Genomic DNA, 230,686 nt, shown 5'->3' on the forward strand with positions numbered 1-230,686 from the left:
GTTGCCTCGGTGATGCTGCTCGCGGGCTTCGACGTGGTGCGCGGCACGCTCACCGTCGGCGATCTGGTGCTGATCAATGCCTACGTGATCCAGGTCTGCCTGCCGCTCAATACGCTGGGCTTCGTCTACCGCGAATCGAAGGATGCGCAGACCAATGCCGAGCAGTTGCTGAAACTGCTGGCCGAGGCGCCGGAGATCACCGATGCGCCGGATGCATTGGCGCTGCAGATCCGCGAGCCCAGCGTGGAATTCCGCAACGTGTCGTTCCGCTACGAGCCGGATCGGCCCATCCTGCACGACGTGAGCTTCCGCATCCCGGCCGGGCACACCGTGGCGGTGGTCGGCGGCAGCGGCTCGGGCAAGTCTACGCTGGCGCGGCTGCTGCTGCGCTTTTACGACGTGGAAAGCGGCAGCATCCTGGTCGATGGCCAGGATATCCGGGCGATCACGCAGGAGAGCCTGCGCAGCGCCATTGGCGTGGTGCCGCAGGATACGGTGCTGTTCAACGACGACATCGCCTACAACATCGGCTACGGCCGGCGCGGTGCCAGTGGCACCCAGATCGTCGCCGCCGCCAACGCCGCCCACATCCACCGTTTCATCCAGGCGCTGCCGTCCGGTTACCACACCGAGGTGGGTGAGCGCGGCGTAAAGCTATCGGGGGGCGAGCGCCAACGCATGGCGATTGCCCGCGCCATCCTGAAGAACCCGCCGATCCTGATCTTCGACGAGGCGACCAGCGCGCTCGATTCGCAGTCGGAGGCGGCGATCGAGGCCGAGCTCGAGCGCATCTCGCGCGATCGCACCGCGCTCGTCATCGCGCACCGCTTGTCCACCATCGCCCATGCGGACGAGATCCTGGTGATGGAGCACGGCCATATCGTCGAGCGCGGCAACCATGCCGAGCTGCTGGCGCGCCACGGCATCTACGCGCAGATGTGGCTGCTGCAGCAGCGCGAGAAGAAGCTCGAAACGGCGGAGGCGCGGCTGGGCGACGCGCTCGCCGGCCAGGCCGACGCGGACTGATGGTCACCAACGCTTTCGAAAAGCGTACACACCGTTGCAATAGTTGCGCGGCAATGCACGCGAGCCCTGTCGGTGGCGAACCGACACCAGCTCGCGGAATGGCATGAAGAAAATCCCTTGTTTATCAGTGGCTTGTTGAACTGCTCTGCGACTGAAGCGGGGCACGGAACAGCGATTGCTCAGACAAGGAAACGTGGGTGCGGCCATGCCCCGGCACCCCGCCTTCAACGCACTAGAGAGAGCCATCATGACGCAACGCATCGCATTGATCAGTGATCACGCCTCACCGCTGGCGGTATTGGGCGGGGTCGACAGCGGCGGCCAGAATGTCTACGTCGCCCATGTCGCCCGCCAGCTCGCCCAGCTGGGGCACCAGGTCGACGTGTTCACCCGTCGCGACCAGGAGACGCTGCCCACCATCGTCGAGTGGTGCTCCGGCGTGCGCGTGATCCATGTGCCGGCCGGGCCGGCCGAGTTCGTGCGCAAGGAAGAGCTGTTGCCGCATATGGCGGACTTCGCGCGCTGGATGATCGGCTTTTGCCGCGAGCACGGTCAGTACGACCTGATCCATGCCAATTTCTTCATGTCGGGCATGGTGGCGATGGGTGTCAAGCAGGCATTGGGTACGCCCTTCGTCATCACCTTCCATGCGCTGGGCCAGGTGAGGCGCCAGCACCAGCAGGAGGCCGACCAGTTCCCGCCCGAGCGGCTCGACATCGAGGAGACGCTGGTGGCCGAGGCCGACGCCATCATCGCCGAATGCCCGCAGGACAAGCTCGACCTGGAAACGCTGTACGGCGCCGATCCGGCCAAGCTCTACATCGTGCCCTGCGGTTTCGACAAGGACGAGTTCTGGCCGGTGTCGCAGAAGTTCGCTCGCCAGACCCTGGGATTTGCCCAGGACGAGCGCATCCTGGTGAACATCGGCCGCCTGGTGCCACGCAAGGGCATCGACAATGCGATCCGTGGCGTAGGGCATCTGAAGCGCGACCATGGCATCGACGCCACGCTGCTGATCGTCGGCGGCAATTCGGATATCCCCGATCCGCAGCTCACGCCGGAGATCGAGCGGTTGACGCGCATCGCCGAGGAGGAGGGGGCCGGGCAGCGTGTGATCTTCACCGGCCGGCGCTCGCGTGAGCTGCTGAAGCTCTACTACGCGGCGGCCGACGCACTGATCACCACGCCGTGGTACGAGCCCTTCGGCATCACGCCGCTCGAAGCCATGGCCTGCGGCACGCCGGTGATCGGCGCCGATGTCGGCGGGCTCAAGCACAGCATCGTCGACGGCAAGACCGGCTTTCTGGTACCGCCCCACAAGCCGCAGGTGCTGGGCCGGCGGCTGGCGCAGTTCTACGCGCATCCCGAGCAGATCCGCCGCATGGGCCGCAGTGCGCTGCGCCGCGTGAACAGCGAGTTCACCTGGGAGAAAGTGGCGCGCGATATCGCCGCCGTCTACTACGTGGTGGCCGACCGCGAAGTGGAGCTGCTGCAAACCGGGCCGTGGTGGGAAGTGGAAGGCACGGCGTTGCAGGACGGCGAGGTCCGCGCCAAGTGGCTGGGGGCGTTGCAGTCATGAGCGTACCCGCCGTGTTCGTCGACAAGGACGGCACGCTGATCGAGGACGTGCCCTACAACGTCGATCCCGAACTGATCTCGTTGACCGACAACGCCGGTCCGGGCCTCGCGCTGCTGCTTGAATGCGGCTATCGGTTGTTCGTGGTGTCGAACCAGGCCGGCGTCGGCCTGGGGTATTTCTCAGCGGCCGCACTGGGGCAGGTGTCGCAGCGCATCCTGCAGCTGGTGACCTGTGAGGGGGCTGGTCTGCACGGCTTCTATTACTGCCCGCACGCACCGGCCGAGGCAGGCTCGCCGGGCTGCAACTGCCGCAAGCCGGCGCCGGGGCTGGTGCTGCAGGCGGCCGAGCAGCACGATATCGATCTCGCCCGTTCCTGGTTCATCGGCGACATCCTCGATGATGTGGAGGCAGGTCATCGCGCCGGCTGTCGCAGCATCCTGCTCGACAACGGCAACGAGACGGAATGGGTGATGTCGCCGCTGCGCAAGCCCGATTTCCTGGCGCGCGATCTGCTCGATGCAGCCAGCCATATCGCGATGCTGCAACTGCTGTCGCATACGCCGCTGGAGCGTGCGCGATGAGCGCCGCCTGGCAGGCCGCACGGCGCGTGCTGTGCGTGCGGCTCGACAACATGGGTGACGTGCTGATGACCACGCCGGCAATCCGCGCGCTGAAGGCGGCGTTGCCAGGCCGGCACATCACGCTGCTGGCTTCGCCCTCGGGCGCGGCGCTGGCGCGGCTGGTGCCGGAGATCGACGATGTGATCGAGTTCGAGGCGCCGTGGATGAAGGGTGGCACTGTCTCGCCAGCCCAGGATGAGCGCGTGCGTGCCGCGATTGCGGCGCGCGGGTTCGACGCGGTGGTGATCTTCACCGTCTACAGCCAGAACCCGCTGCCGGCCGCGTATTTCTGCTACCAGGCCGGTATTCCGCTGCGGCTGGCGCATTGCCGCGAGAATCCCTACCACCTGCTCAGCGACTGGGTGAAGGAAATCGAGCCGGAGGGCGGCACCCGGCACGAGGTACAGCGCCAGCTCGATCTCGTCGACACCGTCGGCTGCCGGCCGGTGGCACGGCGGATGTCGCTGGAAGTACCGGTGGAGGCCGAACGCCGCGTCGAGCGCCTGCTGCTGGCGCAGGGCTACGACGCCGAGCGTTCCTGCGTGGTGGTGCATACCGGCGCCACTGCGCCGTCGCGCCGCTATCCGGGCGATCGTTTCGCTGCGGCGATCGCGCTGCTGGTTGAAGCCGGTTGCCAGGTGGTGCTGACCGGTTCGGCCGGCGAAGTGGCCGAGGTGGAGCAGATCCGGCAACGGGCCGGCGTGCCGACGCTGTCGCTGGCGGGCCAGGTCGATCTGGCGGAGCTCGCGGCGGCGATCAAGCGGGCGGACGTGGTGCTTAGCAACAACAGCGGCCCCGCGCACATGGCGGCGGCGCTCGATACCCCGCTGGTCGATCTTTACGCGCTGACCAATCCGCAGCACACGCCGTGGCTGGTGCGGCATGTGCTGCTCTACCACGATGTGCCGTGCAAGTACTGCTACAACAGCGTGTGCCCGCAGGGCCACCACGACTGCCTGCGTCGGGTGACGCCGCAACAGGTGGCCGACGCCGTGCTGTCGCTGCTGCCGCAGCCTGGCGAGGCGCAGCTCCATCCTGTTGTCTGGTCCCGGCCCGCGGTGCGGGTGGCGGGCGGGGCATCGGTCATCACCATGAGGAGGGCGCCATGCGTCGATTGAAGATCCTGACCTGGCATGTGCATGGCAGCTACCTGTACTACCTGACGCAGGTGCCACACGATTTCTACGTGCTGTCCAAGCCCGAGCGGCCGGCCGGCTATGTCGGCCGCCATGGCCACTTCGCCTGGGGCGACAACGTGCACGACATGCCGGTGGCGGCGCTGGCCGATGCTGAATTCGACTGCGTGCTGTTCCAGCACCATGCGCATTACCTGGAAGACCAGCATCAGTGGCTGACGCCGGCGCAGCGTGCGCTGCCACGCATCTACCTGGAACACGATCCACCGCGCGAATCCCCCACCGACACCCGGCATCCGGTGGATGATCCGGACATGCTGCTGGTCCATGTCACGCCGTTCAACCGGCTGATGTGGGACAACAACCGCACGCCCACCCGGGTGATCGAACACGGTGTGTTGCCACCCGCCAGTGCGCGCTACAGCGGCAAGCTGGATCGCGGGTTGGTCGTGGTCAACAACATGGCCACCCGGGGCCGCCGGCTTGGCGCCGATCTCTACACGGCGCTGCGCGAGCGGGTGCCGCTCGATCTTGTCGGTATGGGCGCGGCGGAGGCGGGCGGACTGGGCGAGGTGCGGCACGACCGGCTGCCGGCCTTTGCCGCGCAGTACCGCTTCTTCTTCAATCCGATTCGCTACACCAGCCTGGGGCTGGCGGTGATCGAGGCGATGATGCTGGGGATGCCCATTGTTGGCCTCGCCACCACCGAGATGGTCACCACCATCGAGAACGGCGTATCCGGTTACCTCGATACCGAGCCCGAGCGGCTTGCAGGCCGCATGCAGGCCTTGCTGGCCGAACCGAAGCTGGCACGGGCGCTGGGCGAAGGGGCTCAGCGCCATGCGCTGGCGCGCTTTGGCATCGATCGGTTCGTGGCCGACTGGTGTGATGCGCTTGGCACCGTTACCGGCACCTCGCGCGTGGTGCCGCAGATGCTGCAGCCCCGCCAGGCCGCCTGAGGAGATTGCGATGGATACCCTGATTCCCGTGGTGTTGTGCGGCGGCAGTGGCACGCGGATGTGGCCGCTGTCGCGCGCCGGCCATCCCAAGCAACTGCTCGCGCTGTCCGGCGAGCGCACGCTGCTGCAGCAGACGGTGGGCCGGCTCGCCGGGCTCGATGTGGCGGCACCCATCGTGGTGACCAATGAGGCGCAGCGCTTCATGGTGTACGAGCAGCTTGCCGCCATCGGCTGCGAGCCGGCGCACATCATTGCGGAGCCTGCCGGGCGCAATACTGCGCCGGCCGCGGCCGCGGCCGCACTGCTGGCGCTGCGTGACCAAGCGGATGCACTGCTGCTGCTGCTGCCGTCCGATCACCTGATCCGCCAGCATGCGCATTTCCAGGCGCTGGTCGAAACCGCGTTGCCGGCTGCGCGCGATGGCCTGCTTGTCACCTTCGGCATCCGGCCCGATTGCGCGCACACCGGCTACGGCTACATCCGTCAGGGCGAGGCGCTGGCCGGCGGCGCGCTGCATCGTGTGGCCGAATTCGTCGAGAAGCCCGACACCGCGCGTGCCGAGGCCTTTGTCGCCGGCGGCCAGCACTACTGGAACAGCGGCATGTTCCTGTTCCGCGCCGATGCCTATCTTGCCGAGCTGCAGCGGCTGCAACCCGACATGCTGGCGGCGGTGACGGCGGCCGTCGAGGCCGGCCACGGCGATCCGCCGTATTTCCTGCTCGGCGCCGAGCGCTTTGCCGAGGCGGCCAATGCATCGATCGACTACGCGGTGATGGAGCACACCGATCGCGCGGCGATGATCGCGGCCGAGGACCTGGGCTGGAGCGACATCGGCAGCTGGTCCGCGCTGGCCGAAGTGTGCGAGCAGGACGAGGCGGGCAACAACCTGGTCGGCGACGTGATCGCCGAGGCAGCGAGCGACTGCTACATCCGGGCCGAGAGCAGCGTGGTGGCGGCCATCGGCGTCGATCACCTGGTGATCGTGCAGACTGCCGATGCAGTGCTGGTGACCACCAAGGACAAGGCGCAGGACGTGAAAAAGGTGGTCGAGCGGCTGAATGCCGACGGCCGGGCCGAATCGCTGTGGCATCGCCGGGTGCATCGGCCCTGGGGCAGCTACGAGGGCATCGATACTGGCGAGCGCTTCCAGGTGAAGCACATCGTGGTGAAGCCCGGTGCCGCGCTGTCGCTGCAGATGCATTTCCACCGTGCCGAGCACTGGATCGTGGTGCGCGGCACGGCGCGCGTGGTGTGCGGTGACGAAGTGCGGCTGCTGACCGAGAACCAGTCCACCTATATCCCGCTCGGCACGGTGCACCGGCTGGAGAACCCTGGCAAGGTGCCGCTGGAGCTGATCGAGGTGCAGTCGGGTGCTTACCTCGGCGAGGACGACATCGTGCGGCTCGACGACCAATATGGCCGCGACCTGCGGGCAGCCGGCTGATGGCGACTACGCTCGATTGCTTCACCGCCTACGACGTGCGCGGCCGGGTGGGCGAATCGCTGACGCCCAAGGTGGCATACCGCATCGGCCGTGCCTGCTGCGAGGTGCTGTCGGCGAGCACCATGGTGGTCGGCGGCGATGCCCGGCTGTCGACGCCGGAGCTCAAGCGCGCGCTGATGCGCGGCCTCAGTGAAGGCGGCTGCGATGTGATCGACCTCGGCCTCACCGGCACCGAGGAAATCTACTTCGCCACTGCCCACCTGGGTGTCGATGGGGGCATCGAGGTCACCGCCAGCCACAACCCCGCCGAATACAACGGCATGAAGATCGTGCGCGAAGGCGCACGGCCGGTGAGCTGCGACAACGGCCTGCTCGATATCGCCCGGCGGGCCGAGCAGGACGAGTTTGTCGAGCCGGTGAAGCGCGGCACGGTGCGCGCGGGCTCGGTGCTCAACGCCTATGTGAACAAGCTGATCGATTTCGTTGATCTGGGCGCGATGCGCTCGCTCAAGCTGGTGGTCAACGCCGGCAATGGCGCTGCCGGCCATGTGATCGACGCGCTGGCGATGCGGCTCGATGGCGTGGGCGTGCCGCTGGAGTTCGTGCGGCTGCAGCACGAGCCGGACGGCCGCTTTCCGCATGGCGTGCCCAATCCCATGCTGCCCGAGCAGCGCGAACGCACCGCGCTCGCCGTACGCCAGCTCGGTGCCGACCTCGGCGTGGCCTGGGATGGCGATTTCGATCGCTGCTTCCTGTTCGACGAGCACGGCACCTTCGTCGAGGGCTATTACCTGGTCGGCCTGCTGGCCGAGACGCTGCTGCGCCGGCAGCCAGGCGGGCGCATCGTGCACGATCCACGGCTGATCTGGAACACGCGCGAGCTGGTCACCCGCGCCGGTGGCATCCCCGTGCAGTGCAAGACCGGCCACGCCTTCATCAAGGCGCGGATGCGCGAGGAAGAAGCGCTGTATGGCGGCGAGATGAGCGGCCATCACTACTTCCGCGATTTCGCCTTTTGCGACAGCGGCATGATTCCCTGGCTGTTGATCGCCGAGCTCATCAGCGTTACCGGCCAGCCACTGTCGCAACTGCTGGCCGAGCGCATCGCCGCCTACCCGGTTTCGGGCGAGATCAACCTGAAGACCGATGCCGGCGCCGCACTGGCGGCGTTGGACGCCGTGGCCGCGCCCTTGGCGCGTGAGATCGATCATACCGACGGCATCAGCCTCGATTTTGGCGACTGGCGCTGCAATGTGCGGCGTTCCAACACCGAGCCGCTGTTGAGACTCAACGTGGAAACGCGTGGCGACCCGGCGCTGCTGCAGCGTGCCACGCGCCAGCTGGTCACGTTGCTGACCGAGCCGGAGACCGCGCGGCGCTTCGACCCGCTGCAGCCGCAAGGAGTGTCCTCATGAAGCTGTCGACGCTATCGCTCTGTGGCACGCTCACGCTGCTGCTGGGTTGTTCGGAGCAGGCCAGCCTGACTGTCGACGAAGGGACCGGCCCGCAGCCGGCACTGCCCGAGCCCGAGCAAGGCCTGTGGCCAACGGTGAAGGTGGCGCCGGCCAAGGGCTGGGCACAGGGCGAGGCACCGATCGCTGCCGAGGGCCTGCATGTGCAGCGCTTTGCTGCCGGGCTCGATCATCCGCGCTGGCTGTATGTGCTGCCCAACGGTGACGTGCTGGTGGCCGAGACCAATGCGCCGGCCCGCCCGCAGGAGGGCAAGGGCATCAAGGGCTGGGTGATGAAGCTGACGATGAAGCGCGCCGGCGCTGCCACGCCCAGCGCCAATCGCATCACGCTGCTGCGCGATACCGATGGCGACGGCGTGGCCGACCTGCGCAGCGCCTTCGTCACCGGTCTCAATTCACCGTTCGGCATGGCGCTGGTCGGCGATACCTTCTACGTGGCGAACACCGATGCCATCGTGCATATGCCGTATGAAACCGGGCAGACCCAGATCGTGTACCGGCCGGTGCCGTTGACCGAGCTGCCGGCCGGGCCACGCAACCACCACTGGACCAAGAACCTGATCGCCTCGCGTGACGGCACGCGGCTGTATGTATCCATCGGTTCCAACAGCAATGCCGCCGAGAACGGCATGGCCGAGGAAACGGGGCGCGCGGCAATCTGGGAGGTGGAGCGCGCCAGCGGTCGCAAGCGCATGTTCGCCAGCGGCCTGCGCAACCCCGTCGGCATGGCCTGGGCGCCGGGCCGCGACGTGCTGTGGACCGTGGTGAACGAGCGCGACGAGCTCGGCAGCGATCTGGTGCCAGACTACCTGACCGCCGTGCGCGCCGGTGATTTCTATGGCTGGCCCTACAGCTACTACGGCCAGCATGTGGACAAGCGTGTCGAACCACCGCGCCCCGACCTGGTTGCCCGTGCCCGCGTGCCGGATTACGCGCTGGGGCCGCATACCGCCTCGCTGGGCCTGGTGGCGGGCGACGGCAACCAGCTGCCCGCCGAATACCGCGAGGGCATGTTCGTCGGCCAGCACGGTTCGTGGAACCGCAAGCCGCTCAGTGGCTACCGGGTGATCTTCGTGCCGTTCCGCGATGGCCGCCCCGCCGGCCAGCCACGCGATGTGCTGACCGGCTTCGTGGCCGCCGACGGCGGGGCTCATGGCCGTCCGGTGGGGGTGGCCATCGATGGCCGGGGCGCCTTGCTGGTTGCCGACGATGTCGGCAACGCGATCTGGCGGGTCAGCGCCGCGCAATGAGCACTGCGGCCGGCTGGCCGCAGCGACAGCTCAGTGGTCCTTGGCGTGCTTGCCCTGCAGCAGCGCCTCGATGTGCTTCAAGTGGCCTTCGATGGTGGGCAGCGTAGCGGCGGCATACCTGCGCAGATCCTCGTCGCCCCCCGATTTGGCTTGCTTGCGATAGAGCGCGATCGATTTCTGATGGCCTTCCTTTTGCTGCTTCAGATAGGCCTCGTCGAATGCCTTGCCGGATTTGCCCTGCAATTCCGCGATCTTCTTGCGGCTTTGCGCGGTCGGCTCGCTTGGCAGGCTCAGGTTCTTCAGCGCGGCCACCGTATTGAGGCGCTCGTTGGCCTTGGTGTGATCGTCGATCAGCATGTTGGCCAGCTGCTTCACGCCGTCGGCTTCGGCCTGCTTCAACGCAAGCCGTGCCGCCTCGATCTCGGCGAGGCCGGAAGCACCGGCCTGGTCGATGAAGTCCTTGTCGGCGCTGCGCACGCCGGAAGGATCGACCCGCGCCGCGGGCGTGGACGTGATCGCGGTGGCCGGCGCGGCGTGCGTCGGCAGCTGCAAGGCTGCTGCCAAAACCAGGAATCGCATTACGGGATGGCTCATGAACGTGCTCCCAGGGCGGAAGGCGAAAAAAGTGGGCCGTCGGGCCGGCCCACTCGTGATTGGCTCAAGGCCGATCAGCAGACCTTAGGAATTACGGTCCTGCTTCTGCTGGCTGGTGCCTTGCCGGCTGCTTTGGCTGCTGCTGCCGGTATTGGCATTGCGCTTGGAGCTGTCTTGCTGCTGGTTGCCTGCATTGCGGCTTTGCTGTTTGTCCTGCTGCTGATTGCCTTGACGTTGGTTAGCCATGATGGGCTCCTGTTCAGGTAGGAAAAGACAACTGGTTGCCCAGCCGTACCCATCATTGGGCAAGTACCGTGCCGGCTTCCGCGACGTCGAGGAAATGCAGCAGTCGCACCTCGTCGGCGCTCAGCCGGCGCCGCGCGCGCTGGCGCGATGCAGGATCGAGTGCGCCGTCGAGAAAGGCCGTCTCGATGGCGGGATGGATGTAACTCTTGCGGCACACCGCAGCGGTATTGCCCAGTTGCGCCGCCACGGCGCGCACGATCTCGGCAAAGGCGCGCTTGCGCGCCGTGGCGCTTTCCACCGTATGCATGCGTTGCCGACACAGCGCCAGTGCCATCACGCTGGCGGCCCAGGTGCGGCAATCCTTGGCGGTGAATTCGCCAGCGTGACGATGCAGGTAGTCGTTCACATCCTGCGAGGTGACGGCATGGCGCACGCCGTCTTCGTCCAGGTACTGGAACAGCGTCTGCCCCGGCAGGGCCTGGCAGCGGCGCACGATGCGCGCCAGTTGCGGGTGCCTCAGCCGCACCCGGCGGCGCACGCCGCTCTTGCCGTTGAAATCGAAGTACAGCTCACCGCCGCTGATGTCGACATGCCGGTTGCGCAGCGTGGTGAGGCCATAACTGCGGTTGTCGCGGGTGTAGCGGGTGTTGCCGACGCGGATCAGCGTTGCATCCAGCAGCGCCACCACGGTGGCGAGCACCTTGTCGGCACCCAGGCCCGGACGGGCGAGATCAGCTTCCAGCTGGCGCCGTAGCGCGGACAGCGCGTGGCCGAATTCGGCGAGCCGGCCGTACTTGTGCTGGCTGCGTGCCGCAATCCAGTCCGGGTGGTAGCGATACTGCTTGCGCCCGCGCGCGTCGCGTCCGGTGGCCTGCAGGTGGCCGCAGGGATCGGCACAGATCCACACATCCTGGTAGGCCGGCGGGATGGCCAGGCTGGCGATGCGGGCGAGCGTGGTGGCGTCGCGCACCCGCGTGCCGGTGTCGTCCGCATAGACGAAGCCCTTGCCCTGGCGCCGGCGGTACAGGCCGGGGGCATCGTCGCGTACATAGTGCAGCGCCGGCGCGCCGTGCTCAGCCTTGTGGCTGGGCGTCGAGCGCGGCTTCAAAGCCTTCAGCGCAGCGATCGCAACAGAACAGGCCGAAGCGCGTGCTCACGCCATGGCCGAGGATACGGCTGCCGCAATGCCCGCACGGCCGCGCCACGGTGAAGATGGCGCGTTCGAAGCTGTCGAACACATGGGTCTTGCCGCCGATGGTCAGCGTGAACGTCCACTCGCTCTCGCTGCCGCAATGCTCGCACTTTTCCATGCTGTGTCCTTTTCGGCCTGGCCCTAACGGGCGATGGACGACATTGCGCAAGTGCCATGCCAGCCGCGCACGGCGCACGACCGCTCGCTTGTCTGGGTGGGTAAGCGTGTAGTTTTTTCAACGCGGGGCACATCTTGCAGGGCCGTGCGCTGTGCCGCAGCCGGGCATGCCGCTTGCAAGCGGATGGCGTCGGCCGCTCGTGGCGGCCCAGATCGGAGTAAGACCATGTACACCCCAAGCAACCTCGGCGTCCTGGTGGCTCAGCGCCAGCTCGACGAAGGCTGGCAGATGCAGGATGGCGCCCCGTTGCAGCCCGAAGCGATCCCCACCGAAGTCCACCCCATGGGTGGTGAACCCATACCCACCCAGCCGGGCCAGTCCGGTCCGCCCATCGAAGAGCCGAGCCAGACGCCGCCGCACCAGCCCGACATGCCGCCGACCAGCCCGTCCCCCGTGCCCCAGCGTGATCCGGGCCCGGACGTGCGGCCCACGCCGCAAGACCCGAACAACAAGCCCGAGCCCAAGCATGATCCACCGATCCCGGCCGAGCCGCCGGAACCGGAAGAACCGCACGATCCGCAGCCGCTCGATCCGCCGAAGGACGTGCCTTACTTCTGACCGGACTGATCCGCCGGCGCCGGCTGGCCTGCCGCCTCGCTGGACGGCTGCAGGCCGGGCGTATCCGCGCGGTGCTGGCGGCGCGCCTTGGTGAGCCACTGGCGATAGCGATCCAGCCCGAAGAAATGACGCACGTAATCCTGATTGTCCTGCCGTAGCGAGGCCGAGAGCGGCACATTGTTGTCCGCCTGGCCCGCTGCCGGTTCGGTGCCGTCCTCGCCGGCCTCTGCAATGGCCTCGCGCGGCGGTGCCGGGCCGTATTCATCCTTGTGGCTCTGCTGGTGTTTCATGGCGTTCTCCTCGCTAGACGATGATGTCGTTCAGCTGGCACTGGGCGCCAGCGCGGCCTCGATGCCCGGCCGCAGCCGCTGCAGCAGCGCCGCCCGTACCTCCGGGTAGTGGGCGGTGCTGGTCCAGGCGGTGACGGCGAGCTTGGCGCCGCCGTCGGTGTAGTCGGAAATGCTGACCTGCGGCGCGGGCTCGGACAGCACCTGCGGCTGCGCGGTGACGATGTCACGTGCCAGTGCCAGGCCGCGTTCGATCTGCGCCGTGGTGATGTTGAAGCTGATCTCGATGCGCCGGCTGGCATTGCTGCTGTAGTTGGTGACCGCGTTGGACCAGAGCTGGCTGTTGGGTACGAACAGCGCACTGCCGTCCTGTTTGACAAGACGGGTGGTGAACAGCCCCACTTCCGAGATGGTGCCGGCCACCACGCCGGTGCCCTCGATGTAGTCGCCGACGCGGAACGGGCGCAACAGCAGCAGCATCAAGCCGGCCGCGATGTTCTGCAGCGTGCCCTGCAGGGCAAGGCCGATGGCAAGGCCGGCGGCACCGAGCGCGGCCACGATGCTGGTGGTCTGCACCCCCAACTTGCCGAGCACCATCACCGCGGTGAGGATGCGCACCGCCCACATCAGCGCGGCGCCGATCAGCGGTGCCGCAGTGGCCTCGCCGCCGGCGCGCACGATCAACTGCTCGACCCAGCGGGCCAGCCGACCGGCCAGCCACCAGCCGACCATGAAGATCAGCAGGGCGGTGGCGACATCGACGCCGTAGTTGGCGATACGTTGAAACAGCGTGTCGAAGAAACGTTCAGCGCGGTCGAACTGGACCATCGGGACTCCTATGGATGGAAAGGTAGGGAAGGAAAATCAGAGGCCACGCTCTTCGTCGTGGCGATCGGGGGCGGTGGCGGGATCGACGCCGTGTGGGATGTAGCCCTTGTCACCGGGCAACGGCACGCCTTCGTTCTCCAGCTGCCGTGCCCGATCCGGTGTTGCCAGTGGTGCATCACGCAGCTGCGCTTCGTTGTGGGTATCGCGCCGCTCGATGTGTTCTATCTGTTGATCGAGTGGTGCATTCGGTTCCCGCAGCGCGGGATCGAAATCCGGATCATTGGCATCGACTACGCGTTCCTCATCCTTTGGCCTGGCCATCGCTGTGCTCCTGCAGGCCGGCGGGCTGCCGGCGACACCGTTCGCTGAGCACATAGCGTGCCGGCTGGCAGGTGGGCGAATGCCGACAGCCGAAACCGCGCCCAGCCGACAGCGGCTGCGGTTGGCGGCAGGCTACGCTGGCTTCGTCATCGACGAGAGGAGGGCTGCACATGGGCAAGTACCTGATCGCCTGGCTGCTGGGCGTACCGGCTTCGATACTGCTGCTGGTCTGGCTGTTCTTCTGAAGGAGGCTGCGGGGAGGGCGATGTCCGGTTCGCGCCGTATGCGCCTTTGCCTGCAGCGTTTCCATGGCTTCAACCGTAACGGGTGACCTGCATTGGTCGCCCGTTTGGCTTTGCCGGGAAATGCGGTTTCCGTCTTCGGCCAACTTGGTAATCCGCACACTCGCCGCCGCGCCTGGCGGCTTTAGATTGTGCATGCGGCGCAGCGCCGCAAACCGCCTGTCTCTTCTCGCCCGGCTCTGACCGGGCTTTTTTTTGCCGTGCCTGTTGATGCGGTAGTTTTCACACTCATGATGTACCGCGACGGGCCTAGAGTGAGTTCCGTGGCACCCCCCTGCCACGTTTGTGATGTCTCCAGCCCTCGTCCCTGCGGTCGAGGGCTTCTTTTTTTTTCCAGATTCAGGCAGGCGCGTGCAGCGCCGTCGCGTGATGGGCCAGGTGCTCGCCGATCAAGCTCGCGATGAAGTAGTAACTGTGGTCGTATCCCGCGTGGCGGCGCAGTTGCAGCGGGTGACCGGCCTTTTCGCAGGCGGATTGCAGCCGTTGCGGTTGCAATTGCGTGTCGAGGAATTCATCTGCCTCGCCTTGATCGATGAGCAGCGGCAGGCGCTCGGCGGCCGCTGGGATAAGGGCAACGGTGTCGTAGGCGTGCCAGCTCGCGGTGTCGTCGCCCAGGTAGGCCGCAAATGCCTTCTGGCCCCAAGACACCTGGCTGGGGGAGACGATGGGCGAGAACGCCGAGACGCTGCGATAGCGCCCCGGATTGCGCAGCGCAATCACCAGCGCGCCATGCCCGCCCATCGAGTGCCCGCTGATGCCGCGTGCGGCGCTGACCGGGAAATGTGCTTCGATCAGCGCCGGCAGCTCATGCACCACGTAGTCGTACATCCGGTAGTGCGTGGCCCATGGCGCTTGCGTGGCGTTGATGTAGAAACCCGCCCCCTGGCCCAGATCGTAGCCTGGGTCGTTGGGCACGTTGTCGCCGCGCGGGCTGGTATCCGGCGCGACGATGGCGATGCCGTGTTCGGCGGCATAACGCTGCGCACCGGCCTTGGTGATGAAGTTCTGCTCGGTGCAAGTGAGGCCGGACAGCCAATACAGCACCGGCACTGGGCCGCTCTCGGACTGCGGCGGCAGGTAGATGGCAAAGCGGGCAGGGCCGCCCAGCACGTTCGATTCGTGCTGCCAGACTTGCTGGCTGCCGCCAAAACACTGGTGCTGTTCCAGTTGTTGCATGCGGTTTCCCCGGTCGAAATCAGAAGTGGATCACGGTGCGGATGGATTTGCCTTCGTGCATCAGGTCGAAGGCGTCATTGATCGCGTCCAGGCCCATGGTGTGGGTGACGAAGGGGGCCAGCTGGATATCGCCCTTCATGGCGTCCTCCACCATGCCTGGCAATTGCGAGCGGCCCTTTACCCCGCCGAAGGCGGTACCCAGCCAGCGGCGTCCGGTGACCAGCTGAAACGGCCGGGTGCTGATTTCCTGGCCGGCACCCGCCACGCCGATGATCACGCTCTGACCCCAGCCGCGGTGCGCGCATTCCAGTGCTGCACGCATCACATTGACGTTGCCGATGCATTCGAACGAGTGATCGACCCCCCAGCCGGTCATTTCCACGATCACTTGCTGGATCGGCTTGTCGTGGTCCTGCGGGTTGACGCAGTCGGTGGCGCCGAACTGCCTGGCCAGTTCGAACTTCGCGGGGTTGGTATCGATGGCGATGATGCGCCCGGCTTGGGCTTGCTTGGCGCCCTGGACCACGGCCAAACCGATCCCGCCCAGGCCGAACACTGCAACGCTGTCGCCCGCCTGTACCTTGGCCGTGTTGTGCACGGCACCAATGCCGGTGGTGACGCCGCAGCCGAGCAGGCAGACGTGCTCCGGGTTGGCATCCGGATTGATCTTGGCGAGGGATACCTCGGCCACGACCGTGTATTCGCTGAACGTCGAGCAACCCATGTAGTGGTAGACCGGCTGGCCGTTGTAGCTGAAGCGCGTGGTGCCGTCCGGCATCAGGCCCTTGCCCTGGGTGGCGCGCACGGCCACGCACAGGTTGGTCTTGCCGGATGTGCAGAACTCGCATTCGCGGCATTCTGCCGTGTAGAGCGGAATCACATGGTCGCCCGGTGCCACGCTGGTAACGCCTTCGCCGACCTCGATCACGATGCCGGCGCCCTCATGGCCCAGCACTGCCGGGAAGATGCCTTCGGGGTCATCGCCGGACAGCGTGAACGCGTCGGTGTGGCAGACGCCGGTATGGGTGATCTTCAGCAGCACTTCGCCCTTCTGCGGGGGCGCGACGTCGATCTCGACGATTTCCAGCGGCTTGCCCGGACCGAAGGCGACGGCTGCGCGTGATTTCATGGTGATGTGCTCCTGTCTGCGAAGGATGTGTTGGTGTGGGGGAATCTTAAACGGATCGCGAGCGCGCTGCGCGCAGTCCGGCCGGGGTTGCTACTACGATTGTGTTCGCGCGCTGCATGATCCGGACATGGTGGGCGGAGCGTATTGCAGGGGCATGGCTCAGCCTTTCAGCCCCAGCCGTCGTGCCAGTTTGTGCAGGTTGCTGGCGTCCAGTTCCAGCGTGCGCGCCGCCGCAGCCCAGTTGCCCTGCGCCTGGTCCAGCGTCGCCTGCAGCAGGCTGCGCTCGAAATCCTCCACTGCCGCTCGCCAGCTGCGCCCAGCGACAACGGGGGCCGGCGTGGCCGCGGCATCCGGCGTGGTCGAGGGCAGGGGAGCCAGATCCAGCGTGCTTGCATCGAGCGCTGCCAGCTCGTGCCGGCTGGCGCCGCGCCCCAACAGGCGGATCGCGGCGCGGCTGATCACGTGTTCCAGCTCGCGCACATTGCCGGGCCAGGCATAGCCCAGCAGCGCCAGCTCGGCATCCGGGCTCAGCCGCAGGCTGCGCAGGCCCAACCGCGCACGGTTGATCTCGAGAAAGCGCCCGGCCAGCAGCAGCACGTCGTTGCCGCGCTCGCGCAGCGGCGGCACCGGCACCGGGTAGACCGAGAGCCGGTGATAGAGGTCGGCGCGAAAGCGGCCCTCCCGCACCGCTTGCTGCAGGTTGCGGTTGGTCGCGGACACGATGCGTACATCCACCCGGCGCGGTCTATCCTCGCCCAGACGCTGGATCTCGCCGTTCTGCAGCGTGCGCAGCAGCTTGGCCTGCAGCGTCAGCGGCAGCTCGCCCACCTCGTCGAGGAACAGCGTGCCGCCGTGCGCCGCTTCGATGCGGCCGGCACGCTCGGCGTGGGCGCCGGAGAAAGCCCCCTTGGCGTGGCCGAATAGCTCGTCCTCGGCCAGGGCCTCGGGCAGCGCGGCGCAGTTGACGTGCACCAGCGGCTTGCCATGCCGTGGCGAGGCCTGATGTACACGGTGCGCCAGCAGTTCCTTGCCCGAGCCGGTTTCGCCCAGCAGCAGCACCGGCAGATCGGAGACGGCGGCAATGTCGAGCTCGTGCAGCATGGCCAGCCACTGCGGATGGCGGCCGACCAGCTCGTGCTGGCCGCCGAGCCGCTCGCCAGCCGGGGTGCCGGCGCTCTGGCGCAGCGCCCGCACCGACTGCTCCAGCTGGCCGGTGCGCGCCGCCGCCGCCGCCAGCAGTGCGTAATGCGGCAGCGTGACGATGTCCGAGGCGGCGAAGCTGCAGCCGTCGAAGGCATCCAGTGTCAGTGCGCCCCACACCGCACCTTCCACATCGATGCGCACGCCCATGCAGTCGTGCACCGGCAGCGCCACGCCGGGCAGGTGGGCCAGAAGCCCGTCGTAGGGATCGGGCAGGGGGCTACCCGGCTCGAAGCGGATCGGCTCGCGCTGGGCAAGGATGGCGGCGAGGCGCGGGTGCTGCGACACGACGAAGCGACGCCCCAGCACTTCCTCACCGAGGCCTTCCACTGCCAGCGGGTAGAGCGCGTCGCCATCCAGCCGCAGCAGGCCGATCGCCTGGCAGCCGAACTGTGCGCGGATACCGGCGAGCAGCCGTTGCAGCCGCACTGGCTGCGGCAGGTCGACACCCAAGTCGGCAAGCAGTCCGATTTCGATCATGGTGTTTTATACCCTTTTTGGGTTGTATTTACCCTGATTGGATTGGGTTATTTTAACCATGTCCAAGCTACAGGGCGCAATTTTATTGGGATTTAGCAGTGGCATGGCTGTTGCATTGAATGACGCATCATTCAAGGAGACCAGCATGAACCTGCTCGAACGCCCCATAGGCCAGATCGCGTGTGACATTCCCGGCGCCACGGCGCTGTTCCATCGCAACAAGCTTGATTTCTGCTGCGGCGGCGGCAAATCGCTGCGCGAGGCTGCCGAGCGCCGCCGGCTCGATCCGGAGGCATTGGCCGACGCGCTGCAGCAGCTTGCCGACAGCAATCAGGGTGGCACTGATTGGCGCGAGGTGTCGCGTGAGCGGCTGATTGACCACATCCTGCAGCGCTTTCACGAGCGCCATCGCGAGCAGCTGCCCGAGCTAATCCGGCTGGCGCGGCGCGTGGAGCAGGTGCACGGCGATCGCGCCGACTGCCCGCTGGGCTTGGCGGACTTCTTCACCAGCATGCTGCAGGAGCTGGAAAGCCACATGCAAAAGGAGGAACAGATCCTGTTCCCCATGCTGCGCCAGGTCGGGCCGGGGCAGGTACCGGGGCCGATCTCGATGATGCGCTTCGAGCATGACCAGCACGGCGAGGCCTTGCAGGAGCTGGAGCGGCTGACCCACGACTTCACGCCCCCTGCCGATGGCTGCAACACCTGGCGCGCGCTCTACGCCGGCGCTGCGCAGCTCAAGCAGGATCTGATGCAGCACATCCACCTGGAAAACAACGTGCTGTTCGTTGCCAACGCGCAGGCCTGACCGCCACCCCACCGACGAGGCCATACCATGGGTCCCTACCGCAAACACTGGTTCATCCTGATCGCCGTCGTGGCCGTGATGTTCGGCCTGCTTGGTTACTTCGGTCGCGAGGTATACCGCCACGCACCACCCATCCCGCAACAGGTGCAGACTGCCGCTGGTGCCGTGCTGTTCACCGCCGACGATATCCTCGACGGCCAGACCGCCTGGCAATCGGTCGGTGGCATGCAGTTGGGCTCGATCTGGGGGCACGGCGCCTATCAGGCACCGGACTGGACTGCCGACTGGCTGCACCGCGAGCTCGTCGCCTGGCTGGAACTGGCGGCGCAGCAGGAATACCGCCAGCCGTACGCCGCGCTCAATGTGTCGCAGCAGGCCGGGCTGCGCGCCGCGTTGCAGCAGGAGTATCGCGGCAACCGTACCGATGCCGCCGGCAAACTCGTGGTGTCGCCAAGGCGCGCGGCGGCGATGCAGCAGACTGCCGCCTACTACGATCAACTGTTCTCGGATGCCCCGGCATTGCAGCGTAGCCGCCAAAGCTTCGCGATGAAGGAGAACACGCTGCCAAGCGCGGAGCGCCGCGTGGCGTTGAGCCGCTTCTTCTTCTGGACTGCCTGGGCGGCCGCCACCGAGCGGCCGGGCCGTGAGGTGACCTACACCAACAACTGGCCGCACGAGCCCCTGATCGGCAACCAGCCCAGCGCCGAGAACGTGGTGTGGTCCATCGTCAGCGTGGTGGTGCTGCTCGCCGGTATCGGCTTCCTGGTGTGGGGCTGGGCCTTCCTGCGCCGGCACGATGAAGCGGAGGAAGCTGCGCCGCGTACCGATCCGCTCGCCGCCGTGCCGCTCACGCCGTCGCAACGCGCGCTCGGCAAATACCTGTTGCTGGTGGTGGCGCTGTTCGTGTTCCAGGTGTTGCTCGGCGGCTTCACCGCGCACTACACGGTGGAAGGCCAGCAGTTCTACGGGATCGACGTGTCGCAGTGGTTCCCGTACTCGCTCACCCGCACTTGGCATATCCAGAGCGCGCTGTTCTGGATCGCCACCGGTTTTCTCGCCGCCGGCCTGTTCCTGGTGCCGCTGATCAACGGCGGGCGCGATCCCAAATACCAGAAGCTGGGCGTCGATGTGCTGTTCTGGGCGCTGGTGCTGGTGGTGGTCGGTTCGTTCATCGGCAATTACCTCGCCATCCGCCAGGTGATGCCGGCCAACCTCAACTTCTGGCTGGGCCACCAGGGCTACGAATACGTCGACCTGGGCCGGCTGTGGCAGATCGCCAAGTTCATCGGCCTGTTGCTGTGGCTGGGCCTGATGCTGCGCGGTATCGTGCCGGCCCTGCGCCAACCGGGCGGCGACAAGAACCTGCTGGCGCTGTTGACCGCGTCGGTGGTGGCGATCGGCCTGTTCTACGGCGCCGGTTTCTTCTACGGCGAACGCACCAGCCTGTCGATCATGGAGTACTGGCGCTGGTGGATCGTCCACCTGTGGGTGGAAGGCTTCTTCGAGGTGTTCGCCACCACGGCGCTGGCTTTCATCTTCGCCACCATGGGCCTGGTGTCGCGGCCGATGGCCACGGCGGCTAGCCTGGCGTCGGCGTCGCTGTTTATGCTGGGCGGCATTCCCGGCACCTTCCACCACCTGTATTTCGCCGGCACCACCACGCCGGTGATGGCGGTGGGCGCCAGCTTTAGCGCGCTGGAAGTGGTGCCGCTGATCGTGCTCGGCCACGAGGCCTGGGAGAACTGGCGCCTCAAGCACCGCGCGCCGTGGATGGCGCAACTGCGCTGGCCGCTGATGTGCTTCGTCGCGGTGGCGTTCTGGAACATGCTGGGCGCCGGCGTATTCGGCTTCATGATCAACCCGCCGATCTCGCTCTACTACGTGCAGGGGCTGAACACCACGCCGGTGCACGCCCACGCCGCGCTGTTCGGGGTATATGGCTTCCTGGCGCTGGGCTTCACCCTGCTGGTGCTGCGCTACGTGCGCCCCGGCTTCGCGCTCGACAACCGCTGGATGGCGACGGCGTTCTGGTCGCTCAACGCCGGCCTGGTGCTGATGATCGCGACCAGCCTGTTGCCGATCGGCATCATCCAGTTCATCGCCAGCGTGCGCGAAGGGCTGTGGTATGCCCGCAGCGAAGCGTTTCTGCAGCAGCCGCTGTTGCAGACGCTGCGTTGGCTGCGCACCGGTGGCGACATCGTGTTCATCGGTGGCGCGGTGCTGTTCGCGGCTCAGGTGGTCCGTGCACTGTGGAGCTCGCCCGCGCCGACGGCGCTGGAGGGCGCGTTGCAGCCGGTGGCATCGCAGACCGTTTGATTGACGGCGAATCGAGGGGCATGTCTCCCCGCCGGCCAAGGCCGACACTCCAATCCGGGGTGTCGGCCTTTTTAATGTTCCGCAACGGGATGAGCGCGCTTGGCTGGCGGCGGCCGCAGGGCCCTGCATCGGCGAATCGCTGTTGAGTTCTGGTTGGGCACAGCATATAGTTAGCCATATGGATAACTATTGTGCTCCGGTCAGCGTGGTGTTCCACGCGCTGGCCGATCCGACCCGTTGCGCGATCATTGCTGCGCTGGGGGCCGGTGCGCAGACCGTTTCACGCCTGGCCGAACCGTTTGGCATGGCCCTGCCTTCCTTCATGAAGCATCTCACGGTGCTGGAGCGCAGCGGCCTGATCCGGACGCACAAGCTGGGACGCACCCGCACCTGCGAGCTGGTGCCGGAAAGGTTGTCGCAGGCCGAGCAATGGATTGCCGAGCAGCGCGCCATGTGGGAAGCCCGATCGGACCGCATGGTCGAATTCGTCGAACGCCTCCATCAACAGGAGTAGACCCATGTCACAACACACCTCATCCCGCGATCTGGTCATTTCCCGACTGCTGCGTGCACCGCGTGCCACCTTGTGGCGGGCATGGACCGAGCCCGAACTGCTCAAGCAGTGGTGGTGCCCCAAGCCCTGGACCACCGAGGTGCGTGCGTTCGACCTGCGCCCCGGCGGCGCCTTTCATACCTTCATGCAGGGGCCGGATGGCGGCACCAGCGACAACCCCGGCAGTTTCCTCGAGGTGGTGCCGCAGCAGCGGCTGGTGTTTACCTCGATGCTGACCGCGGACTGGCGCCCGAACACGCCGTGGCTGGGTTTTACCGCCATCATCACCATGGCCGACGAAGGCGATGGTTGCCGCTACACGGCCACGGTGATGCATCCGGACGAGGCGACCTGCCAGCGCCACGAGGAGCTCGGTTTCTTCGATGGCTGGAACACGGCGATCACCCAGCTCGACGAATTTGCGGTGGTGTTGCGCTGAGGAGAGCGCCTGGCACGGGCCATGTCACGCCATGGATGGGAAGGCGAGCGCCGCAGCGCGCGGCCTTTGCGCCAACGATGCCAATTCGGCGCTAGAAGCGCTTGCGCGCCGTCAGTGTGCCCCGGCCGCTTTGCTCGTCGCCGGCGATGTAGTCGTAGCGCAGGCCGAACGCCATGTCGGCGGGGAGCGCCCAGTCGAAGCCCAGGCCGTACGAGGTCTGCGTGCCGCGATTGGGGTCGTAGGCGATGCGGTAGGTGGGGCTGTTGGCAAGGTCGGCATAGCGCAGCAGCGCGTCATCCCGCTGTTGGCGCCAGTACTGGTATTCCATGGTGAAGAACGGCGTGAGCGTACCCATCCCCCAAGACAGCGGGCCATCGATGTAAACGCCCATGCTGCCACTGCGCTTGTCGAGGTCCTGTTCCGCGATATCGAGCGCACCGATGGCTTCGGCCCCCTCGCTGTAGCGATCAAGCTGGGTGCGTACCAGCTCCAGCCGGCCATAGGGGCTGATGCGCAGCCCATCCAGGTGGTAGTCGTAGCCGATGGCCAGCGAACCGAAAGCCTGCCCGCCCTGGCGCTGCGATTGCGCCAGCTCGCCATCCTCGTCGCGCAGCCGGCGCGGATCGAAGCGCATGTCGCCATAGCCCAGTATCGCATCGAGGTAGAGCGATTGCCACGGCCGCAGGCTGCCGTAAAGCGTGGCCGAGGCGTATTGCGCCCGCTCGGTACTACCGAACCCGACCTCGTTGCTGCCGTAGCCATAGCCCAGGCCGATGCCGGCGGTGAGGAAGCGGTTGATCAGGTAGTCACTGCCCACGGTGAGCCCGCCGGTGCTGACGTCGACGCGGTTGTCCTGGGTATCGACGTACAGCGTGCCGGTGCTCCACAGGGTGGCGCCTGGCAACTGGTCCGCCAAGCCTTCCAGCGCGCGCTGCTCGCGTAGCGGCACCGTACTGCCGTTGACGCGCAGCTTGAGCTGCCCGGTGTTGCGCGTGGTTTCCGGGCGATGCAGCCGTGGCAGGCGCGGGCCGACATTGCCGAGCTGGGTGCTGGCAAAGCGCTGTGCCAGCCGGCTTTGCGCGGAGATCAGCGCGGGCGCGTCGGAGTCCAGCGCCGGATCGCGTCGCGTATCGACGTCGATCTCCAGTTCCACCATCGACACCGCCCCGGCTGCATCACGCATTGCACAGGTCACCACGGCGACACCGGCGAAGCCACGGGTGGCGGCAAAAGCGAGCGCAAAGTGACGAGGTTGCGGAGCCGCGTTGACGGCCTGGTCCGGCTGGCGCGCGCTGAGCGTGGCCATGCCGGCTTCGGCCGGCTGCACATCGACAATGGTGGCATCGACGAAGGGCGCCTCGGCGCTGCCCCGAGGCAGCAGCACGGAGGTCGTGCTGTCGGCCGACAGCGACAAGGCCTTGATATAGCGGGGTTGGGCGCTGTCCGCACCGTGTGCCGGCAGCAGCGGGATGGCCAGCAGCAGCGGCAGCACGCATTGCTGCAGCACATTGCCCTGGCGGGTGAACAGGGTGCGCCAGATACGCAACTGGCCTGGGCGCACGCGGGAAACCAGCTTGGGTGGCACGGCGGCTCCTCGCGGCCCGGTTCCCTGGGGAACGGCAACCCGATCGGCGACGCTGCCGCCAACTCGATCGGGCTGCGGCGCTTGCCTAGGCAGGGATCCAAGGCCGCAGAAAACAAAACGCAGAGGAAGACCTCCAGCCTAGCGACTCATTCCTGGCAACAGTTACATGGACAGCGCGCAATCGATGAACGGCTGTGACGGCAGGGCAGCCCACGCCGCCTATTGCCGGAGTTCCCGGCGGTGTAGTGCGCTCGGTTCAGCCACGTATCTTGCCGATGGATGACGCTACGGCATTGCGCGCCCGCGACGAAAAACACCCCTGCCTGGGCAGGGGTGTCGAAGGAGCCCGAGCTGGCCTCGGGCGGTGCTGCATGCCGACGGGGCCGATCACTGCGCGCTGACGGTAATGCTCCCGGCCAGTGGCGAGGCGGTGACGCGATAGGTGTTGCCACCGCGCGGCACGGCCACCAGTAACTGGCCAGCCTGCTTGAACAGCACCGGTGAGGTGCTGTCGACCGTGAGTTCCAGCGTCAGCGGCGTCGCGTACTTCTGGCATCCGGCATCCGCAGCCGGGAAGGCCAGGCCCAGGCGATCCGACTGCAGTGCGGGCACGCATGCATCCCGGGCCATACGGTACTTCACCACATCCGAAGCGGTGGCCACCCACAGCTGGTTGGCGTCGACCTTGGCCTTGACGTAGTCGAGGTGCGCCAGATAGCGCGTCAGCGGCACCGGCTCCCAGCCGCCACTGCCGACGCCGTGCATGGTGCGGGTCGACCAGCCGCTCTGCTGAATTGCGGCATCCACGTGCTGGTTCAGGATCTCGCCGCCACCGGGGTAGATCGAGAATTCGCCGGCATTGGTGAACACATCCCACAGCACATGGAAGGTGGGGCCGAACCATGATGGGTTCACGCCGGCCGCCTTGCCATACTCGATGGTGCCGTTGCCAAGGTCCCGGTTGGCCGCCCGCGCGCCCAGGTAACCGGGCGTGCTGCTGAGCAGCGCCAGTGCGGTCTGCGTCGCCGTATCCTGCGGCCAGACGAAGTAGCTCGCCTGGTAACCATCGAGATGGTCGGCGATATCCTGGCGCGACTGGACGAGCTCTGCCCGCATGTCCCAGGCCGGATCGCTGCTGACGATATGGTTGCGGCCATGGCTGGCGATCTCGTGGCCATGGCCGATCAGCGTCTTGGCTGCCGTCCACTGCTCCGGCGAGCACCAGCCGGTGATGGCGGCAAAGGTCGCCACCAATCCACGCTCGATCAGTGCCGGATCGACCACCTGGTTGAAGCCCGTGGTGATGTCCCCCGCGCAGTAATCGTCGTGCACCATGGTGTAGGCAGCGGTGGCGCCATTCTTCCACGTGGTGATCGTGGCCGCGGTGATGTGCGGTGGAGTCGGTGTCACCGGTATCGGGGTGGGCGGGCCTTTGAGCTGCCAGATGAAGCTTACCGTGGCGCTCTGGGTCTGCGCGCCGCGATCATCGGTTGCCACCGCGTAGGCCTGGCCGCTCCTGTATGCGTCGGCCTGCACCGAGAACGGTGGATCGGTATCGACACCCACCGACCTGCCGTCGATGAAGAACTCCACCTTGACCACCCGGCCATCCAGATCGCTGGCATCGGCAGACAAGGTGGTTGGCCAGTACACATCGCCGCCAGGGCTGAGGTCGTCGCCGTTCGCGGCGGGCCGCGTCAATGCCACCCTGGGGAACTGGTTTATCGGGATCGGCGTGACGCCGCACGGCCCGAGCGGCTTCCATACGCCCCATTCGCCGGACTGGCCCGGGTTGTCGCCCTGCGTCCACCATTTGGCTTCGTAATTGGTGCCATTGAAGGTCACTTTCTGCCCAGCGGTATACACGGTGCTGCTCGACCAGATGGCATTGCATATGGGCGCCGGGGTGATCGGTTGCTTGGTCGGCGTGACGGTCGGCGTCGGGGTGTTGGTGGGGGGGGGCGGGTAGAACGGCACCATCACGCACAGATCGAGGCCGGCAGACCGCCACACGCTGCTGCCACCGGTGCTGCGAGGCGCGTTGCTGCTGGTGGATAGGTGCGCCGAGATGGCCGTGTGGATGGTGGTGCAGGTTTCGTAGTCGCTGCCGTAGCGGGTGGTGACGCACTGATTCGACACATAGTTCTTGCCGGCCTGCCAGGCAGGAGCGCTATGGGTGCACGGCTCCGGCGTGGGGGTGGGGGGCATGGTCGGCGTTGCAGTGGGTGTCTGCGTGGGCCGTGGGGTCGGGCTCGGCTGTGGGTCGTTCATCAATGCCCAGAGCGTCGGCGTCGAGGCCGGGTTCCAGTTCGCGCCGAAGTAGGCGGTATGGGCCACGGTGGCCTGATAGGTGAGCCCATTGTAGGTCACCATCGTGCCGACCGGATAGGTATTGCCCTCGCTCCAGGCGGGAAAGGCGGCTAGTACGACAGGCGCCCAGATCGCGGCAGCAACGCCGAGTACTGCAACAAGGCGGCGATGTTTCGCCGCGCCATGGTTTGAAGATTTCATTGGTCTCCTCCTGGGCTATTGGAATGACAGCAGGCGCTGCGTGCATGGAGGCATGCAGGCTCACGCCCAAAGGAGCCCGCCCCCGAGCGTGGGTTATTTATCAATCGCTTGGGCGGGGGATTGCAAATTCATAGCGCAATGATTTCACCAAATGAAGGTGCCTGCATTGAAAATTGAATTTATTCAATGGCTTGGCGTGTCACGCAATGGTGAGTGTGTTCACGAATGACATGACTGGATTCAATAATTCAGAAAATAACCTTATTCTGAATAATTGTTGCGGGATAGCTTGCGATGGAATTGGGACCGTTGAATCGCGACCAGCGGTTCAATGGACTGAATGGGCCATGAGCGCGGCAATGGGATGGCTCAAAGTGGATGAAGCCGCCGGCGCATTGGTCCCGGCTTTGCTCCCCAGTTCATTTGCTAAGCGCATTACGCCGGCTGTCGGCGGCACGGATTCCTGTTTTGTCCTCGGCGCTCCGCACCAGTGGTGTCGGTGTATTGCCTACTTGGCTGTGGGATCGTGCTACGGCGTTGCTGGGCCATTCAAAACATTCAGCCAACGGCATGCCGTTGCCGACTCTGCCTTGCCACTTTCCACGCGGCTTTGCCGTGCCACGAATCGCCATGCCGTAGGTTTTGTCCTGCACCGCAATGGCGATACGCCTACTCGATGTTTTGCACTGGCGATGCCGGACTGTCGCATCAGACGGCGCGCGCCAAAAACCGTGGTATTTCGCACATTCGGCCAGGCTGCGCCCGCCTTATAGTCAGGACGTGTTCAAAGCATGTTCGCGGTGCCAGAGCGGCGCAGCGAGATGGACGGAGGTTCATCATGAGATGTGAGAACTCGGAGCTCGATATCTTCGCACTTGAAACCGAGCGAGTGCTGGAGCTGCTGGCGGATGGCCAGCCCTATGCCGATGCCGGCAGGAAAGAAGGTGTGCTCAAAGCCACCGTCGCCCGATTGCAGGCGCAGTACTACCGCGCGGCAACCGCCTTGAACCAGGCGCATGGCAAGGTGGTGGAAGCGCATGCCAAGCTGGCTTGGGCGCGATGCCTCGGTGACCGGATCATGATTGCCAAGGCAACGGCCTTGCTGGCGCTGGCCGATGCGCATGAGCATCTTTCGGCGCTGAAGACCTCCAGGCTCGCCGATTCCGTGGCCCAGGCCCAGGCAGCAATGAAAGCGGCGCATTAGCGCGATTGGATCGTATCGTTATCGTGAGGAAAACTGTGATGAACACCGACAATTCAACGTTCGCGTCGTACAAAAATTGCGATATAGAGGTGAGGCTCAGCAGCCCCGAGCCGGGGCGTTGGGCGCCCGTGGTTTTCGTGAGCAAGGAAAGCGCAGGGCTTGCGCTGCCACCCATCACCAAGGTGGGTCATTGTTTCGAATCGGGCGAGGAGGCCAAGAGCATCGGCTTCAAGATGGCGCATGCTGTCATCGATCAGGGGCATTGCTTTGGTTAGCCCTGCCATTGTGCGTATCAATCAAATGTAAAACCCCGCTTCGGCGGGGTTTTACATTTGGGCAGCGCCCAGGCGGTGAGCCCGTGCCCAGCCATCAGAAATCGGCGCTGGTCAGGAGGATCGGCTCCGGGTAGCCCTGCAGGATCTTGCTTTCCGCTGCAGTGACGATCTCTTCGTGATGGATCTCGAACGCATGCTCATGGTCATCCGCGCCGCCCATGGCATCGAAGTGATTCTGCAGTGCCTCTTCCGACACCAGGCACTGTATCGGTTGACCGTCGACCAGCGCCACGAACATCACGCCATTGCGGTCGAAATCGAACCGGCCTCCCGCCGAGAAATAGATATTCATCGTGCCATCCTGTAACGGGGAGCCTTGACCTTAGCGGCTGTCCGGCCCGCTTGCCAGCCGGATCGGTCAATTTGCCGTCGCGCGGGTGCCTTGATGCTGGATGCGTGGCGCCTCAAGCGAAATGCATCTTGATGGCGTGCATAGTGCTTCGATACCACTGCCGGTGCCTGACGGATGTTTAGTCGCTGTACCGCTCGCGAAGAGGACAGCAGCGCGCAGTTATCTTTGCGACGTAGCAAAACAAAAAAGCCCTGAAGAATCAGGGCTTTTTCGATGCATTCTTGGCGGAGAGACGGGGATTCGAACCCCGGATAGGCTATTAACCTATACACGCTTTCCAGGCGTGCGACTTAAACCACTCATCCATCTCTCCGGGAAGAGGCGGAACTATACGTGAGCCCGCCCGGCTTGCCAAGCGCTGCGCGCTGTTGACGGGCACGCTAGCGGCACCGGGTTTTCGCGGTGCGCAATGCACCGGAATGGCAAGGCGCATTGCCGGTGCGACAAACGGCAGATCATGTTTCACCGCTCGTCGAAATCCACACCCAGTCAGCTTCAACAATCTGATTCCATTGATTTTTAACCAAGCGCCACGTATGCCGTAGGAATGCATTGAGCCTGCCTGAGCACGGGCAGGGTGCTAAGGCATAACCTGTAGTGGTCTTCCCAATTACTACATCGCTCTGCTATAAAGCGTTCAACAAGTTGCTGATTACGATTTAGCTTAATCTTAATCAGCGGGTTTGAACCAGGTTGGTGCATGCGTCAACCGGTGAGACAGGAGAGCCCCGATGTCCAGGGTCTTGGTGGTGGGCAGCATCAATATGGATCTGGTGGTGGAAACAGGCACGTTTCCGCGGCTGGGGGAAACCTTGTTCGGGCAGGGCTTTGCCACGCATGCCGGCGGCAAGGGCGCGAACCAGGCGGTGGCGGCGGCACGGTTGGGGGCGGAAGTCACCATGCTAGGACGGGTGGGCGACGATGCGTTCGGCCGCGAGCTCAAGGCAGGGTTGGCTGCCGAAGGCATTGCCACCCGCTGGGTGACGGAAACACCGGGCGTGGCCACCGGCGTGGCGGCGATCACCGTGTGCAACGCCGACAATGCCATCATCGTGGTGCCGGGCGCCAACGCGGCGTTGTCGCCCAGCGATCTAAATGCGGTCGAGGCCGCGTTCGCCGAAGCCGACGTGGTGCTGGCGCAGCTGGAAGTGCCGCTGGCCACCGTGGAGCACGCCGCCATGCTGGCTGCTCGCCATGGCAAGCCGTTCGTGCTGAATCCCGCGCCGGCCACGCAGTTGCCGCCCGCGTTGCTGGCGCAATGCACGCTGATCACCCCGAATGAATACGAACTGGCCGCTGCGCTGGGTGAACCGGCCGCGCGTTGGCAAGACCTGCTGGCCCGCCTGCCGGGCCGGGTGGCGATGACCAAGGGCAGCGAGGGCGCCTATTTCAGCGATGCCGGCGGCGTGCTGCGCCACCAGCTGGGTTTCCCAGTCAAGCCGGTGGATACCACCGGCGCCGGCGATACCTTCAACGGCGCGCTGGTCGCGTTCTGGCCGCTGGGCCTTGCCGAGGCGGTGCGCCGCGGTTGCGCGGCTGGTGCGCTGTCCGTCACGCGATCCGGGGCGCAGGGCGGCATGCCGACGCTGGCCGAACTCAATGCCTTCCTCGGGAGCCAGTCATGAAAAAGCTGGGCATCCTGAACCGCGACATCGCCCGCGTGCTGGCCGGCATGGGTCATACCGATTGCGTGGTGATCGCCGATTGCGGCCTGCCGATCCCGCAAGGCGTGGAGTGCATCGATCTCTCGCTCGCCGTCGGCGATCCGGCGTTCCTGCATGTGCTGGATGCGGTGCTGGCGGATCTGCAGGTGGAGCGCGCGGTGTTCGCCAGCGAGGCGCTGACGCAGAACAGCGCCGTCGCGGCCCGGGCTTCCACGCTGAGCCGCGATGGCGTGCAGGTCGATTATGTGGCCCACGAGAAGTTCAAGGAGCTGAGCCGCTGTGCCCGCGCGGTGATCCGCACCGGCGAGGCCACGCCCTACGCCAACGTGATCCTGCATTCCGGCGTGATTTTCTGAGGAGCCGACCATGCAAGTGACCATGGCAGGCATCAGCAAGGCATTTGGCCCGGTGCGGGTGCTCGAAGGCGTCGATTTCGCGGTGGAGGGGGGTGAAATCCATGCGTTGATGGGCGAGAACGGCGCTGGCAAGTCCACGCTGATGAAGATCCTCTGCGGTGTATATAGCGCGGATGCCGGCAACATCAGCGTCGATAGCCTGCCGGTGACGATCCGTTCGACGCGCGATGCGGAGGAACTCGGCATCGCCATCATCCACCAGGAACTCAACCTGATCCCGCAATTGTCGGTGATGGAGAACCTGTTCCTCGGTCGTGAGCCGCGCCGCCTGGGTGTGATCGACGGCGCGCGGATGCGCCGCGAGGCCGGCGTGTGGCTGGAGAAGGTCGGCGCCGGGCATATCGATCCCACTCGCGAGGCCGGCACGCTGTCGATCGGTCAGCAGCAGCTGGTGGAAATCGCCAAGGCACTGTCGCTGAACGCGCAGGTGCTGATCATGGACGAGCCGACCGCCGCGTTGACCGAGCGCGAGATCGAGACACTGTTCCAGATCATGGCGGACCTGAAGGCGCGCGGCGTGGCCATCGTCTACGTATCGCACCGGATGGAGGAGATCTTCAAGGTCTGCGACAAGATATCGGTGCTGCGCGACGGTACTTTTGTTGGCGAGCGTGTGATCGCGGAAACCGGCTTTGACGAGATCGTGAAATTGATGGTCGGCCGCGAGCTGGGCGAGCGTTTCCCGGCGCGGGATGTGGCGCTGGGCGAGGTGCGGCTCAAGGTGGCCGATCTGTCGGACGAGGGCAATATCAGCCACATCGGCTTCGAGGTGCGTGCGGGCGAAGTGCTGGGCGTGGCCGGATTGATGGGGGCAGGGCGCAGCGAAATCCTCAAGACGCTGTTCGGCGTGAACCGCAGTACCGGCGGGCGGGTCGAGCTCGATGGCAAGCCGGTGGCGCCACGCGATCCGGGGGAGGCCATTGCCGCTGGCATCGGCTTCGTCACCGAGGATAGAAAAAGCCAGGGCTTGGTGCTCGGCTTGTCGGTACGCGAGAACGCCACGCTGGTCCACCTTGGCGAATACGCCCGCGGTGGCGTGGTGAACGGCCGCGCCGAGAGCGAGGCGGTGCAGCAACTGATCCAAGAGCTGCGCATCCGCACCCGCGATGCCGAGCTCGACGTGAAATCGCTCTCCGGCGGCAACCAGCAGAAGGTGGTGTTCGCCAAGTGGCTGGCCAAGCCACCGCGCGTACTGCTGCTCGACGAGCCTACCCGCGGTGTCGATGTCGGCGGCAAGGCCGAGATCTACCACATCATCAACCGCCTGGCCGCGGCCGGTACCGCCATCGTGATGGTGTCGTCCGAATTGCCCGAGGTGCTAGCGATGAGCGACCGCATCCTGGTGATGCACCAGGGCCGCCAGGCGGCCATCTTCGACGCCAAGACCACCAACCAGGAAGAAATCATGACCGCCGCCACTGGCGGCCTCTGATTCGGGAAAACGATCATGACCCCACAACAAAAAGCCACGTTGCAAAAACTTGGGCCTTTCATTGCCCTGCTGGTCGTCTGTGTCGGCCTCGCCTTCATGAGCCCGGATTTCCTCACCGTCGGCAACCTGATGAATGTGATGCGCCAGGTATCGATCAATGCGCTGATCGCCTTCGGCATGACGCTGGTAATCCTCTTGGGCGGTATCGATCTCTCGGTGGGCTCCATCCTGGCGGTCTCCTCGGTGCTGACCGCAATGCTAATGAAGGCGGGCTACGACCCGATGCTGGCAACCATGGCCGGCATCCTCGCTGGTGCATTGATGGGTTCGGTGAATGGTCTGGTCGTCGCCAAGGGCAAGGTGGCGCCCTTTATCGCCACGCTGGGCATGATGACGGTGCTGCGCGGTGTTTCGCTGGTGCTGTCCAATGGCAGCCCCATCACCGGCTTCTCCAGCGATTTCTTCTCGATGCTGGGCGGCGGCTACCTCGCCGGCCTCGTGCCCATCCCGGTGGTGTGGACATTGGTGATGTTCGCGCTGTTCTGGTTTGTGCTGAAGAAAACGGTGTTCGGCCGCCACGTATACGCCACTGGCGGCAATCCGGAAGCCGCGCGCCTCTCCGGCGTGAAGACCGATCGGGTGCAGATCTGGGTGTACACCGCCTCCGGCGCGATGGCCGCGATGGCCGGCGTGATCCTCACCTCGCGGCTTAACTCGGCGCAGCCCACTGCCGGCGTGGGCTACGAGCTCGACGCCATCGCCGCGGTGGTGCTCGGTGGCACCAGCCTCGCCGGTGGCCGCGGCTGGATCTTCGGCACCCTGGTCGGCGCCTTGCTGATCGGCGTGCTCAACAACGGCCTCAACCTGATGGGGGTTTCGTCCTTCTACCAACAGGTGATCAAGGGTGCCGTCATCCTGCTCGCGGTGCTGCTCGATCGCGCCGGCAAGAAATAAACAGAATCGCGCGGGCCGGCTGATCGCGGGCTCGCCAACCACTCGATCCGCAAGGGTCAGACAAAACGGGCCGTGAGCCTGCTTCAAAACGCGACTGAGGAGTCGACCATGAAACGCACCATCTCCACCCTGTTCGCCTGCCTGCTGGCCGTCGGCCTGCTCGCCTGCTCCAAGCAGGGACCCGATACCGCTGCTGCGCCGGAAGCCTCGGCCGCGCCGGCTGCTGTGGCTGAAGCCACCGTCGGCCTGTCGATCTCGACACTGAACAACCCGTTCTTCGTGGCACTGCGCGATGGTGCCCAGGCCGAGGCCACCGCGCAGGGCGTGAAGCTGATCGCCGTCGATGCGCAGGACGATCCGGCCAAGCAGATCGCCAGCGTCGAGGATCTGATCCAGAAGAAGGTGCAGGTCATCCTGATCAACCCGACCGATTCGGATGCCGTGGCCAATGTGGTGAAGCAGGCCACTGCCGCCGGCATCAAGGTGATCTCGCTCGATCGCAGCGTGAACGGTGCCGAGGTCAGTGCGCACATCGCCTCCGACAACGTGGCTGGCGGCAAGATGGCAGCCGAGTTCCTGCTGGAGAAGATCGGTGGCAAGGGCAACGTCGTTGAACTCGAAGGCATTGCCGGCTCCAGCGCGGCGCGCGAGCGTGGCCAGGGTTTTCATTCGGTGGTAGACGGCAAGGCGGACGTGAAGCTGGTGGCCAAGCAGCCGGCCGATTTCGATCGCGCCAAGGGCCTGTCGGTGATGGAGAACATCCTGCAGGGCAACAAGAACGTGCAAGGCGTGTTTGCACACAACGACGAAATGGCGCTGGGCGCACAAAAGGCAATCGAGGCGGCGGGCCTCAAGAACGTGGTCATCGTCGGCTTCGATGCCACGCCGGATGCCGTGGCGGCGGTGAAGGCCGGCACGCTGGCTGCGACCGTGCAGCAAAAGCCCGAGCTGATCGGCAAGATGGGGGTCGAGGCCGCCAAGAAGCTGATCGACGGTGCGCCGGTCGACAAGAGCATCCCGGTGCCACTCGATCTGGTGAAGCAATAAGCGCTTGAGACAGGGCCGGCTTGCCGGCCCTGTGCATTTGGGCTGGCGAAGTACCAGGACAGCGGGATAGGTGTTTGCCCTGATTGCGCCTTCCTTGGTTTACACTTCGCACCTTGCTTGCCACGACCGGATGCCATGAGCCAGTTCGAACGCCTGACCATCGATGACATTGCCCGCCTTGCCGGCGTTTCGCGCACCACGGCCAGCATGGTGCTCAATGGCCATGCCGAGCGCTACCGCATCGCCAAGGGCACCATCGAGCGCGTGCAGGCTGTGGCGGCAGAGCACCATTTCCAGCCCTCGCAATCGGCGCGGGCGCTGCGCAGCAAGAAAAGCGGCACGCTGGGCCTCGTGGTGCCCGAGCTCGTCAACTACGCCCACGCCAGCCTCGCGCAGGCGTTGGAAACGCAGAGCCGCGCCGCCGGCTACCAGCTGCTGATCGTCACCAGCGATGATGATCCCGAGCAGGAGACCGACGGCATCGCCCAACTGGTTGCGCGCCAGGTCGAGGGCCTGATCGTGGTACCGGCAAGCAACGAGGCCGAGCGCTACCTGCGCTGGAAGCCGCGTCTGCCCGTCGTGTTCGCCGACCGCCGCGTCGACGATTGCGACATCCCCTTCGTGGTCACCGATGCCGCCGGCTCGGTGACGACCCTGGTCGGCGAGGCGCTGGCTGCGGGCAGTCGCGAGGTGGTGTATTTCGGTGGTCAATCCGAGCTGTCGCCCAGCCGTGATCGCCTGGCTGGCTACCGTGCTGCACTGGCAGCCGCGCAGGTGGCGGAGCCCGACGACTTCGTGCGCCAGCGCGATTACCGCCGCAGTTCCGGCCAGGCGCTGATCGCGCAGTGGCAGGCCGAACATGGCCGCTATCCGCAGGCGCTGTTCACCGGCGCCATCACGCTGCTCGAGGGTGTGTTGGCCGAGCTGATCGCCCAAGGGGCGCTCGGCCATGCGCCACGGCTGATGACCTTCGATGATCATCCTTTGCTCGATTGCCTGCCGCTGAAGATCGCCTCGGTGGCGCAGGATGCCGAGGGCCTGGCCCGCGAGAGCCTGGCGCGCGTGATCGCGCAGATCGAAGGCAAACCGGTCGATTCCGCCTGGGTGGCGGCGCAAATCAAGCGCCGCGGCTAGTGTCGAACTAGAGCTCGAGTGCCAGTGGTCCGGCGGGCATGGCGCAACAGATCAGCGCCTGCCCTGGCGTGATGGCATGTGCTGGCGTCTGCGGATAGCAGACCGAACCTTCCCATATAGTGGTGCTGCAGCTGCCGCACAGGCCGCCACGGCAGCTGTAGGGCGGGTTCAGGCCGTGCTGTTCCACCAGTTCCAGCAGCGTGCCGCCCGGTTGCCATGCGATGGTCCTGCCGCTTTTCACCAGCGTTACCGGTTGGGGTGTGGTCGGAGCCAATGCGGCGATTGGCCCATCCGGATCGGCTTCCAGTGGCTCACCCTGGGCAAAGCGCTCGTAATGGATGCGCTGGCGCTGGATGCCGAGCCCGCGCAGTACCCAATACACCTGGCGCATGAAGGCGTCTGGCCCGCATAGATAGACATCGTAATCGTCGAGCGGCAGCAGGCTGCGCAGCAGGTCGGCATCGATCCGGCCGACGCTGTCGTGGCTGGCACCCAGCGTGTCACCCTGTGCTGGCTGCGAGTAGCGTACATGCAGCCTCAGCTGCGGCTGCAGGGCGGTGCGCTGGCGTAGCGCTGCGCCGAATGCATGTTCCGCACCGTTGCGTGCTGCATGGATGAACCACACCGGGCGTGGCCGGTGGCGCGGGCCGGCGGGGGGCGCCAGTGCGTCGAGTAGGGCCAGCATGGGTGTGATGCCCACGCCACCGCTGAGCAGCAACACCGGCCGGCTGCTGGCGGCGTCGAGCACGAAGTCGCCGCGGGGCGCCTGTGCGTCGATCAGCGTGCCGGGCTGCAAGGTATCGTGCAGGTATTGCGATACCCGGCCGTCGCGCTTCACCGAGATCCGGTAGTGGCGGCCATCGGGCGCCTGCGACAGCGTGTAGGTGCGATGCAGCCGCCCCAGCTCCGGGTGATCGATACGGATCGGCAGGAATTGGCCGGCGCGATAGCCAGCCAGTGGTTTGTCATCGGCCGGCTGCAGATAGAAGGAAGTGATCGTGGCGCTTTCCGCCTCGCGCCTGATGAGTTGCAATGGCCGGTAGGCGTTCGCTTCTACGGCCAGCGCGACGGCGCCCGCCACCGCCTGCCAGTCGCCGGTGTGATCGAGCACCGGTGAATACGCCTGCAAGACCCAGCGCAGTGGCATGCGCTCGCGCAGCCGGATCACCCGCTCGACATGCAGTCGCACCAGTCGCTCTGCGCCGGTAAAGGCGGCGAGCTCCGCGCCATCCCAGATCACCTCGGCACGGCCGGCGATATACAGCAGGTCGCCGCGCGCGAAATCGGGAAACAGCAACCCGGCACGCGGATTGATCTCGAGATTGCCCAGCGTATTGAAATGGAAATTGCCGAGGAAATCCGGCCAGGTCAGCGTCTGCGCGTCGTCGATGCGCACAAAGCCAGGCTTGCCACCGCGGTGTGATACGTCTGAGCCATGCTGGCCCAGCGTATCGTCGTCTGCCGGCTGGCCGCTGGTGGCGATGAAAAAGGTATCTGCTCCGCTGATCTGCACGATGGCGGCCGTATCGAGCGTGGTGGCGTGTTCCGCAGCCGGCAGGGTCGCCGGCAAGCCAACGTGCTCGATATTGCGCTGCTGGATGTATTGCGGGCAGTTGCCAAAGCTGTGCTGCACGGCGATCGACAGGCCGGATTCATCGTGCGCGACAATGCGGCCGTTCATGCGGTTGCGGCGGCGGGTCTGCAGCTCGATGCCGAGCAGCCCGACCGCCGCGCCCGCACCCAGGCAGCCGTGCAGTGGATCGCCGCTGACCGTTTCTGCTGCGATGCGCAGCGTGCGTGGATCGGGGGAGTGGGTAAATCCCGGTTCGCCCATCAGCAGCGTCGCCCATGGCTGGCCGTCTGCGTCGAGCGCGCCGAGCAGCAGCATCGGCAGTTGCGCAAAGAAGCTGCGGTGCTGCTCGGGCATGTAGTCCCGCACCACCTGCCGGCCGATGGCCTCGACCTTGTCGCGCACGCCGACCCGGCGCTGCACCGTCTGTTCTCCGGGGTGGAACGGGGACGCCTGGTGGGACCAGCCGGGCAGGGCCATGGTGATCTGCTCTAAGCGGCAAGGCCGACGGGCGTCGCAGCCATCGGAACAAAGCCCGGCAACGATTCGACGCGTGAGAGCCAACCGCGCAGCCGCGGGTAGTCCGCCAGCGCAATGCCGCCTTCCGGCGCATGTGCGAGATAGCTGTAGCAGGCGATGTCGGCCAGCGTGGCGCTCGGGCCGGCGAGGAAGTCGTGCTGTGCGAGCTCGCTCTCGATCACCGCCAGCAGTGCATGGCTGCGGGCGATGAGCTCGGCAAGGTCGAGCTTGGCACCGAACACGTTGACGCGGCGTGCGGCGGCAGGGCCGGTGGCGATCTGGCCTGCCGCTACAGAGAGCCAGCGCTGCACTTGCGCTGCACCAACGGCATCGTACGGCAGCCAGCGACCGTCATCGTAGCGATGCGCGAGGTAGACCAGGATGGCGTTGGAATCGGCGAGCACGGTGCCGTTGTCGTCGATCACCGGCACCTGGCCGAAGCGATTGAGCGCAAGGAAGGCCGGTTGCTTGTGCTCGCCACCGGCGAGGTCGATGTCGATCGTTTCATAGGGCAGTTGCAGCAGCGACAACATCAGCTCGATGCGATGGCTGTGCCCTGAGAGGCGATAGCGGTACAGGCGGATGGGGTGTTGCGGCTGCGAGACGGGCATGGTGTTCTCCAGGAGGCAATGTGTTTGATGCATTCTGGATAGATTCTATTGCGGAATAAATATGCGATTTTCGATTTGACTGATCCATTATGTGGATCAATCATGGTGGCCACCCAAGGCTAACCAGCGAGGCGCTGCCATGGACAAGCTGCGCGCGATGCAGACCTTCGTTGCCATCATCGAGCACGGCAGCCTGACTGCTGCGGCGCGGGCGCTTGCTTCGTCGCTGCCGGTGATGGTGCGCACGCTGGCGCAGTTGGAGGACCACCTCGGTGTGCGGCTGCTCAATCGCACCACCCGCCGGCTGGCGCTGACCGAGGAGGGGCAGGCTTACCTGGAAAGCTGCCGCGACATCCTGGCCGCAGTCGACGGCGCCGAGCATCGCCTGCAGGACCGGCGCGCACAGGCGAGTGGTCTGATCACGGTGACGGCATCGGTGCTGTTCGGCCAGATGCATGTGGCACCGGCCATTCAGCGCTTTCTGGTCGCGCACCCGGCCATGCAATGCCGCTTGTTGTTGCTCGATCGGGTGGCGAATTTGCTGGAGGAGGGGATCGACGTCGGCATCCGTATCGGCCCGCTCGATGATTCGACCCTGGTGGCACGCCCCATCGGCATGGTGCAGCGGCTGGTCGTTGCCAGCCCGGATTTTGTCGCGCGCCATGGCGCGCCCGAATCGCCGGACGCGCTGGCGCGCTACAACTGCATCCGCTTCACCGGCAATGGCCGGATGACCTGGTCCTTGCTGGTGCGCGGCAAGCCTTGCGCGGTACCGGTCAGTGGCAATTTCGAATGCAACCAGGGTATGCCGGCGCTGGAGGCCTGTCTTGCCGGCCTGGGGCTGGGCCAGTTTCTCAGTTACCAAGTCGTGGAGCACATCCGGGCCGGCCGCTTGGTGCCGCTGCTGACGGACTGTCTGGCACCGGCGCAGCCGATCAATGTGGTCTATCCGCACGCAGGCCTGCTGCCAGCGCGCATCCGCGTGTTCGTCGACTGGATACGGCAATCCGTTGGTGAAACGGCCTTCAGTTTGGATTGAGCGGCCATGAAAAAGCCCCGCATGACTGCGGGGCTCTGTGGCACGGCCGGGCGATCATTCCATCCGGTAGTTCGGCGCTTCCTTGGTGATCTGCACGTCGTGCACATGCGATTCGCGGATGCCGGCCGAGGTGATCTCCACGAACTCCGCCTTGGCGTGCATGTCGGCGATGCTGGCGCAGCCGAGGTAGCCCATGCACGAGCGGATGCCGCCAACCAGCTGGTGCACAATGGCCGTCATCGGGCCCTTGTAGGGCACGCGGCCTTCGATGCCTTCCGGCACTAGCTTCTCGACGTTGGCGGTGTTCTCTTCCTGGAAGTAGCGATCTGACGAGCCTTGCTGCATCGCGCCGAGCGAACCCATGCCGCGGTAGCTCTTGTACGAGCGGCCCTGGTACAGCTCGACTTCACCCGGGGCTTCCTCAGTGCCGGCGAACAGGCCACCCAGCATCACGCAGTGGGCGCCGGCAGCCAGCGCCTTGGCAATGTCGCCCGAGAAGCGGATGCCACCGTCGGCAATCAGCGGCACGCCGGTGCCGGCAAGCGCCTCGGCGACATTGGCGACCGCGGAGATCTGCGGCACACCAACGCCAGCAACGATACGGGTGGTGCAGATCGAACCGGGGCCGATGCCGACCTTGACGCCATCAGCGCCGGCTTCGACCAGCGCCAGTGCGGCGGCGGCGGTGGCGATGTTGCCGCCAATCACCTGTACCTGCGGGAAGGTACGCTTGACCCAGCGTACACGGTCGATGACGCCCTGGCTGTGGCCGTGCGCGGTATCAACGACGATGACGTCGACGCCGGCTTCGACCAGCAGTGCCGCGCGCTCCTCGGTGTCGCCACCGGTACCGACCGCAGCACCGACCAGCAGGCGGCCATGGCTATCCTTGGCGGCGTTCGGATGCTCGGTCTTCTTGACGATGTCCTTGACGGTGATCAGGCCCTTGAGGCGGAAGCCGTCGTCGACGACCAGCACGCGCTCCAGGCGGTGCGTGTGCATCAGCTCGCGCGCTTCGTCGATGCTGGCACCTTCCTTCACGGTGACCAGGCGATCCTTGGGCGTCATGATCGACGCCACCGGGGCATCGAGCCGCGATTCGAAGCGGATGTCGCGGTTGGTGACGATGCCGACCACTTGGCCGCTGGCGTCGAGCACCGGCAGGCCGGAAATCTTGTGCTGGCGGGTGATGGCGAGCACGTCGCGCACCGACATTTCGGGGCGGACGGTGATCGGATCCTTGACGATGCCCGATTCGTGACGCTTGACCTTGGCTACTTCCTGCGCCTGGTTCTTGGCCGGCATGTTCTTGTGCATGATGCCGATGCCGCCTTCCTGCGCGATGGCGATAGCCAACCGGGCCTCGGTCACGGTATCCATGGCGGCAGAGATCAGGGGCAGGTTGAGCTGGAGGTCGCGGGTCAGGCGGGTGGAGAGGCTAACGTCGCGGGGCAGGACGCTGGAATGGGCGGGAACGAGCAGGACGTCGTCGAAGGTCAGAGCTTTCTGAACAATACGCATGGGGCGCAATCCTCGGGGCGCAAAAATCGATTATACCGGTCTGTTGCTTTCAAGGCTACGGTTGGCTCCGCAGGACATACGGCGATTGCATGCCAGCGTGCTGCCCGCTAGCGTGTAAGGAAGGATAGTCAGCAAACGGGGGGATCATGGGCATGCGACAGCCGCCGTGCGCGGGGCGTACGGCACTTATCCTTTCTGGCGGTGGCGCTCGCGCGGCCTACCAGGTGGGTGTGCTGCTCGCCATTGCCCGGCTGAGCCCGCGCCACAGCGGCAATCCCTTTCCCATCCTGTGCGGCACTTCGGCCGGCGGCATCAATGCCGCGGCACTGGCTGCGGGCGCCGATGATTTCCATCACGCGGTGCGTGAACTGGCACGCGCCTGGTTACAGCTCACGCCGGAGCAGGTCTATCGGGCTAGCATGCCGGCGTTGTTCGGGCGCGCCGCGCACTGGGTGGTGTCGTTGCTGGTCGGTGGCCTGGGCCGGTACAACCCGCGCTCCTTCCTCGACAACCGGCCACTGGGGCAGTTGCTCGGCCGCATGATCGATTTCGCCGGGATCGACCGTAGCATCCAGCTTGGGTATCTGCGGGCGCTGGCAATCACGGCATCGGGCTATACCTCCGGTCAGTCGGTCAGCTTCTTTCAGGGCTGCGATGCGCTGGAGGGCTGGCAGCGCGCCCAGCGCATCGGCACCCGCACACAGATTGGTGCCGAGCACCTGCTGGCGTCCAGCGCGATTCCCTTCGTCTTTCCCGCTGCCCATCTCAACCGTGAATACTTCGGCGACGGCTCGGTACGACAGGTGGCGCCAATCAGCCCGGCCATCCACCTGGGAGCGGAACGGGTGCTGGTGATCGGTGTAGCGCCGCAGCGCGAGGAGCCGCCGCCGCGCGAACGCGTGGTGGCTTATCCGCCGATTGCCCAGGTGGCGGGGCACCTGCTCGACAGCATTTTCATTGATGGGCTGGAGGCTGATCTGGAACGGGTGCGCCGCATCAACCGTACCGTCGGCCTGTTGCCGGAGTCCGAACGGGTGCGGTTGGGGTTGCGGCCGATCGAGGTGTTCAGCATCACGCCGAGCCGGCCGCTGGAACGGTTGGCCATGCCGCACCGCTCCACCTTTCCGCCCGGATTGCGCTTCATGTTGAGCGGGCTTGGCGCGTTCCGCCGCCAGGGCACGGTGGTGGCGAGCTACGTGTTGTTTCACCACGAATACACGCGGCAGCTGATCCGCTTGGGTTATCGCGATGCGATGGTCCAGCGTACGGCCCTGACCGAGTTCCTGTCCGCTGGCCAGCGCGTTACAATCGCCGATTGAAAAAAACAATCGGGAGTGCCAATGCGCTGGCGTGTGCCCTTTCTGCTGTTGTTCCTGGCGTGCGTCGGCATGATCGCCTTCGCGCTGTATCACCAGTATGTGAACTGGGTGATGCCGTGCCTGATGTGCGTCTACCAGCGGCTAGCGGTGATCGCGTTCGGACTGGTGTCGCTGCTGGCCACGATCTGGTTGCCGCGCAGCCGGGCAGGCGTGGCGGTGGTCGGCGCGCTGCTGAGCACCGCGGCGCTGTTTGGCGCGGGTTCCGCGGCCTGGAACATCCGACTGCAATATGGCCCGCGTGATCCCAGCCTCGCCTGCGGTTCCAGCCTGCCGTTCCCCATCGATCTGAATGCCCCCGGGTGGCCGGAGTGGTTCGTGGCGCTGATCCGTCCGGTGGGCGATTGCAGCCAGGTGGATTTCACGCTGTTTGGCGTATCGGTGCCGATCTGGACACTGCTCACTTGCATCACGCTCTTGGCGATCACTTTCGTGCTGTGCCGCTTGCGTTGGCGCGAGCTGGGAGCGCGCGCATGACGCTGACGGAACTGCGCTATATCGTTGCCGTGGCGCGTGAGCGCCACTTCGGCCGTGCCGCGGCGAGTTGCTTTGTTTCGCAGCCGACGCTGTCGGTGGCGGTGAAAAAGCTGGAGGACGAACTCGGCGTGACGCTGTTCGAACGCTCGGCCGGCGATGTGACGCTGACGCCGATCGGCGAGCGCATCGTCGAGCAATCGCAGGCGGTGCTCGAGGAAGTGCAGGTGATCAAGCAGCTGGCCGAGCAGGGCAAGGACCCGCTGGCCGGGCCGTTGCGCCTTGGCATGATCTACACCATCAGCCCCTATTTGCTGCCGCACCTGATCCCGGCGCTACGCGAACGCGCGCCGCAGATGCAGATCCTGCTGGAAGAGAACTACACCTCGCGGCTGGCGGAGATGCTGAAGCAGGGCGAGATCGACGTGGCCATCGTCGCCGAGCCGTTTCACGAGAGCGGCATCGTCACCCAGGCGGTGTACGACGAACCCTTCGTTGTCGCTACGCCGAAGGGCCACGCTTGGGAGCGTCAGGACGTGGTCGATTCGGAGCAGCTCTCCGAGGAGAACGTGCTGCTGCTGTCGCCGGGCAACTGCTTTCGCGACCATGTGCTGCAGACCTGCCCGGATCTCAACCGCGAATCGGTGTCGGCCGGCAGCAGCCTGCAGCGTACCTTGCAGGGTTCTTCGCTGACCACCATCCGCCATATGGTGGCTGGTGGTATCGGCGTGACGGTACTGCCGATCACCTCGGTGACCACGGCTGACGACGCGCTGCTCACCATACGCCCGTTCGCCGAGCCGGTGCCGACCCGTCGCGTGGTGCTGGCGTGGCGCAAGAACTTCCCGCGCGCCGCAGCCGTGGGCGCAGTGCGTCAGGCCGTGCTGGCGGCTCCATTGCCTGGTGTCGAATACCTGCCCGAAGCAACGGCCAGCGCCTGATCTTTTCCTACTGAATCCGGAGTACCCATGTCCGACCCCGTTGTCATCGTCGGCGCTGGCCTTGCCGCCTACAACTGCGCGCGCGAGTTCCGCAAGCTCGATTCCTCGACCCCGCTGACCATCGTCACTCGCGACGGTGGCGGTTTCTATTCCAAGCCCATGCTGTCGAATGCACTGGCTGGCAACAAGACGCCGCAGTCGCTGGTGATGAAACCGGTAGAAAAGATGGCTGAGGAGCTGAATGCCACCATCCTGGTCCGTCGCGAGGTCGTCTCGGTCGATGCAGCAGCACGCTCGCTGCAGCTCGATGACGGCACCACGCTGGCTTGGCGCGATCTGGTGTTGGCGCTTGGCGCCGATCCGATTCGGCTGTCGCTGGCTGGCAGTGCTGCAGGCGATGTGTTGTCGGTGAACGATCTGGACGACTACGCCCGATTTGCCGAGCGGCTGGATGGTGTGCGGCGAGTGGTGATCCTCGGCGCCGGCCTGATCGGTTGCGAGTTCGCCAATGATCTACTGGCGCGCGGTATCGAGCCGGTCGTCATCGACCCGGCTGGCTGGCCGCTGTCGCGGCTGGTGCCGCAGCAGGCAGGGCAGTGGCTGCAGGAGCGGCTGGCTGCCGCTGGCGTTGCATTCCGGCTCGGTCGCTCCGCCATGGCAGTCCTGGCGGGCGATGATGGCTACACCGTCGAGCTCGATGATGGAGAAGTGCTGCAGGCTGGGTTGGTGCTGTCTGCGGTGGGTTTGTGCCCACGTGTGGCCTTGGCTGAGGCAGCCGGGCTGGCGGTTGCACATGGCATCGTGGTCGATCGCGGCCTGCAGGCCAGCGCGCCACACGTCTACGCGCTCGGTGATTGTGCCGAGGTGGCCGGGCTCAGCCTGCCTTTCGTCATGCCCATCATGCAGCAGGCCCGTACTTTGGCTGCGGGGCTGGCCGGCAATGCGACGACGCTTGGCTACCCGGCCATGCCAGTGGTGGTGAAGACCCCCGCTTGCCCAACCGTGGTGTCGCCCGCCCTGGGTGTGGCGGAGGCAATCTGGCAGGTGGAGGCGGACGAGGCAGCGCTGCTGGCTCGTCATGTCGATGCAGAAGGCAGGCTGGTCGGGCTGGTGCTGATGGGCGAGGCCACCAAGCAGCGCCAGCAGTACGCGCCGCAGCTGGTGCCGTGGCTGGCCTGAGGCCGTTCTGCTTGCAAAAAAGGCGCCTTGCGGCGCCTTTTTCATGCGTAATCACCTCTACTGGGCGGGCTGGATCACCGGCTGGATGCCGAGCGTACGCAACTTGCGTGCTGCGGCATCGGCTTCGGCCTGGGTCTTGAACGGCCCGAGCTGTACGCGTGTTTCCAGATAGGCCGGTAGTCCGGCGGATTGCAGCTGGCGCAGCAGCTTTTCCGCGTTGTCGGCATGCAGGAATACCCCGGCCTGTACCGTCACCTCGCGCGGCGTGGGTACAACCAGCGGTTTGACGGTGGGTGCCGTATGCACGGTGGGAGAGATGGTCGGCGCTGGTCGTAATGGCGGCACATTCGCGATCGGACGGGGCGTGGCTGCAGGCGGCGCTGCGGCCGTCACAGCAGGGAGGCGGCTCGGTTGTGGCGTGGGGGCAGTGGCTGGGCTTGGGGCCGGTGTGGGCGTGCCGGTCGGCTCGGCAGCCGGAGCGGACGCCGGCCGAGGGGCGCTGGCAACGCTGCTGGCGGCTTCAGGGGCGGACGCCGGCGCGGAGGCGATGGCCTGCGGCGCTGATGCGATGTGCGGAGTGACGGCGCGCTGCGGTGGTGGAGTTGGCGCCTGCGGGCGGTCCAGCAGATAAATGCCGGACAGGATGATGACGATCAGACCGGCGGCGATGCCGAGCCGCCAGAACACCTGCTCCTTGAGCCGATTCTGCTCTGCGTCGCGCAATACGGGGTCTTGTCCTTCGCTCATCTGCCGCGGTAAGTGCAAGTTTGTTATAATACTCGGCTAACTTGGCTCGGCGCTGGTCCGGGCTGTCGGCATCCCCAGCGAGGCTAACGTAGTTTCGCGGCGAGCCGCAACGATTTCCCGCTTTACCCAACTGAACCGTCACACACTACTGGAGTCAACATGGCTATTGAACGCACGCTGTCGATCGTGAAACCCGATGCAGTTGCCAAGAACGTGATCGGCAAGATCTACGATCGCTTCGAATCGGCCGGCCTCAAGGTGGTCGCAGCCAAGATGAAGCAACTGTCGCGCGCCGAAGCCGAAGGCTTCTACGCCGTGCACAAGGAGCGCCCGTTCTTCAATGATCTGGTCAGCTTCATGGTGTCCGGCCCGGTGGTGATCCAGGTGCTGGAAGGCGAGAACGCCGTGCTGAAGAACCGCGAACTGATGGGCGCGACCGATCCGAAGAAGGCCGACAAGGGCACCATCCGTGCCGATTTCGCCGATTCGATCGATGCCAATGCCGTGCACGGTTCGGATAGTGCCGAGAATGCCGCGATAGAAGTGGCCTACTTCTTCGCCGCTTCCGAGATCTGCGGTCGCTAAGCACAGGCCCTTCGGGGCTTGTCATGGAGTAAAGAAATGTCCGTCAACCTGCTCGATTACGATGCTGATGCTCTTGCGGCGCTGATGGTGGAGTATGGCGAGAAGCCATTTCGCGCCAAGCAGCTGCTGAAGTGGATCCACCAGCGCGGCGTGGCTGATTTCGAGCAGATGACGGATATTGCCAAGACCTTCCGCGGCAAGCTCGCCGCGGGGGCGTTGGTCAAATCGCCCGATCTGCTGGCCGAGCACGTGGCAAGCGATGGCACGGTGAAATGGCTGCTCGATGTCGGTGTGGGTAATGGCATCGAGACCGTGTTCATCCCCGAGGATGACCGCGGCACATTGTGCATTTCCAGCCAGGTCGGTTGCGCGCTTGATTGCTCGTTCTGTTCGACCGCCAAGCAGGGCTTCAACCGCAATCTGTCGGTGGGCGAGATCATCGGCCAGCTGTGGTGGGCGGAAAACCGCCTTACCGCCGAGCAGGCTCGGATCGGCGCGCCGGCGCAGGAAGACGGTCGTATCGTCTCCAACGTGGTGATGATGGGCATGGGCGAGCCACTCGCCAATTTCGACAACGTGGTCGCCGCCTTGCGGCTGATGCTGGACGACAACGCTTACGGCCTGTCGCGCCGACGCGTCACGCTGTCAACGTCGGGGCTGGTGCCGGCGATGGACAGGTTGCGCGATGCCTGTCCGGTGGCCCTGGCGGTAAGCCTGCATGCACCCAACGATGCGCTGCGCGACGAGATTGTTCCGATCAATAAAAAGTATCCGCTTGCCGAGCTGATGGCGGCCTGTAATCGCTATCTGGACAAAGCGCCCCGCGATTTCATCACCTTCGAGTATGTGATGCTCGAAGGTGTCAACGATCAGCCCGAGCATGCCCGCCAGTTGGTGGCGCTGGTGCGCGACGTGCCGTGCAAGATCAACCTGATCCCGTTCAACCCCTTTCCGAACTCGGGCTACAACCGTTCGTCGCGCGATGCTATCCTCGCCTTTCGCGACATCGTGGCCGAGGCTGGCTACATCGTTACCGTGCGCAAGACGCGCGGCGACGATATCGATGCCGCCTGCGGCCAGTTGGCCGGCCAGGTCAAGGACCGCACCAAGAGAACGCAGCGTGCCCAGGGCGCGCAGACGATCACGTTCCGTAGCTGAAGGGAGAAGGGTATGCAGCAAGGGTGGATGGCATGGGGCCGTTGGGCCATGGGCTTGCTGCTGTGCTGTGTGGCGATCCTGCCTGTGGCGGCCAATCCCAACAATGATCTTGCCTCGATCCGTACCCAGCTTGCGGTGGGCTATTTCCAGCGTGGCCAGTACGCGGTAGCCATCGACGAGGCCAACAAGGCGCTCGCGGCCAACCCCCGCTTCGCCGCCGCCAACAACATCCTCGGGTTGATCTACGCCGAGCTGAAGGAGCCGCAGAAGGCGAGGGAGCAGTTCCAGCGCGCCTTGTCGCTGTCGCCGGACGATCCGGACATCAACCATAACTATGGCTGGTTCCTGTGCGAGCAGGGGCAGACGCAGGAAGGCATCGCCTTCTACATGAACGCGTTGAAGAACCCGCTTTACGCCACGCCTGACAAGACCCTGGTCAACGCTGGCCAATGCGCGTTGAAGGCGGGCGAAGTCCAGGCCGCGCGCGATTATTTCGAGCGGGCGATCAAGCAGCGCCCGGACAATATCCTGGCCCGTGTACAGCTGGCCGAACTGAGTCTCAAGCTGGGCGACCCGGTCGCCGCCAAGCGCCATTTCATCGACCTGCAAAAACGCCTGCCCGAAAGTGCCGAGCTGCTGTGGCTGGGCGTGCGCATCGAACATCTCGTCGGTAACCGCGAGGCCGAGGCCAAGTTGGCTGCCCAACTGAAGAACCGTTTTCCCGATTCGCTGGAAACCACCAAGCTGCTGACCGGCAAGTACGACTGAGCCGGTGGCGGGTGCTAGAGAACCATTGATGAGCGAGCATTACGAATCGACGCCGGCTCCGGCGCCCGTTCCGCCGCAAGGGGTCGGCCGTCGGCTGCGTGCGCGGCGCGAGGAGCTGGGTCTGACCGTGGAGCAGGTCGGCGCCCAGCTCAAGCTGGGTAAAAAGCAGATCGATGCGATCGAGATCGACCATTTCGAAAGCCTGCCAGGCAATACCTTTGCCCGTGGCTTCGTGCGTAACTACGCCAAGTTACTAGGCCTGGATGCTGGCCCGCTGCTGACCGATCTGGAACAACTGCTGCCCAAGGAGCGGCCGCAGTCGGCGCTGCCCGCGGTCAAGGAAGAGGTCGGTTTCAACGTCGGCGGTGGTATCTCGTCGGCGTCTTCCGGCGGTTTCGCTGGTGCACTGGTCGGTCTTGCCACCTTCGCTGCGGTTGTGGGCGGCGTCTGGTGGTATCTGCAGCAGCCAGTCAGCCCGCAGCTGGACGTCGTGCCCAACCAAGTGGCGGTGATGCCGGAGCTGACGGTGGCGAGCGCCGCATCGTCGGTGGTCGCCAGTGCCCCAGCGGTCGTCGCCAGTGCGCCGATTGTGGCAGCAGCGAGCCCGGCGGCGGCGGTGACGCCGACATTGACGCCGGCCAGTGCCGGTGGTGATGAGCTGCGCTTTGTCGCCCAGGGCGAAACCTGGGTGCAGGTCCGTGACGCGACCGGTCAGCGAGTGTTGTCCGAAGTGATCCCGGCTGGCAGCGAGCGTACGGTGACTGGCAAGCGCCCATTCAGCATCAAGGTTGGCAACGCGCCGCAAACCCGGCTGTTCCTCAAGGGCCAGCCCGTTGATCTGGTGCAGTACACCAACGTCAACGTTGCCACATTCGAATTGAAGTAGAGCACCCATGAGCCAAGCAAACGCGCGTCGCGCGACCCGTCAGGTCCAGATCGGGCATGTCTGGGTCGGCAGCGACCATCCCGTCGTCGTGCAATCGATGACCAATACCGACACCGCCGACGCCGAAGGCACGGCACGCCAAGTGTTCGAGCTGTGGCGGGCGGGCTCGGAGATGGTGCGCATCACCGTCAACAGTGCCGAGGCTGCCGCTCAGGTCGCTACCATCAAGGCCAAGCTGGAGAACTGGGGTTGCAAGGTGCCACTGGTGGGCGACTTCCACTTCAATGGCGATCGTCTGTTGCGTGATTACCCGGATTGCGCCGAGGCGCTGGCCAAGTACCGGATCAATCCGGGCAATGTGGGCAAAGGCAGCAAGCGCGACGAGAAGTTCGCCTTCATGATCGAAACGGCGATCAAATACGACAAGCCGGTGCGAATCGGCGTGAACTGGGGCTCGCTCGATCAGGCGATGGCCACCAAGCTGATGGACGAGAATGCGCAGCTGGCACAGCCACTGCCGGTCGAGGCCGTGATGCGCGAAGCGCTGATCCGCTCGGCGCTCGATTCGGCACAACAGGCCATCGGCTGGGGTATGAGCCCGGACAAGATCATCCTGTCGTGCAAGGTCTCGCTGGTACAGGACTTGATCGCCGTCTACCGCGATCTGGGCGGTCGCTGCGATTTTCCGCTGCATCTGGGCCTAACCGAGGCCGGCATGGGTTCCAAGGGCATCGTCGCCTCCAGCGCAGCGCTCGGCGTGCTGCTGCAGGAAGGTCTGGGCGACACCATTCGCATTTCGCTGACCCCTGAGCCAGGCGGCGATCGCTGCAAGGAAGTGGTGGTGGCGCAGGAACTGTTGCAGACCATGGGGCTGCGCAGCTTCACGCCTATGGTGGTGGCCTGCCCCGGCTGCGGCCGTACTACCTCGACCGTGTTCCAGGAGCTGGCGCGCGATATCCAGGATTTCCTGCGGCACAAGATGCCGGTATGGCGTGAGCAGTACCCGGGCGTGGAGGAAATGAAGGTGGCGGTGATGGGCTGTGTGGTGAACGGCCCAGGCGAATCCAAGCTGGCCGACATCGGCATCTCGCTGCCAGGCACCGGCGAAGTGCCGGTCTGTCCGGTATACGTCGATGGCCAGAAGGACGTGACGCTCAAGGGAGAGCGAGTAGCCGAGGAGTTCCAGGCCATCGTCGAGCACTATGTACAGACACGCTACGGCGAAGGCGGCAGCAAGCGCCGCGAGGGCGTCGCCGCCAAGACCATCCCGTTGCAACCGGTGTGATCCGCGCAGGAGCGGTGCACCGCTCCGCGCCTCATCTTTCCCTTTTCCGAACCGATTCCATGAGCAAAACCATACAAGGCATCCGCGGCATGAACGACGCGCTGCCGATCGCGACCAAGGATGCGCCGCTGCCGACCACCGCGTGGCTGTATTTCGACGGCGTGGTCCGCGACTGGCTCGCCGCCTACGGCTACAACCAGATCCGCACGCCCATCGTCGAATCGACCGCGCTGTTCGTGCGTGGCGTCGGCGAGCATACCGACATCGTCGAGAAGGAAATGTACGCGTTTGAGGATGGCCTCAATGGCGAGCAGCTGGTGCTGCGCCCCGAAGGCACCGCCGGATGCGTGCGTGCCTGCATCGAGCATGGCCTCTTGTATAACCAGACACAGCGGCTGTGGTACACCGGACCAATGTTCCGCCACGAGCGTCCACAGAAGGGCCGTTACCGCCAGTTCCACCAAGTCGGCGTCGAAGCCTTCGGTTTCGAGACGCCCGATGTCGATGCCGAGATGATCGTGATGCTGGCCGATCTGTGGCAGCGCCTCGGCCTGACGGACCTGACGCTGGAGCTCAACACGCTGGGCGACGCTGCCGAGCGCGCCGCACATCGCGAAGCGCTGATTGCCTACTTGGAGCAGTATGCCGACGTCCTCGACGAGGACGGCAAGCGCCGGCTCTATACCAACCCGCTGCGTGTGCTCGACACCAAGAACCCGGCGCTGCAGGCGATGGCCGAAGGCGCGCCCAAGCTGGCTGACTTCCTCGGCGAGGCATCACGTGCGCATTTCGATGGCGTGAAGGCTTATCTGGATAGCGTCGGCATCGCCTACAGCATCAACCATCGGCTGGTGCGTGGTCTCGACTACTACAACCGCACGGTGTTCGAGTGGACGACCGGCAAGCTTGGTGCGCAGGCAACGGTCGCCGCGGGCGGTCGTTACGATGGTCTCGTCGAGCAGCTGGGTGGCAAGCCGTGCCCCGGTGTCGGCTTTGCCATCGGCATCGAGCGCTTGATCCTGCTGCTGGAGGCCGAAGGCGTCGCGATGCCGGCTCAGATACCCGATGTCTATCTGGTCCATCAGGGCGAGGCCGCTGATCGCGTAGCCTTCGCGCTGGCGCGCCAGTTGCGCGTGGCCGGGCTCAAGGTGGTGCTGCATGCGGGCGGTGGCAGCTTCAAGTCCCAGTTCAAGAAGGCCGATGCCAGCGGCGCCCGCTTTGCCGTGGTGATCGGCGATGCCGAGGCCGAAGCCGGCAACGCCAACCTCAAGCAGCTATCGGGTGAGGGCGCTGGTGAACAAGTCACCGTGCCGCTGGCTGAGCTTGCCGCACGAATTCGGGCATAATCGCTACTTTCTATCCCTTGACTGTTAGATAACGGACAACAAGATGGCATTCGACCTTCAGGAACAGGAACAGATCGCCGAGTTCAAGGCTTGGTGGCACAGCTGGGGCAAGTATCTGGCGCTGGCCGTGGTGGCCGGTCTCGTCGGCCTCGCCGGCTGGCAGGGCTGGAAGCATTACCAGCAGGGTCAGGCCGCTGCCGCTGCCGAGATCTACGGCCGGCTCGAAGTCCTGCAGGGCGATGCCGCCAAGGTGCGTGCCGAAGCCGACGCGTTGAAGCGTGACTACGCTGGCACCGCCTATGCGCCACGCGCCGCACTGTTCGCCGCCAAGGCGAGTTTCGACGCAGGCGACCTGAAGAATGCCGAATCGCAATTGACCTGGGCGATCGCCAATGCCAAGGAAGCCGAGCTGCGTGATGCAGCCCGCCTGCGCTTGGCCGCGGTGCAGCTCGACCAGAAACAGGCCGACGCCGCGCTGAAGACGCTGACCGCCGCCGAGACCGAAGGCTTTGCCGGACTGGTGCAGGAGCTGCGTGGTGATGTGCTGGTGGAGAAGGGCGACGCCAAAGGTGCCGTCGAAGCCTACAAGTCCGCGCTTGCCAAGCTGCCGAAGGACGCCCCCAATGTGCAGTTCGTGCAAGTGAAACTCGATGCACTCGGAAAGGTTTGATATGTCCGTGAAGTCCGTACGCTGGACCCTGCGCACTGCGGCATTGGCCGCACCGGTGTGGCTGGCCGCCTGCGGCGCGACCAGCAATTTGCCGGAACCGTCGCCGTTGCCTGCGGTGGCTGATCAGGTTGGCGCCCGGGTGGCATGGCGTGCCGATGCCGGCAGCAAGACCGATTTCCGCTTCCTGCCGGCTCAGGCCGGCGACCGGCTGGTTGTGGCCGGTGCGCCGGACCAGTTGTCGGCTGTTGACCTCGCGACCGGCTCGCGCCGCTGGCAGGTGGAGCTCGATGGCGAAGTGGCCGGTGGCGTCGGTGCCGGCGACGGCACCATTGCTGTGGGCACGATCAAGGGCAAGGTGTTTGCCTACGACTATGATGGCAAGTTGCTGTGGCAGACCCAGGCCTCGACCGAAGTGATCGCTCCACCGCTGGTGTCGGGCAGCATCGTCGCGGTGCGAACCGCTGACGGTCGCATCACCGGCTATTCCGCCGCGGATGGCGCCCGTAAGTGGCAGTTCCAGCGGCAGATGCCGGCGCTGATCCTGCGCAATTTCGCCCCCATGGTCGCCGAGCGCGGCGTGCTGTTCGCAGGCTTAGCTGGTGGTCGTCTGGTCGCCCTGCGCTTGTCTGATGGTACGGCGCTGTGGGATGCGCCAGTGGCGCAACCGCGTGGCGCAACCGAGCTCGAACGCGTGGCTGACATCGTGTCGCCGCCGGTGGTCAGTGGCAATCTGGTCTGCGCAGTGGCCTATCAAGGTCGCGTGGCCTGCCTCAACGCCGGCAATGGCGCACCGGCCTGGTCGCGCGAGGCATCGAGCGCATCGGGTATCGCCGTCGACGACAAACAGGTCTACCTCGTCGATGACCTGGGCAACGTCAGCGCGCTGGATCGCAGCAGTGGCCGCAGCATGTGGCGTCAGGACAAGTTGGCCGCCCGTCGCGTCAGTGCACCGATTCGCATCGGCAATGCCGTCGCCGTGGGCGACTACGAAGGCTATGTTCATTTTCTGTCCGTCGATGATGGCAGTTTCGTTGGCCAGCTCGCCACCGACGGCAACCGCATCGCCGCGCTGCCGCAGCGCTTCGGCGAGCACGTCATTGTTCAAACCCAGTCCGGCGGCGTGTTTGCGCTCGGACTCAAGCAGTAAGAAGTTCGCATGAAACCGACCATCGCACTCGTCGGCCGACCCAATGTCGGCAAATCGACGCTGTTCAACCGGCTGACCAAGACCCGTGACGCCCTCGTTGCGGACCAGCCGGGGCTGACGCGTGACCGTCACTACGGCCACGGCAAGGTCGGGGAGAAGCCTTACTTTGTCGTTGATACCGGTGGTTTTGAGCCGGTGGTGGACGAAGGCATCATGTTCGAGATGGCGCGCCAGACGCTGCAGGCGGTGGACGAGGCCGATGCCATCGTCTTCATCGTCGACGGTCGCGTCGGCATCACGCCGCAGGACAAGATCATCGCCCAGCGTCTGCGCCAGACCGATCGCCCGGTATGGGTGGCGGTCAACAAGGTCGAGGGCATGAACCGCGGCGTGGTCACGGCCGATTTCTTCGAGCTGGGCCTCGGCGATCCGGTGGCGATTTCCGGTAGCCATGGCGAAGGTGTACGCGACCTGATCAACGAGGTGCTCGAGCGCTTCGAAGTCCCGGTCGAGGACGAGGAAGCCGATCACCCCAAGTTTGCCATTGTCGGCCGGCCCAACGTCGGCAAGAGCACGTTGGTAAATGCGGTGCTGGGCGAGGAGCGCGTGATCGCGTTCGACCAGCCGGGTACCACCCGCGACTCGGTCTACATCGATTTCGAGCGTGGCGGCCAGCAGTACACTATCATCGATACCGCCGGCGTGCGTCGGCGTGGCAAGGTCACCGAGATAATCGAGAAGTTCTCGGTGATCAAGACCATGCAGGCAATCGAGGATGCCAATGTGGCGGTGCTGGTGCTCGATGCGACGCAGGAGGTGTCGGATCAGGATGCCAAGGTAGCGAGCTTCGTGCTGGAAACGGGCCGCGCGTTGGTGGTGGCAGTGAACAAGTGGGAAGCGGCGGATACCGAGCAACGCGATCGGATCAAGCGTGAAATTTCACGCAAGCTCGGCTTCCTTGAATTTGCGCGATTCCACTATATCTCTGCTTTGGCAGGACAAGGCGTGGCTGATCTGTTCAAGTCCATCGACGCGGCGTACGAGGCGGCGATGATCAAGATCCCGACGCCGAAGCTGACACGTGCATTGCAGATTGCGATCGAGCGTCAGCAACCGCCGATCTCCGGCAAGGTCCGCCCCAAGATGCGCTATGCGCACCAGGGGGGCAGCAACCCGCCAGTGATCGTGATCCACGGTAACGCGCTTGACGAGGTGCCGGCTTCTTACTGGCGCTACCTTGAGCACTGTTTCATGAAGACGTTCAAGCTGCAGGGCACGCCGCTGCAGGTGCAGTTCAAGCGTGGTGAAAATCCTTTCGATACGCAGGACAAACCCCGCGCAAAGCCCAATCCGCGCAGCAAAATGCGTGGACGTTGAATGATGATCGGTGTCTGGCGGCTTTTATACTAACAGCGTAAGATGCCGTTTAAAGCTCGATAAGATTGGGTTTCAAACATAACAAACGCATCGGAGAACAAGACAATGAGCGCCAAGGGGCAAATGCTGCAAGACCCGTTCCTCAACATCCTGCGCAAAGAGCACGTTCCGGTCTATATCTACCTCGTCAACGGCATCAAGCTGCAAGGCCAGATCGAGTCGTTCGACCAATACGTGGTGCTGCTGCGCAACAATGTGACGCAGATGGTTTACAAGCACGCGATCTCCACCGTCGTGCCGTCGCGTCCGGTTTCGATCCCGCACGAAGCACCGCCGGCCACCGCGCCTGCTGCCGAAGCCTGATCGGCCTGTGATTTCCAGGGCCCCGGAAGGCATTCCGGGGCCTTGTTCATTTTGGAGTTCTGCCTGACTCATGTTTGAACGTCATCAGGGCGGCGACAGCGCCGTGCTGGTCTGCCTCGATTTTGGCGAGCCGGACTACCGCGATGGAGTCGAGGAGTTCGTGCAACTGGTCGAATCGGCCGGCGTCAAGGCGCTGGTCGTAATCGAAGGCAAGCGCGGGCGGCCCGATCCTGCTTATTTCGCAGGGAGTGGCAAGGCCGAGGAGATCGCCGAGACAGTGCGGGCCAACCAGGCCGAGCTGGTGATCTTCAACCACCAGCTGTCGCCGGCGCAGGAACGCAATCTGGAGCGATTGGTGCAGTGCCGGGTGATCGACCGCACCACCTTGATCCTTGATATCTTCGCCCAGCGCGCCCGCACTGCCGAAGGCAAGCTGCAGGTGGAGCTGGCGCAGCTTGCCCATATCCAGACCCGGCTGATCCGAGGCTGGACCCACTTGGAGCGGCAAAAGGGCGGTATCGGTCTACGGGGCCCGGGTGAAACGCAGCTGGAAACCGACCGCCGCCTGATCGGCGAGCGAGTGAAGCGGCTCAAAGGGCAGCTTGCCACCGTGCAGAAGCAGCGCGCTACGCAGCGCCGCGCCCGCGAGCGCAGTCATCAGTTCACCGTATCGATCGTCGGCTATACCAACGCTGGCAAGTCGACGCTGTTCAACGCGCTGACCAAGGCACGCGCCTATGCGGCGGACCAGCTGTTCGCCACGCTTGATACCACCAGCCGCAAGCTGTTCCTTGATCCGGAGCACTCGGTGGTCATCTCCGATACCGTCGGGTTCATCCGGGCGTTGCCGCATACGCTGGTTGCTGCATTCCGCGCCACGCTGGAGGAAACCATTCACGCCGACCTGCTGCTGCATGTAGTCGACGTGAACCATCCGCTGCGCGATATGCAGGTCGATGCGGTGAACAAGGTACTACTTGAGATCGGCGCGGAACGGATTCCGCAGCTGATGGTCTGGAACAAGATCGACCTCAAGGACCTTACACCCGATGTGGAGCGTGACGAATATGGTAAGATTCGCGCCGTTCGCGTCAGTGCCATCAACGGGACAGGACTGGATCTGCTGCGCAGCGCAGTGGTCGAGGCAATGAGCCTACCCATCGAGGAACACACCAGTACATGAGCCAGAACGACCCGCAATGGGGTGGTCGCCGCAATAACGACGGCCCGCCCGATCTCGACGAAATCTTCCGCAAGTTCTCCCAGAAAATCGGTGGCCTGTTCGGCGGCCGGCCGGGCCCGCGTGGCAATGGCGGCGCAGGCGGTTCCACCGGAGTGGTCGCCATCCTTGGCGTGCTGCTGGTGCTGTGGGGTGCGACCGGCTTCTACGTGGTCGACGAGCGTGAGAACGCCGTCATCCTGCGTTTCGGCAAGCTGGTGAGCACGATCGAGAATCCCGGTCTGCACTGGCACCTGCCGTGGCCGATCGAACGCCGCGAGATCGTCAACATGACCGAAATCCAGAGCCTGGAAGTCGGCACCACGGCGACCGCAGGCTCCAGCGATGAAGCAATGATGCTGACCGGCGACCAGAACCTGATCGAGGTACAGCTCGAAGTGCAGTACACGCTCAACTCGGCCAAGGATTTCGCGTTCAACAACGTGAACGTCGGCCAGGAAGGGCGCGACCTCGTGGTCAAGCCAGCCGCAGAGACTGCGATTCGCGAAGTGGTCGGCAAGAGCAACGTCGATTACGTGCTGAACGAGGGCCGTGGTCAGATCGCCGAGGAAACCAAGAAGCTGATGCAAGAGCTGCTGGACCGCTACGGTACCGGCGTGCAGATCGCCCGGGTGAACATCTCCGACGTGCAGCCGCCGCAGCAGGTACAGACCGCATTTGCCGACGCCGTGAAGGCCCGGCAGGATCGGCAGCGCCTGATCAACGAAGGCACCGGCTACGCCAACGATGTGATTCCGAAGGCCGAGGGCGCTGCCGCGCGCCTGATGGAAGAAGCCAAGGGCTACAAGCAGAAGGTGGTGGCGCAGGCCGAGGGTGATGCCGCGCGCTTCAAGTCCGTCGCCGCCGAATACGCCAAGGCCCCGCAGGTCACGCGTGACCGCATGTATCTCGACACCATGCAGCAGATATTCCAGAACACCACCAAGATCCTGGTCGACCAGAAGGGTAGCGGCAACCTGTTGTACCTGCCGCTCGACAAGCTGATGCAGCAGACCGCGACCGATGCGCCGCCAGCTGCCGCGCCCACCCCGGTGCCGGCACCGGCACCTGCCGCAGCGGTCCAGCCGGATCGTGGCGAACGGTTTGGTCGATAAGGAGGCGCCGACATGAATCGCATATTGCCGACGCTCGCCGTCATTCTGGTGGGCCTGTTCATTCTGAGTCTGGCCTGCTTCACCGTCGACCAGCGCAAGTTTGCCGTCGTGTTCCAGTTCTCGGAAGCACGCCGCGTGATCGATCAACCTGGCCTCAACTTCAAGATCCCGCTGCTGCAGGAAGTGCGCTACTTCGACAAGCGTATCCAGACCATCGATGGTGATGCGCCGGCGCGTATCCAGACCATCGAAAAGATGAACGTGCGGGCTGACAGCTACATCAAGTGGCAGATCGCCGATGTCGAGCGCTTCTACAAGGCGGTCGGTACCGACCAGCGCAAGGCGCAGGATCGTCTGCGCAACACCGTGAACAACATGCTGCGCGACGAGTTCGGCAAGCGCACGGTGCAGGACGTGATCTCCGGCAAGCGCGAGGAAGTCATGGCCAAGGTGCGCCAAGTGGCCGCGTCCGATGCCGAGCGCATCGGCGTGAAGGTGATCGACGTGCGCATCAAGCGGGTCGAGCTCGAGGACAGCACGCTCAATTCGGTGTACGAGCGCATGGAATCGGAGCGCAAGGCCGTTGCCAACCAGCTGCGCGCCGAAGGCAGCGCCGAGGCCGAGAAGATCAAGGCCGATGCCGACCGCAAGCGCGAGGTGACGCTGGCCGATGCCTACAACAAGGCACAGCAGCTGATGGGTGAGGGCGATGCCCAGGCCGCCGCCATCTACGGCGCCGCCTATGGCCAGAATCCCGAGTTCTACGCCTTCTACAAGAGCCTGGACGCCTACAAGGCTTCCTTCCGCAAGAAGAGCGACGTGTTGGTCGTCGACCCGAGCGCCGAATTCTTCAAATACATGAAGAATCCGCGGGCGGCTGGCCGGTGAGCAACACGATGTTGCTGGCGTTTGCCCTCGTGCTGGTGTTCGAGGGCATCCTGCCGTTTGCTGCGCCTGCCTTGTGGAAGCGCGCGATGAGCCAGGTCACCCGCCTGTCCGACCGGCAAGTCAGAATTTTTGGCTTTGCCGCGCTGATGACTGGCCTCGCGCTCGCGCTCGCCGTACACTAACCGTTTGTTGAAATCCGCTGCGCCCGATGGTGCCCCGCACCTTCGGGCCTTTGTTTGAAAAGTACCCCATGCGTAACTGGATCCTGCCGGAAAACATCTCCGACGTACTGCCGCGCGAAGCGCGCCAGATCGAAACCATGCGCCGCAGCATGCTCGACCTGTTCGGCCGCTATGGCTATGAACTGGTAATGCCGCCGCTGGTGGAATACGTGGAATCGCTGTTCCTGCACGACGATCCTGCCCTTGATCTGAAGACTTTCAAGCTGGTCGACGAACTGACTGGCCGCCAGATGGGCCTGCGTGCCGACATCACGCCGCAGGTGGCGCGCATCGATGCACACATCCTCAATCGTCAGGGCGTCACCCGACTGTGCTATGCCGGCTCGGTAGTCAATACCCGTCCGGATGGCATCCTGTCGACGCGCGAGCCGCGCCAGATCGGCGCCGAGCTTTACGGCTGCGCCGATGTCGCGGCCGATGTCGAGGTGATCGAGCTGATGTTCGAAAGCCTGGCGCTGGCTGGGCTGACTGACGTGCACCTGGATATCGGCCACATCGGCCTGTTCCACACGCTCGCCGATGCTGCCGGGCTTGCTGGCGAGCGACGCGATGCGGTGTTCGCCGCGCTGCAGCAGAAGGACGTGCCCACGCTCAAGGCGGTGTGCGTCGGTCTGCCGGCCGAGATCGCCGCCGGGCTCACTGCGCTGCCAACGCTGTATGGCCGCGGCGAAGTGCTGGCACGTGCCCGCGCCAGCCTGCCGGCATTGGCAGAGGTGGCAGCTGCGCTCGATACATTGGCGCAGCTGGAAGCGGCGCTGGCGGTGCGCGGCATCAAGGTGCGCTTTGACCTCGCTGAAGTGAAGAGCAGCGATTATCACACCGGCCTCGTGTTTGCCGCCTATGCCGATGGCTTTGCCAACGCCGTGGCACGCGGCGGCCGCTATGACCGCGTCGGCGAGAAGTTCGGCCGCTCGCGCCCGGCCACTGGCTTCAGCCTCGACCTGCGCGAGATGAGCCGTCTGCCGTTCCCCGACCATGCTCCCGCCATTCTGGCGCCGCGCGGTGATGATCCGGCGCTGATCGCCGCGATCCGCGCGCTGCGTACGGCCGGGGAAACGGTGGTGGTCGATCTAGGTGTGGCGGCAGCTGAAGCCGGTTGTGATCGCAGGCTGGAAGCGGGCGAGGGCGGCTGGCAAGTGGTGGCTGCAAGCGCGGTTTGACGGATACGGGCGTGGGTGCCATGCTGCGCCCGCGTCATTGATTTTGAATGGCTTTATCAGGTTTGAATCGAGGATTTCCATGAGCAGAAACGTCGTCGTGATCGGGACCCAGTGGGGTGACGAAGGTAAGGGCAAGATCGTGGATTGGCTGACCGATCACGCCCAGGGCGTGGTGCGCTTCCAGGGCGGTCACAACGCGGGTCACACGCTGGTGGTCGGCGGCAAGAAGACGGTACTGCGCCTGATCCCGTCCGGCATCCTGCACCCGGGCAAGGCCTGTTTCATTGGCAACGGCGTGGTGATCTCGCCCGAAGCGCTGCTCAAGGAAATTGATGAACTCGATGCTGCTGGCATCGATGTGTTCAGCCGGCTGAAGGTCTCCGAGGCTTGCCCGTTGATCCTGCCGTACCACGTTGCCATCGACCAGGCACGCGAAGCTGCCAAGGGCGACAAGAAGATCGGCACTACCGGTCGCGGTATCGGCCCGGCTTACGAAGACAAGATCGCGCGTCGCTCGATCCGCCTGCAGGATGTCTACCACCCCGAGCGTTTCGCCGCCAAGCTGCTGGAAAACCTCGACTGGTACAACTTCGCGCTCAAGCACTACTTCAAGGCCGAAACGGTCGATTTCCAGAAGGTGCACGACGAGACGCTGGCCTACGCCGAGCGCATCAAGCCGATGGTGGCCGACGTGTCGCGCACGCTGTATGACCTCAACAAGGCTGGCGCACCGCTGTTGTTCGAAGGTGCGCAGGGCACGCTGCTTGATATCGACCACGGCACCTATCCGTTCGTGACCTCGTCCAACTGCGTGGCGGGTGCCGCCGCGCCGGGTGCCGGCGTGGCGCCGCAGATGTTGCAATACGTGCTGGGCATCGTAAAGGCCTACACCACCCGTGTCGGTTCCGGCCCGTTCCCGACCGAACTGTTCGATGAAGTTGGCGCTGGCCTGGCCAAGCGCGGCAACGAGTTCGGCTCGGTCACCGGCCGCCCGCGTCGCTGCGGCTGGTTCGATGCTGCTGCGCTGAAGCGGTCGATCCAGATCAACGGTGTATCGGGCCTGTGCGTGACCAAGCTCGACGTGATGGACGGCATCGAGACGATCAACCTGTGCACCGGCTACATGCTGGATGGTCATAAGATCGATATCCTGCCGGTCGGCGCCGAGGAAATCGCCCGTTGCGAGCCGGTATACGAGCAGATGCCTGGCTGGACAGAATCGACTTTCGGCGTGAAACGCTGGGAAGATCTGCCGGCCAATGCCCGTGCCTATATGGAACGCATTGCCGAAGTGTGCGAGGCACCGGTCGACATCATCTCGACTGGCCCGGACCGCGAGGAAACCATCGTGCTGCGCCATCCTTACCTGGGCTGAGCGTACGCAAAACAAAAAACCCCGGCTGAGGCCGGGGTTTTTTGTTGACATTCAATCGCTAAAAAATTTCCTTTGTTTGATAGTTTTTAAAAATCAAATCAGTCAGAACAATCAATTTCCTCACATTGATGAGAATGATTATTATCAACTCAAACAAGGAGCGCATCATGACCAAGACCATCACTTTCGCTGTCACCCATTTCAGTGTCGCCTTCACCGTGGCCTATTTGCTGACTGGCAGCATCGGTGTTTCCAGCATGCTGGCGCTGGTCGAGCCCATGGTGAACACGGTCGCATACTTCTTCCATGAAAAGATCTGGGATCGCATCCGCGCGGGCAAGGCCCAGCAGATGGCCTACGCCGGGCACGAGGTGCTGTTCCATCGCCATTGAGCAGAACGGGGCGGGCGCTCGCCTCGACATTGTGCTGGCTCGAACATGATCACGATAAACGTATAGACGTTCATAGCACCGTAACACTCGCTCCCTAGAATCCGACTCGCTCGATGACGAGCCCAACGAGAGAGAAGGATTTCCCATGAAGACCCTGACCCGTATCGCTGCCGGCCTCGTCGCCGTTTTCGCCGCGCAAGCCTGGGCCGATACCACGCTCACCGTCTACACCGCGCTGGAAGCGGACCAACTCAAGGCTTACCAGGAAAAATTCGAACAGGACGTGCCCGGCGTCAAGATCAAGTGGGTACGTGATTCCACCGGCATCATCACCGCGAAGCTGCTGGCCGAGAAGGCCGCACCGCAGGCGGACGTGGTGATGGGTGTTGCCGCTTCCTCGCTCCTGGTGCTGGAGAAGGAGGGCATGCTGCAGGCCTACGCGCCTAAGGGCGTGGAAAAGCTGAACAAGGCCTATGTCGATGATTCCAACCCACCGACCTGGGTGGGCATGGACGTGTGGGGTGCCACTGTCTGCTTCAATACCGTCGAAGCCGCCAAGCTGGGCCTCAAGAAGCCGGAAAGCTGGAAGGATCTGACCCGCCCCGAGTACAAGGGCAAGATCGTGATGCCGAACCCGGCCTCCAGCGGTACCGGTTACTTCGATGTGACCGCCTGGCTCAAGCTCTTCGGCGAGCAGGGCGGCTGGACCTACATGGACGGCCTGCACCAGAACATCGCCCAGTACACGCATTCGGGCTCCAAGCCGTGCAAACAGGCGGCGACCGGTGAATTCCCCATCGGCATCTCGTTCGAGTACCGCGCCGCCAAGAGCAAGGTTGATGGAGCGCCGATCGATCTGGTGTTCCCCAAGGAAGGCCTGGGCTGGGACGTGGAAGCCACGGCCATCATGAAGGGCACCAAGAACCTCGATGCCGCCAAGAAGCTGGCCGACTGGGCTGCGTCCAAGGGCGCGAACGAGCTCTACGAGAAGAACTTCGCCGTAGTCGCCTATCCGGGTGTGGCCAAGCCCAATGTCCATATCCCTGCCAATTACGAATCGCTGTTGATCAAGCAGGACCTGCGCTGGTCGGCGCAGAACCGCGATCGCATCCTGGCCGAATGGACCAAGCGTTACGACAGCAAGTCCGAACCGAAGAAGTAAGCCCGCCAGGGCGGTGATCCCGCCCTGCGCAGCCCGGCCGCTACCGCTGTACGGCCGGGCATTGCCCGTGTATCGAATCAATCTGAGGAGGCCCTGCCGGCGAATGGCGGGGTGGCCTGATGCTGAACTGGAACGACCTGGAACACTGTCTCGCCAGCGCGGATGCACTGTATGGCGGCGAGGCGATCACTCAACTGCAGCACGCGCTGCAGAGCGCGCAATGCGCTGAGCGCGATGGGGCGGATGCCGCCTTGATCACCGCAGCGCTGCTGCACGACGTCGGTCATCTGCTTGCAAAGCAGGGCGACGACGATGTTGGGCATGGCATCGACGATCGGCACGAAGCCATCGCCGTGACGGCGCTGAAGCCGTGGTTTGCGGAGGACGTGCTGGCACCGATTGCGCTGCATGTGGCTGCCAAGCGTTACCTGTGCGCGGTGGAGCCCGGTTACCACGATGCGTTGTCTCCCGCTTCGCAGGCCAGCCTGCGGCTGCAGGGCGGTGTGATGGCGTCAGCGGAGGCGGAACGTTTTGCCGCCGGCCGCCATGCCGAGGCTGCCGTGCGGCTGCGGCGTTGGGACGACGAAGCCAAGGTGGTGGACAAGACCACACCGCCGTTGTCGCACTACCTGGCCGTCGCCCGCAGCGTGGCCCTGACGACAGGCAGCAAGGAAGCAGCATGAACCGTGATTTTGCAGTGGACGTTGCCACGATGGACGACGCGCTGGCCGTAGCCGGCATCCAGAAACGTTTCGGCGATTTCGTCGCCCTGTCCAACGTGGACCTGGCGGTGAGAAAGGGTGAATTCCTCTGCTTGCTCGGGCCTTCGGGCTGCGGCAAGACCACGTTGCTGCGCATCATCGCCGGGCTGGAAGGCGCCAGCGCCGGACGCATCACCATGCTGGGACGTGACGTGACGCGGCTGCCGGCGGCACAGCGCGACTACGGCATCGTGTTCCAGAGCTATGCGCTGTTTCCGAATTTGAATGTGGCCGACAACATCGCCTACGGCCTGAAAGGGCGGCGCGAGGACAAGGCACGGCGCGTACGCGAGCTGCTGGACCTGATCGGCCTCGCCGGCATCGAGCGCAAGTATCCGGCCCAGCTCTCCGGCGGCCAGCAGCAGCGCGTGGCGCTGGCGCGGGCGCTGGCCACCAGCCCCAGCCTGCTGCTGCTCGACGAACCGCTATCCGCGCTCGATGCCCGCGTGCGCGAGCATCTGCGTCGCGAGATCAAGGCACTGCAGGCGCAACTGGGCGTGACCACCATCATGGTGACGCACGACCAGGAGGAAGCGCTGACCATGGCCGATCGCGTCGTGGTGATGAACCACGGCCACATCGAGCAGGTCGGCACGCCGGAGGAGATCTACGGCAAACCGCAGACCGCCTTCGTTGCCGATTTCGTCGGCCGTGCCAACTGGTTCGATGCCACGGTGCGCGGCGCAGGCGAGATCGCGCTGGGCGAGGCGACGCTGGCGATGTCGCATGCGCTGCCCGTGCCGGGCCGGTCGGTGCGCGTGTTCCTGCGCCCCGAGGATGTGCGCTTGCACGCCACCTGGCGCGGCGGCGCCAATACCGCGCTGGCGCGGCTGGAGAAAATCGAATTCCTCGGCGGCTTCTGCCGTGTGAGCCTGATCGTGCCGCTGTGGGGCCATCTGCTGCTGCTGGCTGATGTGTCGCGCGATGAACTGGCGCAGCTGCGCCTGTCGCCCGAGCAACTGGTGCCGGTGACGCTGCCGGCGGACAAGCTACGCATGTTCGCAACGGAGGCCACATGATTGCGCTCGCCGCCCGCCTGCAGGCGCCACCGCAGGATGGCTCGCAAAAGCTGGCAGGTGGCCTTGCCTGGCTGGTGGTTGCTGTATTGCTGGTGTTCTTGGCGCTGCCGCTCGTGGCCATCCTCGGCAAGGCTGTGGCGGGCAGCGATGGCGGCTTCGTCGGGCTGGTGCACTTTGCCGAGATCACCGCAGCGCCGGGCTTCTGGCAGGCGGTGGGCAACAGCATCACCGTGGCGCTGCTGACGACTGCCATCGTCATCCCGCTCGCGTTCGGCTTTGCCAGCGCGCTGACCCGTACCCGGATGTGGGGCAAGCCGCTGTTCCGCTACCTTGCGTTGATCCCCTTGCTGGCGCCCTCGCTGCTGCCGGCGATCTCGCTGGTCTATCTGTTCGGCAACCAGGGCCTGCTCAAGGGCTGGTTTCCGGAGGGCAGCATCTATGGCCTGCCCGGCATCGTGATCGGCGAGGTGTTTTACACCTTTCCGCATGCGCTGATGATCCTGATCACCGCCCTGGCGATTGCCGACGCCCGGCTCTACGAGGCAGCGGGTGCGCTGGGTGCCGGCCGCGTGCGGCAATGGTTCACGGTGACGCTGCCGGCGGTGCGCTACGGGCTGATCTCGGCGGCGCTCGTGGTGTTCACGCTGGTGGTCACCGATTTTGGCGTGCCCAAGGTGATTGGCGGGCAATATCCGGTGTTGGCCGTCGAGGCCTACAAGCAGGTGATCGGCCAGCAGAACTTTCCCAAGGGCGCAGTGATCGGCCTGCTGCTGTTGCTGCCGGCGGTACTGAGCTTTGCCATCGACCATTTGCTGCAGCGCAAGCAGAAGTCGCTGCTTACGGCGCGCGCGCAGCCGCTGCAACCTAGGGCATCGTTGCTCGCGAGTGGCGCAGGGCTACTGTTCTGCAGCGTGGTGTGCCTGTGGCTGCTCGCCATGCTCGGCATGGCGGTGGCGGCGGCCTTCATCAAGCTGTGGCCGTACAACCTCAGCCCGACGCTGGCGCATTTCGATTTCGACAATATGGATGGTGGTGGCTGGCTGGCCTACTGGAACAGCCTGGAGCTGGCCACGCTCACCATGCTGGTCGGCACCGTGGTGGTGTTCGCCGGGGCCTGGTTGCAGGAAAAGCTCACCGGCGCAGCATTCGCCCGCACGCTGATCCGCCTGTTTGCCATGTTGCCGATGGCCGTGCCTGGGCTGGTGCTGGGTCTCGGCTACATATTCTTTTTCAATGGCAATGGCTGGCTGCCGCTCTACGGCACGATGGCGCTGCTGGTGCTGTGCACCGTGATGCACTTCTATACCACGGCCCACCTGACCGCGGTCACGGCGCTCAAGCAGATGGACAACGAGTTCGAGGCCGTCGCCGCCTCGCTCAAGGTGCCGTTCTGGAGCACCTTCTGGCGGGTGACGGTACCGGTGTGCCTGCCGGCCCTCGTCGATATCGCCCGCTTCCTGTTCGTGTCGACCATGACCACCGTGTCGGCGGTGATCTTCCTCTATACGCCGGACACCGTGCTCGCCTCGGTGGCCGTGCTCAATATGGACGACGCTGGGGATACCGCCGCGGCGGCGGCGATGGCAACGCTGATCGTGGCCACCTCGGCTCTGGTCTGCCTGGTGTTTGCCGGATTGTCGTGGTGGCTGGCGCAACGCACGCAGCGTTGGCGCCAGCGCTGAGTGGCGAGCAGACAGAACCGAAATGGCGACCCCGTGCGACGAGCACGGGGTGTGGCAAAGCCGGACCGCGCGTCCGGATTTTTTGAAGCTTTTTAATCATCTATATGATTGGATCTATCCCATGCGTGAACCGATATTGCTGACTCCGGGCCCCCTGACGACCAGCCTTGCGACCAAGACCGCGATGCTGAGCGACTGGGGATCGTGGGACGGTGCCTTCAATGCGCTGACCGCCGACGTGTGCCGCCAACTGGTGGAGATTGCCGGTGCCAGCGACACGCATGTGTGCGTGCCGCTGCAGGGCTCGGGCACCTTCGCAGTCGAGGCCGCCATCGGCAACCTGGTGCCACGCGATGGCAAGCTGCTGGTGCTGGTGAACGGCGCCTACGGCAAGCGCATGGCCCGGCTCACCGAGGTGATCGGCCGCCAGGTATCGGTCTATGAAACGCGGGACGACACGCCGCCCAGCCCGGTCGAAGTCGCCGCGCGGCTGGCTGCCGATCCGGGTATCACCCATGTCGGTGTGATCCAGTGCGAGACCAGCACCGGCATCCTCAACCCGGTGGCCGAGATCGCCGACGTCGTCGCAACAGCCGGCCGCCGCCTGATCATCGACGCGATGAGTGCCTTCGGCGCCTTGCCGCTCGATGCGCGCGAAGTGCAGTACGACGCGCTGATCGCCTCCAGCAACAAATGCCTGGAAGGGGTGCCCGGCATGGGCTTTGTCATCGTCCGGCACGATGCGCTGCAGGCGGCCGAGGGCAACAGCCATTCGCTGGCGCTCGATCTGGTCGATCAATACCGCTACATGCAAAAGAGCGGCCAATGGCGCTTCACTCCGCCCACCCATGTGGTGGCCGCTTTCGCCGCAGCGCTTGACCAATACCAGGCCGAGGGCGGCCAGCCGGCACGGTTGGCGCGCTACCTCGCCAACTACGCCACGCTGTGCGAGGGCCTGGAGCAACTGGGCCTGCGCCGCTTCCTGCCCGCCGAACTGCAGGCACCCATCATCGTGACCTGGCATGCGCCAGCCCATTCGGGCTACGACTTCAAGCGCTTCTACGAGGCGGTGCGCGCACGCGGCTTCGTGCTCTACCCGGGCAAGCTGACCGAGGTCGAGACCTTTCGCGTTGGCTGCATCGGCGCGATCGATCATGCCGAGATCCGGCAGGCGGTGGCGGCGGTGGGGGAGGTGTTGGCGGAGTTCGGGTGGGATGTTTAGCGCCTGCGGCGTGGGGTTTGACACGCTGGTTCCGCCGGGCGGAACCGACATCAAACACCGCGCCGAAGGCGCAAAACAACAGATTTCAACTCAATACGCTGCGATACAGCAGCGGCCGATACAAGGATACATCCCATGATCTACAACTACGCCCGCCGCTACACCGGCCCCATCGATACCGTCGTGTTCGACTGGGCCGGCACCATCGTTGATTTCGGCTCCTTTGCACCCACGCAGGTACTGGTCGATGCCTTCGCCGGTTTTGGCATCGGCATCACGCTTGCCGAGGCCCGTGGGCCGATGGGCTTGGCGAAGTGGGATCACATCCACGCACTGGGCCAGGTACCGGCCATTGCCGCGCGCTGGCGTGCCAAGTACGGCCGTGACATGGGCCGTGGCGATGTCGATGCGGTCTACGAGGCCTTCATGCCGCTGCAGGTGGCCAAGGTCGGCCAGTATTCGGCGCCGATCCCCGGTGCGCTGGAGGCAGTGGCGGCGCTGCGCGTGCGCGGCATCCGCATCGGCTCGTGCTCGGGGTATCCGCGCGTGGTGATGAACGAGCTGATCAAGATCGCGGCAGAATCGGGTTATACGCCGGATTGCGTGATCGCCACCGACGACCTCAAGCCCGGCGGTCGGCCGGGTCCGTGGATGGCGCTGGCCTGCATGATCGAGACCGGCAGCCGGGATGTGGCGGCCTGCGTGAAGGTCGACGATACCGTGCCCGGTATCGAAGAGGGCTTGGCGGCCGGGATGTGGACGGTGGGCTTGTCGGCATCGGGCAACGAAGCGGGGCTGAGCTGGGATGAGTGGACTGCGCTGTCGCCAGAGGCTCAGGCCGCGCGCTGCCGCCCGGCCGAGGACAAACTGCGCCGCGCCGGCAGCCATTACGTGATCCGCACAGTGGCCGAGCTGCCGGCGGTAATCGCCGAGATCGAGGCGCGGCTGGCTCGCGGCGAGCGGCCCTGATGTCGGCGCGCTTTGCCCCGCCGCGCAGCGAGCCGGTGCGGCCGTTCTGGCTGGCACAGGCACTGACCCTGGAAGCGCGGCCCGAGCCGGCGCCGCTGACGCACGATCGCGATGTCGATGTCTGCATCGTCGGCGGTGGCTATACGGGGCTGTGGACGGCGATCCAGCTCAAGCTGACGCAGCCGGAACTGACCGTGGCGCTGATCGAGCGCGACGTGTGCGGCGCCGGCGCGTCCGGCCGCAATGGCGGTTGCCTGCTCACGCTATCGACCAAGTATCTGTCGATGCGCCGGCTGTTCGGCGAGGCAGAAGCGTTGCAGCTGGTCCGCGAATCAGAGCATGCGGTCGAAGCGATCGCGGCGTTCTGCCGTGCCCACCAGATCGATGCCGACATCCGGCTCGATGGCGCCCTGTACACGGCAACCAGCACCGCGCAGCTCGACGCCATGGTGCCGGTGCTGGCTGCGCTCGATGCTGCGGAGGCGAACAGCTGGCTGCACTGGCCGGCACCCGATGTGCGAAAACGCGCGGCATCGCATGCGCACCTCGAGGGGCATTACTCGGCGTTGGCCGGCAGCGTGCACCCTGGCAAGTTGGTACGTGGCCTCGCGCGCGTGGCACGGCAGCTGGGCGTGCAGTTGTTCGAAAACACTGCGATGGAAAATCTGGTACACGGCGAGCGGCTGGAGGTGGTCACACCATGCGCTACCGTGCGTGCGGGGCGGGTGGTGCTGGCGCTCAACGCCTGGATGGCGACTGCGCTTCCGCACTTCGAGCGCAGCATTGCGCTGGTGTCGTCGGACATGGTCATCACTGCGCCGGTGCCGGACCTGCTGGCCGCCATCGGGCTCAACCACGGCACCGCCGTGCTCGATAGCCGCACCTTCGTCCACTACTACCGCAGTACCTGCGACGGCCGGGTGATGCTGGGGAAGGGCGGCAATACCTTCGCCTATGGCAACCGCATGCTGCCGGCGTTCGATGCGCCCAGCGACTACGAGGCCGAGCTTACCCGCGCGTTGCGCCGCTTCATCCCGCAACTGGCCGAGGTGCCGATCGCTGCTTCGTGGACCGGCGCGTCCGATCGTTCGGTGACCGGGCTGCCGTTCTTCGGCCGCCTGCAGGCTGATTCGCGCGTGGTCTATGGCTTCGGCTATTCCGGCAACGGCGTAGGCCCGAGCTACCTTGGCGGGCTGATCCTCAAATCGCTGGTGCTGGATGAGGACAACGCCTGGACCCGCTCCGGGCTTGCCACCGGCCCACGTGGCCAGTTTCCACCCGAGCCCATCCGCTATGTCGGCGCGCTGACGGTGCGTGACGCCATCCGTCGTAAAGAGGCCCGTGAGGATGCCGGCCTGCCGCCCCGCTGGTGGGATGCGCAAATGGCCAAGCTGGCAGCGGCGGCGGGCAAGGCGGACAAGGGTTGATACCTGGCCAGGCGGGCAGCGGTCGAAAATCGTAGTGCTTTGCGCTTGGTCACGGGATGGCGATGAATGGCGCTGTAACGTCGTTCGCAAAACTACTGATTCTGCTTCGCGCAGGCGAATGTTTTTACAATCTTTCTTGTAAAGTAAAATTTATTGCCGGCAAACGTACGTTGCTTTTGATTTGTGTGCCAAATTTATCGCGCGCGCACATGCCTGCATTGATGGCTGATTTTGTAAGTATCTATTTGGGCATCGAGAGAATTAAGCGTAGAACGTTGATCTGCTTACATGCAGAAGCACGGTAAAATGTGTTAAAAATGCCGACTTTTTTGTGTGACCTGCATGTACCGCTTTTCTGTTTCGACTTGGGCCGCGTGGGCGCCTGGGCTGGAGTCCCAATCTGATTGGGCACGCTGGCTGCAGTCGCCGTGGGCCTTGCCTGAAGAGGCAAGCCCAGCGTTGCGTGAAATGCCGGCGTTGATGCGCCGTCGTGCCGAGTTGCTGGGCAGGATTGCACTGCAAGTGGCGTATTGGTGCCAGTCGCAAGCCAGGGTAGATGCCGTGATCTGGGCCTCCCGATATGGGGAGATCGATCGATCGCTGGCGCTGCTAGACAACGTCGCGTGCAACGAACCGATGTCACCGACCGCATTCAGCATGTCGGTACATAACGCGGTGGGCGCGTTGTATTCGATTGCCCAGGGAAATGTCGGCAATTACTTGGCGGTGGCCGCCGGCGACGACACCATCCCCGCGGCATTCTGCGAGGCCGCAGGCCTGTTGGCCGATGGTGCGCAGCAAGTGTTGCTGATCGCCTACGATGCACCGTTGCCCGAGCGTTACGCCCATTTCGATACGAAAGTCGGCTTTCCTCGCGCCTGGGCCTGTTGCCTGGCCCAGGCTCCCGCCGGTGGCTTCTCGCTGGCGCGCGATGAAACGGCCGCCAGCGTCGGCGGTTTGCCGGATGATCTGGCTGCCCTGCGCTTTCTCACCACCGATGATGCGATGCTGGTGCAAAACGGCTGGCGGTGGCAACGCCATGCTTGAGCATCTCAATCGTGGCTGGCGCGTGATCGCGACGGCCATCGCATTTTCGGTGTTTGGCCTGGGCGGATTGTTGCTGCGCCTGGTTGCCGTGCCATTGCTCGGCGGCTGTCGCTGGTGGTCGCGCGAGCAGCGGGCCCGTATCGCCCGTCGCGGCGTGCACCTGAGCTTCCGTGCCTTCATTGAGCTGATGCGCGTGCTGGGCATCCTGACCTACGAGGTACATGGTCGGCAACGGCTGGATCGGCAAGGCCTGCTGATCCTGGCGAACCATCCCACGCTGCTCGACGTGGTGTTCCTGATTTCGCTGGTGCCCAATGCCGATTGCGTGGTGAAGGGCAGCCTTGCGCGCAATCCCTTCACCCGTGGGGCATTGCGCCTGACCGATTACATCTGCAACGACAGTGGCGCGGGCCTGGTCGAGGATTGCATCGCCTCATTGCAGCGCGGGAACAATCTGATCATCTTTCCCGAAGGCACCCGCACGCCTGTGGATGGGCCGATGAAACTGCAACGCGGTGCGGCCAACATCGCGGTGCGCGGGCCGAATGACATCACGCCGGTCCAGATCCGCTGCGAACCGCGCAGCCTGACCAAGGGGCTGCCGTGGTGGCGCGTGCCACCGCGGCCTATGCATTTCACCGTGGCGGTCCAGCCGGATCTCGCGGTGCGCGCCTTCCTGGAGGCCGCGGGTGGCGAAGCCATTGCCGCGCGCGAGCTCACCACCTATCTGCACGACTATTTTTCCAAGGACGTTTCCATCCATGCTCGCGCTTGAACAAGAAATCAAGGCACTCGTGATCGAGTCGCTGAACCTCGAGGACATCGGTCCGGACGATATCGATACGGACGCGCCGTTGTTCGTCGAAGGACTGGGGCTCGATTCCATCGATGCGCTGGAGCTGGGCCTCGCCTTGCAGAAGCGCTACGGTGTCACCCTCTCCGCCGATTCGGCGGAAACGCGAGCCCACTTCGCCAGCGTGAAGGCGCTGGCCACCTTCGTTGCCGTGGCCCGCAAGCAGTAACCGTTGTCCCGTTTTGCGATGGCCCTCACCATCACCCGATTTGGCAGGAATACGCATGACCAAGCAAGAAATCTTCGACCGTCTCAGCAGCATCCTTCAGCAGACATTCGACATCGACCCGGCGCGCATCGTGCCGGAGGCGCGTCTTTATGAAGACCTGGACATCGACAGCATCGATGCGGTCGACATGATCGTTCAACTGCGTTCGCTCAGCAGCAAGCGGCTGCAGCCGGATTCGTTCAAGTCGGTGCGCACGCTACAGGACGTGGTCGATGCCTTGCATGGCCTGATCGAAGAACCCGTGGCCTGAACGCGGTGCGTTGGTTGTTGCCGGGCCTGCTGACGCTGGCCTATCCCGCGCTGGTCTACCTGAGCCTGGGGTATCTGGAGCCGCGCTGGCTCGCATTGTTGCTGGTTGCCCTCGCGCTGCTGCGAGCCGCGGCGACGCGCGATCGCATGTGGCTGCTGGCCGCCGCCGGTGGCCTGCTGCTCGCCGGGGCGGGCATGATCAGCAACGCGCTCATGCCGCTGCAGTTGTATCCGGTGCTGGTGAATGCCGTGCTGCTGGTGATATTCGGCAGCAGCCTGGTCTTTCCGCCCACCGTGATCGAGCGCCTGGCGAGATTGCGGGAGCCGGACCTTCCAGAAGCAGGCGTGCGATACACCCGCAAGGTGACCTGGCTCTGGTGCGGCTTCTTTGCATGCAACGGTGGCATCGCGTTGGGGACTGCGCTGTGGGCCAGCCCGGCAGTCTGGGCGCTATATAACGGCGTGATCGCCTATTTGCTGATGGGCCTGCTGTTCGCCGGCGAATGGCTGGTCCGCCAGCGGGTGAGGGCGGGGTATCGCCATGGCTGAGTTCCTGTCACTGGCCGATGTACTTGCCTATCGCGACCCGCAGACGCGTATCGCCGTGCGCGCCGGGCAGCTTTGCGATGCCGCTGCGTTCCGCCTGCGCATTGCCGCATGGCGGGCCGCGTTTACAGCGCAAGAAGGTCGTCGGTGGGCACTGTTCTTCGATGACGCATACGAGTTCGCTGCGGCCCTGTTCGGGGCCTGGCATGCTGGCGTAGAGCCTTATCTGCCGGCCGACGCACAGGCGGCGACCGTGGCGCGGCTGCGGCGCGAAGTCGATGGTCTTGCCGGTGATTGGCCCGCGCCCTTGCTCACATTGCAGGCTGAGCAGCCTGCCGCAGACGCGGACACCGATTTTCCTGCGCTCGGCACTTCCTGCCGCTTGGTGGTATACACCTCCGGCTCCAGTGGCGAGCCCACTGCCATTGCCAAGCGACTTGACCAGCTCGATAGTGAGGTGGCTGCGCTCGCGCGATGCTGGCCGCAACTGCCCGAGGATTGCCTGGTCCATGGAACAGTGTCGCACCAGCATATCTACGGCCTGCTGTTCCGCGTGCTTTGGCCGCTGGCAGCTGGGCGCCCGTTTGCGGCTGCGCAATTGCGTCTGCCCGAACAGATGGCTGCCGAGCTGGCCCGGCAGCCATCACTGCTGGTGACGAGTCCTGCTCATCTGAAGCGCCTGCCGGCTGCGGTCGATTGGTCTGGCGCGAAAGCCAGGCTGGCGGGCGTGTTCTCGTCGGGCGGCCCACTACCTGAATCCGCGATACCGCTTTGTGCACAACTGCTGGGCCAGTCGCCGGTGGAAATCTATGGCAGCTCCGAAACGGGGGGCGTGGCATGGCGGCAACGGGGCGGGGTGGAGGCCGTGGATTGCTGGCAGCCGTTGCCCGGCGTCAAGCTGCGTGCGACGTTGGCGCATCTGGAAGTCCGGTCCGCCCACCTGCCGGACAACGGCTGGCACGCCATGCCGGATCGCGTACGTTTTCATGACGAGGGATTCGAGTTGCTGGGACGGGCCGATCGCATCGTCAAGATCGAGGAAAAGCGCGTATCGCTGGATGCACTGGAGGCGGCGCTGCTGCAAAGCGGATTGCTGCAAGACGCGCGTGCGCTGACTCTGCAAGGTGAGCGTTCCATACTCGCCGTCGTTGCTGTGCCCAACGATGCAGGCTGGGCATTGCACGACAATGGTGGAAAACGGGCGTTGAACGACGCGTTGCGCGATGGCCTGCGGGGCGTGGTGGAGCCGGTGGCGCTGCCGCGGCGCTGGCGCTACCCCTGGGCGCTGCCGGTGAACAGCCAGGGGAAGACCACTGCTGCGGCGCTTGTCGATTGCTTCGATCTGCGCGAGCCGGAGGCGCGCCTGCTGCATGCCGATGCCAACGAAGCCCAGCTGCGCTTGGCGATCAATGCCAAGCTGCCGTATTTCGACGGCCACTTTGCCCTGGCTCCGGTACTGCCCGGCGTGGCGCAACTGGAATGGGTGGTCGGGCTGGGGCGTCGGCTGTTCCCGCTGCCGAGCCGCTTCCTGCGGCTGGAGACCGCCAAGTTCCAGCACGTGATTGCACCTGGCGCCATGCTCGATCTGGAACTGAAGTTCAACCCGGAGCGCGGCAGTCTGGCTTATCTGCTCTCTTCGTCTGCTGGCGTGCATGCCAGTGGCAGGGTTGTGTTCGGGGATGCGGCATGAAGTGCTGTGCCGTGATTCCGGTCTACAACCATGGCGACGCGGTCGGCGCCGTGATCGCCGCGCTGCGCGGCCATGCGCTGCCGGTGATCCTGGTCGACGACGGCAGCGAGTCATCTTGCGCTGCCGTGCTGGATGGCTGGGCGGCGGGCGATCCTGAACACATCGCCGTAGTGCGTCTCAATGAAAACCAGGGCAAGGGCGGTGCCATGATGGCGGGCCTCTCCGAAGCGCATCGACGTGGCTACAGCCACGCGCTGCAGATCGATGCCGACGGCCAGCACGATGCGGGCGACATCGCTGCTTTCATTGCGGCGAGCCAGGCGCAACCGACCGCGCTGATCTGCGGCTGCCCGGTATACGACGAGAGCGTGCCGAAGGCACGACGCTATTGCCGTTATCTCACGCATGTTTGGGTGTGGATCAATACGCTGTCGTTCGCCATCCGCGATTCCATGTGCGGTTTCCGCATCTATCCGCTGGCGCCGACGGTGGCGCTGATCGATGCCAGACAGATCGGCAAGCGCATGGATTTCGACATTGAAATTCTGGTACGGCTGTTCTGGCGCGACATGCAGATCGTCAACATGCCAACCCGCGTGCATTACCCTACCGATGGCATTTCGCATTTCCGTGCCTGGCGCGACAACGTGTTGATCTCGCGCATGCACGCGCGGCTGTTTTTCGGCATGTTGCTGCGCTCGCCGCTCCTGCTGGCACGCAAGCTCGCGCGGAGTGTGGCATGAGCAGGCAAAGCAGTTCGCGCCATTGGGCGCAGATGGGCGAAAACACCTTCGTCTTCGGCACGTTGTTGCTGTTCTGGATCTACCGGATACTGGGTCGCTGGCCATTCCGTTTCTGCCTGCTGCCGGTAGTGTTCGTGCAGTGGCTGTGTCAGCCGGTGCTACGTGCATCATCGCTGCAGTACCTATCCCGCTTGCAGCAGGCAACCGGCGCGCTCGGGCGCGATCCCGACTGGCGCGACAGCCTGCGCCACGCCTGGCTGTTCGCCGAAACCATGCTCGACAAGCTGCTGGCGGTATCCGGGCGTTATCGCGAGGCCGATGTGCGTATCGTCGGCGGCGAGGTGGTCTACCAGGCGGCATTGGCCGGGCAGGGCGCGGTCATCGTCACCGCTCACCTCGGTTGCCTGGAGCTGTGCCGCGTGCTCGGCGAGCGTCGTCCCGGCTTCAAGCTCAATGTACTGGTGCACACCCGGCACGCGGTGCGCTTCAACCAGCTGCTCAAGCGCCTGAATCCGAATAACGAGCTGACCCTGCTGCAGGTGACGGAGATCGGGCCAGCCACGGCGCTGCTGCTGGCCGAGAAGCTCGCCGCCGGTGAATGCATAGCCATCGCGGGAGACCGGATTCCGGTGGCTGGCGGCCGTACCGTCACCGTCGATTTCCTCGGCCATCCCGCACCGTTCCCGATCGGGCCGTACGTACTCGCCAGCTTGCTCAAGTGCCCCTTGTACCTGCTTGGCTGTATCCACGAGGGGCGGGGCTACGCCGCCCATTTCGAGTGCCTTGCCGAGCGGATCGTGCTGCCTCGCCAGGATCGCGAATCTGCCCTGCAACGCTATGCCGCCGGCTATGCGGCAGCCGTGACTGCGCTGCTGCAACGCTCACCATATGACTGGTTCAATTTCTTTGCTTTCTGGGATCAAGCCCATGATGTCCGTTCCAACTGATCCCATCCGTTTCGACGGCACACGCTTGGCGATCGAGGATGTGGTGGCCTTGTCGGCCCGTAGCTGCGTCGCCGAATTGTCCATGGATGCGGCATTCCGGGCGCGCATTACCCGCGGCGCCGATTTCCTCGATCGCTTGCTTGCCGAGGATGGCGTGATCTACGGCGTGACCACCGGCTACGGTGATTCGTGCACGGTGACGATCCCGCCCGAGCTGGTGCCGCAGTTGCCGTACCACCTTTACACCTATCACGGCTGTGGCGCCGGCCGTTTCCTCGATGCCGAGGAAACCCGCGCGGTACTGGCCGCTCGCCTGGCTTCGCTGGCGCAGGGTGTTTCCGGCGTGAGCGTGGCTTTGCTCGAACAACTGGCAACCCTGCTGAGAGAGGACATCCTGCCGCGCATTCCCGCCGAGGGCTCGGTTGGTGCGAGCGGCGATTTGACGCCGCTGTCCTATGTTGCGGCGGTCTTGTGCGGCGAGCGCGAGGTGCTGTATCGCGGCGCGGTCCGCTCGACGGCCGACGTGTTTGCCGAGCTCGGGATCACCCCGCTCAGGCTGCGACCCAAGGAAGGGCTCGCCATCATGAATGGCACGGCAGTGATGACGGCGCTGGCCTGCCTTGCCTGGCAGCGTGCGTCCTACCTGTGTGATCTGGCCACCCGGCTGACGGCGATCAACGTGATCGCGAGTGCCGGCAATGCGCATCACTTCGACGAGGCATTGTTCGCGGTGAAGCCGCATGCGGGCCAGCAAGGCGTAGCCGCGCGCATCCGCGCCGATCTGGCCAGCGATACGCCGCCGCGCAACGAGGCACGCTTGCAGGATCGCTATTCGTTGCGCTGTGCGCCGCACGTGATCGGCGTGCTGGCTGATGCCTTGCCCTTTCTGCGGGGCATGATCGAGAACGAGCTCAACAGCGCCAACGACAATCCCATCATCGATGGCGAGCACGAGCGTGTGCTCCATGGCGGCCACTTCTATGGCGGCCATATCGCCTTTGCGATGGACAGCCTGAAGAACGCGGTGGCCAACGTGGCCGACCTGCTCGACCGCCAGTTGGCGTTGCTGGTCGATACCCGTTTCAATCATGGCCTGCCGAGCAACCTGTCCGGTGCGACCGGGCCGCGTGCCGCGATCAACCACGGCCTCAAGGCGTTGCAGATCAGCGTGTCGGCGTGGACTGCCGAGGCGCTGAAGCAGACCATGCCGGCCTCGGTGTTCAGCCGCTCGACCGAATGTCACAACCAGGACAAGGTGAGCATGGGCACCATCGCCGCCCGCGATTGCCTGCGCGTGCTGGAGCTGACCGAGCAAGTGGCTGCGGCCATGCTGATTGCTGCACGCCAAGGCTTGGCGCTGCGCGAGCGCATCGATGGCGACCTGCAGCTCACCCCCGCGCTCGTCGCCATGCAAGCTGCGCTGGCCGACCGCATTGCACTGGTCGAGGAGGACAGGGCGCTTGATCGCGAGCTGATCGATCTGTTGACCGCCATCCGTGCCCGGCACTGGAGCCTGTATGCCGATTGAACTGAGCCATGAGATCACGCTGACGCCCGCGTTCCACGATCTCGATCCGATGAACTGCGTGTGGCACGGCAACTACGTGAAATACCTGGAGTTGGCGCGCAGCGCACTCCTGGGCAAGCTGGACTATGACTACCCGCAGATGCGCGATTCCGGTTATGCCTGGCCCATCGTCGACATGCGGCTCAAATACGTGGGCATGGTGCAATTCGGTCAGCAGATCACCGTTCGGGCCGAGATCACCGAGTGGGAGAACCGGCTGCGCATCGATTACCTGATCAGCGATAGTGCCACCGGCCGCCGACTGAACCAGGCGCACACCATCCAGGTCGCGGTAGCGGTCGAGGGGTGGGAGATGCAGTACGTCTGCCCACCCATCTTGTGGGAGAAGCTGGGGGTGCAGCCATGATGGTGCGTTGGCTCACCGTGGCTGGGCTGGCGCTGGCCTGCCAGATGGCAGTTGCTGCGGATCTGGCGCAGTCGGTGAAGGCGCAACTGGCGCAACCGGCCGTGCTGCGCGGGGATTTCGTGCAGCACAGGAAAGTGGTGGGTTTCAAGAAACCGCTGGTTTCGCGCGGTGACTTCGTGGTCGCCCGCGAACGTGGCGTGCTGTGGCGGACTGTGAAGCCGTTTGCTGGCGAACTGAGGCTGACGCGTGACGAGATCGCAGCCACGCAGGATGGGCAGACCGCGTTCCGGCTGGATGCAGCGAAGGAGCCTGCCGTTCGCATGATCAACGGCCTGCTGTTTGCGCTGCTCAATGGCGATGTGACTGCGCTTGCTGGCCATTTCACGCTGGAAGGGCAGGTAGAGGCTGCACGCTGGCAATTGCAGCTGACGCCGCGTACCGCGTCGCTTGCCAAACTGATGAAGTCCATTTCGCTGCAGGGTGACGCGTTTGTCCGGCATATCGAGATCGAGGAAACCGGCGGCGATCGCACGGTGATCGATTTCACCGGGCAGCGCGCTGAACCCGCCGCCCTGAATGCCGAGGAGCGGGCGCGTTTTGACTGAAATGTCCGTCCCGTCCCGTCTTGCGCACTGGCTTGCCTGGGGGTGGCTGGCGGTTGTGCTTGTGGTCTCGGGTCACAACGCATGGTTGTGGACCGGCGGCCGCCTGCAGCTCGATACCGATCTGCTGGCCATGCTGCCGCAAAACGAACGCGAACCGCTGGTTCAGGATGCCACGCGCAAGCTCGCCGATGCCGCCACCCGGCGTATCGTGGTGCTGGTCGGCGGCGGCGACTGGGTTGCGGCGCAGCGTGCCGGCGATGCCTTTGCCGCACGGCTGCAGCAAGCCCGGTTACCGCTGGCGATCAAGTACCGGGTCGATGAGGCCGAGGCGGCAGCTTGGCTGGAGTTCTTTGCACCCTATCGCCATGGCCTGTTGACCGATGCGCAGCGGGCTGGCCTGCAGACCAAGCCGACCGAGGCGCTGGTGCAGGAGGCCATGGCCGCCTTGTACCAGCCATTGGGCATGCCACGAGTGGGGGCCTGGCAGGCCGATCCACTCAATCTGTTCGGCGGTTGGTTGGCAAGCCGGGCCAGCGATAGCAAGGTACGCGTAACGGATGGTCGGCTGTCGCTGGATGACGGTGATCGCCATTACGCGCTACTGATGCTGGAGCTGCAAGGTGCGGCATTCTCCATCACGGCGCAGCAGGCCGTGGTGCCGGAACTGGCCGAGGCGGGCGCAGCGGCGCGCGCTGTCTCCCCGCAGGTGCGGGTCCACCATGCTGGCGTGCCCTTGCATGCGGCGGCGGCGGCCGAGCAGGCCGAGCGCGAGGTTCATACCATCGGCGTGGGCTCCTTGCTTGGCATCGTGCTGTTGACCTTGCTGGTATTCAGCGCGGTGCGCCCCCGACTGCTGGTAATGCTGTCGATCGCCATCGGACTGCTGGCAGCCATCTCGGCTTGCGTCTTGATCTTCGGCCGGCTGCATCTCATCACCGTGGTGTTCGGCGCGAGCCTGGTTGGCGTGGCCGAAAACTATGGCAGCAACTACTTTTGCAACCGGCAGGGCCGGCCGGCCGCCGAGCGCTGGATGCTGCTGCGCGAGCAAGGTCCGGTGATGTGGCTGGCGATGCTGACTACCGTGATCGGCTATGCGCTGCTGGCTGTCACGCCGTTCCCGGGACTGCAGCAGATCGCGGTGTTTTCCGCAGCGGGCCTGCTGGCGGCCTTCGTCACCGTGCTCTGGTGGTTCCCCTGGCTGGATGGTGGGCGCCCTCTGGGCGAAACACGCTGGTCGCGCTGGATTGGCGGCTGGCGTGCCCGTTGGCCGACCTTTGGGCGCAATCGCCTGGCCGTGGCCGTGGTGTGCTGCACAAGCGTGCTGCTGCTTGCGGGCGTGAGCCAGCTGCACAGCAACGATGACATCCGGCAACTGCAAAGCGCCCCACCGCAGCTTGTTGCTGATCAACTGGCAGTGGGCCGCTTGCTTGATCTGCCGAGCCCCGCGCAGTTCTACCTGGTGCAAGGCAACAGCCCGGAACAGGTGCTGCAGCGCGAGGAGGCACTGAAACAGCAATTGGCGCCGCTGCTTGCACAAGGCGCGCTGCGTGGCGTGCAGGCGATCTCCGACTGGGTACCTTCGGCACGACAACAGGCCGAGGCTCGCGCTTTGCAGCAACACATGATTTTTGGCGCGAAGGGGGTACTGGCGCTCGCCGCGCGCCAGCTGGATGAATCAGTCGTGTTGCCGCATCTTGCCGCGCCGACGCTGACGGTGCAGCAATGGCTGTCCGCTCCGGTTTCGGAGCCGCTGCGTGCGCAATGGCTCGGTCGGCTTGGCGATGGGTATGCCAGCGTGGTGCTGCTACGCGGGGTGGAATCTGCCGCACGGCTGCCGGCATTGGCCGACGTCGCAAGGACAGTCGCTGGCGTGCGCTGGGTCGACAAGGTGGGTGAGGTGTCCGAGGTGATGGCACGCTATCGCCTGCTGATGGGCTGGGTGATCGTTGCGGGCTATCTGTTGGTGTTCGCCGCACTCAGCATCCGGTTTGGTCGCCAGGCTTGGCGTGCCTTGCTGCCGACTGCGGTTGCGAGCGCCATGACGGTGGCGCTGCTGGCCGTGCTCGGTCAGCCGCTGCAGTTGTTCAACGTGCTGGCGTTGCTGCTGATCCTCGGGATGGGAGTCGACTACGGCATCTTCATGCTCGAGCAGCCGGGGCGTGATCAGACCCGGCCTTTTCTCTCCATTACGTTGGCCGCCGCCTGCACGTTGCTGGCTTTCGGCCTCTTGGCGTTGTCCTCCACGCCGGCCCTGCGCGCCTTTGGCCTGACCATGCTGTTCGGCATCGCGCTGTCCTGGCTGCTGGCGCCCTTTTTCCTGCCGGCCGTGGCCGGTTGCAATGATCGATCCGACCTTGAACGAAACGAATGATGCAAGCTAAAACCTTTTCCCCCGAGCGGCAGAGTGCCTTCGCCGCGCGTTTCGAAGCGCAGAAGATCGCTTTTGCGCCGGTGGTGTTCCAGTGCGTGCGCTATGCCTGGAAGCGCGGCATGCTGCAGGCGCTGGCCGAAACCGGTGATGCCGGTTGCAGCGTGGCCGAGCTGGCTGCCACCGGGCGCTGGACCAGCTACGCACTCAAGCTGGTGCTGGAGAGCTGTCTTTCCGCTGGCGTGGTCTCGCTGCGCGATGGGCGCTACCTGCTCGACAAGACCGGCTACTGCGTGCTGAACGACGAAATCACCCGGATCAACTACGACTTCATCAACGATGTCTGCTACCTCGGCCTCGCCGACCTCGAGCGCTCGCTCGATGAGGAAACACCACTGGGGCTGAGGGTATTCGGCGAGTGGCCCACGCTGTACCAGGGGTTGGCCGAGCTGCCGGAGCCTGCAAGATCGAGCTGGTTCGCCTTCGACCATCACTATTCGGACACCTCGTTCCCGACCATCCTGCCCGACGTCTTTGCAACGGCGCCGCGGCAGGTGATGGACATCGGTGCCAATACGGGCAAGTTCAGCCGCGCGGCGCTCGAATACAACCCAGAGGCGACGCTGCACCTGGTGGACCTGCCACAGCAACTGGCAATCGCGGAGGCGACGCTGGAGGCCGCAGGTTTGCGGACGCGTGCCGAGCTGCACCCGCGCGACATGCTGCAATCCGAGGCAACCTTTCCGGCGGGCATGGACGTGATCTGGATGAGCCAGTTCCTCAGCTGCTTCAGCGAGCCGGTCATCGCCAGTATCCTGCAGCGGGCTGCTTCTGCTCTGGCGCCACAGGGGCAGGTGCTGATCCTGGACACCTTGTGGGACAGGCAGCGCTACGACATCGCTGCCTATTGCCTGATCAATACCTCGCCGTATTTCACCGCGATGGCCAGCGGCAATAGCAAGATCTACCAGTGTGACGACTATGTCCGGCTGGCCGAGGCGGCCGGCCTGAAGTTGTTGACGACGCGTGACGGCATCGGTTACTGCCATACGCTGTTGCGCTTTGCGAAGGCCTGACAATGCAGCGGATCGTCATGGTGTTGCTCTGCGTGCTGCTGATGGCCTGCACGTCGGAGCCACAGCGCCTGCACCTGCCGGCGTTGCAGCTGGCGCCGGCTGCATTCGGCGGCAATGTCAGCCTTGCCCAGCAGCTCACATTGAGCAAGGTGTCGACGGCTGAGCCGATGCCGACCCGTCGCATTGATGCCCAGCTGGAGATCGATGAGGGGCAGGTCCGGCTGGCGGGGCTTGCGCTGGGCCAGCGCGTACTGACGTTACGCTGGAACGGCGAAAAACTGGATAGCGAGCGGCATCCGCTCTTGCCCGAGGAGGTCGACGCTACGCGTGTGCTGCGTGATATCCAGCTGGTGTACTGGCCAGCCGAAGCGATCCAGGTAGCCTTGCCGCAGGGCTGGCACCTGCGGGACGAGCGACAGCAGCGGGTATTGAGTTTTGACGGCGTGGCGCAGGTGAGCATCCGATACGCCGGCGAGCCCCGCTGGATCGGGCAGGCCACGATCGATAACCGGCTGGAGCAATACCGGCTGGAGATCGATTCGGCACCGATCGAGGAATAAGCAATGCGTAAACCGGTCTATTTGAATCAGTTGGGTATCGTTTGTGCCTTGGGGGCAGGTCGGGATGAGGTCCGCCAGGCGTTGTTCGCCAAAACGCATGGCGGCGTGGCGCCGGTGGAGGAAGCCCTGCCCGGGCGCGTGCTGGACCTGGGGCGGGTCACCGTACCGTTGTCGAACGTCGAGGCCTTGCCCACGGCGTGGCGCAGCCGGAACAACGCCATGCTGCTGACGGCCTTGGCGCAGATTCGCAACGAGGTGGACTCGGCGATAGCGCGCTTTGGCGCCGAGCGCGTTGCGGTCGTGCTCGGTACCAGCACCTCCGGCATTGCGGAAGCCGAGCGGGCGATGTTCGAGCATGAACGAGTCGGTGCGCTGCCCGGCGATTTCCATCTAGGGCAGCAGGAAATGGGCTCTCCTGCGATCGCGCTGTCGTGGCTGCTGGGCGTGCGCGGTCCGGCTTATGTGATCTCGACCGCGTGTTCATCGAGTGCGAAGGCCCTGGCGAGCGCTGCCCGCCTGCTGCGGGCGGGGTTCTGCGATGTGGTGATCTGCGGTGGCGTCGATACGCTCTGCCAGTTCACTGTGGCCGGTTTCTCCGCCTTGGATTCGGTCAGCGCCGCACGTTGCAACCCGATGAGTGCCAATCGCGAGGGCATCAACATCGGCGAGGGTGCCGCGCTGTTCGTCGTCAGCCGCGAGCCGGGGCCGGTGAGACTGGAAGGCTGGGGAGAAAGCTCGGATGCCCACCATATCTCCGCGCCCGATCCGAGTGGCCGTGGCGCGCTGGCCGCGATGCGGCAGGCGCTGCAACGGGCTGGCACGATGCCGGGCGAGATCGACTACATCAACCTGCATGGCACTGCAACGCCACAGAATGATGCGATGGAGAGCGTGGCGGTCCATGCGCTGTTCGGAAGCGGCACTCCGGCAAGCTCGACCAAGCCGTTGACCGGGCATACGCTGGGTGCCGCCGGGGCGATCGAGGCGGCCATCGGCTGGCTGACACTGAACGAAAATCCGCAAGGTTACTTGCCACCGCACTGGTGGGATGGGATGGCGGATGCAGCACTCCCAGTGCTCGACCTGGTCGAGCCAGGGCGCCGGCTTGGTCGGCCGGTGCGGCGGATGCTCAGCAATTCCTTCGCCTTTGGCGGCAGTAATGCGGCGCTGGTACTGGCCGCGGCCGGAGAAAATGCATGACGGATATCGCCATCGCGGATCTGGTGCCACATGCCGGTACCATGTGCCTGCTCGATACCTTCGTCGCCGCGGAAGGTGAGTCGCTGACCGCTGAAGTCACGATCCGGGCGGATAGCCTGTTCTGTCGCAACGGCGAGGTGGGTGGCTGGGTCGGTATCGAATTCATGGCTCAGGCCGTTGCCGCCTGGGCGGGGTGGCGCGCACGGCAGCGGGGCGGCTTGCCCCAGGTGGGATTCCTGCTCGGCAGCCGCAAGTACGAATGCAGCCGCCCGGCCTTCTTTCCGGGCGAGCGCCTGCGCGTGCAGGTTACGCGCCAATTCCAGGCCGACAACGGCTTGGGACAGTTCGATTGCCGCATCGAAATTGCCGGTGACACCGTGGCAAGTGCCGCGTTGACCGTGTTCGAGCCGGACGATGCCGCAGGATTTTTGCAAGGAAAGACTCATGAATGACAAGACGGTGCTGGTCACCGGCTCCAGCCGCGGAATCGGCCGCGCCATCGCGCTGCGCCTGGCGAACGAGGGCTACGATGTGGTGCTGCATTGCCGTAGCCAGCGCGAGGAGGCGGAGGCGGTTGCCGAGCAGATCCGCAGTGCGGGCCGATCGGCACGCGTGCTGCAGTTCGATGTGGCCCAGCGCGAGCAGGCGGCCGAAGCGCTGCTCGCCGATGTCGAGGCACATGGTTGCTACTACGGCGTGGTGTGCAATGCTGGCATTGCCAGGGACAACGCGTTTCCGGCCATGCCGGGCGAGGATTGGGATGCCGTCGTCCACACCAATCTGGATGGTTTCTACAATGTGCTGCACCCGCTGACCATGCCGCTGGTGCGCCGTCGCAAGCCGGGCCGCATCGTCACGCTGGCATCGGTATCGGGCTTGATGGGCAATCGTGGCCAGGTGAACTACAGCGCTGCCAAGGCGGGCATCATCGGCGCAACCAAGGCACTGGCGGTTGAGCTGGCGAGCCGCGGCATCACCGTCAATTGCGTGGCGCCAGGCCTGATCGATACGGAGATGGTCGAGCCACACGTGCTGGAAGAGGCGCTGAAGATCATTCCGGCGCGCCGCATGGGCAAGCCGGAGGAAGTGGCGGCGGTCGTGAGTTTTCTGCTCGGCGCAGACGCCGCATACATCACGCGGCAGGTGATCTCGGTGAATGGGGGGATGATGGGATGAAGCGCGTCGTCATCACCGGCCTCGGTGCGATCAGCCCGCTGGGGCATGACTGGGAAACGGTCGAAGCTCGATTGCGCGGCGGGCGCAACGCGGTCCAGGTCATCGAGCCGTGGGCTGATTACGATGGGCTCCACACGCAGGTCGGCGCGCCGGCTGCACCGTTCACCTTGCCGGAGCACTACAACCGCAAGACATTGCGCAGCATGGGGCGGGTTGCAGTGATGGCAACGCGGGCGAGCGAGCTGGCGCTGGCGGATGCCGGCCTGCTGGGTGATCCGCTGGTCAAAAGCGGGCGCATGGGCATTGCATACGGGTCGTCTTCCGGCACGCCAGCCTCACTCGGCGACTTCGGGCGCATGGTGAACGAGAAAACCACCGAAGGCATCACTGCCACCACCTACATCAAGATGATGTCGCATACCGCTGCGGTGAACATGGGCGTGTTCTTCGGTATGACCGGGCGCATCATTCCCACCGCAAGCGCCTGTACATCCGGCAGCCAGGGAATCGGCTACGCCTACGAGGCCATCCAGAGCGGCCGCCAGGTGGCCATGCTGGCGGGAGGTGCCGAGGAGCTCGATGCCACCGAGGCGGCGGTATTCGATACCTTGTTCGCCACCAGCGTGCAATACAACGCCCGGCCCACGCTGACCCCGCGACCGTTCGATGCGAACCGTGACGGCTTGGTGCTGGGCGAAGGCGCCTGCACCATGGTGCTGGAGGAGCTAGAGCACGCCATGGCACGCGGTGCGCACATCCATGCCGAGATCGTTGGTTATGGCACCAACAGCGATGGTCAGCATGTGACCCAGCCCAAGGCCGAAACCATGGCGATCGCCATGCAGCTTGCGCTGGAGCAGGCCGGTTTGCAGCCCGCAGACATCGGCTACGTGAACGCACACGGTACCGCGACAGATCACGGCGACGTGGCCGAGGCGGCTGCAACCCATGCCGTCTTCGGGGAGCGCATGCCGATCTCCTCGCTGAAGAGCTACATGGGTCATACCCTTGGCGCTTGTGGTGCGCTTGAAGCCTGGATGACGTTGGAAATGCAGCGCGATGGCTGGTTCGCACCAACGCTGAACCTCGATACGGTCGATCCGCGCTGTGCTCCGCTCGACTATCTCACTGGCTCAGGCCGGATGCTGGATGTCGAGTTCGTGATGAGCAACAACTTTGCCTTTGGCGGCATCAACACCTCGTTGGTGTTGCGCCGCTGGGCAGCCTAAAACCCTTCGATCAGGAGTTCATGCGTCATGAAACATATCGTTTTACTGGTTGGCTTGTTGATTGCGTTGGCGCAATCCTTGGTCTTCGCAGGGGGAATGCCAGTCCCCATCGTCGATCCTTCGGTCAGCCTGCCTTCATTGACCGGAAAAACACAGACAGCGCAAGACGTGAGGGCGTACATCCTGGCGTCGGGTGCAACATTGAAGTCCGGCACAATAGCCATGCCCATGGTTGTCGACAGCGATGAGCCGGGTTTGCTCAAGCTCACCTTCAACAAGCAAAACAAGCATTTCTTCACGATCACCGTGAATTATGACGCCAGCTCGTACCAGATCAAATATGTCCAAAGCGAGAATCTCGATTACCGGGATGAGGACGGCGTGCGCAAGATCCACCGCAACTACCCGATCTGGATACAGTCATTGGTCAATGGCATTGCGGCGGCTCAATTGGCTAGTCCGTCAAATTGACTGGCAGCACGAACAGATTCCGTTGTTCTTCCCAATCTTGAAAAGGCATTTCATGAAGAAAGCAATGCTATTGCTGTCGTTGTTCGTTGCTGCGTATGCAACCCAAGCCGCCGCGCGCGACGACATCGTCAATATCTCGTTGGCTGATGTATTGGCCATGCCTGAAGCCGAAGGCAAGCTCGATGGTTCGGTGAAGTTCTTCCTGGCTGGCCAGAAAACGCCGAAAATCGTGCAAAAGCTCGATAGCGATGTGTCGAACCAGAAAACCAATGGCGTAGGTAAGAGCGATGAATTCGGCTGCAAGTGGGCCGCCTTGTCAGCATTGGTGCAATTCCAAAAATCAGCCAAGGAACGTGGTGCCAATGCCGTGGTCGATCTGGTCAGCTACTACAAGAAAAACGAAACCCGTAGCGATACGACGATCGAATGCCATGCGGGCAGCTTTGTGATCGGCGTTGCATTGAAGGGTAATTACGCCAAGATCCAATAAGACATAGGTCTTATTGATGGTGAAGAACAACGGGCGCGATGCGCCCGTTGTTCTTTAGAGCAATGGCTAGACCGCTACGGACGTGCAAAGTAGGCCTAGCGTGCCCGCCAACAGTAAAACCATGCCGACCCACCTGGGCCGATACGCCAGCCACAGCAGCTGTGCGCAGGCGCCGACGGTGAGTAGGCCTACCCACAGCACGGCGCCCTTGGGCCAGCCCAGCGCGCTGGCCGACAGCAGCAGGGTGAGGGCGAGCAGCAGCCAGCCGGTGAGGCGCAACACCTTGGCCCGCCGCGGCGACGGGGTACGGCCGAAGACGTCGCGGTGGTGACCGTCCATGGCGAGGCTCAGTGCACCGAAGGCAGCCATGCTGCAGAACAGGGCGGCGACCATCATGGCGTGTCCTCCACCAGTTGGGCGGAGGCGGCCGGCTTGCGGGCCGGGCGCGGCACCGGCAGGGCCTGGCCGGCGCGATGCACTTTCCAGGCGGCCCAGGCCAGGGCCGCGGCGGCGCCGAGCGCGGTGAGCTCGAACCCGGCGTAGGTCCAATCGCCCTGGCGTAGGCTGGCCGGCAACGATTGCGGGGTCGTGATCGCAGAAAGCAGCGGCAGCAGCGCAAAGGCCAGCGCGCCGAGACCCAGCTGTTCGCGCCAGGCTGCACGGGTCGGTCGCAACGCCGCGTGGGCCAAGGCCGTTGCCCAGACGATGAAGAAGCACAGCACTTCCTCGCTGGCGCGTTCCGGCCGGGCCAGTGGCAGCAAGCGGTTGCCCCAGAAGAAGGCGGCGACGGCGAGCGGCAGCCCGGCAACAGTGGCGATATTGAGCACCACCACGCAGCGGGTCCCGAAGCCGGCCTTGCCGGTCTTGGTGTCGCGCTGCTGGCGCTTGATGCTCCACAGTACGAGGCCGGTGGCGATCATCAGGCTGCCAACCAGGCCGGAGAGGAAATACAGCCAGCGGGTGGGGTAATCGGCAAAGCGGGCGATGTGCAGGCCGTAGATCACATCGTGGGTCAGCGTCGCCGGTCCGGGCGTCACCAGCACTTGCTGCACCTTGCCGTTGACACCATCGAATACCACGCCAGCGCCGCGCATCTGCAACTGGCCGCTGTCGGCACGGAATACGGTCACGCGCGCATTCGCATCGCCTGGCGCGGTGACCGTCACGTCACCGATCGGGCCACCTTGCCAGTGCTCGATGGCCGATCTCGCGAGCGGTGCCAGCGGTTGCAGTGGGCGGGTGATGCCGGCAGCCGTGGGCGCGGCCGGTTCCAGGCCTTGCTCGGCGTAGAACGCGGTCGCATCGCCATCGTAAAGCGCGTTGATCGCGGCCGGCATGGTCATCGACAGCAGCGTGACCAACCCGCTGTAGGTCATCACCAGATGAAACGGCAGCGCCAATACGCCCAGCGCGTTGTGGGCATCCAGCCAGGAACGTTGCGCGGCCTTCTTCGGGCGGAAGGTGAAGAAGTCCTTGAAGAAGCGGCGGTGGGTGACGATGCCGCTGACGAGCGCCACCAGCATCACCATGGCAGCGAAGCAGGCCAGCCAGCGGCCCCAGGGGTAGGGCATCTGCAGCTCGAAATGGAAGCGGTAGAAGAATTCGCCGCCCAGCGTGGCGCGCTGCTTGACCAATTGCCCGGAGCCCGGATCGAGCAGCACGTCGTGCCAACTGCCGTCCGCCGCCTCCCAGTAGAGCGGCAACGCGGTCTCGCGGGCTTCCGGCACATTGATGAACCAGCGCTTGGCCCCGTCGGCATGGCTGCGCAGATAGCGATCGGCCGCGGCGATGGCCTCGAACTGATCAACCGCCGCCGTGGGCTGGTCCGGTCGCATCCAGTGGCTGATCTCTGGACGGAACACCGCAAGGGTGCCGGTCACGAAGATGGCAAGCAGCAGCCAGCCGAGCACGAGCCCGGTCCAGGTGTGCAGCCAGGCCATTGATTGGCGCAAGCCCTGCTTCATCGCATGCCTCCCAGCCAGGCCAGTGCGGCCAGCAATGCCGTCGCCGCGGTGATGGCCAGGGCAGCGTGCCAGGCGCGACGTGGGGTGAACACCAAGAGCGCGGTGATGCCGTAGACGAGGATGGAGAGCAGCGAGGCGGTCACGGCCGCCTCACCGCGTTTCAGCGGCAACCAGACTGCGCTGCAGGCGGCGAAGGCATAGGCCAGCGCATAGCCACCGAACACAGCAACCAGCACGCGTACGGCCACGGCGCAACGATAGGACCACGCCAGCCTGGCCGGCGAAGAGGGGGAGGAAGGTAGTGCGGACATCGAAACCTGCGCGGCCCGATCGGGCCGCCTTTGGATTGTGAGAATAATTCTCAGTGTGAAGGGGGGCGCGCACGGCGGCAAGAGGGCAACCGCCGAAAGCGTTCAGCGCAGTACATCAATGCGTGGGCTTGCTCGCGGGCAGTGCCGGCAAGGCGGGCAGGCCAGCCGCGCGGACCAGGCTCAACGTGGTGCCATAGTAAGCGACACGGTAGCGCTGGCCAGCGAGCTTGCCGCCGCTGGCATCGGTGTGGCTCACGGCCAGCAGGTAGCTGCCCTGCCAGGGCAAGGCAGGCTTGATCAGTCCGGCCGCATCGGTGTGGACGATGCGCTTCCAGCCAGCCGGCATGACGATTTCCACTTCGGCACTGGCCAGCGGCTTGCCGGCGAAGCTGACCGCGAATTCGCCGTCGACGGCGGTCGGCACGATATCGAGCTTGAGCAGCGGCGCTTGCGCACCACTGTCGGCAATGTAGCGTGCAGCCGGGAACCAGGCGGCCTTGACCTTCTTGCCATCGTGCTCGCCATCGAACAGTGGGTAGGCCGTTTCCTCGAACACCACGCTTTCGCCTTGGGCGGGCACCTGCGCGATCAACAGTGCGGTGGGGCTGCGGGTCACGTCGAGCGGCTTGTGGCCGGTGCTGGATTGCAGCCGCGCGCGTGGCTTGGTCATCTTGTCCAGCATGCCCGGCGATTGCTCACGGGCGTTGTCGGCGTATTCCCCGAGGAAGACCTGCAATTGGCTTTCGGTGGGTTCGATCCAGAACTCGTGGGCGGAGGCACTGCCGGCGGCAATGGCGAGCAATAAAGTGGTCAGCAGGCGGGAGAAGGGCATGGAATGCTCCGTAACGTGGGTGATCAGAAGTGATAGGCAAGGCCGGCTTCCAGCGTGAGGCGCTTGGTGCAGGCGCCCGTGCCCGGCGGGCAACGGCGACTGCGGCAGGCCACGGGTCAGTCCTTTCGGGATGAGCGGGTTTTATCTCCATGACCCGCGAGATCCGGAAAAGGGACAGGCAACGCAAGCAAGATGAAGTCACGCAACCGACAACGCTCGCTCAACCTGGTCCGACGCTGACCCAGAAGCGGGTGTGGCTACGCACGGCGACCGGCAGCATGGCGGGCAGTGCCGCCAGCACCGCATCGGTCTGATCGAGCTGGAATACGCCGGTGATCGGCAACCCGGCGATGGCCGGATCACAACGCACCACGCCGTGGCGATAGCGTTCCAGCTCGGTGAGCAAGGTGGCCAGAGGCATGGCCTGCGCGTGCAGCACGCCATCCACCCAGCTGCCGCTACCCAAGGCCGCCTGCTGGATCTGGCTCACGCCGCCTGGGGCCAGTCGGGCCTGTTGCCCGGCCCGCAGCAAGGTCGGCCCGCTGCCACTGGCGGGGCGCAACTGCACCGCGCCAGCCAGCACCGCGATGTCGCTGCTGTCGACTGCACGTTGCCGCACGCTGAAGCGGGTGCCGATGGGGCGCACGAACCCGCCCGGCGCACTGACCAGGAACGGTCGTGCATCGGTGGCAGTGTCGACCAGGATTTCCCCGTGCAGCAGGTGCAGCTGTCGCCGCGTGGCCCCGAAGTCGATATCGACCGCGGTATCGGTATTCAAGTGCAGCCGGCTGCCGTCCGGCAACTGCAGCTGTCGCCGCTCGCCGCAGCCGGTGCGCTGGTCGGCGAGCCAGCTGCGCCATGGGCTGTACCGATAGGCGACATAGCCGCTGGCGGGCACGGTCAAGGCCAGCGTGAGCAGCCTGAGCGCGGAGCGGCGGCTGGGCTGCCGTGGCCGGTCCAGTACCGGTCGCGCCCATTGCGACGGCAGCGCGGCGAACGCGTTCAACACGTGCTGGGCGCGCTGCCAAGCCGATTCGTGGTCGGGATGGGCGGCACGCCATTCGGCGCAGGCGAGGAAATCCTGGGTGGGCGCATCGGCGCTTTGCAGCTTCACCAGCCATTCGGCAGCGGTACGCGCGATCTGGGGCGACACGGCGTCGGCGTGGCTCATCGTGACTCCAGCAGGATGCATTGGGTATACGCCTCGACCATGTAGCGCTTCACGGTCCGTTCCGATATGGCGAGCCGTACGGCGATCTCGGCGTAGCCCAGGCCGTCGAGCTGGGCCAGCAGGAAGGCGGTACGGACCTTGGCGGGCAGGGTATCGAGCAGGGCTTCGAGCGCATTCAGCGCTTCGAGCACCAACAATCGCTGCTCCGGCGACGGCGCCTGTGCCTCGGACCATTGCGCCAGTGCCGCGAAATAGGCCTGTTCCAGCGACTGGCGGCGGAAGTGGTTGAGCAGCAGGCGGCTGGCAACCGTGTTGAGGTAGGCGCGTGGTTCCCGCAGCTCGGGCGGCAGGCTGCGGCTTGCCAGCAATTTGACGAAGGTATCCTGCGCGAGATCGGCTGCCTGATGCGCGCAGCCGAGCTTCTTGCGCCGCCAGCCGGCGAGCCAGCCATGGTGGTCCTGGTACAGCGTGTGCAGCGAGGGGGTGGCGTTATGCATGGTCGATCAGCCGAGCGCGGTGTCGAGCACCATCATCACGACGAAGCCGATCATCAGTCCTGCCGTGGCATAGACCTCATGCCCCTTGCGATGCGATTCGGGAATGATCTCGTGGCTGATCACGAACAGCATGGCGCCAGCGGCAAAGCCGAGCGACCAAGGCAGCAGCGCTGCCGACAACGACACCAGCGCCGCGCCGAGCACGGCGCCGACGGGCTCGATCAGGCCGGAGGCCATGCCGATGCCGACGGATTTCAGCCGAGGGTAGCCGACGGCCAGCAAGGCCGCGGCCACCACCAGGCCCTCGGGCACATCCTGGATGGCGATGCCGATGGCCAGCGCGCTGGCATGCACGGGATCGGTGCCGGCATAGGCCACGCCGATGGCAAGGCCTTCAGGCAGGTTGTGCAGCATGATCGCGAACACGAACAGCCAGGTGCGGCGCAGTGTGCGCGCCGCCGGGCCTTCCAGGCCCTTGATGAAGTGCTCGTGCGGGACCAAGCGATCGATCAGCAGCAGCAAGGCGCCGCCGCACAGGATGCCGACCCCGACGCTGAGCGCGGCGTGCCACGGGCTGGCGCCTTGCGCTTGCGCGGCATTGATGCCCGGAATCACCAGCGAGAATGCGCAGGCGGCCAGCATCACGCCGGCACCAAAGCCGAACAGCGTGTCCTGAGTGCGGGTGGACAAGGGCTGCGACAGCAATATGGGCAGTGCGCCCAGCGCGGTTGCGGCGGCGGCAACAAGGCCACCGGTCAAGGCGCCCAAAACCGGCGTACCGCCAAAGCCGACCTCGCGCCATAGCGTGTGGCTGATCAGGATGCCGGCCGCCAGGAACAGGCCAAAGCCCAGCATCTTGCGCAGCAGATAGGTGCGGGCCGACGCAGTCATGACAGGTTCAGCGCCCCTGCGCGGCTGCATAGCGCCGGGCGACCTCGTCCCAGGCGATCACCTGATAGAAGGCGGCGATGTATTCCGGGCGGCGGTTCTGGTAGTGCAGGTAATAGGCATGCTCCCAGACATCCAGCCCCAGGATGGGCGTGTTGCCATGCATCAGCGGGCTGTCCTGGTTGGCGCTGCTTTCCACGATCAAGCGCCCTTGCGGCGTGAGTGACAGCCAGGCCCAGCCACTGCCGAAGCGGCTGACAGCCGCCTGCGTGAACGCGGCCTGGAAAGCCTCGAGGCTGCCGAGGTCGCGCTCGATCGCGGCGGCAAGCTCGCCACCAGGCAGGCCGCCACCCTGTGGCGACATCACCGTCCAGAACAGGCTGTGGTTGGCATGGCCGCCGCCGTGATTGCGCACGGCGGGCTGCATGGCCTCGGGCAGCGTGGCGATCTCGCGCAGTAGCGTATCCACCGGCATCTGTGCCCATGGCGTATCAGCCACGGCGGCGTTCAGATTGGTGATATAGGTCTGGTGATGGCGCTGGTGGTGGATCTGCATGGTCTGCGCATCGATGTGCGGCTCCAGTGCGTCGTAGGCATAGGCGAGATCGGGCAGGGTATGAGGCATGGCGTGCGCTCCGGATCAGTGCAGCCAGGCTGCGGGGAAGGGCAGGGCCAGCGTGGCCTCTACATGAGCATGGCTGCCGTGCTCGGCGAGGAAACGCAACAATTCCATCCGGGTGCGGCGCAGGTGCATCCGTGCTGCGGCCAGTAGCGCTGGCGCGCCGCCATCGGCCAGCGTCAGCAACTGCCGGTGCACGGCGCACAGATGGTCGGCAGCGAGCTCGGCGCGTCGCGAAGCCAGGTAGAGGTCGGCGAGGTTGTGGTGGGTGACGACCAATGCGGCGACGGCTTCGTCCGCATCCTCGCCATGGCTGAGCAGACCTTGGGCCAGCGACAGCGCATACAGATAGGCGCGGCGGGCGCTATCGGTGTCGCCTGCGGCATGGACCCGATTGCCGGCGACAATCGCGCGGCGCCAGTGGCCGATGTCGAGCCCGTTGCCGACCAAGGCTGCGCGCTGGTGGGGGAGGGTCTGCTTGTTCATCTGGGCGGGCCTCATGCGATTGCCGATCGTTGTGACCACTGTATTATTATTGAGAATAATTATCAATTATATTTTTACGCACAAAGACAGCGTAGGCGTCGACGGGCTGGCCTCAACAACTGCGGCATCCGCCGGTGCTATGCTGGCGGTCCATGCAAGCGAAGGAGAGGCCATGCGCTGGGACAAGATGCGGGAGAGCGGCAACGTCGAGGATAGGCGCGGGCTGGGCGGCGGCGGTGGCGGCTTCAAGCTGGGCCTGGGCGGCATTGCCGTCGTGGTGGTGGTTGGCCTGCTGATGGGCAAGAACCCGATCGAGCTGCTGTCGCTGGTGATGCAGATGCCGCAAGGCCAGAGCGTGCAGCGCTCGGCGCCGGCCGCCAGCGACAACGATCAGAACGTGCAATTCGTCTCCAAGATACTCGGCGATACCGAAGATACCTGGGGCCAACTGTTCCAGCAGGCCGGGTCGCAATACCGTCAGCCCAAGCTGGTGTTGTTCCGCGGCGGCGTTGACAGTGCCTGTGGTCATGCGAGCTCGGCGGTGGGGCCGTTTTACTGCCCGGCCGACAGCAAGGTCTATCTCGATCTCGGTTTCTTCGACGAACTCGACCAGCGCTTTGGCGCCAGCGGCGATTTCGCTGCAGCCTATGTGGTGGCGCACGAGGTCGGCCACCATGTGCAGAATCTGCTGGGCGTTTCGGACAAGGTCCATGCCCGGCGCCAGCAACTGTCGGAGGCCGAGGGCAATGCGCTGTCGGTGAAGCAGGAGCTGCAGGCCGATTGCCTGGCGGGTGTGTGGGGGCACTATGCAGCGCAACGCGGCTTGCTGGAGCAGGGCGATCTGGAGGAGGCGCTGCAGGCAGCGCATGCGATCGGCGATGATACGCTGCAGCGCAATGCCGGACGCCAGGTGATGCCTGATTCCTTCACCCACGGCACGTCGGAGCAGCGCATGCAGTGGTTCCGCCGTGGCTTCGAGGCCGGCCAGGTCAAGGCCTGCGACACTTTCGCCTGATCCATGCTCTATCTCTATACGCCGCGCCAGCGCGAGCGGTGGCTGGCGGCGCTTGCCGCCGCCTTGCCCGATCAACAGGTGATGGCCTGGCCCGAGCCGGTTGATCCGGATGCCGTGCGCTATCTCGCGGCCTGGCGCCCGCCCGAGCAGTTCTTTGCCCAGTTTCCCCGGCTCGAAGCAGTGTTTGCGCTGGGTGCCGGCGTCGATCGTTTCGTAGGCCGGCCCGATCTGCCGGCCCAGGCAGCGCTGATCCGGCTGACCGATGCCGGCATGACGGCACAGATGCAGGAATACGTGTTGTACGGTGTGTTGCGCTATCAGCGCGATTTCGATCGCTATGGCAGTCAGCAACGTGGACACCATTGGCTGCAACATCCACCGCGGCTCGCTGCCGATACCCGCATCACCGTGCTGGGGCTCGGCGAAATCGGCGGCGCGGTGGCGACACGGCTGGCCCAGCTTGGCTACACGGTGGCCGGTTGGAGCCGCAGCCCGCGCACGCTGGCGGGAGTGGCCTGCCACGCCGGCATGGCGGCGCTCGATGGATTGCTGGCGAGAACGGACATTCTCGTCAACCTGCTGCCATCCACCGCGCAGACCTGCGGCCTGCTCGATGGCATGCGGCTATCGCACCTGCCGCCCGGTGCCGCCATCATCAATGCAGGCCGGGGCGACCAACTGGACCTCGATGCGCTGACCCTGCTGCTCGACACCGATCGGCTGCGCGGTGTGTTGCTCGATGTGTTCCCCGAAGAGCCGCTGCCGCCGGACCATCCCTTGTGGCAACACCCACGGGTGACGATCACGCCGCACGTGGCGGCGACCACCTTGATCGCGCCGGCGGCGCAGCAGATTGCCGCCAAGCTGGCGGCATTCCAGCGTGGCGAGCCGGTGGCGGGCGTCGTCGAGCGGCAACGGGGCTATTGAATGGCGCGTTGGTTGGGACGCTTGGCGCGTGCGTGGTTGCTCATGCTGCTGGCCACGATAGGCGCGTTGTTGCTGTATGTCGGCATCTCGTCCGCATTGCTGCTCTGGCCACGCGCGACGACTCCCGGTTCCGAAGCCACGATCGAGATCCTGGTGCGCACCAATGGCGTGCACACCGATCTGGTACTGCCGTTGGTGGAAGGCCGTCATGACTGGCGCATGATTTTTCCACCGAAGGATGCCATTGCGCCGCCGGTGAACCCGCACTGGATCGCTGTCGGCTGGGGCGATCGTCAGTTCTACCTGAATACACCGCAATGGTCGGATCTGACTTGGCGCACCGCCTGGGGCGCGTTGAGCGGGCAGGGCAGCACTCTGCTGCACGTGGAGTTCCTTGGCGCTCGACCCGTCGGACCGTCGGTGCGACGTTGGCAGCTCACTCCGCAGCAGTACGATGAACTGGCGCAATACGTGATCGATACCGCGCGGCGCAACGCCGGCCGCGCGGTATCGATTCCCGGCCAGCACTACAACCGCTACGACGCGTTCTACGAGGCGGAAGGCCGCTATCACCTGTTTCGCACCTGCAATGGCTGGACCGGTGCCGGGCTACGCCGGGCGCAAGTGCCGGTCAGCCCGTGGACGCCGTTCGATTGGCAAGTGTTCTGGCATCTGCCTGCGGCGTAACATGCAATCGATAGGCGGTCGCATTTGCAATTGGCAGCGCAGGCTGATTTCTACATAATGAGAACGCTTATCAATGATGAGGTTCTCGATGTACGTTTGCGTGTGCAACAGCGTTTCTGATAAGGCCATCCGGCGTGCAGTGGCCAATGGCGCGCGCAATTTCATCGAACTGCAGCAAGCGACTGCAGTAGGCACCTGTTGTGGCAAATGCACCGGCTGCGCGCGCGAAGTGATGCTCGATGCGATCGAGGAAGAAGCCCGCCGTGGCTGGGAAGAGATGGACGCGCTGGCTGCGGCCTGATCGCGATACTGGATACGACAACGGGACGCTTAGGCGTCCCGTTTCTTTTGGCTAGCGCTGGAAGCTTTATTCCGGCGCCTCGACCTGCGATTGCAGATAATTCTGCAGGCCGACGGCCTGGATCAGGCCCAACTGCTGTTCCAGCCAGTGCGCGTGATCCTGCTCGGTATCGTCGAGCAGCTGCAGCAAGGTGCGGCGGGTCACGTAGTCCTGCACGCTCTCGCACAGGGTGATGGCCTGTTTCAGCGCATTGGCCACTTCGTATTCGGTATCGAGATCATGCTGCAGCATGGCCGGCACATCGGCGCCGATCCGCAGCGCGGTGCGCGCGGCCACGTTGGGGATGCCGCCGAGGAACAGGATGCGCTCGATCAGCCGCGTGGCGTGGCCGATCTCGTCACCGCGCTCATGGTCGATCCGGGCGTACAGCCGATGGTAGCCCCAGTTGCGATACATCTGGCTATGGACGAAATACTGGTCAATCGAACTGAGTTCGGCCGCGAGCAGCTGATTGAGTGCGGCGATGACCTGCGGATTGCCTTGCATGGTATATGCGCTCCTTAATCGTCGATCTGCGATTGCAGGTAATTGGCAAGGCCCAGCGCCACCAATTGCTCACGCTGTGTTTCCAGCCAGTCGACATATTCTTCTTCGTCTTCCAGCAGCGCTTCCAGAAGGTCGCGCGAAACGAAATCCTGCGCGGTTTCGCATAGCGCGATCGCGCCGCGCAGTTGCTGCAGGTGTTCGCCAACCAGCGTGAGATCGCACTCGAGCATCTCCGGCACATCCTCGCCGATCCACAGCTTGCCGAGCTGCTGCAGGTTGGGCAGGCCTTCGAGGAACAGGATGCGGTTGATCAGCTTGTCGGCGCGTTTCATCGCGTCGATCGATTCGTGATACACCCGGTCGTTCAGCCGCTGGTAGCCCCAGTTCTTGTTGATACGGGCATGCAGGAACAGCTGATTGATCGCGGTGAGCTCGTTGCCCAGCACGGCATTGAGTGCCTGCAGCACCTGTTTGTCGCCTTGCATGATGCATCTCCTGATTCTGGGTATCGAAATAGTTTATTCCCAATGCCTACCTAATTCCATTGAATTCTGATTTCCAATTTCTTATTAGTTTTAATTATGATAATTGTTATCAATTTGAGATGACGCTGGCCTGTCATCTCCTCGTCACTTGGGGGCGTTGCCGACTCGTGGTAGGCTCGCCCGCCTTAAACATCCGGATGACTGAACATGACGATCGCCCTGCCCGAACAGCTCGACCTGATCCGCCAGCTTGCCGCGGCCAGTGGCGATGTGATCCGCGGTTACTACCGCAGTGGCCTTGCCATCGACGACAAGGACGACGCCAGCCCGGTGACGCGGGCGGATCGCGAGGCGGAGCTGGCGATGCGTGCGCTGATCAATGCCCAGCGCCCACAGGACGGCATCATCGGCGAGGAGTACGGCGAGGAAAGGGCCGATGCCGATTGGGTGTGGGTGCTTGACCCGGTCGATGGCACCAAGTCGTTCACCGTGGGCCGCCCGCTGTTCGTCACGCTGATCGGTTTGCTGTATCGCGGCGTGCCGGTGCTCGGCGCCATTCACCAGCCCATCACCGGCGATTTGTGGCTGGGCGGGGAAGGGCTGCCGAGCACGCTGAATGGCGAGCGCATCACCGCCAGCGCGTCCACCGGCATCGCCCAGGCGCGGATAGGCACCACTGGCCCGGAATATCTCGATGCCGCCCGCCCGGTATTCGAACAACTGGCTGGCCAATGCCGCTATCCGATCTACGGCGGCGATGGCTTCCTCTATGCCCAGGTGGCCAGCGGTTGGCTGGAGCTGGTGATCGAAGAAGGGTTGAAGCTGCACGATTTCGCCGCGCTGGCGCCGGTGGTCAATGCGGCCGGCGGCCGCATGACCGACTGGCAGGGCGCACCGCTGACGCGGACCAGCCAGGGCCGGGTGCTGGCTGCAGCCAATGCCGAACTCCATGCCACGGTGTTGCCGCAGCTGGCCGGCCTGTAAGCGGCGCTGGTGGGGCTGGCGCGAGTCTTCTATAATCCGGGCGACTTTCAGGCAGGTGCCATCATGTTCAAGAACACCAAGTACGTATCCGATTTCACCCAGTTCATGCAGGGTTATCTCCACGAGCATCCGGACGTGGCCCGTGGCCAGGTTGAAGGCCGTGCGCTGCTGTGGGACAAGTCGCCGATCAATCTGGACGAGCGCAGCCGCAACACGCAATCGGCAGTGGCGCAGAAGCCCTATCCGTATCAGCCGGAATAAGTGGTGCTTCCCCAATAAAAAACCGGGCCTGGCCCGGTTTTTTATTGCCCGTACCGGACGCTAGTGGCGGTAACGGCTGATGGTGCGGTCGAGCTCGCCCGCCAGTGCCTTCAACCGTTGCGACAGATCACCGGCACTCGATGCCGCAGCGTGGTTCTCCTCGCTGGCCTGGGCGATGCGCTCGACATTGCGCGCGATGTCCTGGCTTGCTGAGCTCTGCTCGCGAATGGCGTATGCCATCTGCTTGATCTGATCGACGGTGCCACGTGCGCGTTGCTCGATGTCGCCAAGTGCATGGGCCACTGTCTCGGTCTGGCTGACGCCGCCTTCCATGATGCGACTGGCCTCTTCCATGCCGTTGGCCGCGCGTGCCGTATCCTGCTGCACCGCGCCGATCTTGGCGGTGATCTCGACGGTGGCCTGGGTGGTACGTTCGGCAAGCTTGCGCACTTCGTCCGCCACCACGGCGAAGCCACGGCCCTGCTCGCCCGCGCGCGCCGCTTCGATGGCGGCGTTCAGTGCCAGCAGGTTGGTCTGATCGGCGATGTCCTTGATCACCAGCGCGATGGTGCCGATCTCGTCGGAGCGGCGATTCAGATCGCTGATCACATCGGTCGAATGCTCGAGCGTACCGGCCACCCGGCGGATCAGTTCCGCCGTCTGTTGCGCGGCGCGGCTGCCGTCGCCGGCGGTGTGGGCGGTCTGCTCGGCCTCTTCGCTGACCGAGCGGGCATTGTCCGAGATCAGGTTCACGCTGACCGACAACTCCTCGACCGCAGCGGCGGTGGCGTTGGCAGCTTCGGACTGCTGGTGCGAAGCCTGGGTGACCTGGTTGGCGGATTCGGCGAGGTCGCCGGCTGCATGCAACAGTGAATCCGAGCTGCGGTTCGCCTCACCGATCACCGCATTGAGGCCGATCAGCAAGTGGTTCATGGTTTGTGAGGTCTTGCCAATTTCGTCATTGGCGTAGACCGGCAGTGCCAGATTGAGGCGACCGGTACGGGCGATCTCATCGATGGTGTGCTGCAGATCGTTCAAGGGCCGGCGAATGCCACGGATGATGATGGTGGCGAGCACGCTGCCGACGACCACTGCGAACACGATCAACAGTACGGCTGCGGTCACGACCCGGGCGCGCACGGCATTCACCGTTTCGTCGATCGCTTCCACGCGCTTCAATGCACGCTCGGACAGCGTGCCCAGTGCCTCCTGCATATTGCGGATCGGCTCCTTGGCGCTCTCGAAATGGGTGTTGATATCGGCCGGGCTGGCAAATTGCGCCGCCTCGATCGCCGCTTCGGTCTCACGGTAGCTCTTGCCGTAAGCGGCATGGCCCTGGCGCAGGCGGGCGAGTTCGGCCTTGTCGTCGTCCAGCGTCGCCAGCTTGTCGGCTGCGTCGAGCGCGCTGCCGGTGGCGTCCCAGGCCTTTTGCCACTTTTCCTTGTACTCCGTCACCTTGCCGTGATTGGCGAAGTTGAGAAAAGTGTCCTTCTCGTAGCGCCGCAGGTCCCCCACCTGATGCCGGGCTTCGACGATCTGCGTATTGAACGCGAGATCGCCGTCGAGCAGGCGATTCACCTCGCCATGCAGATAGGCCACCCCAAACAAACCAGCCAACCCGGTCAGGGCAAGCAGGACCAAGAGAATGGCAAACCCCAAGGCTATGCGTGCAGCCACGCTCATGCGCTTCAACATCGTCGTACTCCCAGCGGTGAATCCTTACAAGCTTAGCCGAGTCTGCAACACTGCGTGCTAACATCCGCATTTTCAGGCCTTTGCCCGCTGGACGGAATCATGGACGCAGTCACCGAGATCACACCCTACGACATGCTGGGGGGCGAAGCCGTGCTGCGGCAGCTGGTGGATCGGTTCTACGACATCATGGCGGCCGATCCGCGTGCCGCGGGCATCCATGCCATGCATGGTGCCGACACCACCGTGATCCGGCAGAAATTCTTCGAATTCCTGTCCGGCTGGCTGGGTGGGCCACAGCTCTTCATCGAGAAATATGGTCATCCGCGGCTGCGCGCACGGCACATGCCTTTCGCGATCGGCGAATCAGAGCGCGATCAATGGTTGCTGTGCATGTTCCAGGCGATGGCCGAGGTGCCGATGGAGGATGCGCTGCGCAGCCATCTGGAAGAGGCGTTCACCCGCACTGCGGATTTCATGCGCAACCAGTAATGGCGGCGATCAGTACGACAGCGTATTGGACAGCAGCCGCGCGGTGACGTCGACGATGGGAATCACCCGGTCGTAGGCCATGCGCGTGGGGCCGATCACGCCCAGTGTACCCATCACCTCGCCGTCAACGCGGTAGGGCGCGGTGATCACCGAGCAGTCGTCGAGCGGGGCGAGGCCCGATTCGCCGCCGATATAGATCTGGATGCCATCCGCGGCATGGCCGCTTTCCAGCAACTGCAACAGTGCGGCCTTGCGCTCGAACAGCTCGAACAGCTGACGCAGCCGGCCCATGTTGGAGGCCAGCTCGGCGCTGGCCAGCAGCTGGTGCTCGCCGGATACCAAGATGTGTTCGGTGGCGCTGGGCTGCGGGTGTTCGACCGCGGCATTCAGCAACGCGACGAGCTCACTGCGCAGCTGGTGCATCTCGCTCTCCACCACGCCGCGCAGCGAGCCGAGCGTACGGCCGCTGCAATGGGCATTGATGAAGTTGGCCGCCTCCTGCAGCTGCGCCTCGCCGTAGTCCTGCTGTGGATGCAGGATACGGTTCTGCACATCGCCATCCTGGGTGACCAGGATCAGCAGCACCCGGCGTTCGGACAACTTGAGGAACTCGACTTGGCGCAAACGCACGTCCTGTCGCTTGGGCGCGAGCACGATGCCGGCGAAGTTGGTCAACTGCGACAGCAATTGTGAGGCCGCCGCCGCAGTGCGCTGTGGGTTGTCGGCCGGCAGCCGGCCATGCTGCAGGATTTCTTCGGGATTGATCGCATCGAACGGACTGGCCGAGAGGTAGCAGTCCACGAAGAAGCGGTAACCCAGCCGCGTTGGCGCCCGGCCGGCCGACGTATGCGGGCTGGCGATGAAGCCCATCTCCTCGAGATCGGCCATCACATTGCGGATGGTCGCCGAGCTGACGTCCAGCCCCGAATAGTGCGACAACGCCTTGGAGCCGACGGGCTGTCCATCGGCGATGTAGCGTTCCACCAGGGTGCGAAGCAGGATTTGCGCGCGTTCGTTCAGCATGGCAATGGATTCTAAAGGAGTTTGGCACCCACTGTGACGAGCGGGAGGTACACCGTGTCTACATGCGGACAGCCACGCCAAAAGCAAGGGTGGGCCACGGCCTTCGCCCAAGCCGCGCGGGCTATGGTTAAATGCGCCCGTCGCCCCTGGAAACCCGACCATGCAAAGCCTGTTCAAGACCATTGCGCTGGTGTCGCGGCAGAATACGCCGACCATCGCCGAGCCGCTCAAGCGCCTGGCGCGGATGCTGGCCGAGGCAGGCTCGCGCGTGCTGGTCGATCGCGATGCGGTTGCCGAACACGGCCTGCAAGGCGTCGATGCAGTCGACCGGGCCGACATCGGCAAGGTGGCCGATCTGGTCATCGTGCTCGGCGGCGACGGCACCATGCTGGGCGTGGCACGGCTGGTGGCGCCGTATCGCACGCCGCTGATCGGCGTGAACCAGGGCCGGCTCGGCTTCATGACCGATGTGCCGCTCGGCGAGATGGAGCAGCAGATCGGCGAGATGCTCAAGGGCGCCTTTGCCCCCGAGGAGCGCATCCTGCTGGAAGCGCAGGTCGAGCGCGAAGGCAAGGTGATCGCCTCGGCGCTGGCGTTCAACGACGTGGTATTCAACCGCGGTTCCAGCGGTGCCATGATCGAGTTCGAAGTGTTCATCGACCGCCGCTTCGTCTACAGCCAGCGCTCGGATGGGCTCATCGTCAGCACGCCGACCGGCTCGACTGCCTACGCACTCGCTTCCGGTGGCCCCATCATGCACCCCAGTCTGCCAGCGATCGCGCTGGTGCCGATCTGCCCTCAGTCATTGTCCAACCGCCCCATCGTCGTCAACGACGATTGCGAAGTGGAATTCGTGCTCACCCGCAGCCAGGATGCGCGCGTCTACTTCGATGCCCAGTCCGACTGCGAGCTGGCCGAGCTCGACCGCGTGCGCATCCGCCGCTACCGCAACACGTTGCGTATCCTGCACCCGGTCGGCTACGACTATTACGACACCCTGCGCGCCAAGCTGCACTGGGGCGCACGCCTGCACTGACCATCATGCTCGTCAATCTGCAGCTCAAGAACTTCGTCATCGTCGACGAACTGAACCTCGATGTCGCCAGCGGCCTCACTGTGCTGACCGGCGAGACCGGCGCCGGCAAATCCATCGTGCTCGACGCGCTGGGATTGCTGCTGGGCGATCGGGCCGATGCCGGCATGCTGCGCCACGGCAGTGAGCGTGCCGAGCTGGCCGCCGAATTCGATCTGGCGGCCAGTGCCGCAGCGCAGGATTGGCTCACCGAGCACGAACTGGTCGGTGATGATGCCGACCACCTGTTGCTGCGCCGGACCATCGATGCGGCGGGCAAGAGCCGCGCCTTCATCAACGGTGCCCCAGCAACGCTGGCACAGCTCAAGGTGCTGGGCGAGCTGCTGGTCGATATCCATGGCCAGCACGCGCACCAGCAGTTGTTGCGCCCGGAAACGCAGCGCGCGGTGCTCGACGGCTATGCCGGCGCCACTGCCTTGGCGCGAAGCGTGGCCGAAGCGTGGCGTGATTGGCAGCAGGCCGAGGCTGAACTTGCCGACGCCGAGCGCAATGCCGCCACCTTTGCCGCCGAGTACGAGCGGTTGCAGTGGCAGGTGGAGGAGGTCGGTGCGCTGGCCTTCCATGCCGATGAATGGCCCAGCCTCTCGGCCGAACATACCCGCCTGCATCATGCGGCCAGCCTGATTGCTGGTGTCAACAGCGCCTTGGCGACGCTGGCCGACAGCGACGAGAATGTGCAGAGCTGGCTTGGTGGTATTGGGCACAGCCTGCTCGATCTGGCCGATGTCGATCCGGCGCTGGGCGAAGTCAACGAACTGTTGGCCGCGACCGAGGCGCAGCTTGCCGAAACGGTGCACGCGCTGCAGCGCTACGCCGATCGGCTGGACCTTGATCCCGAGCGCCTTGCCGAGGTCGAGGCGAGGATGGATGCGATCTGGCGCACTGCGCGCAAATTCCGCGTCGAGCCAGAGCGCCTGCCGGCGCTGCTGGCCGATTGGCAGACTCGACTGGCTGAGCTGGGCGGCGAGGGCGGTGTACAGGGGCTGCGTGTGCGCAGCGAAGCGTTGGCGCAACAGTATCGTGATCGCGCGTCCGAGCTGAGTGCACACCGCGCTGCTGCCTCCGGCGAGCTGGCCGCAGCGGTCACTCGCGAAATGCAGCCGCTGGCGCTGGCGGACAGCCGGTTCGAGATTGCACTGACGCCGGGCGCAGCTAGCGCGCATGGCCTGGAAGGTGTCGAGTTCCGGGTCGCCCATGGCGACGCCGAGGCCCGTGACATGGCGCGTATTGTGTCGGGTGGCGAACTCTCCCGCATCAGCTTGGCGCTACAGGTGATCATCAGTGCTCTCTCCGGTGTGCCGACGCTGGTGTTCGATGAGGTCGACGTCGGCATCGGCGGGCGAGTGGCAGAGATCGTTGGCCGCCTGCTGGCCGAGTTGGGGCGCGAGCGGCAGGTGCTGTGCATCACCCACCTGCCGCAGGTGGCGGCCTGCGGCCAGCATCATTTCGTTGTCAGCAAGTCGCGTGGCGACAGTGGCATCGTCAGTGCAGTCACTCCGCTTGCTGCCACCGAGCGGGTAGAGGAGATCGCCCGTATGCTCGGCGGTGTCGACATCACCGAGACCACGCGCCGCCACGCCGCCGAGCTGCTCGGCCATGCTTGATGTGGCACGGGCCTGGACGCAAGAAGAGGTTGGTTTCATGTGTGCCGCGCTGCGCCAGGCTGCCCGGGCGGCACGGCTGGGCGAAGTACCAGTCGGCGCCGTCGTGGTCTACCAGGGTGAGATCATCGGACGCGGCTGCAACGCCCCGATCGCGCGCCGCGACCCCAGCGCACACGCCGAGATGCTGGCGCTGCGCCAGGCCGCACGCAAGCTCGGCAATTATCGCCTGCCGGGCTGCGAGCTCTATGTCACGCTCGAGCCGTGCATCATGTGCGCCGGCGCCATGTTGCATGCCCGGCTTGCCCGCATCGTCTATGCCACGCCCGATCCCAAGACCGGCGCCGCCGGCAGCGTGATCGACCCTTTTGCCGACCACCGGCTCAACCATCATGCCCAGATCGTCGGTGGCCTGCTGATGGACGAGGCCGCCGCCCAGCTCAAGGCCTTCTTTGCCGAGCGGCGTGTGTTGCAAAAGGCGCAGCGCGCCAACGACTAGGCCGCAATCCCGGCATACCGGCCGGCGCACCATGTTGTTAGCATGACGGGGCAGCCCAAGGCAGGGCTGCCTAAAACACCAAGGAGGAGTTCATGCGTCTGCTGTTATCCCTATTGCTTGCTGCCTTGTTGCCGTTGGCCGTTGCTGCCGACGAGCCGGCTCCGGCCAAGCCCACGCCTGCGGCATCCAAGCCGTATCGCGTGGTGGCGTATTACATTTCGTGGGCCGCATACGCTCGCCGCTATTTCCCTTCGGATATCGACGCCCGCAAGGTCACACACATCAATTTTGCTTTCGCCGATATCAAGGATGGAGAGGTCGTGGTTGGCGACCCCGGTGTGGACACCCGTGGCCCCAACAACCTGAAGGCGTTGAGTGAGTTGAAGGCGAAGCACCCCCACCTTCGCACCATGATTTCAGTGGGTGGATGGAGTTGGTCGACCCATTTCTCCGATGCAGCACTTACCCCGGCCTCGCGCAAGAAATTTGCCGACAGCGCCGTTACCTTCATTCGCCGCTTCAACATGGATGGCGTCGATATCGACTGGGAATTCCCGGTTGAAGGTGGGCCGGATACCATGAAGCATCGGCCTGAGGATAAGCAGAACTACACGCTGCTCGCGAAGGCTTTGCGCGATGCGCTGGATGCAGCTGGCAAGGCCGATGGCAAATACTACGAGCTGTCGACGGCGGTCTGGGGCAACGACAAGTTCATCCGTAATACCGAGATGGACAAGGTAGGGAAGATCTTCGATTTCATCAACTTGATGACCTACGACTACAACGGCACCTGGAACAGTTTTTCCGGCCACCTTGCGCCGTTCAAACACGATCCTGCGTATGACAAGCCCGGTATCTCGCCGACGTTCAATGTGGTCGATACCGTCGATGCGTACCTGAAGGCGGGCGTTCCGGCAGATCGACTGGTCGTCGGCATACCGCTCTACGGCTACAGCTGGAAAGGCTGCGCACCGCAGCGCAACGGCGAATATCAGGAATGCAAGGGCAAGGGTCGTGGTTCCTGGGAGGATGGCAATCTCGACTTCACCGAGATCGAGAAGAGCCTGATCGACAAGAAGGGCTTCAAGCGCCACTGGAACGAGGTGGCCAAGGTCGCTTATCTCTACAACGAGAAGACCGGCGAATTCATCAGCTATGAAGACCCGCAAGCGCTGGCGCTCAAACTGGCGTTGATCAAGGCCAAGGGACTGGGCGGCGCCATGTACTGGGAGATCACGGCAGATCGCAAGCAGACGCTGGTCAAGCAGATATCCGATGCGCTGATTCCGGCGGCAAAGTAGCGTTTTTCCCTGCTTGCCCTGTGGCGTTGCGCCTCAGTCACGGCCGGACACGCGTTTCTGACGCGTGCCCGGCCGTCATGTTATACACCTAAGCGGAACCGGTAGCGCGCGTGTGGAAGTGCTGCCTGTCGTAACAAGATGGCCCTGAGGGCTGGCATGTCGAGGAGGAAGACCATGAAGAAGCTGTTCCTGCCGCTGATGATCGCGGCGGCCTTTGCCCACGCCGACAGTGTGGTGTTCGAGGACAATTTCGAAGGCGGTGATCTGAACGCCAAATGGGTGGGTCAGAATGGCGACGGTTCGGTGCCGATGAACGCCAGCATCGTCGAGGATCCGCTGCGCCCCGGTAACAAGGTGGTGCGTTTCGACAAGCCGGTTTTTGGCGGGGACATCTTTTCCAAGGACAAATACCCGGAAGGCAAGTACATCCTCTCGTTTGATTATCTTGGCAAATGCGGCTTCAACTGTGGTGGCGTGATCGGTATCACGCCGGAATTCCCAGGTGGTCGCGACTACTGGATTGCCGGGACGGCCCCGTCCGGTTTCCCGAATCGTCTCAAGGACACCAAACAGTGGGAGAAGTACGAGTTCGAGTTCAAGAGTCGCTTTGATTTCCATCTCGCTGTAGAGCAATGGGTACAGTCCAACGGCGAGGGTAAAGACATCTTCATGGACAATATCAAGTTGGTCCAGGTCGGTGATGGCGGAGCGAAACCCGCAGCCGCTGCAGCAGCAGCCACTGTCGCCAAAATTGGCGCTGGCGATGCGCCGGGCCCCAAGGGCATGCAGAAGGTTTATTACTTCCCATCCTGGGGTGCTGGCCGTGGCTACTGGGTGAAGAACATCGATACCAGTGGCGCAGCCAAGAAGACCACGGTGCTGCAGTATGCGTTCGGCAACGTGCTGAACAACAAGTGCACGGTGGGAATCGACAAGGAAGGCGAAGGCAGTGCTGCCCTTGACTACTGGAACCCGGTGCCGGCTGAGCACACACTCGATGGCAAGGAAGACAAAGGTGACAAGGGCCTGTTTGGCCACTGGAACCAGCTCAAGCAGCTGAAGAAGAAGTATCCGGATCTGAAGGTGGTGATCAGCCTCGGTGGCTGGACCTGGTCCAAGTACTTCTCCGATGCAGCGCTGCCGGCCAATCGCGAAGCCTTCGTGAAGTCGTGCATCGACGCCTACATCAAGGGCAACGTGCCGACCAAAGACGGCAAGCTGGTCGAAGGTCTTGCGGCTGGCGTGTTCGATGGCATCGACATCGACTGGGAATACCCGGCAAGCCAAGGTGCGCCTGGCAACGTGGTGCGCGCCGAGGACAAGCAGAACTACACCGCGATGCTGAACGAGTTCCGCAAGCAGCTCGATGCTGTGAAGCCGGGCCTGCTGCTGACCGTGGCCGTCGGAGCGCCGAGCAACATTTCTGACAACATGGAGCTCGACAAGATCCACAAGCCACTCAACTGGATCAACCTGATGACCTACGACTTCAATGGTCCGTGGTCGAACAAGACCGGTCACCTGGCGCAGTTGCATGGCACGTCGGCAGAGAACTCGGCTTCCGGTACGGTGAAGAACTATCTGGAAGGCGGTGTGCCGCCGCAGAAGCTGGTGCTGGGCGTACCGTTCTATGGCTATGGCTGGGTGGTCTCTAAGACCGACAACAATGGCATGGGCCAGCCGGTGAAGGAAAAGGCCAAGAGCCCGCTGGAGCCCGGTGTGCTGGGTTATGCCGGTATCAAGGCTATGCCAGGCAAGGTGTTCCGCGACGAGAAGACCCGTGCCGTCTGGAAGCTCAACGGCGACGAGATGTGGGTTTACGACGACGTACAGGCACTGAAGGAAAAGGCCGAGTTCGTGAAGAAGCAGAACTTGGGCGGCATCATGGCCTGGGAACTGACTGGCGATACACCGGATGGCGAACTTGTGACCACAGTGTTCGATGCGCTGAAGTAAGCGCTCGAACGTAAAAAAGCGGCCTTCGGGCCGCTTTTTTACGTTCTCGTTCAGCAACAAAACAGGCCACGCGCCTGGAATTGCCCGCGCACGCGCTCGGCCAGTTCTTGCGTTGGCGTTGGCGTATCCGCAAGCGCGTAGTCGAGGCCCAGGGCCTGCCATTTGCTGGCGCCCATCTGGTGAAAGGGCAGCACTTCCACCCGTTCGATACAGCCGGGCGCTTTGTCCGAGAGGGATTTCACGTAGTCCGCATGTTTTTCCACGTCGGCCCAGTCGTCGGTCCAGCCTGGGACCAGCACGTAGCGGATCCAGACCTTCTTCTTCATTGCCATCAGCCGCTCGGCAAAATCCAGCGTTGGCTGCAGCGGCTTGCTGGTCAATGCTTCGTGCTTGGCCGGATCGATGTGTTTGATGTCGAGCAGAACCAGGTCGACCGGGTCGAACCATTCGTCCGGCAGGTGGGCGGCGAGAAAGCCCTGGGTGTCGAGCGCGGTGTGCAGGCCATACTGCTGCTTCACGCGGTAGAACACTTCGCGCACGAAGTGCGCCTGCATCAATGGCTCTCCGCCGGAGATGGTGAGCCCGCCAGCGAACTTGAGAAAGCTGGCGTACTTGCCGATCTCCGCAACCACGTCGTCGACTGGGCGCGGGTTGCCGTTGTGCAGCTTCCAGGTATCCGGGTTGTGGCAGTACAGGCAGCGGAACTGGCAGCCGGAAACGAACAGCACAAAGCGCACGCCCGGCCCGTCGACCGCTGCGCCCGTTTCGACCGAATGAACGAAGCCGCACAGCCGCCCCTGCTCATCGACGACCGCATCGGGGATTTCGCCCAGCGGTTTGGCAGCGTTGTTCATGGTGTTCTCCAGGTGCAAAAAGGGCGGTCTGTGCCGCCCTTGGGTGTTGCAAGTATGACTGGGAAAACAGGCCGGCGACCGTTGCGAGCGGAATGCAGGCGAGAGGCGTCAGCACCGCCGCGACCGGAACGTACGTGTGCGGTACGCGAGGAGCGCACCACGACGCATGCGCTCCGCGTAGCAGGTCACAGCCCTGTTTTCAGGCGCGGACGTGGAAAGTCCGGTTAATCACATCCATCTGCTGTTCGCGGGTCAGCTTGATGAAGTTCACCGCATAGCCTGAAACGCGGATGGTCAGCTGCGGGTACTTCTCCGGGTGGTCCATCGCGTCGAGCAGCGTGTCGCGGTTGAGTACGTTCACGTTGATATGAAACCCCGTCGCGTTGCAGAAGCCATCCAAGCAGTTGGTCAGGTTGTTCACCCGGTCGGTCAGCGTGTGACCGAGTGCATCCGGCGTGGCCGAGGCGGTCCAGCTGATGCCATCGAGCGCTGCCTCGTACGGCAGCTTGGCGACAGAGGCGCCGGCGGCGACGAAGCCCGAGCTGTCGCGGCCGTTCATGGGGTTGGCGCCCGGAGCAAATGGCTCGCCAGCGCGGCGGCCATCCGGCGTGTTGCCGGTCTTCTTGCCATACACCACGTTGGAGGTGATGGTCAGGATCGATTGCGTTGGCGTGGCGTTACGGTAGGTCTTGTGTTGCTTGATCTTGTTCATGAACGATTCGGTCAGCCACACGGCGATCTCGTCGACGCGATCATCGTTGTTGCCGAAGGCCGGGTAGTCGCCATCGATGTTGAAGTCGACTGCCACACCTGCTTCGTTGCGCACGGTGGTGACCTTGGCGTACTTGATCGCCGACAGCGAATCGGCGGCCACCGACAGGCCGGCGATGCCGCAGGCCATGGTGCGCAGGATGTCGCGGTCATGCAGCGCCATCTCGATACGCTCGTACGAATACTTGTCGTGCATGTAGTGGATGGCGTTCAGCGCCTTGACGTAGGTCGCGGCCAGCCAGTCCATCATCTTGTCAAAGCGGGCCAGTACCTCGTCGTAGTCGAGTACGTCAGCCTTGATCGCCTCGAAGCCCGGCACCACCAGCTTGCCGCTCTTTTCGTCGACGCCGCCGTTGATCGCGTACAGCAACGCCTTGGCGAGGTTGCAGCGCGCGCCGAAGAACTGCATCTGCTTGCCGATCTCCATCGCTGACACACAGCAGGCGATGCCGTAGTCGTCACCCCAGTGCGGCCGCATCGCGTCATCGGATTCGTACTGGATCGAGCTGGTCTCGATCGATACCTTGGAGCAGAAGTCCTTGAAGCCGCGCGGCAGGTCCACCGACCACAGCACGGTCAGGTTCGGTTCCGGCGCTGGGCCCAGGTTGAACAGCGTGTTGAGAAAGCGGAAGCTCGACTTGGTCACCAGCGTGCGGCCATCCTTGCCCATGCCGCCAATCGATTCGGTTACCCAGGTCGGGTCGCCCGAATAGAGGTTGTTGTATTCCTCAGTGCGCAGGAAGCGCACGATGCGCAGCTTGATTACCAGATCGTCGACCAGTTCCTGTGCTTCGGCCTCGGTCAGCCTGCCTTCCTTGAAATCGCGCTCGATATAGATGTCGAGGAAGGTCGAGATCCGGCCGATCGACATCGCGGCGCCGTTCTGTTCCTTCACTGCGGCGAGATAGCCGAAGTAGGTCCACTGGATGGCTTCCTGCGCGGTGGCGGCCGGGCGGCCGATGTCGAAGCCGTAGCCCGCGGCCATGTCTTTCAACTCGGCCAGTGCGCGGATCTGCTCGGAGAGTTCCTCACGCAAGCGGATCACGTCCTCGGTGAAGTCGAAGTCATCGGTTTCGGCCTTTTCCACCTGCTTGAATTCGATCAGCTTGTCGATGCCATAGAGCGCCACGCGGCGATAGTCGCCGATGATGCGGCCGCGGCCGTAGGCATCGGGCAGGCCGGTGATCACGCCGGAAGAACGGCAGGCGCGGATCAGCGGGTTGTAGGCATCGAACACGCCGCTGTTGTGATCCTTGCGATAGTGCTGGTAGATGTTCTCGATCTGCGGATCGAGCGTGCGGCCGATTTCCTCGAGCGAGGATTGCACCATGCGCAGGCCGGTATTGGGGAAGATTGCGCGCTTGAGCGGGGCATCGGTCTGCACGCCGACGATCTTTTCCAGCGATTGATCGATATAGCCGGGGCCGAAGGCGTTGATGCCGGTGCCGCGATCGCTGGCTACATCAAGCACGCCACCGGGGGCTGCCCGCTCCTGCTGCAACAGTTCGGAGAGCTTGGCCCACACCGCCTGGGTGCGCGCGGTGGCGCCGACGAGGAATTCATCACCACCGGTATAGGGGGTGTAGTTGCGCTGGATGAAGTCGCGGAGGGCGACTTTGTCCTGCCATTCGCCGCCTTCGAAGCCACGCCAGGCGTGCTGTTGGGCGATCTGGGTATCCGGTGCGTTCATGGTGATGCTCCTTGTGGGAATGGGGGCGGGGAGCGGTGGGCGGTCGCGATGACGACGTACTTGCGTTCCCTTTCGGTTGACGCCAGATTAGCACCATGCCAAGTGCAAATCCCCGCAAATTTCTACTCCCATGGTATGGGCGGAGATACGCGTCGAACTTGCGCCAGATCAAGGAAATGGACCGGCCGCAGGCGCACAGTTGAATGCTCTGGTCGCAGTGCGCGGACATGAAAAAAGCCACGGCGCGGGCCGTGGCTTTTTTGCTGGCGCGATGGGTCAGAGCAGGTGCTTGATCGCGTCGCGCTCGTCCGAGAGCTCCTTGGCGGTGGCATCCATGCGTGCGCGGCTGAACTCGCTGATGGCGAGGCCTTGCACGATGGTGTACTTGCCGTCCTTGCAGGTCACCGGGTAGCCGTAGATCAGGTCGCTGATGCCGTATTCGCCATTGGCCGGCACACCCATGGTCACCCAGTCGCCTTCCGGCGTGCCCAGCACCCAGTTGCGGATGTGGTCGATGGCAGCATTGGCAGCCGAGGCAGCGGACGACAGGCCGCGTGCCTTGATGATGGCGGCGCCACGTTGCTGCACGGTCGGGATGAACTCGGTTTCCAGCCACTTCTGGTCGTTGATCAGGGCTGCGGCGTTCTGGCCCTTCACTTCGGCGTTGAAGATGTCCGGGTACTGGGTCGAGCTGTGGTTGCCCCAGATGGTCATCTTCTGTACGTCGGTCACGGCTACGCCGGTCTTCTGCGCGACCTGGGTCAGTGCGCGGTTGTGATCCAGGCGCATCATGGCGGTGAAGTTGGCCGGGTTCAGATCCGGGGCGTTCTTCATCGCGATGTAGGCGTTGGTGTTGGCCGGGTTGCCCACCACCAGCACCTTCACGTCACGGCTGGCCACGGCATTGAGTGCCTTGCCCTGGGTGGTGAAGATGGCGCCATTGGCTTCGAGCAGATCCTTGCGCTCCATGCCCGGGCCGCGCGGACGCGCGCCGACCAGCAGGGCGACGTCGGCATCCTTGAAGGCGACCATCGGGTCGTCGGTCTGCACCACGCCTTGCAGCAGCGGGAAGGCGCAGTCATCGAGTTCCATCACGACGCCGTTCAGCGCCGGCAGGCTCGGGGTGATGTCCAGCAGTTGCAGGATCACCGGCTGATCCGGGCCGAGCATGGCGCCGGAAGCGATACGGAACAACAGGCTGTAGCCGATCTGGCCGGCTGCACCGGTGACGGCAACGCGAACTGGTTTCTTCATCTTGGTAACTCCGGGAAACGAATGGGCGGTTGTTCCGCCTGCGACGACTACGGCGGCGCGCACCAGCGTGCGGCCCGCGCGTGTTGGATTTGGTGCAATGCGGGCAGAGTCTACCACGGTGACCAACGTCTGTGCGGCCTGCAGCGCCCTTCGGTCGATTAAATCAGCATTCTCTTGTGTCTTATATAAGAGTGTAGTGGACTGGTGTACGACAACATGATTTAATGCGCCGCAATGGCCAAACTCTCCCAGCTACCGCTCTATCGTCAGGTGATGCGCGAAGTGCTTTCCGAGATCCAGTCCGGGGCGTGGCGCGAGGACGAGGCCTTGCCCAGCGAAATCGATCTGGGGCTGCGCTTTGGGGTGAGCCAGGGCACGGTGCGCAAGGCGCTCGATGCGCTTGTCGCCGACGGGGTGCTGCAGCGGCGCCAGGGGGTGGGCACCTTCGTGACCGGGGTCGACGATTACTTGGCGAGCGCTCGTTTCGCGGCGCTGACCGGCGAGGGCGCAACGGCGCCGAGTTTCGAGCTGCTGGGTTGCGTGAAGATTCATGCCGGCGAGACGCTGGCCGAGATGCTGGGGCTGCGCCGCGGCGCAGCGCTGTGGCAGGTGCGGCGGCTGATCCGCCTGCACGGCCGGGTGGTGGGATTGGAAGAGATGTTCTTGCCGGAGGCACAGTTCCCGAACCTCGATGTTCGGCGCATCCGCGAGCTGAAATGCAATTTGCGCGCCGTATGCTGGCAGGACTTCGGCATCCGGCTGAAAGAAGGCGATCTGCGCTTGCGCGCGGTACGCGCCAGCAGCAACGAGGCACGGCTGATGATGGTGGAGCTCAACGAGCCGCTGTTGCAGCTGGTGCGGCTGGCCCGCGACATCGATGGCAAGCCGCAGATGTGGTGCTCGGCCTGGTTGCGCACCGAAGAGGTGGCGTTCCTGCCGCCAGCGGCGACGGCGGCGTAGGGGAAGGGCGCAGTACCGCAGTGCAGCAAGATTGTTGGACACTGGTTCGTGCTACATCGGCGGCAGGCTGACGTGGCGCAAGGAAAGGCCGGTACACCGGCGCAACGATACGGATTTTGGTTGAGAGGAAAGCGCGTATGAGCAAAAAACGCCCCAAGCACCTCGAGCTGTGGAACATCAAGTTTCCGCTGCCGGCGATCGTGTCCGGGTTGCACCGGATCAGCGGTGCCCTGATGTCGCTGGCCATTCCCTTCGTCTTGTTTGCGCTGGCCGGCACGCTGTCGTCCGCCGAACGCTTCGACGCCTTCAAGTCCTGTATTTCGCACCCGCTGATCAAGCTGGCGCTGCTGCTGGTGCTGTGGGCCTTCCTGCACCACGCCTGTGCCGGCATCCGCTTCCTGTTCATGGATATCCACAAGGGCGTCGATCTGCCGACAGCGCGGCTGACCGCCAAGATCGTGATGGCCGTGAGCCTGATTCTGACCGCAGTCATCGGGGTGATCGCATGGTAAATCGTCAAGTCGTCGGCGCGCATTATGGTCTGCGCGATTGGCTGGTGCAGCGCGTCACCGCCGTCATCATGCTGGTCTATGCGCTCGGTATCGTCGCCTTCCTGCTGCTCGCCAATGGCGCCAGCTACGCGGCCTGGCAGGCGCTGTTCGCCTGTCTCTGGGTCAAGGTGCTCACCACGGTCACCGTGGTGGCGCTGCTGTGGCATGCCTGGGTCGGCGTGCGCGACATCTGGATGGATTATGTGCAGCCGGTTGGCATCCGCCTCACGCTGCATGTGCTGACCATCCTGTGGCTGGTTGCCAGCTTCATCTACTCGATTCACGTTGTGTGGGGTGCCTGATGTCCGTTCCTGTTCGTAAATTCGATGCGGTCATCGTCGGTGCGGGCGGTGCGGGTTTGCGTGCCGCGCTGCAACTCTCCGAAGCCGGTCTCAAGACGGCGGTGCTGTCCAAGGTATTCCCCACTCGTTCGCACACCGTGGCAGCGCAGGGCGGCGTATCCGCCTCGCTCGGCAATTCCGAACCGGATCACTGGCACTGGCATATGTACGACACCGTGAAGGGGTCGGATTGGCTGGGCGACCAGGATGCAATCGAGTTCATGTGCCGCGAGGCGCCGAACGTCGTGGTCGAGCTCGAGCACTTCGGCATGCCGTTCGACCGCAATGCCGATGGCTCCATCTATCAGCGCCCGTTCGGCGGCCACATGAGCAATTTCGGCGAGAAGCCGGTACGCCGCGCCTGTGCGGCTGCCGACCGTACCGGCCACGCCATGCTGCACGCGCTGTACCAGCGCAATGTGCGCGCCAACACGCAGTTCTTCGTCGAATGGATGGCGCTGGATCTGGTGCGCGATGCCGAAGGCAACGTGCAAGGTGTGGTGGCGATGGAAATGGAAACGTCGGAGATCTACGTGTTCCAGGCCAAGGCCACGTTGTTCGCCACCGGAGGTGCCGGTCGTATCTTCGCGTCCAGCACCAATGCTTTCATCAATACTGGCGATGGCCTCGGCATGGCGGCGCGCGCCGGTATCCCGCTCGAAGACATGGAGTTCTGGCAGTTCCACCCCACTGGCGTGGCCGGTGCCGGTGTGCTGATCACCGAGGGCGTGCGTGGCGAAGGTGGCATCCTGCGCAACGACAGCGGCGAACGCTTCATGGAGCGCTATGCGCCCAACGCCAAGGACCTGGCCAGCCGTGACGTGGTGTCGCGCGCCATGGTTACCGAGATCAACGAAGGTCGTGGTTGTGGTCCGAACAAGGATCACGTGTTGCTCGACATCACCCACCTGGACCCGGAAGTCATCAAGTCCAAGCTGCCGGGCATTCGCGAGATTTCGATCAAGTTCGCCGGTGTCGATCCGATCAAGGCGCCGATCCCGGTGGTGCCGACCTGCCACTACCAGATGGGGGGCATCCCCACCAACTACCGCGGCGAAGTCGTGGTCGACGGCCAGGTGGTGCAGGGTTTCTACGCCGCCGGTGAGGTGGCCTGCGCCTCGGTGCACGGCGCCAACCGCCTCGGCACCAATTCATTGCTCGACCTGCTGGTATTCGGCAAGAGCTCCGGCAACTCGATGATCGACTACATCAAGTCCGCACCCAAGGATCTGCCGGTGCTGGCAATGGACGATGTCGAGCGCTCGCTGGCCCGCGTCGAGGCGCTGAACACTCGCACCGGCGGCGTGGAAGTGAACGACGCGCGCAGCGCGATGCAGGCCACCATGCAGAAGCATTGCGGCGTGTTCCGCTTCAAGGACATGCTCTCTGAGGGCGTGGCCAAGATCCTGGACGTCGAGAAGATGGTGCAGAACATGGTCATCGCCGACAAATCCAAGACCTTCAATACCGCCCGCCTCGAAGCGCTGGAAGTCGAAAACCTGATCGAAGTGGCCAAGGCGACGATGATTTCGGCCAACGCCCGTACCGAATCGCGCGGCGCCCATGTGCGCGACGACGCGCCCGATACGGCGGAGAACCCGAACGGCCGTGACGACGCCAACTGGCTCAAGCACACGCTGTGGCTGCGCGCTGGCAACGAGTTGAGCTACAAGCCGGTGACCATGACGCCGCTGTCGGTCGAACCCATCGCCCTGAAGACCCGCTCCTACTGAGGGGAATGCATTCCATGACTACCCGTACCGTACGTTTCAGCATCTATCGCTTTGATCCGGAAAAGGACGCGAAGCCGTACATGAAGGACTACACCGTCGAGCTCGACGCCACCGAGCACAAGCTGCTCGACGCCCTTGTCAAGCTCAAGGTGGTCGACGATACCATCTCGTTCCGCCGCTCCTGCCGCGAAGGCGTGTGCGGCTCGGACGCAATGAACATCAACGGCCGCAACGGTCTTGCCTGCATCACCGATGTGGACGACCTGAAGCAGCCGATCCAGATCCGCCCGCTGCCGGGTCTGCCGGTGGTGCGTGATCTGATCGTCGACATGACGCAGTTCTTCAAGCAGTACCACTCGATCAAGCCCTATCTGCAGAACGACACGCCGGCGCCGGACCGCGAGCGACTGCAGAGCCAGGAAGACCGCAAGGAGCTCGACGGTCTCTACGAGTGCATCCTGTGTGCGTGCTGCTCCACGTCCTGTCCGTCTTTCTGGTGGAACCCGGACAAGTTCGTCGGCCCGGCCGGCCTGTTGGCGGCGTACCGCTTCATTGCCGACACGCGCGACACCGCGACCAACGAGCGTCTGGACAACCTGGAAGATCCGTACCGGCTGTTCCGTTGCCACACCATCATGAACTGCGTCGACGTCTGCCCCAAGGAGCTCAATCCGACCAAGGCGATCGGCAAGATCAAGGACCTGATGGTCAAGCGCGTCGCCTGATGGCGGCCCGGCCCCGTTCGCGGGGCCGCTTTGCAATAATGGCGCCTTGGTGCGCGAAGGCAGTGACACTGTGGATGAAGTCGAACTCAAGCGCATCGTCTGGCGCTCGCGCCGCGGGCTGCTGGAGCTCGATCTGCAGCTGGAGCGCTTCGTTGCCGACGTGCTGCCGCAGTTGAACGATGCCGAGCTCGTCGATTACCGCGAGCTGCTGCAATCCCCGGACAACGACCTGCTCGATTACCTGAACGGCCGGTCCGAGTGCCCGACCCCACGGCTTTGGCCAATCATCGCGCGCATCCGCGCCGCACAACGATAAAGTCGGCTACGGCCGAGGTTACTACCCAGGAGCCCCATCAGATGGCAAACAAAGTGACTCTGACCTACAACGGCGACCAGACCATCGAGCTGCCGGTTCTGCCAGGTACGCTCGGCCCGTCCGTGGTCGACATCCGCGCCTTCTCCAAGACGGGCATGTTCACCTTCGATCCGGGCTTCCTGGCGACCTCGTCGTGCGAGTCGAAGATCACTTTCATCGATGGCGACGAAGGCCAGCTCTACTATCGCGGCTACCCGATCGAGCAGCTCGCCGAGCACAGCGACTACCTCGAAGTGTGTTACCTGCTGGTATACGGCGAACTGCCGAACGCCGCGCAGAAGGCCGAGTTCGAGCAAACCGTGATGAAGCACACCATGGTCCACGACCAGCTGACCCGCTTCTTCAACGGCTTCCGCCGTGATGCCCACCCGATGGCCATGATGGTCGGTGTCACCGGCGCGCTCTCCGCGTTCTACCAGGACAGCCTCGACATCAATGATCCGGAGCACCGCAAGGTCGCGATCTATCGCCTGATCTCCAAGATCCCGACGATCGCCGCCATGTGCTACCGCTACAACCAGGGCCTGCCGTTCAACTATCCGAAGAACGACCTCGGCTACACCGCCAACTTCCTGCACATGATGTTCGCCACCCCGTGCGAGGAATTCACGCCGAACCCGGTGCTGGTGCGCGCGCTCGACCGCATCTTCACGCTGCACGCCGATCACGAGCAGAACGCCTCGACCTCGACCGTGCGTCTGGCCGGTTCGTCCGGTGCCAATCCGTTTGCCTGCATCGCCGCCGGCATCGCCTGCCTGTGGGGCCCGTCGCACGGCGGCGCCAACGAAGCCGTGCTGAAGATGCTCGACGAGATCGGTTCGGTCGACAACGTGCCGGCCTTCATGGAAGGCGTGAAGGCCAAGACCCACAAGCTGATGGGCTTCGGTCACCGCGTGTACAAGAACTTCGATCCGCGCGCCAAGATCATGAAGCAGACCTGCGACGAGGTGCTGAATGAGCTCGGCCTGCGTGACGATCCGCAATTCCAGCTGGCGATGAAGCTCGAGGAAATCGCGCTGAGCGATCCGTACTTCATCGAGCGCAAGCTGTATCCGAACGTCGACTTCTACTCGGGCATCGTATTGACCGCGCTGGGCATCCCGGTATCGATGTTCACCGTGATCTTCGCGCTGGCCCGCACGGTGGGCTGGATCAGCCACTGGAACGAGATGATCTCCGATCCGGGCATGAAGATCGGCCGTCCGCGCCAGCTTTACACCGGCTCGACCCGTCGCGACTACGTAGCGGTCGACAAACGCTAAGCCGGCAGTCAACACAATAGCGCCGCTGCCAAGCACGGCGGCGCAGCGATACCCAGGGTTTGCTCAAAGACAGGTTTGCAGCCGGTACGCCGGCTCAAGGAAAGTCCCGCATCATGATGAAAGAACTGGAACTCAATTCCCATCTGTTTGGTGGGAATGCGCCATTCGTCGAGGAACTGTACGAACAGTATCTCGCCGACCCAGCCGCCATCGACCCCAAGTGGCGTGAATACTTCGATCGGTTGCAACAGACCGACGGTGGCAACGAGCGCGACATCGCGCGCGGGCCGATCGAGGAATCGTTCGTGCGTCTCGCGCGCCAGCCACGCCTTGCCGCCGTACGCGACCTCGCGGCCGAGCGCGAAGCCAGCCGCAAGCAGGTGGCGGTGCTGCGCCTGATCAATGCCTACCGTCTGCTGGGCAGCCGCGCGGCCGATCTCGATCCGCTCAAGCGCATGGACGTGGCGCCAGTGCCGGAGCTCGACGCCGGCTATTACGACCTCTCCAGCGCCGACATGGCGGTCCAGTTCAACTGCGGCAACCTTGCCGGACCGGAAAACGCGCCGCTGTCCGACATCGTTTCGCGCCTGCGCCAGGTCTACAGCGGCCATGTCGGTGTCGAATCGATGCACATGACCAACACCGCCGAGCGGATGTGGGTGCAGGGTTATTTCGAGAGCAGCCTGTCGCTGCCCAATTTCGGTGCCGAGCAGAAGAAGCGCATCCTCAAGCAGGTGACTGCGGCCGAGACCATGGAGCAGTACCTGCACCGCAAGTACGTCGGCCAGAAACGCTTCTCGCTGGAAGGCGGCGAAAGCTTCATTGCCGCGATGGACCAGCTGGTGCAGGGCGCCGGTCGTGACGGCGTGCAGGAAATGGTGATCGGCATGGCCCACCGTGGCCGCCTGAACGTGCTGGTCAATACGCTGGGCAAGCTGCCGCGTGAACTGTTCAGCGAGTTCGAAGGCCGTCCGACCACCGATCTGCCCTCGGGCGACGTGAAGTACCACAACGGTTTCTCCGCCGACATCCCGACGCCGGGTGGCCCGATCCACCTGTCGCTGGCGTTCAACCCGTCCCACCTCGAGATCGTCAACCCGGTGGTCGAAGGCTCGGTGCGCGCACGCCAGCAACGCCGTGGCGACAAAAATGGCGAGCAGGTGCTGCCGGTGCTGGTGCACGGCGATTCCGCCTTCATCGGCCTCGGTACCAACCAGGGTACCTTCAACCTGTCGCAGACCCGTGGCTACGGTACCGGCGGCACGGTGCACATCGTGATCAACAACCAGGTGGGCTTCACCACCTCGGACATCCGCGACAACCGCTCGACGCTGTACTGTACCGACATCGCCAAGATGATCGAGGCGCCGATCTTCCACGTGAACGGTGACAACCCGGAAGCGGTGGTGTTCGTGGTCGAGGCCGCGCTGGCCTACCGCAAGCAGTTCCACAAGGACGTGGTGATCGACATCGTCTGTTTCCGCAAGCACGGGCACAACGAGGCGGACGATCCCTACGTCACCCAGCCGATGATGTACCGCAAGATCGCGGCACATCCAGGCGTGCGCAAGAAGTACGCCGACCGCCTGATCGCTGAAGGCGTGGTCAGCGCCGAGGAAGCCGATGGCCTGATCCAGGCCTACCGCGAAGCACTCGATCGCGGCGAGCACGTCGAGCAGACCTCGCTCACCGACTACAAGCGCAACTTTGCAATCGACTTCTCCAAGTACATGGGCAACCACTGGCGCACGCCGGTGGCGACTGCCGTGCCGCAGGCCGACCTCGTGCGCCTGACCGAGAAGTTCACCAGCGTGCCCGAAGGCTTCAAGCTGCGGAACACGGTCGAGAAGATCATCAACGAACGGCGTGAAATGGCCGCGGGCAATGCCGGTATCGATTTCGGCATGGCCGAGCACCTGGCCTATGCCACGCTGTTGACCGAAGGCTTTGCCGTGCGCATCTCCGGTGAGGACTCGGGCCGTGGCACTTTCAACCACCGCCATGCCGTGTTGCACGACCAGAACCGCGAGCGCTGGGACGAGGGCATCTACACCCCGCTGCAGCACCTGTCGGACAACCAAGCGCACTTCCTCGTCATCGACTCCATCCTCAACGAGGAAGCGGTGCTGGCCTTCGAATATGGCTACGCCTCATCGGCGCCGGAAGAGCTCACCATCTGGGAAGCGCAGTTCGGCGACTTCGCCAACGGCGCGCAGGTGGTGATCGACCAGTTCATCACTTCGGGCGAAACCAAGTGGGGCCGGCTGTGCGGCCTGACCATGATGCTGCCGCACGGCTACGACGGCCAAGGCCCCGAGCACAGCTCCGCCCGCGTCGAGCGCTATCTGCAGCTGTGTGCCGAGCACAACATCCAGGTGGTGCAACCGACCGAGGCCGCGCAGATGTTCCACGTGCTGCGCCGCCAGATGCTGCGCCCGGTTCGCAAGCCGCTCGTCATCATCATGAGCAAGCGCCTGTTGAAGGCCAAAACCGCGGCAAGCCCGGTCGAGCAGCTCACCAGCGGCGAATTCCGCAACGTGATCTCCGATCCGAACCCGCTCGATGCCAAGAAGGTCAAGCGCGTGGTGGTCTGCGCCGGCCAGGTCTACTACGACCTCGACGGCGCCCGCAAGGAACGCGAGGTCAAGGACATCGCCGTGGTGCGCATCGAGCAGCTCTATCCGTTCCCTACCGAGGAGCTGCAGGCCGAACTCGCCAAGTTCCCGAACGCCCGTGAAGTGATGTGGGTGCAGGAAGAGCCGCGCAACCAGGGGGCCTGGAACCAGATCCGTCATCGCCTCGAGGGCGTGATGAATCCGAAGCAGGACCTGCTGTACGCCGGTCGTCAGTCGTCGGCTTCGCCGGCGGTCGGTTACATGAGCAAGCACACCGCCCAGCTCAAGGCCTTCCTCGATGAGGCCATGACGCTGTAATCCAACGCAGCGACACCGGTCGCCGCGTCTTGTTGCCAGCAAGAGCCATTTGGAGATTTGAAAGATGATCGTAGAAATCAAGGTCCCGCAGCTGCCGGAATCGGTATCGGAAGCAACGCTGCTGCAGTGGAAGAAGAAGGAAGGCGAGGCGGTTGCCCGTGACGAAAACCTGATCGACATCGAGACCGACAAGGTCGTGCTCGAAATCCCGGCGCCGCAGGCCGGCGTGCTGGTGTCCATCGTTCGCAAGGATGGCGACACCGTGACCAGCAACGAAGTGATCGCCACCATCGATACCGAGGCTGCGGCTGGTGCCGCTGCCCCGGCGCCGGCCGCCCCTACGCCGGCCCAGGAAACGAAGCGGGTCGAGGCTGCCGCGAGCGCTGCCGGTGTCGATCCCAATGCCGTTGGCTTCGGCACCGCCGTGATGCCGGCCGCCAAGAAGCTGGCCGCCGACAACAGCGTCGACCTCGCCAAGGTGGAAGGCTCGGGCCGTGGTGGCCGCGTGCTGAAGGAAGACGTGCAGAACGCCATTGCCGGCGGCAGCAAGCCTGCTGCCGCTGCGCCGGCGCCGGCTGCTGCACCGCTGGCCGTTGCGCAGGGCGATCGCCCGGAACAGCGCGTGCCGATGAGCCGCCTGCGCCAGCGCGTGGCCGAGCGCCTGCTGCAATCGCAACAGACCAACGCCATCCTCACCACCTTCAATGAAGTGAACATGAAGCCGGTGATGGACCTGCGCAACAAGTACAAGGACAAGTTCGAGAAGGAACACGGCGTGAAGCTCGGCTTCATGGGTTTCTTCGTCAAGGCTGTGGTTGCCGCGCTGAAGAAGTACCCGATCGTGAACGCCTCGGTCGATGGCAACGACATCGTCTACCACGGCTACTTCGACATCGGCGTGGCCGTCGGCTCGCCGCGCGGTCTGGTGGTGCCCATCATCCGCAATGCGGACCAGCTGAGCCTCGCCGACATCGAGAAGACCATCGCCGATTTCGGCAAGCGTGCCCAGGAAGGCAAGCTGACGGTCGAAGAGCTCACCGGTGGCACCTACACCATCTCCAACGGCGGCACCTTCGGCTCGATGATGTCCACCCCCATCATCAACCCGCCGCAATCGGCCATCCTTGGCATGCACGCCACCAAGGAGCGTGCCGTGGTCGAGAACGGCGAAATCGTGGTACGACCGATGATGTACCTGGCGCAGTCGTATGACCACCGCATCATCGATGGCCGCGAGGCGGTGCTGAGCCTGGTGGCGATCAAGGAGGCGATCGAGGACCCGGCGCGCCTGCTGCTGGACCTCTGATGCCGCGCGGGGCGGCGGCCGGTGTGCGATCGAACGCGCCCGGCCGGATCGCCCGCTGATCAAATCCCGGAAGGGGGCGGCATCACGGCTGCGCCTTTCCCTAATCACAGGGTTCCAACCATGTCCCAACAATTCGACGTCGTCGTCATCGGTGGTGGTCCTGGCGGCTACGTGGCCGCCATCCGCGCCGCGCAGCTGGGTTTCAAGACTGCCTGCATCGACGAATTCAAGAACAAGGAAGGCAAGCAGAGCCTCGGTGGTACCTGCCTCAACGTCGGCTGCATCCCGTCCAAGGCGCTGCTGGAGTCGTCCGAGAACTGGGAGCGCATCGAGCACAAGTTCGAAGCGCACGGCATCTCGGTGACCGGTGCCAGTTTCGACGTGAAGAAGATGCTGGAGCGCAAGGACGGCATCGTTGCCAAGCTGACCCAGGGCGTGGCCTACCTCCTGAAGAAGAACAAGGTGGCGGCGCTGTTCGGCCACGGCAAGCTGCTGGCACACAAGGATGGCGCATGGCAGATCGAAGTCGCCGGTGAAGCGACCGAGACGGTGACCGCCACCCACGTGATCATTGCCACCGGCTCGGTGCCGCGCCAGCTGCCGGGCACCCCGACCGACAACAAGCTGGTCCTCGACAACGAGGGTGCGCTGGCGATCCCTGAAGTGCCGAAGAAGCTCGGCGTGATCGGCGCCGGCGTGATCGGCCTGGAAATGGGCTCGGTGTGGAAGCGACTCGGTGCCGATGTCACCATCCTCGAAGCGGCACCGGGCTTCCTGCTCGCGGCCGACGAGGCGGTGGCCAAGGAAGCGCAGAAGATCTTCACCAAGGACCTGGGCCTCAAGATCAGCACCTCGGTGAAGATCGCCGAAGTGAAGCCGGGCAAGAACAACGTCAAGGTCAGCTACGCCGACAGCGATGGCAAGGCGCACAGCGAGACCTTCGACAAGCTGATCGTCGCCATTGGCCGCGTGCCCAATACCTGGAACCTCGCCGCCGATGCCGTGAAGCTGCCGCTCGACGAGCGTGGCTTCGTCGTGGTCGATGACGAGTGCCGCACCAGCCTGCCCAACCTGTGGGCGATCGGCGATGTGGTGCGCGGCCCGATGCTGGCGCACAAGGCATCGGAGGAAGGCGTGGCCGTGGCCGAGCGCCTGGCCGGCCAGCATCCGCATATCGATTTCAACACCGTGCCATGGGTGATCTACACCAGCCCAGAGATGGCCTGGGTCGGCAAGACCGAGCAGCAGCTGAAGCAGGAAGGCGTGGAATACCGCAAGGGCCAGTTCCCATTCAGCCCGAACGGTCGCGCGCTGGGCCTGGGCGAAACGGCAGGCTTCGTCAAGATGCTGGCCGATGCCAAGACCGACCGTATCCTCGGCGTGCACATCATCGGCCCGTATGCCTCGGAGCTGATCACCGAAGCCGTGGTGGCGATGGAGTTCAACGCCAGCTCGGAAGACATCGCCCGCATCGTCCACGCCCACCCGTCGCTGTCCGAAGCCATGCACGAAGCGGCCCTCGGCGTCGACAAGCGCGGCCTGCACAGCTAAATCCCCGAGAAGAGGGAAGGGCGAAGAGGGAAGGGTCAGCCGCAGTGCGACCCTTCTCCTTCTCCCTTCTCCCTTCCCTGTTACCACTTCTCTCATAGGGAACGAAGATGAACTTGCATGAATACCAAGCCAAGGAACTGCTGGCCAAATACGGCCTGCCGGTCCAGAAGGGCATCCTGGCCACCTCGGCCGAAGAAGCGGCTGCGGCCTACGATCAACTCGGCGGCAAGTTCGCTGTCGTCAAGGCCCAGGTACACGCCGGTGGCCGTGGCAAGGCCGGTGGCGTCAAGGTGGTGAAGAGCCGCGAGGAAGCCGCCGAAGTCGCCAAGACGCTGATTGGCACCAACCTGGTGACCTACCAGACCGATGCAGCCGGTCAGCCGGTGCACTCGGTGCTGGTGTGTGAAGACATGTACCCGGTACAGCGCGAGCTTTACCTGGGCGCCGTGGTCGATCGCGGCTCGCAGCGCGTGGTGTTCATGGTGTCGACTGAAGGCGGCGTCGAGATCGAGAAGGTGGCCGAGGAAACCCCGGAAAAGATCATCAAGATCGAAGTCGATCCGCTGGTCGGCATGCAGCCGTTCCAGAGTCGCGATGCCGCGTTCGCGCTGGGCCTCGCTGGCGAGCAGATCGCCGCGTTCTCCAAGCTGATGCTGGGTGCCTACAAGGCCTTCGTCGAGAACGACTTCGCCCTGTTCGAAGTGAACCCGCTGGCGCTGCGTGAAAACGGTCAGCTCGCTTGCGTCGACGGCAAGATCAACCTCGACTCCAACGCGCTCTATCGTCATCCGGAACTGCTCGCGCAACGCGACAAGAGCCAGGAGAACGAGCGCGAGGTGAAGGCCTCCGAGTTCGACCTCAACTACGTGGCACTGGAAGGCAACATCGGCTGCATGGTGAACGGCGCCGGCCTGGCCATGGCCACCATGGACATCATCAAGCTCAAGGGCGGCCAGCCGGCCAACTTCCTGGACGTGGGCGGCGGCGCCACCAAGGAGCGCGTGATCGAGGCGTTCAAGCTGATCCTGGCCGATACCTCGGTCAAGGGCGTGCTGATCAACATCTTCGGTGGCATCGTCCGCTGCGACATGATCGCCGAGGCCATCATCGCCGCAGTGAAGGAGGTGAACGTGACCGTGCCGGTGGTGGTGCGTCTGGAGGGCAACAACGCCGAGCTCGGCGCCAAGATCCTCGACGAATCCGGCCTCAAGCTGACCTCGGCCCAGGGCCTGAACGATGCGGCCGAGAAGATCGTTGCCGCCGTTGCCGCCCTCTAATACCTGCACGCGTAAAAGGATTTCGAAATGAGCGTTCTCGTCAACAAAGACACGAAAGTGCTGGTGCAGGGTTTCACCGGCAAGAACGGCACCTTCCACGCCGAACAGGCGTTGAAGGTCGGTACCAAGGTGGTCGGTGGTGTGACCCCGGGCAAGGGCGGCAGCGAGCACCTGGGCCTGCCGGTGTTCAACACCATGAAGGATGCGGTGCGTCAGACCCAGGCCGATGCCTCGGTGATCTACGTACCGGCGGCCTTCGCCAAGGATTCGATCCTGGAAGCCATCGATTCGGGTGTGAAGCTGATCGTCTGCATTACCGAAGGCGTGCCGACCCTCGATATGCTGTACGTGAAGAAGGCCGTGGACGAAGCCGGCATCCGCCTGATCGGCCCGAACTGCCCTGGCGTGATCACGCCGGGCGAGTGCAAGATCGGCATCATGCCGTGGCACATCCACAATCCGGGCCGTATCGGCATCGTCTCGCGCTCCGGCACGCTGACCTATGAAGCCGTGGCGCAGACCACCGCGCTGGGCCTGGGTCAATCGACCTGCATCGGCATCGGCGGCGATCCGATCCCCGGCACCAGCCACATCGATGCACTGAAGCTGTTCCAGGATGATCCGGATACCGACGCCATTGTGATGATCGGCGAAATCGGCGGCACCGCCGAGGAAGAAGCGGCCGAGTTCGCCAAGAGCTACGTCACCAAGCCGGTGGTCGGCTACATCGCCGGCGTGACCGCGCCCAAGGGCAAGCGCATGGGCCACGCGGGCGCCATCATCTCCGGCGGCAAGGGCACGGCCGAAGAGAAGTTCAAGGCATTCGAGCGCGCCGGCATCGCCTACACCCGCAGCCCGGCCGAAATCGGCAAGACCATGTTCGAGCTGCTGAAGAGCAAAGGCATGATCAAGTAATCGATCGACCGGCTCGCAAAAAAACGCCACCTCCGGGTGGCGTTTTTTCATGGCCAGATGGCGATGAAAGAGCCCATTTGAATGGGTGTGGAAAGCGTGCAACAGCCCGGCTGGCGGCTTTCACTGCGCTGTCTTTTTGGCGCAACACGCCGGAATCCCAGCCGCCATTGGCTTTGCTTGCGCACCCGCTCGATCAGCAACCGCTGATCGGCTTAACACAGCTGTTCCGAGTTGCGCCAGCGCACCGCTTTCCCCTAGTATTTGTGTCAGTCGGGTTGTGGCACCACTATATGTTGTGTTCACAAACCATCCACAGTTTTCCCCACATCCTCTCTTCTGGCCCATCTACAACAAGGAGCCGAGCATGTACGCCGAGCTGGACAGCACCACTGGAAGCCGCATGAACGATACCCCCGATCTCACCGACCGCTACGCCAACTACAAGACCATCCGCCGCAATGGCTCGGTGGTGGCCTTTGAACCTTCCAAGATCTCGGTGGCGGTGACCAAGGCGTTCATTGCGGTCCAGGGCAGCCACGCCGCGTCGTCCGCGGCCGTGCGCGAGCGCGTGTCCCAGCTCACCAACTCGGTGGTTAGCGCGCTGATGCGCCGCAAGCCCGAAGGCGGTGCCATCCATATCGAGGATATCCAGGATCAGGTCGAACTCGCGCTGATGCGCGCCGGCGAGCACGATGTCGCCCGCGCCTACGTGATCTACCGCGAGCGCCGCGCCGCCGAGCGCGCCGCCAAGGGCGAGGAAAGCGGTGAGCAACTGGTCGAGCTCAACGTCAAGTTCGAGGACGGCAGCAGCCGCCCGCTGGATCTCGGCAAGCTCAAGGCACTGATCGCCTCGGCCTGCTCGGGCTTCGAATCGGTGACCGATCAGGGCGCCGTGCTGGCCGAAACGCTGAAGAACCTCTACGACGGCGTGCCGGCCGAGGAAGTGCGCAAGTCCGCCGTGCTGTCCGCCCGTGCGCTGATCGAACAGGAGCCGGCCTACAGCTTCGTCACCGCCCGCCTGCTGCTCAACATCCTGCGCCGCGAAGTGCTGGGTGAGGAAGTCAGCCACGAAGAAATGACCGAGCGCTACGCCGAGTATTTCCCGCAATTCATCAAGCGCGGCATCGAGGCCGAGCTATTGGACGAGAAGCTCGCCCAGTTCGACCTTGCCAAGCTTGGCGCCGCGCTCAAGCACGAGCGTGACTACCAGTTCGGCTACTTGGGCCTGCAGACGCTGTTCGATCGTTACTTCCTGCACGTGGAAGGCACCCGCATCGAGCTGCCGCAAGCGTTCTACATGCGCGTGGCCATGGGCCTGGCGCTGAACGAAGTGGACCGCGAAGCGCGTGCCATCGAGTTCTACAACGTGCTCTCCACCTTCGATTTCATGAGCTCGACCCCGACGCTGTTCAACTCGGGCACCCGTCGCTCGCAGCTGTCGAGCTGCTACCTGACCACCGTGGCCGACGATCTGGACGGCATCTACGAGGCGCTGAAGGAAAACGCGCTGCTGTCCAAGTTCGCCGGCGGCCTTGGCAACGACTGGACTCCGGTGCGTGCGCTGGGCAGCCATATCAAGGGCACCAACGGCAAATCGCAAGGCATCGTGCCGTTCCTCAAGGTGGTGAACGACACCGCCGTGGCGGTGAACCAGGGCGGCAAGCGCAAGGGCGCCGTCTGCGCCTACCTGGAAACGTGGCACGCCGACATCGAGGAATTCCTCGAGCTGCGCAAGAACACCGGTGACGACCGCCGTCGCACCCACGACATGAACACCGCCAACTGGATTCCTGACCTCTTCATGAAGCGGGTGATGGAAGGCGGTGACTGGACGCTGTTCTCGCCGTCCGAAGCGCGTGACCTGCACGACCTGTACGGCCGTGACTTCGAGACGGCTTATGCCCGTTACGAGGAAAAGGCCGCCCGCGGCGAAATGAAGGTGGCGAAGAAGCTGCCGGCGCTCACGCTGTGGCGCAAGATGCTGACCATGCTGTTCGAGACCGGCCATCCGTGGTTCACCTTCAAGGACCCTTGCAACATCCGCAGCCCGCAGCAGCATGTCGGTGTCGTGCACAGCTCCAACCTGTGCACCGAGATCACGCTCAACACCAACGACAACGAAATTGCCGTCTGCAACCTGGGTTCGGTCAACCTGGTCAACCACCTCAAGGATGGTCAGCTCGATTCCGAGAAGCTTGCCCGCACCGTGAAGACCGCGATGCGCATGCTCGACAACGTGATCGACATCAATTACTACCCGGTGCGCAAGGCGCGCAATTCCAACCTGAAGCACCGTCCGGTGGGCCTCGGCATCATGGGCTTCCAGGATGCGCTGTACAACCTGCGCCTGCCGTACGCATCGCAGTCGGCCGTTGAATTCGCCGACCAGTCGATGGAGCTGATCGCCTACCACGCCTACTGGGCCTCGACCGAGCTGGCCGAGGAGCGCGGCACCTACCCGAGCTTCAAGGGCAGCCTGTGGGATCGCGGCATCCTGCCGAACGATTCGAACAAGCTCCTGGCCGAGGAGCGCGGCGGCTTCCTGGAAGTGGATACCAGCGAGCGCCTCGACTGGACCACGCTGCGTGGCCGCATCGCCACCCACGGCATGCGCAACAGCAACTGCCTTGCCATCGCCCCGACCGCGACCATTGCCAACATCGTCGGCGTATCTGCCTCGATCGAACCGACCTACCAGAACCTGTTCGTGAAATCGAACCTGTCGGGCGAGTTCACCGTGATCAACGAATACCTGGTGCACGACCTGAAGGAGCGTGGCCTGTGGGACGAGGTGATGATCTCGGACCTGAAGTACTTCGATGGCTCGGTGGCCCGTATCGACCGCATTCCGGAAGACCTGCGCGCGCTCTACGCCACTGCCTTCGAAATGGACCCGATCTGGCTGGTGGAATGCGCGTCGCGTCGCCAGAAGTGGATCGACCAGGCCCAGTCGCTGAACATCTACATGGCCGGTGCCTCGGGCAAGAAGCTGGACGAGCTCTACAAGCACGCCTGGCTCCGTGGCCTGAAGACCACCTACTACCTGCGCACGCTGGCTGCCACCAGCGCCGAGAAGTCGACTGGCCGCGGTGGTGAACTCAACGCCGTGCCCACCAGCGGTGGCGTGCATGCCCAGCCGGCCGCGCCGATGGCGCCGCTTGCCCCGGTGCAAGCGAGCGATGGTGCCGGTGAAGGCGCGGCGGAAGGCGCGAAGTTCTGCAGCATCGACGATCCCGAGTGCGAAGCCTGCCAGTAAGCGGTTGAGTGCCCGGCGCATGGCGGCGGACTGACGCCCTGCGCCGGCGCGGCACGCTGCTAGCCAGCGTGTTGCCGCATCGCGGTTGGGCCCAGCCCCGATGCGGCAACAAGACCAAAAAACCGATGGAGCGAGCATGATGTCACCCCGTTACGCGCTGGCCGCGCTGCTGCTGGCCACGCTGGCCCAGGCCGAGGATGCCCCGGCACCAGCACCCACCCCGGCACCGGAAGCCGCCGCTGCACCCGCGCCGGCCCCGGCTGCCGAAACGGCCAAGCCGGTCGAACTCAAGCGCCTGACCGCGCCGGAAGGCCGCGCGCTGGCACTGCTGTCCATCACGCTGTCGGCCCCGCCCGGCGCCGAGGATGGCTTCGCCATGCTGGTCTTCGAAGGCCCCGGCGGCGTGCAGAAGGTCACCGTGAAGGATGGTGATCGCATCGTGAATTTCGGTGGACAGCCCGAAGCAGTCGGCAAGCTGCTGCAGCTGAGCCTGCCCCCCGGCCCCTATGTGCTGCGCTACGTGACCGGCAGCTACGAGCCGGCGGAAGGCGGCAAGAAGCACGAATTCTGGGTGCCGCTGGGCCAGCGTTTCGCCATTGCACCGAACGAAGTGGCCTATCTGGGCAACCTGCACGTGGTGCTCGATGGCACGCCGATCGCGGTGTTCTCCGACCTGCGCGCCCGCGATTTCTATGCGCTGGCGCAGGAAGCCAAGATCAACGACATGAGCAATCTGCAAGGCCGCATCCCACAACCGGACGGACTGCCGTATCCGTATTGAACATCGTGCCGTTCGCCGTGGTCTGACTTGAAGGAGGTATCGTCATGCGTCGCCTGCTGCTCGTGATTGCCGCACTCATGCTCTCCGCCTGCGCCAGCATGCGCCCGCCCGTGGAGGGCGGCCGTATTGCACTGCAGCCAGGGCAGGGCGCCGCCATGATTGCCGTCACCATGACCACGCTATCGTTCGATGACTCCGGCCAGGCGGCGGTTGATATCGTCGGCCCTGGCGGCCAGAAAACCGTGATCGCTCAGGAATGGACCGATTACATTCGCGCTCCCGGTGACGAATCGGATGGCAAGGGTCGGTTGTTTGTCATTCCGCTGGTGCCCGGTGAGTACCGCATCGTACAGGCCTGGGGCAGCTGGGTGGAGGAGTTCGGTGGCTGGCGCATGCGCCGCTACGTGCATTTCCCGCGCGATGACCGCTTTACCGTTACGGCAGGCCGGGTGGCCTACCTTGGCCAAGTGCAGGTCAATCTCAATTTCCAGTCCGACGTCACCACCGCCGACACCCGCGGCCGCGATCTCAACCACGCCCAGGTGCTCTGGGGCGTGACCGATTCCAGCAACATCGATTTCCGCCCGATTTCCGGCGCAGCCCGCTAGCCGCGCCTATTCCCATTTAGCAACACCGCACGCAAGAGGACTCATCCATGCTCAGCTTCGACGACGACATCGCTACCGCCGCCCCCGTTCCGCGCCCGGCCCAGCCGCAACCGGCTGCCCAGCCGGCCGCAGCCGCTGCACCGGCCGGCAATGCCGGTCGTGTCAACGTGGTCGACAAGCGCGTGATCAACGGCACCACCGACGTGAACCAGCTGGTGCCGTTCAAGCACAAGTGGGCATGGGAGAAGTACCTGGCCCAGTGCGCCAACCACTGGATGCCGCAGGAAATCAATATGCAGCGCGATATCGAGCTGTGGAAGAGCCCCAACGGCATGAGCGAGGACGAAAAGCGCCTGGTCAAGCGCAACCTGGGCTTCTTCGTCACCGCTGACAGCCTGGCTGCCAACAACATCGTGCTCGGCACCTATCGCCACATCACCAGCCCGGAATGCCGCCAGTTCCTGCTGCGCCAGGCTTTCGACGAAGCCATCCACACCCACGCCTACCAGTACATCGTGGAATCGCTGGGCCTGGATGAAGGCGAGGTGTTCAATGCCTATCACGAAGTGGCCAGCATCCGTGACAAGGATGAATTCCTCATCCCCTTCATCGACGTGCTGACCGACCCCAATTTCAAGACCGGCACGCTCGCCACCGATCAACAGCTGCTCAAATCGCTGATCGTGTTCGCCTGCATCATGGAAGGCATGTTCTTCTACGTGGGCTTCGTGCAGATCCTGGCGCTGGGCCGCCAGAACAAGATGACCGGCGCCGCCGAGCAGTACCAGTACATCCTGCGCGACGAATCGATGCACTGCAATTTCGGCATCGACCTGATCAACACCATCAAGCTGGAAAACCCACAATTGTGGACCGACAGCTTCAAGGCCGAGATCATCGAGCTGTTCAAGAAGGCGGTGGACCTGGAATACGCCTACGCCGAAGACACCATGCCGCGCGGCGTGCTGGGCCTCAATGCTGCCCAATTCAAGGAATATCTGCGTTTCATCGCCAACCGCCGCCTGCAGCAGATCGGCCTTGATCCGCTATTCCCTGGCGTAACCAACCCGTTCCCGTGGATGAGCGAGATGATCGATCTGAAGAAGGAAAAGAACTTCTTCGAAACCCGGGTGATTGAGTATCAGACGGGTGGGGCGTTGAGCTGGGATTGATCTCAATTTGTCGGTCACGGACACATAAGGTTGCTTTTCGGACACATATGCCTGCTCTAGCGGACAGATGAGTTTGCTCTGATTGCATGTTCTTTAGCGCAGGGTGACAGGCGTCGTTGCATTTACAACATACAATTGTTCACTAGCGGATATACAATTTTGCAATAAACAAAGAACCTCGTGCTTGCGAGGTTCTTCGTTTATGGATGTGTCTATTAATTTTCTCTATGGATCAGTCCCAGTGCAAAGGCGAAACTAAGGAAGATTGATGCGCAGGTTTGAAGAACTCAAGCGACTCGACAAGAAATCGAGAAACAAGCTCCGAGCCATTCTCAGCAACGGTGACGTGAATGCGATCGGCAGCTTGGAGCGGTTGCGCGGCACACTTGGGAAGGTCCAGTCGGATGCCCTAGATGCCATTTTAAATAGTTCAGCCCTGTTGAAGGCAGTCCGAACATCGACGCCATTTCCGAAGGTCTCCCCATTTATTGATACCCTTCAAGCGTATCGCGAAATGGATTTGCACGAACTGCTGAGCGCCATTGAAGCCAGCGTCGTCACGCATAAGGAGCGGCTCTTCCGGCTTGCCAATTCCCTGTTGAAGATCGATACGCTGTACGCTGAGGGTGATATCACTGCGTGTCGAGATTGCATCGCCGACACCATCGAAACGGATGGCTGGAGCCACGCCCTCCTGCGGCGCATTATCCTTATACGTGAGAATCTCGCCAAGGACAGCGTCGACCATCGCATCGAGGATCTGGTACAGCAGGCTGGTATCAAAAACGTTCCCGTCGCATCGTTAATTCACGCGTACTCGTTGGATCAAAACATTCTGACTATCAAGCGGTCCATCTTGAATCTCGCCGATCGCGGCGCCATCAACCGCTATACCCGCACGATTTCTAAGCTGACGGTTCAGCCGTTCGCGGCATCTGCGCAAGATCTTGCGAACTTCCTATCAGAAGTCGAAAAGTGCTCGCTGATCGATGCCGTTATTTTGGTGAAATTTAATTCCCACCTTTTTCAGCTGGAAGATTTTCCAGCAACGGCGGAAATTACCCAGATTCTCGGTCAAGCTAAACTTTTTGAGCCGCTCGTGGCGACATACGACGCCATGGATAATGGAAGTGAGTATGCCTTTTTCAAACAATCCAGCGCGTGGTTGGAATACGAGCCGATTCGGCGATATCGAATACTCATCGATAATTACTATGACGCTTCGCAAGAAGAAGCGCATGGATTGCCGGCTGAGCTTGAACAGGCTCTGCATGACTGGGTGGGAGAGCCCACCCTGAACGACCTCGTGGGCAGCGAGCCCTTTACCAAGCACGCTTTTCCCGCGCTAGCCAGACTGGAGCTGTCGGGAACGGTTACGAGATCAGCTTTGTTCAACTATTGGCTCACCGATTCCAAGGGAGAGATTGGCTTCGAAAAGGCGGATTTACTCACCTTAATGGGCTTAACGCGCGATTTGGCGCGCACGGTTCCCATTAAGGCGGTTCGTACAGCCGCAAAGCTTGCTAAAGACGAATTGGTCAAGCTAATCCTTTATCTGCTGCTCGCAAAGCGCAGCAAAAATGAACTTGACAGCTACGCATTGAGAAAACTTCTCGGGGATATTGCTGTCAAGCACCACGACTACTCACTGGTCAAGCTCGTCAGATCCTATGAGGTATCTCATCCCTACGTGGCCGAGTACATTTATGACATTGTGACTGAAGACTTTTTGGCTAAGCTGAACACGCTTGCACCACATCTCACTGACATTCCAGAGATTCGCGCATCACTGCATGAATGGATGGCGGAATTCACGGACGACGAGCACTTCCGGCAGCGCGCTCGCGCGGTGAGAATCGATCACCAGATCAATCGAGTTCGAAATGAAATCGACGATCATCGGATCTTCGTGGACCCCTCGCGCTTCTCGTCATGGATTGAAGACGAGATGATGATCGAATTGAATAGTGCATTGACTTCAACGGGGGCAGGAAAAAAGGGAATCTCGGTCACTTGCGACGAGGCGATCCTTTCGCTGGTCATGACACAGAGCTATATCGCATTCTGCTCAAACCCAGTTTTTGGGATTGCGTCATATCTTGGGCGACGAATTCGCCACGGCACCTTTCACGGCCACTTGTATTCGAGCGTCATCAATTCGATAGAAAAAGCCGACAAATATCAGCCGCTATTTTCCAATCCCCAGTTTTCAGCGAAATGGAGTGCTTGGAAGGATATCTACAACAAGGCGGTTGAGGAAATTATTGCAGAGCGCTTGCATGTCCATTCGAAGTCAAAGCCGCTGGGTGTCTTAACGCCGGAATCGTATGGCCCGAGCAAGCATGAGGTGCTGACGGCTGCTGTGAAGAACATTAGCAAGAACTTTGCAGAGACGACATCGACCGCTGGCATCGATCAAACGATCATTGACTACTGCTGGCGGCTCGCCGAACTTGATCTGGTCTCGGTCACGCGGTACCTGAGGGCACAGCAGAAGCCCTTGAAAAATGAGAAGTTCCTCCACGATGAGTTGGTGCCAGCTTCAACACCGGCTCATGCGAGACTCGCGGATGCGTTCCGGCGTGAATTGGAGCTCTCCATCGACCAGAAGCTTTCAGCCATATTCGGCTGGTTCAAGCGCCCGTCAATCGTGGCACCAAAGGCTTCTGTGTCGTTGATCTTCGCCGCGACGGTTGCAGAAGTGAGGGACACGATCCCCGACTTTGACCCCCAGGCTGCCGACGCTAGCAAGGAGGAAATTGAGCTAGCTGGTGGTTTCTACCACCTAGTCTACGACTCCCTTGCGATCGTGGTTGGCAATGCGGCCAAATATGCGGATCGCAGCCGCCCGCTGAAGAGAAACTTTGAAATCGTGCCTGGAAAGGGAAAGCGCTTGGTTGTCGAGATATCTTCCTCAATCAAACCAACAGATGATCCTGCCAAAGTCTCAGCTGATATCGAAGAGCGCAAGAAGGCGGACTTCCAGGACGCGAATATGTACGACAAAAAGAGTGGAATATCCAAGCTGTTGCTTTTGGCGAGCAATCGCCAAGATTTTGAGCTGAACCAGTACGCAGTAGTGGGCAGCGAGGTACAGGTAAGACTAATTTATGCTCTTGAACACTAAGCAAATTAAATGCCTGATTGTCGAAGACGATCAATTTAAGATGGAAGGCATTCGTTCATATTTGAGCGAAATCTTCGCAGGAAAAATTGAGGTTGCCGAATGCCAGGCTCTAGCCTCTGCGACTGCCTTATTGGCATCGCAGACCTTCGACTTGGCGATCATTGACATGTCGATTCACAGTCATGAGCCGGAGGCCGGGGCCGGCTCTCCGTTCCCACTTTCGTCGGGTGGACTTGACGTGTTGTTTGAGATTGCCTGCTCAGAAAAAAATACGCACTGCATCATTCTTACACAGTATCCCGATATCGATATCGAAAGCCTTCCTATTCCGGTGTACCTAGCAAAAAACGAGATACTCGAAAAATTCGATATTGAGGTGGCCGGCTGCGTTCGATACCTAGAGAACGATAACCAATGGAAGGCCGACATCTTTTCAATTTTGGAGCAGTTATGAAAATACTGATACTGGAAGACGAGGACGTTAAGTTTGAACAGATCCGTGCGCATGTCGTCGAAATCATGCCGGATGCAATGATTCAACGAGAAAAGAACTGGCTGGACTACTCGCGCACTGTTGCGGATACCAAATTTGATTTAATTCTTCTGGATCTCTTGGTCCCACGCTCGGCCAAGGACGGTACTGTGGAGGACCACCATGAATCACTTGTCGAAACGACGCGAGATTACCGCAGCAAGTCCTTCAGCACACCTGCCATCGTCTTAACCCGGCACAGCCTCAACGCGGGGGACTTCGTGCACGACCTGAATCTGGTCGACATTAACGTTATTCCCTTCAATGATCACGGCGCGTGGCGTGAGGCGCTGAAAATCAAGCTGCTGGCTGCTCAACCCAAGAAGAAGTTTGATGTAGTCATCATGTGTGCGTTGGAAAAGGAGGCTGCCGCATTCGAGGGCCTCACCGATACCTGGGGCCCCGTGAGGTCCATTTCGGGCCTGATCTGCCGAGAAGTCGAGATCGGCGAGTACAAAGCTGTCATCGTTCGGGCACAACGCATGGGACTCGTCGCTGCAGCTGTAGCTGCGGCGTTCGCGTTGGATCGATTCGAGCCGCGCCTGATCTGCATGAGTGGCATCTGCGGCGGCGTTGCCGGCGAGTCTGAGATGTATGACTTGCTGGTTACCCAGATCTGTTATCAGCACGACGTGGGTAAGTGGAGCGCGACGGGCTTCAAGTCGGAGCATTACGACGTGCAGCTAGAGGTAGACGTCCACAATAAGCTGGTTGAGGTTGCCTCGGACCCCGCCGTAATATCTTCGCTCTTGGATGGTCTGAATCCTGGAAAGTCTGAAGTGCCGAATGGCAAGGAACGGGTCTGCTGCAACATCAAATCTAGCGCGCCTACTAGCAGCGGCAGCGCTGTCATTGCCGAAGACGGCAAGACGTCCGAGCTGACAGTTGGACAGCGTAAACTTGCGGGCTTTGACATGGAAGTCTTCTCCGTTTACGAAGCGGCAAGGCACGCGCAGAACCGGACTGCATTCTTCGCAGCAAAAACAGTTGTCGACGACGGCGGCGAGAACAAAGGCGACTCGTTCCATAGAATCGGCTGCCTGCTATCGGCTAGGTTTGTCGTAGCAGCGATCCGGTCGGGAATCGCAGACGTGTGGAAGATTTGAAAATACACTCAGATGCCACCCAGTGCTGGCATCCGAGTGCTTGGATTTCTGTTGTAAACCGGCCATTACCTGTTGCATCGCTGATTAGCTGCTTCGGCCGAACAGCTGCTTCTAAACGTGTCGAGCTGATCACATTCAATCAGTGGAGTAATCACTAGCGCCAAGAGGGTGGACAAGAGCCTTTTCTAAATAATTGAATTTTTCAGGTAGCTCAAGCGATCCGGCGACGCAAGGTAAGCGAAAAGTTGATCGTGACCTTGGGGGAATGGATCGAGCTCTAGTAATTGTATGTGATCATTATTTGTGGCGATGAGCCAAAAGAATAATGCTTTTCCGTCAGCTGGTGGTACGTACTTCTTCAGTATGTTGTTATTAAAACATTCGTTTATTTCTTCAATAACTTTTCGTTTTGATGTCCAGTGATCTATAGAGATTAGGCAAATTTTTGCCCAGAAACAGCATGTAACTCCTGCCATATCACATTTGATATCGTTGGCCAGGCGAGTGCACAATATGAGCGTCGCAAGTGCATTGGGTGTTGCTGTTATTGCCAATTGGTGGCAGTTTTCTTTTACCCAATCCGTGCTTTTATGCTTTGCAGGCAAACGGAGTGCCCAATTAATCAGGTGGTCTCCGTGCTGATTTGTTTTCCCCTGCAGTTCCTTTGCTAATTTCCGTGCTGAACGATCAGAGCAGAGCGCTTCCCACAGAGGGCTTTTCAAGGTGAGCTCTGCTCCTGGGCATTTTTCCTCAGCGGCTAAAATTATTTCTCTGCTGGGGTAATGGCGGCCATTCCGGTAGTCCCGCCACTTCCTATCTAGCTCTTTGATTTGATCAGGTGTTGCGCAATCTGCAGGCTTGATCTCCCGCCTCAGTGCCGCGGCGTTGGTGGTGTTGAAGTGAAGCGCTAACTCATGGAACCAAGCAATTGTCGCGATTTTTCTGAAAAACCTTTGCTGAGGTGGACTTTTAGCAGGCATTGGTTGTGTACGAAATTAACTCACACGTTTTTTGTTTATTTTCAAGAGGTTATGCGGTCTGGTCGGAGAGCGTTTCCCAAGAATCGTCCCATGTTTCCAATGCTAGGACAAGGTCGTACTATCGCTAGACGAAGCAAGACTTGAAGAGGTTGTGATGGTTGAGTTCACAGTGCTCGATGAACGTGAGATCCAAGAGCTTGCACAAGAGCTGACGCGCGAGTTGACCGTTGCTTATGGGCCTGTCGTGGGTTCGAGCATTTTGGTTCATTTACTCGGATACAAATCTGCTCACGCTTATCAACGTGCGCTAGGTCGGGGTACGGTACCGATACCCCTTTTTCGGATTCAGCATCGGCGCGGCTTGTTCGCGCTTACACGTGATGTTGCCCACTGGTTGAGCGCGCAGAGATCGCAAGCAGGCTCACTTGGTAAGCAGACAGCGATTTGTACAGAAGGGGAGCATTGACCCAAAGGATGATGGAAGCCGAAGGACCCTGGCTGACCAAGCGCAAGCCATCGTAGATGGATGCCGCCGGATGGTGGTTTTAGGGCCCACCCAGCTAAGCTCATTCGCTCAACACGCCTTTCCAGCCAGATGCGTATGTGGCTTGTGCGGGGGGGGGGGGGGCGAGGCTTAGAGAGGGTTGATGCATGAAGGCGCACGTCGAGCGCGGCAGCGAGGCGATCAACGCCTGGGCACACGGCCGCCGCAGGTACGGGCCGCCGGAGATGGCGCTGGGGGCAGTCTCGCCGGTGAAGCAAATGTTACTTATCAGAGGAGGTAGGGTCGACCAGCAACACTAAATTCTGACGAGCAGACGCACAAAAGCCCGGACGGCAATCCGGGCCCTTGGCAAGACATCAAGAAATTTCGAGATTCGCTTGATGTCCCCATTCTTGTGCATCCCATCGCGACTGTCAAGTCGCGTGAATTCGCTCGTCTCTTGATTCTGATCGGCGCGGCCAACTGCCCCCAAACCCTGGGCACGGGGCTGGTCACGCCTCAAAACTGGAGACATTTGTCATGCACAACATTTTCATCCAGCGCGACTTGCATGTCGACTGCAGTGGTTCGCGCGAGCTGGTCCGGCCTCTGAACGCCGACTGGTCACTTCGCGCCGCCTTGTTGCAGCAGGTCGATGAGGCCTTCGCAGCAGAGCCGTCGCTGGACAACGTTCTGCAAGGTTTGCGCCACATCCATCTGGGCCGGCGGGGGGCACGTCCTAGCTACTTCCCCAGCAAAAAGAACGCGCCGTTCGGCAGAACGTCTGTCTACATGGCAGCAGAAAGCCGCTTAGAGGCAGCTGCGGCCCTCATGTTTGAACGAGACCCCCACATCGTCGCATATCGGATGCAAGCCATCACAGTGCCGTTGCCCGGCAACCGAACGGCATATCCGGACTTTGTAACGGTGGACAAGCAAGGTTGTTTGCTGGTTACGGAGGTGAAAGTCGACAGGAGGCACCAGAGTGCGGATGTCGTGGCCGACCAAGTCCACATTGGCAACGTGCTTGGCAGGTGGGGGATTGACTACCAGGTTCTGGACACTTGGGACCTTCCGGCAAAAATCGTGCATGACAACCTGCTGTGGCTGCATAGCCAGTACCACACGCGGCCGGATGATGCCGATTGTGCAGAACTGTTGGCGCAAATGGGGGTAGAGCAAGCTACGCGCTACACCTACGGGGAATTGCACGACCGCTGTTGTGCGCTGTCGCTGCCGGTCGCGACTGTCCCGCACCTTCTGTTTATCGGCGCACTCCAGATCAACTGGAAACGAATCATCGACGACACAACGGAGATCTGGATATGAGCCAGCTCCGCACACTTTTCCAAGCCATCCCAGGCATGCGTTTCGATCTGCGTGGCGCCGAGTTCGAGGTGGCGTACGTCGGCTTCGGTGCCGTTCGTTATGCAGCAGTTTGTGGTGGCAAACAATATCGAGTTACGCAGGGTCGATTCATTGAGCTGCAAACGGAAGGCGAGCTGACGGTGCTCAATGCTGATCTGTGGAGACAGCAAGTGAATGCTGGCTTACCGACGCTGGCGACCTTGAATGAGGACGAGTTCAACGCGGCTATCCGCCAATTGAAGTATGCAGAAACTGCGTTGATGGTGCTCCCGCACCCCAATTCGATTCGCTTATTGACTGAGTGGATTCCTGAGTTTGCTCAGTCAATTCAGGACAATCGTGCTCCCTCAGCGCGCACAGTTTCCAGTTGGGTCAAGAAGTTGGCTGAGGATGGCAAAGACGCATTCATGGCGCCGACACGACGACGTGGTAATCGCAGCTTGCGATTCTCGCCTGAGATCGAGGTGCTGCTCCTGTCTGCGGTCGATAGCTTCTTGGTCGAAGAGCATCGGGACAGCAAGGACGTACTCGCTTATATCGTTGGGCACTTGGCAGAACAGAATTTATTAACTAAGGACGGATCAAAGGTCAAGGTTCCGTCTGAGCGGACGATTCGGAGAAAGCTTGCCGCTATTGATCCATTTTTACTAATTCGGATCAAGAAAGGCCATATCGCCGCAGAGCAAGCCGCCCGCGCTGCGGGCAAGAATATCACGAGTCCTCGTCCTCTCTATATTGTTCAAATCGACACGCATTACCTCGATATCTTTGTTGTCGACCCAGACACAATGGAGATACTAGGAAGACCCTACCTGGTTTGTGCTAAGGATGTACATACGCGCTGCGTCGTCGGTACCTTCATCAGCATGTTTCCTCCATCGGCAACGACGACGCTTGGTGCGATAAAGGACATGCTCACTCGCCCAAACCGGGGATTGCCTGGCGGTATCTGCGTAGTTTTGATTCCCGACAATGGCGTCGACTTCAAAAACAGTGGTGTCGTGCGCGTCTGCTCCAAATTGGGAATCAATTTCCAGCCGGCTGAAGTTCGCGATCCGAACGACAAAGCGCACGTTGAGTCCTTTTTCCGTACCCTAACGTTGTTTCTCATTCAGAAGATCAAAGGCACGACCTTTTCGAATCCCAAGGCACGTGGCGATTATCCTAGTGAAAAACGCGCATTCGCCACGCTGGACCAGCTCACCGGCTACATCAATTTCTGGATTGAAAACGAGTACCACGTGCGGCCACATAGCATGACAGGCCGTGCGCCGATTCGCATGTGGGAGGAGAGTACTGCACGTGCCAAGCCGCTGGCATTACTAGAGGTTGAGGCCGATGCCATCTCTCGTAGACCTAAACGCTGCGCAATCGGCAAAGGCCGCGTGCGCGTCCATCATGAATATTACTACAGCCATGCGCTTAAGACACTAGAGCAAACGTATGACGGTTTGGTGACCGTGCTCTATGACGAGCTGGATATGGAGCACGTCTTCGTCGAGCATCCTTATGAGAAGGGGGTACTAATCCAGGCGGACTCAATCAACCCCGAATATACGCATGGTTTGACACTATGGCAGCACGAGGAGGCACGTAAGCTCAAGGCCAAGATGACCCAGCAGGACATCACGGCATTGGGCCAGTACGCAGATGTCTTAGCGAGATATCAACTGTTGCAAACAATTCAAAAGGACTCGCAGCGCGCTAAGCGGAAACTTGCCAAGCTGACGCAGGGAAAAGGGCGAGAACAGGAGGCTCAGGCCTCCTCCAAGTTGATTGAAGATGGGCCTTTGACCCCGCCCTCACAGCTGGCACAGCAATTAGGCGTCAACTCGCTTGGCATGAATTCACCCAATACGATGCAGGGAGTCCCTGAACAGCCCTTTGCTGGCTACGACAACCCTCCCACTGACTCGTTCGGTATTCTGGGGGAGGATTGAGCCATGCTGAATATCGACGTATCCCAGCTGTTCGAATCCGAAGCTGAGCGACAGGCCTATCAGGCAGCTGCTGTGATTGACAAAATCATGGTGGCACACCCTGACGCCGTGTCGGCATTAAATGGGATTCGGCATTGCATTAAATCATCGGTGTACTCCCGTGAACCCATGGGCTGCATGCTCCTTGGGGCAGGCGGTATGGGCAAGACCATGCTGGCTGAGCACATCATGCGCAGTCTGCCGCAGCAGACAGTCATCGCTGATGACTGCGAAATTGATACTACCCCCTCGTTCTATGTCAGCTTCAAAAAGGCGGAGAACTTGAGCGATTTGACCACAGAGATGCTCGATCGCTTGAACGATCTACGGGCGCGTGTCGGGAAGCCGGCCGCACGGGCCCGCCGGGTGCGCAAACTGCTGCTGCAGTGCAAAACGCTGATCGTATTCATCGATGAAATGCATGACCTTCGGGGGCTGAAGAAGCGCGATCCGAGAAGGGTGGAGGAGTTTTTGGGCTGGATCAAGGAGCTATCGAACGAGCGCAGTCTGGTGCTTTGTTTGATGGGCGAACCAAGCTGCCACGACATATTTGGTGGAGACGACAGCAATCAAATGTCGCGGCGCTTTAAGGCACAGTTCATGCTGAATCCACTCACGCCTGGCACCAAGGATCAGACCGGGCATTTACTGCCATTTCTGGCCGAAGTGGGTAAACAAGTGCTTCAGAGAACGCCCATCCAGTCATTGCCGCCTATTCACAGCTATGAGAACGCGCTGCGTTTCTTCGCAGCGGCCGGCGGCAACCTGGATTTTACGATGGTTCTAATCAAACAAGCGGTTATCACCGCGCTCAAGGCCGGGCGCACGGTCGTCACGATGGCGGATTTCTCCGATCTGTGGGGGGCTGGCATTACGAGCAAGGTGAGCTTGGTACGACTCAACCCTTTTGATGCTACAGATGGCCAAGTGGCAGCTGCATTTAGGGGACGAGCATGAAAAAGGCGAGACTCCCCGTCCGACCCATCTCCATCGTTGACGAGTCGCCCGCTGGGCTGCTGATCCGTGTGGCAGAAGGTAATGGCTACCCGAACGTGTCTGCGCTTATCTACGCCTACTTGCCCAAGCGCTGCTGCAAGACCTGGGTAACAGCTGCACATACCGAGCCTGTGCGGTATCAGCATCTCTTGCGATTGCTCGGTGTGCCGTATTCGACCGCAAACAGTATCCATTTCACCCGCAAGGGGCCTACGCGGAAAAGTCCTCGATACGTCGGCTCGCACGTGTTCCCGGAAAAGCTGTTCCGTACCGACGGCGAATTCTATTGCCCGTACTGCCTGGGCGAGCGCAAGTATTGGCGCAAGCATTGGGCGTTACGTCCCTATTCGGTATGCCGGGAGCACCAGGTCTATTTACGCAACACTTGTCATGCATGCGGAGCAACGATCAACGCTTGGCGTGGCCACATTGATCAGTGTGGTGAATGCGGCACTGCTTTGAGCTTGGGCGATGTAATAGAGGGAGATTCGCGGAGCGTGATCTGGTGGTTGTCGCTACACGAGAGCGATTCTGCACGGGCGGCTGTGATCGATGATCTGTGCGCGGCGCTCGCTGAGTTCGACGGTGATAGCCGCGATCCACAGGATGAACAGCGTCGGCTATGCGCATTGATGCAGTGGGTCGAACGGGGCGAGGTTGCGCCTTGGATTGTGGACCAGTTGAGCAGTCCTGCGTCTACGCTCCATCCACGTATTCAGCTCCTGCCTCTATTACGGCTTCAACATGGTGAAGCGCAGCGCTTTGCTATTGCAGCATTAAAGCATGTCGAACCAAGCAATATGGTGCCCTCGCTGGTGACCCACCTCGGCGACATGACCAATCGCGATGCGCAACTGGCGCTGGGTATCAAGCCATCGCATATGCGGCATTTTTTTTCATGTGGCCTGTTCCGCTATTCGGATGGACGACACTGCGTGCCAGGACAGGTGAGCCTCCATGCTGTGAACGAAATCCTGTATCGCGTTCAGGGCGATATGTGCGGCTATGATGGCACCGTGGAAAGACCGAACACCCGCAGCCTTGCGTCAGTGGTGGCGGACGTTATGTGGGGCGGTAGCATCAGCGTTGGATATGTCGTCTCGCTCGGATTGACGACGATACGATTGAAGCCAGCATCGGATGACGAGCATGAAAATGCCGGAACAGAATCAGGCTGGCTGGGCCTGAGGCAGATCGCGACCGTGCTGGAAACCTACCCAGAGGCTGCGCGTAAACTGATGAAGTTTGGATGGATTCCCCATCGGTCGCGTGATTTGGCTGGCGCGAAACGATTGATCGCGCACCGCGATGACGTTGAGCATTTCAACCAGCAATACATGCTCATTGGAACCTTTGCGGCGCACATCAACGAAAATCCGACGAACTTGGCCGAACGCTTGATGGCCCTTGGCCTGAAGCCTGTTGCCGGCCCGAGTGTTGATGGGATGCTGGTATATGTGTTTCGCCGAGATGAACTCGAGCGAGTCGACCTGAAGCTGGTACACGGCTTGACTGACTACCCCACGCGCACAGGCAGAAAATTGGCAGCGGCGAAGCATGCCCAGCTACCGGAGGTTCGGGATGTCGATGGCGGAAATGCGGCGACGATCCTGGGAGTCCGTCGCGTAGACATACACAAACTGATACGTGCCGGCGTTCTAGTCAGGTCCTCTGATATCCATCGCGACGTTCACGTTACGTTAGAGTCGCTACGGCAGCTTCAGCTGGAGCTGCGTCGGCCGGATATGATTTCAGTGACAGACGCTGCAAGCCGACTCGGAATGAGCACGATGGTGCTGGAAAGCGTTTGGGCGGCTGTGGGACTTGTGACTGTTCGCCACTACGTGTTGTGGCGACTGATTTCAGTGCCAGACATTGAGCGTTTGGAAACGTTGCTGTCAGGGCATATCACTGCCGCGGATGCCGGCAAGATGCTGGGCACTCACAGGGCACACTTGCACAACCTTGAACGGCGCGGGGTCCTGCGATCGGTTGTCGTCGGACAAGGGAGGCGGGTCAGACTTTATGACCGCGCACGTATTGAAGCGTTATTGCCGTGACGAGCGATTACTAGACAATCGGTAGCGTTCCGGGCGGGTACTAGCAGCGGCCAACTCCTATGAAGGTCCTTGTTGGCCGAATCACTGCGCGAGGCTGCAATGGCAGTAATTCGGCCAAAGCGGACTATGGCACGCAGAACCACTCATGACCGCTATCTATCCCAATGCGGACGTTGCTCAGTGCGGCACCTTGACGCCATCGTTATCCCGGTCTTCGTTCACGTCCCAGTTGCCGAACGGCTCGCCGAAGGTCCATTCCCACACCAACTTGTGGTTGGGGGCGTCGGTCAGTTGGCTCGGGGTGTGCAGGTGGTCGGCTCAGACGTAATAGAGCTTGGGGCTGGCTCCGGCACCTTGAACCACGGCGACGGGGATGTTGTCGAGCCAAATGATTTCAGGACAGCATTGAGGCAGACTAGAAAATAAATCTGCCCCCTTTCCCTGTGGACATGGCCCACCTCTGATTGCCTGATTAGAACGCTAACGTTCGTGATGGGCAAAAGACAAGACCTGACCCCGTTGTTTTCTCGCCTCCAAATTCTTAATTAATTAAGACTTTTTCTTAATTATCGAAAACCATCCCAGCGATTGCGCTGGTGGCATCGGCGAGCAACCCGAAGGCGGAAAGGCCGGATTTGCTGAAGCCTTGGCGACCGGTTGGAAGCGGCTGAGGTAGTGTCGGGCAATTCATAGCCGAGATGGCCTTGGGCTTCCAAGTTCTAAGGCGAAAAAATTGCATGGCGTATTCCCAGTAGGGAAGCACGCCATGCCTGCCAAAGAAGTTCATACACCTCTTATAACCACTTCTTTGATACTTCCCTGTTCCGGAGCAGACCAGTTCACTAGCGCTTCGATGAGAGAAACCAGACCACGCCTCGCCGAAGTGAACTCTTGCTCAAAATGCTCTTTAGAATCGTCAAACAAAAATCCAATACAATCAATTTCAGCGACTGAATCAGTTTGCATTAAATCGAATGACAATTTCTTCCAGCTGGACATTATTTTGCCCCAGGCATCAGTAGAAATTACCGTCGTACCCCAATGCCCATATTTAGTATAGCTTGGCCATTCCCGTCTAATAGCCTCCTCAAGAAAGCCAAATGCCTCTTCATCAACAAATGCACTGCGAACAGGAAAATCGCCGTCAAGCACTAACTGAATTTCCATAACCAACCCTCTAGGGGTTGGCTCCAAAAACTTCAACGAAAAATTAAATTTGTCACTCACAAACATTACCTCAACCCATACGAAACGATCCGGCCGTCTCGTGCAATGTCGACATATTTCCCATTTTTCATGTAACGGACAACCCCTTCAGTTGCTCCATTGACATTTCTGGTTTGAGCACCACGCAAATTACGGGCAAACTCCTCAGCCTTTCTTAGGTATTGCTCAGGCGTTGCTGCATTCACTTCTCTTCCATGCCGACCAAAGTGATCCACCAAAGACTGTCTAGAAGAGCCGTACGAGCCTTCGTGCCATTTAGTCTCGCACCCTTGCAATGGATCTTGCTCATCCTTACAAAGCTCAGGCATGACTTCGCATGGATCAGAAGTGCCGCCCCCTCCCAGATCAAATGCTCCATCCTTGAGAGTGTCATAAGTCTCTTTAGCACCGCTGAGAATTGCAGCTCCCGTTGCAAGCATCAACGCTGCGCAAGGAGGATTCGCCATGCATGCTGCAATCGCGACCGGAATTGCTTGCCCTTTCGGGTCAGTGTACCGAAGTGGTGACCCTTCTACATACCCATACGTATTAATCCCACCTTCCAACCCAATCGGGTCACTCTGGATATACCGCCCAATCCGCGGATCATAGTCCCGGAAGTAGTTGTAGTGCCGGCCGATCTCCTTGTCGAAGTACTGCCCCGGGAAGCGCAGGTTGTACGTCACCTTGATGGTGTCGGCATCCGGGTCTTCGTTCACGTTCCAGTTGCCGAACGCTTCACCGAAAGTCCATTCCCACACCAGCTTGTTGTTGGCACTCGGGTCAGTCAGCTGGCGCGGGGTGTTCAGGTGATCCGCCCACACGTAGTACAGCTTGGGGCTGGCGCCGGCGCCCTGGATAACGGCGACCGGGATGTTGTCCAGCCACACAGTTTCGGTACGGCGTTGGCCGGTGGCGTCGTATTCACCGACGGTCTGGCCGGCTTCGTCATAGGTGAACAGCGTGGTGTCGTTGACCCCATCGCTCTTCTTCACCCGCTGGCCGAGGGCGTTGTAGCTGTATTGCCACCAGATGGTGCCGACCTTGGTCTTGGTGAGGCGGCCGGCGTTGTTGTAGACGTTGGCCCCGCTGTTCACCATGTTGCCGGCGGCATCGTAGCTGTAGTTGGCGGTGGTGGCGCCACTCTGCGACAGCACCCGGTTGCTGTTGGGGTCGTGGTTGAGCTGGGTGACGGCGGTGCCCAGCCGGCGTTCGGTGCGATTGCCGTTCAGGTCGTACTGGTAGCCATAGCTGGTGCTGGTGCCGATGTTGTTCAGCGTCAGCCGGTCCATGCTGTCGTAGCCATACTCGCGTACGCCGGCCGGGGTCGTGCCGGGGTCTTGCTTGGTCAGATTGCCAACGGCGTCATAGCTGTAGGTGTAGGTCTGGGTGGCGGTGGTGATGCCGGCAATCTGACCCTGGTTGTCACCGGGGTGTTTCCGCTGTTTGCCATTGGCCCAGGTCCAGCCCAGCAGGCGGCCATTGGCGCCGTATTGCGCGTTGTTCAGCAGCACCTGGCCGTTGACCTTGACCTCGCTGATCCGGCCATTGCTCCAGCTGTAGTTGACGAGGGTGCCGGAGGGATAGGTGATCTGGCTCAGCTGGCCAGCACTGTTGTAGCCGAGCTGGCTGTTGAGGGCGATGCCGCCGATGCTGCGGTTGACCAGTGCCAGCCGGCCTTGGGCGTTGTAGCCGTAGCTGGTGCTGCCGCTGGCATCGCTGAAGCTGGCGAGCAAGCCGTTGCCATTGGCGGCGGTGTCGTAGGTGAAGCTGTGGGTTTCGTCGACGAAGGCGATCTGCTTCACCCGCCCCAGGTCATCCCGGGTGTAGGTGGCGGTCTTGTTGCGGGCGTCGGTCTTGCTCTTGAGATGACCATCGGCTTCGTGAACATACGTCGTGGTACCGCTATCCGGGCTGACCTGGCGGATCAGGTCGTCGAAGCCGTTGTAGGTGTAGCTGGTGGTGAAGCCTTCGGCATCCTGGACCGAGACCAGGTTGTCGCGGCCGTCATAGCTGAAGGTGATCACCCCGGTATCCGGGTTGGTGATGGTCTTGAGCCGGTTGAGCGCGTCGTAGCTGTAGCTGGTGATGCGGCCCAGCGCATCCTTGCGGGTCTTGCGGTTGCCGTTGGCGTCGTAGGTGAAGGTGGTCTGGTAGCCCTTGGCGTCATACACCCGTTCCAGACGGCCGAGGGCGTCGTAGTCGTAGTAGGTGCTGACGGTGGACTGGTGGGCCGGCAGGGCGGCGTAGACCGCGCTGCTGCCCAGGGCCAGGCCGGCCAGCAACAGGCGGCGGAAGGTGGAAAGCGTCATCGGGAATCCTGATGAAGAGGCGTGTGATGAATGGGGTGCTTGAACAGGCATGGGGGTAGCGTGAGTCGACAGTTGCATAAAGCCCTCACTGCGCCTTCGGCGCGGTGGTGAGGCTCTGCGCCTGGGTCGCCGCCTGCTGCGCCGCGGCCAACACGCCGGCCGGGTCATAGCGGTCTTCGCGCTTGGTATTGCCGGCGTTATCCAGGGTGTAGTCGATCCGGCTGCCATTGCTGTGATCGATGCCGATCAAGCGATGGGCCGGGTCGTAGCGGTACTGCAGCCAGCTCTGATCCGGGAAGGTCACCTTCTCCAGCAAGCCCGTCGGCTTGTAGGCGAACTGAGTCAGTTCACCGCCGGTGGTACGGGTCTTGAGCCGTTGCCGCAGGTCGTAGGTGAAGGTAGTGGTCACGCCATTGGGCGCGATCTGCGTCAGCACATTGCCGTGCGGGTCGTAGCTGGTGAACTGGGTGACCAGACCGACGGGATCGGTCACCGTGGCCAGGTTGCCCTGGGCGTCGTAGGTATAACTGGTCACCTTGCCGCGGGCATCGGTGGCGGTCTGCAGCAGGCCGTTGGGGAAGTAGCTCCACGATTCGCTGCGGCTGACGCCGTCGGCGGTAACCTGCTTCTGGGTGAGCAGACCCTTGGTGTTGTCGTAGGTGAAGGTGGTGACCCGGCCCGGTTCGGTGATGGTGACGGGCAGGCGGAAGGTGGGGTGCCAAGTGGTGGTGACGGTGCGGACTTGCGGCGTGCCCAATGCGACTGTGACGCCAGTTGGCAGATTGCGGGTCAGGTCGTAGATGTAGCTGGTGGTCACCCCGTTGAAATCGGTGCGGGTCTTGATGTTGCCATTGGTGTCAAAGACCTGACCTCGGGAGGCGTTATCACTACTCCGCGTTTCACTAACCGGTTGGCTTACCCCCAAGATCGACGAGAACCCGTATTCACTGGACAGCTGCAGCGGATTGATCACTGTTGCTTTGGTGATCACGCCATTTGTTTGCTGATAGGTCACCCGGTGCAGATCGACACCGCCTGCATGCTGACTGGTCGTCGCCAATCCTGTTGTGTCGTCATAACTCCAAGTGCCATAGCTCGCACCTTGCTCATCGATCAGTTCTGACAACAAGGTAGGCTGGGGAATGCCTGCTACCATTTTAGTCTGGTAACGATATTGGCGCGTGGTGCCATCAGCGTAAATCACACGCTCTAGATCGCCATTGCCGACGTATTGATATTGCATCGCTGATCCGCCGCCGGGGAGCGTGACTGTATCCAGCAAGCCAAAAGCGTTATAAGTCAATAGCAATGCCAAACCGTAAGTATTGCTGACTTTACTGAGTTTGCCTTGTGGATTGTATTCAAACGACAGCGCGAACCCATCGGCTGCCTTACGTGATATCAGCTTTCCATCAAGGTTGAAACGCTCTACGGTACGCGCTGGAGAGGTATAAACCCAATCGCTCCCTTCTTGTTGCAAAGATGCATTCACGTCAGGCGCAGCGATCCATTGACTGCCACTGCCTTGAGTAAATCGCTCAACGCCGCCATCGGTGCGGGCGATGGCGACCACGCCTTCAGTCGCCGAAAGCGATGCACCTGCATCAAAGCTATGGCGCCACCGGTTGCCCATGGGGCGTCGCGATCCACGATCATCAAAGAATGGAGAACGGCTGTTGTACGTACGAACAAAAGCCAAGCCTCGCGCACCTTGATAGTCGACTTCGACTTGATATTTCGCGCCAGTAGCAAATGCGATAGGGTTTCCACAAACCTTGGGAATGACTTCAGGAGCCGAATCACATTTTGGGGGATCTTTTTCTTCAGGAGGCAAAATACACTCAGTTCCCGCACTATTCAGCAACATATCTTTGGGGCAGTATTTCTTAGTTCCCCAACTGCGTTTCACCAAGCCCCATGGAGCTTGGATATCGCAGGTCAATGAACTCATGTTGGCGTGAAACGTCCCATATATTGAAGGCAGCTGAATACACAATGCCTCTGGCGTTGTCGCTTCGAAGTAGCACGGCCCTCCAGTACACTCGCCAAATGTATATTTAACTAGTACAGGATCAGCTTTTGCAAAACCGGCCAATCCCAGCAGCATCGTAAAGAGCGATAGCTGAGCAGGGGATGGCCAACGCAATTTCTTGCGCATATCAATCTCCATAATAAAAACGTAAACCCTTATTGCGAAACAGACGAATTTGGAACACTTTGTGCCTGGGTTGCCGCCTGCTGCGCCGCGGCCAACACCCCAGCCGGGTCGTAGCGGTCTTCCCGCTTGATGTTGCCGGCGTTATCGATCACGGAATAATCAATGCGGCTGCCATTGCTGTGATCGATGCCGATCAAGCGGTGGGCCGGGTCATAGCGGTACTGCAGCCAACTCTGATCGGGGAAGGTCACCTTCTCCAGCAAGCCCGTCGGCTTGTAGGCGAACTGGGTCAGTTCACCGCCGGTGGTGCGGGTCTTGAGCCGTTGTCGTAGGTCGTAGGTGAAGGTCGTGGTCACGCCATTGGGGGCGATCTGGGTCAGCACATTGCCGTGTGGGTCATAGCTGGTGAACTGAGTCACCAGACCGACCGGATCGGTCACCGTCGCCAGGTTGCCCTGGGCGTCGTAGGTATAGTGGGTCACCTTGCCGCGGGCATCGGTGGCGGTCTGCAGCAGGCCGTTGGGGAAGTAGCTCCACGATTCGCTGCGGCTGACGCCGTCGGCGGTGACCTTCTTCTGGGTGAGCAGGCCCTTGGTAGGGTCGTAGGTGAACTCGGTAACCCGGCCCGGTTCGGTAATCGTGGCGGGCAGGCGGAAGGTGGGGTGCCAGGAGGTGGTGATGGTGCGGGCCTGCGGCGTGCCGCCGGCCTCGGTGCGACTTGTTTCGAGGTTGCGGCTCAGCTCGTAGACGTAGCTGGTGGTGACGCCATTGAAGTCGGTGCGGGTCTTGATGTTGCCGTTGGTGTCGTAGCCCAGCGCCGAGCTGGCTGGATCGCAACCAGCGCCACCGGGTTGGTCCTTGCCGGTCAGCAACCAGCGTTTGCCGCTTTGGGTAAAGCGATAGCGGCGCACCGAGCCGAGCGGGTCGGTTTCTTCGGTGGTCCGGGTGGTGCCGCTTTGGCTGAAGGCCAACGTGACCTTGTCGATCCCACCGGCGTGCTCAGAGGAGATGGCTTCGCCATTGGCGTTGTAACGCCAAGTGGCATAACGCAGGCCCGCTTCGTCGGTGATGCCGGTCAGCAGATAGGGATTGGGGTCTTCGTAGTGGTACTGGCGAGTGGTTTGGTCGGGGTAAGTGACGGATGCCAGCATGCCCTGCGCGTTGTAGGCATATTTGATCCAATGCACCCCATTGGCGATCACTGCAGTCAAGCGGGACGAGGAATAGGCAAATTGCAGCTTGCGGCCCAAACCGTCCTGGACTTGGTCAAGCAGCCCCAGACTAGAGTAACTAAAGTTCAGCACGCGCCCGTTGCTATCCGTGCGCGTCATGATGCGACCGGCCGCGTCGTAACGCTCGACCGCGTGCCCGTCATGCAAGGTATACCCGTCTGCCTGGATGGTCAGCCGATACTGGCCAGCACTACTGGCATTGAGCGGGTTGCCAGATGAATCAAACGCAACACTGCTGCCATCGCTACGCTCCACGCGAAAATAATCGACCTGAGCTGGTGGGTTCAGCACGTAGGCAGCACGCAGGCCGTCCGGCTTGGAGTCCGCAAGCTGCGCCATGGCACTGCTGGGTCCACCGATATACGCCATGGCTTCGGGTGGGCGCTGTGCTTTAAATCTGGCCTTGACAATCCGGGCGTCAAATTGGTGGCGCCAACCACCCAATACTCCTTGATGCGCCAACCCCTGAGAATTGAAGCTGCGTACCAATGTTAAATCACCGGTGCGGAAATCAATTTCTTGCTGAAATTTATTGCCACGTGCAATCGATATAGGGTTCCCCGAGTAAGGGGTTTTCTGTGTGGTCTGGCATGAACCGCCATTCTCCGGCGATTCTTCTTCGCGCTGATTGTCTGCGCCTACATACTCTTGACGGCAGCCATTGGCCGAGCTGCTCAGATAGGCGCCCGCAGGACATTGGGGTTGGCAGCTCTTGCTCGCAGCTCCCCAGAATTGGTTGGTGGGGCAAGTGGGCAGATCCGATCTGCAGGTAAAACCGCCGCCGCAACTCGTTTGAGTACATGTAATTAGCAGACCCTGCCCTGGGTAAGAACAGTATGCAGGCTCTAGGCGCATATCGGCATGACCTGGCCACGTCTTGTGCCAATCTTCAATTCTTCCCTTCCCGTTGGGCGGCATCGAAAGCTTGCCAGGCGCATAACCGTAGTCGTACCACCCATCGAATGGCTCCTCCGCCCAACTTCCTCGAGCGACAAATAAAGCGAGCAGCAGGGAGACCAGGACATACAGCGATCGTTTCATGGGCAGATATCAAGGAGGAAGTTGTTTGGTGCCAAAGGGAGTGCACACCGCCCTTCGAACCTGTTCGGACCGTCACTCATATGTGCTCGGTCCTCGCACAGCGCCAGGATTCTGTCTCAGAAGCAATTCAGTTGTATGTAAGCATGATGATCGGTCATGATTCATGGATGGACGGAGATCAGCAGCGGGAAGAGCCATGCCGCGGCTGCCGGCCAAACCAGCTCAATCGCGTCAATTCTGGTTTCGTCGCCGATGCCTTGAACAGAGGCTGAATAAAGCGATACATGTGGAGGCGGTGTTGAGCGAGGCGAAAGCACCCATCCAACACTCTGAAGAGCTTGCTGGGTTTAGCGGTGGACAATGCATGGGCGGGTGCGGCCAGCCTCGATGAAGGGCCTACGCCTGCTGCTGCAATTAGCGGCGCCAACTTACTGCAGTGATGGCCACATAAAGTCGGATTTGTCTTTGCTATTCGAAGGCAGAGACAATAGCGTGGTCTTCTTTTAGCCTGTAACGAACCTTTCGACTACAAGGTCGGAACGTCTGCTTCGGCCGAAGACCGGAAATCGGCCAAAGCCGACGCGAGGCTTGCTATGCGTCTCGTCCGCTGCTGCCTCATAGCCGTCGTTACCGCGCTCTTTTCGCGAGCACGCGAAATTTATTTGCATACTGGTCGAACTGTGGTATGTCATCGCTGGCTTATCAGCCTATTAATGTCTGGACCAAGCTGCAAGCTGAATACCGTGGCACAAAAAAAAGCCCCGCATAATGCGAGGCTTTTTAGGACGGGCTAATTAGCGCCCGGCGCGTTGACGTATATGGGGAAGCTGTCCCGTAAAGGCAACCCATGTGAACAAGACGCTTCCGATTGGGAGTAAAGCATATATTACGAAAGAAGCAGGAAATGAAAAGGGGTGAGCTCCCTCAAGAAAGCCAGCAATCATCAGCGCCAGCCAACTTCCCCAACCCAATATAGCAAATGCTCCACCCAAAATCCGCTGACTTGTCGTAGTCATAATAAACATGCCTCCAATCAGTACGATTCTGTATCGGCTCCGCAAACCATGATGCAACCAGCGCTAGTTCCAGCCCCCAGCCTAAAGTGCAACACCAACGGCATTGCATGCTGCAGCTGTAGCGCCTTTAGCAGCAAGTCCTACACCTCCGACTAAGTTGCCAGCTGGAGTTGTCCACCATGGATTAATTACGCCAATACATGCCTCAACGCATTGTAACCACGTCTTTTCGGCTTGGGCTCTGGATATACCGCCCAATGCGTGGATCGTAATCCCGGAAGTAGTTGTAGTGCCGGCCGCTCTCTTTGTCGAAATACTGGCCCGGGAACCGCAGGTTGTAGGTCACCTTGATGGTGTCCACACGACGTCACCCCCTCATGAATAGCATTTCGCTTTAGAGTCCGGCCCCCGATATTACCGGTTTCTTCCTCGCTAGCTGCCGGGCATAGGCCGATGGCGTCAGCCCGCCCAACGCCTTCTTCGGCCGCTCCTCGTTGTATTCCCGTCGCCAGGCTTCGATCACCACCCGCGCATGCGCCAAGCTGGTGAACCAGTGCTCGTTCAGACATTCGTCCCGCAGCCGGCCATTGAATGATTCGATGTAAGCGTTCTGGTTCGGTTTGCCCGGTTCAATCTGCCGCAGCGTGATGCCGCGCCGGTACGCCCAGTGCAGCATCGCTCGACCGCAGAACTCCTTGCCGTTGTCAGTGCGAATCACCTGCGGCAAGCCGCGTGAGACCGCTAATCGATCCAGTTGCCGCGTCAGAATTTCGCCACTGATGGCTCGCTCCGGGATCACCGCAATGGCTTCATGCGTGGCATCGTCGACAACGGTCAGGCATTTGATCACTCGTCCTTCGGCCGTGCGATCAAACACGAAGTCCATCGACCAGACCGCATTGGCGACCTGCGGCCGGATCAGCGGCTGCCGCTCCGATGGCGGCACCTTCTTGCGCTTGCGTCGCCGCACTTGCAGCCCGGCCAGTGCATATAGCCGTTCTACCCGCTTGTGGTTCACTGCCCAGCCGCTCTGGCGCAGCTTCAGATAGATCATCCCTGCACCGTAGCGACGATGGCGCTGCGCCAGTTCGACGATCCGCTGCCGTAACATGCCGTTCCGATCCGGCTTGGGCCGGTAGCGCAAGGCGCTCGGACTCATTCGGGCGATGCGCAACGCCCAGCGCTCACTCAGACCCCGTCCGGCGAGGAACCGCACCAGCTCGCGTCGCGTTGGTGCGGTCACCACTTTTTTTGCAGTGCTTCCTTGATGACCTCGTTTTCGAGCATCGAATTGGCCAGCATGCGCTTGAGCCGAGCATTCTCGGCCTCGAGTTCCTTGAGCCGCTTGGCGTCGGAGACGCTCATGCCACCGAACTTGCTGCGCCAGAGATAGTAACTGGCTTCGGAGAAACCGTGCCGGCGGCACAGTTCCTTGATGGGCAAGCCCGCTTCGGCCTCGCGCAGGAAGCCGATGATTTGTTCTTCGGAAAAGCGTTTCTTCACGTCCAGTCTCCTTGATGGAAGGGATTGGACTCTAAAGCTGCGTGCTACTCAAACTTGGGGGGACGTCGCACATCCGGGTCTTCGTTCACGTTCCAGTTGCCGAACGCTTCACCGAAGGTCCATTCCCACACCAGCTTGTTGTTGGCGGTGGGGTCGGTCAGCTGGCGCGGGGTGTTCAGGTGATCCGCCCAGACGTAGTACAGCTTGGGGCTGGCGCCGGCACCTTGCACCACGACAACGGATGCTGTCGAGCCATACGATTTCGGGACAGCATTGGGGAACAGACTAGAGAATAAATCTGCCCCCTTTTGTCTCGCCACTAGCGTTAATGTGATACACCGCCCCGCCAAACTCGATCGCAACGGTCTGGACATGGCCCATCGCTGATTGCCCGATCAGAACGCTATCGATTCATGATGGGCAAAGGCAAGACCTGACCCAAGGCGGCCGTCGGCGCAGCCATGCGCAAGCTGGCGCATCTGATCTTCGGGGTGGTGCGCTCAGGCATGGCGTTCGATGCGCAAATGGCCACGCCCAAGCTTGACGTTCAAGACGGTATCTGACCCCATCTCCCTACTTCCCGCTATTTGATCGTCAAATCGAGTAGATTTCGACTGAAGGTGCTTCACATGACAAGACATTTATGCAGCTGTTTTGACTGGCAATAAAGTATTCTAAAAGGCCCAAACCTCTCTCTCGCATAAAACCGGGCCGAGACGCCTCGAGATCAAACCAGCCATTTTTATCAACTCGAAAGAGCCAACCATTTCCACTAGCACAAGCAGGCCAAAATTCAAGCAGATCCCCCTCATCCAACAGCCTTAAGCCCGCTATGTCGCCAAATCTTGCAATAGCAACTTTTTTGTCCCCACTAGACGTTAGTGTCACAACGAGCTCACCCCATTCAAGGCGTATATGGGTGATATCCACCGGCGATTGGAATTTGTATGCTGTTTCTACAGCTTCAGCGTCAACGTATTTCATAGGCTTCTCATTTTTTAGAGTTGCGGGTAACGAATTTTATCCAAGGCTTTACTTCCACTAGAATTCTGGATTTCTATCGTAGGCACGTTGCCGGAGCGGTCTGAACTCCCGGGCCGGACAATAACCCGTTTACCATCTGGTAAAGTACCTACGCGAACGCCACTACCCTTGTTATCTACATTCTCGCCATTTGGGAATTTGTTATCAAAATCCCGATTCGCTTCGCCAACAGGGTCGTCTGATGGCTTGTTCCAAATCCTTGGACCTTTACCAACTCGTTCGCCACCGGTTGCATCAGGAACAGGCGCCACAGGAGTGCTATCTTCACCTGAATTATTAAAAACTACATTTCGAAGTTTATCGACACCTTCCGAGCATAATTTTACTGTGGTTCTTATCGTATCTTCGAGAAGCTTTTTGCAACCCGGGGTGAATAGGCATATCACAGTTGCACCCGTAGCCGCAGCAGGTCCCGCAAGCGCTGCGGCTTGTCCAGTCGGATCAACGTACCGAAGTGGCCGTCCCCCCACATACCCATAAGTATTAATCCCACCCTGGAGCCCAATCGGATCGCTCTGGATATACCGCCCAATGCGCGGATCATAGTCCCGGAAGTAGTTGTAGTGCCGCCCGATCTCCTTGTCGAAATACTGGCCCGGGAAGCGCAGGTTGTAGGTCACCTTGATGGTGTCGGCATCCGGGTCTTCGTTCACGTTCCAGTTGCCGAACGCTTCACCGAAGGTCCATTCCCACACCAGCTTGTTGTTGGCACTCGGGTCAGTCAGCTGGCGCGGGGTGTTCAGGTGATCCGCCCACACGTAGTACAGCTTGGGGCTGGCACCAGCGCCCTGGATAACGGCGACCGGGATGTTGTCCAGCCACACGGTTTCAGTACGGCGTTGGCCGGTGGCGTCGTATTCACCGACGGTCTGGCCGGCTTCGTCGTAGGTGAACAGCGTGGTGTCGTTGACCCCATCGCTCTTCTTCACCCGCTGGCCGAGGGCGTTGTAGCTGTATTGCCACCAGATGGTGCCGACCTTGGTCTTGGTGAGGCGGCCGGCGTTGTTGTAGACGTTGGCGCCGCTGTTCACCATGTTGCCGGCGGCATCGTAGCTGTAGTTGGCGGTGGTGGCGCCACTCTGCGACAGCACCCGGTTGCTGTTGGGGTCGTGGTTGAGCTGGGTGACGGCGGTGCCCAGCCGGCGTTCGGTGCGATTGCCGTTCAGGTCGTACTGGTAGCCATAGCTGGTGCTGGTGCCGATGTTGTTCAGCGTCAGCCGGTCCATGCTGTCGTAGCCATACTCGCGTACGCCGGCCGGGGTCGTGCCGGGGTCTTGCTTGGTCAGATTGCCAACGGCGTCATAGCTGTAGGTGTAGGTCTGGGTGGCGGTGGTGATGCCGGCAATCTGGCCCTGGTTGTCACCAGGATGCTGGCGTTTCTTGCCATTGGCCCAGGTCCAGCCCAGCAGGCGGCCATTGGCGCCGTATTGCGCGTTGTTCAGCAGCACCTGGCCGTTGACCTTGACCTCGCTGATCCGGCCATTGCTCCAGCTGTAGTTGACGAGGGTGCCGGAAGGATAGGTGATCTGGCTCAGCTGGCCGGCACTGTTGTAGCCGAGCTGGCTGTTGAGGGCGATGCCGCCGATGCTGCGGTTGACCAGTGCCAGCCGCCCCTGGGCGTTGTAGCCATAGCTGGTAGTGCCGCTGGCATCGCTGAAGCTGGCGATCAAGCCGTTGCCATTGGCGGCGGTGTCGTAGGTGAAGCTGTGGGTTTCGTCGACGAAGGCGATCTGCTTCACCCGCCCCAGGTCATCCCGGGTGTAGGTGGCGGTCTTGTTGCGGGCGTCGGTCTTGCTCCGCAGTGAGCCGTCTGCCTCAGGAACATACGTAGTGGTACCGCTATCCGGGCTGACCTGGCGAATCAGGTCGTCGAAGCCGTTGTAGGTGTAGCTGGTGGTGAAGCCTTCGGCATCCTGGACCGAGACCAGGTTGTCGCGGCCGTCATAGCTGAAGGTGATCACCCCGGTATCCGGGTTGGTGATGGTCTTGAGCCGGTTGAGCGCGTCGTAGCTGTAGCTGGTGATGCGGCCCAGCGCATCCTTGCGGGTCTTGCGGTTGCCGTTGGCGTCGTAGGTGAAGGTGGTCTGGTAGCCCTTGGCGTCATACACCCGTTCCAGACGGCCGAGGGCGTCGTAGTCGTAGTAGGTGCTGACGGTGGACTGGTGGGCCGGCAGGGCGGCGTAGACCGCGCTGCTGCCCAGGGCCAGGCCGGCCAGCAACAGGCGGTGGAAGGTGGAAAGCGTCATCGGGAATCCTGATGAAGAAGTAGGTGATGAAGGGGCGAATGTGGTTCGGAGTGGCATGGCGTTCCCCTCACTGCGCTTTCGGCGCGCTGGCAACGCTCTGCGCCTGGGTGGCCGTCTGCTGCGCCGCGGCCAACACGCCGGCCGGGTCGTAACGGTCTTCGCGCTTGGTATTGCCGGCGTTGTCCAGGGTGTAGTCGATCCGGCTGCCATTGCTGTGATCGATGCCGATCAAGCGATGGGCCGGGTCATAGCGGTACTGCAGCCAGCTCTGATCCGGGAAGGTCACCTTCTCCAAGAGGCCCGTCGGCTTGTAGGCGAACTGGGTCAGTTCACCGCCGGTGGTGCGGCTCTTGAGCCGCTGGCGCAGGTCATAGGTAAAGGTGGTGGTCACGCCATTCGGTGCGACCTGGGTCAGCACATTGCCGTGTGGGTCGTAGCTGGTGAAGCGGGTCACCAAGCCGACCGGATCAGTCACCGTGGCCAGGTTGCCCTGGGCGTCGTAGGTATAGTGGGTCACCTTGCCGCGGGCATCGGTGGCGGTCTGCAGCAGGCCGTTGGGGAAGTAGCTCCACGATTCGATGCGGCTGACGCCGTCGGCGGTGACCTGCTTCTGGGTGAGCAGGCCCTTGGTGTTGTCGTAGGTGAAGGTGGTGACTCGGCCCGGTTCGGTGATGGTGGCCGGCAAGCGGAAGGTGGGATGCCAGGTGGTGCTGATGGTGCGGGCCTGCGGCGTGCCGACGGCCTCGGTGCGACTGGTTTCGAGGTTGCGGCTCAGGTCGTAGACGTAGCTGGTGGTCGCGCCATTGAAGTCGGTGCGGGTCTTGATGTTGCCATTGGCGTCGTAACCCAGCGCTGAGCTGGCTGGATCGCAACCAGCGCCCCCAGGTTGGCTTTTGGACGTCAGCTGCCACCGATTGTTAACCAGCTGGAACGCGTAGTTCCTCACTGTCCCGTTTTCATCACGCTCGGTGACTTGCCGAACCAATTCAGAACCTGAAAATGTTAAAGCGACGTTCGCGTGCCCCTCCCCCACCTGCGAGGAAATCGCTCTGCCTGATTCATCGTACTTCCATTGTCGAATAAACCCCTCGTAATCTGCCGACAATAGCAATGCTTTTTTGCTATCGGAAGGGTATTCGTATCGTTCGGAACTTTGATCAGGGTAGGTTACATGAATCAGCCGCCCAAGCGAGTCATACGCATACTTAATCCGCACATTTCCGTACTTGATCTCATCAACGTGATAGCCATCCTGAGAGACCAAGTCGACGCCTCGGCCAAAACGGTCAGTAATTTTCGTAGGAAGCAGTGTAGGCTGCTGATTGTACGTAAACGTCAATATCGTTCCACTCGGGCTTGAAATAGAAAGCACTCTGCCTCTGCCATCGAACGCATACCTTCTATTGCCATTTGAGGCATCAAATCGTGCCACAGCTGCCCCGGATTTAGTAATCCGCATGGAAAAAACTGGGCTAGTTAAGGGATTTCCAGCAAGGTCAAATTCGAAACGCCCTTCCCCAGGGAGTTCCAATACATACCGGTCCGCCTCGCGGACATCGAAAACATCGTCGACGCTTGCATCCGTGGGCACCCCATATCTCCCCACTGACACGGGGCGGATTAATGGCATGAAATTAAGTTGCCATCCAGCCCCAAACCCAGGGGTGCTGATATTGCGAGAAGCGTAAAACCTGCCAAACACAATTTCCTTGGAAAGGACCAAGTCTTCTCGGAAGTCGATTTTATTGCCATTGGAAGTGGTGATTGGATTGCCAGACGTCGATTCGCAACGACCAGCAACGTCGCTCTCTGCTGTTTGCCCCTCGGGTACGACACAAAGCCCACCCTGACATTGCGGGCGTGGTGCGCAACGCTGTTCCTCATTAAGATAAAAACCAGCGGCACAGGATGAAACACAGGTTCTGGTTTCTCGGCCTATCGACATGCCTGCTGCACAGCCGTCGACTGCATAACTACAAGGTATATATTCCGAACGAGTGGAATATATGCAGTATGAACGATAGTGAGGTGTGCTTTGAATACAAGACGGCCGTTCATCGTTATTCATTGCTGCCCAAAGCTCTGCAACAGGTGCGCACTCTGCCGCCTCCGCGTAGAACTGTCTGGAAGGGCTCCAAAGCCAATATTTATTTGCGGCAGCAGGGAGCGAAAAAATTGACAGCAGTACAAGTACTACTATCTTCTTGATATAAGAAACCTTCTTAAATTCGATCACGTTTTTCTCATCGTAAGCAAAGTACATAGCACTTACTGCGCTTTCGGCGCGGTGGTGACGCTCTGCGCCTGGGTGGCCGCCTGCTGCGCCGCGGCCAACACGCCGGCCGGGTCGTAACGGTCTTCGCGCTTGGTATTGCCGGCGTTATCCAGCGTGTAATCGACGCGGCTGCCATTGCTGTGATCGATGCCGATCAGGCGATGGGCCGGGTCGTAGCGGTACTGCAGCCAGCTCTGATCCGGGAAGGCCACCTTCTCCAGCAAGCCCGTCGGCTTGTAGGCGAACTGGGTCAGTTCACCGCCGGTGGTACGGGTCTTGAGCCGTTGCCGCAGGTCGTAGGTAAAGGTGGTGGTCACGCCATTGGGGGCGATCTGGGTGAGCACATTGCCGTGCGGGTCGTAGCTGGTGAACTGGGTGACCAGACCGACGGGATCGGTCACCGTGGCCAGGTTGCCCTGGGCGTCGTAGGTATAATTGGTCACCTTGCCGCGGGCATCGGTGGCGGTCTGCAGCAGGCCGTTGGGGAAGTAGCTCCACGATTCGCTGCGGCTGACGCCGTCGGCGGTAACCTGCTTCTGGGTGAGCAGACCCTTGGTGTTGTCGTAGGTGAAGGTGGTGACCCGGCCCGGTTCGGTGATGGTGACGGGCAGGCGGAAGGTGGGGTGCCAAGTGGTGGTGACGGTGCGGACTTGCGGCGTGCCCAATGCGACTGTGACGCCAGTTGGCAGATTACGGGTCAGGTCGTAGCTGTACTGCGAGGCAATACCGTCCCAATCCTTGACGTCGACCAGATTGCCGTTGGCATCGAAGGTCTGGCTGCGGCTCTTGCTGTCGAACTGCCGGTTCACCACTGTGGGGCGATTGACGCCGAGCACACTACTCAGCGTATAGCTCGATACGGCGCCCAAGGGGTTGGTCACCACGGCAGTAGTCAGTCGCTGTGTGGCCGCATCGCGGGTATAGGCCACGGTATAGCGATCTAGCCCGCCAGCATGCTCGCTCGAAGACGCAAGGCCATCCGTGGTGTACTCCCACTTGGCGAACGTGGTATTCACTTCGTCGACCAGCTCGGACAGCAACGTAGTCAGGGTGGTGCCGCCGACCGTGCGCGACACATAGCGATACTGCCGTTTGCTGGCATCCGGATAGGTCACGGCACTCAGTGCGCCGGCGTTGTATTCGTAGCCGATGGTGCCGCCACCCGGCAGCGACAGCGTCGCTAACTGGCCAGACGGATTGTAAGCAAAGGTCAGGGTGCGATTGGTGTCATCCGCGACGGTCTGCAACCGACCATTGCCGTCGTAGGTATAGGTCAGTGCCCGCCCGCCGAGGAAGGTCCGCTTAATGAGGCGGCCGTTATTGTCATAGGTCTCGACCACATCATTCGCAGTGGTGTATTGCCAGCCATTGGCCAGTTTTTCCAGTTTGTCCTGGATATCGGCATCGGCGCTCCATTCGGTACTGCTGCCCGCTTTGGGTGCAAAGTGGATCAGCACCCCGCCAGGGCGGCGCACATAGAGTTTCTGCGCAGAGACGGAAACCAGACGGAAGTCATGATTGTGCTGCCAGCGCTCGCCCAGCGCGCCGGCATTGGCGCCGACCAACGACGACTGGCTGTCGTAGCTACGGCTGAAATCGAGCAGGCTGTTGCCCGCTGCGCTGTAATCCGATTCGCGCTGCACCTTGCGGCCGGCATTGAAGAAGATGGGGTTGCCGCATTGCGCGCTGATTTCGAGCGCGGCACCTGCGGAAGTAAAGAGGCTTGGTCCACTGCCACCAGAACTTGCGTCACACGACTTGGTTTGATCCGGGAGGGGGGCTACACACTCTGCCGTTGTGTTGTCAAGTACAGTCCCATCTGGGCAGAAACCGCATCGAGCCTTTCTAATATCATATAAATTTGAAACGTTATTCCACGATATCTCGTAGAACCCGTCACATGTATTTTGCTCGTACGAAAAAGAATTAAAATAAAACCCCTCACTTGAAGTAAGACCTTTATTGCAGGTTCCATAACGCACGTAGCCGCCGAATTTGTCACAGAGCTTCTCGACAGTTGCTCCAAAGTATGGGCCTTTTTGATACGTAAGATGGACATAGCGGCCTGGTATTCTTATTGGCAGATCCCAAGTCCCCTCTGTCGCTTTGGCTGGTAATGCGGCAAGAAATCCAGCAGAGATTAAGCACCAAACAAAAGAAAAAACTAAGAAATTAGAACGCATAAATATTTTGGATTTAAATTATGGAGAAATGCAATTGGAGTGTGATGGTGGCTTTTGACTTGGCAAATTGCTTATTTACGTCTAACTTCGAAATGCATGTTTCGTGAAGGTCATTGAGGTGTAACCGCCAACCATGAAGAAACTCCACCACACGCACATACTAAATCAGCATCCTTGATTAAGGAGGCTGGTTAAAAATTTGCGTGACATGCTACTTAGGATTTCTCTAGGTAGGCATGAACCAATACACCAATACGAACACGTCTTTGATGGCGCGGGCGAGATTTTGCCTCATCGACGGTTCAGCAATATGTAAGCATGATGGTCGGTATAAATTTAGGGATGATCGGCGGATTCCAGCAAGGCCACGCCTTCTCAAGTGCGCTGTGGCAATCGACTTCAACCCTGTACAACCCGCATAAAACCTTAGGTTTGCGCCTCTTAAAGGCGAAAAGGCCAGTCTGGCCTGCCATCGGTTTGATAGCTGAGTGGGCAATCTCGACCCCATGGCTGCCACTGCCAACGATGGCGAACAATCAGACTCCGACCAACACCCAAGGGGTCAGTGATGGAAGCGACGATCAAAGGCGAAGCATGGAATAAGGGAAAGCTTGTGGGCCAGAAGCCTCCCCTCAAGCCAAAGGATATCTGGGCCATCCGCATTCACCTGCAAAACCGGCACGCGATTCGCGAGCTCGCGATGTTCAATCTCGCGATCGATAGCAAGTTGCGCGGTTGCGATCTCGTCAGCCTGCGCGTGCGAGACGTCACCCATGGGAATCAGGTGCTTGCTCGTGCCTTGGTGGTGCAGAGCAAGACTCAGCGGCCGGTGCAGTTTGAATTGACAGAGCCAACGCGAGCCGCGGTGTTAGCTTGGCTGGAGAAATCCCAGCTTTGGGGGGCAGCGTATCTATTCCCGAGCAGGGCTTGCCAGTCATCCCACATCTCAACCCGGCAGTACGCAAGGATTGTGCATCAGTGGGTCGACGCCGCAGGACTGGATTCGTCAGCCTACGGGACGCATTCCCTACGGAGAACCAAAGTGACCTTGATCTACAAGCGCACGAAGAACCTGCGCGCCATTCAACTTCTACTGGGCCACACGAAGTTGGAAAGCACGGTTCGCTATCTCGGTATTGAGGTAGATGATGCCTTGGAAATTTCGGAGCAGACTGAAATCTAGAAGGCGCCTAGCGGCAGCACGGCGAGTCGGGCGGCCGCTTTCTGCGTCCTGCGACGTCGTCGTGAATCTAGCAGCTGATCCACTTTGGTCAGATAGCAGACATCGTGGCTCTACCTGCCAGAGTCCGCTTTGGCCGAGAAGCTGACAAATGCGTTGCTGTCCGAACAACCTAACGCATTGCGCATGGGTAGTCTGCGAAGCGATCGCGAGCTGTTAGACAGGGTGGTATTTTAGGCAGAGCCACCACGTAGCTGTTCGTAAGCAACGGGCCATCAGCTAAGAATGAGTTAGCTCAGCAGCTTGTGCTTCCCATGACGACACCCACTGCCTCTGCGCCGACGTTTCTGGGGAGCGGGGATGACGTGACACCTTTGCAACGGTTTGCCAGAGCATTTCAAGCTGCTCCAACGCCTCGGTAGGGCTTGCTCCATGCTCGACCAGAAGGCATCCAATCACGGTCCCCGTTCGTCCCACGCCGCCCCAGCAATGCACGTAAACAGCATGACCCTCCTCGCAAGCGCTCCGAATGGCGGTCAGTATCTGCCGCATTACTTGCGCTGATGAAGGGATGGACTTATCCGGAATAGGGAAGCGGTGATGAACAACCGGCTTCCCGTTACTCGAGAACTCAGGCAGCAGCTCTACGTACGATGCGAGTTCTCCCTGCTCGGTGAGGTCCAGGAAGTAACTTACCCCAGCATCCAGATAGGCCTGCAGCTTTGCTAAAGAGCTCTGCGTATCGATATTCCGCGGGTATTCTCCCGCTAAGACTTGGCCGGGCACGACCCAATAGCAGTTCGGATTTGGCCGCTCCATTTTTGTTTCCCAGTGCTATCCGGCAATCACAATGAAGTGCGCGGGCACCTGCTCGGTCAGCCACACACCATTCTCAGCGCAGTAAAACAAGAAACCCTGACGAGCCATCTCACCCGCCTGAATACTCAGAATGACGGGCTTGCCGTGACGCGCTCCCACGCTCATTGCGGTCTCCACCGTTGTGGACAAATGCACGTGCTGTCGCGAGCGCGGGGTAAGCCCTTCTGTTCGGATTGCGTCGACGAACCGGGTTGCTGTTCCGTGGTACAGCACTTCGGGTGGTGATGTAGGGGCAAGTGCCAAATCAATCTGGACCGAGTGCCCTTGATTGGCTCGAATGCGGCGGTTGGACTCGTCCAGCGCGAAGCGCTGCTTGTCGCTCGTCACCACGACTTGCCGGATCAGCTCTAGCGTCAGCGCGGTGTCGTGTTCTCTTGCCCGAGCAATCAAATCGTCAACTGCAGCCCAGCCTTGTTCGTCCAAGTGAAGGCCAATCGAGTCCGGCTTGTGCCGGAGGATGTAACTCAAAAACTTGCTGGTTTTTTCAAGTGTCGAATGTTCGTTCGCCATGTTCTCGTATCCCATCTTTGGATTTCTGACCAGATACGGCTAGCCGTACTGAGGAAATGTGTTTGCGAACGCAGAAAACGTCTCGCTGCCTTTGCGATCCGGTACCGCAAAGCAGACGTACCGAAAAGCACGCTGATACGCTCGGTTGTCTCGCAACTGCTGCGCAAACCATCCCGCCATGTCCGAAGGGTTATTGCCGAATACGCCGCAGCCCCATGCGCCAAGTACGAGTGTTTTATGACCGTGGTGTCTCGCCAGAGCCAACAGCAACTCGATGCGCCGAACCATGACTTCCGCGAGCATCGGTAGGCTCTCTGGCTCATTACGGGCTACCGCTCCGCGGTTCACCGCAGGGGCCGTTACCATTGCCACCCGGTAGGGCGCATCAAGGAACTGGTACGTGTCATCCCTGAAGACCGGCACTTGGGGTGAGTAAATCATGTCGTCCAGATAGACACACGACTTCATCTGGCGATTTGCTTCGTACATCGTGCTCATCTGCACGATGCAGGGGTAAAGGCCAGACGACTTGGCTAGGTTTTCTTCCTGCGCCTCCGAGCCCCCCAGAAAACCGCCTCCCGGATTGCGGGCTGACGCAAAGTTCAGGCACAGCACATCCGTATGTCCTTGGGCGACCAACCGCTGCGCTGCAGCCAAGGTGGTTTCGTTGGTCACTTCGATAAGGGTTGGCTGTTCTGCATCCGCCCGCTGTTGTAGCGCAAGCGAGCGCAGCGCCTCCGCTTGGTAGTGACGTGACTGGTCAATTGCATACTGGAGATCGTTCGCGATCTCGACCCTATGGCCATGTTGGTTTACGTAATAGCCTTGCGTGAGGGTCTGCAGCGTTTCTTGGGCAATCGCTGCACGTTGTTGCCGGTTATTCATGGTTCGCTTGTCTCTTTTTGTTAGTTTGCGAGTCTTGCCAAGGCCCAGCGGGACTCGGCTTATTCATGCTAAGCCCTCTTAGTGTTTGTTGACAACTATCTTGGTGTTATTATGCAACTAACCGAGCTGGAAGCAGCCAACACCCGATGAGAAGGCATGTTCGATGAGCCCAGAAGATCAGTCCGAACAAGAGTTTCTACGTCGCTACAACACCCATGATTTCGACGTCCCTCTGACCAGTGTCGACCTCGTCATCTTGACGGTACGCGACGAGCGCTTGCAGGTCTTACTCGTAAAAAGAGCGGAGCACCCTTTTCGGGAGATGTGGTCACTGCCAGGCGGGTTCATCGATATTCATCGCGACCAGGATTTGCAAGCGACGGCGTTGCGGAAGTTGCGCGAGAAGACTGGCGTTGTCAGTCCTTATCTTGAGCAGCTGCAAGGGTTTGGCAATATGACGCGCGATCCAAGAGGCTGGTCGACGACGTTTGTTTACTTTGCCCTCATTCCCTCCGAGCACATCGAGCTGAAGCACGGCGCCAACGTCGATGCCGCGCAGTGGTTCCAAATCGAAAACGACGGTGTAGCACCGGTGCTGGCCTTCGACCACGCGCACATCCTGGATGTGGCCATTCAACGGGTGCGGAACAAGGTCGAATACAGTTCGTTGCCGGTCCACCTGCTACCGGACCAGTTCACCCTCTCCGAGCTGCAGCGGGTTCATGAGATCGTGCTGGGACGGCAGGTAGACAAAAGCGCGTTCCGGAAGCGGATCAAGGAAGGGGACTTCCTCGAGGAAGTGCCAGGTGCTTGGCGTTACGGCAGCAATCGACCGGCTCAGTTGTACCGTCGGCGAGCCGACCGGCCCATGGTTTACTTTCCTCGTGTGATGAGCGGACGAGAAGAGAAAAACTGAGATGGCTCTGCGCGGTAATAGCTTCAAAGGTTGAACAGATGAAAACCCCAGTACTGCAGGATCGATTTCGCGGCTGCTTGATCGGCTTGGCGTGCGGCGACGCTGTAGGCACCACGGTCGAGTTCATGTCGCGCGGCACCTTCGTCCCAGTGACGGACATGGTCGGCGGTGGGCCATTTGAATTACCACCGGGAGCCTGGACTGACGATTGTTCGATGGCGCTCTGCCTGGCCCACAGTCTGTTGTATCGCAACGGTTTCTATGCAGAAGACCAGATGAACCGCTACTGCAATTGGGCCAACTACGGCTACCTCAGCAGCACCGGCGAATGCTTCGATATTGGCATGACCGTCGCCAAGGCGTTGGAACGCTACCGTGTGACCGGCGACCCATTCAGCGGCAGCATCGAGCCTTCTACCGCTGGGAATAGTTCGATCATGCGCCTGGCCCCCATCCCCATGTTCTACTTCGAGAACCCGAGTCGTGTTGTTCGGTATGCCGGCGAGAGTGCTCGAACTACCCATGGCGCGGAAGAAGCCATCGAATGCACGCGTCTGTTTGCGACGCAGCTGCGCGCGGCCTTGGCTGGTGCGGACAAGGAATCGATTCTCTTCGGGCATGGCTATCAGGCCATAGCACCCAAGACTGTGCCTTTGGCTACGGGCGCGTGGCGTAGCAAAGCTGAGAGCGCGATTCGTGGCAGCGGATACGTGGTGGAATCTTTGGAAGCGGCGCTGTGGTGCTTCTGGACGACCGATGACTTCGAAACGGCCATCTTGAAGGCCGTCAATCTCGGTGATGATGCGGATACGACCGCAGCCATTTGCGGCCAGCTTGCAGGCGCCTATTACGGATTTGAAGCCATCCCCTCCCACTGGCGGAGCAGACTGGTCATGTCGCAGGAGATCGAGGCGGTGGCTGACCAGCTTTACCTGCAGCGGGAGCGTCAGTGAAATCAACGATTTGAGAAACGCAGAACGTTGCGACGAATGATCCATTGTTGTTGCAATAAGTTTTGCGACCTAGGTCGGCAGACCGTAATCATTTCAGCCTCCAACATGGCGTCGTGAGCTTTACGCCAGTTCGGAGGCTTTCTCATGTTGTTCGCCATCCAGTTGTCCGACGCATAACGGTGTTGGCATGGCGCCCCGTACCTTCACACACCGAGTCTCCTTATCTGTCACAACAGATGCTGAGAGCAGGCCAATGTGTCATGAAAAGCAGCTCAGATTGTCAAAAAATGGCCTAACCCCCTGTTATGGCGATGCCCCAAAAGCAACCTTATGTGTCCGTGACTGTTTGTATTAAGGCAGCAAAAGCTGCCTTTTTTTGGGCTTTTGTTGATGAATTATATTTTCCGCAAGAATAGTTCAATTGGGGCCAATGACGCAGAGTCTGACAATAAATTTTTGTTGGAGTGCTTTGTTGATACCGGTGATTTGGATGTTATTCGTGACTGCCAAAACCCTAAACGCCTGATCGTGGGTCGGACCGGCGCAGGAAAAAGCGCCTTACTTTCCAAACTTAGACAAATTGAAGATCACGTTGTTGATTTGGAGCCGGAAAGTCTGGCTTTGAATTATATTTGCAACTCGGATGTTATTGGTTTTTTTGAGGCGCTGGGCGTCAATCTCGAAGTGTTTTATCAGCTTTTGTGGAAGCACGTTTTTGTGGTGGAGCTACTTCGAGAGAAATTCAAAATTGATAATGACCAAGCTGAGTCTCTTAGGGGGTATTTGTCCTCGATCTTTAATAAAGATAAAAAGAAAGAAAAGGGGCTTGCTTATTTAAAGCAGTGGGGGGAGGATTTTTGGAACGAAACTGAGTATAGAATCAAGGAATTTACTACCAAGTTGGAGTCTGATCTGAGGGCCTCTGTAGACTTGGATATAGGTTCCATCAAGATGAATGCTGAAGGCGGTCGTGGTTTATCTGAAGAGTTGAAGGCGGAAGTTATTCACCGTGGACAGCGAGTAGTAAACGCAGTTCAGGTTAGAGATTTAATAGAGGTTATGAATCTTTTGGCGGAGGATATATTTAGTGATCCTCAAAAGAAGTATTTTATTATTATTGATCGTTTGGATGAAGGTTGGGTTGACGATAGAATAAGATACAAAGTAGTTCGTGCTCTAATAGAAACAGTAAAGGCTTTTCAACGGATTTCTTCCGTGAAAGTCGTGGTTGCCATGCGCGAAGATTTGTTAATGCGCGTCTTTGACAAGACTCGGGATGCTGGATTTCAAGCGGAGAAGTATGAAGCGCTGTTTTTGCGGCTTCGATGGAGTAAGGATCAATTAAAAGAAGTGGTGGATAGACGAATTAACTATCTGGTTCGCCAGCAATACACGGCTAGGGATGTTAAATTCGAGGATGTGTTTCAGAACAAAATACACGGACAAGAAGCGTTTGACTATCTTGTTGATCGAACTTTGTTGCGCCCGAGAGATATAATTGCTTTTGTGAATTGTTGTTTGGAGTTGTGTGAAGGTAAGGCTTCTGTTCCTTCTTCAATGGTGAAGGAGGCTGAATTTTCTTACTCAAAGGGGCGCCTGAGTTCGTTGTGCCATGAGTGGTATGCTGACTATAAAAATCTTGAAGCTTATTCTCAAATTCTTTCGGGAAAAAATAGCTCATTCGATTTTGAATCGGTTCTTGAGGAGGATTTGAATAGTCTAGTGGGCGGTAGTTGGTCGGAACTAGGTGAGGATGATCCTGTTTATGTTGCCCTTCAGGATTGGATCGATGGGAAGCTGAGATACGATGGATTGATTGAAGTTGTTTTTCGAATTTTGTATCGTGTAAGCTTGATTGGAGTTAAGCCAAGCTCTTACGAGAAAATCTACTGGTCTTTCCAATTTATGGAGGGTATGAATGGTGGCCAATATAAATCATCTTCTGCGATAGTTGTTCATCCAATGTTTTGGCGTGCGTTGGGAGTGGTGCCCTCTGCTAGGCCAACCTAGTTATTTAGATGGATTTCTTGCGTTGGATCCGGTGCTTTAAGTGAAATTAAGTAGCTAGCGGTTTGGCTGCAAGGTACGGGCAATCGTTATAGGCATTACGCCTCATGCGGTAAACCTCCGGTCATTTTTACGCTCTTTTTTCTGTGCCTTTTTGGTGCGCTTGTTTCTGCAGGTTCCGCCCGTTAGACGGGTTCATTTCTTTTGCGTCGCCAAAAGAAATTAACCAAAGAAAATGAGTAATTCGCTACGAGCTATTTCCAGAGGAAATTCGCCAAGGGAGAAAAATCCGATGGCGCTTCGCTGGGTTCTACATAAAACAACAGCGGATTGGGCACCACCCGAATTTCCCTCAGGAGCGCCGAGCAAGGAACAAGCGGGGCGGGGTTTCGCCGAGGATGTTTGAGTGAGTAAAGTGAGCGAGTCCCGCAGGCGCTTACGCCAAAGCTTGGCGGCTTGACGCCTAGCGACGCGGTATCCCGCTTGGGCGGGGCGACTCGATTGTCCGCAGCGAGGGAACCGGCGAAGCCGGTGCGTATGCGGGTCACGCCAAAGCTCGGCGGCTTTGCCGCCTAGCGACGCGCGATGCAGAGCATACGCCGAAACTTGTGAGTGGAGACGAATAATGAATGCCGTATTCCAGCCGTGGCTTCGACGGTCTTTCGTCATAATAATTTTGGGGTGCTCGCTTCCAGTTCTTTCGTACGCACTGGAGGCGAAAAATGAAGCCGACGATGATTGCGTGACCCGGAATTTTGTTATTGAGTATCGCAACCCGAAGGAAAATCCAAGCGCCCCCAAGCTATTGGAAAAAATCCGCGCTGCAATAAATGGGAAAGTTATTTACAACGGACGGGTTATGGATACGTTCCACTCCTATTCTCGGAGGACGTGCATTCTCCGCGGGGAAGCGAAGGAGATACTTAAAAAACTAAAGAAAATGAACGAAGTTCAGCGAGTTGAGTTGGATTTGCCCGCGTACATCGCGATCTCCAATTGATGCTAGTTGTGAATGGCATTGTGGGCGTTTCGCTGGACATCAAACAAAGAAAATGGGAACGGCGCAACACCCCAAGTCCCGCAGGCACCTTCCCTGTCTCGCTTACTCCTTTTGGCATCAAAGGACTAAGCAGACCATTTACGGTAAATCGTTCCGCACATATCGGCCCATGGTTTTCCTCCCCTTTGCCAAGCGCCGAAGGAGTGGAGCGAGACCTAGGCTCGCGACCGACTGAGGGCAGCCCGGAGGGCCGCAAGGCGGGGTCGCCTTTTCTTTGGTTCATTTCTTTTGGCGAAGCAAAAGAAATGAACCCGTTCGCCGGGCGGAACCGGCATCAAAACCCCGCGCCGTAGGCGCTGCCCGCAGATTGGCGCGCCGTCTTAGCCTCTATCGCTTCACCCGCTTGAGGATCAGCAACACGTTGCTGGATCCTTCTTCGGATTTGAATTGTGTCGGCCGCTCATCCAGGTCCGAAGAATTGGGGGCGCAGAGCTTCAAGGTATCCCCCTGTAATTCATAGATTGCTCCGTTCACCGACCCTTGGTATTCCCCGTTCTGCGTCGTCATGTCGATCGCCTTCGGCTTTTCAAGGGGATGGAGCGTGATCTGGAACTGGCGAGGCGCCGCTTCGTCCGGACTTTCCCGCACGGTCATCACCGCCCCGCTGAACACCACTTGGCCGCGGCGCGCTTGGTCTTGGGCAATCTGGGCGCCATTGTTCACCACCTCAACGATGTCCCAAGTGCCTTGGAGCTGCTCCAGATCACTCTTGGCACCCTTGGCCTTTGCCTTGGCCAGCGCCCCACCGCTGATGACAAGCAATCCCAGGCACACCAGCACAACTAGCCGTTGCAGCATATTCACCCTTTGTAAAATCCCCGATTGCACGCTTTGTTTGCGATTCCCGTGTTTGTTGGACGCCGGCTTCACGCAAACGCGATTGTATTTGGCATTGTACTGGTTCAGCTTCCGGTGCGACGGCGAGCGTACAACGCAGGGCTCAGAAGGTGCATCGGGGCCTTGTATCTCGGAATGAGTCGCCAGGATGTGCTGCGGTTTTGTTTTTGCGGTGTTTTCATGCCAGCCATCCGCCGGATGGCATACACAGTTGAATCGCGCCGCAGGCATGACTAAATCACTACCCAGTCACCGCTCACGCTGAAAACACCAAAACCAAAAAGCCCAGCTTCTGCTGGGCTTTCTTTCATCCTTCGTGCCTTGGGTTCCACCTCCATCCAGCCTGAGCTGGATGAGCACCCGCACGATGCTGGATCAGTATTTGATGCAGGAGATGAAGTAGCTGCCACCAAAGCCCATGCGCAGGCCGTTGTACTGCGAGCCGGGCCACACTTGATTGCAATACTCCGGGCCGACGGTTTGCGAGCCGTGGATTTCGTAGTAACGCGTTTCGGCGGCGAAGGCATTCAGCATCAGGCCGGACAACAGTACACCCAGGGCAAATCGCTTCATGATCATTCCTATCGATGGTGAGAACGAGGGGGCACCACAATGTGGTGATGACTTATCTGGTAATTTTCGTATCAGCAAAGTCGAGTGAATAATAGCATTCGCTGATGTATTGCCAACGTACTTCCGTCCTCGACCGGTGGCGCTTGCTCACCTTGGCTTCGTGTGCATTTTTGCGCACTGGTTGGACAGGCGAAATCTAGCGGCTGCAGATTGCGCAGAGATGACGATGCGATCATCAATCGGCCTGGCCGCGTAACACCGGAACGACCTGCACGCCGGTGTTGCTGCGGCCGGAGAACCAGACATAACCCCCGGCCAGTGCCAGCAGGGCGGCAAAGGTACCGCCGAGCAGTGTGGCGAATTGCTGCAGCGGGCAGAGCGGTGGCGCGATCAGCCACCAGGCGATGCCCACCGGTACCGCCACGGCGATGGACAGCGTGGCGAGGCCCATCAGCCATTGGCCCCAGGTGCTCCAGATGCTGCGTGGCGGCTTCTGGCCGATATCGTCCACCGTCGGGCTGTCTGTCACCCGGGTCAGCGTGACGACGACCCGGCCGCGGTTGTTGCCGTACAGGCCCTGCGCATCGTTGGCGAAGAAGTAGAGGTAGCCAGCCTCCACCGGCTCGAACACTGCATCGGCGCCAACGGCATAGGTGGGCACGGCGATCTGGTCGTTGCCGGGGTCCGGATTGTGGCCATGGCCGATCACGGCAATCAGCGAGAACCAAGGCGCCTTGGGCACACGGCGCAGGGGGTTGAAGAAGGAACGCAGCGGCCCGGCTGGGCCCCCGGCCGCGCTGCTGCGCAGATCACGGTCCAGCCATTCGCCCTCGGCGTGCACCCGATAGCGTTCACCACGCTCAACGAACACGCCCGGCGCATTCCAGTAGTTGTAGGCATAGACGTCGAAGCGGCCATGCTCGCCCAGAGCCAGCCGGGTGCTGTCGCGATAGGGCGCGTCGTTGATCGGCGGCTGTGCCACCCGCCGGAGTGCGAGCGGGTGCGGCTGCTGCCAGTAGGGCGGCGCGGGCTCGGTGCCGGCCAGCAGCGGAATATGCCGGGGTACGGCCCCGAGCACGTTGTACAGCGTGGTGAGGTTGTCGTGCATTGGTGCGCGCCAGTCCACACCGGCCACTTGCTCGGCCATGGCGGGATCGTAGATGGCGCCCTGGGTTTGCGCTTCGTCCATCATCCAGCGCAGCGTGATCTGCGACAGTCCGCTTTCCAGGTAGCCGCCGCCCACGTCGGCATGCACGCCGGGGAACCACACCTGCCGTATGCTCTGGCCAGGAGCCGGCTGTGCCACGTGCCACAGCGTGGGGGTGAAAGGCTGGCGTTGCTCGTCGATGGCAACGGCCTGGCGAGCGGTCTCTACGATGTCGCTCAGCTGCAGATCATGGAAGCGGTTGTTGCAGCTGGGGCAGAGCCAGGCCAGCAGCCGGGTGAACCAGCGCGGCCCGGATTGTGGGATGCCAAGGCTGCCCACCGTATCCCACACGCCCAGAAAGCGGATGGGTGGGCGCGGGTGGGCGGCTTCAGCCTTGCCAAGCGCGGTGCGGTATTGCTCGAAGCGCACGTGCGTCGGTGTGCCGTCCGGCTTCAGGTTCTTGCGTTGCTGGTAGTGGGCGTAGGCGTGGTCGACCTCGTCCCACGATGGATGGCGGATCAGCCCGCAATAGGCGATGAAGCCGACCAGGCTACGTGCAGTGAAGGCGCCGCGCGAGAAGCCAAGCACGAAGATGTCGGCACCATCCTCGTATTCGTCGCCCAGCCATTTGTAGGCGCTCTTGATGTTCTTGTTCAGGCCGCTGCCGAAGGCGCCGCCGCTGAGCCGCACCCACAGATCCTGGCCGGTACCAACGCCAGGGTGGTAGTACACGCGCTGTTCGGTATCGTCCGCTACCGGGCCACGGGCAACGGCGTTGGCGAACTTCAGGACGTTGGTCGGGGCCAGCAGGCCGAACTCGCGCTGCTGGGGTTCGTTCCAGGTGCCATCGCAGCAAATGAAGAGGCGCTTGCGGCCCATGCTTTTACTCCCAAGGGTTGATGTCATATGCATGAAAGCCGCCGCGCTTCATGTCGTCGCCCGCTTCCGACGGGCGGTTGCAGCCAGCGCGGGCCCGCTTTATTTAAAGGGGCATAAGTATGAAATATTTTCTACGTAAGTAAATGTTGGCCTCCTGTTCGGCTATGCTGCCTGCGCTGTGCGAACCGAATGGAGGAACACATGGATAAGCAACGCACGCTGGCAGCTCTGCTGGCCCTCGCCATCGCTCTGCCTGCAGAGGCCGTATTGATTGATTTCGAGCAGTTTCCCGCCCCCGGCAAGCTGCCCCGCGCGCCGACGTTTGCCGAAGACGTGCAGATGCGCACCTGGGCGCCGAGCGGCGGCTACCAAGTGGTGCAGGGTGATCCGGATGAACATGGCAGCAAGCTCGTCTCCGCCACTTCGGGCTACGGCCGGGTGGCCGTCTGGCGCGACAGCCCGCCGATCGATTCCTATGATCCACTCAAGTTGTGGTCCATCGACGTCCGCACCTCGGGCGCGTTGCGCCTGACCTGGCTCTATGCCGATGGCAGTGGCGAATTCGGCAATATCGTGTTCGATGAGGCACAGACTGGCGATCGCTGGCAGTCCTTCGATCTGGCTGCGCTTACCGGCGGCCGTGCCATTCGCCAATTCGAATTCGAAGCATTTGCAAACAGCAATGGCCAGTCGCGCTTTGAATTCGACAATATCCTGGTCACGCCGGTGCCGGAACCGGCTGCCTACGCACTGATGGGCTGCGGATTGTGTGCATTATGGCTACGCCGCCGACGCAGTGTATGAACGGCAGTATTCACAAAATTTGCAGGCGTGATTTGCTTGTCATAAGCCTTTGACTCATCAGGAAAAATACTGATGGCGATGGCCGAAATGGGCGCCAGGCCGCAATTTTCCGTGGATTTGAAAACCAAGCGGATCAATTGATCCGCTTTTTTTGAATTTGCAATTCATTATTTAATGAATTATTGATTTTGTTTGATTCAGTCTTTTGCAAGAACCCTGAATGAATCGGCCCCTACATTGGAATGGTGTCCAATTTGGATACGCTTCAGGGGGCAAACATGAATGTTTTAAGCAGGCGAGCCGTATTGCCATGGCTGTTGCTGGCCGCGTCGCTCGGCGTGGCTCAGGCGGGCGATATGGTGCTCGAGGGCAGGGATGTGTTCTTTCACATCGATCAGGGCCGGCAAGAGTTGTACGGGCTGACGGGCACGGTGGTTGGCAACACGCTCTGGCTGGAGCGGGCAGGGCAGCGCGCGCTGGCGCTGCTCGATGCCACGCTGCCGGAGACCCAGTTCCATGAGGGCAACACCGAGGCGGGTGGCTTGCCCGGCAGCGCCCAACCTTGGGCGATCTGGGTCGAAGCCAAGCAGCAGCGGGGCATCGTGTTGCTGCGGACCATGCCGGAATGGTCGGTGACCGGCAATTACACCGCACCGTTCACTGGCGGTGCGGCGCTGGAAGTGGGCGCGGTGAGCCGTGGCATCACGCCATACAGCTTTCTGCAGGATGGCAGCAGCCTTGGCGTGGTGACCGAGCAGACGTTGACGCTGCGCGGCGAGGCAGGCAGCTGGGGCGTGCCAGAGGTGAGCGAGGCCGAAACCCGCGAATGGCGCTCCGCCGAGGCGCTGGCACAACCACAGCAGGCGCTGGGAATCCAGCTCACTTACTCGGCGGTGTTGGCGATCGATGATGAGGCGGCGCGGGTCGGCATTGCGCTCAAGCGGGTTGGTGTGGAGGCGATTACGGCGCTCAGGCATTAGGGGCGCCAGCAGCAACAAGGCCACCCCGTGGGGTGGCCTTGTCGTTTGCTGCGATGCCGTTACAGCGTGACGGCGTGCTCGCGGGTAGCGTGGAACTGCAGCTTGGGCCAGCGCTCCTGGATCAGCTCCAGGTTGACGCGGCTGGTGGCCAGGTAAGCCAGGCTATGGGCGGCATCGCGCGCCAGGTTGTTTTCCAGCTGCTTCTCGAAATCGGCCAGCATTCTGGCGTCGTCGCAGGTCACCCAGCGCGCGGTATAGATGCTGGACGATTCGAACACCGCCTCGACGCCGTATTCATTGGCGAGGCGACTTGCCACCACTTCGAACTGCAGCACGCCGACGGCGCCGAGGATCAGGTCGGCACCGTTGAGCGGCTTGAACACCTGCACTGCGCCTTCCTCGCCGAGCTGCTGCAGGCCTTTCTGCAGCTGCTTCAGCTTCAGCGGGTTCTTGATCCGCACCACACGGAACAGCTCCGGCGCGAAGTAGGGAATGCCGGTGAACGATAGCGCCTCGCCCTCGGAGAACGAATCGCCGATCTGGATGTTGCCGTGGTTGGGCAGGCCGATGATGTCACCGGCGTAGGCCTCTTCCACCTGCTCGCGGCCCTGCGCCATGAAGGTGACGACCGAGTTGGCGGCAATGTCGCGCCCCAGTCGCAGGTGCTTGAATTTCATGCCGCGCTCGAAGCGCCCGGAACACACCCGCAGGAAGGCGATGCGGTCGCGGTGCTTCGGGTCCATATTGGCCTGGATCTTGAACACGAAGGCGGAGAACTTTTCCTCGTGCGGCGCCACCGCGCGCACGGTGGCATCGCGTGCCGATGGCGGCGGTGCCCAGTCGACCAGCGAATCGAGGATTTCGCGCACGCCGAAGTTGTTGATCGCCGAGCCGAAGAACACCGGCGTCAGCGTACCGGCGAGGAATTCCTCCAGCACGAACGGGTGGCTGGCGCCCTGCACCAGCTCCAGCTCCATGCGGGTATTGCCGATTTCCAGCGGGAACAGCTCATCGAGCCGCGGGTTGTCGATGCCGTCGATCACTTCCACTTCGTCGAGCGGGCCTTGGCCGGCGCGGAACAGGATCACCTGATCGCGCAGGATGTGGTACACGCCGCGGAAGGTCTTGCCCATGCCGACCGGCCAGGTGATCGGTGCACAGCGGATCTTGAGGATGCTCTCGACTTCGTCCAGCAGCTCCAGGTTGTCGCGCACTTCCCGGTCGTACTTGTTCATGAAGGTGACGATGGGGGTATTGCGCAGCCGGCAGACGTTGAGCAGCTTGATGGTCTGCGCTTCCACGCCCTTGGCGGCATCGATCACCATCAGCGCGCTGTCCACGGCGGTGAGCACGCGATAGGTGTCTTCCGAGAAGTCCTGGTGGCCCGGGGTATCGAGCAGGTTCACCACGTGGTCGCGGTAATCGAACTGCATCACCGACGACGCCACCGAGATGCCGCGCTGCTTCTCGATCTCCATCCAGTCGGAGGTGGCGAACTTGCCGCCCTTCTTGCCCTTGACGGTGCCGGCCATCTGGATCGCGCCCGAGAAGTACAGCAGCTTCTCGGTCAGCGTGGTCTTGCCGGCGTCGGGGTGGGAGATGATGGCGAAGGTGCGACGCTGCGCGACTTCGCGGGCGATCTCGGTCATGGTGTTGATGCGCTGGGAAAAAACGCGTGATTGTACGGCAAGCGCTGCCGGGCGACGAGGGCAATCGGCCCGGCCAGCCGTGGACTTTCGCTAGTGCTTGGTGCGGCGGGTGTCGGCCGGCAGCAGCAGCGTGAATACGGCGCCGCCATCCGGATGATTGTTCGCCGAGACCTCGCCGCCGTGGTCCTGCATGATCTGGCGGCTGATGGCGAGCCCCAGCCCGGTGCCGCCGCCGCCCTGGCGCACCCGGCTGCTCTGGATGAACTTGTCGAAGATGATTTCCTCTTCGCCTTCCGGAATGCCCGGGCCATGGTCGCGGATGGCCAGCCCGACCCCAGGCATGCCGCTCGCCAGCACGGTGAGCTCGATGAACTCGATCTCGATCAGGCCATCCTGCGGGCTGAACTTGATGGCATTGGACAGCAGATTGACCACCACCTGCATCAGCCGCGCCCGATCGAACACCGCGTAGAGCGGCAGCGTGCTCTCGTCCACCTGCAGGCGCAGCTGCCGGCTGGCCAACAGCGGCGCGATCTCCTGCGTGGCGCCGAACACCGTCTGCTGCAGGTTGTTGCGCACCTTGTCGTAGGTCATGCGGTTGGCTTCCAGCCGCGACATGTCCAGGAGGTCGTTCAATAGCACCAGCAGCCGGTTGCCGGACGAATGGATGCGCTCGAAATAGCGTGACAGGCTGGTGGTCTCGCCCTTGCCGGCCTTGGAGAGACCCATCTCGGAGAACGACAGGATGGCGTGCATCGGCGTGCGCAGCTCGTGCGACATATTGGCAAGGAAAGCCGACTTGGCGATGTTGGCGGCCTCGGCGGCTTCCTTGGAATCGAGCAGCTTCTTCTCGATTTCCTTGAGGTGGGCGATGTTGGTGAGGAAGGCGAATGCGTATTCCACCTGCTGGTCGTCGTCCGGGATCACCGCCGAGTTCACCAGGAACGGCTTGACCATGCCACCCACGGTGGAGATCGATACTTCGCCGATATGGTTGGGCGCCACATCGGCGCCGGACAGGTGCTCGGGGAAGATCTGCTTGGCGGTATCGCCCCACAGCTGCGTCGGCAGTTGGCCGATCAGGTCCTCGCGGCGATAGCCGAGCAGCTGGCAGAACGCCTGGTTGACGTCGACGATGTGGTGACCGGCATCGATCAGGATGAAGCCGTCGGCGGTGGTGTCAATGATGGTGCGCTTCAGGCGTTCGGATTGGCGCAGCGCCTGCGCCGCGATGCGCTGGGCGGTCACGTCCTCGATCACCGCGATCACGCCCTTGCTGGCATCGCCCGGCACCAGCGCCTTGGCGTAGACCATGGCCCAGAAGCTGGAATGGTCGCGGCGGAACAACTCGACTTCGCCGCGATAGACGCCGCCGGTGCTGATGCGTGCCCAGATGGTCTGGTACATCTCCTCGTAGCGCTCCGCCGAGGCGTACAGCGAATGCGTGGGCATGCCGATCAGGTCGGTGGCCTCGAAGCCGAACAGCGTCTCGAACGCCGGGTTGACCAGCCGCACCGTGTGCTTGACCGACAGCATGATGGCCAGTGGGCTGGCGTCGAGCACCGTGCGGATCTCGGCTGTGCGCTCCAGCACCAGATCCTGCAGGTGGTCGCGGTGGCGGCGCAGTTCGCGCTCGGTGTTCTGCTGCTCGGTGATGTCGCGCAACGTGCAGCAGGCATAGGCCTCGGCGTCGAATTCAATATGGTTGAGCGTGATTTCCACCGGCTGCAGATGGCCGCCGGCGCCGCGCAGGTGGGCGTTGAGGATGCTGCGCTTTTCCTGCAGCAGCTTGTCCCACAGCGCTTCCCACTGCACTTCGCCGAGCTCCGGGATCAGGTCGATCAGCCGAGTGTGCAGCAACTCCTCGCGTGCCAAGCCGCTATGTAGCTCGGCGGCGCGGTTGGCATAGCGCAGCGCAGCGCCGCGGTCGGCCCACAGCACCACATCCGGTGCTTCATCCACGGTGAACTGAGTCAGGTGCAGCCGCGATTCGATCTGTTCCACCCGCTTGAGCTGGCGCAACAGCAGGTAGAGCAGCACGGTGACGATCAGCATCAGCGCCACCACGGCAATCAGCCGGGTCATCAGATCGCTGCGGAATTTGGCGAGCGAGGCGTCGAGGTCGACCGACACGCGAATGATCAGCGGCAGGTCGCCATTGCTGGCGTGGAACACCGTCAGTCGTGCATTGCCGCTGGCATCCTTTTCGCTGTAGGCACTGGCGCGGCGCAGCCGCTTGGCCTCGAACTCCAGTGGCGAGCCTTCGCGCAGGTTGCCGCCGAGCGCCTTGGGCTCGAACGGATAGTTCAGCAACAGCATCCCGTCGCTGCGCATCAGCTCGATCCGGGTGGTCGGTGCAAGCTTCAGCGACTGGTAGAAGCTGAGAAAGTACTCCGGCTCCACCCCTGCCAGTACCACACCACCGAAGCTGCCGTCGAGGCGGTTGATGCGGCGGGTCACCGGGATCAGCCACAGGTTGTCGGTGCGGCTGATCAGCGGCTTGTCGATGCGCAGCCGCAGGTCGTCGAAGGTGCGGTGGTAGCTGAAGTACTCGCGATCCGCCAGGTTGACGCGGCGGATCGGGTATTCCAGGCCGTGGGCACGGATGGTGCCGGTCGAATCGATGGTGATGATGCCGCGCGTCTGCGGCGTCAGTGCCGTCTTGTCGCGCAGCAGGATGTGCATCGAGTATTCCTCGGCCTGATCCACGCCGCCCAGCGTCTCCAGGCTCTCGACGATGTTCTGCATGCCTTGCTCGACCGAGACGAAGGTTCGCGTCGCATGCTCGTCGAGCGAGCGCGCCAACTGCAGCTGCTGCCGTTCCAGGTTGTCCACCGTCAGGTGGTAGTCGCGCACCGTCACCCACACCAGCGCGAGTGCAGAGGCGACCAGCAGCACCACGTAGAGCACGATCAGCCAGGTGCGCAGCGGTTGCAGCGAGGTGGACGACTCGTCGGAGTGAGCCAGTGGCGGAGGCAGGATCATGGCGTGGTGGTCGTGGCGCCGGCCGCCTAGCGCCGGCTTTCCAGTGCTTCCCAACGTTCGAGTTTTTCGAGCAGGCTGAGCTCGATTTCCTCGATTCTAGCCTGCATTTCGCGCGCCTTGAGCGGCGCATCGCGATAGAGGTTGGGATCGAGCAGGCCCTGTTGCAAATCCGTCTGTTCCGCTTCCAGCGCCTCGATCTCGCCAGGCAGCCGTTCCAGCTCGCGCTGCTCGTTGTAACTCAGCTTCTGCGAGCGCGGCTTGGCGCGTTCGGGGCCTTTCTCGGTGGCCGGTTCGGTTTTCTTGGCCGGTGCCTGCAGTGCGGCCTGGCGCGCACGCGCTGCCTGCCAGTCGCTGTAGCCGCCAACGTTCTCGGCGAGGCGACCCTCCCCCTCGAAGGCGACGGTCTGCGTCACTACGTTGTCGAGGAAGGCCCGGTCATGGCTGACCAGGAACACGGTGCCCGGGTAGTCGGTGAGCAGTTGCTCCAGCAAGTCCAGCGTTTCAATATCCAGATCGTTGGTCGGCTCGTCCAGGACCAGCACGTTGGCGGGCTTGGTGAACAGCATGGCCAGCAGCAACCGGTTGCGCTCGCCGCCGGACAGCGATTTCACCGGGCTGCGTGCGCGCTCCGGCGCGAACAGGAACTCTTCCAGGTAGCCCATCACGTGCTTCCTGGCGCCGCCGATCTCGACATAATCCTTGCCCTGGCCGATCACGTCGACGATGGCGGCTTCCTCGTCGAGCTGGGTACGGAACTGGTCGAAATACGCCACCTGCAAGTTGGTGCCGCGCTTGATGCGGCCGCTGTCGGGCTCGATCTCGCCGAGGATCAGCTTGAGCAGCGTGGTCTTGCCGACACCATTCGGGCCGATCAGGCCGATGCGATCGCCACGGATCAGCCGGGTGCTGAAGTCGCGCACGATCACCTTCTCGCGGCCGCTCTCGTCGCGGAACGATTTGGCGACGTGCTCGAACTCGGCGATCAGTTTGCCGCTTTTCTCGCCGGCATCGAGCTGGAAGCCGACGTTGCCGACCCGCTCCCGCCGTGCCGCGCGATCGCGGCGCAATTGCTCCAGTCGGCGCACACGCCCTTCGTTCCGGGTGCGGCGCGCCTCGATGCCCTTGCGGATCCACACCTCTTCTTGCGCCAGCACCTTGTCGAACTTGCGGTTCACCACTTCCTCGGCAGCCAGCATGTCGGCCTTGCGCAGCTCGTAGGTGCTGAAGTTGCCTGGAAAGCTGGAGAGGCGGCCGCGATCGAGCTCGACGATGCGGTTGGCGACATTGTCGAGGAAGCGCCGGTCGTGGGTGACGAACAGTACGCTGCCGGCGTAGTTGTTCAGCAGGCCTTCCAGCCATTCGATGGCGCTGACGTCGAGATGGTTGGTCGGTTCGTCGAGCAGCAGCAGCTGTGGCTCGGCCACCAGCGCGCGTGCCAGCGCCACACGTTTCTTCCAGCCGCCGGACAGGGCATCGACGCGCTCGTCGGCCGGTAGGCCCAGGTGGGAGAGGGTGGTGGCGATCAGTGCATCGAACTTCCAGCCATCGCGTGCTTCCAGTGCGTGCTGCAGTTCGGTCAGTCGCGCCAGCGCGGCTTCGCTGCCATCCTGCGATTGCGTGACGTGGTGGTAGTCCTTGAGCAATTGGTGCAGGTCGCCCAGGCCTTCGGCCACCGCATCGAACACGGTGGCCCCTTCGGGGAACTGCGGCTCCTGCGCGACGAAGGCGACGCGGACATCCTGCGCCACCCGGATGGCGCCGTCGTCCAGCCGGATGGTGCCGGCCACCGCCTTCAGCAGCGACGACTTGCCCTGGCCGTTGCGGCCGATCAGTCCAACCCGCTCGCCGGGCTCCACCGTCAGGTTGGCGTGATCGAGCAACGGCCAGTGACCGAAGGCGAGCGAGGCGTTTTCGACGAGCAGCAAGGGCATGGAACAGTCCGGGCGGAAAATCGCGCGATTATACCCTCCGGGCAAGCCGGGTCGCGGCTTCACGCAGCAGCGGGTGGCAACGGACACCGGTCGGCGCACCGCGGCCCATCGGCGATAGCCGGGCCGCGCACCGGGTTTGTGGTTAGAATCCAGCCCATGCGCATGATTTCATTGCTTCTTTTGCGAGGCTGCCTGACGCTTGCCGCCTGTCTGCTGGCCATGCCGGCCTGGGCTGCCGTGGCCGGCAAGGACACCGAACACCCGCAGCTTGATGCCCCCACCGAGCTGGCCGGTGCCGACTATGATCCGGCCAATCCACCGCGCCGGCTGCGCGTGCTGATTGCCAAGGGGCCGACGACCTTCTTCTTCCGCAACGGCGCGCCGCATGGGGTCGAGCAGGCCATGCTCTACCAGCTGGAGCTGTTCCTGAATCGCGCCCGTCCGGCTTCGCGCCCACCTACCCGGGTGCTCTATGTGCCGGTGGAGGCGGGTGAACTGATCCCGGCGCTGATGGCCGGCCGCGGCGACATGGTGGCCGGCCTGATGCCGGTGATCCCCGGTGCGAGTCAGCTGGTGGACTACAGCCTGCCTTACCTCGAGGATCAGTGGTGCCTGGTGCGCCATCGCAGCCAACCGGCCTTGCCCGATCTTGCTGCGCTTGGAGACAAGCCGCTGACCGTACCGCGCGCCAGCTACGCCAGGCGCCTCCTGGCGAGCGACGCCAAGGTGACGCTGATGGAGGCGGCCGACGGCGTCGACAGCGAAAACCTGCTGCTGGCCATGAATGGCGGCGGCGATACGGTGACGCTGGCAAGCCAGTATGTGTTCAAGCTATGGCAGAAGCGCCTGCCCAACCTGCGCATGGACGGCTGTCCGGCCGGCAATGTATCGCTGGCTTGGGCCGTGGCGCCGCAGCACCCGGGCTTGCTGGCCGAGCTCAATCGCTTCATCGCCGCCAAGGGCGGCAAGCTCGCAAGCGCCGCTGCCGCGGAAACGCAGCGCTTTTTGCCCAGCGACGGCAAGGCCAGCCTGCCGGAGCAGGCCGGCTCCGGGCTCGACCGCCTGGCGGTGCTCGCGCCGGTGTTCCAGGTGGTCGCGGCGGCCAACAATATGGACTGGCTGTTGCTCGCTGCCATCGGCCAGCGCGAGAGCAAGCTCAACCCGGTGGTCCGGCAGAACGGCCCCACCGGCATCATGCAGGTCAACCCCAGCACCGCGCGCAAGATGGGGGTGAAGGACCCGCACGGCAACGAGGGCAACATCACCGCGGCCGCCAAGTACCTTGCCTACCTGCGTGGCATGTTCGCCCGGCCGGATATCTCGCCGGATGATCAGCTGTTCTTCATGCTGGCCGCCTACAACGCTGGCGAGGGCCGGGTCGCCCAGATCCGCCGCCAAGCCGCGAAGGAAGGGCTGGATCCCAACCGCTGGGGCGGCAATGTCGAGATCGTCGCCCGGCGCATGGTCGGTCAGCGCCTGCTCGATTACGTCTCGTCAGTGAACCGCTTCTACCTCGCCTACCAGGCGGCAGACCGCAGCAAGAGCAGCAAGCCCGCGCCAAAGGCAGACGCGGCTAGCGCCGCTGCTGAGTAGTGTGTGACGGTAGTTGGCCGTGCCGGAGGTGTTGCAAAAGCCCAAGAAGCGGCCTGCCCTGACGTGGCAGGCGATGCTATCGCCGCGGTCGCGACGCTCAGGCCTGCAGCGCCTGCAGCAGATCGGTTTCCACTTGGCGCAGCGCGCGCTCGTCGCCGAGTTTCTGGCCCGAGATCAGGAAGTTGTCCTCGGCGCGTTCGCCCAGCGTCATGATCTTGGCGGACTGAATCTCGATGCGGTGCGCGGCCAGCACGCGTGAGATGGTCGACAAGAGGCCGGTGCGATCACCGGCGACGATGGACAGCACGTGGTACTTGCCGCGCTCGTCCGGCCGCACCAGCACGTGCGGCTGCACCGGGAAGTGCTTCTGCTGGCGCGAGATGCGCGCCTTGGGTGCCGGCGGCAGCGCGCCACCTTGGGCGATGGCGTTGGCGAGTTCGTATTCGACGAAGCCGATCAGGTCGCGGTAGCTGCCGACACGTTCGTCCGGGATGTAGATGTAGAAGCTGTCGAGCGCGTAGCCATGCTGCGTGGTGTGGATATGCGCATCGAAGATCGAGTAGCCGGCGCGCTCGAAGAAGGCGCAGATACGGGCGAACAGGTCGACGGCATCGCGGGTGTAGACCAGCACCTGCAGCCCTTCGCCCGATTCGGAGAGCCGTGCACTGACGATGGGCGCAGTGCTGTCGACGCGGGCATAGAGCTGGCGTGTATGCCAGGCGATCTCGCGGGCATCGTGCCGCATGAAGTAGACGGTATCGAGCTCGCGCCACAAGGCGGCTTCGGCATCCGGGCGCAGGCCATAGAGTCGCAGCAGCCGGCGCGCTTCATCCAGCCGCTCTTCCAGCAGCGAGCGGGCGTCGACATCGCGGCCGCGCAGCACGCGCATTGCGGCGTGGTAGAGATCTTCCAGCAGCTTGGCCTTCCAGGCGTTCCACACCTTGGGGCTGGTACCACGGATATCGGCGACGGTGAGCAGGTAGAGCGCGATCAGCCGGCGCGGCGTGCCGCATAGTTCGGCGAACTGCTGGATCACCTCGGGATCGTAGACGTCCTGCTTTTGCGCGACGTGCGACATGGTGAGGTGGCGCTCGACCAGCCAGGGCACCAGCTCGGCATCGTCCGGGTGCAGCGGGTGACAGGCGCAGAAGCGCGTGGCGATGTCGCGGCCGATCTGGCTGTGATCGCCACCGCGCCCCTTGCCGATGTCGTGGAACAGTGCGGCGAGGTACAGTGCCTCGGGGCGCTCGAATTCCTCGATCAGCCGCGAGCACAGCGGGTATTCGTGGGTAAAGGCCGGCACGGCGAAGCGGCGCATGTTGCGCAACACCATCAACGTGTGTTCGTCCACCGTGTAGACGTGAAACAGGTCGTGCTGCATGCGGCCGACCAAGTGGCCGAACTCGGGGATGTAGCGACCGAGCACGCCGTACTGGTTCATGCGGCGTAGTGCACGGGTCAGGCCGCGTGGTTCGCGGAACAGCTGCAGGAATAGTGCCTTGTTGTGCGGGTCGGCCCGGAAGGCATCGTCGATCTGGGCGCGGGCGTGCCATAGCGCACGCAGCGTTTCGGGCGCGGCGTCGGCGATGTCGCGCTGCTGGGCCAGCAGCACGAACAGCTCCAGGATGGCCGACGGCGTGTGTCGGAACACCTCGGGCCCGGCGATTTCGATCACGTCGCCGCGCAGGTTGAAGCGCGGGTTGATCGCGACGAGCTCGGTGCCGACCTGGCTGTAGATGCGGCTGCGCAGCGCCTGCACCAAGAGCGGCACCAGTTGGCCGACGATACGGGCGGCGCGATAGTAATGCGCCATCAGCTGTTCGCTGGCGCGGTTGAAATGGTCGTCGGTAAAGCCGAAATCGTGCGCCAGCCGGTGCTGGTAATCGAACAGGATGCGATCCTCGCGACGGCGGGCGATGCGGTGCAGCGCGATGCGATAGGTACGCAGCACCCGCTCGGCGCGGCGCAGCTTGAGGCTTTCCTCGCGGGTGAGCAGGCCCAGCGCGGCCAGCGCGCGCCAGTCGTGGCCCAGGCCGAGTGCGGCGGCGATCCAGCCGACGAGGTGCAGGTCGCGCAATCCGCCGGGCGCTTCCTTGATATTGGGTTCGAGCTTGTAGGTGGCGTTCTGGAAGCGACCGTAGCGGGCCTGCTGCTCGAACAGCTTGGCTTCGAAGAACGTCTTGGGATCGATGTGGCGGAATACCGCGTGGCAGAAGCGGTCGAAGCGATCGATGTCGCCGGCGAGGCGGCGCGCCTCGATCAGCGCCGTCTGCACCGTGATGTCCTTCTCTGCCTCGGCCAGGCAATCGTTGATGGTGCGCACCGAATGGCCGACTTCCAGGCCGATGTCCCACAGCTCGCCGACCAGGACCTCCAGCTCTTCCAGCAGTGCCGACGAGGGGTCATCCGGCAGCAGGATCAGCAGGTCGATGTCGGAGTGCGGATAAAGCTCGCCACGACCGTAGCCGCCGACCGCGACCAGCAGCACCTCGCCGGGAAACTGGTGACGTTGCCACAGCTCGATCAGCGTGGCATCGGTCAACCGGGTCAACCGCTTCAGCAGCGGGGCTGACAACCGAGGATCGTCGCAGCCAGCCAGCAGCGCCTGCTTGGCCTCGGCGTGGGCATCGCGAAGCGCGGCAACCGAGCGCACTTAGAGCAACCAGCTCTCGGGCTTGGATGGCGTACCGGCCGACTGGGTCAGGATCTCGTAGCCGGTCTCGGTGACGAGCACTGTGTGCTCCCATTGAGCGGACAATGACCGATCCTTGGTGACGATGGTCCAGCCGTCCGGCATGCCCTTGATTTCGCGGCGACCGGCATTGATCATCGGCTCGATGGTGAAAATCATGCCGGCCTTCAGCTCGGGCCCGCTGCCGTGGCGGCCGTAGTGCAGTACCTGCGGCTCCTCGTGGAACACGGTGCCGATGCCATGGCCGCAGAATTCGCGCACCACCGAATAGCCGGCATTTTCGGCATATTTCTGGATGGCCGCGCCGATGTCGCCCAAGTGGGCGCCCGGCTTCACCTGCTCGATACCGATCCACATGCAGTCGTAGGTCACGCGGGCGAGGCGCCGAGCGTGCGGCGCCACTTCGCCGACCTCGAACATGCGGCTGGTGTCGCCGTGATAGCCGTCCTTGATCACGGTGACGTCGATATTCACCACGTCGCCGTTTTTCAGCGGTTTGTCATTCGGGATGCCGTGGCATACCACCTGGTTGACCGAGGTACAGACCGAGGCCGGGTAGGGCGTGTAACCGGGCGGGCAATAGTTGAGCGGCGCCGGGATGGTGCCCTGCACGGTGACCATGTAGTCATGGCACAGGCGGTTGAGCTCGGCCGTGGTCACGCCCGGCTTCACGTAGGGCGTGATGTAGTCGAGCACTTCGCTGGCCAGCTGGCCAGCGATGCGCATCTTGGCGATGTCTTCCTGGGTCTTGATCGATATGGTCATGGCATACACCAAATGACAAGGAGAGGCTGCGCCTCTCCTCTATCAGTTTTGAATTGCAGATAGCGCAAGTTTAACGCTTTGCCGCCTCGGGCAACACGATATTCACTTCCAGCACCTCGAAATCGTCCTTCTTGTCGAGCTGGACCTTGATATCGTCGGCGCTGATGGCAACGTACTTGGAGATGACCTCGACCAGCTCCTTTTGCAAGGCTGGCAGGTAGTCCGGCGTGTTGCGGCCGGCACGCTCGTGCGCCAGGATGATCTGCAGCCGCTCGCGGGCGACCGAGGCGCTGGCTTTCTTCTCGCCAAAGAAATAACTGAGTATGGACATGCATCAGCCTCCGAACAGGCGCTTCCAGAACGGCGCCTTGGGTGCTTCGATGAAACGCAGCGGCTTGTCCTCGCCGAGGAAACGCGCGACCACGTCCTTGTAGGCTTCCGAGACATCGCTGCCGGCCAGATGGATGGCGGGCGTGCCGGCGTTGGACGCCTGCAGCACGGTTTCCGATTCCGGCACCACGCCGATCAGCGTGATCCGCAGCAAATGCTGCACATCGTCCAGCGACAGCATCTCGCCGGTGTCGACACGCTTGGGGCTGTAGCGGGTGATCAGCAGGTGAGTCTTCACCGCGCTGCCTTCCTCGGCCTTGCGGGACTTGGCGTCGAGAATGCCGATGATGCGGTCCGAATCGCGTACCGAACTCACTTCCGGGTTGGTGACGATCAGCGCCTCGTCGGCGAAGTAGGCGGCCATCAGCGCGCCCGATTCGATGCCGGCGGGGCTATCGCAAATGATGTAGTCGAAGCCGTCGTGCGTCAGCTCCTTGAGCACGTTCTCCACGCCCTCGCGGGTAAGCGCGTCCTTGTCGCGGGTTTGTGAGGCCGGCAGGATGAACAGGTTGTCGCAATTCTTGTCCTTGATCAGCGCCTGGCGCAGCGTGGCTTCGCCCTGGATCACGTTGATCAGGTCGTACACCACGCGGCGCTCGCAGCCCATGATCAGGTCGAGGTTGCGCAAGCCGACGTCGAAGTCGATCACGGCGGTCTTGAAGCCGCGCAGCGCGAGGCCCGACGCGAAGCTGGCGCTGGTGGTCGTCTTGCCGACGCCGCCCTTGCCGGACGTTACGACGATGATTTTTGCCACGGGGGTTGTCCTCTGGGGTTTATCCGTTGAGTGCCTCGATCACGAGCTTGTCCTGATCGAGCAGTATTTGTGCGGGTTTGGATTTGAGCGAGGCAGGCAGGTTGTCGTCCAGCGTGCGGTAGATGCCGCCGATGGAAACCAGTTCCGCCTCCATGCAAGTGGTGAAGATGCGCGCGCTGACATCGCCGCGGGCGCCGGCCAGCGCCCGGCCACGCAGCGGCGCGTAGACATGGATGTTGCCGTCGGCGATCACTTCGGCGCCGGCCGAGACCAGCGCCAGCACCACCAGATCGCTGCCGCGGGCGTAGACCTGCTGGCCGGTGCGCACCGGGCGGCTGACGATCATCGCCGGCACTGCTTTCTCGATCGGCTTGGTGGCGGGGACTGCCGGTGCGGCGTCATCGGACAGCACCACCAAACCCGCCTCACGGGCCGCGGCGCGCTGGCCGTCGTTGCCGCCGCGGGCAGCCACGGGCTTCAGCCCGAATTCGCGCAGCAGCTGGACGAGGGCGGTGACTTCGATTGCGCTCGGCATGGCCGGCAGGCTGTCGAAATCGACCAGGATCTGCTCGCCGCTGAGCATGTGCTCGCCCTGGCCCAGCTGCGCGGCGAGCGCTGCGCGCAACGCTTCGGCATCAAGCGTGGCCGGCACGAAGCCCAAGAGCTTCAGGCTGTTGCTGCGGAATTCGAAGGCGGCCGGCGTGTCGACGGGAAGGGGCATGGGAGCGGGCGATGGCGCAAAGCCCAGAGTTTACCGTCTCGACAGGGTGGGCGAAAGCCGGTGTTGCAGTGGCGTGAAACCGGTGCCGAGGCGCTTCAATACACGCGCCGGGTCATGCCGGTGCGATGCATGATGGTGGTGGCCAGCTCTTCGATCGACAGCGTGGTGGTGTTCAGGTACGGCACGCCCACGTGGCGCATCAGCGCCTCCGCCTCGGCGATCTCGAACTGGCAGTTGTCGCGGGTGGCGTACTTGCTGCCGGGCTTGCGCTCTTCACGGATCTGGCTCAGCCGTTCCGCGTCGATGGTGAGGCCGAACAGCTTGTTGCGGTAGGGTAGCAGCAGCTTGGGCAGCGTGTGCTGGCCGAAATCCTCGGGCGTGAGCGGGTAGTTGGCGGCCTTGATGCCGAACTGCAGTGCCAGATAGAGGCAGGTGGGCGTCTTGCCTGAGCGTGATACGCCGATCAGGATCACGTCCGATTCCGCCAGATCGCGTGGCATCACGCCATCGTCATGGCTGAGCGAATAATTCACCGCATCGATGCGGTTCTTGTATTCCTCGAAATTGGCAATCCCGTGTGATTTGCCGACGGTATGCGACGATTTGCGCCCCAATTCCTGTTCCAGCGGGCCGATAAAAGCCTCGAAGAAATTGAGCGTGAATGCCTCGGCAATCTGGAATACGTTGCGCAATTCATCATCAATCATCGTGCAGAACACGATGGGCCGGCACTGGTCGGTAATCGCCTGCTGACGAATCTTCTCCACTGCCTCGCGCGCCTTCTCGACGCTGTCGACAAAGGGCAGCGTGATGCGGCGGAAGTTCACGTCCTCGAACTGGGTCAGCAGCGTATGGCCCAGCATCTCGGAAGTGATCCCGGTGCGGTCGGAGACGAAAAAGGCGGTGCGGGGCATTCGGACTCCAGGTCACGTTGCTGCAGTGCACAGCAGCATACGGTCGTCATATCGGTTTGCCATTACGGGATAACCCCGATTCTGGCATTTCAAATGAAATCGCGGCATGTGCACGATTTACGTCGGAAATCCCCTACTGGATTACCCCACTAGGCGCTCCCCCTTCGCAGCCTAGAATGGAATCGAATCTTTTTGCAACGCAGCAGAGGCCAGCAATGACCACCAGCGACCGCGATGTGATCGAACTTTCCCAATTGCGCATGAGCGATGTCGACATCGTCGGCGGCAAGAACGCCTCCCTCGGTGAAATGATTTCCCAGCTTACCGCACGCGGCGTGCGCGTTCCCGGCGGCTTTGCCACCACCGCAGCGGCGTACCGTGAGTTCCTGGCGCAGGGCAACCTGGCTGGCCGCATCGACGATGTGCTCTCCACGCTCGACGTGGATGATGTGAAGGCGCTGGCGCAGGCCGGCCGGCTGATCCGCGAGCAGATCCTTGCCACGCCGTTTCCGCTGCGACTGGAAGCGCATGTGCGCGAACACTATGCCTTGCTGGGCGAAGGCGCCACGGTGGCGGTGCGTTCGTCTGCCACGGCCGAGGATTTGCCCGATGCCTCGTTCGCGGGGCAACAGGAAACCTTCCTCAACATCGTTGGCATCGACAACGTACTCGTCGCCATCCGCGAGGTGTTTGCTTCGCTCTATAACGATCGTGCCATCGCCTATCGCGTGCACAAGGGCTTCGATCACAAGCTGGTTGCACTGTCGGCCGGCGTGCAGCGCATGGTGCGCTCGGATCTCGGCGCTGCCGGCGTGATGTTTTCGCTCGATACCGAAACCGGCTTCGACCAGGTGGTGTTCGTTACCGCGTCCTATGGCCTCGGGGAAACCGTGGTGCAGGGCGCGGTGAACCCGGATGAATTCTACGTGCACAAGCCAACGCTGGCGGCCGGGCGCCCGGCCGTGGTGCGCAAGCACCTGGGTGGCAAGGCGCTCAAGATGGAATTCTCCCAGGACGCCACCGCCGGCCGCTCGGTGAAGACGGTGGAGGTGCCGCTGGAGCTGCGTCGCCAGTTTTCCATCACCGATGCGGAAGTCGAGGAGCTGGCGCGCTATGCCCTCACCATCGAGCAGCACTACCAGCGGCCGATGGACATCGAGTGGGGCCGTGACGGCGTCGATGGCCAGCTCTATATCCTGCAGGCGCGGCCGGAGACGGTGAAATCGCAGGAATCCTCCAGCGACAAGCTGTCCAAGTTCCGCCTCAAGCAAAAGAGCGAGGCGCTGACACACGGCCGCGCCATCGGCCAAAAGATCGGCCAGGGCCGGGTGCGGGTGATCCGCGATGTCTCGGAAATGGACAAGGTGGCCGCCGGCGACGTGCTGGTGTCGGACATGACCGATCCCGATTGGGAACCGGTGATGAAGCGCGCCGCCGCCATCGTCACCAATCGCGGCGGGCGTACCTGCCACGCTGCCATCATCGCACGCGAGCTGGGCATCCCGGCGGTGGTCGGCTGCGGCGACGCCACCAAGGTATTGCGCGATGGCGACGAGGTGACCGTGTCGTGCGCCGAGGGCGATACCGGCAATGTGTACGAAGGTCTCTTGGAGTTCGAGCGGCAGGATGTGGCGCTGGAATCGATGCCTCAGCCGCCGGTGAAGCTGATGATGAACGTCGGCAACCCGGAGCTGGCGTTCGAGTTCTGCCAGTTGCCGAACGAGGGTGTGGGCTTGGCGCGCTTGGAGTTCATCATCAATCGCATGATCGGCGTGCACCCCAAGGCGCTGCTGGCGTATCCCAACCTGCCGGCCGAGTTGAAGGCGCAGGTCGAGGAGCGCATGGCCGGCTATCGCTCGGCCGTCGACTTCTATGTCGACAAGATCGCCGAGGGTATCGCCACGCTGGCGGCGGCGTTCTGGCCAAAGAAGGTGATTGTGCGGTTGTCGGACTTCAAATCGAACGAATACGCCAACCTGTTGGGCGGGCCGATGTATGAGCCGCACGAGGAAAACCCGATGATCGGGTTCCGCGGCGCCGCGCGTTACGTCGATGCGAGCTTCCGCGATTGTTTCGAGCTGGAATGCCGCGCGGTGAAGAAAGTGCGCGACGTGATGGGGCTGACCAATGTCGAAGTGATGATCCCCTTCGTGCGCACCGTGCAGGAGGCGGCCGACGTGATTGCGCTCTTGGCCGAGAATGGTCTCAAGCGCGGCGAGGGTGGGCCGGATGGCAAGGCGGGCTTGCGCGTGATCATGATGTGCGAGATCCCGGCGAATGCGGTGCTGGCAGAGCGCTTCCTGCAGCACTTCGACGGTTTCTCGATCGGCTCCAACGACATGACGCAACTCACCTTGGGTATTGACCGCGATTCGGGCGGCCCGGTGTCGGTGAACTTCGACGAGCGCAACGATGCGGTGAAGGCCATGCTGGCGATGGCGATCCAGGCCTGCCGCACGCAGGGCAAGTATGTCGGCATCTGCGGCCAGGGGCCGTCCGATCACCCCGATTTTGCGCAGTGGCTGGTCGAGGAGGGCATCGAGACCATTTCGCTGAATCCCGATACCGTGGTCGAAACTTGGCTTTATCTGGCCAAGCAGGCAGCGCGCTGATGTCAGCGCAGGCGGGGTGTCAGCCGCTGCCACAGTGTGTCGATGGCTTCGCGGTGCGTGGCATAGAACTGCTGGTTCACCACCAAGTAGAGCGGATCGTCGACAAAGGGCAGTGGTAGCGCCTCGATACGGGTGGCGAGCTCCCCTTGCAGCAACAGGTCTGCTTCGCCTTCGATAGCCAGCACCAGCGCCAGGCGGCCGCTGGCCAGCTTGGCGAATTGTTGCTTCAGCTCGGCTGCGCCGTCGTCCACTGGTACGCCAAGCGCAACCAGCGTGTCCTTGTAGCCGAAGCCGCTTTGCACGCCGACGGCCCGATTGCCCAGCAGCGCGAAGCGGGTGCCATCCCAGTGTGCCGCACTGCCCTTGAGCCGGTACACCCGCACGCGCACGATGGCGGCGGCATGGCGGGCATCCGGCCGGGTATTGCCGCCGGGGTAGGCAACGACGGTGCTGTAGCGCGGATTACGGATGGCGAAGATGGCCTGCACGCGGCCGGTCTGAATTTCGGCCACGCAACGCCGCCGCGGGGCTAGGGTCCATTTCAGCTGCAGCGGCAACCCGACGATGGCCTGCTCGACCGCCCGCTGCGCCAAGCCACTGCCGTTGGGATGGCTGAGCGGTGGAAAGCCGGTATCGAGCGTACAGATCAGGAAATCGGGCGTGCCGGAGGTGGTTGGTGCAGCGACTGCCAGCGGCAGGCTGCAGCAAAGGGCGAGGGCGGCGAGACGGCGCATTTCGTTACTGGGCAGGGCCTACCTCAGACGGTATGCTCCCAGTATCCGGCGCACGCCGTGCTGACAAGCCAGGGATAAGGACACTGCGATGGCCCTCTCCCGTTCCGACTTCGACCAGTACATGGTACCCAACTACGCGCCTGCAGCCTTTGTGCCGGTGCGCGGTGCCGGTAGCCGAGTCTGGGACCAGGAGGGGCGAGAGTACGTCGATTTTGCCGGTGGCATCGCAGTGAATGCGCTTGGCCACTGCCATCCGGCCCTGGTCGGCGCGCTGACGGCGCAAGCGCAGCAGTTATGGCACGTTTCCAACGTGTTTACCAATGAGCCGGCGCTGGCGCTGGCGCAAAAGCTGGTGAGCGCCACCTTTGCCGACAAGGTGTTCTTCTGCAATTCCGGCGCCGAGGCCAACGAGGCCGCGCTCAAGCTGGCGCGCCGCGTCGCGATCGAGCGCCATGGCGAGAAAAAGCACAAGGTGCTGTCGGCGCTGAACAGCTTTCACGGCCGCACCTTCTTCACCGTCTGCGTCGGCGGCCAGCCCAAGTATTCGGATGGCTTCGGCCCCAAGCCGGGCGGCATCGAGTATTTCGAATACAACAACCTCGCCAGTGTGGAAGCGCTGATCGACGACGAAACGGCTTGCGTGATCGTCGAGCCCATCCAGGGCGAGGGTGGTGTGACGCCTGCCACCCGCGAATTCCTGCAGGGACTGCGCAAACTGTGCGATCAGCACGATGCGCTGCTGATCTTCGACGAAGTACAAAGCGGTGTCGGCCGTACTGGTAGCCTGTATGCCTACATCGACTACGGCGTGACGCCGGATATCCTCTCCAGCGCCAAGGGCCTGGGCGGCGGCTTCCCGGTTGGTGCGATGCTGACCACGGCCGAGATCGCCAAGCATCTGGCCGTCGGCACTCACGGCACCACCTATGGTGGCAATCCGCTTGCCTGCGCGGTGGCCGGCGCACTGTTCGATGTGGTCAGTCAACCCGAAGTGCTGGCTGGCGTGCGGCAAAAGCGTCAGCAGTTCGTCGAAGGCATTGCCGCGATCAATGCCAAGCTGGGCGTATTCAAGGAGGTGCGCGGTCTGGGGCTCTTGATCGGCGCCGAGCTCAAGGACGAATACGCCGGCCAGGCGCGCGAAATCCTGGCACTGGCGGCACAGCAGGGACTGATGGTGTTGATGGCTGGCCCGAACGTGATCCGTTTCGCGCCGTCGCTGGTGATTCCGCAGGCTGATATCGCCGACGGCCTGGCCCGCTTCGAGCGCGCGGTGACGGCCTTCGTCGGTCAATAAACACCGCCTTGCCAAAGCCGGGGCCGCCTGAGGGCGGCCTCTTTCCATTTCAGCGCTGTCCGATGCGCTGGCTGCTTTCCGGTACACTGCCGCCCCATGATCCGCCTGAAACAACTCACATTGCGCCGCGGGCTGAAAGTCCTGCTCGACGGCGCTGATCTCACACTGCATCCCGGCCAGAAAATCGGCGTGGTCGGCCCCAACGGCGCCGGCAAATCGTCGTTCTTCGCGCTGCTGCGCGGCGAGTTGCACGCCGATGGCGGCGATCTGGAGCTGCCGCCTCGCCTTGTGATCGGCCATGTGGCGCAGGAAACACCGGCGCTGTCCGTATCCGCTCTCGACTACACGCTGGATGGCGATAGCGAGCTGCGCCGCATCGAAGCCGAACTCGCCGTTGTTGCCGACGACGGTGTGCGCCACGGCGAGCTGTTGGCACGACTGGAAGCGATCGATGGATATGCCGCACCGGCGCGCGCCGCCAAACTGCTTGCCGGCCTCGGTTTTTCCGAAGCCGAGATGCAGCGGCCGGTGTCGAGTTTCTCCGGTGGCTGGCGCATGCGGCTCAATCTTGCGCAGGCGCTGATGTGCCGCTCCGACCTGTTGCTGCTCGACGAGCCGACCAACCACTTGGACCTGGAAACGGTGGTCTGGCTGGAGGACTGGTTGCGCAGCTATCAGGGCATGCTGCTGGTGATTTCGCATGATCGCGATTTCCTTGATGCCACTGTCGGCTGCATCCTGCATGTCGACGCGGCCAAGCTCACGCTCTACACCGGCAACTATGCCGATTTCGAGGCGCAGCGCGCCGAGAAGCTGTCGCAACAGCAGCAGGCGTTCGACAAGCAGCAGCGCGAGATCGCGCACCTTGAATCGTTCATCACCCGGTTCAAGGCCAAGGCCAGCAAGGCCAAGCAGGCACAGAGCCGGGTGAAGGCACTGGAGCGGATGGAGATCATCTCCGCCGCGCACGTCGATACCCCGTTCACTTTCAGTTTCCGCGAGCCCGAATCCAGCCCCAGCCCGCTGATCCGGCTGGAGGGCGTCGACGCCGGCTACGGCGCGCCCATCCTGGGCGGCATCAACCTCAGTCTGGAAAAGCAGGCGCGTATCGGCCTCCTGGGCGTGAATGGCGCCGGCAAATCGACGCTGATCAAGACGCTGTGCGGCGAGCTGCCGTTGCTGGCAGGGCAGCGCATCGAGGGCAAGGGCCTCAAGATCGGCTACTTTGCCCAGCACCAACTGGAGCACCTGCGGCTCGACGAGTCGCCGCTGTGGCACCTGCAGAAGCTTGATCCCGCCACTCGCGAGCAGGAACACCGCAACTTCCTTGGCGGCTTTGATTTCCATGGTGAGATGGCCACCAGTCCGGTACGGCCATTCTCCGGTGGCGAGAAAGCACGCCTGGCGCTGGCGCTGTTGATTTGGCAGCGGCCCAACCTGCTGCTGCTCGACGAGCCGACCAACCACCTCGACATCGAGATGCGCCAAGCGCTGACGCGCGCGCTGACCGATTTTGACGGTGCCATCATCGTCGTGTCGCACGATCGGCATCTGCTGCGTGCCACCGTCGACGATTTCTGGTTGATCGAAGCCGGCCGTGTGCGACCGTTCGATGGCGATCTCGATGATTACGGCCGCTACAGTCAGGAAAAACGGCTGGAAGGCGCCCGTGCCAGCCAGCCGCAGGGCTCGGGTGACACCGTCGACCGCAAGGCACAGAAACGGCTGGAAGCCGAGGCGCGACAGAAGCTGGCGGTGCAACGCAAGCCGCTGGAGCAGAAGCTCGCCAAGGTCGAGAAGGAAATGGCGCCGCTCAATGCTGAGCACGCGACGCTGACCGCCAAGCTGGGCGACGAAGGCATCTACGCGCCGGAGCGCAAGACCGAGCTGCAGGATGCGCTGAAGCGCGAAGCCGAGGTCAAGAGCCGGCTCGACGAGCTGGAACTCGAGTGGCTGGAACTGCAGGATGCGCTCGAAGCGCTGGCGGCGTCATGAGATCCAGCCTCGGTCCCTTGCTGGTCTGGCTGGTGGTGTTCGGCGGCGTCTTCGTGGCGATGCAGCAGTTCATTGCCGCGCGCGAAGCGCCGGGGATGGCCGTGTCCGCCAGCAACGGCCACGAGCTATCCATTCCGCGCTCGCCCGATGGTCACTACCGGCTACGTGGCGAGATCAACGGCCAACCCGTCGTGCTGATGATCGACACCGGCGCGAGCTCCATCACGCTGCCGGCACCGCTTGCTGAAAGCCTCAACTTGCCGCGTGGTGAATCCATCACCTCCTATACCGCCAACGGCACCGTCCGGGGCTACGAGACCGAGCTCGCGCGCTTGGCTTTCGGTGGCTTTCAGTTCGAGCGTGTCCGCGCTGGCGTGGTGCCGAACATGCCGGGCGGTGAAATCCTGCTCGGCATGAACGTGCTCGGCCGGCTGGAAGTAGTCATGCGCGGCGAGCGTATGATCTTGCGGCTGCCTGCCGACTAGGCTTGCGTTGACCTTTAAGTTCATCTTTCATCGCTAGCCAGTTTCGATCTTTTCGCCTAACGTGGGGCTCCGCGTGCAGCGTGCGCCTGCCGCTCATCTCCTGGAGCCCCCATGTTCAAGAAACTCGCTGCTGAAGCCCTCGGCCTGTCCGATATCGGCGTGATCATCTCGCCGGCCGACTACGACAAGGTCGATGCCGACGACTACCTGTTCCACGAGGACAACGAGAAGATCTTCTTCCTGATCAAGTCGAAGAAGGATGAGTATTGCTTCACCAACTTCGGGCTAATCCATGTGGATGGCGATTCGGCGGTGTCCTCCAAGCGCACCATCCGCCGCTATGAATACGCCAGCGCCGATATCGAGGGTGTGTCGATCGAGACCGCGGGCACCATCGATCTGGATATCGAGCTCAAGTTCGTGATCGGTGGCGTGCCGTTCTCCATCGACGTGAAGAAGAACTTCCTCGAAGCGCTGAAGGACATCTACAAGGCGCTGATCACCATCGGCCGGATGCAGAAGAAGGACGAGATCTCGCGCGCCAATGCGCTGCACACGCTGGATGCGGTGGCGAGCATGTACAAGATCAATACGGTGACAAGTGAGGAGGCGCTGATCAAGAACTACAACGCGCTGCTCGACAACCTGAACAACACCATCCAGGTGCGCTATACCCGACGCGATTTCAGCCCGGTGTTCGAGAAATACATCCATAGCTGAAGCGGCGTTAAGGGAATTCGGGCGCGGTGGTGGACCGGGTATCGACCTACATGATCGGAAAGCCCGGCGGCAATGCTGATTGGTTGATCACGCCAAAACCGCGTGCTTCTCGCAGAGGCGATGGGCTGCGAGAAGCCGCACGATGGTGCCAAGGTAGAGGCCAGTCACGCCGTGGTCCCGGCTCCAGGCAAGCAAGGCCTCCAGCAGTTGTGCGCCCACACCGTGTCGTGACCCTCGCCATTCCCTGGCGAGGAACATCGTGCGCAACGCCCCTCTCGCTACCGCCGAGGTCGAGCAGTCCGAGCGTGCCGATGAGCTCGTCACCGTTTGTGGCAACCAGAATTGGCCGCTGCCGCGTTGGTAAAAGCCGGGGGGCGGCTAGCTCCGGCTGTACGCCCAATGTGATCGGGATGCCGAATTCCTGCTGCCGGATGGGCACAATCGACCCGGCAACACCAACTGTATCGGTGGCAGGAATGGTCACAGCGCAAACGGCGTCGCCATGTGTGCGCTGCCGTTCAGCCTTGTTCCGGTGTCAGTACCAGCGGTTCCAGGCTGTTAAGCTTCCAGATGCCGGTCAGCCGCCATTGACCAGCGCTGTCGCCGAGTTCGATGCGCCAGCGCGGCTGGGAGAGCGGGGCGGTCAGTTGTGCGGAGTAGAGCTGTTCGCCATTGCGCTGCAGTGCAATGGTCTGGTCCAAACCCGAGCGGGTGGGGTGGAGCAGTTTGAGCGTTAGCTTGCCGGTTACCGGCTTGGCAAAGACCAGACGCAGGTTGCGACCATCATCAGCCAAGAGCAGCTGCGCAGAAAGTCCCAACATGGCCGCCTGACGATCACGATCGAGTTGCTCGTTGATGGCCTGGCCTTCCTTGTAGTAGTCGTCGCTGACGAGGCCATCGTTGGTCTGCGTGGCGATCACCATCATCGCGATACCACCAACCACCGACAGTGCGGGAATGGCGATCAGGAACCAGGGCCAGAATTGCTTGTACCAGGGCAAGGCAGGGGTAGTCGTCGTGTTCATGGGGTAGGCGATACGTATGAAGCAGGTTAGAACTACGCCGCTTGCCGAGTTCCCTTGTCGCGGCAAGCGGAGCAGGTGAGCACAACGGATCAGCGATTCAGGAAGGTCGCCTTCTCGCGCGAATTGATGCCGGAGCGGTCGTCCGCACGCACGATCAGTTCGATATCGCGCGCGCCCTTCGGGGCATTTTCCGGCGGAACCTGCAGCTTGACCGCGACTTCGACGATACCAGTCGATTCGACCAGCACACGGTTGTCATTCTCTGCGAGCACGCGCACGCCGGGTAGGCCTTCAGCCTCGATCACGAACACATGGGCGTTCTCGTCGGCATTCTCGATCTGCACACGGTAGCTGTTCTCGATCCAGCCTTCGTCGGTTTCTCGCACCAGCGCGACACGGTCGCGCGCGATGTTGACCTTGAGCGGCTGGCGCAAGGCCAGCGAAATGGCAGTGACCGCGAACACGATGCTGAGGATGACGGCGTACATGATCACGCGCGGGCGCTTGAGGCGGGACCAGAAGCTGCCTTCGGGCACCTTGCCTTCCAGCACGTTCTGCGTGGTATAGCGGATCAGGCCGCGTGGATACTGCATCTTGTCCATGATCTCGTCACAGGCGTCGATGCAGGCAGTACAGCCGATGCATTCGTACTGCAGCCCCTCCCGGATATCGATGCCGACCGGGCAGACCTGCACGCACATCTTGCAGTCGATGCAATCGCCCTTGCCCTCGGCCTTGTAGTCACTGCCTTTCTTGCGCGAGCCGCGGGGCTCACCGCGCTGCTCGTCGTAGCTGACGATCAGCGTATCGGCGTCGAACATCACGCTCTGGAAACGGGCGTATGGGCACATGAACTTGCACACCTGCTCGCGCAGCCAGCCGGCGTTGCCGTAGGTGGCAAAGCCGTAGAACAGAATCCAGAACGTCTCCCACGGCCCTACGCCGAATGACAGCGCTGCCTCCCACAGGCCATGAATGGGGGTGAAGTAGCCGACGAAGGTGAACCCGGTCCACAGCGAGAACAGCACCCAGATCGCGTGCTTGGTTGCTTTGAGGCGCAGCTTGCGGGCATTGAGCGGTTCGGCGTCGAGCTTGATCCGCTGCATGCGGTCGCCCTCAATCCATTTTTCGGCCCACAGGAAGATCTCCGTGTAGACCGTCTGCGGACAGGCGTAGCCGCACCATAGTCGCCCACCGATAGTGGTCCAGGCGAACAGGCCGAAGGCGCAGAGGATCAACAGGGCGGTGAGGTAGATGAAATCCTGCGGCAGAAACACCAGGCCGAAGATGTAGAACTTGCGCTCCACGAGATCGAACAGCAGCGCCTGCCGCTCGTTGATGGTGAGCCAGGGCACGCCGTAGAAGAACAGCTGGGTGGCGATGACGAAGAAGATGCGCCACTTGTTCCAAAAGCCGTTGATCCAGCGCGGATACACCTTCTTGTGCTTGGCGTAGAGGCTGATTTCCTCGTACTCGCCGTCGTCCTTCATCTGGACGACGGTGACCGGAATATCCTGCAGCTTCTTGCTCATGGCCACTTCCTACAAAAGACTGGTGCCAGCGTGCGGCGGGTGGGCACGCTGACAGCAATGTTCTGGAGAACGATTCCCGTTTGCGGGATCGGTGATTCAGAAGTGGCAACGGGCGGGGATGGCCCGCCCGTTGCCGCTACACGATGGTGCTTACTACTTGACCCTTACTGCTTGGTCGCTGCAGCGTCGTTCGACAGACCGTAGACATAGGCGGCGAGCAAGTGGACCTTGGCATCACCCAGGAAGGCCTGCCAGGCCGGCATCTGGTTGTCGCGACCGTTGGTGATGGTCTCGATGATGGTGGCTTCGGAGCCGCCATACAACCACACGCTGTCGGTCAGGTTGGGGGCGCCCACAGCTTGGCTGCCCTTGCCATCCGGTTGGTGACAGGCCGCGCACACCTGCTTGAAGGTGGCCTCGCCGCGGGTTGCACGTAGCTCGTTGGTTGGCTTGCCGGCGATCTTCAGCACGTAGTTGGCGACGTCCTTGACCTTTTCCTCGCCGAAGGCGGCGCCGAAGGCCGGCATCTGGCCGTGGCGACCCTTGTTGATGGTCTCGAGGATCTTCTCGGGCGTGCCGCCGTGCAGCCAGTCCTTGTCGGTCAGGTTCGGGAAGCCCTTGGCGCCTTGCGCATCGATGCCGTGGCACTGGATGCAATAGGTGTTGAACAGGCGCTTGCCCAGAGCCTTGGCATCGCTGTCCTGTGCCACCTGGGCGATCGGCATGTTCTGGTACTTGGCGAAGATGGGGCCGTACTTGTCGTCGGCTTTCTTCACCTCGGCCTTGTGCTGGCCTTGCTGCGACCAGCCCCAGACATTGCCGAAGGCAACGAGGCCCGGATACAGCACGAGGTAGCCGACCGAGAACACGATGGTGCCGTAGAACAGCACCACCCACCAGCCAGGCAGCGGGTTGCCGTATTCCTGCAGGTCGCCGTCCCAGACGTGGCCGGTGACATCGGCCTTCTCGCCCTTCTTCAGCTTGATCGAACTCTGGCTCTTGACCAGATAGGCCAGCCACAACAGCCCGGCGAGGGACACGATGGCGATGAAGATGCCCCAGAAACCGCTAGTGAAATCGCTACTCGAATTCATGATTTTTTCTCAGCTCCGCAGGATCAGGACGGCTTGTTGCCCGAGTCTTGGTCGTCTTCGTCGATGAAGGGCAGCTGCGCCGCCTCGTCCATGTCCTTCTTGTTGCGGCTGCTGTAGGCCCAGAAGCACACGCCGACGAAGAACACGAAGCAGATGACCGTGAAGGCGATCCGGATCAGGTTTTGCCAGTCCATTCCCTTTTACCTTTTGTTCTTCAGTGCAAGGCCCAGGCTCTGCAGGTAGGCGATGACGGCATCCATTTCGGTCTTGCCTTCAACGTCCTTGCTGGCGCTGGCGATTTCGGCGTCGGTGTACGGCACGCCGATCTTGCGCAGCGCGCTCATGCGGCCCGGCATCGCCTCGGCATCCACCTTGTTGGCAGCCAGCCACGGGAACGGTGGCATGATCGATTCGGGCACCACATCCTGCGGCTTGATCAAGTGGGCGCGATGCCACTCATCCGAGTAGCGTCCACCGACGCGCGCCAGATCCGGGCCGGTGCGCTTGGAGCCCCACTGGAACGGGTGGTCGTACACCGATTCGCCAGCCACCGAGTAGTGGCCGTAGCGCTCGGTCTCGGCGCGGAACGGGCGGATCATCTGCGAGTGGCAGGTGTAACAGCCTTCGCGGATGTAGATGTCGCGGCCGGCCAGCTGCAGCGCGGTATATGGCTTCACGCCCTCGATCGGCTTGGTGACCGATTTCTGGAACATCAACGGCAGGATTTCCACGAACATGGCCACGCTGACAACGAGCACCGTCAGTACGATCAGCCAGCCCACCTTTTCTTCGATCAGAGTCTGTAACTTGTTCATTTTTCTGTTAATTCCGTGACATCAGGCGTGGGCGTGAACCGCCGGGATCTGGGCATCGACCGGGCGGCCGGCCGTCGCCGTGCGCAGCACGTTGTACAGCATCAGTACCATGCCCGATAGGAACATCGCGCCGCCGAGGAAACGCACGAAGTAGTACGGGTGGGTGGCCTTGACCGCGTCGATGAAGGCGTAGGTCAGCGTGCCGTCCGGGTTCACCGCGCGCCACATCAGGCCCTGGGTCACGCCGGCGATCCACATCGAGGCGATGTAGAGCACGGTGCCGATGGTGGCGACCCAGAAGTGGGTTTCGATCAGCTTGACCGAATACATCTGCTCGCGGCCGAACAGGCGCGGCACCAGGTAGTAGATCGAGCCGATGGTGATCATGGCCACCCAGCCCAGCGCGCCGGAGTGCACGTGGCCGATGGTCCAGTCGGTGTAGTGCGACAGCGCATTCACCGTCTTGATGGCCATCATCGGGCCTTCGAAGGTGGACATGCCGTAGAACGACAGCGCGGTGACGAGGAACTTCAGGATCGGATCGGTGCGCAGCTTATGCCAGGCGCCCGACAGCGTCATGATGCCGTTGATCATGCCGCCCCAGGACGGCGCGAGCAGCACCAGCGAGAACACCATGCCCAGCGACTGGGTCCAGTCGGGCAGCGCGGTGTAGTGCAGATGGTGCGGGCCGGCCCACATGTAGGTGAAGATCAGCGCCCAGAAGTGCACTACCGACAGGCGATACGAGTACACCGGGCGGCCGGCTTGCTTGGGCACGAAGTAATACATCATGCCGAGGAAGCCCGCGGTCAGGAAGAAGCCCACGGCATTGTGGCCGTACCACCATTGCACCATGGCATCGACCGCACCGGCATACACCGAGTACGACTTGAACGCACTGGCCGGGATTTCCATGCTGTTCACGATGTGCAGCAGGGCCACGGCCAGGATGAAGCCGCCGTAGAACCAGTTGGCCACGTAGATGTGCTTGACGCGGCGCTTGGCGATGGTGCCGAAGAACACCACGGCGTAGGCCACCCACACCAGGGTGATCAGGATATCGATCGGCCATTCGAGCTCGGCGTATTCCTTGCCGCTGGTGTAGCCCAGCGGCAGCGTGACGGCAGCGAGCACGATCACCGCTTGCCAGCCCCAGAACACGAAGGCGGCAAGCCCATCCGAGATCAGGCGTACGTTACAGGTACGCTGCACCACGTACAGCGAGGTGGCCATCAGGCCGCAACCGCCAAAGGCGAAGATCACGGCATTGGTGTGCAGCGGACGCAGGCGGCCGAAGTGGAAATAGGGGCCGAAGTTTAGCTCGGGCCAGACCATCTGGGCGGCGATCACCACCCCGACCAGCATGCCGACAATCCCCCAGACCACTGTCATGATCGCGAATTGCCGAACCACCTTGTAATTGTATGTGGCTTGGTTTTCCATGTAACGCTCCGAAGAGTCTCCAATAACTAGGAATAGTAAAGACTGGATGCGACGGTGAGTCCGGCTGACGGCCCTGGGTGGGCTACGGGGCAAACTTCCGCCATTCTGCGCATGTTTGTTTGTCGTGCGGACTATAGCCAAGCGGCATGGTCCGCACCTTTGATCAGGATCAAAGCGCGCGACGATAGGCGCGCATTCTACCGCGCAAGCGGGTTTCTAGTCTCGGCTTTTTTGCTCGGAAGCCTTGTGTTCATTGGCTTTGGCGGTCATGTCGTCGTCATGCAAAATCCGGTGTGCCGGCCCTTCCAGATCGTCGAGCTGACCGTTGCGCACGGTCCACCAGAACACCGCGCCGATGCCGAGGGCGATCAGTACCGACAGCGGGATCAGTAAGTAAAGGCTCTCCATCATTCAACCCTTGCGCGTGAGGCGCAGTGCGTTGCCGACCACGATCAGCGAGCTGGCGGCCATGCCGAGGCTGGCCAGCCACGGCGTCACGAGGCCCGCCACAGCAAGCGGCAGCGCCACCACGTTGTAGCCCAACGACCAGCCGAGGTTTTGCCTGACGACGCTTTGCGTACGCCGAGCGGTGGCGAGCGCCACCGGCAGCTCGGCCAGCTGGTTGTCGTACAGCACGGCATCGCCGGCCGATTGCGCCACATCGGTGGCTGCACCCATCGCGATGGCCACGTCCGCGGCGGCGAGGACCGGCGCGTCGTTCACACCATCGCCCACCATCAGCACCCGGCGGCCCTGGCGTTGCAGCGCCTGCAAATACGCAAGCTTGTCCTCCGGCGTGGACTGCGCGCGAACCTGATCGATGTCCAGCTCGTGGGCGAGCGTGGTGACCGCTGCTGCGTGATCGCCACTGAGCAGGTGCAGCTGCAGGCCCTGCTGGCGCAAGGCGGCAATCGCTTCGGCCGCGTCGGCGCGTGGTGCGTCGGCCAGGGTGAACACCGCGATCACGCCGTTCTTGTCGGCGAGCACCACCGGCGTGCCAGTGACCGCCACATCGATCGTATGGCCGAATTGGGCGGCAATGAAGGCCGGCGAGCCGATCGCATGGAGACGCCCATCGAGCAGCGCGCTGATACCGCCGCCGGGATGGTTGGCGACTTCGCTTGCCGCCAGCGTGCTGTCGCCCTGCAGGGCCCGTGCCAGCGGATGCTCGGAGGCCGCCTCAAGCGCTGCGGCGCGCGCGCGCGCATTCGCTTCATCACTTCGCAGCACCGAAATGGCCACGATCTGCGGGCTGCCTACGGTCAGCGTGCCGGTCTTGTCGAAGACCACGTCGGTGACACCGGCGAGTGCCGGCAGCGCATGGCCGCGGGTGACCAGCACGCCGCGACGCGCCAGCATGCCGGTCGCGGCGGTCAGCGCCGCGGGGGTGGCCAGCGACAGCGCGCAGGGGCAGGAGATCACGAGCACCGCCACCGTGATCGGTAGCGCATGCAGCGGGTCACGTCCGGACCAGTACCAGAAGGTGAGGGCGGCGATCAGCAGCAAGGCGGCAACGAACCAGCCGGCCACCCGGTCGGCCAGTTGCGCGACTTGTGGTTTCTCGGCCAGCGCCTTGTCCAGCAGCCGTACGATGCCGGCAAGCCGCGTGGCTTCGCCGACCTCGGTCACCTCGACCACCAGCGGTGACGTGCGATTCACCGTGCCTCCAGTCACGCGGGCGCCGTTGTCCTTAGGCAACGGTCGGCTTTCGCCGGTAAGCAGTGCCTCGTCCACCTCTGAGGCGCCCTCCAGCACCCGGCCATCGACCGGGATGGTTTCGCCTGGCTTCACCCAGATCACGTCGCCCGGCTGCAGGCTCGCCACCGTGGCTTCGTGCGGCGTACGCGCTGGCCAGTCGGGCAACTTGTGGGCGAAAGCGGGGATCAGCTTCACCAGCCCTTCCAGCGCTGCACCGGCTCGTTGTCGCGCCCGCGTTTCCAGATAGCGGCCGGCCAGCAGCAGGAAGACAAACATCGACACCGAGTCGAAATACACCTCGCCATGGTTGGCGAGGAGGGCGTATACGCTGGCGAAGAACGCCGTCAGCACGCCGATGCTCACCGGCAGGTCCATGCCGGCCCGGCCACGCTTGAAGTCGCGCCAGCTCGACTGATAGAACGGCCAGCTCGAATAAAGCACCACTGGCAGCGTCAGCAGCCCGCTGGCCCAGTGCATCAGGTTGAGCCAGACCGGATCGATCTCGCCGGGGCGCGAGGTATAGATCGGTACCACGAACATCATGACCTGCATCATCGACAGCCCTGCCACCCACAGGCGGAACAACGCAGCCTTGCGCTGTTTCTGCGCAGCGGCCTCGCGCCGGGCGGCATCGTAGGGTTCCGCGCGATAGCCGATGCTGGCCACGGCTTCCAGGATGGCGGACAGGCTGGTGCGCGTGGCATCCCAGCGCACGCGCGCCCGGTGGGTGCTGTAGTTGATCGCCACTTCCTGCACGCCGGGCAAGCGCGCGATCTGGCGCTCGTTCAACCAGATGCAGGCCGCACAGACGATGCCCTCGATCAGCAGCGCGGCCTCGCGCGATTCGCCGTCGCCGTGCACGAAGCTCTGCTGCAGCGCCGGCTCGTCGTACAGCCGCAGTTGCTCGCGCACTTCCTCGGGCAATGGCGCGGCGCGGTCGGCCGGCCTGTCGCGCTGGGTGTAGTAGTCGCCAAGGCCGGCATCGATGATGCTCTGGGCGACGGCCTGGCAGCCGGCGCAGCAGGCGGGTTGCTCGGAATCGCGGTAACGGATGGCAAGGACGGGGCCGGGCGGAACCGGTTCGCCGCAGTGGAAGCAGGCAGCGGGCATGGACATGGCGTGATTTTACCGTGCGTGACGCGTGCGGCGAGCACGATTCGCGTCTGGCAGGCTGAAGACGGGGATTTGGACTGAACTCGATGAACTACCGTCTGTCGGAGCAGCGATCACGGCGCGCCCGGCCAAACCTTGGCTTACATCGGTTTAGTGCATTGTCATGCACGAATATTCATCCCGGCCTTGCAGGCAACGTGGTAGGTTTTGATAATTAGAAAACAATTATTAAGGCGTATGCCTCGAGGAGGAGAGGATGGAAGGCCCTAGTCTTGCCCGCGTGAATCAGCACTATCTTGATCGCGTCATTGCGGCTTCACAGCAACGGGACATTGAGGCGAGCGAGGATATCTACAGCGAGAACGGCATCAAGCTGCTTTCGAAGGGGGCGCGCATTTCCAGCGGGGCGCAGGAACGGCTGATCCTGCACAAGCTGAAAAAACCGCTGGAGAGCTGCATTGCCGTCAGCGAAGGGGTCGATGCCGACCAGCTCGTGGTCATCGGCCAGCAGGTGATCGACGCAGCGCCAGGCTTGCTGCCGCTGTTCAGCGATTTCGGGCTGTTGCCGCGGTTGCGAGAAATCCCCCTCAATCCGGCTACCATCAGCATGCTCACGGTGGCGCATAGCCACGATCCGCGCACGTTGTCGCATTACGTGCTGGTGGCACTGCTGGCCATCGGGCTGGGGCGGCGCCTCAAGCTCACCGAAACCGAACTGGGCGTACTGGCCGCTGCCGGCCTCCTGCACGACATCGGCGAGCTCTACATCGACCAGCAGCATCTCGACCGCACGCAGGTGCTGACGCCGGAAGCATGGCGGCAGATCGCGGTGCACCCGGTGATCGGCCACAAGCTCGCGCGCGAAGTGTGCGGCATGCCCGACACGGTGGCGCAGGCCATCCTGCAGCACCATGAGCGTGGCGATGGCGGTGGCTATCCACGTGGCCTGCCTGCCCGTGAGCTGAGCCGTGCGGGGCGGGTGCTGGCTGCGGCGGAGATGATCGCATCGCTCGCCGAGCACGGTGAGCATCCGCTGGAGCGCGCCGAGGTGGCATTGCGCATCGTACCGATCGAATACGATCCGGACCTGGTCTCGGTGGTGTCGCAGGCCATGGGCGAGTGTCGCCCGTCCGAATACCGTTTTGCGCCCGATGCACAGGATGCCGAACGTACGCACGAGCTGTTTGGCCGCATTGCCCGCGCACTGGAGCTGATGCATCAGATCGAAAACGAATTGCCGAAGCGCACCCCGGTGTCGCGGCAGCTCTATGATCGGGCACATCACCGCTTCGTGATGATCCAGCGGGCGTTTTCCAGCACTGGCCTCGATCTGTGCGGCGAACACAAAGCTTTCGAATACCTGCTCGGCGATACCTCCGGCTGGCTGCACTTCGAAGTCGGGCTGGTGCTGGGCGAGATCCGCTGGCGGCTGCGCGAACTGGCGCGCGATCTGGCGATGCGTGCCCGCCAGGCATCACCGGCCGAGGCCGAGTACTTCCAGCCACTGGTGGATGTGCTGCACGACGGTTGAGCCGTCGCGCAGCGCCTAGTCGGCCCGCACCGTGCGAAAGCCCACGTGCGAGGTCGGCAGGTTGATCTCCTGTGGATGCCGGGCTGCCGCCCGGTAGCGCACGCAGAAATTGGCTGCGCAGAGGAAAGAGCCGCCCTTGATCACGCCGCTCGCGTCGCGACGCAGTGGCTTGGCGCGCTCTGCCACGCTGGCGTAAGGGTCGCCGTTGCCATGGGGCTGGTGTGGTCCGGTATAGGCATCGCGCGTCCACTCCCAGACATTGCCCACGGTGTCGAAAAGGCCAAAGCGATTGGCGGGGAAGCAGCCGACCGGCGAGCGCCCGAGATACCCGTCCTCGCGGGTATTGAGCGTGGGGAAGTTGCCTTGCCAGAAATTGGCAAGCGGCTTGCCGGCTGCATCGCGTGGGGCGCGATCCAGCCCCGTGTCGTTACGGCCGGCCTTGGCTGCATATTCCCACTGCGCCTCGGAAGGCAGCGACCGCCCCAGCCAGCGCGCGTACGCTTCGGCATCCGCGCGCGTGACCTGCACCACCGGCTGGTTCTCCCGCCCCCGCACGCTGCTGCCTGGACCTTCCGGCTGGCGCCACGATGCGCCTTTCAGGTAATGCCACCAGCCATTGGGCGTGATTTCTCCGCCCTCCGGTACACGGAACACCGCCGCGCCGCCTTCGCGCTCGGCCTCGGTGCGATAGCCGGTGGCTTTGACGAAGGCGGCAAATTGCGCGTTGGTGACTTCGGTGGCATCCATCCAGAATGCCTTGAGCTGGATCGGCGGGCCGGCGGGGCGTTCGTCGGCATAGCCCTGCGTCGTACCGAGCTGCACCGCGCCGGCCGGCACCCGCACCATGCCGGCGCGGGCATCGCGGCCCCAGCCGGCTGGCAGGCCACCGGCCTTGGCGCAGTGGCCGGCCGCGGCGGCAGGGGCCGCCACGAGAACCAGCGCCAGGCCCAGCGCCACCTGCCGTCGTTGGCTGCGCGCTGTCGTCACGGGTTGAGCCCGCTGGTGGGTGCCAGCACCACGCCATTACCCACGATGTAGCGCTGCCATTCCTGCTTGAGCTCGGTGACGATGGCCGGGTAGGCGGCCGACACGTCGTTGGCCTCGGCGCCGTCGCTGGCGAGGTTGTGCAAGGTCCATGCGCCCGGGCCGGCCGGTTGTTCCACCCAGACCAGTTTCCACTGGTCGCGTCGGACCCAGGCGCTGCCGAACAGTTCGTCGGCGAACACGCTGCCGCTGGCGTGGACGTCGCCGCTGCTGCCGACAAGCGCCGGCAGCAGCGAGCGGCCGGTAATCGGATTGATGGTCTTGCCCTTGTAGCTGCTGCCGGGGTTGTCGGCCTTGGCCAGTTCGAGCAGCGTCGGCGCCAGGTCGCGCACGGTGGCGATGCGGTTCAACGGCGACTGCGCGGCAGTCTGCTTGGGCAGGCGGGCGATGGCCGGCGCGCGGTGGCCGCCCTCGGTGGACGTGCCCTTGTAGAGGCGGAATGGCGTGGCGCCGACCTCGCCCCAGCGCTTGCCGTATTGCACGTTCGAGAGCGACTTGCCCAGGTTGGCGAGGCTGTTGTCGGTGTCCGCGTTGTCCCGGAAGATGCCGCTGCCGGCCTCGGCGCCGTTGTCGGACATGAAGAAGATGAAGGTGTTGTCATACTCGCCGATGTCCTTCAGGTGCTGCACCAGTCGCCCGATGTTCCAGTCGAGGTTCTCCACCATCGCGGCGTAGATTTCCATGCGGCGCGCCTCCAGCGCCTTCTGCGGCGCGGTCAGCTGGCTCCACGACGGGTTGCCCGCACTGGCCGGCAGCGGCGCGGCCGGTTGGAAATCCGCAGGGATCACGCCCAGCGCCTTTTGCTTGGCGATGCGCGCGTCGCGGATCGCGTCGTAGCCGACGTCGTACTTGCCCTGGTAGCGGTCGATGAAGTCCGCCGTGGCCTGCAGCGGCCAGTGTGGCGCCGTGTAGGCGGCGTAGGCGAAGAATGGCTTGCCGTCGCCCTTGTTGGCGTCGATGTAGCCGATCAGCTTGTCGGTATAGAAATCAGTGGAATAGAAGTTGGCCGGTGGCGTGACGATCACGCCGTTCTCGCGGTAGGTGACCGCGTCGTAGCTTTGCAGCTTGCCGGCGACCGGCGCGAAATGGCTGCCGCCGCCTTGCAGCAGCGTGTACGACGATTCGAAGCCACGCGCTTTGGCGCTGGTTTCCTCGGTCAGCCCCAGGTGCCACTTGCCGGCAGCATAAGTGTGGTAGCCGGCATCCTTCAGCAGCTCGGCGATCGACAGTGATCGCTCGTTCAGATAGCCCTCGTAGCCGGGCTTGCCCTGCTGATGCGGTGCGCTAGGCAGCATCTCGGCCATGGTGCCAAGGCCCGCCAGATGATGGTCGGTGCCAGACAGCAGCATGGAGCGCGTGGGCGAGCAGGTTGGCGCGGTATGGAAGTCGGTGAGCAGCCGGCCGTTGTTGGCGAGTGCGTCGAGGTTGGGCGTGTGGATCTCACCGCCGAAGGCGCCGATGTCGGAGTAGCCCAGGTCATCGGCCACGATCAGCAGCACATTCGGGCGCTTGCTGGCCTGAGGCGCCGGTGTGGGGGTCGGCTGTGGGGTGCTCGTGCCGTCGCTGGCGCAGCCGGCAAGGCTGGCGGCCAGCACGACCGCCAGCGTGGTATTCAAGGTGCGCATCTCTTCTCCCTATGGGGTTGTTATATTGGGATGAAGAAATTAGCACTGAGGTTTTTATTCTAAAAAGTAATAATAATTCTATCGTTAAGCCGTAGGCCCGCTATTGAGTACCTGTGTGTATGTTTTTGCCAAGGGCCATGCTGCAGGCATGAAAAAGCCCGTGCGCTGCACGGGCTTTCGGTTGGATCAGACCAAGACTCAGGCCAAGCCCTTGGGCAACGAGAACACCACGTTTTCCTCGATGCCATCCATGGGCGTGACGGTCTGCGCGCCGAGCGATCTGATGCGGTCGATCACGCGCTGCACCAGGATGTCCGGAGCCGACGCGCCGGCGGTGATGCCAACCTTGACGTGGCCATCGAACCACTCGGGCTTCAGCTCGGTTTCGTTGTCGACCATGAAGGACGCGATGCCGAGGTTGGCGCCGACTTCGCGCAGCCGGTTGGAGTTGGAGCTGTTGGGCGAGCCGACCACGATCAAGAGGTCGACGTCGCGCGCCAGCTGCTTCACCGCATCCTGGCGGTTCTGCGTGGCGTAGCAGATGTCGTCCTTCTTCGGGCCGACGATGTGCGGGAAACGGGCGCGCAGGGCGTCGATCACCACTTGGGCGTCGTCGACCGACAGCGTGGTCTGCGTCACGTAGGCGAGCTTTTCCACGTCGGCGACATCGAGCGTGTTCACGTCGTCGGCATCCTCGACCAGATACATGCCGGCCTGCGACTGGCCCATGGTGCCCTCGACTTCGGGATGCCCCTTGTGGCCGATCATGATGATCTCGAAGCCTTGTTCACGCAGCCGCTTCACTTCCAGGTGCACCTTGGTCACCAGCGGGCAGGTGGCGTCGTAGACCGCGAGGCCGCGCTCGGCTGCTTCGGCGCGCACTGCCTGCGACACCCCATGGGCGGAGAAGATCACCGTGTTGCCGGATGGCACGTCGGCCAGGTCCTCGATGAAGATCGCGCCCTTGGCTTTCAGATCCTCGATCACGAACTTGTTGTGGACCACTTCGTGGCGCACGTAGATGGGGGCACCGAACCGTTCCAGCGCCTTTTCGACGATGGCGATGGCGCGGTCCACGCCGGCGCAGAAGCCGCGCGGTTGCGCGAGGATGATGTGCATGTCCGGTTTCATTGCTTGGCTGCCTGTTTGCCGCTCTTGAAGCTGTCCCACACCATCAGTGCCGCACCGATGCAGATGGCCGAATCGGCGAGGTTGAAGGCGGGGTAGTACCAATCGCGATAGTAAACCTGGATGAAGTCGATCACGTGGCCGAACAGCAGGCGGTCGATCACGTTGCCGATGGCGCCGCCCATGATCAGGGACAGCGCGAGTGACAGCCGGGTTTCCATATGGTGCTTTTTCAGCATGTACACGATCCAGGCGGAGACGGCCAGCGCCAGCGCCGTGAAGAAGTGGCGCTGCCAGCCGCCGGCATCCGCCAGGAAGGAGAATGCCGCGCCGGGATTGTAGGCGAGCGTGAGATTGAAGAAGCCCGGGATCACCGCGTGTTGTTCGCCATAGACGAACAGTGCCTCGATCACATGCTTGCTCACCTGATCGAGCACGATGACCAGCAACGACGCGATGATCCAGCGCCAGAAGGCGAATACCCGCTTAGGCATGACGACGTGCCTCGCCCTGGCCGAACAGGTTGCCATGGCAGCGTGCGCACAGGCCCGGATGGTCGGCGTGGCTGCCCACATCGGCGCGGTAATGCCAGCAGCGTTCGCACTTGGCTGCCTGCGATGGCGTGACCACGGTGCTGGTCTCGCCGGCGGCCACGGTGGCCTGCGAGGTGATCAGCACGAACTTGAGCTCATCACCCAGCGCCTGCAGCGCGGCCAGCGCGTCGCCAGCGATGGTCAGTGCGATCTCGGCCTGCAGGCTGGAGCCCAGCTGGCCGTCGGCGCGCAGCACCTCGATATCCTTCTGTACCTGCGTGCGCACCTCGCGCACCAGCGCGAACTGCGTGGCAAGCGCCTCGGCATCAGCGATGGCCGGAGCCGGGTACCAGGTGCTCAGCTGCACGTTCTCGACGAGGCTGGCATCAAGGCCGCGCAGCACATCCCACACCTCATGCGCGGTGAACGACAGGATGGGCGCCAACAGGCGGGTCAGCGCCTGGGTGATGTGCCACAACGCGGTCTGTGCCGAGCGGCGACCGGCGCTGTCCGCGCCCATGGTGTAGAGGCGGTCCTTGATGATGTCGAGGTAGAAGGCGCCGAGCTCGTCCGCGCAGTAGGCGTGTAGCTCCTGCACTGCGAGATGGAACTCATACTTGTCGTACAGCGCCGTCACGCGGGCCTGGGTGCGGGCGAGCTCGACCAGCGCATAGCGATCCAGCGTCAGCAACTGGTCGACCGGCAGCGCCTGGCTGGGGCTGAAGTCAGACAGGTTGGCCAAGAGGAAGCGCAGCGTGTTGCGCACGCGGCGGTAGGCGTCGGTGGTGCGTTTGAGGATCTCGTCCGAGATCGACAGCTCGCCCGAGTAATCGGTGCTGGCTACCCACAGCCGCAGCATATCGGCGCCCATCTTGTTGATCACTTCCTGCGGCGCGATCACATTGCCCTTGGACTTGGACATCTTCATGCCCTTGCCGTCGACAACGAAGCCGTGGGTCAGCAGCTGCTTGTATGGCGCGCGACCTTCGGTGGCGCAGCCGGTGAGCAAGGACGACTGGAACCAGCCACGGTGCTGGTCGGAGCCTTCCAGGTAAAGATCGGCCGGCCAGACGAACTCGTCGCGCTGGCGCAGCACGGCGTAGTGGGTGGAGCCCGAGTCGAACCAGACGTCGAGCGTGTCCTTCAGCTTCTGGTAGTGCGCGGCCTCGTCACCCAGCAGCTCGGCGGCGTCGAGCTTGAACCAGGCTTCGATGCCTTCCTGCTCGATGCGCTGCGCCACTTGCTCCAGCAGCTCGCCCGAGCGCGGGTGCAATTCGCCCGTTTCCTTGTGCACGAAGAAGGCCATCGGCACGCCCCAGTTGCGCTGGCGCGAGATACACCAGTCCGGGCGGTTGCCGATCATGGCTTCCAGCCGGGCGCGGCCCCAGGCCGGGAAGAACTCGGTGTCGTCCACCGCTTGCTTGGCCACGTCGCGCAGCGTCTTGCCGCCCACCTCGTGCTCCATCGCGATGAACCACTGGGTGGTGGCACGGAAGATGATCGGGGTCTTGTGGCGCCAGCAGTGCGGGTAGCTGTGCTCCAGCTTCTTGTTGGCGAACAGCGCACCGCGCTCTTCCAGCGTGGCCAGCACCAACGGGTTGGCTTCCCACACCGTCTTGCCGGCGAACAGCGGCGTCGACGCGAGGAAGCGACCATCGTCGGCCACCGGGTTGTTGATGGCGAGCTTGTACTTGAGGCCGACCACATAGTCTTCCAGGCCGTGCGCCGGCGCGGTGTGGACCAGGCCGGTACCTGCATCGGTGGTGACATGGTCGCCCAGGATGATGGGCACGGTGCGCTCGACAAACGGGTGTTGCAGCAGCAGGCCTTCCAGCGCCGCGCCACGGGTCTGGGCGATCGCGTTGCCCGATTCGAGGCCATAGCGCTTGAGTGCCGCTTCGGCGAGCTCATGCGCCAGCACCAGCAGGCCCTTGTCGGTGGCGATCAGGTCGTACATCAGCTCTGGGTGCACGGTAACGGCCTGGTTGGCTGGCAGCGTCCACGGCGTGGTGGTCCAGATGATGGCGTAGGCCGGTGCGTCGCCCAGCTGCACGCCACCAAAGGCCTGGGCAAGGGCGGCGGGGTCGCGCAGGCGGAAGCCGACGTCGATGGCCGGCGAGACCTTGTCCTCGTATTCCACCTCGGCTTCGGCCAGCGACGAACCGCAATCGACGCACCAGTGCACCGGCTTCTGGCCCTTCACCATGTAGCCGTTGGCGTGCACCTTGCCGAGCGTGCGCACGATGTCGGCCTCGGTCTTGAAATCCATGGTGCGGTACGGGTGTTCCCAATCGCCCAGCACCCCCAGGCGGATGAAGTCCGCCTTCTGCCGCGCGATCTGCTTGGCGGCGTACTCACGGCACAGCTCACGGGTGAAGGCAGCCGGTAGCACCGTTTCCTTGGGGTCGAGCCCGTTGGCCTTACGGTAGTCGACGATGCGGGCGTGAATGTCAGGGTTGTTCTTGATCGCGTCCTTATCACCCTTCACCAACTTTTCGATCTGGTGCTCGATCGGCAGACCATGGCAATCCCAGCCCGGCACGTAGGGGGCGTCGAAGCCGGCCAGCGCCTTGGACTTGATGATGATGTCCTTGAGGATCTTGTTGACCGCATGGCCGATGTGGATGTCGCCGTTGGCATAGGGCGGGCCATCATGCAGCACGAACTTGGGCCGGCCGGTGGCCTGGGTACGCAATTTCCTGTAGAGCTGCTGTTCCTGCCACTGTTGCAGAAAGCCAGGCTCACGCTTGGCAAGGTCGCCCCGCATCGGGAACGGGGTGTCGAGCAGGTTGACGGGGTATTTGTTCTGTTCAGCCATGGTATTGGGATCGCACGAATTCGGGGTGAGGGCCGGCGTTGCCGGTCGACGGTATCGGGTGCCCCCGTCCGCTCACGGACGGGGGATACTAATTCGTTCGCCGTGCTCGCGGCGCTGGAACCAGGCGCGGGCATCGTCGCAGTCCCGCCCGATCTGCGCGATCAAGGCGGGCAGGCCGTCGAACTTGGCTTCGTCGCGCAGCTTGGCAAGAAAGCGCACGGTGAGGTGCTCGCGGTAGATCTGGCGGTTGAAATCAAACAGGTGTACTTCCAGCACCGGTGCCGCATCGGCACCCTTCACCGTGGGGCGCACGCCAAGGCTTGCCACGCCAGGAAACGGGCGCTCGAGCCCGTGCGCCTCGACGACGAAGATGCCCTGCATGGGCGGGCGGTTGTGCCGCAGCTGGATGTTGGCGGTGGGGAAGCCGAGCTCGCGCCCCAGCTTGTCGCCCCCAATCACCCGGCCGGAAATCGAATACGGGCGACCCAGCAGATCGGCCGCGTGGTCCATGTCGCCTGCGGCCAGCGCATCACGCACGGCGGTAGACGAGATGCGGGCGCCGTCGAGCGCGACGGTGGCAAGGTTGTGGGTTTCGAAGGCCGTGGCGGCCTGCAGCAGGGCGAAATCGCCAGCGCGCTTGGCGCCGAAGCGGAAATCGTCGCCGACCAGCAGGTAGCGTACGTTGAGCTGGCGCGCGAGTACGTCGTCGCGGAAGGCCAGTGCCTCGATGCCGGCAAAGCGGCGGTTGAACGGCTGGATGATCAGGTAGTCGATGCCCTCGCTGCGCAGCAGTTCGATCTTCTCGCGCAGGCTGGTCAGCCGCGTCGGCGCGTCGGCTGGCGCGAACAGCTCGCGCGGGTGCGGCTCGAACGTGATCAGCGCGGTGGCGAGTCCACGCACTGCGGCGGCGCCACGCAGCTCGGCCAGCATGGCGCGATGGCCAAGGTGCAGGCCGTCGAAGTTGCCAATGGTCAGGGCACAGGGGGGCAGGGCGGCATGGTGGACGCCGCGAAGGATGCGCATCAGCTTCGGTGGTGCCGAGTCGTTGCAGAATCCGCGATTTTAGCCGCTTGGGCGCAGCTTGTCAGGCGCCGCGGGCGGTTCAGGGGCCAGCCTCGACCAGCCCGCCTTCCCGCGCGATGCCGGAGACGATCTGGTTGTTGCCCACCCGCACCCGGACCACCTCGCCGACATTGGCGGTATTGAGCGCCACGCCCTCGTTGCTCACTTCCATCTCGCCGCTGCGAAACACCAGCCGGACCCGCTGGTTCTGCCGCACCGCAGTGGCCGGGCGCAACATCTCGCTGCGCAGCACGCCGCCTTGGGCAACGGCCGAATTGAGCACGCGCCCGATCGCCTGGCCGGCATTGACGATGACGCTGCCCGGCAGGGTGGCGAGATCGCCTTTCTGCGCGACCAGATCGTCCGCCAGTACCTCGCGGCCCGCGGATAGCGGCCGCGAAGCCACGTAGTAGGTGGAAACCAGCGAGATAGTGGCGGGATAGTTGACGGCCCAGCGCGCGCCTTCGACGCAGCGCACCCGGACCATGAGCTTGCCGGCGAGGCGCTGGCCCTGCGGCAATTGCAAATCGAAGCGCTGGCAGGCATCCAACCGCAGGCGGCTGTCGAGTTCACCCAGCTGGTAACTGGCGTCCGGCGTGGGCGCGAGCTGGGCATCTAGCCAGTCCGCCACGGCGTTCTGCAGCGCCCGCATGTCCTGCGGTGCAGCCTGGGCAACAGCCATCAGCCCCGCAAGGCCAATGGCGACGAGAAATCGGGCAAGAAGCATGGGCCGATGATACACGAGCGTCGACCATCCCCTACAATTGCCGCCAGCCACCCCGCCGAGATGTTCCGATGCTTGAATTGCTGTTTGGCCTCACCACCCTCATCGTCCTGCTCGCGGGCGTGATCGTCACCGTGCGCTTGCAGCAGTTGTCCCGCACCCAGCAGGAAGTGCTGGTCACGCTGGAGGAAAGCCTGGAGACGCGGCATCGCGAGATGCTGAACGACCTGCATGCCGGCTTGAGCCGCCAGACCGAGCTGATTCAGGGGGGGCTGGCCCAGCACGGCACGCTGTTGCAGGAGGTGGTGGCGCGCTCGGGTGAGCGCCTGCGTGATAGCGTCGGCGAAAGCTTCGAGCGCCTGCGTGGCGCGGTCGGTGGCGAGCTCAAGGACACCCGTGAGGCACAGACCCGGCTGCAGGCCTCGCTGACTGATGCGCTGGCCACACTGCGGTTGTCGCTGACCAGCAGCCTGTCGGAAGGGCGGGAGCAATCGCAGAAGCAGCTCGCCGATATCGCCAGCGAATTGCAGCAAAAGCAGGACAGCCTGCGCGAGGACGTGCTGCTCAAGCTCTCGACCATGCTGGCCGAGCAATCGAAGCGCGAGATGGAGCAGCTGCAGGCCGCGCTGGCGCAGACCACCGAGAAGCTCACGCTCACCGTGGGCGAGCTGACCAAGACGGCGGACGGGCGCCTCGCGGAAATTTCCGGCAAGGTGACGGAGCGGCTGGACGAGGGCTTCAAGAAGACCAACGAGACCTTTGCCAATGTGATGGCGCGGCTGGCGACCATCGACGAGGCACAGAAGAAGATCGACGGTTTGACCACCAACGTGGTCAGCCTGCAGGAGCTGCTGGGCGACAAGCGCTCGCGCGGCGCCTTTGGCGAGGTGCAGCTGGAGCATCTGGTGCGCAATGTGCTGCCGGCCCAGACCTACGAGCTGCAGGCCACGCTCTCGAACGGCACCCGGGCCGACTGCCTGCTGCGTCTGCCCGAGCCGACCGGCACCGTGGCGGTCGATGCCAAGTTTCCGCTGGAGAACTACCACCGCATGTACGAACCGGGCGTGGACCGCACCTTTATCGCCCGGCTGTTCAAAGCGGACATCAAGAAGCACATCGACGACATCGCCGGCAAGTACATCATCCCCGGTGAAACGGCGGACGGCGCTGTGATGTTCGTACCGGCCGAAGCAGTGTTCGCCGAGATCCACGCCTACCAGCCGGAACTGGTGCAGTACGCGATGGCCAAACGGGTGTGGATCGTCTCGCCCACTACGCTGATGGCTGTGCTCAATACCGCCCGCGCGGTGATCAAGGATGTGGAGACGCGCAAGCAGGTCCACATCATCAAGGATGCGCTGGGTCGCCTGAGCCAGGAATTCGGCCGCTTCGACGACCGGATGAAAAAGCTTGCCGCCCACATCCGCCAGGCCCATGACGACGTGCAAAGCGTCGCCATCACCAGCGAGAAGATCTCGCGCCGCTTTACCGAGATTGAGCAGGTGAAGCTGGAAGGCGAGAGCAACGAAGCGGGAACGTTGGTGCAGTAACAACTGCCGCCAGCATGGCGTGCTGGCAAAGCGCGCTGTGCGCATGCCCGCGCGCCGGGGCGTTTCCCGCTCGGCCATGGCCATGTCTAATTTTGCGTACACCCATCGCGCAACGGAACAAATCTTGATTGAGCAGCTCAATGTCATTGAGCTGACATCGGCTTTCCCATAGAATTGCGTGCATTGTTGTGCACGAATGGCAATTCGCGAAGCAGTTTGCAGCGAGCGCTATGCCAAATCTGCTGCATCAGGTTGGTTCATGTTCTGCCGGCACACATGCTTCATGTGCTGCAAGTGGCCTGCACACGACTTGGCGGCCCTTGGCGCCGTGCAATCCGATGGGATACTCCCTGTGGTCTCTCCCTAGAGATCGACTCTTGCGGGATGGCTTAGGCCATCCCGTTTTTTTATCGGGATCGCTTGGCTTCGAATTCGGCCCATGCATTGGGATGAAGCGAGGCCATCAGTACCTGCATCTGTTCCAGAATGCGCCGCAGCGTGACGATGATGCCAAAGCCGTTCAGCTCGTAATAGGCATAGCGCCCTTCCTGCATATGAATCACCACGCCGGATTCGCGCAGGAACTTGAGGTGGCGGGAGATCACCGACCGATCCTGCGGGCAGAATTCCTTGATCTGCAATACGTTCAGCCGGCCATGCTGCAGCAGGATGGACACGATGCGCTGGCGTGTAGGTTCAGACAAGGCTTTGAACAGCCCCGAATCGAGATCCTGGAGCAGCACTGCCATTGCCCCATTGGCCTCGTCGGTTCGACAGGCGAGGTCTGTCTTGCCGTCTGCGAGTGTGCTCATTGTTCAGTCTCTTTTTATCAGCAAACGCTTAATCATAATGGCAGAGCGCATGCCAGATAAATGGTGGTATTTCCCTGATGAGCTGCCTTTACTGATTTGAAACGCAGCGCTGACCAGCTGCTTGCAATTTTTGCCGACTGAAAAGCAGGTTGGTGTGAGGTGGGTTAGTCCTGGCTGCCAATTGCAAAAAAACGCACGCCATCGGGCGTGCGTCAGTAGTAGAGGAAGGTAAAGATCTCGCATGCAAACCACCCAGGTCAGGCTGGATGGTTTGAAGGTATTGTGCCGGTTTCCATGTCTATGTCAGATAAGGAAAAATCCCGATCATTTACCTGACTGGTGCTTACAAAACGTTCAATGCCTCGTAGCAGGCACCCATCGTGTGGTAATCGGTCTTGCCCGCTGGTGACTTCTCGTCAGTGACCTTGCTGTTGTCGGGCGCGAGGATGCGGTACCAGGCGCCATGCTGGTGATCGACGAAATGCTGCCAGCTGTATGCCCAGATCCGCTCATACCATTGCCAGTATTGATCTTCACCGCTGGCATGGGCGAGCAGGGCAGCAGCGGCGAAGGATTCGGCCTGGACCCAGAAATACTTGTCCTCATCGTACGGCGCGCCAGCAAGGTCGTAGCCGTAGATCAGTCCGCCATGGCGCGCGTCCCAGCCGTACTGCATTGCCACATCGAACAATTCGCGCGCGCGCGCCAGGTGCCACGGTGCCGGATCGTGCCGATCAAGGATTAGCAGCAGCTTGGCCCATTCGGTCTGGTGGCCGGTCTGGAAGCCCCAAGGGCGGAAGATATTGGTCTTGTCACCCTTGTTGTACTCGAGGTCAGGCTGCCAGTCGGTGCGGAAGTGCTCCCACACTTGGCCTGTGGTCAGCGCGGCCTGGCGCCGGGTGAAGTGGTCCGCCAGCTGCCGGGCGCGATCAAGGTAGCGTGCTTCGCCGGTGGCTTCGAAGGCGGCCAGCATGGCTTCGCAGCCATGCATGTTGTCGTTCTGGCCGCGGTAATCGGTCAGTGTCCAGTCCGGCAGGGCCTCGCTGGCGTACACGCCGTGTTCGGGCAGCCAGAAGCGCTGCTCCATCAAGTCATAGGTTTCGGCGATCCAGCCGCGCGCTTCTTCGATGCCGGCTTTCAGCCCGCAGGCGTAGGCCAGCATCACGAAGGCGAGGCCATAGCAGTGGTTGGTGGCATCGAGCACGTCATTGCCCTTGACCAGCCAGGCGTAGCCACCGGTGGCCGGATTGCGGTGTATGTCGCGCAGGAAGGCCAGGCCGTGGCGCACCCGTTGCTGATACTCGGGTGCGCCGAAGGCCTTGTAGGCCATCGCGTAGTTGAAGACGAAGCGGGTGGACGAAACGAGGTGGCGCGTCTCAGTGTCGTAGACGGTGCCGTCGTCCTTGTAGAAATGGTAGAAACCGCCGGCCGGATCGACGGCGCGCGGATCGTAGAACGCCATGGTGTGGCGGATGTGGTCGAGCAGGAAATCGCGGCTACGGAAGTTCGGGTTCATGGTCGGGCCTGTGTATTCAACTGACGGCAACAGGATGATCGTTCAGCGTGGCGACGAGCTCGCCGGCGCCATCGGTGGCAAACAGCAGCGCGCGCCCCGCGGGCAGGGTCAACCGATAGCGTCGTTCGCTGGCGTGGTCGGTGAAATCGAGTGCCTCATCCTCGCCCGCTTCGGACACCAGTACCCACAGCGCGCCCTCGGCCATGGTCTGCTTCTCGATGTAGATGCCGGACTGACGTCCGCTGTGCCACAGCAAGGGTGGGGTGATGCCGGAAACGTGCAATGCGTGGTCGTACAGCGCAGCCACCGGTTCGACGCGATCGTTCATCTCCGCCGGCAGCGGGCACCACAGCAGCGTGCCGCTGCCATGCGGTTTGCGCATGAAGCGGGCGGCGGGCTCGGCTTCGACGATCTCCTTGGCGAGCCGGGCCGTCTTGTCGCCGCCGAAGGACAGCCAGTAGCGGGTGCCTGCGATGTCGAGCCGTTCCTCGCGCGCAAGATTGGCGGTCAGCGTGGCGCCAAATGGTGCGCGCGCTGCCGTATGCCAGTATTCGTTCAGCGACAGCGGGCCAGTCACCAGCAGCGTGGCACCGCTGTGGAACACGTAGTCGGAGAGCTTGGCCCAGGCAATCTCGGCAAGCGCATGCGGGCTTGGCAGGATGATCAGCTGCGGCGCCAGCGTGGCCAGGTCGTCGAGCTGGTATTCGCCGATGCTGGCGAACGGCTGCTTGAGCTCGTAGGCCAACGCCCGCGTAGCGCGTTGCGTCGCTTCCACTGCGAAGCGACGGTTGCCGTAGTCGTTGCTGTAGGGGTAGACCACGGCCACGCTCGCCTGGCGTCGCTCGCGCAGCAGGCTGCCCACCTGGGCAAAGAACGCGCCGAAGGCCCAGGTCACCGCGGCCTCGGGCTTGTGCGTGCCATCGGCGCGCAAGGCACCGATGTGCGATTCGTTGAGGTTGTCCATGTGGTAGTTGATCTGCCAGATCCACTGGACCGCGCCGGCACCGCCGCCAGCGAAGGCGTAGGCGTATTTGCGTTCCAGCAGGTGTGCCAGTTCCACTTCGCTGCGTTTGCTGCGGCCGGTGGGGGCCTCCACATGCATGATGCCGGTTTCCTGTACCAGCATCGGCTTGCCCGGCACCTTGGCGAACAACGTGTCCCACAGCAGCGCGTCGTTCAGCCACCAGCTGTGGTTGTTGGTGTAGTCGATCGCGCTGGCAAAGAAGGCGTTGGCCGGGCGTTGCAGGCCCAATGCTTCGTCCTGGCCCACGGTGACGAGGGCGCCGGGTGCCAAGTGGCGGATGAAATCGGCCATCTCGCGTGCCCAGCCGGCGAAGGCGGCCTGGCTGAACAAGGTGTAGTCGAGCCAGATGCCGTGGCCCTTCACCGCGATCTCGGTGGTGTTGAAACCGACTTCGGTCGGCTCCGGCGGGTGCACCGCCGACCAATCGGGCAGCACCGCGTTGCTGACGTCCCACAGCGGTGCCAGCAGGGCGATGTCGCCATGGCGCTCCTGCAGCCAGGCGCGGAAAGCGGCGGCTTCATGGGCGTCGCCATGGCTGCGCGGCCCCTCGAACACTCGCTTGGGATCGAACATCGAGGGCTCGTTGATCAAATCCCAGTGCACGTGCGTGCTGCTGGCGTGGCGCCGCACGATGGCGGCGATCAACCGCTTCTGCGCCGCGCGCGCGCGCGGGTCGAGATAGGGGTTGCCGCCTTCCCAGCATTCCGGCGTGAAGGCGAAGAAGGTGAAGGTCACTTCCAGGCCATGGCGGGCCGCGGTGAGCAGGAAGGCATCGATGGCGCGCAGCAACGGCTCGCTCGGCTCGCCGTCGATGAACATGGCCTGGCGCCAGCCGGTCCAGATGCCGGTGCGGATCAGGTTGACGCCACCGGCGGCAAACGCGGCGAAATCGGCATCCCAGTCGGCCACGTTGGGCAACTGCAGGAATTTGCGATGCACCGTCGGCGCCATATAGGTCATGCCGACGATGGGCTGCGGTGCGCCAGTACGCTCGAAATAATCCGGGCCGACGCCAAGGCGTTCGCCCCGGGCCAGCAGTGGGCGATCCATGCCCCAGAAGCCCTGGCGCAGTTGCCGGACCTCGTCGCCGCAGCGCAGCGTTGCGGTCACGACATAGAGGCCAGGCTCGATCACCAGATCGAGCGGCAGGGCGATGCGCTGCGGGTAGCGGTCGACCGTTACGGTCTGCTGCAGTTGCGCAAGTGGCGCGCCATCGCGCGACACCATCAGCTCAAGCTGCCATGGTTCGGCCGGGCGGGCCGCGCCCAGCTGCTCTGCCGTAAGGATCAACGACGGCTTGTCGCCCGGTTGCCAGCAGGCGAGATCGGGTTGCAGTCGCAGCTCGGTGACACCGGCCGCCGCGCGCGCAGCACAATCCTGCAGCAGTCGCATGCCGCCCCGTTCCCAGAAGCTGGCATCGGCGCGCTGGTTGATGAAAATCCAGCGTCCGCCGGCATGGCGGCCTCGCAGTGTTTCCAGCAACACCACCGGTGCTGCGACTGGCCGGCCGGCCGCATCCTCGGCAATCACCAATGGCTGGATCACGGCATCGATCGGTCCGGCAGAGCCCGACTCGGCCGGATGATCGCTGCTGGTGGTCGGGCGCAGCACGAAGCCCCGGGTCGGCGCACGGCTCAGGCAGGCCAGCGTATCGTTCAGCCACGGTAGCGCGGGCGAGGCAATGAGCTGCTGCCAGTCGTTGCTGGGCACAGGCAGCGCCTCGTGGATATGCAGCTCGCGCAAATAGGCCAGTTGTTCGGGCTGACCGGGCTCGGCAGGCCATGGGTGCATCAGTGGCGCATCGCCCAGCACCACCAGGCCGCCGCCGCGCTCGAGGAAGGCGAGGATCGCTTGCCACGCAACGCGCGGCACATGGTTGCCACTGACCAGGATCAGCGTGGCGGGCAGGGCGCTTGCAGACAATTGCGCAGCGAGGCTGTCGCCATCGCACACCGCAGCGATGCGCTGCAGTTCGACAAGGGCAGTGGCCGGCAAGGCCGGGCCGGGCAGGCGGGGGTCGTACCAGGCGATCAACCGCATGGGAGGCTCCTTTGGGCAGATTGCCGTGCGTATGGACGGCGCCCATCCGCCCCGATAATGTAAGGGAGCGCTGATGGGCCGTCTGTAAGTGCTACTCGGGCTTGCATTGCCGCGATACACGCGCTACAGCTTGGCTTAACATTGCCTGCGTTAATGATGTCCGACCCGGCGGGGCTGGCTTGTCATGCATCGCGGGCGGCTTTTAGTATGGACAAGAAATAACGGCTAGGCCGTTGACCTAATGATCAGGGGAAAACGATGAAAAGAACGATGCTGATCTTGTCGTTGTGCTGTCTTGCAGCCACGGCCAGTGCCGAAATCTACAAGTGGAAGGATGCAGATGGCCGCATCCATTATTCCGATACACCACCGCCGGACCAGAAGAAGGCCAAGGTGATCAACACCAAGGAGCTGCCGGTCAGCTCGTTGCCGGCCGATCGCAAGACCGCGGCACCGGCTGCTGCCGGTGAGAAGCCTGCCGAGGCGGCCAAGCCGGCTGAAGCCGCCAAGGCCGATCCGGCCGCCGCGCAGAAGGATCCGGCCGCTTGCGAGGCCGCGGTGAAGCGCAATGCTTTCCTCAAGAACAACAAGATCTACAAGGCAATCAACGAGAAGGGCGAGGTCGAGTTCATGGAGGCCGAGCGCCGCAAGCAGGAACTCGCCAAGAATGAGGAAGATTTGAAGAAGTTCTGCCCCTGAGCGGCTTCGATATCAGCGCAATGCACGCCCGCTTCTGCGGGCGTGTTGCTTTTCTAGCTTCAGCGCGGCTTCACCCGCAGCACCCGACCGTCGTCCTCGTCGGTCAGCAGATAGACCCAGCCATCCGGCCCCTGGCGTACGTCGCGCACCCGTTGCTTGAGATCGGGCAGCAGCCGCTCCTCCGCAAGCACCCGGTTCCCCTGCAGTGACAAGCGCACCAGCAGCTGTTCCTTGAGTGCGCCGACCAGCAGGCTGCCCTGCCAGCCTGGATAGCGGTTGCCGGTATAGAAGGTCATTCCTGAGGGGGCGATCGACGGATCCCAGTAGTACAGCGGTTGCTCCATGCCGGCCTTGGCGGTGCCGTCGCCAATGGAGAGGCCGGAATAATCGCGACCATAGGTGATCACCGGCCAGCCATAGTTGCGCCCTGCTTGCGGCAGGTTGATCTCATCACCGCCGCGTGCCCCATGCTCGATGGTCCACAACGCGCCGCTACCGGGATGGACGGCTGCAGATTGCGGATTGCGATGGCCGTAGCTCCAGATCTGAGGCAGCGCACCTTTGCGGTTGACGAAGGGGTTGTCTGCCGGGATGCGCCCATCTGCCTCGATGCGTAGCACCTTGCCGAAGCTGGCATCAAGTTCCTGGGCGCGATCGCGCTGGTAGCGCTCGCCCATGGTGACGAACAACCTGCCGTCGCGCGCAAACGCCAGTCGGCTGCCAAAGTGGGCGCCGCCCACCGTCTTTGGTTGCTGCCGCAGGATCACCGTCAGCGCTTCCAGTCGTGTCGTGCCGCCGGCTTCCACCAGCTTCGCCCTGGCCACTGCGGTGCCGGCGAGGTTGTTGTCGCCCGGCTCGGCATAGCTCAGGTAGACGAGGCGATTTCGGGCGAAGGCGTGATCGAGCGCTACATCGAGCAGGCCGCCCTGGCCGCTGGCGTAGACCTGCGGCACGCCGGCAATCGGCGCGGACAACTTGCCATCCGCGCCGACCAGCCGCAGCCGCCCCGGGCGTTCGGTCACCAGCATCCGGCCATCAGGCAGGAAGGCGAGGCTCCACGGATGCTCCAGTCCGCTGACTACCGTCTCGGTGGTGTAGCCCCGGTTCACCGTCGGCGGCAGACCGGCATAGGCCCAAGTCGTGGTGGCGAGCAGCAGCACTGCGAACAGACGCAACATCATGTTCCTCCAAGGAAGTGGATTATTGCGGCGCCATTCTCCGGGACCAGCGCGCTAGCCAAGCAGGCCGCGCAGCACGTAGGGCAGGATGCCGCCATGCCGGTAGTACTCGACCTCGATCGGCGTATCGATGCGCGAACGTACCGTCACATCCTGCGTGCTGCCGTCGGCACGGTGGATACGCAGCGTCAGGTCCTGTTGCGGCCGCAAGCCCGTTTCGACGCCGACGATATCGAAGGTTTCCTCACCGTTCAGCTTGAGGCTTTCGTGGCTGTCCTTGCCGAGGAACTGCAATGGCAGCACGCCCATGCCGACCAGATTGGAGCGATGGATCCGCTCAAAGCTTCTGGCGATCACCGCCTTCACGCCGAGCAGCATGGTGCCCTTGGCCGCCCAGTCGCGGCTGGAGCCGGTGCCGTACTCCTCGCCGGCGAATACGATGGTGGACACCCCACGCGCCTGCCAGGCCTGGGCTGCCTCGAACACGGTGGTCTGCACGCCATCGAGCAGCGTGTAGCCGCCCTCGATCCGGCTGCCATCCGCTTTGGGCGGCAGCATCAGGTTCTTCACCCGCACATTGGCGAAGGTGCCGCGGATCATGATGTCGTGGTTGCCGCGGCGGCTGCCGTAGCTGTTGAAGTCCTGCCGGCCCACGCCATGGGCGATCAGGTACTGCCCTGCGGGTGTCTTTTCGCCGAAGGCCCCGGCCGGGCTGATATGGTCGGTGGTGACCGAGTCGCCGAGGATCAGCAACGCGCGGGCTGCCTGGATCTGCGGAATGGTGCCTAGCTCGTGGCTGAATGCCTCGAAGAACGGCGGCTGGGCGATATAGGTGGAATCGGGCCAGGAATACACGTCGCCGGTGGGAGCGGGAATGGCGTTCCACAGATCGAGATCGCGGGTGAAATCCCGATAGCGTTCGCGGAAAGTGGCTGGATCGAGCGCAAACGGCAGCAGCGCGGCGATCTCATCGGTGCTCGGCCAGATGTCGCGCAGATAGACCGGCGTGCCGTCCTTGCCATTGCCGAGCGGCTCGGTGGTGAGGTCGATATTGGCGCGACCGGCGATGGCGAAGGCGACCACCAGCGGTGGGCTCGCCAGGAAGTTGGCGCGGATGTTCGGGTGGATGCGCGCCTCGAAGTTGCGGTTGCCAGACAGCACCGCTGCGGCGATCACGTCGTGCTGGACGATGGCCTCATTCAGCTCGGGCGTCAGATCGCCGGCGTTGCCAATACAGGTGGTGCAGCCGTAGCCAGCCAGTGCAAAGCCGAGCTGGGCCAATGGTTGCAATAGGCCGGTCTTTTCCAGGTAATCGGTGACCACGCGAGAGCCTGGCGCGAGGCTGGTCTTGATATGCGGCCGCACCGCAAGGCCACGCGCGACCGCTTTCTTGGCCAGGAGGCCCGCCGCCAGCAGCACGCCGGGGTTGGAGGTGTTGGTGCAACTGGTGATGGCGGCAATCAGCACATCGCCGTGGCCCAGATCCACCCCTGCATCGTGGCCAGTGTCGATCTGGTCCGGCGTCGGGCGGTTGTCCACCATTTCGCGCTCGTGGCGGGGGGCGCCGGCTGGTGCGCTCTGCTTCACCTCCTGGCGTGGCTGTTCTGCCGTGTAGCCCACCGTCACGCGCTCGGTCAGCGTGGCTGCATCCTTGCCGAAGCCATTCTTGGCCGGCGCGGCACAGAACAGCGTCTCGAAGTTCTTTCTCATGTCCGACAGCACGATGCGATCCTGTGGCCGCTTCGGGCCGGCAAGGCTGGGCACGATGCTGTCGAGATCGAGCTTGAGGGTGCGGCTGTAGTCGATCTCGCCGGCAAGCGGCACGCCGAACAGCTGCTGCGCCTTGAAGTAGGCTTCGAACAGCGCGATTTCCTCATCGGTGCGCCCGGTGCCGCGCAGATAGGCGAGGGTTTTTTCATCCACCGGGAAGAAACCCATGGTGGCGCCATATTCCGGGGCCATGTTGGCGATGGTGGCGCGATCGGTGACGGTGAGGCTGGCGGTGCCGGTCCCGAAGAATTCGACGAACTGGCCGACCACCTTTTCGTGGCGCAGCAGCTCGGTCACGGTCAGCACCAGGTCGGTGGCGGTCACGCCTTCGCGCAGCTTGCCGGTGAGCTCGACGCCGACCACGTCGGGCGTGAGGAAATACACCGGCTGGCCCAGCATGGCCGCCTCGGCCTCGATGCCGCCCACGCCCCAGCCGACCACGCCCACGCCGTTGATCATCGTGGTGTGGCTGTCGGTACCAACCAAGGTATCCGGATAGACCACGCCGTCCTTCACCTGCACGCCGCGGAACAGGTATTCCAGGTTCACCTGGTGGACGATGCCGATGCCCGGCGGCACCACCTTGAAGGTGTCGAACGCCTGCATGCCCCATTTCATGAACTGGTAGCGCTCGTGGTTGCGCTGGAACTCCAGCTCCATATTGCGGCGTAGCGCATCCGGCGTGCCGAATACGTCCACCTGCACCGAGTGATCGACGACGAGGTCTACCGGCACCAGTGGCTCGATCAGCGTGGGATCGCGCCCCAGTGCCGCGGCGGCGCTGCGCATGGCGGCCAGATCCGCCAGCAGTGGCACGCCCGTGAAATCCTGCAGCACCACCCGCGCCACGGTGAACGGGATCTCATCGACACGCGTTGCCTTGGGTGACCAGTTGGCAAGCTGGCGCACGTGTTCCTCGGTCACCCGGATGCCATCGCAATGCCGCAACACGGCTTCGAGTACCAGCCGGATCGACACCGGCAGGCGCGATACCGGGCCGACGCCCGCCTCCTCCAGCGCCGGCAGGCTGTAGTAGTCCAGCGAGGAGCCGCTGGGAGAGGGAAGCTGGCGGCGCAGCGTGTGCGGTGTGATCGGCATGGTGCACTCCTTGTTAGGGTGTCGGAGGTGCGACCCGGGAAGACATCCAGGGTTCGCGTGAGGCGAGGGCGACGGCGATATACGCAGTTTGCATACCGTGTTGACTGCCGTTCAGCCGCTGGAACGAAAGCCAGACTCGCATTGGATACCGGTCAGTTTTTATAAAGCATAGATCGGCATAGCCGAGTGCAATTCTTACTGATTACAAGGCGGGGGTATCAGTGCACCCTGCCATATTCGACCCGCTGCGGGTATGACGGAGATTCGCTGGATGCTCAACGGCATCGATATCCTGATCGTGGAAGACAGCAGCAGCCAGGCCATGCTGCTCAAGGGCTTGCTGGAAACCCATGGCTGCGAGGTCCGTGTGGCCAGCAACGGCCGGGAGGCGCTGGAGCATGTTGCGGAGCGGGCGCCCACGCTGATCGTCAGCGACGTGGTCATGCCGGAGATGGACGGCTACGAGCTCTGTCGCATCCTGAAACAGAACCCGGCCACCCACGACATCCCCATCATCCTTGTCACCAATCTTTCCGATGCGCGCGACGTGGTTCGCGGCTTGGCGTGTGGTGCCGACAACTTCATCCTCAAGCCCTACGACGACAAGTACCTGATCTCGCGTATCCGGTACTTCCTCGCCAACCTGGAGGTGCGTCAGCACGGCCGCTTTAATCTCGGCGTGGAGGTGGTGCTGGGTGGCGAACGGCACTTCATCACCGCGGCACGCCAGCAGATTCTCGATCTGCTGATCTCGACCTATGAGCAGGGCATCCAGCTCAACACCCAGCTGCGCAGCAAGCATGTGGAGCTCACGCAGTCGCATCGCCTGCTCGATACCTT

General features: G+C 62.6%; 204 protein-coding genes, 1 tRNA gene and 3 pseudogenes (2 of these 208 only partly in view). 122 read left to right on the plus strand and 86 right to left on the minus strand.

Annotation, left to right across the window (positions count from 1 at the left end):
• The 8 genes from FLM21_RS09805 to FLM21_RS09840 all read left to right on the plus strand — a co-directional run.
• On the plus strand, positions 1-1,026 hold the 3' portion of the coding sequence (locus tag FLM21_RS09805) for an ABCB family ABC transporter ATP-binding protein/permease (RefSeq protein WP_148715390.1). It extends 807 nt beyond the left edge of the window; only the last 1,026 of its 1,833 coding nucleotides appear in the window; the start codon falls outside the window, past its left edge; it ends in the stop codon at positions 1,024-1,026.
• A 247-nt stretch (positions 1,027-1,273) separates the two neighbouring features.
• Positions 1,274-2,605 carry a glycosyltransferase family 4 protein gene (locus tag FLM21_RS09810; RefSeq protein WP_148715391.1) on the plus strand — a complete coding sequence of 444 codons (1,332 nt, stop codon included), beginning with the start codon at positions 1,274-1,276 and terminating at the stop codon, positions 2,603-2,605.
• Positions 2,602-3,186, plus strand: coding sequence for a D-glycero-alpha-D-manno-heptose-1,7-bisphosphate 7-phosphatase (locus tag FLM21_RS09815; protein WP_148715392.1), 585 nt, complete (start codon positions 2,602-2,604; stop codon positions 3,184-3,186). Before FLM21_RS09810 ends, FLM21_RS09815 begins: the two co-directional genes overlap by 4 nt.
• Positions 3,183-4,343: a lipopolysaccharide heptosyltransferase II gene (gene waaF, locus FLM21_RS09820; protein WP_148715393.1), complete on the plus strand. Its 1,161-nt coding sequence runs from the start codon at positions 3,183-3,185 to the stop codon at positions 4,341-4,343. Before FLM21_RS09815 ends, waaF begins: the two co-directional genes overlap by 4 nt.
• Positions 4,331-5,320, plus strand: a complete 990-nt coding sequence (locus FLM21_RS09825) for a glycosyltransferase (RefSeq protein WP_148715394.1) — start codon at positions 4,331-4,333, stop codon at positions 5,318-5,320. The genes waaF and FLM21_RS09825 overlap by 13 nt, the downstream gene beginning before the upstream one ends.
• 10 nt (positions 5,321-5,330) lie before the next feature.
• Entirely contained in the window at positions 5,331-6,764 is a 1,434-nt protein-coding gene (locus FLM21_RS09830) for a mannose-1-phosphate guanylyltransferase/mannose-6-phosphate isomerase (RefSeq protein ID WP_148715395.1), read from the plus strand.
• Positions 6,764-8,179, plus strand: a complete 1,416-nt coding sequence (locus FLM21_RS09835; protein WP_148715396.1) for a phosphohexomutase domain-containing protein — start codon at positions 6,764-6,766, stop codon at positions 8,177-8,179. Before FLM21_RS09830 ends, FLM21_RS09835 begins: the two co-directional genes overlap by 1 nt.
• Positions 8,176-9,486: a PQQ-dependent sugar dehydrogenase gene (locus FLM21_RS09840; protein ID WP_148715397.1), complete on the plus strand. Its 1,311-nt coding sequence runs from the start codon at positions 8,176-8,178 to the stop codon at positions 9,484-9,486. The genes FLM21_RS09835 and FLM21_RS09840 overlap by 4 nt, the downstream gene beginning before the upstream one ends.
• A gap of 30 nt (positions 9,487-9,516) precedes the next feature.
• Here FLM21_RS09840 and FLM21_RS09845 read toward each other — a convergent pair whose 3' ends face one another.
• The 4 genes from FLM21_RS09845 to FLM21_RS09855 form a co-directional block, all read right to left on the minus strand.
• Positions 9,517-10,080, minus strand: coding sequence for a DUF4142 domain-containing protein (locus FLM21_RS09845; RefSeq protein ID WP_148715398.1), 564 nt, complete (start codon positions 10,078-10,080; stop codon positions 9,517-9,519).
• Between the two features lie 84 nt (positions 10,081-10,164).
• On the minus strand, positions 10,165-10,326 hold the full coding sequence (locus FLM21_RS20815) for a hypothetical protein (protein ID WP_187360173.1): 162 nt from the start codon (positions 10,324-10,326) through the stop codon (positions 10,165-10,167).
• Between the two features lie 52 nt (positions 10,327-10,378).
• Positions 10,379-11,434: a DNA topoisomerase IB gene (locus FLM21_RS09850; protein ID WP_222846812.1), complete on the minus strand. Its 1,056-nt coding sequence runs from the start codon at positions 11,432-11,434 to the stop codon at positions 10,379-10,381.
• Positions 11,400-11,636: a metallothionein gene (locus FLM21_RS09855; protein WP_148715399.1), complete on the minus strand. Its 237-nt coding sequence runs from the start codon at positions 11,634-11,636 to the stop codon at positions 11,400-11,402. The genes FLM21_RS09850 and FLM21_RS09855 overlap by 35 nt, the downstream gene beginning before the upstream one ends.
• A gap of 225 nt (positions 11,637-11,861) precedes the next feature.
• Between FLM21_RS09855 and FLM21_RS09860 the strand changes: the two genes are divergently transcribed.
• Positions 11,862-12,254 carry a hypothetical protein gene (locus tag FLM21_RS09860; RefSeq protein WP_148715400.1) on the plus strand — a complete coding sequence of 131 codons (393 nt, stop codon included), beginning with the start codon at positions 11,862-11,864 and terminating at the stop codon, positions 12,252-12,254.
• On the opposite strand, the gene FLM21_RS09865 is transcribed toward FLM21_RS09860, so the two are convergent.
• The 6 genes from FLM21_RS09865 to norR form a co-directional block, all read right to left on the minus strand.
• The gene (locus FLM21_RS09865; protein WP_148715401.1) at positions 12,245-12,544 is read right to left on the minus strand and encodes a hypothetical protein; all 300 of its coding nucleotides are present in this window, start codon (positions 12,542-12,544) and stop codon (positions 12,245-12,247) included. The two genes, FLM21_RS09860 and FLM21_RS09865, sit on opposite strands and share 10 nt — an antisense overlap.
• 30 nt (positions 12,545-12,574) lie before the next feature.
• Complete coding sequence (locus tag FLM21_RS09870; RefSeq protein ID WP_148715402.1) at positions 12,575-13,369, minus strand: mechanosensitive ion channel family protein; 795 nt, start codon at positions 13,367-13,369, stop codon at positions 12,575-12,577.
• Positions 13,370-13,405: 36 nt separating this feature from the next.
• Complete coding sequence (locus FLM21_RS09875) at positions 13,406-13,690, minus strand: hypothetical protein (RefSeq protein WP_148715403.1); 285 nt, start codon at positions 13,688-13,690, stop codon at positions 13,406-13,408.
• A gap of 641 nt (positions 13,691-14,331) precedes the next feature.
• A complete protein-coding gene (fghA, locus tag FLM21_RS09880; protein ID WP_148715404.1) occupies positions 14,332-15,168 on the minus strand; it encodes an S-formylglutathione hydrolase in 837 nt (278 codons plus the stop codon).
• Between the two features lie 19 nt (positions 15,169-15,187).
• The gene (locus tag FLM21_RS09885) at positions 15,188-16,297 is read right to left on the minus strand and encodes an S-(hydroxymethyl)glutathione dehydrogenase/class III alcohol dehydrogenase (protein WP_148715405.1); all 1,110 of its coding nucleotides are present in this window, start codon (positions 16,295-16,297) and stop codon (positions 15,188-15,190) included.
• A gap of 159 nt (positions 16,298-16,456) precedes the next feature.
• The gene (norR, locus tag FLM21_RS09890; RefSeq protein ID WP_148715406.1) at positions 16,457-17,977 is read right to left on the minus strand and encodes a nitric oxide reductase transcriptional regulator NorR; all 1,521 of its coding nucleotides are present in this window, start codon (positions 17,975-17,977) and stop codon (positions 16,457-16,459) included.
• A 145-nt stretch (positions 17,978-18,122) separates the two neighbouring features.
• On the opposite strand from norR, the gene ytfE reads away from it, so the two are divergent.
• The 4 genes from ytfE to FLM21_RS09910 all read left to right on the plus strand — a co-directional run bounded on the left by ytfE (position 18,123) and on the right by FLM21_RS09910 (position 22,093).
• A complete protein-coding gene (gene ytfE, locus FLM21_RS09895) occupies positions 18,123-18,785 on the plus strand; it encodes an iron-sulfur cluster repair protein YtfE (protein ID WP_148715407.1) in 663 nt (220 codons plus the stop codon).
• A 27-nt stretch (positions 18,786-18,812) separates the two neighbouring features.
• Complete coding sequence (locus FLM21_RS09900; protein WP_148715408.1) at positions 18,813-21,101, plus strand: nitric-oxide reductase large subunit; 2,289 nt, start codon at positions 18,813-18,815, stop codon at positions 21,099-21,101.
• Between the two features lie 178 nt (positions 21,102-21,279).
• Entirely contained in the window at positions 21,280-21,615 is a 336-nt protein-coding gene (locus FLM21_RS09905) for an ArsR/SmtB family transcription factor (RefSeq protein ID WP_148715409.1), read from the plus strand.
• Between the two features lie 4 nt (positions 21,616-21,619).
• Positions 21,620-22,093 (plus strand): SRPBCC family protein, encoded by a 474-nt coding sequence (locus FLM21_RS09910; RefSeq protein WP_148715410.1) that lies wholly within the window; start codon positions 21,620-21,622, stop codon positions 22,091-22,093.
• 91 nt (positions 22,094-22,184) lie between these two features.
• Here FLM21_RS09910 and FLM21_RS09915 read toward each other — a convergent pair whose 3' ends face one another.
• Positions 22,185-23,678, minus strand: a complete 1,494-nt coding sequence (locus FLM21_RS09915) for an autotransporter outer membrane beta-barrel domain-containing protein (RefSeq protein WP_148715411.1) — start codon at positions 23,676-23,678, stop codon at positions 22,185-22,187.
• Positions 23,679-24,065: 387 nt separating this feature from the next.
• Positions 24,066-26,189: a carbohydrate-binding protein gene (locus FLM21_RS21510; protein ID WP_148715412.1), complete on the minus strand. Its 2,124-nt coding sequence runs from the start codon at positions 26,187-26,189 to the stop codon at positions 24,066-24,068.
• Positions 26,190-27,027: 838 nt separating this feature from the next.
• On the opposite strand from FLM21_RS21510, the gene FLM21_RS09925 reads away from it, so the two are divergent.
• Together FLM21_RS09925 and FLM21_RS09930 are read left to right on the plus strand one after the other, a co-directional pair.
• A complete protein-coding gene (locus tag FLM21_RS09925) occupies positions 27,028-27,393 on the plus strand; it encodes a hypothetical protein (RefSeq protein ID WP_148715413.1) in 366 nt (121 codons plus the stop codon).
• Between the two features lie 38 nt (positions 27,394-27,431).
• Positions 27,432-27,668: a hypothetical protein gene (locus FLM21_RS09930; RefSeq protein ID WP_148715414.1), complete on the plus strand. Its 237-nt coding sequence runs from the start codon at positions 27,432-27,434 to the stop codon at positions 27,666-27,668.
• A gap of 94 nt (positions 27,669-27,762) precedes the next feature.
• Here FLM21_RS09930 and FLM21_RS09935 read toward each other — a convergent pair whose 3' ends face one another.
• Both FLM21_RS09935 and FLM21_RS09940 read right to left on the minus strand, forming a co-directional pair.
• Positions 27,763-28,020, minus strand: a complete 258-nt coding sequence (locus FLM21_RS09935; protein WP_148715415.1) for a DUF1488 family protein — start codon at positions 28,018-28,020, stop codon at positions 27,763-27,765.
• A gap of 282 nt (positions 28,021-28,302) precedes the next feature.
• Positions 28,303-28,393 (minus strand) — tRNA-Ser (locus tag FLM21_RS09940).
• 418 nt (positions 28,394-28,811) lie between these two features.
• On the opposite strand from FLM21_RS09940, the gene rbsK reads away from it, so the two are divergent.
• The 6 genes from rbsK (at position 28,812) to FLM21_RS09970 (ending at position 34,727) form a co-directional block, all read left to right on the plus strand.
• A complete protein-coding gene (rbsK, locus tag FLM21_RS09945) occupies positions 28,812-29,705 on the plus strand; it encodes a ribokinase (RefSeq protein WP_148715416.1) in 894 nt (297 codons plus the stop codon).
• Positions 29,702-30,100, plus strand: a complete 399-nt coding sequence (rbsD, locus tag FLM21_RS09950) for a D-ribose pyranase (protein WP_148715417.1) — start codon at positions 29,702-29,704, stop codon at positions 30,098-30,100. Before rbsK ends, rbsD begins: the two co-directional genes overlap by 4 nt.
• Positions 30,101-30,110: 10 nt before the next feature.
• Positions 30,111-31,592: a sugar ABC transporter ATP-binding protein gene (locus tag FLM21_RS09955; RefSeq protein WP_148715418.1), complete on the plus strand. Its 1,482-nt coding sequence runs from the start codon at positions 30,111-30,113 to the stop codon at positions 31,590-31,592.
• A gap of 15 nt (positions 31,593-31,607) precedes the next feature.
• Complete coding sequence (locus tag FLM21_RS09960; protein WP_148715419.1) at positions 31,608-32,546, plus strand: ABC transporter permease; 939 nt, start codon at positions 31,608-31,610, stop codon at positions 32,544-32,546.
• A gap of 108 nt (positions 32,547-32,654) precedes the next feature.
• On the plus strand, positions 32,655-33,593 hold the full coding sequence (gene rbsB / locus FLM21_RS09965) for a ribose ABC transporter substrate-binding protein RbsB (RefSeq protein WP_148715420.1): 939 nt from the start codon (positions 32,655-32,657) through the stop codon (positions 33,591-33,593).
• A gap of 135 nt (positions 33,594-33,728) precedes the next feature.
• Positions 33,729-34,727: a LacI family DNA-binding transcriptional regulator gene (locus FLM21_RS09970; RefSeq protein WP_148715421.1), complete on the plus strand. Its 999-nt coding sequence runs from the start codon at positions 33,729-33,731 to the stop codon at positions 34,725-34,727.
• Positions 34,728-34,734: 7 nt separating this feature from the next.
• Here the strand turns inward: FLM21_RS09970 and FLM21_RS09975 are convergent, their stop codons facing one another.
• Both FLM21_RS09975 and FLM21_RS09980 read right to left on the minus strand, forming a co-directional pair.
• The gene (locus FLM21_RS09975; RefSeq protein ID WP_148715422.1) at positions 34,735-36,777 is read right to left on the minus strand and encodes a 2Fe-2S iron-sulfur cluster-binding protein; all 2,043 of its coding nucleotides are present in this window, start codon (positions 36,775-36,777) and stop codon (positions 34,735-34,737) included.
• Positions 36,778-36,788: 11 nt separating this feature from the next.
• Positions 36,789-37,427 carry a glutathione S-transferase family protein gene (locus FLM21_RS09980; RefSeq protein ID WP_148715423.1) on the minus strand — a complete coding sequence of 213 codons (639 nt, stop codon included), beginning with the start codon at positions 37,425-37,427 and terminating at the stop codon, positions 36,789-36,791.
• Positions 37,428-37,566: 139 nt separating this feature from the next.
• On the opposite strand from FLM21_RS09980, the gene FLM21_RS09985 reads away from it, so the two are divergent.
• Positions 37,567-38,466 (plus strand): LysR family transcriptional regulator, encoded by a 900-nt coding sequence (locus FLM21_RS09985; protein ID WP_148715424.1) that lies wholly within the window; start codon positions 37,567-37,569, stop codon positions 38,464-38,466.
• 54 nt (positions 38,467-38,520) lie between these two features.
• Here the strand turns inward: FLM21_RS09985 and guaB are convergent, their stop codons facing one another.
• Complete coding sequence (gene guaB / locus FLM21_RS09990) at positions 38,521-39,987, minus strand: IMP dehydrogenase (protein ID WP_148715425.1); 1,467 nt, start codon at positions 39,985-39,987, stop codon at positions 38,521-38,523.
• 152 nt (positions 39,988-40,139) lie between these two features.
• Here guaB and FLM21_RS09995 point away from each other — a divergent pair, with 152 nt between their 5' ends.
• The 4 genes from FLM21_RS09995 to FLM21_RS10010 are packed head-to-tail and all read left to right on the plus strand — an operon-like array spanning position 40,140 to position 43,957.
• Complete coding sequence (locus FLM21_RS09995; protein ID WP_222846813.1) at positions 40,140-41,306, plus strand: patatin-like phospholipase family protein; 1,167 nt, start codon at positions 40,140-40,142, stop codon at positions 41,304-41,306.
• A gap of 21 nt (positions 41,307-41,327) precedes the next feature.
• A complete protein-coding gene (locus FLM21_RS10000) occupies positions 41,328-41,840 on the plus strand; it encodes a disulfide bond formation protein B (protein ID WP_148715427.1) in 513 nt (170 codons plus the stop codon).
• Complete coding sequence (locus tag FLM21_RS10005; protein ID WP_148715428.1) at positions 41,837-42,778, plus strand: hydrogen peroxide-inducible genes activator; 942 nt, start codon at positions 41,837-41,839, stop codon at positions 42,776-42,778. Before FLM21_RS10000 ends, FLM21_RS10005 begins: the two co-directional genes overlap by 4 nt.
• 27 nt (positions 42,779-42,805) lie before the next feature.
• Entirely contained in the window at positions 42,806-43,957 is a 1,152-nt protein-coding gene (locus FLM21_RS10010) for an NAD(P)/FAD-dependent oxidoreductase (RefSeq protein ID WP_148715429.1), read from the plus strand.
• Positions 43,958-44,014: 57 nt separating this feature from the next.
• On the opposite strand, the gene FLM21_RS10015 is transcribed toward FLM21_RS10010, so the two are convergent.
• The gene (locus tag FLM21_RS10015; protein WP_148715430.1) at positions 44,015-44,704 is read right to left on the minus strand and encodes an SPOR domain-containing protein; all 690 of its coding nucleotides are present in this window, start codon (positions 44,702-44,704) and stop codon (positions 44,015-44,017) included.
• Positions 44,705-44,863: 159 nt separating this feature from the next.
• On the opposite strand from FLM21_RS10015, the gene ndk reads away from it, so the two are divergent.
• From ndk to FLM21_RS10235, 44 genes are all read left to right on the plus strand, one after another.
• A complete protein-coding gene (ndk, locus tag FLM21_RS10020; RefSeq protein ID WP_148715431.1) occupies positions 44,864-45,289 on the plus strand; it encodes a nucleoside-diphosphate kinase in 426 nt (141 codons plus the stop codon).
• Positions 45,290-45,325: 36 nt separating this feature from the next.
• Positions 45,326-46,447 carry a dual-specificity RNA methyltransferase RlmN gene (rlmN, locus tag FLM21_RS10025; RefSeq protein ID WP_148715432.1) on the plus strand — a complete coding sequence of 374 codons (1,122 nt, stop codon included), beginning with the start codon at positions 45,326-45,328 and terminating at the stop codon, positions 46,445-46,447.
• Positions 46,448-46,459: 12 nt separating this feature from the next.
• Positions 46,460-47,215: a type IV pilus biogenesis/stability protein PilW gene (gene pilW, locus FLM21_RS10030; protein ID WP_148715433.1), complete on the plus strand. Its 756-nt coding sequence runs from the start codon at positions 46,460-46,462 to the stop codon at positions 47,213-47,215.
• A 28-nt stretch (positions 47,216-47,243) separates the two neighbouring features.
• Complete coding sequence (locus FLM21_RS10035) at positions 47,244-48,101, plus strand: helix-turn-helix domain-containing protein (protein WP_148715434.1); 858 nt, start codon at positions 47,244-47,246, stop codon at positions 48,099-48,101.
• A gap of 7 nt (positions 48,102-48,108) precedes the next feature.
• The gene (gene ispG / locus FLM21_RS10040) at positions 48,109-49,386 is read left to right on the plus strand and encodes a flavodoxin-dependent (E)-4-hydroxy-3-methylbut-2-enyl-diphosphate synthase (protein WP_148715435.1); all 1,278 of its coding nucleotides are present in this window, start codon (positions 48,109-48,111) and stop codon (positions 49,384-49,386) included.
• Positions 49,387-49,445: 59 nt separating this feature from the next.
• Positions 49,446-50,732, plus strand: coding sequence for a histidine--tRNA ligase (gene hisS / locus FLM21_RS10045; RefSeq protein ID WP_148715436.1), 1,287 nt, complete (start codon positions 49,446-49,448; stop codon positions 50,730-50,732).
• Between the two features lie 43 nt (positions 50,733-50,775).
• Positions 50,776-51,402, plus strand: coding sequence for a YfgM family protein (locus FLM21_RS10050; RefSeq protein WP_148715437.1), 627 nt, complete (start codon positions 50,776-50,778; stop codon positions 51,400-51,402).
• 1 nt (position 51,403) lies between these two features.
• A complete protein-coding gene (gene bamB / locus FLM21_RS10055) occupies positions 51,404-52,549 on the plus strand; it encodes an outer membrane protein assembly factor BamB (protein WP_187360174.1) in 1,146 nt (381 codons plus the stop codon).
• A 9-nt stretch (positions 52,550-52,558) separates the two neighbouring features.
• A complete protein-coding gene (gene der / locus FLM21_RS10060) occupies positions 52,559-53,926 on the plus strand; it encodes a ribosome biogenesis GTPase Der (RefSeq protein ID WP_148715439.1) in 1,368 nt (455 codons plus the stop codon).
• A gap of 105 nt (positions 53,927-54,031) precedes the next feature.
• Complete coding sequence (gene hfq, locus FLM21_RS10065; protein ID WP_148715440.1) at positions 54,032-54,289, plus strand: RNA chaperone Hfq; 258 nt, start codon at positions 54,032-54,034, stop codon at positions 54,287-54,289.
• 70 nt (positions 54,290-54,359) lie between these two features.
• Positions 54,360-55,472, plus strand: coding sequence for a ribosome rescue GTPase HflX (gene hflX, locus FLM21_RS10070; protein WP_148715441.1), 1,113 nt, complete (start codon positions 54,360-54,362; stop codon positions 55,470-55,472).
• Positions 55,469-56,623, plus strand: a complete 1,155-nt coding sequence (gene hflK / locus FLM21_RS10075; RefSeq protein ID WP_148715442.1) for an FtsH protease activity modulator HflK — start codon at positions 55,469-55,471, stop codon at positions 56,621-56,623. The genes hflX and hflK overlap by 4 nt, the downstream gene beginning before the upstream one ends.
• Before the next feature lie 12 nt (positions 56,624-56,635).
• On the plus strand, positions 56,636-57,511 hold the full coding sequence (hflC, locus tag FLM21_RS10080) for a protease modulator HflC (protein ID WP_148715443.1): 876 nt from the start codon (positions 56,636-56,638) through the stop codon (positions 57,509-57,511).
• Between the two features lie 8 nt (positions 57,512-57,519).
• Positions 57,520-57,693: a DUF2065 domain-containing protein gene (locus tag FLM21_RS10085; RefSeq protein WP_246120866.1), complete on the plus strand. Its 174-nt coding sequence runs from the start codon at positions 57,520-57,522 to the stop codon at positions 57,691-57,693.
• Between the two features lie 68 nt (positions 57,694-57,761).
• On the plus strand, positions 57,762-58,913 hold the full coding sequence (locus FLM21_RS10090; protein ID WP_148715445.1) for an ATP phosphoribosyltransferase regulatory subunit: 1,152 nt from the start codon (positions 57,762-57,764) through the stop codon (positions 58,911-58,913).
• Between the two features lie 79 nt (positions 58,914-58,992).
• The gene (locus FLM21_RS10095) at positions 58,993-60,288 is read left to right on the plus strand and encodes an adenylosuccinate synthase (protein ID WP_148715446.1); all 1,296 of its coding nucleotides are present in this window, start codon (positions 58,993-58,995) and stop codon (positions 60,286-60,288) included.
• A gap of 167 nt (positions 60,289-60,455) precedes the next feature.
• Complete coding sequence (locus tag FLM21_RS10100) at positions 60,456-60,680, plus strand: DUF2061 domain-containing protein (protein ID WP_148715447.1); 225 nt, start codon at positions 60,456-60,458, stop codon at positions 60,678-60,680.
• A gap of 145 nt (positions 60,681-60,825) precedes the next feature.
• Positions 60,826-61,842, plus strand: a complete 1,017-nt coding sequence (locus FLM21_RS10105; protein WP_148715448.1) for a putative 2-aminoethylphosphonate ABC transporter substrate-binding protein — start codon at positions 60,826-60,828, stop codon at positions 61,840-61,842.
• 119 nt (positions 61,843-61,961) lie between these two features.
• On the plus strand, positions 61,962-62,525 hold the full coding sequence (locus FLM21_RS10110) for a phosphonate degradation HD-domain oxygenase (protein ID WP_148715449.1): 564 nt from the start codon (positions 61,962-61,964) through the stop codon (positions 62,523-62,525).
• Positions 62,522-63,622, plus strand: coding sequence for a putative 2-aminoethylphosphonate ABC transporter ATP-binding protein (locus tag FLM21_RS10115; RefSeq protein ID WP_148715450.1), 1,101 nt, complete (start codon positions 62,522-62,524; stop codon positions 63,620-63,622). The genes FLM21_RS10110 and FLM21_RS10115 overlap by 4 nt, the downstream gene beginning before the upstream one ends.
• The gene (locus tag FLM21_RS10120; RefSeq protein ID WP_148715451.1) at positions 63,619-65,304 is read left to right on the plus strand and encodes a putative 2-aminoethylphosphonate ABC transporter permease subunit; all 1,686 of its coding nucleotides are present in this window, start codon (positions 63,619-63,621) and stop codon (positions 65,302-65,304) included. Before FLM21_RS10115 ends, FLM21_RS10120 begins: the two co-directional genes overlap by 4 nt.
• 121 nt (positions 65,305-65,425) lie before the next feature.
• Positions 65,426-66,526 (plus strand): 2-aminoethylphosphonate--pyruvate transaminase, encoded by a 1,101-nt coding sequence (locus FLM21_RS10125; RefSeq protein WP_148715452.1) that lies wholly within the window; start codon positions 65,426-65,428, stop codon positions 66,524-66,526.
• A 135-nt stretch (positions 66,527-66,661) separates the two neighbouring features.
• The gene (gene phnX, locus FLM21_RS10130; protein ID WP_148715453.1) at positions 66,662-67,495 is read left to right on the plus strand and encodes a phosphonoacetaldehyde hydrolase; all 834 of its coding nucleotides are present in this window, start codon (positions 66,662-66,664) and stop codon (positions 67,493-67,495) included.
• On the plus strand, positions 67,495-68,922 hold the full coding sequence (locus tag FLM21_RS10135) for an FAD-dependent oxidoreductase (RefSeq protein WP_148715454.1): 1,428 nt from the start codon (positions 67,495-67,497) through the stop codon (positions 68,920-68,922). The genes phnX and FLM21_RS10135 overlap by 1 nt, the downstream gene beginning before the upstream one ends.
• A 342-nt stretch (positions 68,923-69,264) precedes the next feature.
• Positions 69,265-69,969 carry a beta-ketoacyl synthase chain length factor gene (locus FLM21_RS10140; protein ID WP_148715455.1) on the plus strand — a complete coding sequence of 235 codons (705 nt, stop codon included), beginning with the start codon at positions 69,265-69,267 and terminating at the stop codon, positions 69,967-69,969.
• Positions 69,962-70,744, plus strand: coding sequence for a lysophospholipid acyltransferase family protein (locus tag FLM21_RS10145; RefSeq protein WP_148715456.1), 783 nt, complete (start codon positions 69,962-69,964; stop codon positions 70,742-70,744). The genes FLM21_RS10140 and FLM21_RS10145 overlap by 8 nt, the downstream gene beginning before the upstream one ends.
• Entirely contained in the window at positions 70,731-70,991 is a 261-nt protein-coding gene (locus tag FLM21_RS10150) for a phosphopantetheine-binding protein (RefSeq protein ID WP_148715457.1), read from the plus strand. The genes FLM21_RS10145 and FLM21_RS10150 overlap by 14 nt, the downstream gene beginning before the upstream one ends.
• A 55-nt stretch (positions 70,992-71,046) precedes the next feature.
• Positions 71,047-71,301, plus strand: a complete 255-nt coding sequence (locus FLM21_RS10155) for an acyl carrier protein (RefSeq protein ID WP_148715458.1) — start codon at positions 71,047-71,049, stop codon at positions 71,299-71,301.
• Between the two features lie 5 nt (positions 71,302-71,306).
• Entirely contained in the window at positions 71,307-71,849 is a 543-nt protein-coding gene (locus FLM21_RS10160; protein ID WP_222846814.1) for a COG4648 family protein, read from the plus strand.
• The gene (locus FLM21_RS10165; RefSeq protein WP_148715460.1) at positions 71,842-73,536 is read left to right on the plus strand and encodes an ApeI family dehydratase; all 1,695 of its coding nucleotides are present in this window, start codon (positions 71,842-71,844) and stop codon (positions 73,534-73,536) included. Before FLM21_RS10160 ends, FLM21_RS10165 begins: the two co-directional genes overlap by 8 nt.
• The gene (locus FLM21_RS10170) at positions 73,533-74,279 is read left to right on the plus strand and encodes a glycosyltransferase family 2 protein (RefSeq protein ID WP_148715461.1); all 747 of its coding nucleotides are present in this window, start codon (positions 73,533-73,535) and stop codon (positions 74,277-74,279) included. Before FLM21_RS10165 ends, FLM21_RS10170 begins: the two co-directional genes overlap by 4 nt.
• Entirely contained in the window at positions 74,276-75,226 is a 951-nt protein-coding gene (locus tag FLM21_RS10175; protein ID WP_148715462.1) for a lysophospholipid acyltransferase family protein, read from the plus strand. The genes FLM21_RS10170 and FLM21_RS10175 overlap by 4 nt, the downstream gene beginning before the upstream one ends.
• Positions 75,207-76,754, plus strand: coding sequence for an HAL/PAL/TAL family ammonia-lyase (locus FLM21_RS10180; protein WP_246120868.1), 1,548 nt, complete (start codon positions 75,207-75,209; stop codon positions 76,752-76,754). Before FLM21_RS10175 ends, FLM21_RS10180 begins: the two co-directional genes overlap by 20 nt.
• The gene (locus FLM21_RS10185; RefSeq protein WP_148715463.1) at positions 76,744-77,160 is read left to right on the plus strand and encodes an acyl-CoA thioesterase; all 417 of its coding nucleotides are present in this window, start codon (positions 76,744-76,746) and stop codon (positions 77,158-77,160) included. Before FLM21_RS10180 ends, FLM21_RS10185 begins: the two co-directional genes overlap by 11 nt.
• The gene (locus FLM21_RS10190) at positions 77,157-77,765 is read left to right on the plus strand and encodes an outer membrane lipoprotein carrier protein LolA (RefSeq protein WP_222846815.1); all 609 of its coding nucleotides are present in this window, start codon (positions 77,157-77,159) and stop codon (positions 77,763-77,765) included. Before FLM21_RS10185 ends, FLM21_RS10190 begins: the two co-directional genes overlap by 4 nt.
• A gap of 1 nt (position 77,766) precedes the next feature.
• Positions 77,767-80,136 carry an MMPL family transporter gene (locus tag FLM21_RS10195; protein ID WP_148715464.1) on the plus strand — a complete coding sequence of 790 codons (2,370 nt, stop codon included), beginning with the start codon at positions 77,767-77,769 and terminating at the stop codon, positions 80,134-80,136.
• Positions 80,133-81,209, plus strand: coding sequence for a class I SAM-dependent methyltransferase (locus FLM21_RS10200; protein ID WP_148715465.1), 1,077 nt, complete (start codon positions 80,133-80,135; stop codon positions 81,207-81,209). The genes FLM21_RS10195 and FLM21_RS10200 overlap by 4 nt, the downstream gene beginning before the upstream one ends.
• Positions 81,210-81,226: 17 nt before the next feature.
• Positions 81,227-81,769, plus strand: a complete 543-nt coding sequence (locus FLM21_RS10205; protein WP_187360175.1) for a DUF3261 domain-containing protein — start codon at positions 81,227-81,229, stop codon at positions 81,767-81,769.
• Positions 81,770-81,772: 3 nt separating this feature from the next.
• Positions 81,773-82,969, plus strand: a complete 1,197-nt coding sequence (locus tag FLM21_RS10210; protein WP_148715467.1) for a beta-ketoacyl-ACP synthase — start codon at positions 81,773-81,775, stop codon at positions 82,967-82,969.
• Positions 82,966-83,421 (plus strand): hotdog family protein, encoded by a 456-nt coding sequence (locus tag FLM21_RS10215; protein ID WP_148715468.1) that lies wholly within the window; start codon positions 82,966-82,968, stop codon positions 83,419-83,421. Before FLM21_RS10210 ends, FLM21_RS10215 begins: the two co-directional genes overlap by 4 nt.
• On the plus strand, positions 83,414-84,145 hold the full coding sequence (fabG, locus tag FLM21_RS10220) for a 3-oxoacyl-ACP reductase FabG (protein WP_148715469.1): 732 nt from the start codon (positions 83,414-83,416) through the stop codon (positions 84,143-84,145). Before FLM21_RS10215 ends, fabG begins: the two co-directional genes overlap by 8 nt.
• The gene (locus tag FLM21_RS10225) at positions 84,142-85,374 is read left to right on the plus strand and encodes a beta-ketoacyl-ACP synthase (protein ID WP_148715470.1); all 1,233 of its coding nucleotides are present in this window, start codon (positions 84,142-84,144) and stop codon (positions 85,372-85,374) included. Before fabG ends, FLM21_RS10225 begins: the two co-directional genes overlap by 4 nt.
• Positions 85,375-85,401: 27 nt before the next feature.
• On the plus strand, positions 85,402-85,845 hold the full coding sequence (locus FLM21_RS10230) for a hypothetical protein (protein WP_148715471.1): 444 nt from the start codon (positions 85,402-85,404) through the stop codon (positions 85,843-85,845).
• Positions 85,805-86,335 (plus strand): excinuclease ATPase subunit, encoded by a 531-nt coding sequence (locus FLM21_RS10235; RefSeq protein WP_246120870.1) that lies wholly within the window; start codon positions 85,805-85,807, stop codon positions 86,333-86,335. The genes FLM21_RS10230 and FLM21_RS10235 overlap by 41 nt, the downstream gene beginning before the upstream one ends.
• A 66-nt stretch (positions 86,336-86,401) precedes the next feature.
• On the opposite strand, the gene FLM21_RS10240 is transcribed toward FLM21_RS10235, so the two are convergent.
• The 9 genes from FLM21_RS10240 to FLM21_RS10280 all read right to left on the minus strand — a co-directional run bounded on the left by FLM21_RS10240 (position 86,402) and on the right by FLM21_RS10280 (position 93,103).
• Positions 86,402-86,731 (minus strand): DUF3325 domain-containing protein, encoded by a 330-nt coding sequence (locus FLM21_RS10240; RefSeq protein ID WP_148715472.1) that lies wholly within the window; start codon positions 86,729-86,731, stop codon positions 86,402-86,404.
• Positions 86,728-88,275 carry a PepSY-associated TM helix domain-containing protein gene (locus FLM21_RS10245; RefSeq protein WP_222846816.1) on the minus strand — a complete coding sequence of 516 codons (1,548 nt, stop codon included), beginning with the start codon at positions 88,273-88,275 and terminating at the stop codon, positions 86,728-86,730. The genes FLM21_RS10240 and FLM21_RS10245 overlap by 4 nt, the downstream gene beginning before the upstream one ends.
• Positions 88,276-88,295: 20 nt before the next feature.
• Entirely contained in the window at positions 88,296-88,547 is a 252-nt protein-coding gene (locus tag FLM21_RS10250; RefSeq protein WP_246120871.1) for an iron transporter, read from the minus strand.
• Positions 88,548-88,725: 178 nt separating this feature from the next.
• Positions 88,726-89,442 carry a DUF4198 domain-containing protein gene (locus tag FLM21_RS10255; RefSeq protein ID WP_148715475.1) on the minus strand — a complete coding sequence of 239 codons (717 nt, stop codon included), beginning with the start codon at positions 89,440-89,442 and terminating at the stop codon, positions 88,726-88,728.
• A 220-nt stretch (positions 89,443-89,662) separates the two neighbouring features.
• Positions 89,663-90,613, minus strand: coding sequence for a FecR domain-containing protein (locus FLM21_RS10260; RefSeq protein WP_187360176.1), 951 nt, complete (start codon positions 90,611-90,613; stop codon positions 89,663-89,665).
• The gene (locus tag FLM21_RS10265; RefSeq protein WP_148715477.1) at positions 90,610-91,110 is read right to left on the minus strand and encodes a sigma-70 family RNA polymerase sigma factor; all 501 of its coding nucleotides are present in this window, start codon (positions 91,108-91,110) and stop codon (positions 90,610-90,612) included. The genes FLM21_RS10260 and FLM21_RS10265 overlap by 4 nt, the downstream gene beginning before the upstream one ends.
• Positions 91,111-91,116: 6 nt before the next feature.
• Positions 91,117-92,001 carry a ZIP family metal transporter gene (locus FLM21_RS10270; RefSeq protein ID WP_148715478.1) on the minus strand — a complete coding sequence of 295 codons (885 nt, stop codon included), beginning with the start codon at positions 91,999-92,001 and terminating at the stop codon, positions 91,117-91,119.
• 7 nt (positions 92,002-92,008) lie between these two features.
• Positions 92,009-92,623, minus strand: a complete 615-nt coding sequence (locus FLM21_RS10275) for a superoxide dismutase (protein ID WP_148715479.1) — start codon at positions 92,621-92,623, stop codon at positions 92,009-92,011.
• Between the two features lie 15 nt (positions 92,624-92,638).
• The gene (locus FLM21_RS10280) at positions 92,639-93,103 is read right to left on the minus strand and encodes a DUF2753 family protein (protein ID WP_148715480.1); all 465 of its coding nucleotides are present in this window, start codon (positions 93,101-93,103) and stop codon (positions 92,639-92,641) included.
• Between the two features lie 172 nt (positions 93,104-93,275).
• Between FLM21_RS10280 and ypfJ the strand changes: the two genes are divergently transcribed.
• The 4 genes from ypfJ (at position 93,276) to FLM21_RS10300 (ending at position 96,033) form a co-directional block, all read left to right on the plus strand.
• Positions 93,276-94,118: a KPN_02809 family neutral zinc metallopeptidase gene (gene ypfJ / locus FLM21_RS10285; protein ID WP_148715481.1), complete on the plus strand. Its 843-nt coding sequence runs from the start codon at positions 93,276-93,278 to the stop codon at positions 94,116-94,118.
• 3 nt (positions 94,119-94,121) lie between these two features.
• On the plus strand, positions 94,122-95,045 hold the full coding sequence (locus FLM21_RS10290) for a 2-hydroxyacid dehydrogenase (RefSeq protein WP_148715482.1): 924 nt from the start codon (positions 94,122-94,124) through the stop codon (positions 95,043-95,045).
• Positions 95,046-95,732 carry a TIGR02117 family protein gene (locus FLM21_RS10295; RefSeq protein WP_148715483.1) on the plus strand — a complete coding sequence of 229 codons (687 nt, stop codon included), beginning with the start codon at positions 95,046-95,048 and terminating at the stop codon, positions 95,730-95,732. It abuts the gene before it with no gap.
• An 88-nt stretch (positions 95,733-95,820) separates the two neighbouring features.
• A complete protein-coding gene (locus FLM21_RS10300; RefSeq protein ID WP_148715484.1) occupies positions 95,821-96,033 on the plus strand; it encodes a (2Fe-2S)-binding protein in 213 nt (70 codons plus the stop codon).
• A 66-nt stretch (positions 96,034-96,099) separates the two neighbouring features.
• Here FLM21_RS10300 and bfr (FLM21_RS10305) read toward each other — a convergent pair whose 3' ends face one another.
• Positions 96,100-96,579 carry a bacterioferritin gene (gene bfr / locus FLM21_RS10305; RefSeq protein WP_148715485.1) on the minus strand — a complete coding sequence of 160 codons (480 nt, stop codon included), beginning with the start codon at positions 96,577-96,579 and terminating at the stop codon, positions 96,100-96,102.
• Between the two features lie 14 nt (positions 96,580-96,593).
• Positions 96,594-97,064, minus strand: a complete 471-nt coding sequence (gene bfr, locus FLM21_RS10310) for a bacterioferritin (RefSeq protein ID WP_148715486.1) — start codon at positions 97,062-97,064, stop codon at positions 96,594-96,596.
• 207 nt (positions 97,065-97,271) lie between these two features.
• Here bfr (FLM21_RS10310) and FLM21_RS10315 point away from each other — a divergent pair, with 207 nt between their 5' ends.
• A complete protein-coding gene (locus tag FLM21_RS10315) occupies positions 97,272-98,048 on the plus strand; it encodes an inositol monophosphatase family protein (protein WP_148715487.1) in 777 nt (258 codons plus the stop codon).
• 63 nt (positions 98,049-98,111) lie between these two features.
• On the plus strand, positions 98,112-98,309 hold the full coding sequence (locus FLM21_RS10320) for a DUF3460 family protein (RefSeq protein WP_148715488.1): 198 nt from the start codon (positions 98,112-98,114) through the stop codon (positions 98,307-98,309).
• A 60-nt stretch (positions 98,310-98,369) separates the two neighbouring features.
• Here the strand turns inward: FLM21_RS10320 and FLM21_RS10325 are convergent, their stop codons facing one another.
• Entirely contained in the window at positions 98,370-100,004 is a 1,635-nt protein-coding gene (locus FLM21_RS10325; protein ID WP_148715489.1) for a methyl-accepting chemotaxis protein, read from the minus strand.
• A gap of 99 nt (positions 100,005-100,103) precedes the next feature.
• On the opposite strand from FLM21_RS10325, the gene FLM21_RS10330 reads away from it, so the two are divergent.
• On the plus strand, positions 100,104-100,493 hold the full coding sequence (locus FLM21_RS10330) for a group II truncated hemoglobin (RefSeq protein WP_148715490.1): 390 nt from the start codon (positions 100,104-100,106) through the stop codon (positions 100,491-100,493).
• A 9-nt stretch (positions 100,494-100,502) separates the two neighbouring features.
• Here the strand turns inward: FLM21_RS10330 and hrcA are convergent, their stop codons facing one another.
• Complete coding sequence (gene hrcA, locus FLM21_RS10335) at positions 100,503-101,516, minus strand: heat-inducible transcriptional repressor HrcA (RefSeq protein WP_222846818.1); 1,014 nt, start codon at positions 101,514-101,516, stop codon at positions 100,503-100,505.
• A 160-nt stretch (positions 101,517-101,676) separates the two neighbouring features.
• Between hrcA and FLM21_RS10340 the strand changes: the two genes are divergently transcribed.
• The 5 genes from FLM21_RS10340 to FLM21_RS10360 all read left to right on the plus strand — a co-directional run bounded on the left by FLM21_RS10340 (position 101,677) and on the right by FLM21_RS10360 (position 107,966).
• Positions 101,677-102,552, plus strand: a complete 876-nt coding sequence (locus FLM21_RS10340; RefSeq protein WP_148715491.1) for an NAD kinase — start codon at positions 101,677-101,679, stop codon at positions 102,550-102,552.
• A gap of 5 nt (positions 102,553-102,557) precedes the next feature.
• Entirely contained in the window at positions 102,558-104,213 is a 1,656-nt protein-coding gene (recN, locus tag FLM21_RS10345; RefSeq protein ID WP_148715492.1) for a DNA repair protein RecN, read from the plus strand.
• A gap of 37 nt (positions 104,214-104,250) precedes the next feature.
• Positions 104,251-104,709, plus strand: coding sequence for a tRNA adenosine(34) deaminase TadA (gene tadA / locus FLM21_RS10350; protein ID WP_222846819.1), 459 nt, complete (start codon positions 104,251-104,253; stop codon positions 104,707-104,709).
• 92 nt (positions 104,710-104,801) lie between these two features.
• Positions 104,802-106,010, plus strand: a complete 1,209-nt coding sequence (locus tag FLM21_RS10355; RefSeq protein WP_148715494.1) for a glycoside hydrolase family 18 protein — start codon at positions 104,802-104,804, stop codon at positions 106,008-106,010.
• A gap of 174 nt (positions 106,011-106,184) precedes the next feature.
• Entirely contained in the window at positions 106,185-107,966 is a 1,782-nt protein-coding gene (locus FLM21_RS10360; RefSeq protein ID WP_187360178.1) for a glycoside hydrolase family 18 protein, read from the plus strand.
• 50 nt (positions 107,967-108,016) lie between these two features.
• Here FLM21_RS10360 and pflA read toward each other — a convergent pair whose 3' ends face one another.
• From pflA to FLM21_RS10375, 3 genes are all read right to left on the minus strand, one after another.
• Entirely contained in the window at positions 108,017-108,820 is an 804-nt protein-coding gene (gene pflA / locus FLM21_RS10365) for a pyruvate formate-lyase-activating protein (RefSeq protein ID WP_148715496.1), read from the minus strand.
• A gap of 199 nt (positions 108,821-109,019) precedes the next feature.
• Entirely contained in the window at positions 109,020-111,281 is a 2,262-nt protein-coding gene (gene pflB, locus FLM21_RS10370) for a formate C-acetyltransferase (protein ID WP_148715497.1), read from the minus strand.
• 276 nt (positions 111,282-111,557) lie between these two features.
• Entirely contained in the window at positions 111,558-112,535 is a 978-nt protein-coding gene (locus tag FLM21_RS10375) for a malate dehydrogenase (protein WP_148715498.1), read from the minus strand.
• Between the two features lie 234 nt (positions 112,536-112,769).
• Between FLM21_RS10375 and FLM21_RS10380 the strand changes: the two genes are divergently transcribed.
• The 19 genes from FLM21_RS10380 (at position 112,770) to FLM21_RS10470 (ending at position 137,047) form a co-directional block, all read left to right on the plus strand.
• Positions 112,770-113,495, plus strand: coding sequence for a GntR family transcriptional regulator (locus tag FLM21_RS10380; protein WP_148715499.1), 726 nt, complete (start codon positions 112,770-112,772; stop codon positions 113,493-113,495).
• 137 nt (positions 113,496-113,632) lie between these two features.
• Positions 113,633-114,007: a succinate dehydrogenase, cytochrome b556 subunit gene (gene sdhC / locus FLM21_RS10385; RefSeq protein ID WP_148715500.1), complete on the plus strand. Its 375-nt coding sequence runs from the start codon at positions 113,633-113,635 to the stop codon at positions 114,005-114,007.
• Entirely contained in the window at positions 114,001-114,348 is a 348-nt protein-coding gene (sdhD, locus tag FLM21_RS10390; RefSeq protein ID WP_148715501.1) for a succinate dehydrogenase, hydrophobic membrane anchor protein, read from the plus strand. Before sdhC ends, sdhD begins: the two co-directional genes overlap by 7 nt.
• Positions 114,348-116,120, plus strand: a complete 1,773-nt coding sequence (sdhA, locus tag FLM21_RS10395; RefSeq protein ID WP_148715502.1) for a succinate dehydrogenase flavoprotein subunit — start codon at positions 114,348-114,350, stop codon at positions 116,118-116,120. The genes sdhD and sdhA overlap by 1 nt, the downstream gene beginning before the upstream one ends.
• A 14-nt stretch (positions 116,121-116,134) precedes the next feature.
• Positions 116,135-116,845, plus strand: a complete 711-nt coding sequence (locus FLM21_RS10400; RefSeq protein ID WP_148715503.1) for a succinate dehydrogenase iron-sulfur subunit — start codon at positions 116,135-116,137, stop codon at positions 116,843-116,845.
• 70 nt (positions 116,846-116,915) lie between these two features.
• On the plus strand, positions 116,916-117,161 hold the full coding sequence (locus FLM21_RS10405) for an FAD assembly factor SdhE (RefSeq protein WP_148715504.1): 246 nt from the start codon (positions 116,916-116,918) through the stop codon (positions 117,159-117,161).
• A gap of 41 nt (positions 117,162-117,202) precedes the next feature.
• Positions 117,203-118,483: a citrate synthase gene (gene gltA / locus FLM21_RS10410; RefSeq protein ID WP_148715505.1), complete on the plus strand. Its 1,281-nt coding sequence runs from the start codon at positions 117,203-117,205 to the stop codon at positions 118,481-118,483.
• Positions 118,484-118,596: 113 nt separating this feature from the next.
• Complete coding sequence (locus FLM21_RS10415; protein WP_148715506.1) at positions 118,597-121,416, plus strand: 2-oxoglutarate dehydrogenase E1 component; 2,820 nt, start codon at positions 118,597-118,599, stop codon at positions 121,414-121,416.
• 64 nt (positions 121,417-121,480) lie between these two features.
• The gene (gene odhB / locus FLM21_RS10420; protein WP_148715507.1) at positions 121,481-122,722 is read left to right on the plus strand and encodes a 2-oxoglutarate dehydrogenase complex dihydrolipoyllysine-residue succinyltransferase; all 1,242 of its coding nucleotides are present in this window, start codon (positions 121,481-121,483) and stop codon (positions 122,720-122,722) included.
• A gap of 120 nt (positions 122,723-122,842) precedes the next feature.
• Positions 122,843-124,273, plus strand: coding sequence for a dihydrolipoyl dehydrogenase (gene lpdA, locus FLM21_RS10425; protein WP_148715508.1), 1,431 nt, complete (start codon positions 122,843-122,845; stop codon positions 124,271-124,273).
• Positions 124,274-124,380: 107 nt separating this feature from the next.
• On the plus strand, positions 124,381-125,550 hold the full coding sequence (gene sucC, locus FLM21_RS10430) for an ADP-forming succinate--CoA ligase subunit beta (protein WP_148715509.1): 1,170 nt from the start codon (positions 124,381-124,383) through the stop codon (positions 125,548-125,550).
• A gap of 27 nt (positions 125,551-125,577) precedes the next feature.
• A complete protein-coding gene (sucD, locus tag FLM21_RS10435) occupies positions 125,578-126,465 on the plus strand; it encodes a succinate--CoA ligase subunit alpha (RefSeq protein WP_148715510.1) in 888 nt (295 codons plus the stop codon).
• 364 nt (positions 126,466-126,829) lie between these two features.
• Positions 126,830-129,721 (plus strand): ribonucleoside-diphosphate reductase subunit alpha, encoded by a 2,892-nt coding sequence (locus FLM21_RS10440; RefSeq protein WP_246120872.1) that lies wholly within the window; start codon positions 126,830-126,832, stop codon positions 129,719-129,721.
• A 136-nt stretch (positions 129,722-129,857) separates the two neighbouring features.
• Entirely contained in the window at positions 129,858-130,502 is a 645-nt protein-coding gene (locus FLM21_RS10445; RefSeq protein ID WP_148715511.1) for a hypothetical protein, read from the plus strand.
• A gap of 44 nt (positions 130,503-130,546) precedes the next feature.
• Complete coding sequence (locus FLM21_RS10450) at positions 130,547-131,110, plus strand: hypothetical protein (protein WP_148715512.1); 564 nt, start codon at positions 130,547-130,549, stop codon at positions 131,108-131,110.
• Between the two features lie 47 nt (positions 131,111-131,157).
• Positions 131,158-132,282 carry a ribonucleotide-diphosphate reductase subunit beta gene (locus FLM21_RS10455; RefSeq protein WP_148715513.1) on the plus strand — a complete coding sequence of 375 codons (1,125 nt, stop codon included), beginning with the start codon at positions 131,158-131,160 and terminating at the stop codon, positions 132,280-132,282.
• Positions 132,283-132,550: 268 nt separating this feature from the next.
• On the plus strand, positions 132,551-135,409 hold the full coding sequence (locus FLM21_RS10460; protein ID WP_148715514.1) for a hypothetical protein: 2,859 nt from the start codon (positions 132,551-132,553) through the stop codon (positions 135,407-135,409).
• 40 nt (positions 135,410-135,449) lie between these two features.
• Positions 135,450-135,863, plus strand: a complete 414-nt coding sequence (locus FLM21_RS10465; protein ID WP_187360179.1) for a hypothetical protein — start codon at positions 135,450-135,452, stop codon at positions 135,861-135,863.
• Positions 135,860-137,047 (plus strand): phosphorylase family protein, encoded by a 1,188-nt coding sequence (locus FLM21_RS10470; protein WP_148715516.1) that lies wholly within the window; start codon positions 135,860-135,862, stop codon positions 137,045-137,047. Before FLM21_RS10465 ends, FLM21_RS10470 begins: the two co-directional genes overlap by 4 nt.
• Positions 137,048-137,232: 185 nt before the next feature.
• On the opposite strand, the gene FLM21_RS10475 is transcribed toward FLM21_RS10470, so the two are convergent.
• Complete coding sequence (locus FLM21_RS10475; RefSeq protein ID WP_148715517.1) at positions 137,233-138,027, minus strand: hypothetical protein; 795 nt, start codon at positions 138,025-138,027, stop codon at positions 137,233-137,235.
• A gap of 1,024 nt (positions 138,028-139,051) precedes the next feature.
• Here FLM21_RS10475 and FLM21_RS10485 point away from each other — a divergent pair.
• Genes FLM21_RS10485 through FLM21_RS10500 form a run of 4 tightly spaced genes read left to right on the plus strand, consistent with a single transcriptional unit; the run spans position 139,052 to position 144,914 of the window.
• Complete coding sequence (locus tag FLM21_RS10485) at positions 139,052-139,840, plus strand: hypothetical protein (RefSeq protein ID WP_148715519.1); 789 nt, start codon at positions 139,052-139,054, stop codon at positions 139,838-139,840.
• Entirely contained in the window at positions 139,837-141,819 is a 1,983-nt protein-coding gene (locus FLM21_RS10490) for a TnsB C-terminal domain-containing protein (RefSeq protein ID WP_148715520.1), read from the plus strand. Before FLM21_RS10485 ends, FLM21_RS10490 begins: the two co-directional genes overlap by 4 nt.
• A 3-nt stretch (positions 141,820-141,822) precedes the next feature.
• Entirely contained in the window at positions 141,823-142,815 is a 993-nt protein-coding gene (locus tag FLM21_RS10495) for a TniB family NTP-binding protein (RefSeq protein WP_148715521.1), read from the plus strand.
• Positions 142,812-144,914, plus strand: coding sequence for a TniQ family protein (locus tag FLM21_RS10500; protein ID WP_148715522.1), 2,103 nt, complete (start codon positions 142,812-142,814; stop codon positions 144,912-144,914). The genes FLM21_RS10495 and FLM21_RS10500 overlap by 4 nt, the downstream gene beginning before the upstream one ends.
• Before the next feature lie 783 nt (positions 144,915-145,697).
• On the opposite strand, the gene FLM21_RS10505 is transcribed toward FLM21_RS10500, so the two are convergent.
• The 14 genes and pseudogenes from FLM21_RS10505 to FLM21_RS10555 all read right to left on the minus strand — a co-directional run bounded on the left by FLM21_RS10505 (position 145,698) and on the right by FLM21_RS10555 (position 163,130).
• Complete coding sequence (locus FLM21_RS10505; RefSeq protein WP_148715523.1) at positions 145,698-146,141, minus strand: hypothetical protein; 444 nt, start codon at positions 146,139-146,141, stop codon at positions 145,698-145,700.
• A 5-nt stretch (positions 146,142-146,146) separates the two neighbouring features.
• Positions 146,147-148,432 carry an RHS repeat-associated core domain-containing protein gene (locus FLM21_RS10510; RefSeq protein ID WP_187359852.1) on the minus strand — a complete coding sequence of 762 codons (2,286 nt, stop codon included), beginning with the start codon at positions 148,430-148,432 and terminating at the stop codon, positions 146,147-146,149.
• A gap of 85 nt (positions 148,433-148,517) precedes the next feature.
• Positions 148,518-150,590 (minus strand): DUF6531 domain-containing protein, encoded by a 2,073-nt coding sequence (locus FLM21_RS10515; RefSeq protein ID WP_187359853.1) that lies wholly within the window; start codon positions 150,588-150,590, stop codon positions 148,518-148,520.
• A 29-nt stretch (positions 150,591-150,619) separates the two neighbouring features.
• Complete coding sequence (locus FLM21_RS10520; RefSeq protein WP_187359854.1) at positions 150,620-152,161, minus strand: RHS repeat domain-containing protein; 1,542 nt, start codon at positions 152,159-152,161, stop codon at positions 150,620-150,622.
• A 78-nt stretch (positions 152,162-152,239) separates the two neighbouring features.
• Positions 152,240-152,863, minus strand: a pseudogene (locus FLM21_RS21670) (DUF6531 domain-containing protein); the annotation flags it as partial.
• Between the two features lie 1,221 nt (positions 152,864-154,084).
• On the minus strand, positions 154,085-154,240 hold the full coding sequence (locus FLM21_RS21675; RefSeq protein ID WP_148715527.1) for an RHS repeat-associated core domain-containing protein: 156 nt from the start codon (positions 154,238-154,240) through the stop codon (positions 154,085-154,087).
• A 33-nt stretch (positions 154,241-154,273) separates the two neighbouring features.
• Complete coding sequence (locus tag FLM21_RS10530) at positions 154,274-155,305, minus strand: IS3 family transposase (protein WP_246120704.1); 1,032 nt, start codon at positions 155,303-155,305, stop codon at positions 154,274-154,276.
• Positions 155,233-155,382: pseudogene (locus tag FLM21_RS21305) on the minus strand (transposase); the annotation flags it as partial. The pseudogene FLM21_RS21305 and the gene FLM21_RS10530, both read right to left, overlap by 73 nt.
• A 44-nt stretch (positions 155,383-155,426) precedes the next feature.
• Positions 155,427-155,615, minus strand: coding sequence for a hypothetical protein (locus tag FLM21_RS10535; protein WP_148715528.1), 189 nt, complete (start codon positions 155,613-155,615; stop codon positions 155,427-155,429).
• A 361-nt stretch (positions 155,616-155,976) separates the two neighbouring features.
• Entirely contained in the window at positions 155,977-156,366 is a 390-nt protein-coding gene (locus FLM21_RS10540) for a hypothetical protein (protein ID WP_148715529.1), read from the minus strand.
• 14 nt (positions 156,367-156,380) lie between these two features.
• Positions 156,381-158,672 (minus strand): RHS repeat-associated core domain-containing protein, encoded by a 2,292-nt coding sequence (locus tag FLM21_RS21515; RefSeq protein WP_187359855.1) that lies wholly within the window; start codon positions 158,670-158,672, stop codon positions 156,381-156,383.
• A gap of 67 nt (positions 158,673-158,739) precedes the next feature.
• Entirely contained in the window at positions 158,740-159,618 is an 879-nt protein-coding gene (locus FLM21_RS21320; protein ID WP_187359856.1) for an RHS repeat protein, read from the minus strand.
• A 696-nt stretch (positions 159,619-160,314) separates the two neighbouring features.
• Positions 160,315-160,935: pseudogene (locus FLM21_RS21680) on the minus strand (hypothetical protein); the annotation flags it as partial.
• Between the two features lie 5 nt (positions 160,936-160,940).
• Positions 160,941-163,130, minus strand: a complete 2,190-nt coding sequence (locus FLM21_RS10555; protein ID WP_148715532.1) for a DUF6531 domain-containing protein — start codon at positions 163,128-163,130, stop codon at positions 160,941-160,943.
• Positions 163,131-163,698: 568 nt separating this feature from the next.
• Between FLM21_RS10555 and FLM21_RS10560 the strand changes: the two genes are divergently transcribed.
• The gene (locus FLM21_RS10560; RefSeq protein WP_148715533.1) at positions 163,699-164,313 is read left to right on the plus strand and encodes a tyrosine-type recombinase/integrase; all 615 of its coding nucleotides are present in this window, start codon (positions 163,699-163,701) and stop codon (positions 164,311-164,313) included.
• A gap of 276 nt (positions 164,314-164,589) precedes the next feature.
• Here FLM21_RS10560 and FLM21_RS21685 read toward each other — a convergent pair whose 3' ends face one another.
• The 3 genes from FLM21_RS21685 to FLM21_RS10575 are packed head-to-tail and all read right to left on the minus strand — an operon-like array spanning position 164,590 to position 166,584.
• Positions 164,590-165,129 (minus strand): protein-tyrosine phosphatase family protein, encoded by a 540-nt coding sequence (locus FLM21_RS21685; RefSeq protein WP_148715534.1) that lies wholly within the window; start codon positions 165,127-165,129, stop codon positions 164,590-164,592.
• Between the two features lie 15 nt (positions 165,130-165,144).
• Positions 165,145-165,699, minus strand: a complete 555-nt coding sequence (locus FLM21_RS10570) for an RNA 2'-phosphotransferase (protein ID WP_148715535.1) — start codon at positions 165,697-165,699, stop codon at positions 165,145-165,147.
• A gap of 39 nt (positions 165,700-165,738) precedes the next feature.
• Positions 165,739-166,584: a TIGR02452 family protein gene (locus FLM21_RS10575; RefSeq protein ID WP_148715536.1), complete on the minus strand. Its 846-nt coding sequence runs from the start codon at positions 166,582-166,584 to the stop codon at positions 165,739-165,741.
• 163 nt (positions 166,585-166,747) lie between these two features.
• On the opposite strand from FLM21_RS10575, the gene FLM21_RS10580 reads away from it, so the two are divergent.
• From FLM21_RS10580 to FLM21_RS10595, 4 genes are all read left to right on the plus strand, one after another.
• Positions 166,748-167,500: an NUDIX hydrolase gene (locus tag FLM21_RS10580; protein WP_148715537.1), complete on the plus strand. Its 753-nt coding sequence runs from the start codon at positions 166,748-166,750 to the stop codon at positions 167,498-167,500.
• A gap of 38 nt (positions 167,501-167,538) precedes the next feature.
• Complete coding sequence (locus tag FLM21_RS10585; RefSeq protein WP_148715538.1) at positions 167,539-168,453, plus strand: ADP-ribosylglycohydrolase family protein; 915 nt, start codon at positions 167,539-167,541, stop codon at positions 168,451-168,453.
• A gap of 390 nt (positions 168,454-168,843) precedes the next feature.
• On the plus strand, positions 168,844-170,463 hold the full coding sequence (locus FLM21_RS10590) for a P-loop ATPase, Sll1717 family (RefSeq protein WP_187359858.1): 1,620 nt from the start codon (positions 168,844-168,846) through the stop codon (positions 170,461-170,463).
• Between the two features lie 622 nt (positions 170,464-171,085).
• On the plus strand, positions 171,086-171,460 hold the full coding sequence (locus tag FLM21_RS10595; RefSeq protein WP_148715539.1) for a hypothetical protein: 375 nt from the start codon (positions 171,086-171,088) through the stop codon (positions 171,458-171,460).
• Between the two features lie 387 nt (positions 171,461-171,847).
• Here FLM21_RS10595 and FLM21_RS10600 read toward each other — a convergent pair whose 3' ends face one another.
• The 3 genes from FLM21_RS10600 to FLM21_RS10610 form a co-directional block, all read right to left on the minus strand.
• Positions 171,848-172,588: a TIGR03067 domain-containing protein gene (locus FLM21_RS10600; protein ID WP_148715540.1), complete on the minus strand. Its 741-nt coding sequence runs from the start codon at positions 172,586-172,588 to the stop codon at positions 171,848-171,850.
• Between the two features lie 144 nt (positions 172,589-172,732).
• Positions 172,733-172,930, minus strand: a complete 198-nt coding sequence (locus FLM21_RS10605) for a hypothetical protein (protein ID WP_148715541.1) — start codon at positions 172,928-172,930, stop codon at positions 172,733-172,735.
• A 235-nt stretch (positions 172,931-173,165) separates the two neighbouring features.
• Positions 173,166-174,956 (minus strand): T6SS phospholipase effector Tle1-like catalytic domain-containing protein, encoded by a 1,791-nt coding sequence (locus tag FLM21_RS10610; protein ID WP_187359859.1) that lies wholly within the window; start codon positions 174,954-174,956, stop codon positions 173,166-173,168.
• 201 nt (positions 174,957-175,157) lie between these two features.
• Between FLM21_RS10610 and FLM21_RS10615 the strand changes: the two genes are divergently transcribed.
• Together FLM21_RS10615 and FLM21_RS10620 are read left to right on the plus strand one after the other, a co-directional pair.
• A complete protein-coding gene (locus tag FLM21_RS10615; protein ID WP_246120705.1) occupies positions 175,158-175,760 on the plus strand; it encodes a PEP-CTERM sorting domain-containing protein in 603 nt (200 codons plus the stop codon).
• A gap of 278 nt (positions 175,761-176,038) precedes the next feature.
• Positions 176,039-176,740, plus strand: coding sequence for a hypothetical protein (locus FLM21_RS10620; protein WP_148715544.1), 702 nt, complete (start codon positions 176,039-176,041; stop codon positions 176,738-176,740).
• Positions 176,741-176,799: 59 nt separating this feature from the next.
• Here FLM21_RS10620 and FLM21_RS10625 read toward each other — a convergent pair whose 3' ends face one another.
• The 3 genes from FLM21_RS10625 to abc-f all read right to left on the minus strand — a co-directional run bounded on the left by FLM21_RS10625 (position 176,800) and on the right by abc-f (position 183,305).
• On the minus strand, positions 176,800-178,389 hold the full coding sequence (locus FLM21_RS10625; protein WP_148715545.1) for a peptide chain release factor 3: 1,590 nt from the start codon (positions 178,387-178,389) through the stop codon (positions 176,800-176,802).
• 90 nt (positions 178,390-178,479) lie between these two features.
• Positions 178,480-181,374 carry a PAS domain S-box protein gene (locus tag FLM21_RS10630; RefSeq protein WP_148715546.1) on the minus strand — a complete coding sequence of 965 codons (2,895 nt, stop codon included), beginning with the start codon at positions 181,372-181,374 and terminating at the stop codon, positions 178,480-178,482.
• 26 nt (positions 181,375-181,400) lie between these two features.
• Entirely contained in the window at positions 181,401-183,305 is a 1,905-nt protein-coding gene (gene abc-f / locus FLM21_RS10635; protein ID WP_148715547.1) for a ribosomal protection-like ABC-F family protein, read from the minus strand.
• Positions 183,306-183,467: 162 nt separating this feature from the next.
• Between abc-f and FLM21_RS10640 the strand changes: the two genes are divergently transcribed.
• Complete coding sequence (locus tag FLM21_RS10640) at positions 183,468-184,898, plus strand: MltF family protein (RefSeq protein WP_187359860.1); 1,431 nt, start codon at positions 183,468-183,470, stop codon at positions 184,896-184,898.
• A gap of 97 nt (positions 184,899-184,995) precedes the next feature.
• Here FLM21_RS10640 and FLM21_RS10645 read toward each other — a convergent pair whose 3' ends face one another.
• From FLM21_RS10645 to ppsR, 6 genes are all read right to left on the minus strand, one after another.
• Positions 184,996-187,551: a [protein-PII] uridylyltransferase gene (locus tag FLM21_RS10645; protein ID WP_148715549.1), complete on the minus strand. Its 2,556-nt coding sequence runs from the start codon at positions 187,549-187,551 to the stop codon at positions 184,996-184,998.
• Entirely contained in the window at positions 187,552-188,355 is an 804-nt protein-coding gene (gene map, locus FLM21_RS10650; protein WP_148715550.1) for a type I methionyl aminopeptidase, read from the minus strand.
• A 70-nt stretch (positions 188,356-188,425) separates the two neighbouring features.
• Entirely contained in the window at positions 188,426-188,686 is a 261-nt protein-coding gene (gene minE, locus FLM21_RS10655) for a cell division topological specificity factor MinE (protein ID WP_148715551.1), read from the minus strand.
• A gap of 3 nt (positions 188,687-188,689) precedes the next feature.
• Entirely contained in the window at positions 188,690-189,499 is an 810-nt protein-coding gene (gene minD, locus FLM21_RS10660; protein ID WP_148715552.1) for a septum site-determining protein MinD, read from the minus strand.
• 19 nt (positions 189,500-189,518) lie between these two features.
• Positions 189,519-190,220 (minus strand): septum site-determining protein MinC, encoded by a 702-nt coding sequence (gene minC / locus FLM21_RS10665; RefSeq protein WP_148715553.1) that lies wholly within the window; start codon positions 190,218-190,220, stop codon positions 189,519-189,521.
• A gap of 95 nt (positions 190,221-190,315) precedes the next feature.
• A complete protein-coding gene (ppsR, locus tag FLM21_RS10670; RefSeq protein WP_148715554.1) occupies positions 190,316-191,134 on the minus strand; it encodes a posphoenolpyruvate synthetase regulatory kinase/phosphorylase PpsR in 819 nt (272 codons plus the stop codon).
• 215 nt (positions 191,135-191,349) lie between these two features.
• Between ppsR and ppsA the strand changes: the two genes are divergently transcribed.
• Entirely contained in the window at positions 191,350-193,746 is a 2,397-nt protein-coding gene (gene ppsA / locus FLM21_RS10675; protein WP_148715555.1) for a phosphoenolpyruvate synthase, read from the plus strand.
• Positions 193,747-193,748: 2 nt separating this feature from the next.
• On the opposite strand, the gene FLM21_RS10680 is transcribed toward ppsA, so the two are convergent.
• Complete coding sequence (locus FLM21_RS10680) at positions 193,749-194,480, minus strand: transporter substrate-binding domain-containing protein (protein ID WP_148715556.1); 732 nt, start codon at positions 194,478-194,480, stop codon at positions 193,749-193,751.
• 88 nt (positions 194,481-194,568) lie between these two features.
• Between FLM21_RS10680 and FLM21_RS10685 the strand changes: the two genes are divergently transcribed.
• From FLM21_RS10685 to FLM21_RS10700, 4 genes are all read left to right on the plus strand, one after another.
• Positions 194,569-195,774 carry an aspartate aminotransferase family protein gene (locus FLM21_RS10685; RefSeq protein WP_148715557.1) on the plus strand — a complete coding sequence of 402 codons (1,206 nt, stop codon included), beginning with the start codon at positions 194,569-194,571 and terminating at the stop codon, positions 195,772-195,774.
• 96 nt (positions 195,775-195,870) lie between these two features.
• Complete coding sequence (locus FLM21_RS10690) at positions 195,871-197,769, plus strand: ATP-binding cassette domain-containing protein (protein WP_148715558.1); 1,899 nt, start codon at positions 195,871-195,873, stop codon at positions 197,767-197,769.
• Positions 197,766-198,254, plus strand: a complete 489-nt coding sequence (locus FLM21_RS10695) for a retropepsin-like aspartic protease family protein (RefSeq protein WP_148715559.1) — start codon at positions 197,766-197,768, stop codon at positions 198,252-198,254. The genes FLM21_RS10690 and FLM21_RS10695 overlap by 4 nt, the downstream gene beginning before the upstream one ends.
• A gap of 111 nt (positions 198,255-198,365) precedes the next feature.
• Positions 198,366-198,974, plus strand: a complete 609-nt coding sequence (locus tag FLM21_RS10700; RefSeq protein ID WP_148715560.1) for a PH domain-containing protein — start codon at positions 198,366-198,368, stop codon at positions 198,972-198,974.
• An 87-nt stretch (positions 198,975-199,061) separates the two neighbouring features.
• Here the strand turns inward: FLM21_RS10700 and FLM21_RS21690 are convergent, their stop codons facing one another.
• From FLM21_RS21690 to FLM21_RS10745, 9 genes are all read right to left on the minus strand, one after another.
• Positions 199,062-199,232, minus strand: a complete 171-nt coding sequence (locus tag FLM21_RS21690) for a GNAT family N-acetyltransferase (RefSeq protein ID WP_222846677.1) — start codon at positions 199,230-199,232, stop codon at positions 199,062-199,064.
• A 260-nt stretch (positions 199,233-199,492) separates the two neighbouring features.
• Positions 199,493-199,999: a FixH family protein gene (locus FLM21_RS10710; RefSeq protein WP_148715561.1), complete on the minus strand. Its 507-nt coding sequence runs from the start codon at positions 199,997-199,999 to the stop codon at positions 199,493-199,495.
• An 89-nt stretch (positions 200,000-200,088) separates the two neighbouring features.
• Positions 200,089-201,531: a cytochrome c oxidase accessory protein CcoG gene (gene ccoG, locus FLM21_RS10715; protein ID WP_148715562.1), complete on the minus strand. Its 1,443-nt coding sequence runs from the start codon at positions 201,529-201,531 to the stop codon at positions 200,089-200,091.
• Positions 201,532-201,695: 164 nt separating this feature from the next.
• Complete coding sequence (gene ccoP, locus FLM21_RS10720) at positions 201,696-202,625, minus strand: cytochrome-c oxidase, cbb3-type subunit III (RefSeq protein ID WP_148715563.1); 930 nt, start codon at positions 202,623-202,625, stop codon at positions 201,696-201,698.
• A 23-nt stretch (positions 202,626-202,648) separates the two neighbouring features.
• Positions 202,649-202,819, minus strand: coding sequence for a cbb3-type cytochrome oxidase subunit 3 (locus tag FLM21_RS10725; RefSeq protein WP_148715564.1), 171 nt, complete (start codon positions 202,817-202,819; stop codon positions 202,649-202,651).
• A 6-nt stretch (positions 202,820-202,825) separates the two neighbouring features.
• Positions 202,826-203,440, minus strand: coding sequence for a cytochrome-c oxidase, cbb3-type subunit II (gene ccoO, locus FLM21_RS10730; protein ID WP_148715565.1), 615 nt, complete (start codon positions 203,438-203,440; stop codon positions 202,826-202,828).
• Positions 203,441-203,461: 21 nt separating this feature from the next.
• On the minus strand, positions 203,462-204,883 hold the full coding sequence (gene ccoN / locus FLM21_RS10735) for a cytochrome-c oxidase, cbb3-type subunit I (protein ID WP_148715566.1): 1,422 nt from the start codon (positions 204,881-204,883) through the stop codon (positions 203,462-203,464).
• 216 nt (positions 204,884-205,099) lie between these two features.
• On the minus strand, positions 205,100-205,291 hold the full coding sequence (gene ccoS / locus FLM21_RS10740; protein WP_148717518.1) for a cbb3-type cytochrome oxidase assembly protein CcoS: 192 nt from the start codon (positions 205,289-205,291) through the stop codon (positions 205,100-205,102).
• A gap of 3 nt (positions 205,292-205,294) precedes the next feature.
• Positions 205,295-207,697, minus strand: a complete 2,403-nt coding sequence (locus FLM21_RS10745) for a heavy metal translocating P-type ATPase (protein ID WP_308418771.1) — start codon at positions 207,695-207,697, stop codon at positions 205,295-205,297.
• 253 nt (positions 207,698-207,950) lie between these two features.
• On the opposite strand from FLM21_RS10745, the gene FLM21_RS10750 reads away from it, so the two are divergent.
• Positions 207,951-209,225, plus strand: coding sequence for an HD-GYP domain-containing protein (locus FLM21_RS10750; RefSeq protein WP_148715567.1), 1,275 nt, complete (start codon positions 207,951-207,953; stop codon positions 209,223-209,225).
• A 15-nt stretch (positions 209,226-209,240) separates the two neighbouring features.
• On the opposite strand, the gene FLM21_RS10755 is transcribed toward FLM21_RS10750, so the two are convergent.
• The 7 genes from FLM21_RS10755 to flgA all read right to left on the minus strand — a co-directional run bounded on the left by FLM21_RS10755 (position 209,241) and on the right by flgA (position 218,162).
• Positions 209,241-210,212, minus strand: a complete 972-nt coding sequence (locus tag FLM21_RS10755; protein ID WP_222846678.1) for a formylglycine-generating enzyme family protein — start codon at positions 210,210-210,212, stop codon at positions 209,241-209,243.
• Positions 210,209-211,894, minus strand: a complete 1,686-nt coding sequence (locus FLM21_RS10760; protein WP_148715568.1) for an arylsulfatase — start codon at positions 211,892-211,894, stop codon at positions 210,209-210,211. Before FLM21_RS10760 ends, FLM21_RS10755 begins: the two co-directional genes overlap by 4 nt.
• Before the next feature lie 198 nt (positions 211,895-212,092).
• Complete coding sequence (ispH, locus tag FLM21_RS10765) at positions 212,093-213,013, minus strand: 4-hydroxy-3-methylbut-2-enyl diphosphate reductase (protein WP_148715569.1); 921 nt, start codon at positions 213,011-213,013, stop codon at positions 212,093-212,095.
• 8 nt (positions 213,014-213,021) lie between these two features.
• Complete coding sequence (gene lspA, locus FLM21_RS10770) at positions 213,022-213,516, minus strand: signal peptidase II (RefSeq protein WP_148715570.1); 495 nt, start codon at positions 213,514-213,516, stop codon at positions 213,022-213,024.
• Positions 213,509-216,373, minus strand: coding sequence for an isoleucine--tRNA ligase (ileS, locus tag FLM21_RS10775; RefSeq protein ID WP_148715571.1), 2,865 nt, complete (start codon positions 216,371-216,373; stop codon positions 213,509-213,511). The genes lspA and ileS overlap by 8 nt, the downstream gene beginning before the upstream one ends.
• 72 nt (positions 216,374-216,445) lie before the next feature.
• Positions 216,446-217,396 (minus strand): bifunctional riboflavin kinase/FAD synthetase, encoded by a 951-nt coding sequence (locus FLM21_RS10780; RefSeq protein WP_148715572.1) that lies wholly within the window; start codon positions 217,394-217,396, stop codon positions 216,446-216,448.
• Positions 217,397-217,475: 79 nt separating this feature from the next.
• Positions 217,476-218,162 (minus strand): flagellar basal body P-ring formation chaperone FlgA, encoded by a 687-nt coding sequence (gene flgA / locus FLM21_RS10785; RefSeq protein WP_148715573.1) that lies wholly within the window; start codon positions 218,160-218,162, stop codon positions 217,476-217,478.
• A 68-nt stretch (positions 218,163-218,230) separates the two neighbouring features.
• Between flgA and FLM21_RS10790 the strand changes: the two genes are divergently transcribed.
• Positions 218,231-219,709 carry a DNA recombination protein RmuC gene (locus FLM21_RS10790; protein ID WP_187359861.1) on the plus strand — a complete coding sequence of 493 codons (1,479 nt, stop codon included), beginning with the start codon at positions 218,231-218,233 and terminating at the stop codon, positions 219,707-219,709.
• A gap of 407 nt (positions 219,710-220,116) precedes the next feature.
• Here the strand turns inward: FLM21_RS10790 and FLM21_RS10795 are convergent, their stop codons facing one another.
• From FLM21_RS10795 to FLM21_RS10805, 3 genes are all read right to left on the minus strand, one after another.
• A complete protein-coding gene (locus FLM21_RS10795; protein WP_148715574.1) occupies positions 220,117-220,521 on the minus strand; it encodes an ArsR/SmtB family transcription factor in 405 nt (134 codons plus the stop codon).
• 343 nt (positions 220,522-220,864) lie between these two features.
• Positions 220,865-222,037, minus strand: a complete 1,173-nt coding sequence (locus FLM21_RS10800) for an AGE family epimerase/isomerase (RefSeq protein WP_148715575.1) — start codon at positions 222,035-222,037, stop codon at positions 220,865-220,867.
• A 16-nt stretch (positions 222,038-222,053) separates the two neighbouring features.
• A complete protein-coding gene (locus tag FLM21_RS10805; RefSeq protein WP_148715576.1) occupies positions 222,054-225,101 on the minus strand; it encodes a beta-galactosidase in 3,048 nt (1,015 codons plus the stop codon).
• Between the two features lie 258 nt (positions 225,102-225,359).
• Between FLM21_RS10805 and FLM21_RS10810 the strand changes: the two genes are divergently transcribed.
• Complete coding sequence (locus FLM21_RS10810; RefSeq protein ID WP_148715577.1) at positions 225,360-225,800, plus strand: DUF4124 domain-containing protein; 441 nt, start codon at positions 225,360-225,362, stop codon at positions 225,798-225,800.
• A 59-nt stretch (positions 225,801-225,859) separates the two neighbouring features.
• On the opposite strand, the gene FLM21_RS10815 is transcribed toward FLM21_RS10810, so the two are convergent.
• Both FLM21_RS10815 and acnA read right to left on the minus strand, forming a co-directional pair.
• Entirely contained in the window at positions 225,860-226,981 is a 1,122-nt protein-coding gene (locus FLM21_RS10815; RefSeq protein WP_148715578.1) for a PQQ-dependent sugar dehydrogenase, read from the minus strand.
• A 51-nt stretch (positions 226,982-227,032) separates the two neighbouring features.
• A complete protein-coding gene (gene acnA, locus FLM21_RS10820; protein WP_148715579.1) occupies positions 227,033-229,846 on the minus strand; it encodes an aconitate hydratase AcnA in 2,814 nt (937 codons plus the stop codon).
• A 253-nt stretch (positions 229,847-230,099) separates the two neighbouring features.
• On the opposite strand from acnA, the gene FLM21_RS10825 reads away from it, so the two are divergent.
• Positions 230,100-230,686 carry the beginning of an EAL domain-containing protein gene (locus FLM21_RS10825; RefSeq protein ID WP_187359862.1) on the plus strand. Its footprint extends 2,986 nt past the window's final position, so the window shows 587 of its 3,573 coding nt (coding positions 1-587); the start codon lies at positions 230,100-230,102; the stop codon falls past the right edge of the window.

This window comes from Chitinolyticbacter meiyuanensis (assembly GCF_008033135.1).
GTDB classification, from domain to species: domain Bacteria; phylum Pseudomonadota; class Gammaproteobacteria; order Burkholderiales; family Chitinibacteraceae; genus Chitinolyticbacter; species Chitinolyticbacter meiyuanensis.

Bases quoted from the DNA above. Each gene is read 5' to 3' on its own strand.
- FLM21_RS09810 (WP_148715391.1), top strand. From the start codon at position 1,274: ATGACGCAACGCATCGCATTGATCAGTGATCACGCCTCACCGCTGGCG.
- FLM21_RS09815 (WP_148715392.1), top strand. From the start codon at position 2,602: ATGAGCGTACCCGCCGTGTTCGTCGACAAGGACGGCACGCTGATCGAG.
- waaF (WP_148715393.1), top strand. From the start codon at position 3,183: ATGAGCGCCGCCTGGCAGGCCGCACGGCGCGTGCTGTGCGTGCGGCTC.
- FLM21_RS09825 (WP_148715394.1), top strand. From the start codon at position 4,331: ATGCGTCGATTGAAGATCCTGACCTGGCATGTGCATGGCAGCTACCTG.
- FLM21_RS09830 (WP_148715395.1), top strand. From the start codon at position 5,331: ATGGATACCCTGATTCCCGTGGTGTTGTGCGGCGGCAGTGGCACGCGG.
- FLM21_RS09835 (WP_148715396.1), top strand. From the start codon at position 6,764: ATGGCGACTACGCTCGATTGCTTCACCGCCTACGACGTGCGCGGCCGG.
- FLM21_RS09840 (WP_148715397.1), top strand. From the start codon at position 8,176: ATGAAGCTGTCGACGCTATCGCTCTGTGGCACGCTCACGCTGCTGCTG.
- FLM21_RS09845 (WP_148715398.1), bottom strand. From the start codon at position 10,080: ATGAGCCATCCCGTAATGCGATTCCTGGTTTTGGCAGCAGCCTTGCAG.
- FLM21_RS20815 (WP_187360173.1), bottom strand. From the start codon at position 10,326: ATGGCTAACCAACGTCAAGGCAATCAGCAGCAGGACAAACAGCAAAGC.
- FLM21_RS09855 (WP_148715399.1), bottom strand. From the start codon at position 11,636: ATGGAAAAGTGCGAGCATTGCGGCAGCGAGAGCGAGTGGACGTTCACG.
- FLM21_RS09860 (WP_148715400.1), top strand. From the start codon at position 11,862: ATGTACACCCCAAGCAACCTCGGCGTCCTGGTGGCTCAGCGCCAGCTC.
- FLM21_RS09865 (WP_148715401.1), bottom strand. From the start codon at position 12,544: ATGAAACACCAGCAGAGCCACAAGGATGAATACGGCCCGGCACCGCCG.
- FLM21_RS09870 (WP_148715402.1), bottom strand. From the start codon at position 13,369: ATGGTCCAGTTCGACCGCGCTGAACGTTTCTTCGACACGCTGTTTCAA.
- FLM21_RS09875 (WP_148715403.1), bottom strand. From the start codon at position 13,690: ATGGCCAGGCCAAAGGATGAGGAACGCGTAGTCGATGCCAATGATCCG.
- fghA (WP_148715404.1), bottom strand. From the start codon at position 15,168: ATGCAACAACTGGAACAGCACCAGTGTTTTGGCGGCAGCCAGCAAGTC.
- FLM21_RS09885 (WP_148715405.1), bottom strand. From the start codon at position 16,297: ATGAAATCACGCGCAGCCGTCGCCTTCGGTCCGGGCAAGCCGCTGGAA.
- norR (WP_148715406.1), bottom strand. From the start codon at position 17,977: ATGATCGAAATCGGACTGCTTGCCGACTTGGGTGTCGACCTGCCGCAG.
- ytfE (WP_148715407.1), top strand. From the start codon at position 18,123: ATGAACCTGCTCGAACGCCCCATAGGCCAGATCGCGTGTGACATTCCC.
- FLM21_RS09900 (WP_148715408.1), top strand. From the start codon at position 18,813: ATGGGTCCCTACCGCAAACACTGGTTCATCCTGATCGCCGTCGTGGCC.
- FLM21_RS09905 (WP_148715409.1), top strand. From the start codon at position 21,280: ATGGATAACTATTGTGCTCCGGTCAGCGTGGTGTTCCACGCGCTGGCC.
- FLM21_RS09910 (WP_148715410.1), top strand. From the start codon at position 21,620: ATGTCACAACACACCTCATCCCGCGATCTGGTCATTTCCCGACTGCTG.
- FLM21_RS21510 (WP_148715412.1), bottom strand. From the start codon at position 26,189: ATGAAATCTTCAAACCATGGCGCGGCGAAACATCGCCGCCTTGTTGCA.
- FLM21_RS09925 (WP_148715413.1), top strand. From the start codon at position 27,028: ATGAGATGTGAGAACTCGGAGCTCGATATCTTCGCACTTGAAACCGAG.
- FLM21_RS09930 (WP_148715414.1), top strand. From the start codon at position 27,432: ATGAACACCGACAATTCAACGTTCGCGTCGTACAAAAATTGCGATATA.
- FLM21_RS09935 (WP_148715415.1), bottom strand. From the start codon at position 28,020: ATGAATATCTATTTCTCGGCGGGAGGCCGGTTCGATTTCGACCGCAAT.
- rbsK (WP_148715416.1), top strand. From the start codon at position 28,812: ATGTCCAGGGTCTTGGTGGTGGGCAGCATCAATATGGATCTGGTGGTG.
- rbsD (WP_148715417.1), top strand. From the start codon at position 29,702: ATGAAAAAGCTGGGCATCCTGAACCGCGACATCGCCCGCGTGCTGGCC.
- FLM21_RS09955 (WP_148715418.1), top strand. From the start codon at position 30,111: ATGCAAGTGACCATGGCAGGCATCAGCAAGGCATTTGGCCCGGTGCGG.
- FLM21_RS09960 (WP_148715419.1), top strand. From the start codon at position 31,608: ATGACCCCACAACAAAAAGCCACGTTGCAAAAACTTGGGCCTTTCATT.
- rbsB (WP_148715420.1), top strand. From the start codon at position 32,655: ATGAAACGCACCATCTCCACCCTGTTCGCCTGCCTGCTGGCCGTCGGC.
- FLM21_RS09970 (WP_148715421.1), top strand. From the start codon at position 33,729: ATGAGCCAGTTCGAACGCCTGACCATCGATGACATTGCCCGCCTTGCC.
- FLM21_RS09975 (WP_148715422.1), bottom strand. From the start codon at position 36,777: ATGGCCCTGCCCGGCTGGTCCCACCAGGCGTCCCCGTTCCACCCCGGA.
- FLM21_RS09980 (WP_148715423.1), bottom strand. From the start codon at position 37,427: ATGCCCGTCTCGCAGCCGCAACACCCCATCCGCCTGTACCGCTATCGC.
- FLM21_RS09985 (WP_148715424.1), top strand. From the start codon at position 37,567: ATGGACAAGCTGCGCGCGATGCAGACCTTCGTTGCCATCATCGAGCAC.
- guaB (WP_148715425.1), bottom strand. From the start codon at position 39,987: ATGCGTATTGTTCAGAAAGCTCTGACCTTCGACGACGTCCTGCTCGTT.
- FLM21_RS09995 (WP_222846813.1), top strand. From the start codon at position 40,140: ATGCGACAGCCGCCGTGCGCGGGGCGTACGGCACTTATCCTTTCTGGC.
- FLM21_RS10000 (WP_148715427.1), top strand. From the start codon at position 41,328: ATGCGCTGGCGTGTGCCCTTTCTGCTGTTGTTCCTGGCGTGCGTCGGC.
- FLM21_RS10005 (WP_148715428.1), top strand. From the start codon at position 41,837: ATGACGCTGACGGAACTGCGCTATATCGTTGCCGTGGCGCGTGAGCGC.
- FLM21_RS10010 (WP_148715429.1), top strand. From the start codon at position 42,806: ATGTCCGACCCCGTTGTCATCGTCGGCGCTGGCCTTGCCGCCTACAAC.
- FLM21_RS10015 (WP_148715430.1), bottom strand. From the start codon at position 44,704: ATGAGCGAAGGACAAGACCCCGTATTGCGCGACGCAGAGCAGAATCGG.
- ndk (WP_148715431.1), top strand. From the start codon at position 44,864: ATGGCTATTGAACGCACGCTGTCGATCGTGAAACCCGATGCAGTTGCC.
- rlmN (WP_148715432.1), top strand. From the start codon at position 45,326: ATGTCCGTCAACCTGCTCGATTACGATGCTGATGCTCTTGCGGCGCTG.
- pilW (WP_148715433.1), top strand. From the start codon at position 46,460: ATGCAGCAAGGGTGGATGGCATGGGGCCGTTGGGCCATGGGCTTGCTG.
- FLM21_RS10035 (WP_148715434.1), top strand. From the start codon at position 47,244: ATGAGCGAGCATTACGAATCGACGCCGGCTCCGGCGCCCGTTCCGCCG.
- ispG (WP_148715435.1), top strand. From the start codon at position 48,109: ATGAGCCAAGCAAACGCGCGTCGCGCGACCCGTCAGGTCCAGATCGGG.
- hisS (WP_148715436.1), top strand. From the start codon at position 49,446: ATGAGCAAAACCATACAAGGCATCCGCGGCATGAACGACGCGCTGCCG.
- FLM21_RS10050 (WP_148715437.1), top strand. From the start codon at position 50,776: ATGGCATTCGACCTTCAGGAACAGGAACAGATCGCCGAGTTCAAGGCT.
- bamB (WP_187360174.1), top strand. From the start codon at position 51,404: ATGTCCGTGAAGTCCGTACGCTGGACCCTGCGCACTGCGGCATTGGCC.
- der (WP_148715439.1), top strand. From the start codon at position 52,559: ATGAAACCGACCATCGCACTCGTCGGCCGACCCAATGTCGGCAAATCG.
- hfq (WP_148715440.1), top strand. From the start codon at position 54,032: ATGAGCGCCAAGGGGCAAATGCTGCAAGACCCGTTCCTCAACATCCTG.
- hflX (WP_148715441.1), top strand. From the start codon at position 54,360: ATGTTTGAACGTCATCAGGGCGGCGACAGCGCCGTGCTGGTCTGCCTC.
- hflK (WP_148715442.1), top strand. From the start codon at position 55,469: ATGAGCCAGAACGACCCGCAATGGGGTGGTCGCCGCAATAACGACGGC.
- hflC (WP_148715443.1), top strand. From the start codon at position 56,636: ATGAATCGCATATTGCCGACGCTCGCCGTCATTCTGGTGGGCCTGTTC.
- FLM21_RS10085 (WP_246120866.1), top strand. From the start codon at position 57,520: ATGTTGCTGGCGTTTGCCCTCGTGCTGGTGTTCGAGGGCATCCTGCCG.
- FLM21_RS10090 (WP_148715445.1), top strand. From the start codon at position 57,762: ATGCGTAACTGGATCCTGCCGGAAAACATCTCCGACGTACTGCCGCGC.
- FLM21_RS10095 (WP_148715446.1), top strand. From the start codon at position 58,993: ATGAGCAGAAACGTCGTCGTGATCGGGACCCAGTGGGGTGACGAAGGT.
- FLM21_RS10100 (WP_148715447.1), top strand. From the start codon at position 60,456: ATGACCAAGACCATCACTTTCGCTGTCACCCATTTCAGTGTCGCCTTC.
- FLM21_RS10105 (WP_148715448.1), top strand. From the start codon at position 60,826: ATGAAGACCCTGACCCGTATCGCTGCCGGCCTCGTCGCCGTTTTCGCC.
- FLM21_RS10110 (WP_148715449.1), top strand. From the start codon at position 61,962: ATGCTGAACTGGAACGACCTGGAACACTGTCTCGCCAGCGCGGATGCA.
- FLM21_RS10115 (WP_148715450.1), top strand. From the start codon at position 62,522: ATGAACCGTGATTTTGCAGTGGACGTTGCCACGATGGACGACGCGCTG.
- FLM21_RS10120 (WP_148715451.1), top strand. From the start codon at position 63,619: ATGATTGCGCTCGCCGCCCGCCTGCAGGCGCCACCGCAGGATGGCTCG.
- FLM21_RS10125 (WP_148715452.1), top strand. From the start codon at position 65,426: ATGCGTGAACCGATATTGCTGACTCCGGGCCCCCTGACGACCAGCCTT.
- phnX (WP_148715453.1), top strand. From the start codon at position 66,662: ATGATCTACAACTACGCCCGCCGCTACACCGGCCCCATCGATACCGTC.
- FLM21_RS10135 (WP_148715454.1), top strand. From the start codon at position 67,495: ATGTCGGCGCGCTTTGCCCCGCCGCGCAGCGAGCCGGTGCGGCCGTTC.
- FLM21_RS10140 (WP_148715455.1), top strand. From the start codon at position 69,265: ATGTACCGCTTTTCTGTTTCGACTTGGGCCGCGTGGGCGCCTGGGCTG.
- FLM21_RS10145 (WP_148715456.1), top strand. From the start codon at position 69,962: ATGCTTGAGCATCTCAATCGTGGCTGGCGCGTGATCGCGACGGCCATC.
- FLM21_RS10150 (WP_148715457.1), top strand. From the start codon at position 70,731: ATGCTCGCGCTTGAACAAGAAATCAAGGCACTCGTGATCGAGTCGCTG.
- FLM21_RS10155 (WP_148715458.1), top strand. From the start codon at position 71,047: ATGACCAAGCAAGAAATCTTCGACCGTCTCAGCAGCATCCTTCAGCAG.
- FLM21_RS10165 (WP_148715460.1), top strand. From the start codon at position 71,842: ATGGCTGAGTTCCTGTCACTGGCCGATGTACTTGCCTATCGCGACCCG.
- FLM21_RS10170 (WP_148715461.1), top strand. From the start codon at position 73,533: ATGAAGTGCTGTGCCGTGATTCCGGTCTACAACCATGGCGACGCGGTC.
- FLM21_RS10175 (WP_148715462.1), top strand. From the start codon at position 74,276: ATGAGCAGGCAAAGCAGTTCGCGCCATTGGGCGCAGATGGGCGAAAAC.
- FLM21_RS10180 (WP_246120868.1), top strand. From the start codon at position 75,207: ATGATGTCCGTTCCAACTGATCCCATCCGTTTCGACGGCACACGCTTG.
- FLM21_RS10185 (WP_148715463.1), top strand. From the start codon at position 76,744: ATGCCGATTGAACTGAGCCATGAGATCACGCTGACGCCCGCGTTCCAC.
- FLM21_RS10190 (WP_222846815.1), top strand. From the start codon at position 77,157: ATGATGGTGCGTTGGCTCACCGTGGCTGGGCTGGCGCTGGCCTGCCAG.
- FLM21_RS10195 (WP_148715464.1), top strand. From the start codon at position 77,767: ATGTCCGTCCCGTCCCGTCTTGCGCACTGGCTTGCCTGGGGGTGGCTG.
- FLM21_RS10200 (WP_148715465.1), top strand. From the start codon at position 80,133: ATGATGCAAGCTAAAACCTTTTCCCCCGAGCGGCAGAGTGCCTTCGCC.
- FLM21_RS10205 (WP_187360175.1), top strand. From the start codon at position 81,227: ATGGTGTTGCTCTGCGTGCTGCTGATGGCCTGCACGTCGGAGCCACAG.
- FLM21_RS10210 (WP_148715467.1), top strand. From the start codon at position 81,773: ATGCGTAAACCGGTCTATTTGAATCAGTTGGGTATCGTTTGTGCCTTG.
- FLM21_RS10215 (WP_148715468.1), top strand. From the start codon at position 82,966: ATGACGGATATCGCCATCGCGGATCTGGTGCCACATGCCGGTACCATG.
- fabG (WP_148715469.1), top strand. From the start codon at position 83,414: ATGAATGACAAGACGGTGCTGGTCACCGGCTCCAGCCGCGGAATCGGC.
- FLM21_RS10225 (WP_148715470.1), top strand. From the start codon at position 84,142: ATGAAGCGCGTCGTCATCACCGGCCTCGGTGCGATCAGCCCGCTGGGG.
- FLM21_RS10230 (WP_148715471.1), top strand. From the start codon at position 85,402: ATGAAACATATCGTTTTACTGGTTGGCTTGTTGATTGCGTTGGCGCAA.
- FLM21_RS10235 (WP_246120870.1), top strand. From the start codon at position 85,805: ATGGCATTGCGGCGGCTCAATTGGCTAGTCCGTCAAATTGACTGGCAG.
- FLM21_RS10240 (WP_148715472.1), bottom strand. From the start codon at position 86,731: ATGATGGTCGCCGCCCTGTTCTGCAGCATGGCTGCCTTCGGTGCACTG.
- FLM21_RS10245 (WP_222846816.1), bottom strand. From the start codon at position 88,275: ATGGCCTGGCTGCACACCTGGACCGGGCTCGTGCTCGGCTGGCTGCTG.
- FLM21_RS10255 (WP_148715475.1), bottom strand. From the start codon at position 89,442: ATGCCCTTCTCCCGCCTGCTGACCACTTTATTGCTCGCCATTGCCGCC.
- FLM21_RS10260 (WP_187360176.1), bottom strand. From the start codon at position 90,613: ATGAGCCACGCCGACGCCGTGTCGCCCCAGATCGCGCGTACCGCTGCC.
- FLM21_RS10265 (WP_148715477.1), bottom strand. From the start codon at position 91,110: ATGCATAACGCCACCCCCTCGCTGCACACGCTGTACCAGGACCACCAT.
- FLM21_RS10270 (WP_148715478.1), bottom strand. From the start codon at position 92,001: ATGACTGCGTCGGCCCGCACCTATCTGCTGCGCAAGATGCTGGGCTTT.
- FLM21_RS10275 (WP_148715479.1), bottom strand. From the start codon at position 92,623: ATGCCTCATACCCTGCCCGATCTCGCCTATGCCTACGACGCACTGGAG.
- FLM21_RS10280 (WP_148715480.1), bottom strand. From the start codon at position 93,103: ATGAACAAGCAGACCCTCCCCCACCAGCGCGCAGCCTTGGTCGGCAAC.
- ypfJ (WP_148715481.1), top strand. From the start codon at position 93,276: ATGCGCTGGGACAAGATGCGGGAGAGCGGCAACGTCGAGGATAGGCGC.
- FLM21_RS10290 (WP_148715482.1), top strand. From the start codon at position 94,122: ATGCTCTATCTCTATACGCCGCGCCAGCGCGAGCGGTGGCTGGCGGCG.
- FLM21_RS10295 (WP_148715483.1), top strand. From the start codon at position 95,046: ATGGCGCGTTGGTTGGGACGCTTGGCGCGTGCGTGGTTGCTCATGCTG.
- FLM21_RS10300 (WP_148715484.1), top strand. From the start codon at position 95,821: ATGTACGTTTGCGTGTGCAACAGCGTTTCTGATAAGGCCATCCGGCGT.
- bfr (WP_148715485.1), bottom strand. From the start codon at position 96,579: ATGCAAGGCAATCCGCAGGTCATCGCCGCACTCAATCAGCTGCTCGCG.
- bfr (WP_148715486.1), bottom strand. From the start codon at position 97,064: ATGCAAGGCGACAAACAGGTGCTGCAGGCACTCAATGCCGTGCTGGGC.
- FLM21_RS10315 (WP_148715487.1), top strand. From the start codon at position 97,272: ATGACGATCGCCCTGCCCGAACAGCTCGACCTGATCCGCCAGCTTGCC.
- FLM21_RS10320 (WP_148715488.1), top strand. From the start codon at position 98,112: ATGTTCAAGAACACCAAGTACGTATCCGATTTCACCCAGTTCATGCAG.
- FLM21_RS10325 (WP_148715489.1), bottom strand. From the start codon at position 100,004: ATGTTGAAGCGCATGAGCGTGGCTGCACGCATAGCCTTGGGGTTTGCC.
- FLM21_RS10330 (WP_148715490.1), top strand. From the start codon at position 100,104: ATGGACGCAGTCACCGAGATCACACCCTACGACATGCTGGGGGGCGAA.
- hrcA (WP_222846818.1), bottom strand. From the start codon at position 101,516: ATGCTGAACGAACGCGCGCAAATCCTGCTTCGCACCCTGGTGGAACGC.
- FLM21_RS10340 (WP_148715491.1), top strand. From the start codon at position 101,677: ATGCAAAGCCTGTTCAAGACCATTGCGCTGGTGTCGCGGCAGAATACG.
- recN (WP_148715492.1), top strand. From the start codon at position 102,558: ATGCTCGTCAATCTGCAGCTCAAGAACTTCGTCATCGTCGACGAACTG.
- tadA (WP_222846819.1), top strand. From the start codon at position 104,251: ATGTGTGCCGCGCTGCGCCAGGCTGCCCGGGCGGCACGGCTGGGCGAA.
- FLM21_RS10355 (WP_148715494.1), top strand. From the start codon at position 104,802: ATGCGTCTGCTGTTATCCCTATTGCTTGCTGCCTTGTTGCCGTTGGCC.
- FLM21_RS10360 (WP_187360178.1), top strand. From the start codon at position 106,185: ATGAAGAAGCTGTTCCTGCCGCTGATGATCGCGGCGGCCTTTGCCCAC.
- pflA (WP_148715496.1), bottom strand. From the start codon at position 108,820: ATGAACAACGCTGCCAAACCGCTGGGCGAAATCCCCGATGCGGTCGTC.
- pflB (WP_148715497.1), bottom strand. From the start codon at position 111,281: ATGAACGCACCGGATACCCAGATCGCCCAACAGCACGCCTGGCGTGGC.
- FLM21_RS10375 (WP_148715498.1), bottom strand. From the start codon at position 112,535: ATGAAGAAACCAGTTCGCGTTGCCGTCACCGGTGCAGCCGGCCAGATC.
- FLM21_RS10380 (WP_148715499.1), top strand. From the start codon at position 112,770: ATGGCCAAACTCTCCCAGCTACCGCTCTATCGTCAGGTGATGCGCGAA.
- sdhC (WP_148715500.1), top strand. From the start codon at position 113,633: ATGAGCAAAAAACGCCCCAAGCACCTCGAGCTGTGGAACATCAAGTTT.
- sdhD (WP_148715501.1), top strand. From the start codon at position 114,001: ATGGTAAATCGTCAAGTCGTCGGCGCGCATTATGGTCTGCGCGATTGG.
- sdhA (WP_148715502.1), top strand. From the start codon at position 114,348: ATGTCCGTTCCTGTTCGTAAATTCGATGCGGTCATCGTCGGTGCGGGC.
- FLM21_RS10400 (WP_148715503.1), top strand. From the start codon at position 116,135: ATGACTACCCGTACCGTACGTTTCAGCATCTATCGCTTTGATCCGGAA.
- gltA (WP_148715505.1), top strand. From the start codon at position 117,203: ATGGCAAACAAAGTGACTCTGACCTACAACGGCGACCAGACCATCGAG.
- FLM21_RS10415 (WP_148715506.1), top strand. From the start codon at position 118,597: ATGATGAAAGAACTGGAACTCAATTCCCATCTGTTTGGTGGGAATGCG.
- odhB (WP_148715507.1), top strand. From the start codon at position 121,481: ATGATCGTAGAAATCAAGGTCCCGCAGCTGCCGGAATCGGTATCGGAA.
- lpdA (WP_148715508.1), top strand. From the start codon at position 122,843: ATGTCCCAACAATTCGACGTCGTCGTCATCGGTGGTGGTCCTGGCGGC.
- sucC (WP_148715509.1), top strand. From the start codon at position 124,381: ATGAACTTGCATGAATACCAAGCCAAGGAACTGCTGGCCAAATACGGC.
- sucD (WP_148715510.1), top strand. From the start codon at position 125,578: ATGAGCGTTCTCGTCAACAAAGACACGAAAGTGCTGGTGCAGGGTTTC.
- FLM21_RS10440 (WP_246120872.1), top strand. From the start codon at position 126,830: ATGTACGCCGAGCTGGACAGCACCACTGGAAGCCGCATGAACGATACC.
- FLM21_RS10445 (WP_148715511.1), top strand. From the start codon at position 129,858: ATGATGTCACCCCGTTACGCGCTGGCCGCGCTGCTGCTGGCCACGCTG.
- FLM21_RS10450 (WP_148715512.1), top strand. From the start codon at position 130,547: ATGCGTCGCCTGCTGCTCGTGATTGCCGCACTCATGCTCTCCGCCTGC.
- FLM21_RS10455 (WP_148715513.1), top strand. From the start codon at position 131,158: ATGCTCAGCTTCGACGACGACATCGCTACCGCCGCCCCCGTTCCGCGC.
- FLM21_RS10460 (WP_148715514.1), top strand. From the start codon at position 132,551: ATGCGCAGGTTTGAAGAACTCAAGCGACTCGACAAGAAATCGAGAAAC.
- FLM21_RS10465 (WP_187360179.1), top strand. From the start codon at position 135,450: ATGGAAGGCATTCGTTCATATTTGAGCGAAATCTTCGCAGGAAAAATT.
- FLM21_RS10470 (WP_148715516.1), top strand. From the start codon at position 135,860: ATGAAAATACTGATACTGGAAGACGAGGACGTTAAGTTTGAACAGATC.
- FLM21_RS10475 (WP_148715517.1), bottom strand. From the start codon at position 138,027: ATGCCTGCTAAAAGTCCACCTCAGCAAAGGTTTTTCAGAAAAATCGCG.
- FLM21_RS10485 (WP_148715519.1), top strand. From the start codon at position 139,052: ATGCACAACATTTTCATCCAGCGCGACTTGCATGTCGACTGCAGTGGT.
- FLM21_RS10490 (WP_148715520.1), top strand. From the start codon at position 139,837: ATGAGCCAGCTCCGCACACTTTTCCAAGCCATCCCAGGCATGCGTTTC.
- FLM21_RS10495 (WP_148715521.1), top strand. From the start codon at position 141,823: ATGCTGAATATCGACGTATCCCAGCTGTTCGAATCCGAAGCTGAGCGA.
- FLM21_RS10500 (WP_148715522.1), top strand. From the start codon at position 142,812: ATGAAAAAGGCGAGACTCCCCGTCCGACCCATCTCCATCGTTGACGAG.
- FLM21_RS10510 (WP_187359852.1), bottom strand. From the start codon at position 148,432: ATGACGCTTTCCACCTTCCGCCGCCTGTTGCTGGCCGGCCTGGCCCTG.
- FLM21_RS10515 (WP_187359853.1), bottom strand. From the start codon at position 150,590: ATGCGCAAGAAATTGCGTTGGCCATCCCCTGCTCAGCTATCGCTCTTT.
- FLM21_RS10520 (WP_187359854.1), bottom strand. From the start codon at position 152,161: ATGGCGCAGCTTGCGGACTCCAAGCCGGACGGCCTGCGTGCTGCCTAC.
- FLM21_RS10540 (WP_148715529.1), bottom strand. From the start codon at position 156,366: ATGAAATACGTTGACGCTGAAGCTGTAGAAACAGCATACAAATTCCAA.
- FLM21_RS21515 (WP_187359855.1), bottom strand. From the start codon at position 158,672: ATGACGCTTTCCACCTTCCACCGCCTGTTGCTGGCCGGCCTGGCCCTG.
- FLM21_RS10555 (WP_148715532.1), bottom strand. From the start codon at position 163,130: ATGCGTTCTAATTTCTTAGTTTTTTCTTTTGTTTGGTGCTTAATCTCT.
- FLM21_RS10560 (WP_148715533.1), top strand. From the start codon at position 163,699: ATGGAAGCGACGATCAAAGGCGAAGCATGGAATAAGGGAAAGCTTGTG.
- FLM21_RS21685 (WP_148715534.1), bottom strand. From the start codon at position 165,129: ATGGAGCGGCCAAATCCGAACTGCTATTGGGTCGTGCCCGGCCAAGTC.
- FLM21_RS10570 (WP_148715535.1), bottom strand. From the start codon at position 165,699: ATGGCGAACGAACATTCGACACTTGAAAAAACCAGCAAGTTTTTGAGT.
- FLM21_RS10575 (WP_148715536.1), bottom strand. From the start codon at position 166,584: ATGAATAACCGGCAACAACGTGCAGCGATTGCCCAAGAAACGCTGCAG.
- FLM21_RS10580 (WP_148715537.1), top strand. From the start codon at position 166,748: ATGAGCCCAGAAGATCAGTCCGAACAAGAGTTTCTACGTCGCTACAAC.
- FLM21_RS10585 (WP_148715538.1), top strand. From the start codon at position 167,539: ATGAAAACCCCAGTACTGCAGGATCGATTTCGCGGCTGCTTGATCGGC.
- FLM21_RS10590 (WP_187359858.1), top strand. From the start codon at position 168,844: ATGAATTATATTTTCCGCAAGAATAGTTCAATTGGGGCCAATGACGCA.
- FLM21_RS10595 (WP_148715539.1), top strand. From the start codon at position 171,086: ATGAATGCCGTATTCCAGCCGTGGCTTCGACGGTCTTTCGTCATAATA.
- FLM21_RS10600 (WP_148715540.1), bottom strand. From the start codon at position 172,588: ATGCCTGCGGCGCGATTCAACTGTGTATGCCATCCGGCGGATGGCTGG.
- FLM21_RS10605 (WP_148715541.1), bottom strand. From the start codon at position 172,930: ATGAAGCGATTTGCCCTGGGTGTACTGTTGTCCGGCCTGATGCTGAAT.
- FLM21_RS10610 (WP_187359859.1), bottom strand. From the start codon at position 174,956: ATGGGCCGCAAGCGCCTCTTCATTTGCTGCGATGGCACCTGGAACGAA.
- FLM21_RS10615 (WP_246120705.1), top strand. From the start codon at position 175,158: ATGGATAAGCAACGCACGCTGGCAGCTCTGCTGGCCCTCGCCATCGCT.
- FLM21_RS10620 (WP_148715544.1), top strand. From the start codon at position 176,039: ATGAATGTTTTAAGCAGGCGAGCCGTATTGCCATGGCTGTTGCTGGCC.
- FLM21_RS10625 (WP_148715545.1), bottom strand. From the start codon at position 178,389: ATGACCGAGATCGCCCGCGAAGTCGCGCAGCGTCGCACCTTCGCCATC.
- FLM21_RS10630 (WP_148715546.1), bottom strand. From the start codon at position 181,374: ATGATCCTGCCTCCGCCACTGGCTCACTCCGACGAGTCGTCCACCTCG.
- abc-f (WP_148715547.1), bottom strand. From the start codon at position 183,305: ATGCCCTTGCTGCTCGTCGAAAACGCCTCGCTCGCCTTCGGTCACTGG.
- FLM21_RS10640 (WP_187359860.1), top strand. From the start codon at position 183,468: ATGATTTCATTGCTTCTTTTGCGAGGCTGCCTGACGCTTGCCGCCTGT.
- map (WP_148715550.1), bottom strand. From the start codon at position 188,355: ATGACCATATCGATCAAGACCCAGGAAGACATCGCCAAGATGCGCATC.
- minE (WP_148715551.1), bottom strand. From the start codon at position 188,686: ATGTCCATACTCAGTTATTTCTTTGGCGAGAAGAAAGCCAGCGCCTCG.
- minC (WP_148715553.1), bottom strand. From the start codon at position 190,220: ATGCCCCTTCCCGTCGACACGCCGGCCGCCTTCGAATTCCGCAGCAAC.
- ppsR (WP_148715554.1), bottom strand. From the start codon at position 191,134: ATGCCCCGCACCGCCTTTTTCGTCTCCGACCGCACCGGGATCACTTCC.
- ppsA (WP_148715555.1), top strand. From the start codon at position 191,350: ATGACCACCAGCGACCGCGATGTGATCGAACTTTCCCAATTGCGCATG.
- FLM21_RS10680 (WP_148715556.1), bottom strand. From the start codon at position 194,480: ATGCGCCGTCTCGCCGCCCTCGCCCTTTGCTGCAGCCTGCCGCTGGCA.
- FLM21_RS10685 (WP_148715557.1), top strand. From the start codon at position 194,569: ATGGCCCTCTCCCGTTCCGACTTCGACCAGTACATGGTACCCAACTAC.
- FLM21_RS10690 (WP_148715558.1), top strand. From the start codon at position 195,871: ATGATCCGCCTGAAACAACTCACATTGCGCCGCGGGCTGAAAGTCCTG.
- FLM21_RS10695 (WP_148715559.1), top strand. From the start codon at position 197,766: ATGAGATCCAGCCTCGGTCCCTTGCTGGTCTGGCTGGTGGTGTTCGGC.
- FLM21_RS10700 (WP_148715560.1), top strand. From the start codon at position 198,366: ATGTTCAAGAAACTCGCTGCTGAAGCCCTCGGCCTGTCCGATATCGGC.
- FLM21_RS21690 (WP_222846677.1), bottom strand. From the start codon at position 199,232: ATGTTCCTCGCCAGGGAATGGCGAGGGTCACGACACGGTGTGGGCGCA.
- FLM21_RS10710 (WP_148715561.1), bottom strand. From the start codon at position 199,999: ATGAACACGACGACTACCCCTGCCTTGCCCTGGTACAAGCAATTCTGG.
- ccoG (WP_148715562.1), bottom strand. From the start codon at position 201,531: ATGAGCAAGAAGCTGCAGGATATTCCGGTCACCGTCGTCCAGATGAAG.
- ccoP (WP_148715563.1), bottom strand. From the start codon at position 202,625: ATGAATTCGAGTAGCGATTTCACTAGCGGTTTCTGGGGCATCTTCATC.
- FLM21_RS10725 (WP_148715564.1), bottom strand. From the start codon at position 202,819: ATGGACTGGCAAAACCTGATCCGGATCGCCTTCACGGTCATCTGCTTC.
- ccoO (WP_148715565.1), bottom strand. From the start codon at position 203,440: ATGAACAAGTTACAGACTCTGATCGAAGAAAAGGTGGGCTGGCTGATC.
- ccoN (WP_148715566.1), bottom strand. From the start codon at position 204,883: ATGGAAAACCAAGCCACATACAATTACAAGGTGGTTCGGCAATTCGCG.
- ccoS (WP_148717518.1), bottom strand. From the start codon at position 205,291: ATGGAGAGCCTTTACTTACTGATCCCGCTGTCGGTACTGATCGCCCTC.
- FLM21_RS10745 (WP_308418771.1), bottom strand. From the start codon at position 207,697: ATGTCCATGCCCGCTGCCTGCTTCCACTGCGGCGAACCGGTTCCGCCC.
- FLM21_RS10750 (WP_148715567.1), top strand. From the start codon at position 207,951: ATGGAAGGCCCTAGTCTTGCCCGCGTGAATCAGCACTATCTTGATCGC.
- FLM21_RS10760 (WP_148715568.1), bottom strand. From the start codon at position 211,894: ATGCGCACCTTGAATACCACGCTGGCGGTCGTGCTGGCCGCCAGCCTT.
- ispH (WP_148715569.1), bottom strand. From the start codon at position 213,013: ATGCACATCATCCTCGCGCAACCGCGCGGCTTCTGCGCCGGCGTGGAC.
- lspA (WP_148715570.1), bottom strand. From the start codon at position 213,516: ATGCCTAAGCGGGTATTCGCCTTCTGGCGCTGGATCATCGCGTCGTTG.
- ileS (WP_148715571.1), bottom strand. From the start codon at position 216,373: ATGGCTGAACAGAACAAATACCCCGTCAACCTGCTCGACACCCCGTTC.
- FLM21_RS10780 (WP_148715572.1), bottom strand. From the start codon at position 217,396: ATGCGCATCCTTCGCGGCGTCCACCATGCCGCCCTGCCCCCCTGTGCC.
- flgA (WP_148715573.1), bottom strand. From the start codon at position 218,162: ATGCTTCTTGCCCGATTTCTCGTCGCCATTGGCCTTGCGGGGCTGATG.
- FLM21_RS10790 (WP_187359861.1), top strand. From the start codon at position 218,231: ATGCTTGAATTGCTGTTTGGCCTCACCACCCTCATCGTCCTGCTCGCG.
- FLM21_RS10795 (WP_148715574.1), bottom strand. From the start codon at position 220,521: ATGAGCACACTCGCAGACGGCAAGACAGACCTCGCCTGTCGAACCGAC.
- FLM21_RS10800 (WP_148715575.1), bottom strand. From the start codon at position 222,037: ATGAACCCGAACTTCCGTAGCCGCGATTTCCTGCTCGACCACATCCGC.
- FLM21_RS10805 (WP_148715576.1), bottom strand. From the start codon at position 225,101: ATGCGGTTGATCGCCTGGTACGACCCCCGCCTGCCCGGCCCGGCCTTG.
- FLM21_RS10810 (WP_148715577.1), top strand. From the start codon at position 225,360: ATGAAAAGAACGATGCTGATCTTGTCGTTGTGCTGTCTTGCAGCCACG.
- FLM21_RS10815 (WP_148715578.1), bottom strand. From the start codon at position 226,981: ATGATGTTGCGTCTGTTCGCAGTGCTGCTGCTCGCCACCACGACTTGG.
- acnA (WP_148715579.1), bottom strand. From the start codon at position 229,846: ATGCCGATCACACCGCACACGCTGCGCCGCCAGCTTCCCTCTCCCAGC.